This is a genomic window from Thalassobacillus sp. CUG 92003 (genome assembly GCF_013618635.1).
Taxonomy (GTDB): Bacteria; Bacillota; Bacilli; order Bacillales; family Halobacillaceae; genus CUG-92003.
The window spans coordinates 346,029-569,631 of the sequence record NZ_JABLSJ010000001.1 but is presented as its reverse complement, the minus strand read 5'-3'; the positions used below and the strand labels follow the sequence as shown (position 1 = coordinate 569,631).

The 223,603-nt window shown below is 46.2% G+C and carries 205 protein-coding genes, 3 pseudogenes and 2 riboswitches (1 of these 210 running past the window's edge); of the genes and pseudogenes, 34 read left to right on the top strand and 174 right to left on the bottom strand.

Annotated elements, in window-relative coordinates; genetic code table 11:
- Positions 1-234 precede the first annotated feature (234 nt).
- The 12 genes from cysI to HOP45_RS02570 all read right to left on the bottom strand — a co-directional run bounded on the left by cysI (position 235) and on the right by HOP45_RS02570 (position 12,300).
- Positions 235-1,953, bottom strand: coding sequence for an assimilatory sulfite reductase (NADPH) hemoprotein subunit (gene cysI / locus HOP45_RS02625; RefSeq protein WP_181347333.1), 1,719 nt, complete (start codon positions 1,951-1,953; stop codon positions 235-237).
- A 24-nt stretch (positions 1,954-1,977) separates the two neighbouring features.
- Entirely contained in the window at positions 1,978-3,822 is a 1,845-nt protein-coding gene (locus tag HOP45_RS02620; RefSeq protein WP_181347360.1) for an assimilatory sulfite reductase (NADPH) flavoprotein subunit, read from the bottom strand.
- A 66-nt stretch (positions 3,823-3,888) separates the two neighbouring features.
- The gene (locus HOP45_RS02615) at positions 3,889-4,698 is read right to left on the bottom strand and encodes a uroporphyrinogen-III synthase (protein ID WP_181347332.1); all 810 of its coding nucleotides are present in this window, start codon (positions 4,696-4,698) and stop codon (positions 3,889-3,891) included.
- On the bottom strand, positions 4,695-5,324 hold the full coding sequence (locus HOP45_RS02610) for an NAD(P)-binding protein (RefSeq protein ID WP_181347331.1): 630 nt from the start codon (positions 5,322-5,324) through the stop codon (positions 4,695-4,697). Before HOP45_RS02610 ends, HOP45_RS02615 begins: the two co-directional genes overlap by 4 nt.
- The gene (locus tag HOP45_RS02605; RefSeq protein WP_181347330.1) at positions 5,321-6,079 is read right to left on the bottom strand and encodes a sirohydrochlorin chelatase; all 759 of its coding nucleotides are present in this window, start codon (positions 6,077-6,079) and stop codon (positions 5,321-5,323) included. Before HOP45_RS02605 ends, HOP45_RS02610 begins: the two co-directional genes overlap by 4 nt.
- 18 nt (positions 6,080-6,097) lie before the next feature.
- Positions 6,098-6,874 (bottom strand): uroporphyrinogen-III C-methyltransferase, encoded by a 777-nt coding sequence (gene cobA / locus HOP45_RS02600; RefSeq protein ID WP_181347329.1) that lies wholly within the window; start codon positions 6,872-6,874, stop codon positions 6,098-6,100.
- Between the two features lie 40 nt (positions 6,875-6,914).
- Positions 6,915-7,640, bottom strand: a complete 726-nt coding sequence (locus HOP45_RS02595; RefSeq protein ID WP_181347328.1) for a phosphoadenylyl-sulfate reductase — start codon at positions 7,638-7,640, stop codon at positions 6,915-6,917.
- A gap of 95 nt (positions 7,641-7,735) precedes the next feature.
- Positions 7,736-7,851: riboswitch (SAM riboswitch) on the bottom strand.
- Positions 7,852-8,105: 254 nt separating this feature from the next.
- Positions 8,106-8,324, bottom strand: a complete 219-nt coding sequence (locus HOP45_RS02590; RefSeq protein ID WP_181347327.1) for an anti-sigma-F factor Fin — start codon at positions 8,322-8,324, stop codon at positions 8,106-8,108.
- Between the two features lie 93 nt (positions 8,325-8,417).
- Positions 8,418-9,239, bottom strand: a complete 822-nt coding sequence (locus HOP45_RS02585) for a hypothetical protein (protein ID WP_181347326.1) — start codon at positions 9,237-9,239, stop codon at positions 8,418-8,420.
- A 627-nt stretch (positions 9,240-9,866) separates the two neighbouring features.
- Positions 9,867-10,790 (bottom strand): helix-turn-helix domain-containing protein, encoded by a 924-nt coding sequence (locus tag HOP45_RS02580; RefSeq protein WP_181347359.1) that lies wholly within the window; start codon positions 10,788-10,790, stop codon positions 9,867-9,869.
- 132 nt (positions 10,791-10,922) lie between these two features.
- On the bottom strand, positions 10,923-11,837 hold the full coding sequence (locus tag HOP45_RS02575; protein WP_181347325.1) for a S66 peptidase family protein: 915 nt from the start codon (positions 11,835-11,837) through the stop codon (positions 10,923-10,925).
- 319 nt (positions 11,838-12,156) lie between these two features.
- On the bottom strand, positions 12,157-12,300 hold the full coding sequence (locus HOP45_RS02570) for a hypothetical protein (protein ID WP_181347324.1): 144 nt from the start codon (positions 12,298-12,300) through the stop codon (positions 12,157-12,159).
- A 452-nt stretch (positions 12,301-12,752) separates the two neighbouring features.
- On the opposite strand from HOP45_RS02570, the gene HOP45_RS02565 reads away from it, so the two are divergent.
- Positions 12,753-13,937 (top strand): macrolide family glycosyltransferase, encoded by a 1,185-nt coding sequence (locus HOP45_RS02565; RefSeq protein ID WP_181347323.1) that lies wholly within the window; start codon positions 12,753-12,755, stop codon positions 13,935-13,937.
- An 81-nt stretch (positions 13,938-14,018) separates the two neighbouring features.
- On the opposite strand, the gene HOP45_RS02560 is transcribed toward HOP45_RS02565, so the two are convergent.
- From HOP45_RS02560 to hprK, 13 genes and pseudogenes are all read right to left on the bottom strand, one after another.
- Positions 14,019-15,080, bottom strand: a complete 1,062-nt coding sequence (locus tag HOP45_RS02560; RefSeq protein WP_181347322.1) for an NAD(P)H-dependent flavin oxidoreductase — start codon at positions 15,078-15,080, stop codon at positions 14,019-14,021.
- Between the two features lie 204 nt (positions 15,081-15,284).
- Positions 15,285-15,440 carry a hypothetical protein gene (locus HOP45_RS02555; protein ID WP_160911488.1) on the bottom strand — a complete coding sequence of 52 codons (156 nt, stop codon included), beginning with the start codon at positions 15,438-15,440 and terminating at the stop codon, positions 15,285-15,287.
- Between the two features lie 484 nt (positions 15,441-15,924).
- Positions 15,925-16,433: pseudogene (locus HOP45_RS02550) on the bottom strand (GNAT family N-acetyltransferase).
- Positions 16,434-16,972: 539 nt separating this feature from the next.
- Complete coding sequence (locus HOP45_RS02545; protein WP_181347321.1) at positions 16,973-17,134, bottom strand: hypothetical protein; 162 nt, start codon at positions 17,132-17,134, stop codon at positions 16,973-16,975.
- 263 nt (positions 17,135-17,397) lie between these two features.
- On the bottom strand, positions 17,398-19,065 hold the full coding sequence (locus HOP45_RS02540; RefSeq protein WP_181347320.1) for a glycerol-3-phosphate dehydrogenase/oxidase: 1,668 nt from the start codon (positions 19,063-19,065) through the stop codon (positions 17,398-17,400).
- 225 nt (positions 19,066-19,290) lie between these two features.
- Positions 19,291-20,784, bottom strand: coding sequence for a glycerol kinase GlpK (glpK, locus tag HOP45_RS02535; RefSeq protein ID WP_181347319.1), 1,494 nt, complete (start codon positions 20,782-20,784; stop codon positions 19,291-19,293).
- Entirely contained in the window at positions 20,760-21,611 is an 852-nt protein-coding gene (locus tag HOP45_RS02530; RefSeq protein ID WP_181347318.1) for an MIP/aquaporin family protein, read from the bottom strand. Before HOP45_RS02530 ends, glpK begins: the two co-directional genes overlap by 25 nt.
- Positions 21,612-21,803: 192 nt before the next feature.
- On the bottom strand, positions 21,804-22,352 hold the full coding sequence (locus tag HOP45_RS02525) for a glycerol-3-phosphate responsive antiterminator (RefSeq protein WP_181347317.1): 549 nt from the start codon (positions 22,350-22,352) through the stop codon (positions 21,804-21,806).
- A gap of 40 nt (positions 22,353-22,392) precedes the next feature.
- Positions 22,393-22,899, bottom strand: a complete 507-nt coding sequence (locus tag HOP45_RS02520) for an acyltransferase (protein ID WP_181347316.1) — start codon at positions 22,897-22,899, stop codon at positions 22,393-22,395.
- A gap of 4 nt (positions 22,900-22,903) precedes the next feature.
- Complete coding sequence (gene ppaX, locus HOP45_RS02515) at positions 22,904-23,542, bottom strand: pyrophosphatase PpaX (protein ID WP_181347315.1); 639 nt, start codon at positions 23,540-23,542, stop codon at positions 22,904-22,906.
- On the bottom strand, positions 23,517-24,473 hold the full coding sequence (locus HOP45_RS02510) for a nucleoside recognition domain-containing protein (RefSeq protein ID WP_181347314.1): 957 nt from the start codon (positions 24,471-24,473) through the stop codon (positions 23,517-23,519). The genes ppaX and HOP45_RS02510 overlap by 26 nt, the downstream gene beginning before the upstream one ends.
- A gap of 14 nt (positions 24,474-24,487) precedes the next feature.
- Positions 24,488-25,324, bottom strand: a complete 837-nt coding sequence (gene lgt, locus HOP45_RS02505) for a prolipoprotein diacylglyceryl transferase (protein ID WP_181347313.1) — start codon at positions 25,322-25,324, stop codon at positions 24,488-24,490.
- A gap of 14 nt (positions 25,325-25,338) precedes the next feature.
- Entirely contained in the window at positions 25,339-26,274 is a 936-nt protein-coding gene (hprK, locus tag HOP45_RS02500; RefSeq protein WP_181347312.1) for an HPr(Ser) kinase/phosphatase, read from the bottom strand.
- Positions 26,275-26,354: 80 nt separating this feature from the next.
- Here hprK and HOP45_RS02495 point away from each other — a divergent pair, with 80 nt between their 5' ends.
- Together HOP45_RS02495 and HOP45_RS02490 are read left to right on the top strand one after the other, a co-directional pair.
- Positions 26,355-26,660, top strand: coding sequence for a hypothetical protein (locus tag HOP45_RS02495; protein ID WP_181347311.1), 306 nt, complete (start codon positions 26,355-26,357; stop codon positions 26,658-26,660).
- A gap of 33 nt (positions 26,661-26,693) precedes the next feature.
- Positions 26,694-26,897, top strand: a complete 204-nt coding sequence (locus tag HOP45_RS02490) for a hypothetical protein (protein ID WP_181347310.1) — start codon at positions 26,694-26,696, stop codon at positions 26,895-26,897.
- A gap of 140 nt (positions 26,898-27,037) precedes the next feature.
- Here HOP45_RS02490 and HOP45_RS02485 read toward each other — a convergent pair whose 3' ends face one another.
- From HOP45_RS02485 to HOP45_RS02450, 8 genes are all read right to left on the bottom strand, one after another.
- Complete coding sequence (locus HOP45_RS02485; RefSeq protein WP_181347309.1) at positions 27,038-27,391, bottom strand: phage holin family protein; 354 nt, start codon at positions 27,389-27,391, stop codon at positions 27,038-27,040.
- Positions 27,388-27,585: a PspC domain-containing protein gene (locus HOP45_RS02480; protein ID WP_181347308.1), complete on the bottom strand. Its 198-nt coding sequence runs from the start codon at positions 27,583-27,585 to the stop codon at positions 27,388-27,390. The genes HOP45_RS02485 and HOP45_RS02480 overlap by 4 nt, the downstream gene beginning before the upstream one ends.
- Positions 27,585-28,634: a DUF4097 family beta strand repeat-containing protein gene (locus HOP45_RS02475; RefSeq protein WP_181347307.1), complete on the bottom strand. Its 1,050-nt coding sequence runs from the start codon at positions 28,632-28,634 to the stop codon at positions 27,585-27,587. Before HOP45_RS02475 ends, HOP45_RS02480 begins: the two co-directional genes overlap by 1 nt.
- Before the next feature lie 115 nt (positions 28,635-28,749).
- Entirely contained in the window at positions 28,750-29,418 is a 669-nt protein-coding gene (gene bshB2, locus HOP45_RS02470; protein WP_181347306.1) for a bacillithiol biosynthesis deacetylase BshB2, read from the bottom strand.
- A 1-nt stretch (position 29,419) separates the two neighbouring features.
- Positions 29,420-29,788 (bottom strand): YojF family protein, encoded by a 369-nt coding sequence (locus tag HOP45_RS02465; RefSeq protein WP_181347305.1) that lies wholly within the window; start codon positions 29,786-29,788, stop codon positions 29,420-29,422.
- Between the two features lie 70 nt (positions 29,789-29,858).
- Positions 29,859-32,732, bottom strand: a complete 2,874-nt coding sequence (uvrA, locus tag HOP45_RS02460; protein WP_181347304.1) for an excinuclease ABC subunit UvrA — start codon at positions 32,730-32,732, stop codon at positions 29,859-29,861.
- A 7-nt stretch (positions 32,733-32,739) separates the two neighbouring features.
- Entirely contained in the window at positions 32,740-34,719 is a 1,980-nt protein-coding gene (uvrB, locus tag HOP45_RS02455) for an excinuclease ABC subunit UvrB (RefSeq protein ID WP_181347303.1), read from the bottom strand.
- Positions 34,720-34,909: 190 nt separating this feature from the next.
- Complete coding sequence (locus HOP45_RS02450) at positions 34,910-36,502, bottom strand: peptide chain release factor 3 (protein WP_181347302.1); 1,593 nt, start codon at positions 36,500-36,502, stop codon at positions 34,910-34,912.
- 417 nt (positions 36,503-36,919) lie between these two features.
- Here HOP45_RS02450 and HOP45_RS02445 point away from each other — a divergent pair, with 417 nt between their 5' ends.
- Positions 36,920-40,129 carry a DEAD/DEAH box helicase gene (locus HOP45_RS02445; protein WP_181347301.1) on the top strand — a complete coding sequence of 1,070 codons (3,210 nt, stop codon included), beginning with the start codon at positions 36,920-36,922 and terminating at the stop codon, positions 40,127-40,129.
- An 80-nt stretch (positions 40,130-40,209) separates the two neighbouring features.
- Here HOP45_RS02445 and HOP45_RS02440 read toward each other — a convergent pair whose 3' ends face one another.
- Positions 40,210-41,103: a COX15/CtaA family protein gene (locus HOP45_RS02440; protein WP_181347300.1), complete on the bottom strand. Its 894-nt coding sequence runs from the start codon at positions 41,101-41,103 to the stop codon at positions 40,210-40,212.
- 193 nt (positions 41,104-41,296) lie between these two features.
- Here HOP45_RS02440 and HOP45_RS02435 point away from each other — a divergent pair, with 193 nt between their 5' ends.
- Positions 41,297-41,950: a haloacid dehalogenase type II gene (locus HOP45_RS02435; protein ID WP_181347299.1), complete on the top strand. Its 654-nt coding sequence runs from the start codon at positions 41,297-41,299 to the stop codon at positions 41,948-41,950.
- 404 nt (positions 41,951-42,354) lie between these two features.
- On the opposite strand, the gene HOP45_RS02430 is transcribed toward HOP45_RS02435, so the two are convergent.
- The 9 genes and pseudogenes from HOP45_RS02430 to HOP45_RS02390 all read right to left on the bottom strand — a co-directional run bounded on the left by HOP45_RS02430 (position 42,355) and on the right by HOP45_RS02390 (position 50,802).
- A complete protein-coding gene (locus tag HOP45_RS02430) occupies positions 42,355-42,867 on the bottom strand; it encodes a DinB family protein (protein WP_181347298.1) in 513 nt (170 codons plus the stop codon).
- 132 nt (positions 42,868-42,999) lie between these two features.
- Positions 43,000-43,308: a TIGR04104 family putative zinc finger protein gene (locus HOP45_RS20945; protein WP_181347297.1), complete on the bottom strand. Its 309-nt coding sequence runs from the start codon at positions 43,306-43,308 to the stop codon at positions 43,000-43,002.
- Positions 43,309-43,393: 85 nt separating this feature from the next.
- Positions 43,394-43,945 (bottom strand): uridine kinase family protein, encoded by a 552-nt coding sequence (locus HOP45_RS02420; protein WP_181347358.1) that lies wholly within the window; start codon positions 43,943-43,945, stop codon positions 43,394-43,396.
- A 145-nt stretch (positions 43,946-44,090) separates the two neighbouring features.
- Positions 44,091-44,270, bottom strand: coding sequence for a hypothetical protein (locus tag HOP45_RS02415; RefSeq protein ID WP_181347296.1), 180 nt, complete (start codon positions 44,268-44,270; stop codon positions 44,091-44,093).
- Positions 44,271-45,049: 779 nt separating this feature from the next.
- A pseudogene (locus HOP45_RS02410) lies at positions 45,050-45,440 on the bottom strand (VOC family protein).
- Positions 45,441-45,645: 205 nt separating this feature from the next.
- Positions 45,646-47,739 carry a PAS domain S-box protein gene (locus HOP45_RS02405; RefSeq protein ID WP_181347295.1) on the bottom strand — a complete coding sequence of 698 codons (2,094 nt, stop codon included), beginning with the start codon at positions 47,737-47,739 and terminating at the stop codon, positions 45,646-45,648.
- A 154-nt stretch (positions 47,740-47,893) separates the two neighbouring features.
- Positions 47,894-48,730, bottom strand: a complete 837-nt coding sequence (locus HOP45_RS02400) for an ABC transporter ATP-binding protein (protein ID WP_181347294.1) — start codon at positions 48,728-48,730, stop codon at positions 47,894-47,896.
- Positions 48,731-48,745: 15 nt separating this feature from the next.
- Positions 48,746-49,801: a FecCD family ABC transporter permease gene (locus HOP45_RS02395; RefSeq protein WP_181347293.1), complete on the bottom strand. Its 1,056-nt coding sequence runs from the start codon at positions 49,799-49,801 to the stop codon at positions 48,746-48,748.
- Positions 49,798-50,802: a FecCD family ABC transporter permease gene (locus HOP45_RS02390; RefSeq protein ID WP_181347292.1), complete on the bottom strand. Its 1,005-nt coding sequence runs from the start codon at positions 50,800-50,802 to the stop codon at positions 49,798-49,800. The genes HOP45_RS02395 and HOP45_RS02390 overlap by 4 nt, the downstream gene beginning before the upstream one ends.
- A 195-nt stretch (positions 50,803-50,997) precedes the next feature.
- On the opposite strand from HOP45_RS02390, the gene HOP45_RS02385 reads away from it, so the two are divergent.
- The gene (locus HOP45_RS02385; protein ID WP_181347291.1) at positions 50,998-51,984 is read left to right on the top strand and encodes an ABC transporter substrate-binding protein; all 987 of its coding nucleotides are present in this window, start codon (positions 50,998-51,000) and stop codon (positions 51,982-51,984) included.
- Positions 51,985-52,125: 141 nt separating this feature from the next.
- Positions 52,126-52,308, top strand: a complete 183-nt coding sequence (locus HOP45_RS02380) for a YjzC family protein (RefSeq protein WP_181347290.1) — start codon at positions 52,126-52,128, stop codon at positions 52,306-52,308.
- Between the two features lie 66 nt (positions 52,309-52,374).
- Here HOP45_RS02380 and hutH read toward each other — a convergent pair whose 3' ends face one another.
- On the bottom strand, positions 52,375-53,892 hold the full coding sequence (hutH, locus tag HOP45_RS02375) for a histidine ammonia-lyase (RefSeq protein WP_181347289.1): 1,518 nt from the start codon (positions 53,890-53,892) through the stop codon (positions 52,375-52,377).
- Positions 53,893-54,594: 702 nt separating this feature from the next.
- Positions 54,595-55,032: a histidine utilization transcription antiterminator HutP gene (hutP, locus tag HOP45_RS02370; RefSeq protein WP_219914438.1), complete on the bottom strand. Its 438-nt coding sequence runs from the start codon at positions 55,030-55,032 to the stop codon at positions 54,595-54,597.
- A 206-nt stretch (positions 55,033-55,238) separates the two neighbouring features.
- Here hutP and HOP45_RS02365 point away from each other — a divergent pair, with 206 nt between their 5' ends.
- Positions 55,239-55,568 carry a four-helix bundle copper-binding protein gene (locus HOP45_RS02365; protein WP_181347288.1) on the top strand — a complete coding sequence of 110 codons (330 nt, stop codon included), beginning with the start codon at positions 55,239-55,241 and terminating at the stop codon, positions 55,566-55,568.
- Between the two features lie 121 nt (positions 55,569-55,689).
- Here the strand turns inward: HOP45_RS02365 and HOP45_RS02360 are convergent, their stop codons facing one another.
- Positions 55,690-56,175, bottom strand: coding sequence for a PCYCGC motif-containing (lipo)protein (locus HOP45_RS02360; RefSeq protein ID WP_181347287.1), 486 nt, complete (start codon positions 56,173-56,175; stop codon positions 55,690-55,692).
- A gap of 88 nt (positions 56,176-56,263) precedes the next feature.
- Between HOP45_RS02360 and HOP45_RS02355 the strand changes: the two genes are divergently transcribed.
- On the top strand, positions 56,264-56,470 hold the full coding sequence (locus tag HOP45_RS02355) for a hypothetical protein (RefSeq protein WP_181347286.1): 207 nt from the start codon (positions 56,264-56,266) through the stop codon (positions 56,468-56,470).
- Positions 56,471-56,492: 22 nt separating this feature from the next.
- Here the strand turns inward: HOP45_RS02355 and HOP45_RS02350 are convergent, their stop codons facing one another.
- The 15 genes from HOP45_RS02350 to hpf form a co-directional block, all read right to left on the bottom strand.
- The gene (locus HOP45_RS02350) at positions 56,493-57,542 is read right to left on the bottom strand and encodes a class I fructose-bisphosphate aldolase (protein ID WP_181347285.1); all 1,050 of its coding nucleotides are present in this window, start codon (positions 57,540-57,542) and stop codon (positions 56,493-56,495) included.
- 80 nt (positions 57,543-57,622) lie between these two features.
- Complete coding sequence (locus HOP45_RS02345; RefSeq protein WP_181347284.1) at positions 57,623-58,792, bottom strand: FtsW/RodA/SpoVE family cell cycle protein; 1,170 nt, start codon at positions 58,790-58,792, stop codon at positions 57,623-57,625.
- Between the two features lie 208 nt (positions 58,793-59,000).
- A complete protein-coding gene (locus tag HOP45_RS02340) occupies positions 59,001-60,197 on the bottom strand; it encodes a PDZ domain-containing protein (RefSeq protein WP_181347283.1) in 1,197 nt (398 codons plus the stop codon).
- Positions 60,198-60,318: 121 nt separating this feature from the next.
- Positions 60,319-61,830 carry a S41 family peptidase gene (locus tag HOP45_RS02335; protein ID WP_181347282.1) on the bottom strand — a complete coding sequence of 504 codons (1,512 nt, stop codon included), beginning with the start codon at positions 61,828-61,830 and terminating at the stop codon, positions 60,319-60,321.
- A gap of 281 nt (positions 61,831-62,111) precedes the next feature.
- Complete coding sequence (locus tag HOP45_RS20880; protein ID WP_181347281.1) at positions 62,112-63,494, bottom strand: murein hydrolase activator EnvC family protein; 1,383 nt, start codon at positions 63,492-63,494, stop codon at positions 62,112-62,114.
- Between the two features lie 49 nt (positions 63,495-63,543).
- On the bottom strand, positions 63,544-64,437 hold the full coding sequence (ftsX, locus tag HOP45_RS02325) for a permease-like cell division protein FtsX (RefSeq protein ID WP_181347280.1): 894 nt from the start codon (positions 64,435-64,437) through the stop codon (positions 63,544-63,546).
- Positions 64,427-65,113: a cell division ATP-binding protein FtsE gene (gene ftsE / locus HOP45_RS02320; RefSeq protein WP_181347279.1), complete on the bottom strand. Its 687-nt coding sequence runs from the start codon at positions 65,111-65,113 to the stop codon at positions 64,427-64,429. The genes ftsX and ftsE overlap by 11 nt, the downstream gene beginning before the upstream one ends.
- Positions 65,114-65,549: 436 nt before the next feature.
- Positions 65,550-65,924, bottom strand: coding sequence for a cytochrome c551 (gene cccB / locus HOP45_RS02315; protein WP_181347278.1), 375 nt, complete (start codon positions 65,922-65,924; stop codon positions 65,550-65,552).
- Positions 65,925-65,983: 59 nt separating this feature from the next.
- Positions 65,984-66,850, bottom strand: coding sequence for a YitT family protein (locus HOP45_RS02310; RefSeq protein ID WP_181347356.1), 867 nt, complete (start codon positions 66,848-66,850; stop codon positions 65,984-65,986).
- A gap of 167 nt (positions 66,851-67,017) precedes the next feature.
- Positions 67,018-68,460: a sodium/pantothenate symporter gene (gene panF / locus HOP45_RS02305; RefSeq protein WP_181347277.1), complete on the bottom strand. Its 1,443-nt coding sequence runs from the start codon at positions 68,458-68,460 to the stop codon at positions 67,018-67,020.
- Entirely contained in the window at positions 68,457-68,747 is a 291-nt protein-coding gene (locus tag HOP45_RS02300; protein WP_181347276.1) for a YhdT family protein, read from the bottom strand. Before HOP45_RS02300 ends, panF begins: the two co-directional genes overlap by 4 nt.
- An 849-nt stretch (positions 68,748-69,596) precedes the next feature.
- A protein-coding gene (prfB, locus tag HOP45_RS02295) for a peptide chain release factor 2 (protein WP_181347275.1) occupies positions 69,597-70,698 on the bottom strand; the annotation gives its coding sequence in 2 pieces (ribosomal slippage) (positions 69,597-70,625 and positions 70,627-70,698; 1,101 coding nt in all).
- A 77-nt stretch (positions 70,699-70,775) separates the two neighbouring features.
- Entirely contained in the window at positions 70,776-73,289 is a 2,514-nt protein-coding gene (secA, locus tag HOP45_RS02290) for a preprotein translocase subunit SecA (RefSeq protein WP_181347274.1), read from the bottom strand.
- Between the two features lie 138 nt (positions 73,290-73,427).
- Positions 73,428-73,655: a hypothetical protein gene (locus HOP45_RS02285; RefSeq protein ID WP_181347273.1), complete on the bottom strand. Its 228-nt coding sequence runs from the start codon at positions 73,653-73,655 to the stop codon at positions 73,428-73,430.
- 238 nt (positions 73,656-73,893) lie between these two features.
- On the bottom strand, positions 73,894-74,445 hold the full coding sequence (gene hpf, locus HOP45_RS02280) for a ribosome hibernation-promoting factor, HPF/YfiA family (RefSeq protein WP_181347272.1): 552 nt from the start codon (positions 74,443-74,445) through the stop codon (positions 73,894-73,896).
- 1,275 nt (positions 74,446-75,720) lie between these two features.
- On the opposite strand from hpf, the gene HOP45_RS02275 reads away from it, so the two are divergent.
- Positions 75,721-76,713 carry a nuclease-related domain-containing protein gene (locus HOP45_RS02275; protein WP_181347271.1) on the top strand — a complete coding sequence of 331 codons (993 nt, stop codon included), beginning with the start codon at positions 75,721-75,723 and terminating at the stop codon, positions 76,711-76,713.
- A gap of 24 nt (positions 76,714-76,737) precedes the next feature.
- On the opposite strand, the gene HOP45_RS02270 is transcribed toward HOP45_RS02275, so the two are convergent.
- The 17 genes from HOP45_RS02270 to HOP45_RS02190 form a co-directional block, all read right to left on the bottom strand.
- Positions 76,738-77,121 (bottom strand): DUF8042 domain-containing protein, encoded by a 384-nt coding sequence (locus HOP45_RS02270; protein WP_181347270.1) that lies wholly within the window; start codon positions 77,119-77,121, stop codon positions 76,738-76,740.
- Positions 77,122-77,129: 8 nt separating this feature from the next.
- Positions 77,130-77,483 carry a flagellar protein FliT gene (fliT, locus tag HOP45_RS02265; protein ID WP_181347269.1) on the bottom strand — a complete coding sequence of 118 codons (354 nt, stop codon included), beginning with the start codon at positions 77,481-77,483 and terminating at the stop codon, positions 77,130-77,132.
- The gene (gene fliS / locus HOP45_RS02260) at positions 77,483-77,884 is read right to left on the bottom strand and encodes a flagellar export chaperone FliS (protein ID WP_181347268.1); all 402 of its coding nucleotides are present in this window, start codon (positions 77,882-77,884) and stop codon (positions 77,483-77,485) included. The genes fliT and fliS overlap by 1 nt, the downstream gene beginning before the upstream one ends.
- 25 nt (positions 77,885-77,909) lie before the next feature.
- On the bottom strand, positions 77,910-79,451 hold the full coding sequence (locus HOP45_RS02255) for a flagellar hook-associated protein 2 (protein WP_255437441.1): 1,542 nt from the start codon (positions 79,449-79,451) through the stop codon (positions 77,910-77,912).
- A gap of 14 nt (positions 79,452-79,465) precedes the next feature.
- A complete protein-coding gene (flaG, locus tag HOP45_RS02250) occupies positions 79,466-79,837 on the bottom strand; it encodes a flagellar protein FlaG (protein WP_181347267.1) in 372 nt (123 codons plus the stop codon).
- Between the two features lie 140 nt (positions 79,838-79,977).
- Complete coding sequence (locus HOP45_RS02245; protein WP_181347266.1) at positions 79,978-81,159, bottom strand: flagellin N-terminal helical domain-containing protein; 1,182 nt, start codon at positions 81,157-81,159, stop codon at positions 79,978-79,980.
- A gap of 133 nt (positions 81,160-81,292) precedes the next feature.
- Positions 81,293-81,520 (bottom strand): carbon storage regulator CsrA, encoded by a 228-nt coding sequence (gene csrA, locus HOP45_RS02240; protein WP_181347265.1) that lies wholly within the window; start codon positions 81,518-81,520, stop codon positions 81,293-81,295.
- Complete coding sequence (gene fliW / locus HOP45_RS02235; RefSeq protein WP_181347264.1) at positions 81,492-81,971, bottom strand: flagellar assembly protein FliW; 480 nt, start codon at positions 81,969-81,971, stop codon at positions 81,492-81,494. Before fliW ends, csrA begins: the two co-directional genes overlap by 29 nt.
- A 15-nt stretch (positions 81,972-81,986) precedes the next feature.
- A complete protein-coding gene (locus HOP45_RS02230) occupies positions 81,987-82,577 on the bottom strand; it encodes a DUF6470 family protein (RefSeq protein ID WP_181347263.1) in 591 nt (196 codons plus the stop codon).
- A gap of 319 nt (positions 82,578-82,896) precedes the next feature.
- Positions 82,897-83,772 carry a flagellar hook-associated protein FlgL gene (gene flgL, locus HOP45_RS02225; RefSeq protein ID WP_181347262.1) on the bottom strand — a complete coding sequence of 292 codons (876 nt, stop codon included), beginning with the start codon at positions 83,770-83,772 and terminating at the stop codon, positions 82,897-82,899.
- Positions 83,773-83,783: 11 nt separating this feature from the next.
- Positions 83,784-85,382 (bottom strand): flagellar hook-associated protein FlgK, encoded by a 1,599-nt coding sequence (gene flgK, locus HOP45_RS02220; protein ID WP_181347261.1) that lies wholly within the window; start codon positions 85,380-85,382, stop codon positions 83,784-83,786.
- 19 nt (positions 85,383-85,401) lie between these two features.
- Positions 85,402-85,896, bottom strand: a complete 495-nt coding sequence (locus HOP45_RS02215; protein WP_181347260.1) for a flagellar protein FlgN — start codon at positions 85,894-85,896, stop codon at positions 85,402-85,404.
- A 15-nt stretch (positions 85,897-85,911) separates the two neighbouring features.
- The gene (gene flgM / locus HOP45_RS02210; RefSeq protein ID WP_181347259.1) at positions 85,912-86,178 is read right to left on the bottom strand and encodes a flagellar biosynthesis anti-sigma factor FlgM; all 267 of its coding nucleotides are present in this window, start codon (positions 86,176-86,178) and stop codon (positions 85,912-85,914) included.
- Between the two features lie 76 nt (positions 86,179-86,254).
- Positions 86,255-86,674 carry a TIGR03826 family flagellar region protein gene (locus HOP45_RS02205; RefSeq protein ID WP_181347258.1) on the bottom strand — a complete coding sequence of 140 codons (420 nt, stop codon included), beginning with the start codon at positions 86,672-86,674 and terminating at the stop codon, positions 86,255-86,257.
- 110 nt (positions 86,675-86,784) lie between these two features.
- A complete protein-coding gene (locus tag HOP45_RS02200; protein ID WP_181347257.1) occupies positions 86,785-87,315 on the bottom strand; it encodes a ComF family protein in 531 nt (176 codons plus the stop codon).
- Positions 87,316-87,461: 146 nt separating this feature from the next.
- Complete coding sequence (locus HOP45_RS02195; protein ID WP_370457931.1) at positions 87,462-88,844, bottom strand: ATP-dependent helicase ComFA; 1,383 nt, start codon at positions 88,842-88,844, stop codon at positions 87,462-87,464.
- Positions 88,845-89,543: 699 nt separating this feature from the next.
- Positions 89,544-90,386, bottom strand: a complete 843-nt coding sequence (locus tag HOP45_RS02190) for a DegV family protein (protein WP_370457930.1) — start codon at positions 90,384-90,386, stop codon at positions 89,544-89,546.
- Between the two features lie 196 nt (positions 90,387-90,582).
- On the opposite strand from HOP45_RS02190, the gene HOP45_RS20940 reads away from it, so the two are divergent.
- From HOP45_RS20940 to HOP45_RS02160, 6 genes are all read left to right on the top strand, one after another.
- Positions 90,583-92,040, top strand: coding sequence for a helix-turn-helix domain-containing protein (locus tag HOP45_RS20940; protein WP_181347254.1), 1,458 nt, complete (start codon positions 90,583-90,585; stop codon positions 92,038-92,040).
- A gap of 402 nt (positions 92,041-92,442) precedes the next feature.
- Positions 92,443-94,107, top strand: a complete 1,665-nt coding sequence (gene hutU, locus HOP45_RS02180; RefSeq protein WP_181347253.1) for a urocanate hydratase — start codon at positions 92,443-92,445, stop codon at positions 94,105-94,107.
- Positions 94,108-94,125: 18 nt separating this feature from the next.
- Entirely contained in the window at positions 94,126-95,400 is a 1,275-nt protein-coding gene (hutI, locus tag HOP45_RS02175; RefSeq protein ID WP_181347252.1) for an imidazolonepropionase, read from the top strand.
- Entirely contained in the window at positions 95,397-96,386 is a 990-nt protein-coding gene (locus HOP45_RS02170) for an agmatinase family protein (protein ID WP_181347251.1), read from the top strand. The genes hutI and HOP45_RS02170 overlap by 4 nt, the downstream gene beginning before the upstream one ends.
- Before the next feature lie 64 nt (positions 96,387-96,450).
- Positions 96,451-97,779, top strand: a complete 1,329-nt coding sequence (locus tag HOP45_RS02165; RefSeq protein WP_181347250.1) for a YjiH family protein — start codon at positions 96,451-96,453, stop codon at positions 97,777-97,779.
- 175 nt (positions 97,780-97,954) lie between these two features.
- Positions 97,955-98,941, top strand: coding sequence for a nuclease-related domain-containing protein (locus HOP45_RS02160; protein ID WP_181347249.1), 987 nt, complete (start codon positions 97,955-97,957; stop codon positions 98,939-98,941).
- A 34-nt stretch (positions 98,942-98,975) separates the two neighbouring features.
- Here the strand turns inward: HOP45_RS02160 and HOP45_RS02155 are convergent, their stop codons facing one another.
- Together HOP45_RS02155 and HOP45_RS02150 are read right to left on the bottom strand one after the other, a co-directional pair.
- On the bottom strand, positions 98,976-99,656 hold the full coding sequence (locus HOP45_RS02155) for a response regulator (protein WP_181347248.1): 681 nt from the start codon (positions 99,654-99,656) through the stop codon (positions 98,976-98,978).
- A gap of 163 nt (positions 99,657-99,819) precedes the next feature.
- Positions 99,820-100,962 (bottom strand): sensor histidine kinase, encoded by a 1,143-nt coding sequence (locus HOP45_RS02150; RefSeq protein WP_181347247.1) that lies wholly within the window; start codon positions 100,960-100,962, stop codon positions 99,820-99,822.
- Positions 100,963-101,133: 171 nt separating this feature from the next.
- On the opposite strand from HOP45_RS02150, the gene HOP45_RS02145 reads away from it, so the two are divergent.
- A complete protein-coding gene (locus HOP45_RS02145) occupies positions 101,134-101,778 on the top strand; it encodes a YigZ family protein (RefSeq protein WP_181347246.1) in 645 nt (214 codons plus the stop codon).
- 15 nt (positions 101,779-101,793) lie between these two features.
- Positions 101,794-102,825 carry an LCP family protein gene (locus tag HOP45_RS02140; RefSeq protein WP_181347245.1) on the top strand — a complete coding sequence of 344 codons (1,032 nt, stop codon included), beginning with the start codon at positions 101,794-101,796 and terminating at the stop codon, positions 102,823-102,825.
- Between the two features lie 156 nt (positions 102,826-102,981).
- Here the strand turns inward: HOP45_RS02140 and HOP45_RS02135 are convergent, their stop codons facing one another.
- Complete coding sequence (locus HOP45_RS02135) at positions 102,982-104,028, bottom strand: glycosyltransferase family 4 protein (protein ID WP_181347244.1); 1,047 nt, start codon at positions 104,026-104,028, stop codon at positions 102,982-102,984.
- A gap of 484 nt (positions 104,029-104,512) precedes the next feature.
- Here HOP45_RS02135 and HOP45_RS02130 point away from each other — a divergent pair, with 484 nt between their 5' ends.
- Positions 104,513-105,964: an APC family permease gene (locus tag HOP45_RS02130; protein ID WP_181347243.1), complete on the top strand. Its 1,452-nt coding sequence runs from the start codon at positions 104,513-104,515 to the stop codon at positions 105,962-105,964.
- Positions 105,965-106,052: 88 nt separating this feature from the next.
- Here the strand turns inward: HOP45_RS02130 and sinI are convergent, their stop codons facing one another.
- The 13 genes and pseudogenes from sinI to HOP45_RS02060 all read right to left on the bottom strand — a co-directional run bounded on the left by sinI (position 106,053) and on the right by HOP45_RS02060 (position 118,959).
- Positions 106,053-106,169, bottom strand: coding sequence for a DNA-binding anti-repressor SinI (sinI, locus tag HOP45_RS02125; protein WP_181347242.1), 117 nt, complete (start codon positions 106,167-106,169; stop codon positions 106,053-106,055).
- A gap of 35 nt (positions 106,170-106,204) precedes the next feature.
- Complete coding sequence (locus HOP45_RS02120; protein WP_181347241.1) at positions 106,205-106,423, bottom strand: helix-turn-helix domain-containing protein; 219 nt, start codon at positions 106,421-106,423, stop codon at positions 106,205-106,207.
- Between the two features lie 393 nt (positions 106,424-106,816).
- The gene (locus HOP45_RS02115; RefSeq protein ID WP_181347240.1) at positions 106,817-108,031 is read right to left on the bottom strand and encodes a helix-turn-helix domain-containing protein; all 1,215 of its coding nucleotides are present in this window, start codon (positions 108,029-108,031) and stop codon (positions 106,817-106,819) included.
- A 220-nt stretch (positions 108,032-108,251) separates the two neighbouring features.
- The gene (locus tag HOP45_RS02110) at positions 108,252-108,377 is read right to left on the bottom strand and encodes an anti-repressor SinI family protein (RefSeq protein WP_181347239.1); all 126 of its coding nucleotides are present in this window, start codon (positions 108,375-108,377) and stop codon (positions 108,252-108,254) included.
- A 308-nt stretch (positions 108,378-108,685) separates the two neighbouring features.
- Positions 108,686-109,144, bottom strand: a complete 459-nt coding sequence (locus HOP45_RS02105; protein ID WP_181347238.1) for a hypothetical protein — start codon at positions 109,142-109,144, stop codon at positions 108,686-108,688.
- Between the two features lie 696 nt (positions 109,145-109,840).
- Positions 109,841-109,999 (bottom strand): anti-repressor SinI family protein, encoded by a 159-nt coding sequence (locus tag HOP45_RS02100; protein WP_304650456.1) that lies wholly within the window; start codon positions 109,997-109,999, stop codon positions 109,841-109,843.
- A 23-nt stretch (positions 110,000-110,022) separates the two neighbouring features.
- Positions 110,023-110,110, bottom strand: a riboswitch (cyclic di-GMP riboswitch).
- Between the two features lie 91 nt (positions 110,111-110,201).
- A complete protein-coding gene (locus tag HOP45_RS02095; RefSeq protein WP_181347236.1) occupies positions 110,202-110,483 on the bottom strand; it encodes a hypothetical protein in 282 nt (93 codons plus the stop codon).
- 114 nt (positions 110,484-110,597) lie between these two features.
- On the bottom strand, positions 110,598-110,981 hold the full coding sequence (locus HOP45_RS02090) for a hypothetical protein (protein WP_181347235.1): 384 nt from the start codon (positions 110,979-110,981) through the stop codon (positions 110,598-110,600).
- Positions 110,982-111,170: 189 nt separating this feature from the next.
- Entirely contained in the window at positions 111,171-112,901 is a 1,731-nt protein-coding gene (locus tag HOP45_RS02085; protein WP_181347234.1) for a phospho-sugar mutase, read from the bottom strand.
- Between the two features lie 102 nt (positions 112,902-113,003).
- Positions 113,004-113,873 (bottom strand): ROK family protein, encoded by an 870-nt coding sequence (locus tag HOP45_RS02080; RefSeq protein ID WP_181347233.1) that lies wholly within the window; start codon positions 113,871-113,873, stop codon positions 113,004-113,006.
- A gap of 153 nt (positions 113,874-114,026) precedes the next feature.
- Positions 114,027-114,980, bottom strand: coding sequence for a mannose-6-phosphate isomerase, class I (gene manA, locus HOP45_RS02075; protein WP_181347354.1), 954 nt, complete (start codon positions 114,978-114,980; stop codon positions 114,027-114,029).
- Positions 114,981-115,156: 176 nt separating this feature from the next.
- A pseudogene (locus HOP45_RS02065) lies at positions 115,157-117,037 on the bottom strand (fructose-specific PTS transporter subunit EIIC).
- A 17-nt stretch (positions 117,038-117,054) separates the two neighbouring features.
- On the bottom strand, positions 117,055-118,959 hold the full coding sequence (locus HOP45_RS02060) for a BglG family transcription antiterminator (RefSeq protein ID WP_181347230.1): 1,905 nt from the start codon (positions 118,957-118,959) through the stop codon (positions 117,055-117,057).
- 320 nt (positions 118,960-119,279) lie between these two features.
- On the opposite strand from HOP45_RS02060, the gene HOP45_RS02055 reads away from it, so the two are divergent.
- The 4 genes from HOP45_RS02055 to HOP45_RS02040 are packed head-to-tail and all read left to right on the top strand — an operon-like array spanning position 119,280 to position 122,351.
- On the top strand, positions 119,280-119,882 hold the full coding sequence (locus tag HOP45_RS02055; RefSeq protein WP_181347229.1) for an ECF transporter S component: 603 nt from the start codon (positions 119,280-119,282) through the stop codon (positions 119,880-119,882).
- A 60-nt stretch (positions 119,883-119,942) separates the two neighbouring features.
- Entirely contained in the window at positions 119,943-120,710 is a 768-nt protein-coding gene (locus HOP45_RS02050) for an energy-coupling factor transporter transmembrane component T (RefSeq protein ID WP_181347228.1), read from the top strand.
- On the top strand, positions 120,707-121,549 hold the full coding sequence (locus HOP45_RS02045; protein ID WP_181347227.1) for an energy-coupling factor ABC transporter ATP-binding protein: 843 nt from the start codon (positions 120,707-120,709) through the stop codon (positions 121,547-121,549). The genes HOP45_RS02050 and HOP45_RS02045 overlap by 4 nt, the downstream gene beginning before the upstream one ends.
- Positions 121,542-122,351 (top strand): energy-coupling factor ABC transporter ATP-binding protein, encoded by an 810-nt coding sequence (locus HOP45_RS02040; protein ID WP_181347226.1) that lies wholly within the window; start codon positions 121,542-121,544, stop codon positions 122,349-122,351. Before HOP45_RS02045 ends, HOP45_RS02040 begins: the two co-directional genes overlap by 8 nt.
- A 14-nt stretch (positions 122,352-122,365) precedes the next feature.
- Here the strand turns inward: HOP45_RS02040 and HOP45_RS02035 are convergent, their stop codons facing one another.
- The 27 genes from HOP45_RS02035 to HOP45_RS01905 form a co-directional block, all read right to left on the bottom strand.
- Positions 122,366-123,106: a DUF5694 domain-containing protein gene (locus tag HOP45_RS02035; protein ID WP_370457929.1), complete on the bottom strand. Its 741-nt coding sequence runs from the start codon at positions 123,104-123,106 to the stop codon at positions 122,366-122,368.
- Positions 123,107-123,297: 191 nt separating this feature from the next.
- On the bottom strand, positions 123,298-123,528 hold the full coding sequence (locus HOP45_RS02030) for a hypothetical protein (RefSeq protein ID WP_181347225.1): 231 nt from the start codon (positions 123,526-123,528) through the stop codon (positions 123,298-123,300).
- Positions 123,529-123,694: 166 nt separating this feature from the next.
- On the bottom strand, positions 123,695-124,330 hold the full coding sequence (locus tag HOP45_RS02025; RefSeq protein ID WP_181347224.1) for a bifunctional 2-keto-4-hydroxyglutarate aldolase/2-keto-3-deoxy-6-phosphogluconate aldolase: 636 nt from the start codon (positions 124,328-124,330) through the stop codon (positions 123,695-123,697).
- A gap of 21 nt (positions 124,331-124,351) precedes the next feature.
- On the bottom strand, positions 124,352-125,197 hold the full coding sequence (locus HOP45_RS02020) for an SDR family oxidoreductase (protein WP_181347223.1): 846 nt from the start codon (positions 125,195-125,197) through the stop codon (positions 124,352-124,354).
- On the bottom strand, positions 125,197-126,264 hold the full coding sequence (gene uxuA / locus HOP45_RS02015; RefSeq protein ID WP_181347222.1) for a mannonate dehydratase: 1,068 nt from the start codon (positions 126,262-126,264) through the stop codon (positions 125,197-125,199). Before uxuA ends, HOP45_RS02020 begins: the two co-directional genes overlap by 1 nt.
- A gap of 12 nt (positions 126,265-126,276) precedes the next feature.
- Positions 126,277-127,293 carry a zinc-binding alcohol dehydrogenase family protein gene (locus HOP45_RS02010; protein WP_181347221.1) on the bottom strand — a complete coding sequence of 339 codons (1,017 nt, stop codon included), beginning with the start codon at positions 127,291-127,293 and terminating at the stop codon, positions 126,277-126,279.
- 13 nt (positions 127,294-127,306) lie between these two features.
- Positions 127,307-128,581, bottom strand: a complete 1,275-nt coding sequence (locus tag HOP45_RS02005) for a TRAP transporter large permease (RefSeq protein WP_370457936.1) — start codon at positions 128,579-128,581, stop codon at positions 127,307-127,309.
- Positions 128,578-129,060 (bottom strand): TRAP transporter small permease, encoded by a 483-nt coding sequence (locus tag HOP45_RS02000; protein ID WP_181347219.1) that lies wholly within the window; start codon positions 129,058-129,060, stop codon positions 128,578-128,580. Before HOP45_RS02000 ends, HOP45_RS02005 begins: the two co-directional genes overlap by 4 nt.
- A 77-nt stretch (positions 129,061-129,137) precedes the next feature.
- A complete protein-coding gene (locus tag HOP45_RS01995; RefSeq protein WP_181347218.1) occupies positions 129,138-130,157 on the bottom strand; it encodes a TRAP transporter substrate-binding protein in 1,020 nt (339 codons plus the stop codon).
- 59 nt (positions 130,158-130,216) lie between these two features.
- Positions 130,217-131,227: an ureidoglycolate dehydrogenase gene (gene allD, locus HOP45_RS01990; RefSeq protein WP_181347217.1), complete on the bottom strand. Its 1,011-nt coding sequence runs from the start codon at positions 131,225-131,227 to the stop codon at positions 130,217-130,219.
- 137 nt (positions 131,228-131,364) lie between these two features.
- The gene (locus HOP45_RS01985) at positions 131,365-132,381 is read right to left on the bottom strand and encodes a LacI family DNA-binding transcriptional regulator (protein WP_181347216.1); all 1,017 of its coding nucleotides are present in this window, start codon (positions 132,379-132,381) and stop codon (positions 131,365-131,367) included.
- Between the two features lie 1,089 nt (positions 132,382-133,470).
- Positions 133,471-134,910: a bifunctional 2-methylcitrate dehydratase/aconitate hydratase gene (locus HOP45_RS01980; protein WP_181347215.1), complete on the bottom strand. Its 1,440-nt coding sequence runs from the start codon at positions 134,908-134,910 to the stop codon at positions 133,471-133,473.
- A 5-nt stretch (positions 134,911-134,915) separates the two neighbouring features.
- The gene (prpB, locus tag HOP45_RS01975; RefSeq protein ID WP_181347214.1) at positions 134,916-135,833 is read right to left on the bottom strand and encodes a methylisocitrate lyase; all 918 of its coding nucleotides are present in this window, start codon (positions 135,831-135,833) and stop codon (positions 134,916-134,918) included.
- 16 nt (positions 135,834-135,849) lie between these two features.
- The gene (locus HOP45_RS01970) at positions 135,850-137,226 is read right to left on the bottom strand and encodes an SLC13 family permease (RefSeq protein WP_255437440.1); all 1,377 of its coding nucleotides are present in this window, start codon (positions 137,224-137,226) and stop codon (positions 135,850-135,852) included.
- A 40-nt stretch (positions 137,227-137,266) separates the two neighbouring features.
- Positions 137,267-138,730 (bottom strand): tripartite tricarboxylate transporter permease, encoded by a 1,464-nt coding sequence (locus tag HOP45_RS01965; RefSeq protein ID WP_219914455.1) that lies wholly within the window; start codon positions 138,728-138,730, stop codon positions 137,267-137,269.
- 51 nt (positions 138,731-138,781) lie between these two features.
- Complete coding sequence (locus tag HOP45_RS01960) at positions 138,782-139,225, bottom strand: tripartite tricarboxylate transporter TctB family protein (protein WP_181347211.1); 444 nt, start codon at positions 139,223-139,225, stop codon at positions 138,782-138,784.
- Between the two features lie 77 nt (positions 139,226-139,302).
- Positions 139,303-140,292: a tripartite tricarboxylate transporter substrate binding protein gene (locus tag HOP45_RS01955; protein WP_181347210.1), complete on the bottom strand. Its 990-nt coding sequence runs from the start codon at positions 140,290-140,292 to the stop codon at positions 139,303-139,305.
- A 133-nt stretch (positions 140,293-140,425) separates the two neighbouring features.
- Positions 140,426-141,106 (bottom strand): response regulator, encoded by a 681-nt coding sequence (locus HOP45_RS01950; protein ID WP_181347209.1) that lies wholly within the window; start codon positions 141,104-141,106, stop codon positions 140,426-140,428.
- On the bottom strand, positions 141,099-142,679 hold the full coding sequence (locus HOP45_RS01945) for an ATP-binding protein (RefSeq protein ID WP_181347208.1): 1,581 nt from the start codon (positions 142,677-142,679) through the stop codon (positions 141,099-141,101). The genes HOP45_RS01950 and HOP45_RS01945 overlap by 8 nt, the downstream gene beginning before the upstream one ends.
- 256 nt (positions 142,680-142,935) lie before the next feature.
- Positions 142,936-143,184: a DUF4190 domain-containing protein gene (locus HOP45_RS01940; RefSeq protein ID WP_181347207.1), complete on the bottom strand. Its 249-nt coding sequence runs from the start codon at positions 143,182-143,184 to the stop codon at positions 142,936-142,938.
- Positions 143,185-143,366: 182 nt separating this feature from the next.
- On the bottom strand, positions 143,367-144,305 hold the full coding sequence (gene murQ, locus HOP45_RS01935; protein WP_181347206.1) for an N-acetylmuramic acid 6-phosphate etherase: 939 nt from the start codon (positions 144,303-144,305) through the stop codon (positions 143,367-143,369).
- 57 nt (positions 144,306-144,362) lie between these two features.
- Entirely contained in the window at positions 144,363-145,355 is a 993-nt protein-coding gene (locus tag HOP45_RS01930; RefSeq protein ID WP_181347205.1) for an N-acetylglucosamine kinase, read from the bottom strand.
- Positions 145,342-146,166 carry a carbohydrate ABC transporter permease gene (locus HOP45_RS01925; RefSeq protein ID WP_370457928.1) on the bottom strand — a complete coding sequence of 275 codons (825 nt, stop codon included), beginning with the start codon at positions 146,164-146,166 and terminating at the stop codon, positions 145,342-145,344. The genes HOP45_RS01930 and HOP45_RS01925 overlap by 14 nt, the downstream gene beginning before the upstream one ends.
- Positions 146,167-146,179: 13 nt before the next feature.
- On the bottom strand, positions 146,180-147,133 hold the full coding sequence (locus HOP45_RS01920; RefSeq protein ID WP_181347204.1) for a carbohydrate ABC transporter permease: 954 nt from the start codon (positions 147,131-147,133) through the stop codon (positions 146,180-146,182).
- Positions 147,134-147,154: 21 nt separating this feature from the next.
- The gene (locus tag HOP45_RS01915; RefSeq protein ID WP_181347203.1) at positions 147,155-148,435 is read right to left on the bottom strand and encodes an ABC transporter substrate-binding protein; all 1,281 of its coding nucleotides are present in this window, start codon (positions 148,433-148,435) and stop codon (positions 147,155-147,157) included.
- A 17-nt stretch (positions 148,436-148,452) separates the two neighbouring features.
- Positions 148,453-149,475, bottom strand: a complete 1,023-nt coding sequence (locus tag HOP45_RS01910) for a serine hydrolase domain-containing protein (protein WP_181347202.1) — start codon at positions 149,473-149,475, stop codon at positions 148,453-148,455.
- Entirely contained in the window at positions 149,468-150,322 is an 855-nt protein-coding gene (locus HOP45_RS01905; RefSeq protein WP_181347201.1) for a MurR/RpiR family transcriptional regulator, read from the bottom strand. The genes HOP45_RS01910 and HOP45_RS01905 overlap by 8 nt, the downstream gene beginning before the upstream one ends.
- Before the next feature lie 193 nt (positions 150,323-150,515).
- Here HOP45_RS01905 and HOP45_RS01900 point away from each other — a divergent pair, with 193 nt between their 5' ends.
- The gene (locus tag HOP45_RS01900) at positions 150,516-150,890 is read left to right on the top strand and encodes a hypothetical protein (protein ID WP_181347200.1); all 375 of its coding nucleotides are present in this window, start codon (positions 150,516-150,518) and stop codon (positions 150,888-150,890) included.
- Positions 150,891-150,933: 43 nt separating this feature from the next.
- Positions 150,934-151,746, top strand: coding sequence for a hypothetical protein (locus HOP45_RS01895; protein ID WP_181347199.1), 813 nt, complete (start codon positions 150,934-150,936; stop codon positions 151,744-151,746).
- 53 nt (positions 151,747-151,799) lie between these two features.
- On the opposite strand, the gene HOP45_RS01890 is transcribed toward HOP45_RS01895, so the two are convergent.
- From HOP45_RS01890 to HOP45_RS01830, 13 genes are all read right to left on the bottom strand, one after another.
- On the bottom strand, positions 151,800-153,089 hold the full coding sequence (locus HOP45_RS01890) for an exo-beta-N-acetylmuramidase NamZ family protein (protein WP_181347198.1): 1,290 nt from the start codon (positions 153,087-153,089) through the stop codon (positions 151,800-151,802).
- Positions 153,090-153,116: 27 nt separating this feature from the next.
- The gene (locus HOP45_RS01885) at positions 153,117-155,237 is read right to left on the bottom strand and encodes a glycoside hydrolase family 3 protein (protein WP_181347197.1); all 2,121 of its coding nucleotides are present in this window, start codon (positions 155,235-155,237) and stop codon (positions 153,117-153,119) included.
- A gap of 40 nt (positions 155,238-155,277) precedes the next feature.
- On the bottom strand, positions 155,278-156,999 hold the full coding sequence (locus HOP45_RS01880; RefSeq protein ID WP_181347196.1) for a serine hydrolase domain-containing protein: 1,722 nt from the start codon (positions 156,997-156,999) through the stop codon (positions 155,278-155,280).
- A 251-nt stretch (positions 157,000-157,250) separates the two neighbouring features.
- A complete protein-coding gene (locus HOP45_RS01875; RefSeq protein WP_181347195.1) occupies positions 157,251-158,213 on the bottom strand; it encodes a Gfo/Idh/MocA family protein in 963 nt (320 codons plus the stop codon).
- An 83-nt stretch (positions 158,214-158,296) separates the two neighbouring features.
- A complete protein-coding gene (locus tag HOP45_RS01870) occupies positions 158,297-159,388 on the bottom strand; it encodes a DUF871 domain-containing protein (protein ID WP_181347194.1) in 1,092 nt (363 codons plus the stop codon).
- A gap of 257 nt (positions 159,389-159,645) precedes the next feature.
- Entirely contained in the window at positions 159,646-160,614 is a 969-nt protein-coding gene (locus tag HOP45_RS01865) for an ABC transporter ATP-binding protein (protein WP_181347193.1), read from the bottom strand.
- Complete coding sequence (locus HOP45_RS01860; protein ID WP_181347192.1) at positions 160,607-161,590, bottom strand: ABC transporter ATP-binding protein; 984 nt, start codon at positions 161,588-161,590, stop codon at positions 160,607-160,609. Before HOP45_RS01860 ends, HOP45_RS01865 begins: the two co-directional genes overlap by 8 nt.
- Positions 161,587-162,516 carry an N-acetylmuramic acid 6-phosphate etherase gene (gene murQ / locus HOP45_RS01855; RefSeq protein WP_181347191.1) on the bottom strand — a complete coding sequence of 310 codons (930 nt, stop codon included), beginning with the start codon at positions 162,514-162,516 and terminating at the stop codon, positions 161,587-161,589. Before murQ (HOP45_RS01855) ends, HOP45_RS01860 begins: the two co-directional genes overlap by 4 nt.
- 19 nt (positions 162,517-162,535) lie before the next feature.
- The gene (locus HOP45_RS01850) at positions 162,536-163,366 is read right to left on the bottom strand and encodes an ABC transporter permease (RefSeq protein WP_219914436.1); all 831 of its coding nucleotides are present in this window, start codon (positions 163,364-163,366) and stop codon (positions 162,536-162,538) included.
- 22 nt (positions 163,367-163,388) lie between these two features.
- Complete coding sequence (locus HOP45_RS01845) at positions 163,389-164,333, bottom strand: ABC transporter permease (protein ID WP_181347351.1); 945 nt, start codon at positions 164,331-164,333, stop codon at positions 163,389-163,391.
- An 84-nt stretch (positions 164,334-164,417) separates the two neighbouring features.
- Positions 164,418-165,965 (bottom strand): ABC transporter substrate-binding protein, encoded by a 1,548-nt coding sequence (locus HOP45_RS01840; protein WP_181347189.1) that lies wholly within the window; start codon positions 165,963-165,965, stop codon positions 164,418-164,420.
- Between the two features lie 15 nt (positions 165,966-165,980).
- Positions 165,981-167,060: a serine hydrolase domain-containing protein gene (locus HOP45_RS01835; protein WP_181347188.1), complete on the bottom strand. Its 1,080-nt coding sequence runs from the start codon at positions 167,058-167,060 to the stop codon at positions 165,981-165,983.
- 6 nt (positions 167,061-167,066) lie between these two features.
- Positions 167,067-168,263 carry an anhydro-N-acetylmuramic acid kinase gene (locus tag HOP45_RS01830; protein ID WP_370457927.1) on the bottom strand — a complete coding sequence of 399 codons (1,197 nt, stop codon included), beginning with the start codon at positions 168,261-168,263 and terminating at the stop codon, positions 167,067-167,069.
- A 521-nt stretch (positions 168,264-168,784) separates the two neighbouring features.
- Here HOP45_RS01830 and HOP45_RS01825 point away from each other — a divergent pair.
- Complete coding sequence (locus HOP45_RS01825) at positions 168,785-170,023, top strand: MFS transporter (RefSeq protein ID WP_181347187.1); 1,239 nt, start codon at positions 168,785-168,787, stop codon at positions 170,021-170,023.
- A 435-nt stretch (positions 170,024-170,458) separates the two neighbouring features.
- Here HOP45_RS01825 and HOP45_RS01820 read toward each other — a convergent pair whose 3' ends face one another.
- The gene (locus tag HOP45_RS01820; RefSeq protein WP_370457926.1) at positions 170,459-171,313 is read right to left on the bottom strand and encodes a MurR/RpiR family transcriptional regulator; all 855 of its coding nucleotides are present in this window, start codon (positions 171,311-171,313) and stop codon (positions 170,459-170,461) included.
- Between the two features lie 74 nt (positions 171,314-171,387).
- On the bottom strand, positions 171,388-172,158 hold the full coding sequence (locus HOP45_RS01815; protein ID WP_181347186.1) for a putative hydro-lyase: 771 nt from the start codon (positions 172,156-172,158) through the stop codon (positions 171,388-171,390).
- A gap of 125 nt (positions 172,159-172,283) precedes the next feature.
- Here HOP45_RS01815 and HOP45_RS01810 point away from each other — a divergent pair, with 125 nt between their 5' ends.
- Positions 172,284-172,712 (top strand): flavoprotein, encoded by a 429-nt coding sequence (locus tag HOP45_RS01810; RefSeq protein WP_181347185.1) that lies wholly within the window; start codon positions 172,284-172,286, stop codon positions 172,710-172,712.
- A 284-nt stretch (positions 172,713-172,996) separates the two neighbouring features.
- Here the strand turns inward: HOP45_RS01810 and HOP45_RS01805 are convergent, their stop codons facing one another.
- The 3 genes from HOP45_RS01805 to gltB all read right to left on the bottom strand — a co-directional run bounded on the left by HOP45_RS01805 (position 172,997) and on the right by gltB (position 179,980).
- Positions 172,997-173,728 (bottom strand): GntR family transcriptional regulator, encoded by a 732-nt coding sequence (locus tag HOP45_RS01805; RefSeq protein ID WP_181347184.1) that lies wholly within the window; start codon positions 173,726-173,728, stop codon positions 172,997-172,999.
- Between the two features lie 194 nt (positions 173,729-173,922).
- Complete coding sequence (gene gltD / locus HOP45_RS01800; RefSeq protein WP_181347183.1) at positions 173,923-175,404, bottom strand: glutamate synthase small subunit; 1,482 nt, start codon at positions 175,402-175,404, stop codon at positions 173,923-173,925.
- Positions 175,405-175,420: 16 nt separating this feature from the next.
- Positions 175,421-179,980, bottom strand: a complete 4,560-nt coding sequence (gltB, locus tag HOP45_RS01795) for a glutamate synthase large subunit (protein WP_181347182.1) — start codon at positions 179,978-179,980, stop codon at positions 175,421-175,423.
- A 137-nt stretch (positions 179,981-180,117) separates the two neighbouring features.
- Between gltB and gltC the strand changes: the two genes are divergently transcribed.
- The 3 genes from gltC (at position 180,118) to HOP45_RS01780 (ending at position 182,529) form a co-directional block, all read left to right on the top strand.
- Positions 180,118-181,020, top strand: coding sequence for a glutamate biosynthesis transcriptional regulator GltC (gltC, locus tag HOP45_RS01790; RefSeq protein ID WP_181347181.1), 903 nt, complete (start codon positions 180,118-180,120; stop codon positions 181,018-181,020).
- A 167-nt stretch (positions 181,021-181,187) separates the two neighbouring features.
- Complete coding sequence (locus tag HOP45_RS01785; protein WP_181347180.1) at positions 181,188-181,355, top strand: hypothetical protein; 168 nt, start codon at positions 181,188-181,190, stop codon at positions 181,353-181,355.
- Positions 181,356-181,473: 118 nt separating this feature from the next.
- On the top strand, positions 181,474-182,529 hold the full coding sequence (locus HOP45_RS01780) for a dipeptidase (RefSeq protein WP_181347179.1): 1,056 nt from the start codon (positions 181,474-181,476) through the stop codon (positions 182,527-182,529).
- A 295-nt stretch (positions 182,530-182,824) separates the two neighbouring features.
- Here HOP45_RS01780 and HOP45_RS01775 read toward each other — a convergent pair whose 3' ends face one another.
- The 5 genes from HOP45_RS01775 to HOP45_RS01760 form a co-directional block, all read right to left on the bottom strand.
- Positions 182,825-183,040, bottom strand: coding sequence for a YkvS family protein (locus tag HOP45_RS01775; RefSeq protein ID WP_181347178.1), 216 nt, complete (start codon positions 183,038-183,040; stop codon positions 182,825-182,827).
- Positions 183,041-183,143: 103 nt separating this feature from the next.
- Positions 183,144-183,272, bottom strand: coding sequence for a hypothetical protein (locus HOP45_RS20605; protein ID WP_255437439.1), 129 nt, complete (start codon positions 183,270-183,272; stop codon positions 183,144-183,146).
- A gap of 320 nt (positions 183,273-183,592) precedes the next feature.
- The gene (locus tag HOP45_RS01770; RefSeq protein ID WP_181347177.1) at positions 183,593-183,874 is read right to left on the bottom strand and encodes a hypothetical protein; all 282 of its coding nucleotides are present in this window, start codon (positions 183,872-183,874) and stop codon (positions 183,593-183,595) included.
- A gap of 65 nt (positions 183,875-183,939) precedes the next feature.
- Positions 183,940-184,452 (bottom strand): hypothetical protein, encoded by a 513-nt coding sequence (locus HOP45_RS01765; protein WP_181347176.1) that lies wholly within the window; start codon positions 184,450-184,452, stop codon positions 183,940-183,942.
- A gap of 282 nt (positions 184,453-184,734) precedes the next feature.
- The gene (locus HOP45_RS01760; protein ID WP_181347175.1) at positions 184,735-185,115 is read right to left on the bottom strand and encodes a sigma factor; all 381 of its coding nucleotides are present in this window, start codon (positions 185,113-185,115) and stop codon (positions 184,735-184,737) included.
- Positions 185,116-185,330: 215 nt separating this feature from the next.
- Between HOP45_RS01760 and HOP45_RS01755 the strand changes: the two genes are divergently transcribed.
- Positions 185,331-185,834 (top strand): sigma-70 family RNA polymerase sigma factor, encoded by a 504-nt coding sequence (locus tag HOP45_RS01755; RefSeq protein WP_181347174.1) that lies wholly within the window; start codon positions 185,331-185,333, stop codon positions 185,832-185,834.
- Positions 185,835-186,074: 240 nt separating this feature from the next.
- Positions 186,075-187,262 (top strand): CapA family protein, encoded by a 1,188-nt coding sequence (locus HOP45_RS01750; protein WP_181347173.1) that lies wholly within the window; start codon positions 186,075-186,077, stop codon positions 187,260-187,262.
- A 57-nt stretch (positions 187,263-187,319) separates the two neighbouring features.
- On the opposite strand, the gene HOP45_RS01745 is transcribed toward HOP45_RS01750, so the two are convergent.
- The 12 genes from HOP45_RS01745 to HOP45_RS01690 form a co-directional block, all read right to left on the bottom strand.
- On the bottom strand, positions 187,320-188,084 hold the full coding sequence (locus HOP45_RS01745) for a tyrosine-protein phosphatase (RefSeq protein ID WP_181347172.1): 765 nt from the start codon (positions 188,082-188,084) through the stop codon (positions 187,320-187,322).
- Between the two features lie 288 nt (positions 188,085-188,372).
- Positions 188,373-189,254: a sugar phosphate isomerase/epimerase family protein gene (locus tag HOP45_RS01740; RefSeq protein WP_181347171.1), complete on the bottom strand. Its 882-nt coding sequence runs from the start codon at positions 189,252-189,254 to the stop codon at positions 188,373-188,375.
- 19 nt (positions 189,255-189,273) lie between these two features.
- A complete protein-coding gene (locus HOP45_RS01735) occupies positions 189,274-190,434 on the bottom strand; it encodes an ROK family transcriptional regulator (RefSeq protein WP_181347170.1) in 1,161 nt (386 codons plus the stop codon).
- A gap of 33 nt (positions 190,435-190,467) precedes the next feature.
- Positions 190,468-191,442, bottom strand: a complete 975-nt coding sequence (locus HOP45_RS01730; protein ID WP_181347169.1) for a glycoside hydrolase family protein — start codon at positions 191,440-191,442, stop codon at positions 190,468-190,470.
- Positions 191,442-192,545 (bottom strand): Gfo/Idh/MocA family protein, encoded by a 1,104-nt coding sequence (locus HOP45_RS01725; protein WP_181347168.1) that lies wholly within the window; start codon positions 192,543-192,545, stop codon positions 191,442-191,444. The genes HOP45_RS01730 and HOP45_RS01725 overlap by 1 nt, the downstream gene beginning before the upstream one ends.
- 18 nt (positions 192,546-192,563) lie before the next feature.
- Positions 192,564-193,346, bottom strand: coding sequence for a sugar phosphate isomerase/epimerase family protein (locus HOP45_RS01720; protein ID WP_181347167.1), 783 nt, complete (start codon positions 193,344-193,346; stop codon positions 192,564-192,566).
- A 121-nt stretch (positions 193,347-193,467) separates the two neighbouring features.
- Positions 193,468-194,460, bottom strand: coding sequence for a LacI family DNA-binding transcriptional regulator (locus tag HOP45_RS01715; RefSeq protein ID WP_181347166.1), 993 nt, complete (start codon positions 194,458-194,460; stop codon positions 193,468-193,470).
- A 105-nt stretch (positions 194,461-194,565) separates the two neighbouring features.
- Positions 194,566-196,902, bottom strand: a complete 2,337-nt coding sequence (locus HOP45_RS01710; protein WP_181347165.1) for a beta-galactosidase — start codon at positions 196,900-196,902, stop codon at positions 194,566-194,568.
- A gap of 445 nt (positions 196,903-197,347) precedes the next feature.
- Positions 197,348-199,003 (bottom strand): glycoside hydrolase family 13 protein, encoded by a 1,656-nt coding sequence (locus HOP45_RS01705; protein ID WP_181347164.1) that lies wholly within the window; start codon positions 199,001-199,003, stop codon positions 197,348-197,350.
- 30 nt (positions 199,004-199,033) lie between these two features.
- Complete coding sequence (locus HOP45_RS01700; protein WP_181347163.1) at positions 199,034-199,864, bottom strand: carbohydrate ABC transporter permease; 831 nt, start codon at positions 199,862-199,864, stop codon at positions 199,034-199,036.
- 32 nt (positions 199,865-199,896) lie between these two features.
- The gene (locus tag HOP45_RS01695; RefSeq protein WP_181347162.1) at positions 199,897-200,796 is read right to left on the bottom strand and encodes a carbohydrate ABC transporter permease; all 900 of its coding nucleotides are present in this window, start codon (positions 200,794-200,796) and stop codon (positions 199,897-199,899) included.
- Between the two features lie 106 nt (positions 200,797-200,902).
- Positions 200,903-202,138, bottom strand: coding sequence for a sugar ABC transporter substrate-binding protein (locus HOP45_RS01690; protein WP_255437438.1), 1,236 nt, complete (start codon positions 202,136-202,138; stop codon positions 200,903-200,905).
- Positions 202,139-202,535: 397 nt separating this feature from the next.
- Here HOP45_RS01690 and HOP45_RS01685 point away from each other — a divergent pair, with 397 nt between their 5' ends.
- Entirely contained in the window at positions 202,536-204,701 is a 2,166-nt protein-coding gene (locus HOP45_RS01685; protein WP_181347161.1) for a glycoside hydrolase family 3 N-terminal domain-containing protein, read from the top strand.
- A gap of 122 nt (positions 204,702-204,823) precedes the next feature.
- On the opposite strand, the gene motB is transcribed toward HOP45_RS01685, so the two are convergent.
- The 18 genes from motB to HOP45_RS01595 form a co-directional block, all read right to left on the bottom strand.
- Positions 204,824-205,621: a flagellar motor protein MotB gene (motB, locus tag HOP45_RS01680; protein WP_181347160.1), complete on the bottom strand. Its 798-nt coding sequence runs from the start codon at positions 205,619-205,621 to the stop codon at positions 204,824-204,826.
- Positions 205,599-206,414: a flagellar motor stator protein MotA gene (motA, locus tag HOP45_RS01675; protein ID WP_181347159.1), complete on the bottom strand. Its 816-nt coding sequence runs from the start codon at positions 206,412-206,414 to the stop codon at positions 205,599-205,601. Before motA ends, motB begins: the two co-directional genes overlap by 23 nt.
- A gap of 261 nt (positions 206,415-206,675) precedes the next feature.
- Positions 206,676-208,292, bottom strand: coding sequence for a class I adenylate-forming enzyme family protein (locus tag HOP45_RS01670; protein WP_181347158.1), 1,617 nt, complete (start codon positions 208,290-208,292; stop codon positions 206,676-206,678).
- Positions 208,293-208,361: 69 nt separating this feature from the next.
- Entirely contained in the window at positions 208,362-209,909 is a 1,548-nt protein-coding gene (locus HOP45_RS01665) for an acyl-CoA carboxylase subunit beta (RefSeq protein WP_255437437.1), read from the bottom strand.
- 115 nt (positions 209,910-210,024) lie between these two features.
- The gene (locus HOP45_RS01660) at positions 210,025-211,008 is read right to left on the bottom strand and encodes a quinone oxidoreductase family protein (RefSeq protein WP_181347157.1); all 984 of its coding nucleotides are present in this window, start codon (positions 211,006-211,008) and stop codon (positions 210,025-210,027) included.
- Positions 211,009-211,024: 16 nt separating this feature from the next.
- A complete protein-coding gene (locus tag HOP45_RS01655; RefSeq protein WP_181347156.1) occupies positions 211,025-211,801 on the bottom strand; it encodes an enoyl-CoA hydratase/isomerase family protein in 777 nt (258 codons plus the stop codon).
- A gap of 25 nt (positions 211,802-211,826) precedes the next feature.
- Positions 211,827-213,569, bottom strand: a complete 1,743-nt coding sequence (locus tag HOP45_RS01650) for an acyl-CoA dehydrogenase family protein (RefSeq protein WP_181347155.1) — start codon at positions 213,567-213,569, stop codon at positions 211,827-211,829.
- Complete coding sequence (locus HOP45_RS01645) at positions 213,562-214,296, bottom strand: 2-phosphosulfolactate phosphatase (protein WP_181347154.1); 735 nt, start codon at positions 214,294-214,296, stop codon at positions 213,562-213,564. Before HOP45_RS01645 ends, HOP45_RS01650 begins: the two co-directional genes overlap by 8 nt.
- A complete protein-coding gene (locus HOP45_RS01640) occupies positions 214,296-215,360 on the bottom strand; it encodes a phosphotransferase family protein (protein WP_181347153.1) in 1,065 nt (354 codons plus the stop codon). Before HOP45_RS01640 ends, HOP45_RS01645 begins: the two co-directional genes overlap by 1 nt.
- On the bottom strand, positions 215,357-215,776 hold the full coding sequence (locus HOP45_RS01635) for an acyl-CoA thioesterase (protein ID WP_181347151.1): 420 nt from the start codon (positions 215,774-215,776) through the stop codon (positions 215,357-215,359). The genes HOP45_RS01640 and HOP45_RS01635 overlap by 4 nt, the downstream gene beginning before the upstream one ends.
- A gap of 14 nt (positions 215,777-215,790) precedes the next feature.
- Positions 215,791-216,570 carry an enoyl-CoA hydratase gene (locus HOP45_RS01630; RefSeq protein WP_181347150.1) on the bottom strand — a complete coding sequence of 260 codons (780 nt, stop codon included), beginning with the start codon at positions 216,568-216,570 and terminating at the stop codon, positions 215,791-215,793.
- Positions 216,571-217,455 carry a 3-hydroxyacyl-CoA dehydrogenase family protein gene (locus HOP45_RS01625; RefSeq protein WP_181347148.1) on the bottom strand — a complete coding sequence of 295 codons (885 nt, stop codon included), beginning with the start codon at positions 217,453-217,455 and terminating at the stop codon, positions 216,571-216,573.
- Positions 217,456-217,473: 18 nt separating this feature from the next.
- The gene (locus HOP45_RS01620) at positions 217,474-218,088 is read right to left on the bottom strand and encodes a TetR/AcrR family transcriptional regulator (protein WP_181347147.1); all 615 of its coding nucleotides are present in this window, start codon (positions 218,086-218,088) and stop codon (positions 217,474-217,476) included.
- A 72-nt stretch (positions 218,089-218,160) separates the two neighbouring features.
- The gene (locus HOP45_RS01615; protein WP_181347145.1) at positions 218,161-219,771 is read right to left on the bottom strand and encodes a long-chain-fatty-acid--CoA ligase; all 1,611 of its coding nucleotides are present in this window, start codon (positions 219,769-219,771) and stop codon (positions 218,161-218,163) included.
- Positions 219,772-219,790: 19 nt separating this feature from the next.
- Entirely contained in the window at positions 219,791-220,543 is a 753-nt protein-coding gene (locus HOP45_RS01610) for an SDR family NAD(P)-dependent oxidoreductase (RefSeq protein WP_181347143.1), read from the bottom strand.
- Positions 220,544-220,555: 12 nt separating this feature from the next.
- Positions 220,556-221,332: an SDR family oxidoreductase gene (locus HOP45_RS01605; RefSeq protein ID WP_181347141.1), complete on the bottom strand. Its 777-nt coding sequence runs from the start codon at positions 221,330-221,332 to the stop codon at positions 220,556-220,558.
- Between the two features lie 36 nt (positions 221,333-221,368).
- Positions 221,369-222,601 carry an acyl-CoA dehydrogenase family protein gene (locus tag HOP45_RS01600; RefSeq protein WP_181347140.1) on the bottom strand — a complete coding sequence of 411 codons (1,233 nt, stop codon included), beginning with the start codon at positions 222,599-222,601 and terminating at the stop codon, positions 221,369-221,371.
- Between the two features lie 182 nt (positions 222,602-222,783).
- Positions 222,784-222,990, bottom strand: a complete 207-nt coding sequence (locus tag HOP45_RS01595; protein WP_181347138.1) for a hypothetical protein — start codon at positions 222,988-222,990, stop codon at positions 222,784-222,786.
- A 243-nt stretch (positions 222,991-223,233) separates the two neighbouring features.
- On the opposite strand from HOP45_RS01595, the gene HOP45_RS01590 reads away from it, so the two are divergent.
- Positions 223,234-223,603 carry the beginning of a ZIP family metal transporter gene (locus tag HOP45_RS01590; protein ID WP_181347136.1) on the top strand. Its footprint extends 437 nt past the window's final position, so 370 of the gene's 807 nt are visible here — the first part of the coding sequence; the start codon lies at positions 223,234-223,236; its stop codon lies off the right edge, out of view.

The window sequence follows — 223,603 nt, the reverse complement described above, 5'->3', positions numbered from 1 at the left end:
TTCGCCGTTCGGGACTTGAACCCTATAGTTTATGCCCATGCCGGGCACACATAAAGAGAGTCTATCCTGGTGCAGGATAGACTCTCTTTTTATTGGCAGATAGGTGTTGATGCGCATAAATGTGAAAAATGGCGCTTAAATCTCAGTTTTGCCTCATAAATTCATGAAAATGGCGCATAAATTTCAATTTTGCCGCAAAAAATCGAAAAATGCCGCATAAACGCTCAGCTCACCTTAATCATGAAAATCGAGTCCGGAATGCACGGCTTCAATATAGCCGGCGCGAATCACGTAATCGCCGAAATGCTCATTGTCTTCGCGTTCTTTGGCATATTGAAACAGCATCGGTTTCAGGGTATCCAAGATCTCTTCTTCATTGATATTTTCCCGGTAGAGCTTGTTCAAACGGTCACCGGTAAAGCCGGCGCCTAAATACATATTATATTTGCCGGGCCCTTTGCCGATAAAGCCGATTTCACCCAGAGCCGGGCGCGAGCAGCCGTTCGGGCAGCCTGACATCCGGATGATGATCTCTTTTTCATTCAGTCCCGCTTCATCTAAGACGACTTCCAATTTATCCACTAGCGACGGAAGGTAACGTTCAGATTCAGCCATCGCCAATCCGCACGTCGGGAAGGCCACGCAGGCCATGGAATTCCGCCGCAGAGCAGAGTTGTGCTTACCATCGGTGAGTTCGTACGTGGCCACAAGCTCATCGATCTCTTGTTTCTTATCGTCAGTGACGTTGGCAATCACAAGATTCTGATTCGGTGTGAGCCGCATATCACCGGTGTGGACTTTCGCAATTTCTCTTAACCCGGTCATCATCAAATAATCATCGGAATCTTTAATACGGCCATTCTGAATAAACAAGGTGAGGTGCCACTTGCCGTCACCCTGCACCCAACCGTACCGATCGCCGTTATGATCAAAGGAATAAGGGCGGGCTTCTTCCAGGCTCCAGCCCAATCGGTTGTTAAGTTCCTCCAATACCCAGTCCAGCCCCAACCGATCTATCGTGTACTTAAACCGGGCATTTTTCCGTTCCGACCGATTGCCATAGTCGCGTTGAATCGTGAGAAGTTTTTCGCCGACATCAACCATCTGGTCCGCCGGGCAATATCCAATGACGCGCCCTAATTGCGGGTACGTATCGGTGTCGCCATGTGTCATGCCCATGCCTCCACCGATTGCCACGTTGAACCCTTGCAGCTGGCCGTCTTCCAGAATGGCAATAAAGCCGATATCCTGGGAAAAGACGTCCACATCGTTCGAAGGAGGGACGGCGACACCAATTTTGAATTTGCGTGGTAAATACAGAGCTCCGTAAATGGGCTCTACTTCTTCATCATCGCCACGACTGTCGAGGACTTTTTCTTCATCCAGCCAAATTTCATGGTACGCTTCGGTCTGTGGCGTCAAATGATCACTAAGTTTCTGGGACCACTGGTACACTTCCGAGTGGACTTCAGACTGATAGGGGTTCGGATTACACATCACATTGCGGTTCACATCCCCGCATGCTGCAATCGTATCCATCAAGGCTCCGTTGATCTCTTGAATGCTTTGTTTCATATTCCACTTCAGTACACCGTGTAATTGGAATGCTTGCCGTGTCGTCAGTTTCAGGGTGCCGTTGCCGTAACGATGGGCGAGGTCATCCATGACGAGCCATTGGTCAGGGGTCGCAACACCGCCCGCCGCACGGACGCGGATCATGAATTGATAGGCAGGTTCAAGTTTCTGCTGTTTGCGCTCAAGCCGCAAATCTCGATCATCCTGCTGGTAACTGCCGTGAAATTTCAATATTTTCGTATCAGCTTCTGGAATGCCCCCGCTAATTCGGTCAGCGAAGCTCTCAACAAGTGACCCCCGCAAGTAATTGCTGTTCGTTTTGATCGTCTCCATTTCACTCGGTGGTCCATCCTGTTGAGGAAACTTTTGCTCGGCCATGCTTAAACTCCTTTCTGTATATCCTTAATACACATCGCGTTGGTAACGCTTCTGCTTACGCATTTCGCTTAAGTGCGCTTCTGCATCGTCCCGTGTCATACCGCCCTCTTGTTCAAAAACGGTCACGAGCGCTTCGTGCACGTCCTTGGCCATATACGTTTCGTCGCCGCATACATAAACATGGGCTCCGGACTCGAGCCATTGATAAAGGTCCTGACTTCTTTCCAGCATACGATGCTGCACATAAACTTTTTCAGAGGTATCGCGTGAAAACGCCACATCCATACGTGAGAGCATGCCTTCTTTAAGCCACTTTTGCCATTCGATCTGGTAAAGAAAATCCGTCACAAAATGTTGTTCACCAAAAAACAGCCAGTTCCCGCCCTGGTCGCCGGTCTCCTCTCGTTCTTCCAAAAAGGCGCGATAAGGGGCCACACCGGTACCTGCTCCGATCATAATAACGGGCGTATCCGGCGTTTCCGGCAATTTGAAGTTCGGGTTGCGTTGAATAAACACGGGCAGGGTATCACCCGTTTCCGAACGCTCCGAACATTGTCCCGAGCAGACGCCGGTCCGGTTACGTCCGTGGGCATCATACCGTACCGCTCCGATCGTTAAATGGACTTCATCGGGATTGGCTTTTAAACTGCTCGCGATTGAATAAAGACGGACTGGTATTTTCCGCATGATATGAATGAAATCTTGTGCGGATGCTTGCCATGGGCCAAAATCTCGTACCAGGTCAACGAGGTCCCGCCCATTCAAATAGGTTTTGAGTTCTTCCTTATTATCCGGTTCGAGTAAGTTAGATAACGCTTCACTTTCCGTTAAGGAAGAGGCTTTCTCAAGCAGCGGCTTCGTCAAAGTGGTAATCTCAAACATAGAAATCAGAGCCTCACGTAAGGAGCGAATCTCCCCGTGCTTATTGATTTCCACGGTGGCTTCCGGGTTCCAACTCATCTCTTCAATCAACTTATCAGCCAGCACGGGGTCATTTTCCGGGAAGATGCCAAGACTGTCACCAGGTTCAAAGACCATGTTCGACCCTTCCAAGTCCAGCTCGAGATGGCGCGTTTCCTTGTTCGAGCCGCGGCCATTAAGGTTGAAATTTTCCAGAATTTCAGCTTTGAATGGGTTGGTTCTGGAATAGATAGGCTGGTCATCTGGAAAATCCACGGTTCCGGCAGCCGGAGCCTCAGCATTGTTGTTTTGCTGTTCGGCTGTTAATTTTCCTGCCACTGCATCGAACCACTCTTCAGCCGGCTCTTCAAAATCCAAATCACAATCGACACGCGCGTATAATCGTTCCGCGCCCAGCTCCTCCAGACGGTGATCAAATTCTTTGCCCGTTTGACAGAAGAATTCGTAGGAACTGTCACCCAGGGAAAGGACAGAAAACCTTACCCCTTCTAAATTGGGCGCTTTTTTACTAAAGAGGAAGTCGTAAAAGGTCATCGCATTATCCGGTGGATCTCCGTCCCCGTGCGTACTTGTTATCAGCAACAGATCCTCGACTTTCTTTAAGGCTTTGGCCTTGAAGTCATCCATCGATGTCAGGGTGACGTTGAAATCCTTCTTTTCTAACTTTTGCGCCATATCTTCAGCTAATGACTGCCCATTGCCCGTTTGGGAACCATAGAGAAGTGTGACCTCCCGCGTTTGACTTTGAAGAGGCTCACCAGCGTTTGACTGATCAGCAGACGATCCTTCTTGGACAGGGGCGGAGGCTCCGGAAAATTCGGATACCTGGGGCCCTGCCAGATAACCGCTCAGCCAAATTTTCTGACTCTCGGTCATGGTTGACAGCAGACGATTCAACAGATCGACTTGCTCTTGATTAAACGGGCTGTTCATGACTTGAAACTGCACCATATTCACCTCACACATTTATACTATTAGGTATTCGATTCTTTCGGGGACGCTTGCCAAACCAAACTAAACATTCACTTCCTGGTAATAGCGATCAAGCGCCACGACCATCGCGCCCATTTTCTGATCCTCCGGCTGAAGCACCTTGTCTATGCCCCAGCTTGCCAGTTCGTGTGCTGTCACTTTCCCTACTGCCACGGCTAACACACCATCATTGAAAGCCTGAAGCAAAGGAGTGCAGTCGGATTGGGCTTGAAACAGATTTCTGACTTGGGTTTTACTTGTAAACACGACCCCATCGAGGGAGCGTTGTTTGATTGCCTCGGTCAAACCATGGATGGTTTCAGGCTCCGGGGGATCGTACGTATAAGGCTGTGATAGATAAACACTATAGCCTAATGCTTCTAACGAGCCTTTCAATAACGCATCGTCCTGATTATAGGCTTGGAGAAAAACACGCCTTGCTTCGCTTGTTTGGCTGTCTTGCTCTAATGAGGTTAGAAGATCTTCCATCGTCCCGTCCTCAGCCATTAAAGCAGGCTCAATGTCGTGTTGCTTCAGCCAAGCATGGGTTTTCCTGCCGCGAATCGCTAAATGCGAGGTTTTTAACGTCTCTATATAGCGTGCGTGCAACCCCAATGCTTCTGCGGATTCAGCTAAAGTTCTGGCACCGATTCCTGTCGTCAACATAACGAGATCAAACGATCCACCAAGAAAATCGTTGATATTTTGCCGGCTGGTCTCCTCCTGAAGCTGCTTTCTGCCCTGGAGTGAGAAAACCTCAGGCGTGCCCGCTCTTTTTTGGATGAGTGTGCTGATCGACTCGGCACTCCTGTCAGCTGCGACGCCGATGCGCTTTCCTTGTAAGCCTTTCATGGTGAGCTGCCTCCTGAAGTTTGGTGTTCCAGCCAATCCAGCACAGTTTGTTGTTCAAGCGATCCCTGTGGGGGCTGCTCAATAAGCCGCTTCAATACTTCATGTCTCTCACTCTTTGAAAATGAAGACTGATTGATTAACATACGACATTCATAGAGAAAGTCCACATAGTGGCCGTAATCTTGATCATACTGTTCGGATAAATCTTGTTTGATTTGTGAAGCTAACATGGGGCTCGCTCCCTGAGTTGAGACCGCAATGGTCAACTTGCCTCTCGTTACGTAACCCGGAAATTGAATGTTCCCCCGCTCAGCATGGCTGGCATCATTCACCCACGCTGATTCGGGAGCTGAATGTACCACCGATTCGTTCACTTCATGTTGATCCGTCGCTGCTACCACCAGGTGTGCTTCCTTGAGATCGTCGGGGTGAAAGGGCTTGTTCTTCCAGGTTACGTTGCTGCACGCCACAAATTCTTCCAAGTCCACGTCAAGCTCAGGACTGATGATGACGACATTACTTTTCGTAGGCTGCAGCGTCCTTACCCGTTTGGCTGCAACCTTTCCGCCCCCTACAATGGCAATTGTTTTACCTGTAAGGTCTACCATCAACGGAAGAGCTGTCATACCTTCTCCCTCCGCGAATAGCTGGAAGGTAACGCTTCATAAACACGATCGATCTCAGCTTCGACCATCGCAGGATGATCTCCTAAATAGTCGCAAAGAATGAATTGCTGGCCTTCTGTGTTCCATTGATTTATTTTTTCCTGCATCGATTCCATCAAAATGCCCGTAAACCACAAATAAGGAATGACGAACGTTTGTGACGCTCCTTTTGCTGCAGCGGTTTGCAATGCATCTGGAAACGACGGGGAACACGCAGCCAAATAACAGACATCAACGTGAGGCGTATTCAATTTATTTTGGAGAAGGCTTGCGATATGTTCAATCGCAACCTTCGTCTCAGGAAGCCGACTACCCCGTCCCACCAGCAGCACGTTAGCATCTAGTTGGAGGGTTACGCCTGTTTCCTGCACCCGTTCAACAAGGATATCAACCACCCTCTCCTGGACACCGACCGGCTGACCTAAGGTGAAGGGGACGTGAGGGTAGCGTGCTTTCATCTTTTCAAGCTCTTCCGGGATATCGTTGTAGTAATGGCCAGCGCTCAACAGTAGAACAGGCATGACGGTGATGTGGGTGGCGCCTTGTTCAACCAGCTGATCCACCCCTTCTTCTATATCAGGGTCGGCCAACTCCAAAAAACACGTCAGTTGAAGTGGAATATCGATACGGCGCCGGACGGATTGAATGAAGGAAACGGCTTCTTGACGTGCCTCTTCAACGCGACTGCCGTGACTCACATATAAAATGGCTTGCATACATGACCTCCGATCCAATTATCCTACTATAGAGTGAGCAGGACGCTCTGATTCTTCCTGTTTCAGCTGTTCAAACCACTGCAATTTCTCACGTAAGCGAACGACTTCGCCGACCACAATCATGGCGGGATTCTTAACATCAGAAGCAACTTCCCCAATGGTCGCCAACGTGCCTGTCACGGTACGTTGTTCATCTGTCGTTCCCCATTGAACGAGCGCGATGGGAGTGTCGGGCGAGCGGCCGTAGCGCAACAATTGGGAGCAAATTTCCGGCAGCTTTTTTACACCCATGTAAATGCACAACGTATCCACGCTTTTGGCCAGATGCTCCCAGTTCTCCTGATCATGTCCGCCTTTACTTACGCCGGAAATGAAAGCCACAGACGAACTATGATCCCTATGTGTCACCGGGATCCCCGCATAAGCAGGAGCCGCAACACCGGCTGAGATGCCGGGTACAATTTCAAAAGGGATGCGACGTCGAGCCAATTCTTCAGCTTCTTCTCCGCCTCGCCCGTAAACCATTGGATCGCCCCCTTTGAGGCGCGTCACCGTCTTACCTTGGAAAGCAAAACGGCAGAGCAACCCATTAATCGTCTCCTGATTTAAAGCATGATGGTCCGGACTCTTCCCACAATAAACCAGTTCAACATCTTCTTTTGCTTCTTCAAGCAGCGCTTTGTTGACTAATCGATCGTACAAAATGACATCGGCTTTTTGAATGCTCTTCAACCCTTTTACCGTGATCAAATCCACATCGCCCGGACCGGCTCCAACGATATAAACTTTACTCATCCGGCTCATCCCTCCTTTTTTCGCTCAGAATCAATGATCGCTATTTGCCCGAAGAATGGAGACCACATTCGGTTTTATTGAATCCCTGCCAGCGTCCCGAGCGTTCGTCATCACCATCACGCACAGCAGCTGTACACGGAATGCATCCGATGCTTGGATATCCCTGATCGTGTAATGTGTTGTAATCCAAGTCGTTTAGTCGGGTATATTGCCAAACGTCGTCCCAGGTCCAGTAAATAAGGGGGCATACCTTAACGGCTTGAAACCGATCATCTTTATTTACAAAATCCGTGTTACTCCGACTTGGTGACTGTTCCCTTCGCAAGCCGGAAATCCACGCTTCGGCTCCATCCAGAGCCTCTTCAAGCGGTTTTATTTTCCGAATATAGCAGCACTGATCAGGCTGTCTGTTCCATAACGCCGATCCGTACTGATCAGCTTGCTCATCTAACGTCAAATCAGGTTGTTTCATATTAATGTTCAATTTTGGATAACGCGCTTTCACTTTATCAATAAGCTCATACGTTTCTGGAAAATGAATGCCTGTATCTAGAAAAACGATCTCAGCATCGGGTTTCACGCGTGAAATCAAGTCAATTAAAACGATCCCTTCAGCACCAAAGCTGCATGCATAAACCATGGAATCCCCGTAAGTGGCATAAGCCCATTCCAACACGCGTTGGGCACCTTTTGTATCATCTGTCGGCGTCCAATCTTTAAAGGGATCACCTGTAAAATATTCATAGGAAACGGTTTGATTCTGCATATTTTCCTCCCTTCATACGAAAAACAGCACGTATTAAAAAAACCTCTTCTTGTAAAATAAGAAGAGGGTTACGATTCAATCACTCAATCACCATCTTCTTATCCTTCAAGTGCACGGCACTTGCTGGAATTGGCACAGTATCTGATGAAAGATCATCACACCCGTTGCCGAGGCTTCATCGGGCCAGTCCCTTCACCTCTCATGATAAGAATGTGTCTGTATGAAGCTGAATTAAATAAATGATTGATACACATGTTATGCTCATTTTAAATAAATGTCAATATATTGTGTGAATATTTTTATCATTTCCGACCCCTACGCAGACGCTGCTTCCAAAGCTGAAAACTGGCATGGCAGGCATGATTACTCGTCTTAATCCCTACAAAATCGATCGGAAAAATTTTATTTCTTAAGCAGCCATCCAACCTTGCTGGAGGATCTGGAAAATGAACCTGCCTACTAATCTTAATGAAACTGATTAATGTTGGAGCCAGGATCTGTCGATTCTCTGCAATTATCGCATATTGTATATATATTAAGATCGCCTTTGTTGCTCATATGGACCATCTGTTGTTCGTCTGTGTCGTTTAAAACATCCGCTCCTAATTGTGAGGGGTCCACTTGCTTATTATCCAACTCTCCAACTTGTCGACGGCACCTGCGGCAATAATAACGAATTTTCATGTCCTTCCTCCTTGTCACCCTAAAGGTGTGCATCTTTAGTTTGGTCGACATAGAAACCACTTATACAATCCTCAGAGAGTAGCGGCAACCTTTTTAATAGCGAGTTTGCAGCAAAAATAGGAAAGCCACTAAGGACGATGGAATATTTTCGGTCTCGTTCCAATTCAATAAATCACCCGGGACTTTGTCGAATTCATCGGGCGCTTCTATCGGGATGCCGTTATTTTTCATTTCCACGTAGGCGTGCCCTGCCTGGTCATGAATGGTCAGCTGCCCAAAATAAGCATCTGAATTCGCCACCCAACGGATCGTATCCCCTTCAACAAAGGTTATCTGCTTGGCTTTATCTTTCTTTTCTGTTTGTGCATAGGCGACATAACGGTTATGTGGGTCTTCTAAGTAAACACGCCAATGCATGCCGCCTTTTTTATGCACATAAAAAAGAAGAGTTCCGTCTTCGTCCCTAATTTGGTAGCGCTTAGGCATTAGTGAATGCGTTGAATAGGTCTGCCCCGCAATGGCTGCTATAGCTGACAGTACCTTCTTCGCAGGCGGTGTGGTGTCCACCATCTCGCCGTATGTACGCTGCGTCATGTCATACAAGTGAAATCCGTTGCGCTCAGACACTTTTGTGCCGACGTACATTCTTTTACGCATGAGGTAACATGGTTCTTCGTCACCCGCTTGCCTAAATGCACGAAGGTCATTTTGAGCGGCGTGCAAATCGATCACGCCATAACGCAACAGGAGAATACCTGAAGCGCCAAGTCCGGCACAAATGATGACACCGAGCCACGCCACTCGATCTGTCACTACCATCATGCCGATAAAACCGAGCATGACCGCCAAGGCGCTACCTCCAAATATCGCCTGCCTTTTACCATCCTGAGCAATCATTTTTCCTAATTCCGTCATATCCGTCACCTCGCCTATAAATACGAACCAGCAAGCGCACATGTTTCAAAATTATTTGTTGCCATATTATGAATCAGGGGTGTTTTAATTGCCATGTACACCATTTCAACGTTATACCTTTTTTTAAAACGTCGTTAAATCTCAGTGGTGTTATTTTAGATAGGTTCCTGTTCCTATAAAGATTGTCATTAAGGGCCACCCCATAGTTATTGCCGTTCGGTACTTATTTTTTATCAAAAATCCTGCCTCCCTTTTTCATCCAAGCTATGTATGTTTCACAGAGGTGGTATTTATCTTGTAATTTATAAGGTATTGCCAGCCCTATTAACCAGAATGTAGTAAATACAAGGAGAAAGACAAGAAAACGAAGCCATACAGATTCTTGATAAAACAACGTTGCCATTTGACTAACGATTGATGTGAGTAGCACAAAAAGCGCAATCCTTTTATATAAGATGATTTATATAACCTCCTTTATTATTAAAAATAGCCTGTACATAGAAACTTTGTTTTGGAACGATAACTAAGAAAATATTGAATAGTACTAGGTTCTGGACCTACTTATACCCTGGCAGTTAGTGAAAAAACGATTGCTCATATTGAACAATCGCCCCGAGAACCTTTTATTCATAGTACCCCCTTACTATCCTTAATCAAGTTATGATCTATATAAGGCATAATTGAAGAGATTTCCCCAATCCCTTGTTTTGAAATTGCATCTAAAGCCAGTTCATTTAAGAGCTCTTTTTTTACAAAAGGAGCTAATGAAACGATGGAGGAAATACCATTTACATTGTAACTATCTTTCACACAATCATTTAACGTACGTTCACTAACAAAAGGGGCAATAGACGATAAGCCCGCTAACCCATTCTTTTCATACTCCTGCTTTATGCATTCTTCAAGAACCTCTTTGCTGATAAAAGGAGCCATTGACGCTAAACCTTTCACTCCTTTTAATTGATATTCTTCTTTCGCACACTCATCAATGAGGTCTTGACTGATAAATGGAGCTACGATTGGAAAGCGTTCAAGTCCACTTCGCTCAAACGCTTCCTTTGCACATTCCTCCATCACTTCTTGACTTATATAAGAGGCAAATGTGGATAGCCCTTTAACCCCTCGCTTATTAAATTCTTTCTTTGCCAGTTCATCGATCGAATCTTGGCTAATGTAAGGTGACATCATGGATATTTCTTGCGGATCCAATTCACTATCGATATTTTGATAAACCTTCTCTGCCTGAGTTGTCGTTATTATGGGTGCAGCATGAATAAGCTCTTCTTTCTCAATTGGGCCTGAACCTTGCAGTGATCCGTCCTCGATTAACTGAGTGACTACTTTTGTCCCTTTACTATCGTCTAAAATAGCATCGATACTGACACCAAATTCTTTCGAGAGTTCCGGAAGTTTAGATATATCCGGCATAGTATGACCTCGTTCCCAGTTACTGACGGCTTGAAAACTTACACCTAAAAGATCTGCCAGAGCCATCTGCGTAATATTTTTTTCCTTTCTCAAATCAGCAATTTGTTTTCCCACTTTTTTCATATCAAACAACTTTACCACCTCTTTCGTTTAGTTGTTCTTAGTGTAACGTGCAGACAACATGAATCCTATCAACTATTACTTGAAAAAGTGGTCTCTTCGAACTCAAGCAGTACTTGAAAGCTGAAACCAAATTCACATTACACCTGAATCAATCACCAATTGAGGCGGCGAAGTAGTGAGTTTCGCGTTTACTCCCAGCGGCACCCCATAGTTTGGCTGACTGTGGCCAAAGGGGAAATGTTCCACAACCGGGAATGACGCATGAGAGAAGAAATGTTGAAGCACTTTTCTTAACCTCGCATATTCGTCTGGTTCCACTTGGACATGGCCTAAGACTACACCTTGAACCTCATCAAACACCCCTGCCTGTTTGAGATGAGTAAGCATCAAATCGACACGGAACGCTGGTTCTGCAACTTCCTCAATGAGGAGAATCGCCCCGTTTGCGTCCACCTGATAAGGCGTTCCCACCCCATTGGTGAGGAGTGTCAGATTTCCTCCTACTACCTGTCCTGCTCCTGTGCCGTGAGCTAGCGTGTTAAGCGGCGATGTGTGAGCATCATAAGTTATGCATTCGCCCGTAAACAAATGTGAAAACAAGGATTCTGTCTCGCTTGTTCTATGTTCGTCATTCAGATCAGATGCTACCATCGGACCGTGGAAAGTCACCAGGTCACTGTTTTTTTGAATAGCATTAAGCAAGTATGTAATGTCGCTGTACCCCCAGAATATTTTAGGGTTACGTTGTATCTTTTCGTAATCGATCATGGGAGCAATTTTTGCTGACCCAAATCCTCCATTTGCGCAAAAAATCCCACGTATATCAGGATTACAAAAGGCCTCATGCAAGTCATCAAGTCGCTTTTGATCGAGAGCTGCAAGATCTTCCTCCATATCCATATCGAACACGTGCCGTCCAATGACGACTTCAAGACCCATTTTTTCTAATATACGTTTTCCCTGAATCAGGTGCTCTTTGTCTGGTGGTCCGGCCGGTGCAATAATGGCTACGCGATCACCCGCTTTTAAGGGAGATGGTTTAATCATAAAGTTTTCTCTCCTAACCTTACTTTTAATTACATGTTAAATTTCCAACCTGCCTAACAACCTAATGAGCCCGAGATAAATGTGATAAAAAATTAGTCCACACATAGCACCAGCGCCAATCGTTTTTAGAAAACCTATTAGTGAAGAAGATGATATAAATCCCTGAACGGTAAAATCTTCAAAGATAATGGAGTAAATTGATGGGATATATGAAAGTAAAACCAAAATTATAGCTCCAACTAACATATACATGTAAAAATTTGTTATGTATCGGTTTCTCCAATGAATCCAATTGTACATCATCTTAACAATCACTCCGCTAACCGCAAAAATAAAAAAAAGCAATTAAAAATACTAACATTGTATATTCTTCGCTGCCGCGCGAATAGAAATAAAGGCTGACAACTAAAGCAGCACAAATACTTGTTGTGATTTGGATTACCCCTTCGGTCAACTTGTTCAATGCCACTCCCCCTTACTCCCCTTTGGTAAGTTTCTTATTCATATTAATTCTACATCAATGAAGATACCTTCCACTCAAATAAGATAGGTTGGCTGGGAAATGACGAGACTCCCGCGGGAAAAAGAAGCTTGGCAAGACCCCACAGGGAGCGAAGCGATCGAGGAGGCTTGCCGGTTCCCCGCAGGAAAGCGAGTTATTTCCCAGCCAACCTAAACTCTTGTACCATAAAGTCCCCATAATATCCTCGTAAGCTTGAACCTTCAATCATATTTAAATCGGTTAAACTAATTTGTTACGTTTCGGTGAACTCTCTTGGTTTTTCTCATCCCTATATGAAACAATTCCTCTAAGTTGCAATTACTGTGGTTTTGATATGACCAGCCTTTTCAAGATACGCAGTTTTTCTCGTCATTGTATGATCTACTCAAAATCCAATGTAGAGGGGATTACCTATGGCAAACATTTTAATCATTAACTTTCCAGCTGAGGGACATGTCAATCCAAGCTTAGGCGTAACAAAAGCTTTTGCAGAGCGAGGAGACAACGTTTATTATATCTCCACTGAAGAATACAAAGATCGTATAGAAGGGGTCGGCGCAAACGTCATCCTACATGAGAATGTATTAAAAGGGGCGGAAATCGATACAGCTAGTCCAGGAGCGAGCAATTCCTTATTGACTATCATGCTGCAGACTTCTTTAGATATCTTATCCATCACAAGAGAGTTGGCTAATGACATCTCATTCGATTTCGTTTACTACGATTCCTTTGGGGCAGGGGAATTAGTGAGAGATTATTTACAAGTACCCGGATTCTCTTCCTCTGCTTCCTTTTTAATACCAGAAGAATTTATGCGAAACCTTCCGATTCACCCAGATGCCGGAGAATCTTTAGAGCTAAATGAACATAGTCAATCTATTTTAGATACGATAAAAAAGGAATACGGCGTGTTTCCTAAGAATATGCTGCAGTTTATGCAAAATCAGGGCGAAAAAAAGATCGTATATACGAGCGAGTACTTTCAACCTCGTCTAAATGAGTTTGGTGAAGGATATCATTTTATTGGACCCAGTTTTCCCCATCGAAAAGGAGGGAATGATTTCCCAATCGAGCAACTTGATAACGAAAGGGTCCTTTATATTTCCATGGGAACCATACTGCACAATGTCGAAGATTTCTTTAATACGTGCATAGACGCCTTTTCAGATTTTCCAGGGAAAGTCGTCATTGCAACAGGGGCACGCGCTAATTTTCAGAAGTTAAAACATGCCCCAGATCACTTCATTATTAGACGGTATATCCCCCAGTTAGATGTATTGCAACACACGAATGTATTCATAACGCATGGCGGTATGAACAGTGTAAATGAAGCAATCTATCATGAAGTCCCTATGGTCGTGCTTCCCCATGATAAAGATCAACCAATGGTTGCAGCACGTCTTTCGGAACTTCATGCTGGATATGCCATTTTTTCCAATAACGTAACGAAAGACATGCTACAAGAAGCTGTGCATGAGGTGGTCCACAATCAAGATTATAACCATGGCATTCAAAAGATCAAAGATAGCTTTCTACGCTGCGGAGGTCCATCGGAAGCGTTAGAGATTATCGATGCTCATCTTGAAAGAGATAACTAATAATAGTTTAAACAGGGACCTCACTAAAATAGGAAGGTCCCTTACACAAGTACATAGTTATATTACAGTGCTGTCATTTTCTTAGCTATTGATCCTTTTTGCCTGTGAAACAATGGATTGGAAAATGTCAGCTGCAGATTCACTTTGACTTAATCGCGGGCTCTGTCCGGACCAGAGTGACATAAATTCAGATCTGTTCTGTACAGCAGCTTCCTTTCGAATACCCTTGGTCAAAGTGTTTTGCAAGGGATAGTCTAACAGGTCATTTTCATAACCTTCCATTCTTTCAATAAAGGCATTACGAATTCCTCTAGCTGGTTTACCGCTAAAGGAAGAAGTCATAACCGTTTCTGTCTCTTTAGTATGTAAAATGGCTTCTTTATGTTGAGGTTTTGCTCCACTTTCTTTACACGTAACAAATGCTGTTCCTAGTTGTACGCCTTCAGCACCAAGGACCATGGAAGCCCGTACTCCTCTCCCATCCATAATTCCACCTGCAGCGATGACGGGAATACTTATTTGATCTGCGACTTGAGGAATGAGTGACATCGTACCAATCATTGACTGACTGTAAGAGCCTGAAAATGTCCCGCGGTGGCCACCAGCTTCGCTTCCCTGTGCGACCACGGCATCCATTCCATATTGTTCATTGAGAATGGCTTCCTCTACCGTTGTGGCAGTTCCAATTAGAACGATGCCTTCATCTTTTAGGTCTTGGATGATGTCTTTGTCGGGAATTCCAAAAGTAAAACTACATATAGGGACGTGTTGTTCTTTAATTATCATAATTTGATTTTCGAACAGTGATTCGTCGACCTGCGGTTTTGTTTCATCCTTTATTCCAAGTTCATTCCGAAAAGGTGCGAGTAACTGATTGACTCTTCCTATTTCCTTCTCTGTCGCATAAGGAAATTCTGGGACAAACACATTCACACCAAAAGAACGTCGGGTTAAGTTCTTGATGTCTTGAATGGTCTTTCTTATGGCTTCGGGTTCCATATACCCTGCGCCTAAAGTGCCAAGACCTCCTGCATTAGAAACAGCAGTCACGAGTTCTGGTGTGGTCACTCCTCCTGCCATTCCAGCTTGGATAATAGGGTGATGAATATTCAGCAGCTCAAGTAATCGGCTTTGAGTCCACATTCGCTCTACTCCTTTGGCAAAAGAATATGCTAACATGTTCATTAAATTAACTACCTTACTCAATAAAGAGATTTAGAGGCATGCGGGATGACGCCACTATCATACTATGACGATGGGTCCGCTTTTTAAAACATTCGCATACTGCCTCTGAAAAGGCGGTAATCTTAACTATTGTTTTCCTTTCCTTCAACGAACTCCGGTTGCCTAATTTTTCTCCAGAATAACAAGGGAAGAAACCATGGGAACCAACCCCACTGGACTCTGAGATACAACCTTCCATCCCTCTTGAAGAAGTTGATTTAACTCACTTACGTTATTCTTTTTATCGGATTGATAATGAACTGTGATGGCCTTTTGCATGATACACCTCCCGAAACCAATATACCCTCCCTATAAACAGGAGGAGGCTATTTTTTTGCCGCACGACTATTAAAATTCTTTTATTTCGCTTCTCAACCCCTATAATAACACAACCATCCTTGCAAATTGTGTCAAGCCCCACTTCTTTCAGCTTTTCTTTTTTTCTTGAAAATCACGTAGATAACGTTTGCAACAACTAATAACAACGAGCCTGTTAGTGCACCTAATATACTAGCTAAGCTAGGGTTTACTAACGAACTTCCGATCACTCCCCCAATGAAAATGAATATAGCGTACCCGCTAAGCCTCCATTGAGTGTAAAAAATCTTATTTATGTTCATATAGTCTTACTCCCGTTCTAATTCATAATCGTTTAATAGCATCGTGTTAATCTAATTAGAAAGTTATAACCGGCATACAAATGGACTTTTTTAGGTCTTGACCTATAGACTTGAATTCAAGGTGAATTGAGTTTTCCCCTCGATTATCCTCCTCTGCTTTCCAAATCTTCAGCCAGCATTCCATATACAATACTGTCTGTCCACTCACCTTTACTCCAGTAATCCTGTTTGAAGTGCGCTTCCTTTCTCATCCCTATTCGCTCACACAACCTTTGAGAGGCCAAATTCCTCGCATCCAGGTTGGCTTGGACCCGATGCACCTTCACTTCTTCAAATAAATATTTCACTAATTGACTAACTGCTTCTGTTGCATATCCCTTACCTGAATAGTGAGCAGAAAAACTATAGCCAATTTCAACCGTATCTTGACATCTGTAAACCATACAGATAAATCACCAATAACGTGTGTACTTTCCACTACTGCTAGACTTAAGGCGGATTCCTTAGTGAGAGAACAGTTCTCCAATTTTTTCTCGAATAACTGCTGCATGTTTTCACGTGTCCATTTATCGTGCAATAAATACCTGCATGTCTCATCGTTATTGTAGATGTTAAATACATCTTGTAAGTCAATACGCTTAAAAGGTCTGATTTCTAACCTTTCAGTAGTGAATTCGAAGAGAACCCCCTCCTCTCTAGCTCCGTATAAACTTCTCCTAAGCTTCTATTTTAATTGCCCCAGACACGTGAAGACTTAATTTCAACTTATTTGATCTACAATGAAATAAATCTCTAATACTCTAAGTTACCTCTTCAACTTCAAATTTTAACTTATCTAAATCCCATACATCTTTTTCATTTTTTTTGATAACTTCTGCCTGTACTTTTTGCCCTTCATCTCAGTCAGTTGCTCTTTTAAGCAATCGCCCCGATATAGGGAGAGCTTGATTATCCTCATCTAAATTTATTGTTCCAAACAGTTTCCCCGTGTCTCGTAAAATATCCTCTGTTGTTTTTTTATTTTTGCCCATCATTTACATTGCCCTTCTGGCAACTTTGTTTGCTTTTATCCTTTCTCAAGCTTGCTCCGGCAGTTTAAAAAGCTAAATACCTTCCCTATATTTCCTATACTTATGTAATGAAGGCGAGTACTCATCTAAAATTACCCTTTCATCTACCTGTGTCGAATTTTCACTTTTTTCGTTGAAGACGAATCCATATTAATGCAACAATACCGGCGCCAAATAACCCGCCTATTGTGACTGAAGTTAAATTGCCTGAGTCCCCTGAAATAAAGTAAGCGATAATGACAACTACTACAGGAAATATTAATAAATCAAATATTCTTTTCATTATTATATTCCCTCCATGAATTCATTTCTCTTATTATACGTACGATAGTAAATCCGTTTAGTTTCAAAATTGACGATTACCTCGAAAAGACTTCACCTAACCTGCGCAATAGATAAAGACGCAGTTTCGTGATAAACACTCCAAATTTGATGAGCGTTTTCATGAACAACCCACCCCACCGTTTAACAATGGTAATAGAAAAACAGTACCAAATCTATAAAAAGGTGCCCTGCATCTGCACGCAGGACACCTTTTTTACTCTCTTAAACATATTCAATTGGTTCCACTGCTTCTTGTAACAGCTGCTCCAGTTCACGCGTATACGTGCGCTTTTGCTGGTCGCTCCAGTTCAGCGTTTCAGCCATATAGGCGACGACATTCGCTTTGTGCTGATGCACCCAATGGATATCAAAGAATAAGGCACCGGTCCGGCGGATGAAGAAATCGACGGGCTTGGTGATCATCTCTTCCTCCGTGGCGTAGCGCAATTGGGCAAAAACAATCGGGTCGATGCCGGCTTGTTCCGCTTCATCAGCTTGCTTCTGGAAGATCTCAAATACGCGCTCGACATTGGAGCCATACATTTCTACCAGCTGACGTGCTTTATCTTCGGCCACGTTCAGGGTGATGCCGTATTTGACTTGGTTTAGGATATAATCTTTGAAACCTGTTGAGCCGCCGACTTCTCCGCCTGAGATCGGCATGTTTTTCGTTTCTGAATCCATGTATTTTAAGCCCGTTTCATTTACGAACTGATCTCTGACTAAGTCCACTACAGACTCAGCCATTTTACGATAACCTGTCAGTTTGCCACCGGCAATGGTGATCAAACCAGAATCTGAAACGAAAATTTCATCTTTGCGTGAGATTTCAGAAGGGTCTTTCCCTTCCTCATGAATTAACGGTCTCAGCCCGGCCCAGCTGGATTCCACATCGTCTTGTGTTAAATTGACGTCCGGGAACATATCGGCAATGGCGTTCAGAATGTAATCACGATCGCTCTCGGTCATGGTTGGATGAGAGATATCCCCTTCGTAATTCGTATCGGTTGTGCCGACATACGTCTTGCCATCACGCGGAATGGCAAAGACCATCCTTTCATCGGGTGAGTCGAAATAAACCGCCTGCTTTAACGGGAATTGTTTATGATCGAATACAAGATGGACACCTTTGGTCAAATGCATGGTCTTGCCTTGTTTGGAACCATCGATTTCACGGAGGCGATCAACCCACGGACCGCCTGCATTAATGATTTTTTTCGCAAAAATCGTAAAGGTTTCACCTGTAAGCTGATCCTCGGCCACCACGGCGTTTAGCTGATTGTCCTCATTATAGTTAAAGTCAATGACCTTCGTGTAGTTGGCCGCCTTCACATTATACTCGACAGCTTTCTTTAGCACTTCAAGGGTTAAACGGGCATCATCTGTCTTATACTCAACATAATAGCCCGCCCCTTTCAAGTCTTTCTGACGAATCAACGGCTCTCGCTTTAATGCCTCTTTCGGCGATAGCATCGAGCGACGTTCTTTTTTCTTCACTCCAGCCAGGTAGTCATAGACACGCAGGCCGATTCGGGTACTGAACGGCCCGAAATTACCCCCCTCATGAAAAGGAAGCATCATCCATTCGGGTGTGGTTACATGTGGACCATTTTCATAAACGATTTCTCGTTCTTTGCCCACTTCAGCGACCATTTTTACTTCGAACTGTTTCAGATACCTAAGCCCGCCGTGCACGAGTTTCGTCGAGCGGCTCGATGTACCGGCAGCAAAATCCTGCATCTCCAATAAGCCTGTTGTCATGCCACGGCTGCCTGCGTCTAACGCAACACCAGCTCCTGTAATGCCGCCTCCTATAATCAGAACATCAAGTTCTTTTTCACGCATGTCATTAATCATTGCGGATCGTTCAAAGCTTGAAAATCGTGTCATCCGTCTTCACTCCTTTTGGACCATTCTGTCATGTATTCGTGTTGGTTCTCTGTATGTCTATACCCTTATACCCATTTTTTCATGTGGGGCGCCCATAAAAAAGAGACCACAAACCATCCTTTTTGCCTCATACAAAAAGGGGGGCGTGGTCTCTCCATCATCTCCAACCGAATAAATTAACTTACGTTCAGTATATCATGAAGTCCGAAAATCGCAAAACCTTCCTTATGGTTTGAACACACGGGCAGCTTCAACGGCTTTTTGCCAGCCATGATAAAGCTCTTCCCGGGATTGCTGTTCCATATTTGGTTGAAAGTTTTTGCCGATCTGCCATTGCTGGGCGATTTCTTCTTTATTATCCCAAAAACCGATCGCCAGTCCAGCCAGATAGGCAGAACCTAGCGCTGTCGTTTCATTGACTTTAGGCCGTTCAACTTCAACGTCCAGAATATCGCCTTGAAACTGCATCAGCAAGTCATTCTGCACAGCTCCACCGTCGACACGTAGTTTTTTCAACTCAATTCCTGAATCTTCGGTCATGGCATCGACCACGTCTTTTGTCTGGTAAGCAAGGGATTCAAGCGTCGCTCGGACAAGATGTTCTTGCTTTGTCCCACGCGTCAATCCAAAGACCGCTCCTCGCGCTTCGCTATCCCAATAAGGAGTACCAAGGCCTACGAAGGCAGGCACGACATACACACCATCCGTCGAAGCAACGCGCGCGGCCAGTTCCTCACTCTGCGGCGATGATTCAATTATTTTCAATCCATCGCGCAGCCATTGAATCGCGGAGCCCGCCACAAATATACTGCCTTCTAGCGCGTATTCCACCTTGCCATCAACACCCCAGGCCAGGGTCGTTAACAGGCCATTGTTTGAGTGCACAGCTTGCTCACCTGTATTCATTAACATAAAGCAGCCCGTTCCGTATGTGTTTTTGGCCAGTCCTTTTTCAAAGCATGCCTGTCCAAATAAGGCCGCCTGCTGATCCCCTGCGGCTCCTGCGATCGGAACCTCTTTGCCAAAGAAGTGGTAATCAACTGTATGCGCATACACCTCTGATGAAGGCTTCACTTCCGGGAGCATGCTGGCAGGCACCCCTAATATATCAAGTAATTTTTCGTCCCATTTCAACTCGTGGATGTTATACATCAATGTCCGGGATGCGTTGGAATAATCGGTGACATGGGCTTTTCCACCGGAAAGCTTATAGATGAGCCAGGAATCGATGGTACCGAACAATAACTCACCATTATCAGCTTTTTCCCTCGCTCCTTCCACATTGTCCAACATCCACTTCACTTTTGTGCCGGAGAAATAAGGGTCAAGCAACAAACCGGTTTTCTCACGAAATGTATCATTTAGTCCTTGCTCTCGCAGCTCATTACAAATGGATTGTGTTTGGCGTGACTGCCAAACGACGGCGCGATAAATCGGCTTGCCGGTGTTTTTATCCCAGATGACGGTCGTTTCACGTTGGTTGGTGATGCCGATTCCGGCTACCTGATCCGGTTCAATATCAGCTCGCCTCAGGACATCGGCGATACACGCTAACACAGACGTCCAAATTTCATTCGCATCATGTTCCACCCAGCCTGGTTTATCAAAATACTGTTCAAACTCTTTCTGGGCAGTTTCGACGATTTCTCCATCATGGTTAAACAGAATAGCACGTGAGCTTGTCGTCCCCTGGTCTAGCGATAAGATGTACGTTTCCATAAGGATCCCCTCCGATTAGATTGATACGTATGTTCCGCTTTTTTCAATTCAATTTGAGCAGCGGCAAATAGAATCAGTATTACGACTATCGTCATGAAGTAAAAACCTACACTCCTATTTCCCTCAAAGAACGCCTGATAAAACAATGCGCCATAAACACCGCCAATGATCGGGCCAACTACAGGAACCCAGGCGTACCCCCAATTTGATCCACCCTTGCCGGGAATAGGCAGGATGAGGTGTGCAAGACGCGGGCCGAGATCACGCGCTGGATTAATCGCATACCCGGTTGTTCCACCCAGCGACGCGCCGATGGCCACAATCAGAAGGCCGACGATCAACGGATTCAACCCTTCGGTAAATTCGTTAGCGCCAATAAACAATAAGCCCATGACAAGGACGAACGTGCCGATGATTTCACTGACTAAGTTCGCTATCGGGCTATGAATGGCTGGGTCAGTTGAAAACACTGCCAGCTTGAGGCCGGGGTCTTCGGTTTCCTTCCAATGAGGCAAATAATGAAAAAAGACGATGACAGCACCACTGAAGGCGCCAATCATTTGACCTAAAATATAGATCGGCACTTTATCCCACGGAAAGTCCCCAATCGCAGCAAAGCCCAATGTGACGGCCGGATTGATATGGCCCCCGCTGATATTCCCCACAGCGTAAACCCCCATGGCCACACCTAAACCCCAGGCTATGCTAATCAACAGCCATCCTGTGCCGGCCGACTTCGTCTTACTTAAAACATTTCCAGCTACCACACCGCCACCTAAAATGACTAAAATCATGGTGCCGATTATTTCTCCCACAAACTCCGTCACCGCAGTCCCTCCTTGATTAAGTATCCATTGACTAACCTTCTGGAAACATAAAAAATCCACACGCCTTCGATTCCAGAAAATAAACTTCTGAAATCTGAAACGTGTGGATCTCCTCGTCTCCGTCACTTTACTTAACTTGTGCTATTTACTTTACTAAAGAATGAAAACGCTGTCAAGATATGTTGCATCATTTTAAAAATCCCACAAGTCTGTTCGCGAGGTGGAAACCGAACAAGCACCTGCTGCCAGCGCAGCTTCCCGCTCTTCTTCGGTCCGGATCAATCCCCCCGCTATGATCGGAACGTCAATTTGATTTCCCAGCTCCTCAATCATATTGGGCAAAACCCCCGGCAGCAATTCCACATAATCTGGTTTCGTTCTGGCTATCAATTTCAAATTATAGTCGATCGCGTGACTATCAATTAAAAACATGCGCTGAATCGCAGTCATCTTATAGGACTTAGCCAGCTGGATCACATTCGTACGGGTGGAAATCACTCCATCCGGTTTGACGTGCTGTCCTAAAAATTCCATGCCGTAATCATCGGTTTTCAGCCCTTGAATCATGTCTGCGTGTAAAAAGACCCGCTTTTTTGCTTTATGGCCATAGTTAACGAGACTTTTTAAGTGAGAGATTCGTGTATCCAGCACCACGATGATGTCTGTTGAACTCTCGAGCAGCTTATCAAAATCTTTCATGTTTTTCACAGCTGGCAATATAGATTGGTCAATGCTCCCCATGAACCTCGGTCTCCTTTCTTGAAGAAATGGCCGCCGATTGTCACTTGAGTCTTGCCCTCAGTTCTTCTTGCGTGTAGATGACTCTCATGGGATTTCCCCCGACGAAAGTGCCGGCCTCCACATCTTTATTGACTAACGTGCCGGCCGATACCACCGCTCCGTCGCCGATGGTCACGCCAGGTAAAATTGTAGTGTTGGCTCCAATCATGACTTCATTCCCGATGATGACGTCCCCCAGCCGGTATTCATGAATTAAGTATTCATGGGCAAGAATCGTGGTATTATAACCAATCACGCTGTTTTTACCAACACTGATCCGCTCTGGGAACATGATGTCGAGCATGACCATCAGCGCAAATGCCGTTTCTTCCCCCACCTTCATTCTGAGAAACGTACGGTATAGCCAATTTTTCAGTTTAAGCACAGGGGTGTAGCGAGCGGCCTGAATAACGAGGAAATTTTTCACGACTTTCCAAAACGGGACCGTTCGGTAAATATGCCATAGTGAATTTGATCCTTTAACAGGATAACGCTCTGTATTCCGCATCGATTCACCCCTCAATTACGTCAATAATCTGACTCATCTGCTCCAGCATGTAATCCGGATTCAGCTCATCCAGCACGTTCCGCCCCTTCACTGTCCAAGCGACGCCCACTGTTTTCACGCCTGCACGTTGACCTGCCTCAATATCGTGCGTATTATCTCCAACCATCATCGTTTCATACGCGTTCGCATGTAATGCATCCATAGCCTTCTCAATTGGTTCAGGGTCAGGTTTAGCATGTACCACATCATCCAGGGCAATGATGACATCAAATAAACCGTCCAATCCCGTCAACTCGAGCCCCATATGAACGGACTGCCGCATTTTCGTCGTCACGATTCCGAGCTGATAGCCTTTGGCCTTTAAGTATTGAATCGTTTCCACAACGCCCTCGTAGGCTTTCACATAGTGGGCATGATGCGCGTGATTATGCTCTCGGTAAACCTTAACCATTTCCTCTACTTTATCAGGATCAACTCTTTGTAAACTGTCCCGCAATGGCGGCCCGATAAACGACAGGATCTCTTCCCGGGAATAGGTTCGATCACTAAATTGGTCAAGCGTGTGGCGAAATGATGCGATAATCAATTCATTTGTATCAATCAATGTTCCATCTAAATCAAAGAGGATCGTACGTATGCTCATGGATAGGTTCCTTTCTTTCTTGTTGTAGTCGATTCCACACATACCCGACGCCGGCCGTTAAGAGAATCGCTGTCGCTAACCGGATCGCAAGCAGCGGCCAGATCGGAATGCCGAGTGGAATAAAAATGAGCGTGTCTTCAACGACCGCATGGCAGGATACCAAAAAAATCATGGCCAAATACATGTCCTTTTTAGTTACCCCGTCTTCTTGCATCGCTTGAATCATCAAACCAGCCCCGTAAGCAAGCCCTACGGTCAACCCTGCAACAAGGGTCATGGACGTATTACGTTTCATCCCGAGAAATAGTGTTGCAGGCGCTACCCATGAGGAAAACCTATCAAGCCAGCCTTTTTCACGAAGGTACTGATTGAACACCATCAACGGAATGACGATCAATGCCAGTTGAACGATCCCCATGAAAGCGGTCTTTAAGCCATGAAACACAATCTCCATCCAGCCTTCCGGGGCAGCTGCCTGCTCCGGACTCCAGCCGTATTGTGCCATGGACTGTCCGCCGTCCCAAAACACATTAATCATGAATGCCGCAGTTAAAGCCAGCAAAAGCCGGGTGCCGATGACGAGCCACCAGTTGACCCCTACTTTCGAAGCCACCGTCGATTCAATGATCAAATTATGGGAAAACGACAGCATCACAGCAAGAATAAACACTTCCTTGACCGTAAAGTCGAACGAAATAATCGCTGCAATGCCTGCATACAAATTTAGAAAATTCCCGAGCACGAGCGGCACAGCGGCCTCCCCGGATAATCCGATCCACTTCATCAGCGGCGTCAGCCATTCCATCACCCACGGAAGCACAGGGGTATATTTCAAGATGGTGACAAGCAACGTGATTGGGAAAATCACTTTACCTAGTGTCCACGTAACTTCAAGACCTTTTCGACCTCCGCGTTGTAAAATCCCAATCACGCGTATCCCTCCTTCTACTTGGACTTGACAGCTTTACCATTGTATCGTTTATCCGCCTTGCCCGTTTTGCGCCGGTACGCGATTAATACGACGGCGATCACAACTAACACAACGGAGATGAATTGAGCGGTCCGAATTTCACCGAACAGATACAAGCTGTCCGTGCGCATCCCTTCGATAAAGAAGCGACCGACCGAATACCAGATCACATAACTGAGAAAGACTTCGCCCCTCAACGGATTGTAGCGTCGCAACACTAATAAGAGGGCAAAACCGAGAATGTTCCATAGCGACTCATATAAAAACGTCGGATGATACACCACCCCGTCAATGCACATCTGCTGATTGATAAAACCGGGCAAATATTGCATGAAATTTTGATAAAACGCTTCTGACACAGGACCGCCATGCGCTTCCTGGTTCATAAAGTTCCCCCAGCGACCAATCGCCTGGCCGAGGATTAAGCTGGGCGCAACAATATCAATCAGCATCCAGAAGGACAAGTTCCGCACCTTCGTATAAATGAGAGCCGTGGCAACCGAGCCAATCAGGGCGCCATGGATAGCGATTCCGCCTTCCCATATCGCAAAGACGTCCCACCAGGGCCCGCCAACATAACGGTCCCATTCAAAAATGACATAATAAATACGAGCACATATAATAGCCACAGGAATTGCGATCACGACAGCATCGACTATGTAATCCTTCTTCAAACCGAGCCGTTCCGCTTCCCGCGTCGCTAGCCAAAGCCCAAGAAAAGCTCCCGTCGCAATAATGAGTCCATACCAATAAATCGACAAAGGACCAAGCTGCAAAAAGACGCGGTCCAATGAATCAGCACTACAGGTCAAGGTAATTCCCCCTATCAATCTTCTTCTGCTTGATCACGATCAATGACTTGTGTAAGACGTTCTGAAAATTCTTCAGCCGCGTTCACACCCATCCGTTTCAAACGGAAATTCATCGCAGCCACCTCAATAATGACAGCCAAGTTACGCCCCGGGCGCACCGGCACCGTCACCTGAGGCAATTCCACGTCCATGATTTTCTTCTTATCCTCATCGAGACCAAGGCGATCATACTGCTTCTTCTGGTCCCACAATTCCAAATTAATCACTAACGTTATCCGCTTATAGCTGCGCACAGCCCCTGCTCCAAATAACGTCATGACATTAATGATGCCCAGCCCGCGGATCTCAAGCAAATGCTCAATCAACGGAGGACTGTTTCCGATCAACGTATCAAAATCCTCTTGCCGGATCTCAACACTGTCATCAGCCACAAGACGGTGCCCCCGCTTAACCAGCTCTAAAGCCGTTTCACTTTTACCGACCCCACTCTGGCCCGTAATGAGCACCCCGATTCCATAAATATCAACCAACACACCATGAATAGCTGTAAAAGGCGCGAACTTCGTTTCCAGAAAATTAGTCAGACGACTAATCACACGCGTCGTCTTATGCGGCGACCTCATAAGCGGCACACCCGCTTCACGGCAAGCAATTAACAACTCCTCAGGTATGTCCATCTGACGCGTAATCACAATCCCAGGCGTCACGTCCGTACATAACCGCTCCATGCGATCTTTCCGCTCTTCCTGATTCAACTCATTATAATAAGAAAGCTCCGTCTTGCCTAACAACTGCAGTCGTTCCTTCGGATAAAACTTAAAATATCCCGTCATCTCCACACCCGGACGGGAGATATCACTCATATGAATTTCACGATGAACGCCATCTTCTCCGGCGACAAGTTCAAGGTTGAATCGCTCCAATAAATCCTGTGTGCGTACTTTCGCCATGGGTTGCTGCCTCCTAATCACTATCGTCTCAATTACTGTACCCTATTGTAGCATTTTTTCCAAATCTCTTGGTGTTTTTTATGTTTTCTTGTGTACAGTTTGCGACAAGAGGCGGGGGAGCGACGATATTTTGCGATCCGATGATAACGGCAGGCGGTGCGATGATATTCCGGGCCGGAGTGACGATAAGTTCTGGCGGTACGACGATATTTTGCGGACCGACGATAACGGGCGGGGAAGCGATGATATTCCCGGGCGGAGTGACGACAAGTTCTGGCGGTACGACGATATTTGGCGCTCCGACGATAACGGCCGGCGGTGCGATGATATTCCGGGGCGGAGCGACGATAAGTTCTGGCGATACGACGATATTTGAGGACCGATGATAACGGGCGGAGAAGCGACGACGGCCCGGAGCGATGATAAATTCTGGCGATACGACGATATTTTGCGAACCGACGATAACGGGCGGAGAAGCGATGATATTCCGGGCCGGAGTGACGATAAGTTCTGGCGGTACGACGATATTTGGCGCTCCGACGATAACGGCCGGCGGTGCGATGATATTCCGGGGCGGAGCGACGATAAGTTCTGGCGATACGACGATATTTGAGGACCGATGATAACGGGCGGAGAAGCGACGATATTCCGGCCCGGAGCGACGATAAATTCTGGCGATACGACGATATTTTCGAGCGGAGAGATGATAAACGTCGGACCATCAAAAAAATGCTTCTTACATGAAGTAAGAAGCATGCGCGCCTCATCGTTTGGCGTCTTTGAAGAGGCTGTTCAGTATTAAATTGAGTAATGAGATAATGATAGCTGCCAGAATCGCCATGCCGAAGCCATCTATTTCGAAGGCGCTGCCCAGAAATCCGTCGGTCAACAGAAGAGTAATGGCGTTGATGACGAATAGGAATAGTCCCAACGATATAATGGTGATGGGGAGTGTCAGCACGACGAGAATGGGCCGGACGATGGCATTCAATATGGACAGGATGAATGCTGCGACCAGGGCCCAGCCAAACCCGTCGATGGTGACCGCTGTAAACAGAACACTGACCAAAAATATGGCGACAGCGTTCACGAGTATGTGGAGCAGCCAACTCTTCATGAGAAGGAGCTCCCTTCACTCGGCATGATGAATATGGCAGCGATGTAGGCGAGAATCAATGGTGAGACGGGTATGCACACTAATACAAAAATGATTCTCAGCAGGGTGGCATCAAAATTGAAATATTGAGCGAATCCTCCTAATACTCCTGAGATCATACGGTCAGATTTTGACCGGACGAGTTTTTCAGACATTACAGAACCTCCTTTGCTCCTGAAGAAACGGTGACGGAACCTGTTTTTGTTTCCGCTTCTAAGTGGTAGGGGCGTTCATACATTTCGAATGCTTCAAAGTGAAGCTTTTTATTCATGACTTCTTTTTTATCCTCAAGGATTTTATAGTTATCGAGGTCACATTTCAGACTGCCAATACTGGTTCTTAGCTGCCCATCAATTTTAACCTCATCAGGCAGGGTAATATTTACGCTTCCGGTGGTGGTGCGGAAGAATCCAGTATGCGCTCGTTTGCCGGAATATTGACATGTTACACTTCCGGTTATGGCAGAAGCGTCTGCTTTGCCAAAGTCTCCTTCCAATTTCACTGAACCATTGATGGTGTCAGCCTCACACGTATCAAACTGGCCTTCCAGTACGTGAATGGAGCCGTTGGAGGTTTCCAGTGTACATTTTTCGCCTGATACGTTTTCCGTTTTGATGGAGCCGTTTGATGTTTTGATCAAGAGATGCGATAAGTCTAATTGTTCTGTTTTGACGGAGCCGTTGAATAATTTCATTTTCACAAAATCATACGTTTTTTCGGGAACGTATAAGGTCACGTTCGTTTTGATTTTTTTGGACGGACTGATCAGACGCAGTACGTTGTTTTCGATTTGAAATTGACCGTCCATCATAAATCGTTCCCGGCCTTCTGCTTCATCGTCCGTTTGGTAGACTTTCACCTTATATTCGGCTTTGACCGCGTTCTCTTTCCACGGTTTAATGCCTAACTTGCCGTTTGAAATGGAAATATCCATATCTTGAAAGGACGTGTCCTCACTTTCTGAGACGTGGGTAAATTCCACATAGTCTCCGAACGAAAGATCAAAGTCCACATTTTTGATTTTGTCGAATGCATCATTCACAAAGTTTTTGACGCCGTATTTTTTGGATTTTTGCTTGGTATTATTTTCTGTTGAAGAGGCATTTTCTTTGTCTTTGACGGCTTCAAGTAATTCGGCCCCTTCTGATGCCGTGATGACACCTTCTTCGATCATCTTAAGTATGCGTAATCGTTCTTCATCCATACATGTATGCTCCTTTCTATATTCCCTGTTTATTTATTCCCTAACAGAAGATCTGAAAACCTCCTGAAAAAAATAAGGCACTCCAAATTCTATGGAGTGCAATCATGATAGGTGCCTATTTTTTTATAGACAAGCGATAATATCGTTCTGTGCGAAGACGCTCTAATTGTTCGCTTGTTTGCGTGTCATCTTTCTGGGAATCTTTCAGCAAACTCATCATGCCTGATGCTTGAGATAAATGCGTTTCAATCGCATTCAGTTTCTGCTCCCAGTAAGGTGTGACATCATGCACCACATCGGGCGGTCCTAATTCATCCTCATGCTGGTTCGAAATGGCGTGGGCCCAAACCTCCAGCTGTTCGTTGGAATCCATCGTCCTCACTGCTTCCATGACAGCCGCTCCCAATGCGTTATGATCAGGGTGTACAGCGTAACCTGGGTAATGGGTGATGATAAGGTTGGGCTTCAGGGTGTCAATATAGCTTCGGATACGCTCTGACACTTCTTTTTGTGGTTCAAATTCAAGCGTCTTGTCACGATAACCGAGCATTTCGACTTGAATATCTAGTTTTTTTGCGGCTTCGAATAATTCTTGCTTGCGGAAGGTATATAGATTTTCACGGTTAGCAAAGATGGGATTGCCCATATTACGTCCCATTTCGCCCAACGTTCCACACAAATACGTAACCGGCACCCCTTGTTCCCGGAACTGGGCGATTGTACCGGATGCACCAAAGGATTCATCGTCAGGGTGTGGGAAAATGACGAGGACATGACGTTGCATTTTAAGCGTCCTCGCTTTCATGGGAAAAAGGTGTTTCACTAATTTCCAGGGCCACCATTAAGCGCCCTTCCACATCGTGACCGGCCATTAACAGCCGATTTTGATCATCCATTTCAAAGTCTGTAACACCTTCAGCGTAGACCCAACCGAGATCAAGCTTTAACCCGACGCGGAATGAGCCACCTGTTCCTACGATTTTGCCATGCTGATAGCGCACGTGTGCATTACGGATAAACGCACCTACGTTATACGCATTTTCATTAAAGTGGCTCGCATAAGCTCCGTTGGTTGTTTCTAAGTGTACATAGACGTCTTTTCCTGCAAAGGCGTCAATTAAAGGTTGAACTTTATCTATCTCAATGGCTTGCATACTGGAACCTCCTGTTATGTTTCTCCTCTTTCACGATACTGAATCGTTCGAAAGTCGTCAAAACATCAACTCAGCGAGCTACTTTTTCTCTTTGCTCCATCCGTTCTTCCATGCGCGCGCGGTCACGTTCAAGCACAGGTTTCAGATACTGACCCGTATACGATGCGGAATTCTCCCCGACTTCTTCGGGTGTACCTGTCGCAATGATTTGCCCGCCTTTTTCGCCGCCTTCTGGACCAAGATCGATAATATGATCGGCTTCCTTGATCACATCCAGATCATGTTCAATGATCAGGACGGTATCTCCGTTATCGACAAGTCTTTGCAGCACTTGCAGCAGCCGGAAAATATCATCAACGTGCAAGCCTGTAGTCGGCTCATCAAGAATATAAATCGACTTGCCGGTCGAGCGACGATGCAATTCACTCGCAAGTTTGACACGTTGGGCCTCCCCTCCGGAAAGCGTGGTAGCCGGCTGGCCGAGTTTGATATAGCCTAGCCCGACATCATAAACTGTTTGAAGTTTCCGGTGAATCTTCGGGATGTTTTCGAAAAACTCGAGAGACTCTTCAATCGTCATTTCAAGTACGTCGGAGATATTTTTACCTTTGTACTTCACTTCCAATGTTTCACGATTATAGCGCTTGCCGTTGCACACCTCGCACGGAACATACACGTCAGGAAGGAAATGCATTTCAATTTTGATAATACCGTCACCACGGCAGGCTTCACAGCGACCGCCTTTCACGTTAAAACTGAAGCGTCCTTTTTTATAGCCGCGGATTTTCGCTTCGTTCGTTTGCGCAAACACATCACGGATATTATCAAATACACCCGTATACGTGGCAGGGTTGGATCGAGGTGTCCGCCCAATTGGAGACTGATCGATATCAATCACTTTCTCGAGCTGGTCAATGCCTTTAATATCCTTGTGTTTCCCGGGTTTTTGCTTGCCGTGATGCAATTTCATAGACAGCGACTTATACAATATATCGTTGATCAAGGTGCTTTTTCCTGATCCGGACACACCGGTGATCGCTGTAAATATGCCGAGCGGAATGCGGGCGTCCACTTTCTTCAGGTTGTTTTCTTCCGCCTGTTTGATCTCCAAATAACGTCCATCAGGCTGACGGCGTTTTTGCGGCAAGGGAATGAATTTCTTGCCAGACAAATATTGGCCGGTTAACGATTTAGCGCTTTTCATCACTTGCTTCGGCGTCCCCTGGGTCACGATTTCACCGCCATGAGCACCGGCTCCCGGGCCGATATCAATTAGATGATCTGCCGAGAGCATCGTATCCTCATCATGTTCCACGACTATTAGGGTGTTATCCAGATCACGCATGCGTTTCAAGGTTTCAATCAAACGATAGTTATCGCGCTGATGCAGGCCAATCGACGGTTCGTCCAGCACATACAGAACGCCTGTCAATGCGGAACCGATCTGCGTAGCCAGACGAATGCGCTGCGCTTCACCGCCTGATAACGTTCCTGCTGAGCGGGAAAGGGTCAAATACTCCAAACCGACGTTCTCGAGGAAACTGAGCCGTTCATTTATTTCGCGTAAAATCATATTGGCAATCTTTTGTTCCTTTTCCGTCAACTCTAAGGAACTGAAGAATTCATTCGCTTCCGTCACTGAATAATCAGTCGTGTGCGCAATGTGTTTTCCATTAATAAGCACCGCTAACGTCTCGTTGTTCAACCGGTAGCCTTTACATTTCGGGCATGACTTCTGAGCCATGTACTTTTCCATTTGCTCCCGGATGTAATCCGAACTGGTCTCACGATAACGACGTGCAATGTTGGGGATGACCCCTTCAAAATAAATGTCGTTATCGCGGACACGGCCAAAATCATTTTCATAGCGAAATCTGATCTTTTCCTTACCGCTGCCATAAAGCACGCGGTTCATTTGATCTTCAGGGAGCTGTTCAACAGGCACGTCCATGTCAATGCCGAAATGGTGGCAAACACTCTGCAGGAGCTGGGGGTAATACTGAGAACTTGCCGGCTCCCAAGCTGCAATCGCGTGCTGACGCAATGTTCGTGTCCAATCAGGAATGACCAGATCCAAATCAACCTCCAGTTGAGTGCCGAGGCCGTCACAGCGATCGCATGCTCCGTACGGGCTATTGAAGGAAAATTTTCTCGGTTCAAGTTCACTGACAGAGAAACCGCAGATTGGGCAGGCATGATGCTCACTGAACATCAATTCTTCTTCACCCATAACATCTACGAGGACATGACCGCCGCCAAGTTCCAACGCCGTTTCCAGAGAATCCGACAAACGACCTTCGATGCTGTCTTTCACGACAATCCGGTCCACGACCACTTCAATTGAATGCTTTTTATTCTTCTCAAGGTTTATTTCCTCGGAAATTTCACGCATTTCTCCGTCCACGCGAAGGCGGATGTACCCTTCTTTTTGCAGCCGCTCAAAGACTTTGACATGCTCGCCTTTTCGACCTGATACGACAGGTGAAAGGATTTGCAGCTTCGTGCGTTCGGGATACGTCATGATCTGATCCACCATTTGCTGGACCGTTTGTGAACTGATTTCAATATTATGATTGGGGCACGTTGGCCGTCCGATTCTGGCAAACAGCAGGCGGAGGTAATCATAAATTTCAGTTACGGTTCCCACAGTTGACCGCGGGTTGCGGCTCGTGGTTTTTTGATCGATGGAAATAGCCGGCGACAATCCTTCGATGGAATCGACGTCAGGCTTGTCCATTTGACCGAGAAACTGCCGCGCATAGGCAGACAATGACTCCACATAACGGCGTTGGCCCTCTGCATAAATCGTGTCGAATGCCAGTGAAGATTTCCCGGACCCAGACAATCCGGTCATGACAACTAATTTATTTTTAGGGACCTCTACATCTATATTTTTCAGGTTATGAGCTCTTGCGCCCTTGATATTGATCGATTTGCTGACCATATGGCATTCATCCTCCTGCTTTAAGTTCCAAAATGACATCGCGGAGCTCGGCCGCTTTTTCAAAGTCAAGGTCTCGGGCAGCCTGTTTCATTTCGGTTTCGAGGTTATCTATCATTTGTTCCCGTTCCTGTTTGGACATGTCTTTGATGCTCTTATCACCATCGTAAGTCGCCTCCTCTTCAGCGATAGTCGTCGCCTTGATCGAAGCGCGCACTTCTTTCCTGATGGTCTTGGGAGTTATATTGTGCTCTTCGTTGTAAGCGATCTGTTTCGTTCTTCTCCGTTCCGTTTCATCTAAGGCATAGCGCATCGCTTCTGTGATTTTGTCAGCATACATGATGACAGTTCCCTGTTCGTTACGAGCTGCGCGTCCGATCGTTTGGACCAGCGACCGCTCAGAACGCAGGAATCCTTGCTTGTCAGCATCCAGAATGGTGACCAATGACACTTCGGGGATATCCAGTCCTTCACGGAGCAAGTTAATGCCTACGATGCAATCATATTTGCCGAGCCGCAAATCGCGAATGACTTCAATGCGCTCGAGGGTCTTGATTTCGGAATGCAAATAGGCTACTTTGATGCCGACTTCTTTCAAATAATCGGTTAGGTCTTCTGACATCTTCTTTGTCAGCGTCGTAACCAATACCCGCTCGTTCCGGTCTCTTCGTTTATTGATTTCCCCAATCAAGTCATCAATCTGCCCATGGATCGGCCGCACCTCAACTTTGGGGTCGAGCAGACCGGTCGGACGGATGATCTGTTCAACCATCTCTGGTGTGTGCTCTAATTCATACGGACCGGGAGTAGCCGATAAGTAAGTGATTTGATTAATGTTCTTTTCAAACTCTTCAAACTTCAACGGACGGTTATCAAGCGCTGAAGGCAGGCGAAATCCGTGATCCACCAGCACCTGTTTCCGTGCGCGGTCCCCGTTATACATGCCGCGGATTTGCGGGAGTGTAACGTGGGACTCGTCAATCATGATCAACAAATCATCGGGAAAATAATCCATGAGCGTATAAGGCGTCGAGCCTTCTTCCCGGAAAGTCAAATGTCTCGAGTAATTCTCGATCCCGGAACAGAAACCCATTTCATTCATCATTTCCAAATCATAATTGGTGCGTTGTTCGAGGCGCTGGGCTTCGAGCAATTTATTCTGCTCCCGCAGTTCTTTCAGGCGTTCAGCGAGCTCCTGCTCAATATTCTTAATCGCTTTTTGCAACTTTTCTTCACGCGTTACGAAGTGGGAAGCAGGGAAAATAGCCACGTGCTCCCGATCACCGACAATCTCGCCGGTCAACACATCGATTTCCCGAATCCGATCGATCTCATCACCGAAAAATTCCACACGAATGGCGTGTTCTTCACGGGATGCCGGGATAATCTCAACGGAATCGCCTCTTACGCGAAACGTTCCACGCTGGAAATCGATATCGTTTCGGGCATATTGAATATCGACGAGATTACGCAACAGTTCGTCACGGTCTTTTTCCATATCACTTCGGATTGATAAGACTTGACTGCGGTATTCTTCCGGGGAACCTAAGCCGTATATACACGAGACGCTCGCGACAATGATGACGTCTCGTCGTTCAAACAATGCCGATGTTGCCGAGTGGCGCAGCTTATCGATTTCATCGTTGATATTCGCATCTTTTTCAATAAAGGTATCCGTTTGCGGTACATACGCTTCCGGTTGATAATAATCATAATAACTGACGAAATACTCGACTGCATTATGAGGAAAATACTCTTTAAATTCACTGTATAACTGACCGGCCAGCGTTTTATTATGAGCAATAATCAAAGTGGGGCGATTGACTTGTTGTATGACGTTAGACATCGTAAACGTCTTACCCGTTCCGGTCGCACCAAGTAACGTTTGATGCTTTTCACCGTTTTCAAGCCCGTTGACAATCTTTCGGATGGCTTGAGGCTGGTCACCTTCCGGGGAATAATCTGAGACCAATTCAAACTGATTTTCCACGTCGACAACCTCCGTTCGTAAGAGATACATCACTAGTTTACCACAATATCTTCACATTTTAACATAAACACGAACAAATATTCGATTAATTTGAATCATCCAATATACGGAATTTTTTCCTTTACAGGCCATAACGTTTAACTGGTTCAACAGAAAAAAGACGCCCCGTATGAGCGTCTTTTTTCATGTATTAATAGGATTGCGATTGATCGTACTGATTGACTTCAAATAAATCAATCAATTCGATGTCAGGGTGTTTATCAATGAACCAACGCAGAGAGAAATCGTTTTTGAATAACACAAGCGGGTTGCCTTCCCGATCTTTCGCCAGCATGTTGCGTTCATCAAATAACGATTCATCCAATTGTTCGGGTTTAAGCCAGCGTGGGATGCGTTCCCCGAGCTGTGTCAATTCTACGTCGACATTGTATTCATTTTTCATCCGATATTCAAACACTTCCAACTGCAGCTGCCCAACTGCGCCCAGGATATAGTCTTCGAAACGGTACCGTTTGAATAATTGGATAGCGCCTTCCTGGACGAGCTGCTCCAGGCCTTTTTTGAACTGTTTAGCTTTCATCACGTTCTTAGCGGTCACTTTCACAAAGAGTTCAGGCGGGAATTGCGGGAGCTCATCGTATTCAAAATTCTGCTTGCCTGTTACCAGGGTATCCCCGATGCGATAAACGTTAGGATCATAGATGCCGATGATGTCCCCTGCATAGCCTTCTTCGACCGTGCCGCGTGAAGATGCAACAAACTGTTGTGATTGCGACAGCTTAAACGTTTTGCCGGTGCGGGCCAGACTGACGTTCATGCCTCGTTCGAATTTACCTGAACAGACACGTACGAAAGCTACCCGGTCCCGGTGCTGAGGATTCATATTGGCTTGAATCTTAAAGATAAACCCTGAAAATTCCTCGTGATCCGGCGAAACGATGCCTTGAGTCGATTTGCGCGGTGCAGGCTTTGGAGCCATATTAATGAACGTATCAAAGAAAGTTTCGACACCGAATGGGGCGAGTGCACTTCCAAAAAAGACAGGTGTTTGATCGCCTCGCATGACTTTTTCATAATCGAACTGGTCACCTGCTTCAGCTACAAGCTCCATTTCCTGTTGGGCTTCCTGATAGGTCGGGTTTTCAACGAGGTCCCGATGCTCATCTTTATCGAGGTCCTGATAAAGAATGTAATGTTCCTCTTCATTACCCGTGTAGCGGACAAACTGCTCGTTATGGCGATCGAAAACCCCGAGGAAGCGTTTCCCCATTCCAGCCGGCCACGTCATCGGATACGTTTCAATATCTAAGACATCTTCGATTTCTTCCATCAGCTCAAACGGTTCGCGGCCTTCACGGTCAAGCTTGTTGATAAATGTGAAAATCGGGATGCCTCTCATTTTGCACACTTTGAAAAGTTTGATGGTCTGCGCTTCAATACCTTTACTCCCATCAATAACCATGACCACACTGTCGACGGCTGTCAACGTGCGGTACGTATCTTCGCTGAAGTCTTCGTGTCCAGGTGTATCAAGGATATTGACTTGGTACCCTTGGTAAGGAAAATTCATGACACTCGATGTGACGGAAATGCCACGCTGCTTTTCGATTTCCATCCAATCAGAGGTCGCAAATTTGCCGGATTTTTTCCCTTTAACTGTGCCAGCTGAACGAATCAGATTCCCGAATAACAACATCTTTTCAGTCATCGTCGTTTTGCCGGCATCCGGGTGAGAAATAATCGCAAACGTCCGGCGTTTCTCCATTTCTTCTTGTATACTCATCGTGATATCCTCCATTCAAGTAGGGTAATAAAATATATAAGCTTGGCAGGATATACGCTAACTCACATGATTTTCCACTCCATTTGTTCCGATTTGAGTTTATGTGTTCACGAAAAAAGGCCACCTCCAACGCAGACGCTGGTAACGCCAGCCCAGGAGTGGCCTTTTCCATTTAACAACTCCACTTATTGAAAAATAGCATAATCTCTCCATAAAATCAATCGAGCTTATGCCCTTTTTTCTGCCGTTCGCTCCAATAGAATGCTTACCTCACTAAAAAAAAGAAACCGTGAGAGAAGGGCGTGGGATATGATGTTTACTAGCGTCTTCCGTTAAAAATTTCGGATTAGGGAATAATTCTCATGACTTCTCCTGTTATAATAAGAACTAACTACGTTCAGTTAGGATGCTGATTTTATGCAATCATATATACTTCAAGCTAGTGATATTCGCAACATCACAGGCTCAATTTTCTACGAAAGAGGAAAGCAGTACTATCAGAAAGGAAAAGTTTTCGGCCTCTCCCATAATCAATCGATTCGTTCCTGGCGGGCAGTCGTGACAGGAAAACGTGATTATGAAGTGAGGGTCTTCTTTTTTGAGAATGATGATTTAGAGGCCACGTGCGAATGTCCGGCTTATGAAAGCTATTACAGTTGTAAGCATATTGCAGCTGTTTTGCTTGCTATCAGGGAAAGGGCGGTGCTCGAAAATGGGCAGGCGCAGCCATCCATCGACTCGAATGAGAACCGGAAGAAAAGCCAGATCATTGATCGCGACTTCTCGAAACGGCTGACGGAAGGTTTCCGTGCCAAACGCGAACAAAATGACAGCCACAATCAGCAGGCTTTACAATTCCAGTACTACCTTCATGTCCATTCTGTCTTTGGCCATGACAGCTTAAGTCTTGAAGTGAAAATGGGCGAACACTACTTATATGTCATCAAGAATATCCGTGAACTGATTTCCCATCTGGCAAAAGGCTCCCCTTACCGGATTACGAATCGTTTTCGCTATGATCCGTCTGAACACGTGCTATCGGAAGAGGACGGGAAAATCGTCCAGCTCTTATCTGACATTTTAGAGCAAGAACAGTTCTATGAATCACAATCTGTTCAGGAAGCTAAAGAAACACGGACATTGCTCATTCCGCCTTTCTATGCGAACCAACTGTTGGCCGCTTTATCAGATCGAGCCTGCAGCATCATGGACCGGGAAGGTGAATGGCCGGGACCGTTCCTGCATCAGGAAATTCCAGGGATGACGTTTTATGTTTCAAAAGAAAGAAGCCGTCAATACCAATTGAATATGTCCACCATCAAAAACTATCACTATTTGAAGGCGTACTCCCTTCTCTACGATAATGGGCATTTTTATCAGATTGGGGCAGATCAGCTCGATACATTTGATACCCTGCTTTCTTTGCTGCCTTATCGATCCAATGCCAACCACCCGATTAACCAGCGTGACATGGAAGATGTACTGACGTACGTGCTGCCGGAACTTGAGCAGATCGCTACGATTCAATATGCTGAGAGTGCACGGGAATCCATCGTCCACCATACCTTGCAGGCTGGGATCAAACTCGATTTTGCGGGGTTGGCTTTGACAGCCGATCTTTACTTCCAGTACGGCGATCACGTTTTAAGACCGTTCCAAAATAAAGAGCGTTCCTCGGACGTGTCGATCCAACGCGATGCTGAAACCGAGCAATGGATCATGCAGCAAATTGAAGATGCCGACTTTAAATTTGATGGGGAAGCTGTTTATTTGGATGATGAAGCGAAAATTACACAGTTTGTAATGGAAACGATTCCCCTGTTGCAATCGTATGCTGATATTTATCTTTCGTCGGCCGTCAAACACATGATCACTTCACAGAAGGCGGAGCTTACCCCTTCGGTCAGCCTGTCTTCTGAAGGGAACTGGCTCGATATCCAGTTTGCCATGGACGGCATTACGAACGAAGATGTCCATCATGTGATGCAAGCTGTGGTGGAGAAGAAGAAATATTATCGGCTCTCTGATGGGGCCGTCCTCTCATTGGAATCGCCTTCTCTCGATCGTTTCCGTGAATTGATCGATGAGTTGGATGTCTCAGCAGACGATATTCAGGATGGAAGTTTGCAAGTAGCCAAGGCGCGCGGCATGCAAGTTGAAGAAACGTTACAAACGAGCAGCGACGAACGCGACCCGCGCTATCATGAATTGATTGAACGGCTGCAAACACCGAACACGATGACCGCCGAACTCCCTGATCGATTGCAAGCTGACTTACGCGATTATCAGCTCACAGGCTTCCGCTGGATGAAAATGCTGGCATACTACGAGCTGGGCGGCATCCTGGCTGACGATATGGGGCTGGGTAAAACCTTGCAGAGCATCGCTTTTCTGTTATCGGAAAAAGAAGAAGGCAAGCTCGAGCAGCCTGCTTTGATTATTGCGCCTGCCTCACTCGTTTATAACTGGAAAAAAGAAATAGAAAAATTCGCACCCGACCTTTCTGTCAGTGTCATTACAGGGGAACCTGAAAAGCGTCAGGCTTTGATCACGCAGGAGGAGACGAATGATGTTCATATCACGTCCTATCCGTTGCTGCGTCAAGACCATCACACTTATCTCTCACGTTCCTATCACGCTGTCTTTCTTGACGAAGCCCAAGCCATCAAAAATGACACGACTAAAACGGCACAGGCTTCACGTGCCATTAAAGCCCAGCATCGTTTTGCCTTAAGCGGCACACCCATAGAGAATTCCATCAGTGAATTGTGGTCGATTTTCCGTACCATCATGCCCGGCTTTTACAAAAACAAGAAACAATTTCTCAATTTAAAGCCGGAGAAAATTGCACGCATGACCCGGCCCTTCATTTTACGGCGCATGAAACAAGATGTGTTAACGGAACTGCCGGACAAAATTGAAACAACGCAGTATTCCCAACTGACGCGTGATCAAAAAGAAGTGTATCTTGCGTATTTGGAAAAAATTCAGGCGGAGATTGCGGAAACGATTGCCACGAAAGGTTTCCAGCGAGGGAAGTTGGAAATACTCGCCGGCCTCACCCGTCTGCGGCAAATTTGCTGTCATCCCGGGCTCTTCCTGGAAAACTATGAAGGGCAGTCAGGTAAGCTTGAACAGTTGAAAGAGCTGGCATTGGAATTGAAAGCGGGCGGCCATCGTGTGCTCATCTTTTCCCAGTTCTCTACCATGCTCACCATGCTCTATCAAGAGTTGTCTAAGATCGGCATGACCGGCTTTTACCTGGACGGTGGGACGCCATCCAATTCCCGGGTCGATATGGTCGAGCAGTTCAATCAAGGGGAACGCGATGCCTTCTTCATCTCCCTGAAAGCCGGTGGAACAGGATTGAATCTAACCGGTGCGGACACGGTCATTTTATATGATCTATGGTGGAACCCGGCGATCGAAGAACAGGCAGCTGGCCGGGCCCATCGGATCGGCCAGGAAAAAGTTGTGCAGGTGATTCGGATGATCAGTGAAGGTACCATCGAAGAGCGTATCCATAAACTGCAGCAGCAGAAGCGCGACCTTGTCGACCAAATCATCCAGCCTGGGGAAGCCATGCTGAACAGTCTCACCGAAGAAGAAGTTCTGGATTTACTATAAAAATAATCAAAGCGTTAAAAAAGCAGTTCAATCGAGGCGACACTTAGCATTGTGTACGCCAGAATTGAACTGCTTTTATATTATAGCGCCTGTTTTATGGTCTTCTTTTGCACCTTGAACCAGTATCCTCCGAGGACGCTGCCGCCTATAACCATAGTGACGGTCGACAGTATCATATGAATAGACGAAGCGAGCACCACGTTTCCTGTAACAATAATGATCACGCCGACTGCAGCATTCAAAAAGATCGAAATCAAATACAACCAGGACAACATGACATGATAGTTGATTTTGGAAGCATACATGACGAACCAGAAAGCAGTTACGATGATGACGATCGTCGCCAGCCAATGGAAAGAATAAATCAAATTAGCCAGCTGCGGGCTTTCGACTAAATACTCCACTGCAGGGATATCCATCATCACATTGCTGGCACGGCTATGCTTAAAGAAAGCCCCCAAAATGACCTGAGCAACATACAGCGTAAACCCTAACAGAAAAGCCCGATAACTCATTGTGACCGTGGACCACTTCGTTTGACCAAGCTCGATTTTCTCTTCATGGAGGCTATAGCTGAGCACGACGAGATTCAACAACAGAAGTTGACTGAAGATGACATCAAACGTCGTAAAACCAGGGGGCGTCCCAAGCAGGACGTTTAACCCGCCGATCATCGACTGGATGAAGAGAAAAGCCAGACTGCCGATGCTCAGCCAAAACACGGGTTGGCTTCTTCTATGCTTAAGAATGGCTCCCACTGCGTTGATTAAGGTGAAAACGGCCAACAGCGGCACCATCATACGATGAGAATATTCTATTAAAACATGATAATCACTAAAATCAGGGATGACTTGCCCGTTACAAAATGGCCAACTTGTTCCACAGGCATCACCTGAATGAGTGGCTACTACAAGATTGCCAAGTATAAGCGCAACGAATGTGATCGCTACGGTAGCAATTGAAAACTTTTTCATAAGTTATCCCCTCTTCACAGGCATTCAAAAACTTCCATAATAAATCATATCATGAAGTGGGAGCCAACGAGAATCAATAACTCATGATAGAGTGATGACTATTTTGTGAACAGTTCACAACTCCCTTCCCCTGACTACAGTTTTACCATCCGAGCGGAAGGGAATGACATAAGCGACGAAAGGAGGAAAGGGAATGAATTACCCGATTTACTTATTTGATGCGTACGGAACATTATTCGACGTCCACTCTGTTCAGGAAAAATTGCATGCGATGTATCCTGATAAAAGTGAAGCAATCAGTCAGGAATGGCGCAGCCGTCAAGTCCATTACTTTATGGTTCGTCAATTAATTGACGATTATCGCCCGTTTGATGACATTACGAAATGGGCTTTAATAGACGCTTTAGCTGTAAACAATGTCTCTCAGACTGATGAGGATATCAAAGAGCTGATGGAACAGTATAAATACTTGCGTCCCTACCCGGAAGTTATGACCCTTACCAAGGATTGTGCAGAAAAACAATTGACGATATTCTCCAATGGGACGCTCGATATGCTCAATCCTTTACTTACCCATAACAGATTAGAAAAGGACTTAGAAGTTATCAGTGTAGACGAAAACAAGGTTTATAAACCTCATCCCGAAGCTTATCGGTTTGCGCTGGACAAGATGGATGCTGAAAAAGATGACGTCCTCTTCTTCTCCAGTAACCCCTGGGACATTGCAGGAGCGGCAAGCTACGGATTGGCTACCGCCTGGGTGAATCGGAACGAACAAAAATGGCCAGAGCTCGGCATCTCGCCTAATTATAACCTAAAAAAACTGACCGACCTTTCTCTATCATAGGGCAACGGTATACAACACACAAGAAGACTCGAATTGGAAAGATTCATAAGATTTTTCTTACATGTTTCATTCCTGAGCATTATTTGTATTCTGCTGCATTAAATTTAATTGAAAGAAAATTCCGCTTAAAGACTTCCAGTATTCAAAGTCTTACTGTTAAAACTACAAGCACTCATTATCACTAATATGAGAAAAACCAAAACAATTCTTTTACACAAATTCACACCCCCCAAAAAACCACTTCTTCAACTCTACTGCTCCGTCAGTTAAATAATTTAATGACAGGATATTCCTTACGATTATGTAATAAAGGGCTAATGCTTTATTGAACAATTACCCCCGTTTCAGGAAGACTCGATTTCAAGATAATCTAAAAAATTTCATAATCTACAATGAAATAAATACTATTCTTGTGACAACATTTTTTTAATTATTCTTATTTGCCCTCTATGATTGATTTCATCTTCAAAAACATGAAACCAAATGAAGTAGTTGTTAGAGGAGTAATTGTCCCATAGTCTGCTTTCATATAACCAATCATCAGTCAACGTTGCAAATTTCTGAAGTGTTTTATGTCTTACTTCCTCAAGTTTTGTGATATAAAATTCTAATGGATATCCTTTAATATCTCTTCTTCCTTTTTCTCCAAGACTAAAAGGGGATCCCCATTCCAACATTTCCTGTTCATTTGGTCTACGGCCTTCAAAAATTTCTATTTGAAACCCTACCTCTACAGCAGCTATATGTAATAAGAGCGCTCCAATACTATTGCCGTCCTCACTTGGCAAAAAATCCAATTCAGAGATTGTTAATCCTGATACAGCTTCTAAAGTTGTTTTTCTTGCATAGTTCATTTGCGACACAAGGTGACCAATTTGTGGAGTAAATCCTTTTAATGGCTCTATTTTTACTTCCAATTGTAACAATTCCTTTCCTAATCGATAAGTTCTAGCAGAGTGTGACTAATACTTCTTAATTAAACTATTGCCCCCCCCCCGTTACAGAAAGACTTGAATTCAAGATAACTGTTAACTTAGAGAAGAGTAATTTTACTTTACTAGTTTATATTTCACAAAAAACGGAAGTAATAAAATAAAGATTACGCCATAAACTATCATTACTATTAATGCGTAATTTACTGTGATAGAGGATTCAACATTAATAAAATAACTCAACATGCAAATTGGCACCACTAAAAATATAGATGGAAAGACCCTAGAAGAAAATGCAATTTTATGTTCCTTTCCACATTTATCACATTTAATCGGTTTGTACCCTAACATTAGTGAAATTAAAATTACTGACCAATTAAATTGACTACTGCAATAATTACATTTCTGAATAGTGATCACCCCCATAACTTTTATCCATTATTCAGGATAAGCCCCCGATACAGGAATACTCAGATTCGAGACAATTTTTAACCCGTTAGCTGATGGATATTCACATAGTACCATTAACAATGAGGTCTGCTCTTTCATATGGTTTTTGTTCTTCCACATAAATGTCTTCTGAAATCATCCAATTATTTTCCCAGATATCGCGAGCCTTTTCCCCAACTCTTTCAAGACCTCGTGATAGTCTTGTTACTCTTGGACAATCAACCCACATTGTAATGTCGTATTCATTTGCTAATTCATTACGAATCGAATAAACGCCTTCGATTATTACGATTCCTCCTACAGGGACAGTATGCCACCCCGCTAACTCGTCAGCGTCCCAATCATAACTTTGATAGTATCCTTCTTGATTTTGGCTAATTGGTTCGAGAACTTGATTTAAGACACGTTTCCAATCAAAGTCTGAACCAATAGGTTTTTGCTTTGGACCTGCTTCAATAATTTGTGAGGAGGGTAAATAAAAATCATCCATATGTACAACCGTTACATTAGTGCATTCTTCTTTAATCTCATTTGCGAAAGTGCTTTTTCCGGAGCCACCACAACCATCTATTCCAATTAATAAGGTGGATTGTTTTCTTGGAATTGAATTAATTGAGCTAACAAATTCTTCAAAATTGTAAATTTCACCTTTTTTAGTTATAACTCTCACTCTTATCACCACCTTGAAGTATTAGTCCTTCAAACACTGCATCAATGTCTTTTTATTGAAGTAAAGCCCCCATTAGTTGAAGTAAATTTTACATTCCTCCGGGACCTCTATACCTGTCTTTTTCAATCGCTCTTTCCACTTCTTTTTCTTCTTCTGTTTTCTCACGATACGGACTATGAAATTTCTTTTTTTGTTTTCTTTTATCAAGAAAAACCATCAAAGCAATAAATAAAACTAAAAACAAACCCCATAAAATATTTGAAAGCACACAATCCCTCCTTTACTTTTTCACAAGAGAGAACAGATCAACATTATACTAAAACTGATAATTTCATATGGGGGCTGGTAATAAAAAAATATCAGAATGCAAGTAATGTGATACTCCATACTAGTAGACTCAATATACTCTCGGATATACTCACTTTATCCCCCGCTGTCAAGTTCCCCTATTTAACTACAACTCTTGTACCATTAAATGCTCAGTTAGCACAATAAGTTGATAGCTATTGTGCAGCTATTGCCACCTTTACATGAATGAATCGAAACTAAGTTACCATTTATTTTTGAGGCTTTTCACTTCGTTCTCAAGGCTCACGACTTTTTTTGTAATTCTTTATTAGGTTCAGTGATTTTTGATCAAGAATCCCATTAGAGCAACGATTCCACCCCCAATGCAACTACACCAAATATCACAAGGCCAAAAATAACTATCGCTTCTAAAAAGCACATTAATACAATATCGAAACTGAGTCTTCAACTAACCTGCCCTTTACTTGAAAACTCAGTTTCGAGATAAATATCTACTCTGAGGGGAACAAGATTTAATGGTTACATCGTGATGTAGAGGATCTAAGGGTATCATAGGTTTAGGCACTTGGAAATAAATTCCCTTTTACCATTTTGATGACTGTAAGGATACCCAATTGTATTTGATAACTCTATACACTTTATCGAATTATTCAAATATCAACAACAAATTTTAACAGAGCCAAAAAAAAGCAAAGAACCCTTACAAAAGGATCCTTCACATTACATTAACATAAGAAGCTACTTCGCATTTTCATCCGGTTGGTGAATACCAAAGAGGTTTCCTTCGGTATCAACGAAGTATCCTTGCCAAGCCATCCCGGGCAGGGCATATTTTGACATAGCAACCTTGCCACCCTTATCAATGATTTTAGATTGAATCGAAATCCTCTACACCCAGCGTACAAGCAAAAGCATTCAAAGGCTGGTTTAATTCGGGAGGAGGGCTTTGCCGTTTCATTAAGGCTCCGTTGATACCAGGCTCGTTTTCATCCCCCGTAACGGCACCAAAATAAGGCATTCCAGCATACTCGCTCCAATCTTCAAATCTCCATCCAAATACCTCTCCGTAAAAATTCTTTGCTCGCTCCATGTCATCCACATGAATCTCGAAATGTACTAATCTACCCATGTTGACCTCCTGTTACTTCATTTTTTATCATGCTAGACTTTACGCTTCACACTCTATATTCTATTAATCATTTAATACTCCTCCTTTATTTTTCCATCCTCACTAACTAAGAAGAGGTTGGGCCGTACACGAAAAATGCCGAACGATTTCACTGAAATCAGTTCGACATTTTTGTGTGCCAGCATGTCGTTCGATAATAACTTTGTTAGGAGGACCCTTGCTCTTTTTCTAAGGCATGATAAAAATGGAACGACCCTTTGCCATGTTGTTTTCCATAATATAGCGCAATATCAGCACTTTTCATTAAAGCATTCGCTGTTTTTCCATCCTCCGGGTAACAGGCAATGCCAATACTAAAAGACGAACACAGCTGATGACTGCCGCATTCATAGGTGGCGCGCAATTGTGCGACCACGCGTTCGGCGACACGCTGCACCTCTACCGTACTATTCAATTCATTGACGATAATCGCGAATTCATCTCCACCGATCCGGGCGACCGTATCGCCTTCCCGGACACACGTGGTTAAACGTTGGCCTACTTCGCGAAGGAACTCGTCGCCCACGTCATGCCCAAACTCGTCATTAATAGCTTTAAAACTGTCTCCATCCATATACAACACAGCAAATCGACTGTTATGGCGATTGGAATGAGCTAATGATTGCTTCATGCGATCCTCGAATAACCGGCGATTCGGAAGTTCCGTCAGATAATCATAAAAGGCAATCTCTTCTAATTGAGCCTCGTATTCAATTTGTTTGGTAATGTCCATGCCTACCATTACAACATGCTGAACGCGCCCATCATCCTGCAAAATCGGCGTGCCTTTATACTCATACCATGTCCAATTGCCATCGCTATTTGCAATCCTGCTTTTAACGGTGAAAGGATGGCAAGACTCAATGCATTTAGCAAAGCATGTTTGCAATTCGGCTTGATCATCAGAATAGACATTAGTGCCGAGCGGCTGATGGAGCAAATACTCTGAATCTCGCCCTAATAAACGCTGGTGGGATGGAGAAATGTAGGTGCTCGTTCCATCAGAATCATGAACCGACAACAAATCATAGCAATGGTCAGCAATCAAGCGGTATTTTTCTTCACTTTGTGTTAAGGCGACCAACGCTTCATGCTTATCCGTTTCATCCTGAAGAATGGCATACATGCCGACTGTCGTTCCTTCCTCTATAATGGGGGCCAACGACACGGCTACCAGGCGTGACTCACCTTGGCACGTTAACAGATAGGTTTGAAATGACGTCACTTCCCCTTTTACAGCCCAATAAAAATGACGCCGGATATCTTCAACTTCCTGTCTGTTGGTCCATTGCATAAATGAGGTATGTTTCACCGCGCTCTTATCAGCATTCAGTAAATCCAAACCTGCTTGATTCACTTTTCGCACCAAACCTTTGAGGGTTAACGAAAAAATCGGATGAGGGCTATGTTGAAAAAGAGACTGATAGCGCGAGCGACTGGCCTGGATGTTCTGTTCAGCACGTTTCCGTTCATTAATGTTGCGAATGATAGAACTGAGCCCGATTATTTCCCCTTTATGATTATGCACCGGGGATAAGCTGATCGCGATATAAAAGCGTTCTCCATTTTTTCTTATATGTACCGTTTCATAAGCTGAGACGTTTTCGTTCCGCAGAACTCTATTGATTAATGTGTGCATGTCACGTTCATCTTCGTTTGTGACAGAGGGGAGAAAATGCCCGAGCAATTGCTCTTCCCGCCAGCCGTACATCGTTTCAAAAGCGGGATTTGCTTCGCGTATTCTTCCTTCTGTATCTAATAACAGCATTGCATCGGCAGTGTTTTCCACGACAGAACGGTAAATATCATTCATGCGGGACAGTTCACGCTCTTTTTCCACCCGCTCCGTAATATCACGTGTAATCGCGACGATGTGGGTTACCCTGCCCGATTGATCTTTCAACGGACTCAGCATTGTATGACCAAAAAACGTGTAATTCTTCACCGTCATTTGATCTTCATACGTCACGCTTTCTCCTGTTTCAACCACTCTATTATAATAGAAAATAACTTTAGCCGCGTTTTTCCCATTCAACACCTCGTCTATTGTACGACCGATCCAGTCCGTTTCTCCGACTTGGTGATAGTTTTGCGCTGAACGGTTGACGTGTACATATGTAAATCGGCTGTCACCGGATACCTCCATGCAGAATACAAAATCCGAAATCCCATTGAACAGGACGTGCAGCAAGTCCTCATAGCGCGCGTCTTCTGAGGTGTTTTGATTCATGCCTTGGATTAAATCTGTTATTCGGCTCATCTCGACTACCTCCATATTTGTGCTAACCCATCCACCAAACCTTACTTCTCTGTTTTTACGACCTTTTACCTATATCATACATGATTCCTGCAAGTTTGTAGACAAAAAAAGAAAATACCCGAGGAATTTTCTTCCGGGTATTTTCTGAAAATCACTAAGATGACAATTGATTTTTTGTCATTTGATCTTTCGCTTCCTTCAATATACAACGTCCTTTACCGTGCGGAATACACATTGGCGTCCCAAACAAAGGATCCTCACGTACATCACAGGTCATTTCAAACACGTTCTGGACAAGATCACAGGTAACGACTTCCTCAGGAGCCCCCTGAGCGTAAACGCTTTTATCTTTTACAGCGATGATGTGATCTGCATACCGACAAGCTAAATTGATATCATGAAGTACCATGACGACTGTGCGGCCGTGATCCTGGTTCAAATCAAATAATAAATCCAGAATATCAATTTGATGGGTCATGTCGAGATACGTCGTGGGCTCATCCAACAACAGTGTATCCGTATTTTGCGCAAGCGTCATGGCAATCCAGGCACGTTGACGCTGTCCTCCCGATAACGAATCAACCGGTCGTTCCTTGAATTCCACCATATTCGTCGCTTCAAGAGCTTGCGTAACAGCTTCTTCGTCTTTCATCGACCATTGTTTTGCCCAACTTTGGTACGGATAACGTCCCTGTTTGACAAGCTGTAAAACACTTAAGCCTTCTGGCGTGATCGGACTTTGCGGCAGAATCGCCATTTCCTTTGCGACTTCTTTCGTGCGCATTTTAGAAATGTTCTTTTGATCAAGCACCACTTCGCCGTCCTTAGGCTTCATTAAACGCGCCATAGAACGCAGCAGTGTTGATTTCCCGCAGCCGTTCCCGCCAATCAGCACCGTGACTTTTCCTTTTGGAATGGCTATATTCAATGAATCGATCACGATATTGTCGCCATAACTCAATGTCAAATCATTCGTCACCAGCGTTTTCATATGTGTACCTCTCCTTTATGCACGCTTACTCTTGAATAACAAATAGATGAAATAAGGAGCTCCGATGGTAGCAGTGAAAACTCCAGCCGGAACCTCTTGCGGGGAAAACATCGTTCGTCCAATCAAGTCTGCCCCGAGTACGAGAATCGCACCAACAAGAGCCGCAACGGGAATCAATCCTCCGTATGAAGAACCAACCAACCGTCTTGCCATATGAGGCGCCATTAAACCGACAAACCCAACACCACCCGCGAACGCAACAGCGACACCAGTCAAAGCTGTACACAATCCTAAGAATAACAGGCGGTCCCACTGCAAGTGAGCTCCGATTCCAGCAGCTAATTCATCCCCTAGCTCTTGCGCATTAACACGTCGAGCTATAAGTATTGCAAATATGGTAAGCACCACTACGATGGGTGCCAAAATATGAACATCATCCCAGCCTGAACCTTGAACGCTGCCTGTCAGCCAAATGTTGGCTTGAGCAGCTCGGAATATCGGGCCTACAATCATAAACATCGTCGTCAACGCTTGCATCAATGCGGAAATGCCAATACCAATCAAAATCAGCCGCATTGGTGAAACGCCGTTCTTGTATGCTAACAGATAGACGGCAATCCCAACTACCATGGCACCTGCAAAAGCAGCTAACGTCATCCACTGAATGCTGACGGTAAGGGCATTGTTTTCGTCACTGAATGCTGAAAGGAAGGCAACAACAGCCACAGCTGCTCCTCCCGTAATGCCAATGATATCAGGTGAAGCAAGCGGATTGCGAATCATGCCTTGTAAAATGGCGCCGCTTACCGCCAAGGCTACTCCTGTCAAAAGGGCCACAAGCATCCGCGGCATGCGGAACTTGTTCACCACTAACCCCGATGTATCACTCCCTTGACCGAGGAGTACTTTGATGACTTCGAACGGATTAATAAACATTTCACCTAACGAAGCTGATAAAATGAACAACCCAGCCAAAACAGCTGTCAAACTCAAAGCTACTGTTAATGCTCTTTGATCAAATAGGGCCGAAAAACGACCGCCTTTTGTCCGAAACACACGATACTTATTCATGAACCTTTCAGTCCTTTGCGGGCAATATACACGAAGAAGGGTGTGCCGATAATGGCTGTCATAACACCGACCGGAACTTCTTCCGGCATAATGATGTATCGGGCGCTGATGTCAGCGAACAGCAATAGTATCGCTCCCAGCAAAGCTGAGTATGGCACCACCCAGCGATGATCGTGTCCGACCAAGCTCCTTGCGAAGTGCGGAACGACAATCCCGATGAACCCTATCGGTCCAGCCACCGCAACTGCACCACCCGCGAGTGCAATAATAAGCAACCCGGCTGCCGCTTTTATCCAGGCCGTCTTCTGCCCCAGTCCGGTTGCGACTTCCTCCCCCATCATGAGCAAATTGATGTGTCTCGCAATCAATAAACTGCCGATCCAGGCAAAAATGAAATAAGGGAGCACTGGTAGCAAATAATCCAATGACCGACCTTGAACAGAACCGGCCAACCAAAACAATACTTCATCTAAAGCTTTTTCATTCATCACCAGAAACCCTTGGGTCAAAGATGAAAAAAGCGCCGCAATCGCGGCTCCTGCCAGCGTCAGTCTGACAGGCGTCAATCCTTCACGCCCCGCCGCTCCAATCGCATATACAATAATGGCAGCAACAGCAGCGCCGACGAAGGAAACCCATGTCAAGGACTGCATCGACAGCCCAGCAGCGAACGAGACGGCAATAACGACAAACATAGAAGCACCTGCGTTTATGCCGAAAATCCCTGGAGAAGCAAGCGGGTTTCGCGTTAAGGCTTGCATCAACACCCCTGACATGGCAAGCGATGAACCAACACATACGGCAATAATGGCCCGTGGCAGCCGGACATCGCGAATAATAATATGATCATTCGTTTGTTGGAAATTAAAAAATGCTTGATATACATCCATTAGATTGACATCGGTATACCCTAAAACAATACTTGCAGCAAACGAAAGGAACAATAGTACACTGCCAACCAGCAGCCCCCATCCTTTCATGCTTGTGGATTTCAAAAGCATATGGTGTTCCTCTCAACCTTTAAAAATACGATTCTACTTTATAAGTTTATTTTCTGAACAGGCATCTGTCAATGAATTTGAGAATCATTTTCATTTTCATTACGATTTTTTTGCAAATTTCATTGACTTCTTTACCTTTTTTATATAATCTACTAACTGTAAATGATAATCATGATCAATTGGAGGCACTTTCCTATGAAAAAGCAATATTTCTTTTCGTTCTTTCTTATACTTACCTTTTCTTTCCTTCTGGCCGCATGCGGATCAGATGGAGAAGGACAAGACAACGGTGAAGGGGACTCATCAGACGATAGCGAATCGTCCAGCGATTTTGAACCCTATACAGTCGAACACGCGATGGGTGAAACAACCATTGAAGAGAAGCCTGAACGCGTCGTCATTTTAACGAATGAAGGGACCGAAGCCCTACTTGCCCTGGGTCAAAAACCTGTGGGAGCCGTCGAATCGTGGACTGGCGACCCGTGGTATGACCATATATCTGAAGACATGCAAGATGTTGAAGTCGTAGGCACAGAATCCAATGTGAACGTTGAAAAAATTCTTTCGTTAGATCCAGACTTGATCATCGGTAACAAGATGCGTCAGGAAGATATTTACGATCAATTGAATGAAATTGCGCCCACCGTCTTTTCCGAGACATTGCGTGGCGAATGGCAAAATAACTTCAAGTTATACGCCAAAGCCTTGAACAAGGAAGACAAAGGGCAAGAGTTGCTTGATGAATACAACCAGCGCCTGGACGACTTTTCCGAACAAGCCGGCGACAAACTCGACCAAAAATTGTCTGTAATTCGCTTTATGCCTGACCACGTCCGTATCTATCATAAGGATTCCTTCTCCGGCGTCATCCTTGACGAAATCGGATTTAAGAGGCCAGAATCGCAACAAGCGAACGACTTCATGGAAAAAGCGACGAAGGAACGTATTCCAGCCATGGAGGGAGATAAACTCTTCTACTTCACCTATGAAACAGGCGATGGCGCTGCTTCCTCTCTTGAAGAAGAGTGGCTAAATGATCCGTTATTCCAGAACCTTGATGTCGTACAAAATGATGAAGTTTACGAAGTCAGTGACGCTATTTGGAATACAGCAGGCGGTTACATGGCTGCCAATGAAATGGTTGATGATTTAGAAGAAATCTTCCTGGAAGAACAAGAATAAATCGAAAAGAATCCCTGAGGGCCACAACCGGCTTCAGGGATTCTTTTTTAAATGACAGGTGTTTTTATCAACGTTTAAAAGGGAACAAGATTTCAAATAAGTAAATTGTACGACTAGAGTAAGGATGGGAGGTGACCCATTATGAGTGAACAAATTTTTAAAACGGGAGACAAAGCACCATCAAGCGGAAAATATGTCGTCGTCGAATTCGTTAAAGGAGGTTCCCCGGACGAAGAAGCTAAAAAAAAGGTCAGGATCGCCCAGGATGAAACATTCCCAGCGTGCCCCGTCACTGAGCTGGACGCCTACTGGACCAAATCGTAATACTGTGCTCAAAAAAAGGGCTGCCACTGTCTCAAGGAAGACGTGGCAGCCCCTGAATAGAGCTGATTATTTAACCGCTTCAGCTTTAGAGACAGACCAGTCGAATGCGCCATCTTTTAACCACGTGGTCATCCGTTCGATATCCTCGGAAAAAACACGATCTTCTTTAATGGAAGGTACGATCGTACGCGCCTCATGCCACAATTTCCTCGTTGCGGATGCCATGTTTTCAACAGCGTTGTGCTCTACCGCCTGCATGGCACAAATCAACTCAATCGCAATTACGCGCCGTGCATTTGCAATCACATCGTGTGCGTGTCTAGCAGCAATCGTCCCCATGCTGACATGGTCTTCTTGATTGGCAGATGAAGGGATCGAATCTACGCTTGCCGGGTGAGCAAGCGTTTTATTTTCCGACACAAGTGACGCGGCTGTATATTGCATAATCATCGCGCCAGATTCCAGGCCCGGCCGAGCACTGAGAAAAGGCGGCAGCTCATTGAGTTGTGGATTAACGAGGCGTTCCACCCGCCGTTCTGAAATATTCGCGAGTTCAGCCACCGCCACTTTCATGAAATCCATCGCCAGCGCAATCGGCTGACCGTGAAAATTCCCGCCTGAGACAACCAGATCGCCCTCTTCAAAGATAAGGGGATTATCCGTGGCAGCATTTATCTCAATCGCCAACTTTTCCCGAACGTAATTCAAACTTTGCCACGAGGCCCCGTGAACTTGCGGTATACAACGCAAGGAATAAGCGTCCTGAACCCGTTTTTCTCCTTGCTTGGTGGTTAAATGGCTGTCGCACACTAACGTTCTGATCCGTTCGGCTGTAGCCATTTGCTCAGGATATCCGCGGGCTTCGTGGATCGCAGGATGAAACGCATCGATAATCCCTTCCAGGCCCTCCAACGTCATAGCTGCAATCCATTCACTTTGGGCCGCAAGTTTTTCTGCCTCGATCGCATTCAAAGCTCCCACGGCTGTCATAGCCTGGGTTCCGTTGATCAACGCCAACCCTTCTTTCGCCTGGAGCGTGATAGCGTTCAACCCTTCTATTCGAAACGCTTCTTCTGTCGCCATTTCCTTGCCTTGGTAGCGAACGCGCCCTTCTCCGATCAACACAAGAGCCAGATGAGCGAGCGGCGCTAAGTCTCCAGAAGCACCGAGCGAGCCTTGACTCGGAATGATCGGATGAATGTGACTGTTCAATAAGTCTTGTAGCGTTTCCACCACTACCGTGCGTACACCGGAAAACCCTTTTAACAGAGCATTTAATCTAAGCAGCACCATCGTTCTGCTTACAGTTTCTGAAAAAGGCTCTCCGACGCCGCAGGCATGTGAACGGATCAAATGCAGCTGTAAGTCCTCCACATGCTTTCTATCTATCGTCACGTCGCTGAATTTTCCAAATCCCGTATTGATGCCGTAGACCGTTTTGTTATCTTGAACGATACGCTCTACTGCTTGGCGGCTCGCCTGCACATTTTTCAAGCTGGTTTCTGATAATTGTACTTTTTCATGTTTGATCGAAACACGTTCGATTTCCTCGAGTGTCAGATTATTGCCGTCTAATTCAACCATATCCGTCTCCCCCTTTTTGTTCATATGAGTTATTAGATTGTTCAGCATCGATGTTTCTATTGGCTATTGCATGAGCTAACCGAATATGTTCGTTCCCACGATATGAGGATTGCCAGCCCTCTAAATGAAAGAGAGTATCCAATGTTGAAGCGTATTGTTAATAAATACTTATGCCGAAGGTTCGTTCACTTCCATATCGAATGGGGCGGCTTTGAAACTGCGAGACCACTTTAAAGCGGAGGCGTCTTGGTCAGCGGCGTATGGACTGGACTGAGCTGTAGGAGATAAAGGAAACACGAAGAACGACGTGATTCGATGTTGACTTATCGCACAGAAGCGAGGGAAGTCTCACTAGCCGCTAGACGCCGGAGCTGGATAGTCCAAATACGGAACACTTTCTATCTAAGGTGACAAATTTCCCAGTAATTAGCGGAAAAGGAGCTCGGCAAGACCCCACAGGGAGTGTAAACGACCGAGGAGGCTTGCCGGTTCCCCCGCAGGAAAGCGAGTTGTTTCAAAGCCGCCCCCTTTCACTTATAGGGTAACGAGCCCTTATTTTCTAAGGATCGATTTTTCCAATCTCCCTATCATTAATCCACAACAAGGTTAACCAGATGCCAAACCATTAAAAAAGAAGCGACAATGACATAAAACTGCCATCGCCGCCTCCTCATCACTTTTTACTATAGGCAACGAAAAAATTTATATATGATTGATTCCCAGCCCCATCGTTTCGTGTTCCAGTCCTTTGACCGGGGCTCCAATTGTTCCATAAAATGCGACAGCCAGCCACTCACCTTCGCCGCTGCGCTCATAAGGTTTCCCCCGGACCACGGCAAATTTCAGCCCGACAGTACGCATCATATCACCAATTGCAATTTGGCCACGCGTCACACCTTCCAACGCTTCAAGAATCGCGTGATAAAGAGCATGCGTTTCTCGATAAACATCTTCAGAAATGATTGAATTGCGTTTAGCAGCCGTCTCCACAGCAGAAATAACTTTCTGCATATTCATCGAACCTGCTTTACCCTGACAGTAATCGACCGTTTGCAACTGAGGGCGGAAACCCTCCAGTTCATCTTCATCCAAGGTAGCAATTAACAAGGCCAGCTTACCAATTTGAACGGTTTGGCCCAAAGTCACCACCACTTTTCTGCTAATATACTAATAACTTATAACTCCTTTAATCGTAACCGTTTTCAGTGTAAGCTGCAAGTCATTATTGGAAAAATTTAGCGTGTTATCATGATGATGTATTAACTGAGTAAAGGTATTTTCGTTATGTTTTAAATCTCCCCGACTTGGTAATAGTAGAAGTAACCATACCATAGGAGGGTATCAAAATGAGCCATCAACAATATGAAGGTGTGATTGAAGCATTGCACGCGTGCATGGAAGCCTGTAACCATTGTTATGCTTCCTGCTTGCAAGAGGATAACGTGAAAGCCATGAGTGAGTGTATCCGATTGGATCGAGAGTGCGCAGATATTTGTGCCTTTTTTGAACAATCACTCACTCGAAATACGCCTTACGTGCAGGAACTGGCCCAACTCTGTGCCGCTGCATGCCGCGATTGCGGAAAAGAATGCGCGAAACATGACCACGACCATTGCCAGAAATGCGCTGATGCTTGCCACACCTGCGCACAAGAATGCGAAAAACTGGTTTCCTAGACGTTTGCAAGCAAAAAGAGCGACTCTCAGCGAGAGTCGCTCTTTTTTTATGGGCTGTGATTCAATATAGAGGTCTGTAGTAAATTGCTTTACAGAACGCTAAAATTCGCAGAACAAACTATTAAACTTCAGGTGTCGGCGTCGGTTCTGCATAATCCTCCTGATATGTTTTCTCTATATCAGATCGAATGTCTTCAATCGACTCGCCATCACGATAATCAAGTACAGCCTGAGCAGCAATTTCCAGACACACCCCACATTTTGTGCCGTGATCGTCCCACACCACTTCCTCGTCACTGCGCTCATCAACAAAACAATTATAATTGCTTTTATGTCCTGCACTTTCGCCGCAGCCACAATAACACGGCATCTTAGTCAACAACGCTTCATGTTCGGCTGAGGCTTGATAGATGGCCTGCATATCTTCCGACTTCCCCTCTAAAAACGAAGGAAGCACCTCAGTCGAGGCAGTTGCTTCTTGAATATCGCCCGAGCTCGTCTTCGTCTGCTGATGTTCACCTTCATCATGCGACTCCTCAGTCGAACACGCTGAAAGCATACTACCTATCACAAAAAAAAGGATCAAACTCCATTTTTTCACGTTCATTCGTTTCACATCCTCTTATGTTTCTAAAGCAAAGTTTAATGGATTCGTAGCCTAGACTCAACAAATGTCACAGGATTGCCATATTAAAATGAAGAAAATAATGAAGTTCTGTGCTGTTATCATCGTTTCGGTTATGATTATCGACGTTGCCGAGCGCTTTATCATCGCTTCCAGATCATTTATCATCGGTCCTCTCGCCTTTATCATCGCTCAAACTTTTATCGGCGGTTCCGCGCGCTTTATCGTCGCTTCCCTGCCATTTATCATCGGTACTCAGCCCCAAAATAAAAAATAGCCGGCAGCCGGCTATTTTCTGATTAAGCTAGTGTGATATTCGGATCGGCGTAGACTTCTTGAACGGCCTGAATAATTTCGACGCCTTCTTTCATAGGACGCTGAAACGCTTTTCTTCCCATGATCAGACCCATGCCGCCAGCGCGTTTGTTGATGACGGCGGTCTTTACCGCTTCGACGAGATCGTTTTCTTCCGAGCCGCCACCTGAATTGATGAGGCCGGCCCTGCCCATGAAGGAGTTGGCGACCTGGTAGCGGGTCAAGTCGATAGGATGATCGCTCGTGAGCTCGGAGTAGACTTTGTCATGCGTTTTACCGAACTGCAACGCTTTGTAACCGCCGTTGGTTTTCGGCATTTTCTGCTTGACGATGTCGGCTTCGAGTGTGGCACTTAGATGGATCGCCTGGCCGGTTAAATCGGAGGCGAGATGATAGTCGTCATCGGCTTGTTTGAATTCTGGATTACGCAGGTAAGCCCAGAGGATGGTTGCTAAACCGAGTTCGTGCGCATATTGGAAGGCCTGGGTCACTTCCTGGATTTGCCGTTCGCTGTCTTCTGAACCGAAATAAATCGTGGCACCGACAGCGACTGCACCCATGTTGAAGGCTTGTTCGACGGAGCCGAACATAATTTGGTGGTGCGTGTTAGGGTACGAGAGCAGTTCATTATGATTCAGCTTGACGATGAACGGAATTTTGTGCGCATAGTCGCGCGCCACTGAGCCAAGCACGCCGAGCGTTGAAGCTACGGCATTGCAGTTACTTTCCAACGCCAGTTTGACGATGTTTTCCGGGTCAAAGTACATCGGATTAGGGGCAAATGAAGCGCCGGCCGAATGTTCAATACCCTGATCGACAGGCAGTATGGAAAGATAGCCGGTGTTGCTCAAACGACCATGGCCGAATAAACTTTGCAGGTTACGCAATACGACAGGACTGCGGTCGCTTGATTTGTACACGTGATCAACGAATTCCGGATGGGGCGCGTATAGATTTTCCTTAGGGATTGTTTCACTTTTATGTTCGAGTAAGTATCCCGCGTCTTCGCCTAACAGCTCTTCAGTCGATTTCATGTAATATCCTCCTTCATAATTTGAACCATCTCTATTTCTCATTCCCAATTCACTCTAGCATAAACTCTGCCTTACCGAGTTCATTCGTCCAATCTGCCTTCATTGAACATAAAGGTTTTCTGGTGAAAGTGGACGGCAAACACAAGCCCGATGGCAATTAAGTTCGCAAGCAACGCACTTCCTCCGTAACTGATGAAGGGGAGCGGAATCCCCGTGATTGGCAGCAGTTGGACGGTCATGCCGATATTTTGGAAGACGTGAAAGCCGATCATGCTTAAGATTCCGACGACCACATAAGAACTGAACGCATAATTGGCTCGGTGCGCAATTTGAATCAAGTGATACATCAGGATAAAGAACGTCATGATGACGACACAACTTCCGATAAAACCGTACTCTTCTCCAATGACACTAAAAATGAAGTCAGTATGGCTCTCCGGCAAATAAACTTCCGATCCTCCTACACCTTTTCCGTACATTTGGCCGGACCCAATCGCCCGCATGGACTTTATCAAATGATACCCATCTGAAGATTCGTACTTAAAAGGTTGCAGCCAGGCATAGATACGCCCGAGCTGATACTCCTGGACGTTCAGATACTTGTCCAACAACTGCGGTGCCTGAAGGGCAAGCCACACTAGGCTGACTCCGAGAAAGGACGCGGCTCCATAAATCGGAATGATCAGCCGCCAGGCCACCCCGGATACGAGCGTCGTACCAGCTAGAATTGCCAGAAATACCAGGGCCGTCCCTAAATCTGGCTGAAGCATAATGAGAAAAAGCGGTGGGATGACGACGAGCACCATTTTCCCCAATAGTAACACATCAGACTTCATGTCAGCCGTTTTACGGCGATAATTATGATCCGTCACCACTTTGCTCAGCATTAAAATCAAGAAGATCTTCATGAATTCCGATGGCTGGATTGATCCTAATCCTGGGATTATGTACCAGCTTCGCGACCCATTTCGCAAGGGGGCAAGTTCATTAGGTGCCACCATCAACCCCGCCAGCAAAATAATCCCGAAAATATATAAATACAGGCTGACTTTTTTATAACTTTCTGGATCAAGAAGCAGCATAAAGCCGATCATGACTGAACCCAAACCGTACCATATCAGCTGCTGGACCATGAAATTGACATTGTACTGCCCGCTTTGCTGAGCGCTGTAAATCGCAAAGCAGCTGATGACCACGAGGGCGATCATGATGAAAAAAAGACGCCAGTCGAATCGTTGTTCAAATTTCATAAAAACCTTTACCTTTCCGTACGTAAGTTAGTTTCCTCAGAAGTTTTGTAATCCCTCTGTTATAAAGGTGCTCTTATTATGGTACACCATTTTCAGCCAAAATGCGTGAATAGATTGTCCGAACCGGTGGAAAAATTTTATCAAATTTATATATAACTCCAACAAAGTGAAAAAGAGCCTCAGACCATTCAGAGGCTCTTAAGATATTCTATAGAGAACGCTGCGCTTCCAGATACGCTCTCCGCTCCTGGGGTTTTACGAATAAAAGCCCCAACTCATGATGAGCGCCTTCGTACATCGCCCGTTGAACAAAACGCATTTCGCCTCGTTCATCACGTACTTCCATTTTACAGTACGCCAAGTTTTTTTGCAGGGCATAATAAAAGCCTTCCTCACTCGTAATCCGGAGACCGTTGACCACTTCCACTTTTTCACCGACCTGAACGCCCATATCGTCAGCGGGACTCCCAGGTATGACTGCTAAAATGGGCAGACCCTGATTACTCGGCGCAAAGTAAGGTTGATGTTTTTCATGCAACCGATGGGAAAAGCTTACCCACTCGCGGCCAGCTATAGCGATTAAAACAGCTGCAAACGAAAGCCAGATGATCCAATAACTGGCTGCGGCCAAGCTGATTGTTACAAGCGCGATCATAAATAAACGGCGGCCGATCCGTTTGGAGGCCACAATTGGTTTTTGGCCATTGACCATCCAGTCGAATCCTGTAACAAGCGGGATGAGTATTAATCCGTAGCGCTCCTGGCCCAAAGGAAAGACGGGCCACCACGAAGCAAAAGCTTGCAAGGATTCCCCGGGTAATAAGGCAAAGAACGGAAGGATCGACAGCTTTTTCAAGCGATGTTGCCCAATGCGTTTTCCTCGGCTGCCCTGCACCAATTCCGGGTATGTTTCATTTGACCTAAGCCGCAATAATTGGAGCCCTTCCACCAGAAGTAATAGGCCGATCAGGCAAGCCAGCACCGTAAGCGGTGGCGTGTCTAATAAGATACGCCATTGAGCCGGGAGCTCGACGTTAATGAATGGCGGTCCAAACAAAAGGATCAGATAACTGATGCCGAGTGTGTAAACAGCCGACAGCCAGGTGAACGACAGCGTCAGACTCAGGAGAATCGTGACAGCCGAGATCAATAGAATGAGCGGGTAAGGGAAAACGACACCCGCTCCAACCGCTAATAAAGACAACACGATGCCGGTTGAAAATGCAATCCGTTTCGTGCCGCGCTGCTCCGAGAAAATATCAAAGATCTTCGTGCCGAACTGGTTGCGTTCCTTTCGGATACGAGCCAGCGATACACATACCAGCACGATAAACGGCCAATAAAATAAAGGTTGTATAAAAAGACGACCGAACGCCTTTAACCATTCAATGAACCAAACCTCCACATCCATTCCACCTTCCACATAATGAAGCATACGTTCTGTGCATGTTACGTTCTTATGTAACGAAAAAATCCGCAGTCTATGACTACGGATATATTTCGCTTGTCGGCTAGCATAATCCTGCTTATTGGAAGAGGACTTCTAAAGCTTTTTCCATCTGGCGGTCATTTTCTTCCGCCCGTACCTCAGACATGACGGTTTCTTCCAGCTTGCCTGCTGTTTTCGTATCAACCTCACCGGTGACCTCTAAATCATGATCCTCCTGGAAGGCTTCAACGGCCGATTGCGTCGCTTCATCGAAGTAACCATCGGTACGTTCCATTTCATAGCCAAGCCCTTCTAACATAACTTGCACGTTTTTGATTTTTTCACCATTCTGATCATACTTTAAGGTGTCTTCCACTTCTACAGGGTTCGTGTAAAAGTATTCCGGCTGCTTAACCTTCACTGTCGGTTCGATCCCCTTGTCATGGATCCAATTGCCTTCAGGCGTGAGCCATTTGAACAAGGTGAGCTTGATGTTGCTGCCATCTCCCATCGGTACAGCTTGTTGAACGGTGCCTTTACCGAAGCTTTTCGTACCAACGAGCTCATAACCGCCTGCTTCCTGCATAGCCGCTGCCAGGATTTCTGAGGCAGAGGCACTGCCTTCATCCATGAGCACCGTGATCGGGTAATCTTTCTTCGAACTGATATCAGAGAAATAACGTGATTTTTCGCCTTCCCTGTCTTCAACTTGAACGTAAGGTTGGTCGTCTGGAATAAACTGCTTCAGGATATCCTGGACATCTGTAAATAAGCCGCCTGGGTTCCCCCGCACATCAATGACGAGTCCTTCCATTCCATCGTTCTCTAATTTCTTCAAGGCTTCATTAAATTCTTTTGATGTCTTTTCCGAGAAGGACGTGATTTCAATCACACCGGCCTTCTTCCCATTGATGGTTTTCGTATCGGTATAAACCGTCTCTAATGGAATATCGTCACGCTTAATATCAATGGTGAGCGGGTCACTCACGCCAGAGCGTTCCACTTCCAACGTGACTTCGGTTCCTTTTTCACCACGAATTTGAAGGACTGTTTCATAGAGATCCAGGCCTTTTACGCTTTCACCGTCAACCTTCAGAATCTGATCATTCGGCTTCAGTCCTGCCTCCTCGGCAGGCGATCCTTTAATCGGGGCGACGATTGTGACTTTGCCATTTACCATGCTGACCTCGGCCCCAATGCCCTGGAACGAGGATTCGATCGTTTGGTTGAACTGCTCCATCGTTTCTTTATCCATATACACACTATAAGGGTCCTCAAGCGTTCCAAGCATGCCTTGAATAGCGCCTTCCACCAGCTGCTTGTCTTCCACGTCTTTTACATAATTGTCTTTAATAACCTGGTAGGCTTTTTCAACCTTTTGCAAATCTTCCGTGCTGGACATGCTATTGATCAACTCTTGCTGTTCATCTTCGCTTAAACTGCCAAAGTTTTCAGCATCGTCACTGGCATTGGCAAGTTGCTTTTCCGTCTCGGCATCTTCCTGGGTCTGATCGCTGCCGAAGTATTCCAGCCCTATGTAGGTCCCAGCGCCTCCTACACATAAAGCCAGCACCAGCATTAATGCAACATAACGCGCTTTCAAGTTCATCGCATTCACCCTTTATGGTTTGTAGTCATAAGAAGTCCATCCTTGCACAAAAAGGCATCACACCGTTAATGTGCGATGCCTTCTACTTATGATATGTCAAAGACATCATAAGCATGTCCACCAATATGTTTTAACGTATTGAACCTTTTTATGTGGTCTCTGTCATCATACCATTTAACATGATCGACTGTAAATTTATCTTTTGTAAAAATTCCCTTATTCATGCAAAAACCGCGCACCCCCGTCATATCGGACGAAAGTGCGCGGTTTGCACGCTTAGCTTAATTAATATAATTCAACGGGTTCACAGCATTGCTTTTACTTTGATTCCAAGCACCTTTGTGAATTTCAAAGTGAAGATGTGGGCCAGTTGATTGGCCGGTGTTCCCCATATAACCGATCTGTTGCCCTTTGCTCACGGACTGCCCTTCAGACACGCTGCGACTCTCCATGTGAGCGTACACGGTCGTATAAATTTGCCCATTCAGATTGTGCGTAACGAATACAACATTCCCATAGCTGCTTGAGTAATAGGAACGGAAGACCTGACCAGAAGCTGCCGCTACAATGGGCGCACTTGATCCGACTCTGCCAATGTCAATACCGGGATGGTAGCTTCCACCTCGTGGCCCCATACGGGATGTGAGCGGGCCTGAAGCCGGTCGTGTAAATAGGCCGCCTGAAATTGCCGGTGCGCTACCTCCTCCACCGCTGGCGTTGCTGCTACTGTTACTGCTGCTGCTACCGCTGCTACTGCTGTTATTGCTTGAGGAGCTCGCCTTGGCTTGCTCTGCTTCTTTCTGGCGTTGACGTTCACGCTGCGCTTCCAATTCGCGTTGACGCTCGATTTCAGCTTGAATCTCAGACTTTTCATTTTGCGCTTGGCTCATAGACGCTTGAATAGATGCTTTTTGCTTTTCAAGAATTTCTTCTTCTTCTTGAAGCTCCATTTTGTGACTATGTAGCTCTTTATGTTTGGTTTCCAGCTTGTCCATCAAGTTTTTCTTCTGCTGCTTTTGTTTATCAAGCTGTGCTTTAATATTTTCCAGGTCTTTCTTTTGCTTTTCTAAATCTTGCTTTTTTGATTCCACTTCTTTTTTCTTCTCTTCCAGCTGTTTCTTCTCGGCCATATGGGTATCCATGATGTTCTTATCCTGGTCCATGATGGTCGTTACAGCGGATGCTCTTTCCAGAAAATCACCAAAGTCTTGCGCATCCATGAGCACTTCAAGATAACTGACGTCTCCGCCATTTTCCTGAAGGGCCTTCAGGCGATCCTTTAACAAGGCTTCGCGCTCAGCGATGCTTTTCTCAAGTTCTTTAATGTCCTTTTTAAGCTGCTTAATTTCTTCTTTCGTTTTCTTGATTTCCGCTTCTTTTGCGCGGAGCTTTTCCTTCGTCTCGGAAAGTTTCATGTCGATCTCTTTAATTTCAGCTTCTGTTTCATTCTGCTTTTGTTCATTTTTAGAGATTTTCTTTTTCGTTTTTTCTTTTTTGCTCGAAACATCACTTTGCTGTTCGTTAACATTGCCTTGCTTGTCCTCGAGATCACTCAAACGATCTTTGACTTCATCAAGGCTTTCATTCGCATTGACACTATTTGGGGCCAGACCCGCACCTGCTAACAATGTGACCGCCAAAAACGACGTAAAAAGTTTTTTCATGACTCCCTTTTCTCCTCCCTATCCCTTTACACACTAATTCATGGGTTGATTAAACTTTCAAGAATTTCCTTACGCTCATCACGCTTCCCCAAACACCGATAAAGGCTCCGATAGCCAGTACCAGACCAGCGAGCTGCCAGGCGAATGGATTGAACGGTAAGAGTTGAATGAAATCAAATTGAATCCGGTCTCTTAAGTTGTAGTACAGATAGTAGTAGCCAGATACAATCGCGGCAATCGGTATGATGGATCCCAGGATGCCAAGGATGAGCCCTTCAACAAAAAATGGCCAGCGGATGAACATGTTGGTCGCCCCGACCAGCTTCATAATACCGATTTCTTTCTGACGCGCGATAATGGTAATTTTAATCGTATTTGAAATTAAGAATATAGCCGTGAAGACGAGGCCGATGATTAAAGCTAGCCCGATGTTCCGGGCGTATTCGTTAAAGGTGAAAATCCGTTCGACGAGCTCTTCTCCGTAATTGACTTTATCTACGTGATCAAGCTGTTTGATATCCTCTGCAACCTGCGCAGTGTCTTCCGGTTCTTCCGGTTTTACGACAAAGGCATCATTCAACGGGTTGCTTTGTTCGAACAACTCGAAAGCCTGCCCTTGATCTCCTAAACTATCAACCAAGCTTTTCAGCTCTTCTTCTTTGGAAGAGTATTCATACGTGCCGATATCCGGCATGTCCTCCAAGTTTTGCTCAACGGTGTCGATTTCTTCCTGACCAGCCGATACATCGAGCAGCACTTTTATTTCAACATCCTCTTCCACATTTTCAGCTACTTCATTAAGGTTCAGCATCACGGCGAGAAACACGCCGACGAGAAGCAATGTCGTTGTGACAGCTCCAACTGAGGACACTGTCATCCAGCCATTCCGCCAAACATTTTTGACTCCTTCTCTCATGTGCCGGGTAAGGGTTCTAAATTTCATAGCCGTAATCACCTCGATGTTCATCCCTTACAACGGAGCCATCTTCGATTGCAATGACACGTTTACGAATCGTATTGACAATTTCCCGGTTGTGCGTAGCCATTAGAATGGTTGTTCCACGCTGGTTAATCTCTTCAAGGATGTGCATGATTTCCCAGGACGTTTCCGGGTCAAGGTTGCCTGTTGGTTCATCAGCAATCACCACTTGAGGCATGTTCACAATTGCCCGTGCGATGGCCACCCGCTGCTGCTCTCCACCTGATAATTCATCAGGGAGGAAACGCGCTTTATTTTTCAACCGAACCTGGTCCAGCACATCCATAACCCGCCGTTTAATATTCTTAGGGGTTTCTTCGATGACTTCCAAGGCAAACGCCACATTTTCATAGACTGTCAGTTTCGGCAGCAATCGAAAATCTTGATAGACAACGCCGATTTCCCGTCTTAAATGAGGCACTTTTCGTTTTTTTAAAACTGCCAGATCGCGATCATTTACTATGATGGACCCTTTTGAAGGGCGTTCTTCACGAAACATGAGCTTGATAAATGTCGATTTGCCTGCACCACTGGGGCCGACAATATACACAAACTCACCCTGATCAATATGTATATCTATACCATTTAAAGCCGTAACCCCATTGGGATACGTTTTATAAACTTCTTTCATTTCAATCATAGTGTTATCACCTTAATTAATGTAGTTGTATCCCTAGTACAGGTTCTAGTACAAATGATCTATAATTCTCGTTAACACTCATTCATTATAACATCTAAATTCCTTTTTTTTAGACAAAAAATTATTACATTTTCATTGCAAAGACACGATATATTTAATACTTCTGCAATATAAGACAAAAGTCCTTTTCATGATTCGCTATTTTCGCATGGAAAAACGTGATGAACTGCCCGTAAAAACACTATCTTTAGCACGTTTTTTCATATATTCGCCCTATTCTAGGTCCTTTATGGTATAAGCAGTCGGAGTGTCTCGGACCTATATATTTCGATAGTGGCGTAACGAACAAGGTTTAATGCAGCCAAAATAAAAACGTCTGGATATTAGTATCCAAACGTTTTTGTTTACTGTTTATACATGGCATCAGTCATCCACATTATTTCTTCGTTGCTAACCAGCTTGCAATCAACTCAGCATCTTCACCTGAAGCCTGTCCTGATGGCATAGACCCTTTGCCATTTTGGATGATACCGAGGATATCCTCTTGCGAATACTCAGAGCCGACTTCTTGTAAAGAAGGGCCGGCTTGACCTGATAGATCAGAACCGTGGCAGCTGGCACAGTTTTGTTGGAAGGCTTCCTCCGCTGCAGCAGTGTCCACTTCGCCATCGCCTTCATCAGCAGGTTCTTCCGTTTCTGAGCCTCCACCTTCGTCAGCAGGTTCTTCACTGCCATTTTCATCGCCGCCACCACCGCACGCGCCAAGTACCAGCGTCGTGCCAAACAGCATTGCGAGTAATTTTTTCTTCAATTGCCCCGCCTCCTTAGAGGAAAAATATAGTGTTTCAACGTATGATTATTATAACCGACTCAGGACGTTTTGAAACCCTCTCCGAGGACTTCCGTAGCGTTCATAGCGACCACAAACGCCCCTGAATCAATCGTTTTCACGGTTTGTGTCAATTTGGTGAATTCGTTTTGCTGAACGACACACATGATGACGCGTCGTTCTTGTTCGGTGTAGCCGCCTGAACCGTTAAGTACGGTGACACCTCGATCTATTTCATTCAATATCGCTTGCTGGACATCCTCAACGTAATCGGTTATGACCATCACCGTTTTCGATGTGTTCAGGCCGACCTGGACAAAGTCGATCGTACGACTCGTCACGAATAACCCGATCAAAGCATAAAGGCCTTCTTCAATCGAGAAGACGAGCGCTGAAGTCGTCACGATAAATCCATCCAGCATCGCCACGCACAAGCCCAAAGGCAGATGCAGGTACTTGTGCACGATTTGAGCAGCCAAATCAATGCCGCCTGTCGAAGCACGTCCGCGAAAGACGATCCCCAAGCCTAATCCGACGCCCATGCCGCCGAAAATAGCCCCAAGCAGGGGTTCTGAGGTAGCCGGATCCAAATGGCTGGTCAGCAATACAAAAATCGGTAAAATAATGGTTCCCACGAGCGACTTAAGTCCAAAGTTCATACCGAGGATGATCAGCCCAGCAATGAAGAGGGGAACATTCAATAGCAGCTGGACGATTCCTGGTTCCCAGTCGAAGACCCCTTTTGTTATCGTACTGATGCCGGCTACACCGCCTGAAGCAATATTGTTAGGTAATAGAAACACATTAAACGCAAGGGCAACAAAAAATGAACCCAGAATCACTAAACTGTATTCAATAATATGTCGTGTTAGCGCAGGCATCGGCTCCCTGCGGTATTTTTTTGCCATCATCATGTCATGTCCACTCCAATTAACAAGCTAATGCCAGTTTCCTCATGATTCACCAAGGAAACTGGCATCTCGACCGTTATGGAGTATAACACTTTGGCCATGCTCTGTAAATGTAACTCAAATAACGCATTAAACCGTTAAAGCGATGCGTTTACGTCAATCGCTTATAAAATCGTTTGCCTTTGTTCCCGGGAATGCGTCAACAAACTGCCTGCCACAAAGGCGGCTAATGACAATAGAACTGGGAGCACGACCGTATGCATTCCAAATGCTGACGGATAGAAATTGTGAAGCAGCGTGTATGACACGATGCCGACCAACATGGAAGCTAGTGCCCCATGCTTGTTGCCCTTTTGCCAATACAACCCAAAAATGACCGGCCATATAAACGCAGCTTCCAGTCCGCCAAACGCGAATAAATTGAGCCAGACGAGTAAATCAGGCGGGTTGATCGCCATCAAGAACACGAAAATGCCGAGCGCGGCTGTAACAGAAATACTCAACTTTTTCACGCGGTTATCCGACGCCCTGGGCTCGATGTAATTCAAATACACATCTTTCACCACGGCGGAACTGACTAACAGCAGCAGCGAATCCACCGTCGACATAATCGCAGCCATCGGAGCCGCGAGCACAATGCCCGCTACCCAGGCCGGTAACACTTCCAGCGCAATCAACGGCATCACTTTGTCCCCAACTTCGATACCGGGGAGAATCGGACGGGCGAATACACCGATCAAATGCATATTCAGCATGATGAACCCGACGACGATCGTCCCGACAATCAACGCACGGTGCATGGAACGCGAATTTTTATACGACATAGCCCGGACGGTCACTTGCGGCAGCCCGACGACCCCGACTCCGACAAGGATCCAAAATGATGACACGTAAGCAGACGATAACCCTCCATCAGCACCATAGGGCGTTATCAGATTAGGATTTTCCGCTTGCAAATCAGCGATAATATTGGAAATTCCCCCGCCAGCGACAATCGTCGCAATCAACAGGATCAACGTGCCGATCAGCATCACAATCCCTTGCAACGTATCCGTTAAGGCCACCGCACGGAAACCACCGATAATGACGTAAACTAATACCGACACAGCAAAGATGAACAACGCCCCTAAATAGGAAATCCCCGTAACCGACTCAATCAAACGGGCGCCGCCAATCCACTGAGCCGCCATCGCTGAAAACAGGAAAACGATAATGCTGAAGGCAGCGACGAGCACGACCCATTTGCTTTGATACCGTTCTTTTAAAAAGTCGATCAACGTGACCGCATTATAACGGCGCGCCATAATCGCAAATTTCTTACCAAGGATCATAAGCACAAAATAACCCGTCACAACCTGGGACATCGCCAAAAGCACCCAGCCAAACCCTTCCGTGTAAGCCACGCCCGGGCCGCCGATAAAGCTTGAGGCACTTCCATATGTAGCGACCATCGTCATCGCCAGCAACAGACCCCCAAGCTCGCGTCCGCCTAAAAAATATTCCGTTAAGAACGAATCCGACGAGCGAACCACCTTGCTAGCAGAAAAACCGATAAAGAAGATGAGCACTAGAAACAAACATAACGGAATAATTACAGCCCCATTCATTGCTCATCCCACCCTTCATCCTCTGGTTCATCATCAAGCGGAACCTCCACGAACCAGAACTTCACCACCACAATCACTAAGATACACATGACGACAAAGCCGAGCACACAGCTGTAAAAAAACCACGCCGGCAAGCCGAACACGTAACTGTATTCTTCCGGTGGCTTGGAACCGAGCCCATAAGCAAAGCCGTACCACCAAATAAAATTGAACACAGCTAACCCAACGCCAATCAACGCTTCGCGATGAGCAATACGAAAGCGGCGATCCTGCTGACGCTCTTTCATCTATGATCTCCCCCTCATTCATAAGTGGATTAATACCTAATAAGTTCCCGCCAAACGGTTAAAACACACATCATGACATAATTCGCTGCCTAAGTCCGCGAATCCTGTTTATCTGTTTAACGAAGTGACGGGCAGTTGACTGGTAATGAGAGGAAGTTGCATGCAAATCGGGGCGACTCGTTTGGAATGACGGGAACTCGCTCAGAAATGGGACTTTCAAGAAGCGGACGACAAGACATAAATCGAGCGCGGCTCTCTGGTGGGAGCTGCGCTCGATCTAGCTGACTACTCTTTCGAAAATTGTGGCAGTTGACTAAAAATGAGGAAAAGTTGCTTGCATTTCTCGAAAGTTGCTTACAAATCGGGACGACTCGTTTGGAATGACAGGAGCTCGCGCAGAAATGACACTTTCTCGATAAGAATCGAACGCATAAATAAATTCGAGCGCGCCGCTCGATCTAGCTGACTACTCTTTCGAAAATTGTGGCAGTTGACTAGAAATGAAGCAAAGTTGCTTATATTTCCAGAAAGTTGCTTGCAAATCGAGGCGACTCGTAAGGAATGACAAGATCTCGCTCAGAAATGGCACTTTCTCGATAAGAAGCGAACGCCATACAAAAAATCGAGCGCGGCGCTCGATCTAGCTGAATTCTCTATCGAAATCTTGGTAGTTGTCTAGAAGTGAGGCAAAGTTGCTTGCATTTCTAAAAAGTTGCTTACAAATCGAGCCAACTCGTATGGAACCACAGAATCTCGCTCAGAGATCTCACTTTCTCGATAAGAACCAATCACCAAACAAAAATCGAACGCAGCTCACTTATAAGAGCGGCGTTCGATCTATCTAAATGCTTAATTCATTTGCATCCGCAGGAAGGCGTTGATGAATTTATCGAGTTCGCCATCCATCACACCTTGTGTATTACCGGACTCAACGTTCGTACGATGGTCTTTTACCATATTGTACGGGTGGAAGACGTAGGAGCGGATCTGGCTGCCCCAGCCGATTTCTTTTTGTTCACCGCGGATCTCATCGAGTTCTTCCTGCTGCTTTTCGATTTCTTTTTGGTACAGCTTCGATTTCAGCATTTTCATCGCTTGTTCCCGGTTTTTGATTTGCGAGCGTTCGGACTGACACGTGACGACGATTTTCGTGGGCTGATGCGTAATCCGAACAGCGGAATCGGTGGTGTTCACGTGCTGGCCGCCTGCTCCGCTGGACCGATAGGTGTCGATCTTCAAATCTTCGCTGTTGATTTCAATTTCTATTGTGTCATCGAACTCTGGCATGATCTCGCACGACGCGAACGAGGTATGGCGTCTGCCCGATGAATCAAATGGCGAAATACGCACGAGTCGGTGCACGCCTTTTTCCGCTTTCAAATAACCGTAAGCGTTGTGGCCTTTGATCAGCAACGTGACGCTTTTCAAGCCAGCTTCATCGCCTGGCAGGTAGTCCATCGTTTCTACTTTGAAGCCTTTACCTTCCGCCCAACGTGTGTACATGCGAAGCAGCATGCTCGCCCAGTCCTGGGACTCGGTTCCGCCTGCCCCGGGGTGCAGCTCAAGGATCGCGCTATTTTTATCATAAGGTTCACTCAACATCATGTTCAGCTCAAATTGGTTCAAGTCTTGATCGAGCTTTTTCACGTCGCGTTCTAACTCTAGCTGCCAATCCTCATCTGCTTCTTCTTTGACTAATTCATAAGAGACCTCGAGGTTTTCATGGGTTTCTTCATGGTCTTCTAATGTATGGACAAGCTCCTTCAGTCCATTGACCTCACCGATGACTTTTTGAGACGTCTCTTGATCATCCCAAAATCCCGGCTCGGTCATCTGTTCCTCGAGCTCAGCTATGCGGGTCTTCTTTTGATCGATGTCAAAGAGACCCCCTGAAGTCCGCTAAACGATTAGCCATATTATCTAACTGGTGCCGAATTTCCGTCATTTCCATACCATTCACCTCTACATAGTGTTAACTGCACACGGGAAGACACTCTCCCGCGTTGGAGAGAGTGCCCGCCTGTGTCATTATCTGCCGTGACATTGTTTATACTTTTTACCGCTGCCACATGGACAAGGATCATTGCGTCCGATATGGTCCTTTTTGACATACGGTTTGTTCTGTTTCTTTTCTTCGCTTTGGTCAGAACCCGATACTGCCTTGGCATCTTCCGCCACTTCCTGACGCTGCAGGTTGTTGCGAATTTGTGCCTTCATGACGTAGCGGGAGACTTCTTCTTCAATGTTGGCGACCATTTGCTCAAACATCGAGAAGCCTTCGAACTGATATTCACGAAGCGGATCGTTTTGACCGTATGCCCGCAAGTGGATACCTTGACGCAGTTGATCCATCTGGTCGATATGGTCCATCCATTTTTGGTCGACGGTACGAAGCAGGATAACTTTCTCAAACTCGCGCATCTGCTCTTCCGTCAGTTCTTCTTCTTTTTCATCGTAACGTTGTTTGACTTTATCGAAAATGAGGTTAATGATCTCTTCTTGATCTTTCCCTTTCAGATCATCAACTGTCACATCGTTTTCTTCGAGAAGATTGGCTCGGACATAATCTACGATGGTATCAAGTTCCCATTCTTCGTCGACTTCCTCAGTCGTATGCGCCTGTACCGTCCGCTCGATCGTCTGGCGCATCATCTGTTCAATGATTTCGCGCAGGTTTTCTGAATCGAGCACTTCAAACCGCTGCTTGTAAATAACTTCACGCTGCTGACGCAAGACATCATCAAAGGAAAGAATGGTCTTACGTGCGTCAAAGTTGTTACCTTCCACACGCTTCTGCGCTGATTCTACAGCTCTTGAAACCATTTTACTTTCGATCGGCTGGGAATCATCCATTCCGAATCTGTCCATCATGGCGCGCATGTTGTCCGAACCGAAACGGCGCATCAATTCATCTTCCATCGACAGGTAGAATTGCGAAACACCAGGGTCACCTTGACGTCCGGAACGTCCGCGCAACTGATTATCGATCCGCCGGGACTCATGACGTTCGGTACCGATAACCGACAAACCGCCCAGTTCCGTTACACCGTCTCCAAGTTTGATGTCCGTTCCGCGTCCGGCCATGTTGGTCGCAATTGTTACAGCGCCTTTTTGACCGGCATTCTCAATAATATCCGCTTCACGGTAGTGGTTTTTGGCGTTCAAAACGTTGTGCTGAACACCCGCTTTTTTCAAATAGTTGGAGATGAGTTCAGACGTTTCCACAGCCACTGTACCGACCAGTACAGGCTGTCCGCGACTATAGCGTTCCTTAATATCATCTACAACGGCACGGAACTTTCCTTCAGTAGACTTATAAACCATATCAGCCTTATCATCACGCACGATCGGTTCATTGGTCGGAATCGCGATGACCCGCATGTTATAGATATTGAGAAACTCTTCTTCTTCGGTTTTAGCAGTACCGGTCATGCCGGCCAGCTTTTCGTACATCCGGAACAAGTTCTGGAACGTGATCGAAGCCAAGGTCATGCTTTCGTTCTGAATTTCCAAACCTTCCTTCGCTTCAATCGCCTGGTGCAAACCATCACTGTACCGCCGCCCTTTCATGAGACGGCCAGTAAACTGGTCGACGATTACAACTTCGCCTTCATCCACCACGTAGTCGGTATCCCGGTGCATCGACGCATGTGCTTTTAACGCCTGGTTAATATGGTGAATCAACGTCACATTGGACAGGTCATATAAATTTTCAATTTTGAAGAACTCTTCTGCCCGGTTGATGCCTTCTTCCGTTAATTGAACATTCTTCGTTTTCTCATCATATGTGTAATCTTCATCCAAATCGAGATGACGCACGAACGAATTCGCTGACTTGTAAAGATCGGCTGACTTCTGAGCGGTCCCGGAAATGATCAGCGGGGTCCGCGCTTCGTCAATCAAGATCGAGTCAACTTCGTCAATGATCGCAAAGTGAAGCGGGCGCTGGACCATCTGTTCCTTATACAGCACCATGTTATCTCGCAAGTAATCAAACCCGAACTCGTTGTTTGTTCCATACGTGATATCCGCTGCATACGCTTCACGCTTTTCATCCTTTGACATGCCATTCAAATTCAACCCGACAGTCAAGCCGAGAAATTCATACAACTCACCCATATCGCGCGCGTCACGATCAGCCAAATAGTCGTTGACCGTGATGATATGGACGCCTTTGCCCGTGATCGCATTCAAATAAGCCGGCATCGTCGAAGCCAGCGTCTTACCTTCACCCGTTTTCATCTCGGCAATATTACCTTCATGCAACGCAATGGCGCCTAACAGCTGCACATTAAACGGGCGCATCTTCAACACACGCTTCGCCCCTTCACGCACAACCGCAAACGCTTCAACCATCAAATCCTCTAAGCTTTCATTATTTTGATAACGTTCTTTGAATTCTTCCGTTTTCTTACGTAAGCCATCGTCCGACAGCTTTTCAATATCAGTTTCCAGCGCTTCAATATCATCCGCATCTTTCTGCAGACGCTTCAGTTGACGCTGGGTTCCATCACCGATAATTTTCTTTAATGTTCCTAACATTTGTACCGCTCCTCTATCAATTTGGCACACACTTTACCTTGTATAATCCATACATAATCATAACACTAAGAGAAGCGGGCAAGCAACAAACTGCCCTCCCGATTGTTCGACAAAATGAACGAGCAGTCCGAGGCTGGACTACTCATTCACCGGAGATGTATAGGAAGGTACAGAGGAGACAAAACGCGAGCACTGCTCACGGACAATCATGTGGTGCTCCACGCCGGTCTGGCACTTATCCAATTCATTAACACGTCGATTCGTCGCCGCCACGATCTCAACCAACTGGACAATCACACGCTCTTGCTGCTTAAGCATGTGCTCCAACTGCTGACAATCCTGACAGCAATAAGTAGTATGAGGCATACTATACATCTCCTTCAGCTTGAGGGGGTTGTGAGGCACACCTATGTTATACCATGGTATTTAACGCAGCCGCCACTCATCGTTTTGGCAAAAATGCGGTCAGAGGGAACGACAAAATAACTGAAATAACTCCAAATTGTTCATTATAATGACCGAACCAAGGTTAATTTTCCTTTTTTCTATCTTTCGACAAAAAATATGACCCCGCCACATCGGGCAGGATCATAGTTTCAACCTTTTATGAATTGGGCTCGATCAGACCATAACGGCCATCACGGCGCTTATACACAATATTCGTATCATTCGTTTCCGCGTTCGTAAAGACATAGAATATGTGTCCCAGCATATCCATCTGCAGGACAGCTTCCTCACTATCCATCGGTTTTAAATCAAATCGTTTCGTTCTTACTATTTCAATATCAGATTCTTCTTGAATTTCCTCCTGAGCTTCTTTCTCCAGCTCAGCAAATACGTATTTCGGCGCCCCATCTTGTCGGAATTTGCGATTCACCTTCGTTTTGTGCTTACGAATTTGTCGCTCCAGTTTATCAACCACAAGGTCGATGGCAGCGTAAAGATCAATATGACGCTCTTCTGCACGAAGCAAAAGATCTTTCATCGGGATCGTTACCTCAATTTTCTGCTCATCATTATAGACACTTATATTCACATGAACCTCTGAGGTTAGGGGTGTGTCAAAGTAGCGTTCTAGCTTGCCTACCTTTTTCTCTACGTAGTCTTTTATCGCTCCTGTGACCTCTAAATTTTCACCTCGAAAGTTATACTTCATCTCAAAGTGTCCTCCTTTCATCCTTATGTAGTTATAATTCTACCATACCCTCGCCCATTCCTGCATAAACTTTCGCAATTTTTTGACTAAACTGTGTCGGAAGATGTTGGGAAAGCCGGTAGTTGCAGGCTTTTATGGCAGTTTTCTCGGCGGTTGGCGGGGGTTTTTGTCGGTGCTTGGGCTGTGTTGGTGCGAGGTTTGGGGATGATGCTGGGAGTGAAGTGTGGTTGGGGTTGTATTGGTGTGAAGTTGGCGTGGAGGAGGCGGGAATTTGGATCGACTAGGGATGAATCGGCGTTGTGATTGTTGGTTTTGGCATGTAATGAGGTGCTGGGGGGTGGGCATGGAAATGGGAGGGTTTGGACTGTATTTGGGTCGGGGTGACTTATATTTTGTCAGGTTTGGATTGGATTAATGGATTCTGTTTGTTTGCTGGAGGGGGAAGGATTGAAAGTGTGTGAGTTGGATTAATTAGATTAAGGATTGGAATGTATCTTAGTGGGTTTGGCTTGTAAATGTGGGTTGGAATGAAAGGTTCCGATTTTGGCTTATATTTTTGTAGATTCGGCAGGGTGTGGGGCTAAATTGGATTGGTGAAGTGCTAATTTGGCGTGGTGGGTATGGGATTTGGCTTGTAATGAAGGGCTTGATAGGTCGGGGCATGAATAAGTGGTGACTTGGATTATAATTTAGCTACAGGGCTTGTATGTTGCCCGAGCTGGATTGAAAAGAGGGTTTCTTTTCATTTGCTTGAGTAGTAAGGATTATTAGCTGGGGTGGTAGGCTTATACATAATGAGTTTTGGAATGAATCGGGTTGCGTTTGGCTTGTAAGAATAGGCAGGATTAAATAGTGCCTGATTTAGCCTGAATTGATGCAAATACGGCGTATAAACCACGCGAGGCATGAAAGGTTCCGATTTCAGCTTATATTTTACTAGATTCGGCAGGATGCAGATCCAAATTGGCTGGTCAAATGCTATTCCGGCATGGTGAACGGCACATTTGGCTTATATCACCTCTCCGCCAGACCACCAGGATTAAAAAATCAGCAATAAGCTTATAAAAAAATTATTCGGCGCATATACGCAAACCTCGGCTCAAAAATCGCCTAAACTGGATCATACATTTCCCCAGCGAAACCCAATGGATTATATTTCTACTAATCTGGCTTATAAGTCTCCCAAACCGGACCATAACTTTCGACAGAAACCTCAATATTGTAGCAGGAATTCCCCGATCAATGCGGAATGTATAATGAAAAGGAGTGATAGTTATGATTGTAAAACCACTTAAAGTCCCGCTTCATCTATTAAAATATGAAGCACTGCTGCGACGGCTGCCGGAGCACCATCCTCGTTACCGTGATGTCCAGCAAGATGATGCTAAATATACGGCTGGTCATCGAGGTGAGGATGCTCTGACTTATCATTATGACCGACTGCCTGATAAGGACTTTTATCGGCTCCACGATTTGCGCCTACCACTTTCAAAGCATTTCTTCCAACTCGATACCCTCATCCTTACCCCTCGTTTTGCCGCCATTTTAGAAGTGAAAAATTTCGCTGGGACGCTCATCTTCGATCATGTATTTAATCAATTGATTCGCAGGCATAACGGACGGGAGGAAGCATTTGAGGATCCGCTGCTCCAAGTTGCTGAACAAAAAGAGATGCTGACGCGCTGGCTTAGGCTACAAGGTTTTCCTCAGGATTATCCAATTAAACCGCTCGTTGTAATCAGTCACGCAAACACAGTCATTAAAGCATCAGACAATCATCCAACAGCACGCAATACTATCATTCATGCCAATTTTCTACCTAAAAAACTGCATGATTATTGGACCGCTCACCCCCGCCACATTTTATCAGACAGCCACATCCATTCCCTCAGCCAAACACTTCTTCAAAACCACACGCCGCAAAATCCTGACCTGCTGGATCGCTACAACATTAAACCAAGCGACCTTATAACCGGCATACAGTGTGCATCGTGCACGCGTTTTGCTATGGCCCGGAAAAGGGGCAGCTGGGTGTGTACGTCTTGTTCATCCACCGACCGACTTGCTCACCTGCCCGCCGTCAGGGATTTCGCGTTATTAATCGGACCGAGCGTAAGAAACCGGGAGCTGCGGCAATTTTTACAGCTGACATCTCCGAAAGTAACCTCCAATCTATTAAACGCACTCCACCTCCCCACGCAAGGCAAAAACAAATCCTATCGCTACACGTTAGCCCATCCATCAGGGATACCTTTAATTACGCCATAAAAAATACACCGAACCACGAGAGGATCAGTGTACCAGATAAGGTTCTAAAAAATTACGCATCTGCTGCTTCCAACTGACGTAAATTGGAATCACCTGAGAGGTCAAAAGCTGCCGTTTGCTTTCATTTGATTCATGATCATACCAGCCGAGCAGCATATCGGTCAGATCACGGAAATCTTCCATCAGCCTTTCGAGCTGTTCACCGGGAAACAAGACCGCCATCTGATCGTGGCTGTGGTTCATCTGCTCAAGCGCATTGATGATATCCCGGAAAACCTGATCGGCCTCGGGCGGTGCTGGATCTGTGATGTTTTCACCAAGATAGGCAAACCCGTCAGAAAGGGCATCAAGTAACTGGTTGTAGTCAATCAGCATTTGGTGCTGAGCGGGTTGCAGTTGTTCCGTCACACAATCACCTACTTTTTCTTATCTAAAAACATGCCATCGCTGGTGGCCACATTTTGATAAGGATTAACATATTTACGGTTGGACGATTTTTGTTTTTTCATCGATTTCATCTCAGCCTTCAGTCCGGTGAAAAGGGTCTCCAGCTTGGCCTGAGATCGCGGTTCCATCTCAAGAATATGAGCCGCCCACTGTTTTTCCTCGTCCGTTTCTGGAGAAGGAGCATCTTCCAGGTAGCGCCCCCGTTCATCCAGGATGTCGTTCACGTCATCGACGACTTGAGCACGATCCTGTTTGCTGTGATCCTGCTCAAGCCGTTCGTTCAACTGTAATGATAACTGGTAAATATATTCGATTGTATTCACTAAGCATTACCGCCTGCACCATGCTGGAGCTTACGATTTTGGCGGATGACTTCCTTCCACGTGTCCCGGAATTCCGTGACCAGGCCGGATACTTCGTCTAATATGTCGGCATCGTTGTTAATGTTTGCTTCTATTAGTCGGTGGTTCATATATTCATAGAGTGACATCATCTGTTCAGAAATTTCCATATCAGGATTCAATGTTACCATCAGTTCCTGGATGATTTTCTGAGCTTTTTGGATGTTGGTATTTTTTTGCTGATGGTCTGCGTCCACGATGTTTTTCCTGGCGTGCTTAATGAATTTCAGACAGCCGTTATAAAGCATCAAGGTCAGCTCTCCGGGTGACGCCGTGTTGACCGCGTTATTTTGGTAAGCTTGATAGGGTTGGTTCATGGACATGGTGTTTCAACACTCCTTCTCGAAATTACATCATACCTCCGCCACCGCCAAATTTCTGGGTGATCATAGACGACTGCTGGTTGGCTTTTTGCACGACACGTTCCATTTCGGTAAACTCTCGCCAATATCGGTCCTCGATATCCACTAACCGGCGTTCAAAATCGGCTTTACGTTCGGTTAAATCTTTCAAATCGCGGCCGATGGAATACTGCTCGAGCGTCTGTGTTCCTTTACCGGCACGGGTTTCGATTGAACTCATGGCGTTATCAATCGATCCGTTCAGCCGGTTGAGAATGCCTTGTTGGGAGCCCTCCTCACTGTTTGAGAACAGTTTGTACACACTGTCAGGATCCTCTTGCATCGCGTTTCGCAGCTTGGTTTCATCGATTTCCAGCTTGCCGCCATCCTGATAATTCGACGACGTGGTGATCCCGATTTCGGACATGCGTGAATAGGCGCTGTCGTTGTCGACTTCCGCATACCAATCCTGGCGCATTGAATTGATCGCTCCCGAAAGAATGCTGTCACCGCGCAGCATCCCGCTTTGCGACTTTTCTTCCCAGAGTTCAATTTCCTTCTCTGACATCTCGCTTCGTTGTTCTTCCGTCAGCGGTTTATAATCACGAAACTTTTCTTCATTCAATTTGCCATCCATCTTCTCAATCGTTTCGTTATACTTATTGACGAAATCCTTGATATTTTGGATGGAATCTTCTGTATTGTTCCTGACGTTGATCGTCGCAGAACTTTCAGTCGTTTCTTGGAAATCAAATGTGATACCGTTGATTTCATAATTGTTGTTATGCGTTTCGACTTCCATGACATTATTGTAGGTCAACTTCGCATTCGTACCGCCCTGTTCCTGAGCCGGGTCCATCTGGAGGGCATTCGTTAAGAAACTGCCGGCTCCTCCGTCAAATTGGATTTCTGAGCCGCCTTCATTGAAATTTCCGGTCTGCTTTTTTTCCATGACGACTTTATCAGCGGTTTGATCATAAAAAGCCCGCACGCCCAGGTCAGAGGAACTGATGTCGTCAAGCAAATCGTTCAGGGATTGATCGCTATTCACCGTAAAGGTCTTCGACACGGCCTCCCCATTCGCGTCATGCGTTGTCAGCTCAAACGATTCTCCCGAAGTGAAATCACTGTTCGCAAATTTACCGATTTCATCACTCAGTTTGGCATCGGGATCGATTTTATCCGTTGCATCAGCTGACAAACTGGCTTGACTCGCGTTCACAGCAGCAGTCGCCAGCTGATCGACAGAGATGTTATAGCTGCCCGCCTCACTGGATGAACTCGCCGTTGCTGTAATCGCATCAGACTGAGAAGAAGACGCACTTTTACTTTTATAATTTTCGGATAAGCGCATGTCAGCTGCGGCACTGTCCAAATCGAATAAAAGCGTGTTCATTTCCCGATAGTCATCACGCTTGAATTCCTGCGTCGCGATGTCCTGCTCCATCTTTTTCAGCGGCATCTTTTCCGCTTTCATCAGATCAGAAACAATCTTATCGATATCCATGCCGGACACCAGACCACCGATGCGCATACTGTTATTCATCATCTTTCATCACCGCCTTAAATTTTTTCATCTACGATAAACCCCATGAATTCAGCCATAGCTGCGTAAACATCCAACATTTTTTTCGGAGGGATCTCTTTCACGACTTCGTCGGTCTGCTTATCGACCAACGTGACGTAATAGCGCTCCAGCTTATCATGGAACTCAAATTTCAACGATGTATCGGTCGGCTCTAAAAACTCATTCAAGCTCTCCACGACCTGTTCGTAATCTGTCTTCTGATTAACATCCTCTGGTAACATCTGAGGTTCGTCCAATTGAATAAGGTGCTGAGTCGGTTCAGATCCGTCTCGTGCGGAAGCAGTTGCAGAGATGTGTTCAGTCTTTTGCAGAAGATGGGATCTGGATAGTAACGTTCCTACATCCATGTCAAGCCCACTCCTTCACCGATTACCTTCTATTGGGTATATCGGTAATAGCTGAACATTATTAAAGGAAAGCGGGGAATTAATTTAGCGGGGAAAAAGAAAAAGCCACCCGGCATAAGCCAGATGACTTTGGAAACATCTTATTGTAGAAGCTGCAGGACACCTTGAGGCTGTTGGTTCGCCTGTGCCAGCATCGACTGAGCAGCCTGAGAAAGGATGTTGTTCTTCGTAAAGTCCATCATTTCCGCAGCCATGTCTGTGTCACGAATACGAGACTCAGCAGCTGTCAAGTTTTCAGAAGATGTGCCAAGATTGTTGATCGTGTGATCCAAACGGTTTTGTATTGCCCCCAATTTAGAACGTTCACTGGATACTTTTTCAATGGCACCATCAATGGCACTGATTGCTGAATCAGCTGCCCCCTGAGATGAGATATCAATGCCTTTGCTTGTATCTCGATCAGTTCCTGAAGCTGTGATACCACCACCAAAGTACCCTTCTAAATCAGTAACATCATTTGAAGAACCATCTTGTCCTTCGGTGAATCCATTAACTTGAACACCTGACGTTGAGCCTGTACTATCTGATGTGATTTTAATTCCACCATCGTCATTTAATGAAGCAGTCCCATTGCTGATCGATGAGTTAATCGCATCAGTCAAATCCTGTGCAGTGGCTACAGAATCATCAACCGTAACTGTTGATGAGGTGCCATCTATAGTAACATCAAAACTTCCATCAGTAGAAATTGCTCCTCCGGTTCTAAAATCGTCTGCAGTACCTTCTGACACACCTTCAGCCGATGATGCACCTCTCACCACATCAAGAGCATCAGCACTCATCTCATCAATGGAAATGTCAATTGACTGGTTTTCATTTGCTCCAATCTGGAAGCTACCAGAAAAATTTCCATCCAATAATGTTTTAGAGTTGAACTCTGTGTCTTCAGAGATGCGACCAAGTTCTTGAGACAATTGGTCCACTTCTTTTTGAAGTTCAGCACGATCAGCATCTGTGTTCGTGTCGTTGGAAGACTGAACAGCCAGCTCACGCATACGCTGCATGATGGAGTGAGATTCGTTCATCGCACCTTCAGCTGTTTGAACAAGCGAGATACCATCTTGGGCGTTACGCTGGGCTTGTTCGAGTCCGCGGATTTGGCCACGCATTTTTTCGGAAATCGCAAGACCTGCTGCGTCATCGCCTGCTTTGTTGATGCGAAGACCTGAGGATAGCTTTTCCAATGAATTTTGGGTTGCGTTGTTGTTTCCTTGCAGTTGGCGGTGCGTGTTCAGCGCCGCAATGTTGTGATTGATTTTCATAATCAATTTCCTCCTTGAAATTAAATAGTGTCCTCCACGTCCTTGTGGAAGTAAGTATTCAAATGGCTAAAGTCGGCCGCCTTTAGCATCATTTGCTTTTACACTACTTATATCGGAGGTCATTTGGGATTGTTTAACGTTTTTGCTGATTTTTTAATAGATTCAGTAAATCGGCTTGGAAGGTCGCGGCTTCGCTGTTTTCTTCCTGAATGGCTGCGTAAATTTCCTGACGGTGGATTTCGACATGGTTAGGGGCCGATATACCTAGTTTTACTTGATCCCCCTCGACTCCGAGGACTTTGATTTCAATATCATCACCGATTTGGATGGCTTCATTCAGTTTCCGACTGAGTACGAGCATGGGAGTCCGCCTCCTTTTCATCAGAGGCTGACGGTGCGATAGCATGTTTGGTTGTATATTCGGACGTATTGAGAATGATCTGCTTCCCTTTCTTCGCAGAACGATTGATGATGACCGGGGCTTGCAGATTGGCCGTCGTTTTCTCAAACGGCTTTTGCAACGTTAATATCACAAATACACTGACGTCTGCTTCACTCGCAATATCCAACTGGTCTACCGAAGCATCATCAAGATCAAATTCATACGTCTTAAAAAAGAGATAAGGATTGGCAACAATAAACGCCAGTTCTGCGTTCTCTGTTGACTGGAAAATATGGAAGGCGGGGTTGTCGGGTAAGTCGATTAAAACGAAATGCTTTTCGTCTGTAAAACCGGGCAAGCCGTGCGGAAAGGTTAGAATACTTTCGTCGCTGACATCTACTTCACCTAAATAGACAGATTGTATATTCATAAGTCACCACTTCTTTTATATAGTCGTTTCAAAGCTGAAATTCTTAAACGTTAAATGAGCCACATCCACGTTCAAATCCGCTTCACTCGCCATGGACGTCGTAACGCTTCCGCGCTCATGACTGATTTCAGGGGCGTTAGCTTGATTATTGATGACCGGCTGGCGCGTCTCAACTTGGATATCCGCGTCAGACGGCTGATAATCGATTTTGACAGCACCATGAGAAGGAATCCAGCCGACATTGAATTCTTTTTGCTGATCATAGGCATCCTGTTTCGCCTGAGAAAGGATAGGATCACCGCCATTTTCAATCCTCATCAATTGATCACCTTGCCGTGACGTTTTAGCCATCGCCTGAAGAGCTGCTTGCTTCCCTTCTTGCGCAAACGCTTCAATGCTCTTTTTGGCTGACTTCAACCCCATATCTTCCCACGCCTGTGATTGATCAATCGTCAATTTGGACGGACGTGTCGACATGGACACATCGGCATCGGGCTGTTGAATCGACACCGTCGCCTCAGGCTGCTTAATCATCATTCGCCCTTGCGTTGAATTGATCTGCGTTTGAGCCATCTGCGATTGCAAACGAATCTGCGGCAGTTTCATAGCTAGGACCCTTCCTCTCAATTAAAGATTAGTTAGGAGTTGTGAGTTTTTTTGTTTAATAAGGCTTACGGAATCTTTCCAATTTAATAGGTTCGTTTACCCCAACGATAGATGGGGCGGCTGGGCAACCGCGAGACTCCCGCGGGAGAAGGGGCTCGGCAAGACCCCACAGGGAGCCAAGCGACCGAGGAGGCTTGCCGGTTCCCCCGCAGGAAAGCGAGTGGTTGCCCGGCCGCCCCTCTCTCTATTAAAGTAACGGACCTACGTTATACAAACGTAAAATCTTATAAAGAAAAAGCTACCTGTCTGAACAGATAGCCTATCTCAGAAAATCCATCAACGTCGGTTGAATAATACGTGAGCCCGCACCAAGCGCAGCACGATGGACACTTTCCTGCGTTTTCAATTCCGTGATCACCTTTTCCATGTCGACATCCTCATTATCCGACAACACCCGGTTGGCGGTGATTTCCTGTGATCCGAGACGGTCCTCAATCAACTCGACCCGGTTCATGCGGGCACCAAGACCGGCACGTTCATTGATGATTTTTTCGGTATGGTTATCGAAGGTGGTCACGTAGTCGTCCAGCTCCTCGCCGGATTGGCCATCCTTTAAAGCGTTGGAGAAAGCCTCCATGTCGTTGAACATGTCTTCGGTGAACACATCGGCTCCGTTGACATTGGCTTTTATGGAAATGCCGTCGCTTACTTCAATCGATACGTCTTCGCTGTTCGTAGGGTAGTCGCCATTTTCTAAATCGACGGGTTTGCCGTTGGTGTTGGTGCCGTTGAAGATGTATTTGTTGTTGACTTTTGTATTGGCGATGTCTTCCATATGTTCCCGCAGCTGGTCGACTTCTTCGGCGATGTTTTCGCGCTGGCCTTCTTCATAGGAGTCGTTACTCGCCTGAACGGTCAGTTCGCGGAGGCGCTGCATGGCTTTGGTGGCTTTGTCGAGTGAATCGTCGGAGTTATCCATCCAATTATGTACTTCACCAATATTCCTTTTGTACTGTTCGATTTCGTTCACCTGGCTGCGGTAGTTCATGCCTTTCATGGCTACGATCGGATCGTCGGAAGGGCGGCTGATTTTTTTACCGGTCGACAGCTGCTCCATCTGTTTGCCCATCCGTTCATAGCTGTTGCTAATATTGCGCAGCATATTATTGCTTAGCATTCCCTGGGTTACGCGCATGGTTCATCCACCTACCTTCCTACAATTCCCATTTGGTTGATCACACGGTCTAACATTTCGTCGACAGCAGTGATACTCCGGGCTGCCGCGTTGTAGGCGTGCTGAAATTTCACCATATTGGTCATTTCTTCATCCAAAGACACCGAGCTCACTGATGCCCGGTTTTGAGCGACCGATCCGCGCAAAGTATCCGCGTTGTTTTGCTGACGCGCAGCTTCTTCGGTTTTGACAGCCATTGAGCCGATGACCCCTTCATAAAAGCCGGATACGGACGTTTCCCCGCCCAGCATGGCTAAGGGTTCGTCACGGACGTCCGCTAAATGTTTGGCATTATCTCCGTTGCCTGAGAAAGCTTGGCCGTCTTCGGTCACTTGGGCCGCTGCGATGTTATTCACATCCTCGTTCACATCATCTGATACGCTGATGGAACTCGCATACCCTACATCCGCTCCGCTGCCTCCGGCGGGCGGAGTGAAGAAGTTAATCGCTTGATCCGTATACGCGCCGTCTTCACCGATTTCGTTTAAAGAAGCGCCTTCCCGGTGGACCTCGTTCATTTCCCGGGCAAAGGCTGTCGCCATTGTATCCAGTTCACTCATCATATCCGGATAGTGGCCCTTCACGTTTTCCACGCCAGTTTGGCCATCTTCCATATAACCCGCCGATTCGATCAATCCACTCAGTTTACCCACTGAGGAGAAATTTGTGATGGCATCGTCGCCTTCTGCTTGTCCCGCAACTTCGACGCTTTGTACATATTTGGTGTCACGTCCATCGACTTCGGCGTAATTGACACTCATTTGATGCAGGCGGTCGTCTTTCGTTTCCCCTGAGGCTTCGACTAACGTATACGACTCGCCACCGTCGTTCATGGTCACGGTTGCTTGCCCCATTGCGATCGGGCTCGGGTTCCCTTTGCTGTCCTGATAGGAAACGTCGATGTCGACCATGCTTGATAATTCGTCGAGAACACGGTCGCGTTCATCGTACAAATCATTCGGCACTTGGCCGTGCGGTTCCACATCACCGATTTGTTGATTCAAGTTATCAACATCGCTAAGCAAGGAGTTGATTTTTTCAACCGATACATCCACTTCGTTATTCAGCTGCTTTTGGACTTCAGAAAGGGAGTTGGACACATAATTGAACGTGTCAGCCAGCGCCTTCCCGCGTTCTTTCACGACTTCGCGCGCTCCGGCGTCCTCCGGGTTATTGCTTAACTTCTGCCAGGAATCCCAAAAGTTGTCCATCGATTTGGACAAACCCTGGTCTGTCGGTTCGTTCATCACGTCTTCCATTTGTTTCAACGAGTCAGCAAGCGTCCCATAGTAACCGGACTTTTTGTTTTCTGAGCGATACTGGATGTCCAAAAAATCTTCTCGAATCCGTTCGATTGAACCAGCCTGAACACCACTGCCCATTTGACCCGGAATTTCAGGGCTATTGCGAGCGGCCGCTGGGAATGGAGAGGTCTGCTCAAAATTGACGCGCTGACGCGTATAACCCGGGGTGTTCGCATTGGCAATGTTATGACTTGTCGTGTACAAAGCAGACTGCTGGGTGAACAGGCCGCGTTTCGCAACTTCTAATCCGTGAAAGGTTGAAACCATTCAAATCTCCTCTTTCTGCTTAGGCTTTCGAATCAAAGACGGAGCGTTTTTGATTCTTGTCTGAATCCTGGGACGGCTTGCCATAATTCATGTTCTTCAAAGAAGGCTGCAGCATGTCGAGCGATACATTGATGAATTGCAACGATTGCTGGGTCAGCTCGGCATTCAGCTTCTCTTGCTTGCGCAGGTCGCTCATCACAAAAATGAAGGCGTCGAAAATACGCTGCAGCTCTTCGCGTTCCCATTCATTGTCAATCAACGTGAGCATCTCGGAAACAGTCGGATCTTCAGAACGGATGCCCTGCTCATCATACCAGGACGACACCGCCTGCATGCGCTGTTTTTCCACCGTTTCAATCGCCTGGACATGTTTACGTTCTTTTGCCAATAGCGCTTGAAAGTTTTCATGTTCGCCTTGTTTCAAAATCTCGGTCTTTTGTTGAGATAACGTCAGCAAGCTTTCATGCAGCTGCTTCTGTTTCTCCATTAATTGTATGACAGCATGCAGGGACATCGGTATGTCCTCCTTTTAAATACGTTTGTTCCAGAAATCGATCATTTTCTGTGCGGACACGTCGTGATCCCCTTTATATTCACCAGCATCAACGCGTTGTTTGATGGCTTCGACTTGTTTTTGGCGTGCGGGATCCGGCTTGCTGCTTTCCTGCAGGTCTTTCGCCTGCTTGGAAATTTCAATTTTATCAGCCTTGGTGCCGGCTTTTTGCAGTTCCGCCTGCTTATTTATCTGCTTCTGGTAGGGATTGAGATTCGTCTGGTTCGGACCATTGATTCTCATGTCTCTCACCTCATTTCGTTCAATTCCATTGGCTTCACTTCTTGTATCGGAGTAATCAGCAAAACATTAAGGCCTTTTACGGATTCCCTTTATTTACCGAATAATAGGTTTGCGCTTGCTCAGCCAGCCGATTTTTTTCACTCACCTGCTCGATGTCTTCCTCTATTTTTAAATCATGCTGCAAATTGCCGTTGCAGCCGTCGCATATTCGGCCCTCCTGGATTTGAGCCCCGCAGCGTTCGCAGCTGTAGGACAATTGCGGAAATTGCGTTGTATTCAATCGTTTTTGTTTGACGAATTTTTGAATTAATTGTTCCTCGACGCCTGTCGCCTCCACAACTTGCTGCATCGTGGCTGTGCGATTCTGGCGCTTTCGGATAAACACATAGACGGTTTCAAATGCTCGCTCTTCTTCTTTATAACAGGCGACACACACGTCAATGCGTCCTTTAACAAAAATTTCCCCGCATCGTGGGCAGTTAGCTAATTCCCCCATCTGCCTCGTTCCTCCTTCAATCACATGACCGTGTCGTTCACGGCTCACATACCTTTATTCATTATATCGGCATGTTACACGATTTCAAAAGGGGCGCGCCCAAAAATATTTCAGCCGCGAATCAGCGTGAAAGATTCAATGTGAAGACACCCGGCATCCTGGAGCGCTTTAGCGGCGTAGCGCAGGGTGGCGCCGGTCGTATAAATGTCATCAACCAGCAAGACATGGGGCGGGACTGACGTTTTGCTGCGGAACGGATTTATCCGGTTCAGGCGTTCGTATCGGGTTTTTTTGGACTGCTTCTCACTGTCGAGGCGTTCTAACAGGTGAACAGGTTTTCGTGTCATCAGACGGGCTATCGCCTCTGCCTGGTTGAAACCGCGCTCCACTAAGCGTTCAGAACTAAGCGGAATCGGAACGACTGCGGTCGGCCACTGCTTGCGCCTGTCCTTAACGATGCGCTCGATGTCGGATTGAAAAAGTTTAACGAGCACATAATCCCCGCGGTATTTCCACTGGGTGATCACCTCCTGAATGCCTTCATGGTAATGATAGAGGGACTGATTGCGTTTCAAAACGCCTTGCCACTTGTCACTCTGTTCCCATTTTTGACAGTCGCTACACGTGGCGTTGCAATCCATTTTACGATTGCAGATCGGACAGACATTTCCCTCAATTAAAGGAAGAGTTTCACGACAAGCCGCGCACATCACTCTAGTTTCCACCGGCTTTAGCACCGTGTCCCAATTGACATCCTGCTCTATGCTGGCATGACAAAGGAGGCACCTCATAGCGTCGACCCGATTCGGTTCATCCGTTTGATGGCCGCGACCGCATCCACCATCGCATTCCGTTTTCCCGCGTGGTAAAATATGACGTCACCGCAAGGATCGTCGGGGCTCCGACCTGCCCGACCCGCCATTTGAACAAGAGCGGCTTCGTCAAACACGTCATGTCCGGCATCAAGTACAAACACATCGACTGACGGAAAGGTGACACCCCGCTCGAGGATGGTGGTCGTCATTAATAAGGATTTTTCTCGATTACGAAATTGCTGGATTTTATGCTCACGATCGGGGTCTTTTGAATGGACGGACGTGATGGAAGAGTAATGAGCAGCCAACAGATCGGTTAGCATTTCCGCTAGTTGAATCGTCGGCACAAACAAGAGCAACTGTCGTGTGCCCCGCTGCTGCTGGGAAGCTATGTGTTGCGCAATCACGTTCGGAAGCTGGCCAGCTTTCAATTGTCGGCGGAGGGAAGCGATCATTTTCAATTGCGGGACAGGAAGTGGATAGCCATGAAAGCGGCGTGCGACGAACACGACCGGAAGTTGCCTAAAAGCGATAGCCCATTTTTGTTTGCGTCTTGGGGTCGCGGTTAAGTAAATGAACGAAGCTGTCGCTTTAGCAGCGCGTTTTGCTGCATAATTCAAAGAAGGGTCGGCGTGGAAAGGGAAGGCGTCAATTTCATCGATGACTACGACATCAAAACAATACGCGTAGCGATAGAGCTGGTGGGTGGTGGCTATAATCAGCTGGGCATCCCCTGCTTTGTCCGGGCTGTCGCCGTATAAACCCTCTAGTGAGACCCCTGGAAAAGCCGCTTTCATACGCGGGAGCAGCTCTCGAACCACATCCGTGCGCGGCGTGGCTAAACAGATACGTTTGCCCTGGGAGAGAGCCTGCGTCAAACCAGGAAACAGCATTTCGGTTTTTCCCGCTCCGCAGACCGCCCAGACAAGAAGCCGTTCGCGCTCGCTAGCCATCGCAGCTGTGATGCGGGTAGCAGCATCCAGTTGAAAGCGTGAAAGGGAGCCTTCCCATTCGCACGGCTCAGGATGCTCAGGGTACGAGGTCGCTGAAGCGCCATAATAGAGAGGCTGGCACGCCAAAACCCGGCCCATTTGGATGCAATTTCGGCAGTAGTAACAGGTGGATTGACAAGCATGGCAAGGCATTTCAGCAAATAAATAATGTTTCGTATTACCGCAGCGCATGCATCGTCTGCCGGTAAGTGTCTTTTCAATGGAAGAAATATGTGTCACGGCTCCTTCATTGAGCCATTGATGGATCTGTTCATCTGGATAATGCAGTTCGTGTTTCAGAAGGAGTTTGCCGCTTAGGGGGCATAGTGCGGAGGAATCAGGCGTGTTTGGTAAGGAGGACACGAGGATACAACACCCTTTCATAAATTTTGTCGCCTGCCTGAGAGCGGGCGACGTTTTTCGTTTGCCAGCCAAGTTTGGAGAGGTTTCCGTTACGGAAGGTGGCGTTAGAAGGGCCGGGAAATCACTCGCTTTCCGCGGGCATGTGGTGAGCTTCCTCCGGCTTCGCCTTGCGGGATCTCACCACTCATGTTATTCCCACAGGAGTCTCGAGATTTCCCGGACCTTCTTACTTTGATGTGGAGAACGGAAACATCGTGCGAATCTGAACGCCTTCTTCAAGAAAATTGTTTTGATACCGTAGAGCAACTTTATAACGCTTTTTCCTATGCAAGGGGGGCGTTTACCTCCATATCAAATGGGGTGGCTTTGAAACGACGAGACTCCCACCTGAAAGCAGAGGCGTCTTGATCAGCGGCGTATGGACTGGACTGAGCTGGAGGAGATAAAGGAAACACGAAGAACACCGTGATTCGATGTTGACTTATCGTACAGTAGCGAGGGAAGTCTCACTAGCCGCTAGACGCCGGAGCTGGATAGCAGCGGGAAAAAGAGCTAGGCGAGACCCCACAGGGAGCTAAGCGACCGAGGGAGGCTCGGCGGTTCCCAGCAGGAAAGCGAGTTGTTTCAAAGCCACCCCTGCCCTTTTCTAAGAGTAGTCCCTCCCCTGTAATCTCCCATTCGAGAAATACTTCTATACCGCTATTTTTTATACCAGCCGAGACCGAGCGCACCTTCACCAAGATGAGTCCCGATCACGGGGCCAAAGTAGCTGACGGTCACGTCCACGTGATCAAAACGGGCTTCAATCTGTTCTTTGATGGCGTTCGCTTCCGTTTCGCGATTGGCATGAATGACGCTTGCTTTAATCGGCTCTCCGCCGGCCGCGTCCTCTTCAAACAAGCCAACAATGCGCTTAAGAGCTTTTTTACGCGTCCGGATTTTTTCAAACGGCACAATCTTCGTATCCACAAAATGAAGCACCGGCTTCACTTGCAGCAGACTGCCGACGACCGCTTGGGCACTATTCAGACGACCGCCGCGATGCAGATGGCTCAGGTCATCGGCCATAAAATAGGCGCTCATGGATTGCTTCATTTCATTTAAACGCGCGAGGATCTGTTCAGGCGTTCCGCCGTTATTGGCAAGCTCGGCGGCTTCTAACACATAGAACCCTTGCATGATGCAGCTGAGTTCAGAATCAAACGGGTAAACATCGATCCCATCGACCATATCGGAAGCTGTGACGGTCCCTTGATACGTGCCGCTGATACCGCTTGAGAGGTGGATCGCCACGACCGCATCATAGTTACGAGCCAGTTTTTCCAATGTTTCGGTGACGATTCCGATAGACGGCTGAGAGGTTTTCGGCAGTTGCTCAGCTTCCTTCACCATCTCGTAAAATTCAGCCGTTTCGAGATCAATCTCCTCACGGTAGACTTCTTCACCGAAAATGACATTCAGCGGCACCATATGAATGTCATACTGTTCGCGCATAGATTGGGGTATGTAGGCGGTGCTGTCTGTTAGAACGGCCGTTTTCATAATATCGAACTCCTTGTCCATTCTTTTTATCTTATATTATGCGATGGGAATGTGAAATATCTTCCTTTAATTCTACACCAACGCCCCTCAATTTTCATTAACGAGTTCCATAAATTTAGGTAGGAAACCTGCGAGACACGGTAAAATCAGTTAAACTGGAGTTAAACGCACAACGCATTAGAGAAGGGTGACTAAAGTGGCCAACTTAATTCTGTCTGACCGTGACGAACAGGAATTGCTCGGGCTGGAATGGCTCGTTTCCAAATATTCTTTCCCCATCCAATCCATCAGGAAAGTGACACACCTTGCCGGGTTAATGGATGCTCTCGAGAACACGCGCCCTGAAGTTGCGTGTGTGGAATTGGACATGATCCCCGAAGATAAGCTGCCGATGCTACGTGATCACCTGCAGCATTATGTCAAAAGCGTGGTCGCCATGACGGCGGAAGCGACCTTTGAACGAGCGATGCAAGCCATGTCGCTCAATGCCACTGATTTGTGGGTCAAGCCGCTCTCTCCGGCTCAAGTTAAACATACGCTGCACCACGTTTTTCACCATATGGAACCCACTGAAGGGCAGCAAGCGGAGCTACCGGTTCATAACGGTGTGTCCTATGAAGATTTATTTAATGAACAAGGCAGCCCGTTCCCTTACCCTGCTTTATTGGTAAAAACCGAATCGCCTGAGCATTTAGCTCATGCGCGAAGCTTCATTGAACACTTCGATTTCCATCCCCGGCCAACTGTATTATCCTTAAGCGATCTGCTGATTATGGCCTTTACCGAGGAAACGCCGGATATCGTAGCCCAAGCCCAGCGCTTTTTACGGGAATGGGAAATGATAGCCAATGAACCGCTTGCGATTGTCGTCGGACGCGGAGCTCAGAAAGAAAGCCTGCACCAGCTCTACACCACGATGCGCCAGGCATTGGAACAAACCTTTTTCACCGGCTTCCGCCAAGTGCTCCACTCCGATCACAGTCAACGCTGGGCCGAGATGGATCCGTTCCTGACGCCAGAAGAACAGCGCCACTGGGTGTCCATGCTTACTGAAAGACGATCCGATCTCGTGAAGGCCTGGATGTACGAAGAATTTTTCGGACTGCAGCCTCCCTACCCTGATCCACGCATGCTCCGGACGCGGTTGACGAGCATCCTCGCCCAGGTCCGCCGCTTCATGAACCGCAGCGGTTTAACCGGGGAAGATACGGAAGCCTATTATCAAAGTACGTTTGAAAAAATCTTGTACAACCCTGTTATGTATCGGATCGTCCAGGATATGATCCTTTTCGTGAACCATGTGCTCTCGCTCGTCTCCGAAGAAGCAGAGATAACCCGAGGCAACACGACCGAGCAAGGGCTTGATTATATGGAAACGCATTATCATGACACGAATCTCAGCCTGAAGCAAGTGGCCGAGGCAGTCGATCGCAGCCCCGCCTATTTCAGCCATTTGCTGACGCGTGAATATGGCGGCACCTTCCGGGAACTTTTAACCGGCATCCGCATCGAAAAAGCGAAAGACCTTCTCGCCACCACAGACGACAGCATCCAGACAATATCGGAAGCAACCGGCTTCACCAATCCGAACTATTTTAGCCGCGTCTTTAAAGCCCATACCCAGCAAACGCCGACAAGCTTTAGACGAAATTGAAAGCGGAGGCGGCTTGGTCAGCGGCGTATGGACTGGACTGAGCTGGAGGAGATAAAGGAAACACGAAGAACACCGTGATTCGATGTTGACTTATCGTACAGAAGCGAGGGAAGTCTCACTAGCCGCTAGACGCCGGAGCTGGATAGATCAATCGAAAGCGGAGGCGTCTGGTCAGCGGAGTATGGACTCAGTTATATCAAACTTGACCAGGCCTACGCCTGGTTTTTTCTGTGTTTTTTATCATTTCTAAAATTTTTATCATATTAAGCAAACGTTTACACGATATAACTTGCAATCATCCAATATTATTATAGAAATTCGAAAGGAATCCCCCTACATCTCTGATGCCGAATACGCTACGATATAATTGTCAGAATTTTATATCGGAAAGGAAGGCTTGCGATGTCGAATCACGAGACGAAGCACGTTGAACAATACACAGGCTCGACCCTTCATACGAAAGGCTGGATTCAAGAAGCAGCGCTCCGGATGCTGAATAATAATTTGAATCCGGAAGTTGCCGAGAAGCCGGAAGACCTCGTCGTTTATGGCGGGATCGGGAAGGCGGCCCGAAATTGGGACAGTTATCATGCGATTGTGGACACGTTGAAAACGTTAGAGAATGACGAAACGTTACTGATCCAGTCCGGAAAACCGGTAGCCGTATTCAAATCGCACACCGACGCGCCGAAAGTTTTGATTGCAAACTCCAATCTTGTGCCTGCCTGGGCCAATTGGGATCATTTTCATGAACTGGATAAGCGCGGGCTGATGATGTACGGCCAAATGACCGCCGGAAGCTGGATTTACATTGGCAGTCAGGGGATTGTACAAGGCACGTATGAAACATTCGCTGAATGTGCCAATCAGCATTTTAATGCCAGTTTAAAGGGCACGATTACGCTGACGGCAGGCCTTGGCGGCATGGGCGGCGCTCAGCCGCTGGCGGTTACGCTGAACGAAGGGGTTTGTATTGCGGTGGAGGTGGATCAGCACCGAATCGAACGTCGTTTGGAGACTAAGTATCTCGACACATGGACCGACGATCTGGACGAAGCGATCCTTATGGCTGAGGAAGCGAAACAAGCGGATAAGCCTCTGTCGATCGGCTTGCTTGGCAATGCGGCGGAAGTGCTTCCGGATATGCTGAATAAAAACTTTATCCCGGATGTATTGACTGACCAAACGTCGGCTCACGATCCTTTAAATGGGTATGTGCCAGTCGGGTTGGATCTCGAAGAAGCCGATCACCTGCGTACGAACGATCCGAAACGTTACACCACTTTATCCAAACAAGCGATTGCGGCCCACGTCCAGGCGATGCTCGATATGCAGAAGCAAGGCGCCGTCACGTTCGATTACGGCAATAACATTCGCCAGGTTGCTAAAGATGAAGGCGTCACCTATGCGTTTGACTTTCCCGGCTTTGTACCCGCGTACATTAGACCGCAATTTTGTGAAGGAAAAGGCCCGTTTCGCTGGGTAGCACTCTCCGGCGATCCGGACGATATTTATAAAACCGATGAGGTCATTTTACGCGAATTCAGCGATAACGAACGCTTGTGCAAGTGGATTCGCATGGCCCGGGAAAAAATAAGCTTCCAGGGGCTGCCGTCCCGTATTTGCTGGCTCGGTTACGGTGAACGAGCACGATTTGGAAAAATCATTAACGAGATGGTGGCAAAAGGCGAATTGAAAGCGCCGATTGTGATTGGACGCGATCATTTGGATTCCGGATCTGTCGCTTCCCCTAACCGGGAAACGGAATCGATGCAAGACGGCAGTGACGCTGTAGCCGATTGGCCGATTTTGAATGCGATGATCAATAGTGTCGGCGGCGCGAGCTGGGTTAGTGTGCATCACGGCGGCGGCGTCGGCATGGGCTATTCCCTGCATGCGGGCATGGTCATTGTAGCAGACGGCACGGAGGCAGCGGCCCAACGATTAGAACGCGTCCTCACCACCGACCCTGGTATGGGCATCGCCCGGCATGTGGATGCTGGCTATGACCTGGCCAAACGGACGGCAAAAGAAAAACATGTGAACATTCCGATGCTTGATCAATAACGCGAGAGGAGAATCATGATGACCCAACCTTTATTTATACGGAACGCCGATCAACTGATTACGATGGCGGGACACCAAGCAGGCCCCGCCGTCGGCAAAGCAATGACGGACATTGAGATCATTGAAGGGGGCAGTGTTTGGATCGAAGACGAGCGCATCGTCGCAGCAGGTCCAGATGCCACGCTTTACGAAACTTATCAAAACCGGCTGGAAGAGGCTCAGGTAATTGATGCCAGCGGCAAAGTTGTCGCGCCCGGTTTAATCGATCCGCACACCCATATCGTGCATGCCGGAACCCGCGAAGCAGAATATGCCATGCGCTTGAAGGGATCCACTTACATGGAAATCATGGAATCAGGCGGCGGCATCCATTCGACGACACGTTCCACGCAGCAAGCCTCGGATGAAGAATTGTTCGAGGCAGCCCATAAACGGCTCAACCAATTTCTGTTGCACGGTGTCACCACATTAGAAGCCAAAAGCGGTTACGGTTTGACGCTCGAGCATGAATTGAAACAATTACGCGTTGCCGCTCAACTTCACGAGCATCACACGATGGATCTCGTGTCCACTTTCATGGGAGCGCACGCTGTGCCTATGGATGAAAAAGATAACCCCGACCGTTTCGTGGATCGCGTGGTCGAGGAAATGATTCCGGAAGTCGCCAAGAGCGGCCTCGCCCGGTTCAACGATGTCTTTTGTGAGCGGGGTGTTTTTACGCCGGAACAATCCAGAAAAATTCTCGAAGCCGGCAAAGCGTATGGGCTTACACCCAAAATCCACGCGGATGAAATCGAACCATACGCCGGTGCTGAATTGGCTGCTGAAGTCGGCGCCATTTCCGCGGATCACCTTTTGAAAGCATCCGATGAAGGCATCGCCCAAATGGCTGATAAAGGCGTGGTCGGTGTCCTTTTACCAGGAACGGCATTTTTCCTGATGGCTGAATTCGCCCGGGCAAGACGCATCATTGACGCCGGCGTGCCCGTCGCATTATCCACGGACGCTAATCCCGGTTCATCACCGACCCTCTCATTACCGTTCATCATGAACTTAGGCTGCTTGAAAATGGGCATGACCCCAGAGGAAGTATTAACCGCAACAACGATCAATGCTGCCCATGCTATTGGAATCGCTGATGAAGCCGGCAGCATTGAAACAGGGAAGCAAGCGGATATCACCATGTTCGATGTGCCCAATCATTTGATGCTTTCCTATCAATATGGCATGAATCACGTCGATACCGTTATCAAAAAAGGCAAGGTCGTCGTACAGGAGGGGCAGCTCGTATGAGCCAGTACCCTTACCCTATGCTGAACCGGCCGGCTTTTCAATGGACGAAAAACGGAACAGCATCTGCAGACGTGAAAGTGCACGAATGGATTGAAACGCTCTCGAGCGATGCCCCGGATTGGGCGCCCTATGACATTACGATTCTGGGCGTTCCTTTATCCAAATCATCGATCAGCACATCGGCTGCAAGCGACAACCCTGATGCCATGCGACGCGCTTGGAAAGGGTTCGGCACCTATAATTTAGAGGAAGACTTGGATTTGGCTAAGCTGAGAGCGGTGGATCTCGGTGACGTACCGCAACACGTCACCGATATTGCCGCGACGCACCAAAACATCACAGACGCCATGGCCGCCATGCGCCATCATCATCCCCACACCTTTCCGATCACATTGGGCGGGGACCATTCCATCACGGCCATGCTGGTCAAAGGGTGGCAGCAGGCACATCCTGAGGAAACCATCGGCATTTTGCAGGTTGATACACATTTTGACCTGCGCGACTTAGAAACGTTCGGACCGGCCAACGGTACCCCAATCCGTAATTTAATCGATAGTCAGGTCATCAAAGGCGAGCATGTTCACAATATCGGCCTGCACGGTTTCTTTAATGCGCGTGCTTTAAAATCGTTTGCCGATGAACACGCTTTGAATTACACCACGATGAAACAGGTGCGGACATTAGGCATCGCACACGTCATCACCCAGGCGTTGCAGCGGCTGAATGAAACGGTGGACACCATCTATTTGACGGTTGATATGGACGTGCTCGACATGAGCATGAGCCCCGGCGCACCGGCAGCTACCCCGGGCGGTATGTACCCTTCCGAGTTATTTGAAGCGGTCCAACTAGCCGGCCAGCACCCTAAAGTTAAAGCGATGGATATTGTGTGCCTGGATCCCCGTAAAGATGTAGGGGAAGTCTCCGTCAAAACGGCTGTTCATACGATGCTCTCCTTCCTTACTGGCTACTGTCAACGCCCTTAGTCGAAAGGAGCTGAATTCAGCTCCTTTACCTTTAAAATTTTCGGAATTTTCAGGAGGTTTTATCATGGAAAACTCACACTTATACTCATCTCAAGAAGCCCCCGGCCCCGCTAAGCGTAATTTAGTCAAATTTTTTCTCTACAGCTTAATTGGTATTTTTACATTCTTTTACCCCATTAAAATCAACGGCACCTCATCGATTCCGCTTGATCATATGGTGACCTTCATTCAAGAGACCTTCCCTAGTCTTGTCCCTTATTACGCCTGGATCGTCATTTTACTTGGAGCGCTTTATCCCTTCATTGATCGATCCTGGAACAAGGACGCTGTCAACATGACCTTGTCGTTTTTCAAAATACTAGGGGCCGTAGCAGGTACCATGCTCGTGTTTGAATTCGGACCAGCCTTTTTATTCAACCCTGACATGGGTCCTTTCCTCTTCAACAATCTCGTGACTTCCGTCGGTTTACTCGTGCCCATCGGAGCTGTGTTTCTCGCATTGCTTGTCGGCTACGGCCTGCTGGAATTCATCGGTGTCATGCTCCAGCCCGTCATGCGCCCGATCTGGAAGACACCCGGCCGTTCCGCTATTGATGCCGTCGCCTCATTTGTCGGCAGCTACTCAATTGGTCTGTTGATCACCAATCGCGTCTTTAAAGAAGGCAAATATACGATAAAAGAAGCGACCATAATTGCCACCGGCTTTTCCACAGTATCCGCCACATTCATGATCGTCGTCGCCCGTACACTGGGATTGATGGAAATCTGGAACACGTATTTTTTTGTGACGTTAGCCGTGACATTTATCGTAACCGCCATCACTGTGCGGATTTGGCCGCTCAATAAAATCAGTGAAGACTACCTCACCGAAGAAGGCCATACCGAAGAAATCGTGACAGACAATCGCATCAAAGTCGCATGGAAACAAGCCATGGAGGCCGCTCAAAACGCCCCGTCGCTCGCCAAAAATGTCGGCATGAATTTGAAAGATGGTTTCATCATGACCATGAGCATCCTGCCATCGATTATGTCCGTCGGTCTGCTCGGACTGGTGTTAGCAGAGTACACACCATTTTTCGATATTCTTGGCTACATTTTCGTGCCGTTTACATGGCTCTTGCAAATTCCCGAACCCATGCTGGCAGCTAAAGCATCGGCTATAGAAATCGCTGAAATGTTTCTACCTGCTTTGCTCGTAGCAGACACGCCGCTCATCACGAAATTTGTAATCGGAAGCTTGTCTGTTTCCGCTATCCTATTCTTTTCTGCGCTGATTCCTTGTATTTTGTCTACAGATATTCCCGTCAGTATACCGAAGCTGCTCGTCATCTGGGTGGAACGCACCATCCTGACGTTGATTATCGTCACGCCTATCGCTTATTTGCTGCTTTGACTGATAAGTGGACCAGTTTGACTGATATATCAGCTCGCGGACCGATATTTACGGTGCGCCGACCGATATATCAGTTTTTATGCCATACTTTTTTGACAAATTTCTATTAATAAAAGAAGGAAACTCCTCATTGATGTCGAATAGTTAATTTATCTCGCAGACAAGGAGAGATGGCATGATTGTAAAACCTCTTACTTTCCCCCGCTCCATCGCTCAGATTGAAGCTTTACTACGTAGACTTCCTCCAACTCATCCGATGCAAGCACCGCTTAATGAAAACCTCTCTAGACGCAGGACAGGCTACCTCGGTGAGCAACAGTTGAAATACCCCTTAAGCTTACTCCCTGAAGAAGACTATCTCATTTTTCATGATCTTCGTCTTTTTGACGGTGTTCACTATTTTCAAATTGATACGTTACTTTTGAGCCGTCGTTTTTTCCTCATCATCGAGGTGAAAAATATTTCAGGTACCTTGTACTTTGATCGTGACTTCAATCAGGTGATTCGGACGCTCGATGATAAGAAGGAAAAGTTTAATGATCCCGTGTTACAGGCGGAACAGCAGGGGTTCCATTTAAATAAATGGCTGGCTCAACAATCTTCTGCTAACGTCCCTATTGAATGTATCGTGGCCATCAGTTCACAAAAGGCTATCCTCGAAACACCTTCACGTCAAAACGACACGCACGACAAGGTTATTCACGCCATCAATTTACCTTTCGCCATAAATAAACTTGCGTCGTTGCATCAGACCGAGCATTCAACCGTTGAATCGCTCCAGCGTATTTCGAAGGTTTTGCTCAAGGCTCACACCCCGCTTCAGCGTGATCTTCTCCATCAATCCAACATTCTAAAGCAGGAATTAACGATGGGTGTGCAATGTGAAAGGTGTCAACACATGCCGATGCTCCAACAAAGTGGAAAATGGCAATGCCCATATTGTCAGAAGACTTCAGTAGAAGCGCATCTTTATGCCTTACAGGATTACACGTTACTCCTAGATACTTCGATTTCAAATGTTAGGTGTCAGGATTTTTTATGTATTCAATCAGCTACTGTGGCGAAAAAGATACTTAGAGCATGTGCGCTTCGCTCCATCGGGGCTAATAAAGGAAGAACATATTACGTTACATATGAACACCTTACTGAGCTTGCACATTAAAAAAGCCCTGGAGGTTGTCTCCAGAGCTTGGCCATTATAAAACTTCTACCCAGCCATTTTTTATTGCAGTGACCACAGCTTGAGTACGGTCGTTGACATTCATTTTTTGCAGAATGTTGCTGACATGGTTTTTGACTGTTTTTTCGCTGATATACAAGGATTCTGCTACGCCCCTGTTGCTTTTGCCATCTGCGAGCAGTTGTAATACTTCACACTCGCGGCGCGTCAGCAGATGAAGAGGTTTGCGGTATTCGATTGCTTTATACGCATTTTTGCCTTCATTCGAATCTGATAAGCGGCGATATTCAGCAACAAGGTTGTGCGTAACTTTTGGGTGAAGGTATGAACCGCCTTCACTGACAACTTTAATGGCATCTATCAGCGCGTCTGAGTCCATTTCTTTCAATAAATACCCTTGTGCTCCTGTTTTCAATGCATGCGTTACATAGTTTTCATCGTCATGAATCGAAAGGATGATCACTTTGAGGTCAGGATACCGATTTACGATTTCAGCCGTGGCTTCAACGCCGTTCATATTCGGCATGTTGATGTCCATTAAGACTACGTCGGGTGTATTGGCTTCTATCAGTTCCAGGGCTGTATCTCCGTCATCGCCTTCTGCTACAACTTCAAAGCTCGCTTCGAAATCCAAGATACGCTTAACGCCTTCACGGAATAGTTTATGGTCATCAATTAAGACAATTCTAGTCGTCATTGTTCATCCTCCCACTTCAGGTTATCGACTTGTTTCAGCCATTCATTTTGTTAGGTTTAACAAACATCATTAACCGTCGTTCCATCGTCTCTTTGTAAACTATACGTTATTACGTATATATTCCTATTATAAACGATTTACGACTTATTACATAGTCATTCCTTTAAGATAAATCAAGCGGAATTTGAATCATGACCATTGTACCTTCACCAGGGGTGGAATCAATGGTGATTTCGCCTTCAAGCATTTCCACGCGTTCTTTCATGCCGACGAGGCCAAAGGAGTTTTCTTTCTTGACGGAGGTGTCAAACCCTTTGCCGTTGTCTTTTACAATGATGGTAAAATACGATTGCTTCATTTCGACTTTAACTTGTATGTCGTTAGGTTCTGCATGTTTGACGGCGTTTTGAACGGCTTCTTGAATCAGGCGGAACAGGGCGACTTCAAATTTGCTGGCAAATCGCTGTTCGTGACCAAAGTGAGTGAATGTAATGGTCATGTCATTGTATTCTTCGACAGTAGATAAATATTTTTTTAGCGTCGGGATTAATCCTAAGTCATCCAGCGCCATTGGCCGCAGATCATAAATGATCCGGCGGACTTCGTATAGGGCTGAACGCACCATATCGCGTACATCCTTAATCTCCTTTAACGCTTCATCTACGCCGCGTTCCCGAAATGTGCGATCAACGAGATCCGAACGAAGCATGACGTTGGCCAGCATTTGAGCTGGTCCGTCGTGTATTTCACGAGACAACCGGCGGCGCTCTTCTTCCTGTGCTTCAATGATCTGAAGACCGAATTCCTGCTTTTCTTTAGCATCTTCAAGAACTTCGGACACTTGGCGGAAATCTTCGGTTAAGTAGTTCAACACAACAGAAATCTTTCCTCCCAGCGCCTCTGCGCGTCCGATGGTTTCTTCAAGATTTTTCAGCCTTCGTTCGAGATCGTCGCGCCGCTGCCTCAGTTGTTTTTCCTTTTCCTGTTTCATCGATAGATCCATTTGCAATTGGTGTGTCTGCTCGTAGACCTTACGAATTTCTTCTTCGGAATAGTGTTGAAAATGTTTACTCACTTCAGATAAACGTTTTCGGGAAAAACGGACTTTTTGTTCAAGCTTGTCCGATTCATCTATAAGAACGAACACTTGTTTTTTCGTTTCATCTAATTCACGTTTTAATTGATCAAATTCACTTCGGGATTCTTCACCAATTTGAAAAATCTCATCTTTACTGTTGGAAACTGTATCAACCATTTCTTGAATGATATGGTCGAGTGCTTTATCCCCAGGTTTGCTTTCACTCATCTCCAGTCCCTCCATCAATTTTCACATAGTCATTCGTTAGACCTACTCCATTTTGTGGGGGTTAACCGACAACAATATCCTATAGTTCGATTTTTTGTCACAAAGAACGAAATAATTTGCCGTGATGATTTCATAGCGATATAATTAACTTTTAGGAGGTATCCTTCCAAAATGCTTAACCACTATTATACGGTAAATCACGCAGGTAACGAAGAAGAAATAATTATTCAAAAATCTCGATTCATTGGATACGTTCAAAGATGCGAAACAGAAGAACAAGCCCAGGAATTTGTTCAAGACATTAAAAAAAAGCACCGTGATGCAAGCCACAATTGTTCCGCATATCTAATCGGCGAACATGATTTAATCCAAAAAGCGAATGACGACGGGGAACCAAGCGGCACAGCCGGTGTGCCGATGCTTGATGTATTGAAGCGAAAAGGATTGAAAGATACGGCTGTCGTGGTGACCCGGTACTTTGGTGGAACAAAGTTGGGAGCGGGCGGTTTGATTCGCGCTTACGCTTCTGCTGTATCTGAAGCCATTAAAGCAACAGGGGTCGTTAAACGTCAACTTATGAGACATATGACCGTTACAGCTGATTATGCGCTGCTTGGGAAGCTGGAACATGAATTACGCCATTCCACTTACACGTTGGACAGGATTAATTATCTTGAAAATGTGGAACTGTTAGTATATGTAGAAGATGGCGAAGAGGAACGATTCACTCAGTGGATTATTGACTTGACACGTGATCAGGCCAAGGTTTCACCGGGAGATGTTTCGTATATGGAAAGTGAAGTCCTTGAAGACTAAAAGGAGCGTACCATCATGAAATATAAAAAAATTAAGATTACCATTGTTTTCCTCTTGTTTCTTGTACTCGTAGGAGTCGGGACAACGGCTGGGTATGCGATGTACCTGACTGATAAAGCAAAAGAGGCATCTAACAACTCTCACGAGGAACTGGATCGTGGTGAAAAATCGGACAGGCGAGACACTGCCATCAATCCTGACCTTGATAACACCACCGTGTTATTCGTTGGCGTTGATGATAGCGAGAAACGCAGTAATGGAGACCACAGTGAGGCTCCTTCGCGTTCAGACGCGCTTGTGTTAGCCTCGTTCAACGAGAGTGATAATTCCGTCAATATGGTCAACATACCTCGCGATTCTTACGTCAATATCCCGTACTTGGGCTACAAGGACAAGATAACCCACGCTCACGCTTATGGTGGTATCGACGCCACTGTCAAAACGGTTGAAGAATTATTTGAAGTTCCTGTCGACTATTATGTTCGGCTCAATTTCAATTCTTTTGTAGAGACTGTCGATGCTTTAAATGGGATTGATTTCGATGTTCCGTTTGATATAAAAGAACAGAACAGCAAGGACCGTGACAATGCCATTGAACTATCGGAAGGTGAGCAGCATATCAACGGGGAAGAAGCTCTTGCTCTAGCCCGCACGAGAAAATATGACAGTGATTTAGCACGAGGCGAACGGCAAATGAAGTTAATTCAGGCCATTGTCAGAAGAGCTTCGGAAGTTGGCTCGATTTCAAATTATGGTGATGTGATCGATTCGATCGGCAATAACATGAAGACCAATTTAACCTTTGAAGAGATGATTTCCTTCAAGGATTATGCGATCAATAAAGAAGGGTTGGAATTTAACAAGAGCCAACTGGAAGGTGAGCCCACTACAATTGACGGCGTTTGGTATTATCGACTCCAAGAGAATAGTTTAGCTAATTCAAAAGCAATGCTTCAACAGCATCTTGGGCTGAACCAGAATAATGAAGAAGACTCCAATTCTTATACAGAGAACGATCGATCATCTGAACATGAAGATTCTATGTAAAAGCTAGCCCCGCATCACTTAACAGCGTGATGCGGGGCTCTATTTGAAATATGTGACATTTACTAAAAAATATGTTTAATATAGTAAAAATTGGAGAGGCTAATCTTAAGCATTCAAAAAATCACATCCATTAAGTAAGGATGTGATTAAGTGACGTTATCTCCTAGGTTTATAATCTCGGATAAGATTTAAAATTGGGCGATAATTTTGACCGACCAAACCAGTCATTTCAACAACAAGTTCTACGAGGAACAACAGAACAGATAAGACGATTACTGCTCCGAACAACGTGGCCTGAGAGAAGATTACGGCTGCTAAGCTGAACAAGGCACTCATGGCATAAATGACCAATACTGTTTCAGGGTGTGTGTAGCCGAGATTGATTAAACAATGGTGCAAATGCGATTTGTCAGGTGCTGACAAGGGTTTACGGTTTACCATCCGTCTTACAATTGCAAAAATTGTATCAGAAATCGGAACTCCGAGTATAATGACAGGAATAATAAATGAAAATAACGTAACATTCTTGAAGCCTAACAGAGATAGCACACTGATCATAAAACCGAGAAATAGCGCCCCGGTGTCTCCCATGAAAATTTTGGCCGGGTAAAAGTTGTAAATCAGAAACCCTAGTGTGCTTCCGAGCATCATCAAGCCGGCAAATACCACAAACACGTTACCCATTGTGATCGCCATTCCGGAAATCGTTAGTAAGGCAATTGCTGACACGCCGGCTGCCAGCCCGTCCAGTCCATCAATCAAGTTGATTGCGTTGGTGATCCCGACAATCCAAAGAATGGTGATGGGAATGCTGAAATATCCGAATTGAATTTCGCCGCCAAACGGCAGGTTAATGAATTCAACCTGGACACCGCCGATGACAACGATGACTGCTGCTACGAGTTGGCCGCCTAATTTGACCTTCGCTGAAAGCTCCCTTAAATCATCCAGAACCCCGGTGATGATGATGATGGTAGCACCAACAAGCACGGGCCAGGCATAACTGCTTTCTGGAAAGAATATAAGGAAACCGCCGGCAAAACTGATAAATATAGCGAGCCCGCCGAGTCGCGGCATCATTATCTTATGAACTTTACGATCATTCGGTTGGTCTGTTGCCCCAATTTTTATTGCGATTTTTTTAACGAGTGGTGTAATAACGATTGAGAGAATAAAGCAAAATAATAAGGCCTGATATTCCACGTTAAAGACCCTCCTATACCCATACAACTACGTTTTAATAAAAAATGTGGTTGCTTATTTTTATTGCGTTCATTTCAATTTTCGAGTCTTTTTTCAAATTGAATTATACCATAATAGTTTGCCCTTTTGTATTACAATATTGTAATAAACACACGTATTCCTTTAAAAGGCACCATCAGAAAACTTTACAAATTCACACAAAAACTGCCTTTAATTATGCACTACCCCTATTTTAGAGATTGTAACCTACTTAGTGAACCTACTAATGGCGCATTTTTTTCTAATCTACTTTATTTGACGATCTAAGTTGCACAAACGTTTCATAATTGTGCATCAATGTGCGATATTTTTCTTGAATAGGTGTTTGTCCAATGGCGAAATTCGTCATTTTTTGCTGCTAATAGCCTATAAATATTTGTGCGCCATTACATACTTCCGTAAAATATAGGACATAGCTATTACTTAGAGGAGGATCAGGAAGTTTATGCCTAGACGTGAAAGACAAAAATTAGAAAGATCGCTGAAACCACATTGGGTATGGGCGATCGCATTCGGTTCCGCTATCGGGTGGGGAGCTTTCGTCCTGCCGACGGACTGGATTGGACAAGCTGGTCCCTTAGGTGTCGTCATCGGCATTCTTTTAGGAGCAGCCTTAATGATTGTAATTGGGGTGAGTTACGGCTTCCTCATTGACAAATTCCCGGTGACAGGAGGCGAGTTTGCCTACGCTTATATCGGGTTTGGTCGATTATTCGCATTTATAGCAGGCTGGTTCTTAACACTTGGGTATTTGTGCATCGTGGCTTTGAATGCTTCAGCCCTAGCTCTGCTTGCGAAGTTTCTGTTCCCGAACTTCGTTGAACAAGGTTATCTGTACACGGTGGCTGACTATGAAGTTTATATCGTGCAAATACTCATCGCAAGTCTAGCCCTCATTATCTTTGCTATTTTAAATATTCGCGGCGCAAGTTTTTCCGGCCGCACGCAATTCGGTTTCAGTATGGTTCTGATTCTGGGGATTCTCATATTAGGCGTTGGAGCAATTATCAGTGAAGACCCTAGTCTGGCCAATCTGGATCCTGTTTTCAAGCCGGGCCAAACGTCAATTGCTTCTATTTTGACCATACTTGCGCTTGCACCTTTCGCTTATGTAGGATTTGATAATATCCCGCAAGCTGCTGAGGAATTCAAATTCAATTCGAAAAAAGCATTCGGGTTGATCGTCTGGTCACTTGTGGCAGCCGGTCTTGCCTATTCAATCATGAACATTATCGCAGCAAGCGTCATGCCTTGGCAGGCGTTATTATCACAAACTGAAAATTCAGTCTGGGGTACTGGCGATGCAATTGAAAGTTACATGGGACGTACGGGTGTTTTCATCATAGCGATTGCAGTTTCAATGGGAATATTCACCGGCCTGAATGGATTTTATATCTCATCCAGCCGTCTGACTTTTGCCATGGGACGCGCCCGGATTTTGCCCAATGCGTTTCGCAGCTTACACAGTAAATACCACACGCCTTACGTCGGAATCTTGTTCACAATGGCTATTTGCTTGATTGCGCCATGGTTCGGTCGCGAAGCCTTGTTATGGGTGGTGGACATGTCATCTACTGGCGTGGCAATTGCTTATTTCTTTACGACAGCTACTGCTTATAAATATTTCCGCTGGTCCAAAGGAGAGACATCTTCACGCATTGAAACAGTATCTCCGGGAAGAAAACTGTTGTCTTTAGTCGGATTGATCAGTTCACTCGGATTTCTGGCCTTATTGCTACTGCCGTTTTCACCAGCATCACTTGGAATTCAATCCTATATCGCGTTAGCGTTATGGATGATTCTGGGGATTATCTTCTACTTGTTTAACAAGCAACGTTATAACAGTATTGATAGAAAAGAAATGAACTACCTTATCCTTGAAAAAGAAGAATTTTAATAAGCAGGCGTGCCCCATAAGTTCGGGCACGCCTGTTTAATAACCATAGAAAAAGGGGCTATTTCTCAAATCAGAAACACCCCTTCCGTTATGCATTTTCTAAAAAGCGTTTGATTTCCTCGATGCTGAGTCCTCCCAGTTGTTTTGCCTCGCTTAATAAAGCCTTCCACTCCTCGTCTAACTGGTTATGAATGGTGTTTTGCATAATAAATCCTCCGTTCACATGCCTCAGCCTTACAATTATTTCTCTGAGTCTTGCTGGTGTTTAAATTCCAAAAGCTTTTCGACTGAAATGTCCAATGTTTCTGAAAGTTTTTTCATAACAATTAAGGATGGGTTCTTTTGTAATCCGCGTTCAATGTTGCTGATATAAGATTTGGACACCCCTGAGCGTCTTGCCAATTCGCTTAGGGTGTAACCTTTTTGCAGCCTTAAAAATTGTAGCCTGTCCCCAATCATGTCCCGCCCTCCCCTTCTAATCAGCTATCTCGGTTAGACATCTTACAGGCAAACGCATACGTTGCCAGACTTGTTACTCTTAATGTGCAGGTACAGCAAACTCAGTAAAGTCATGGCGGACATGAACCGGTAATACGCAGCCGTGACTATCTTTATGTTTTGTTCTTTATAGAGAATAGTTAATTATAGTATATGCTATAATCAACAATTTAAAAACCTGTAAATTCTCCAATTTATTCTATATAACGAACAACATTCTTAATTTTTCTTTATATTACTATGTAATTCTCCTTTTTTTATACAGAAAAGGAGAGAGGGCGGTTCAGAAACATAATGGTTTCCAGCCACCCCTATCGCTCGTGTGAGAAATACATAAGGAAAGCATCGACCTATTTAAACTGTCGGATTATGATAGTGTCGCCTATATTCGTTCGGTGGCACGCCTTCGTGCCGCTTAAAAATGCGAGCAAAATAACTTTGCGTGTTAAACCCCATCAACGTGCTGATTTCTAATAAAGAATAATCGGTATTGATGAGCAGCTCTTTCGCTTCTTTGATCCGCTGCCTGTTAATGTACTGTGACAGCGTATCCCCTGTTTCTTTCTTAAACAAAGAAGACAAATAATTGGGGTGAACTTTGAATTCTCCTGCAATATCATCTAAAGAAATGCTCTCCGACAAATGCTTTGAGACATATTGGATGGTACGAGCGACCAGCGGGGTATAGACAGTCGAGCGATCCTGTTTTTTAACGCGATTAAAGTAGGAATGATAAATGTTCTTTTCTAAAATAAGCAGCCGGTCCAATGTGTCGATCGACTCTAATAAGTTAATATAAAAATCCCCCAGTGAATATGCTTCTTCCTGCTCCACCCCGGCTTCAACTGATGTTCGGACAAGTAAGGTGATCATCGATATCATCAAGTTCTTTCTTGAACGCACAGGATTCCCGTTCCCAATCGAAGGAACAGGGTAATTATCGATGTTTTTGAGCATATCAAAACACGCTTCGTCCCCTTGTTTGAACAATGATAAGAAATGCTCTTCAAATTCTTTAGGTTGATGAAAGAACTTGATCTGTTCATAGCGCTGCTTAAATTCATCATAAGCTCTGCTTTCTTCATCTTGAGGAGTCTGCCGGATATTTGGATCAACAGCTGATAGTGTCAGCTCTGAAATCTGTTTGATGGCCTGAAACTGATTCGGCGTGACAACGCGCAACTGATGGAAATAGTTCAGGAGGTTCTCTTCATAATCCAACGTGAACTCATTGCTTATCAGCAATTTCCGGACATCATCCTGCTTGATTTCATTCATCAGCAAAGGGCCGATACTGATGTACGTTGCTGCTCCCTCGTTATCCTTAATCGGATAAATGAAAAAATTATGATGATAGATATCTGAATATGTATAGAGTTGTTGCGGGGGAAGATTCCGCGTTAGTGCTAATTGCCGGTACAGTGGCCCTCGCAATATCTCCGGAGGTCGTATAAAATGCTCAGGAAAATAATTAATCAACTTCTCACCATCATTAAAAACAAGGATAGGCACATCTAAGGCAAAAGAAAAGTTCTCCAATATTGAATATATTTGGCTGTTTGTCTTCATATTATCCCCTTCCAAGCACATACACCCATTATACGACTTTATGCCTGCATTTTAAAGACTATATATTTTCAAAATGATGTCGATTTTTCGGGAGAGGAAAAGGATTTGATTAAATTACAGCAATGATGGTTTTGCGGACCGCACGGCTTATGTACATATTAGATCTATTACAGCAACAAAAAAACGCCTCTACAATAAGGCGCTGCAAATACGTGCAATATTAAGTGGAATATCGGGTTAGATAATGTCTTATTTCTTCTACAGTCAGCCCGGCTTCCTTCGCTTCTTTGATCAATATTATCCAATCTCTGTCTAACTCTTCACGTTTCGGTAAGGTATTGTCCATTAACACGACCCCCTATAGCTCGTCTCTGCTTGGCACCTATTCTTCACATGAATAATATTCCAACTGTATGATGATAATTAAATTTTAACGTATTTTTCAAGCTGGCGTTGTCACTATTCTCATATCATTAACACTTTTTACAGAATGTTAAAAAAAACACTAAAAAAAGAGAATAATTGACCGAAATACATATTCTTATTTTTTACGTTTTACTATTGTTTGGCATAACAAAAAGGAGCCCCACAAAAAATTATGGAGCTCCTTGTAACTCAGTTTTCCCGACTGTTAAGCGCTTACAAAACAGGTTTTTAGCTATACATTTCATTCCATGTTCCTGACAACTCAACAAATGCAGTAGAATCAGCATCATCTAGAGCCCGGTCAATCAAGCGTCGTAAATTTTGCTTCTCCATCTCAGCAATCATCTCGGTTACTTCATTATCAGGATGTGCTCCCTCGGCCTTTTCTTCAGATTCATAATACGGCGTCAGGATCGTGTCCAGGTGAGTCAAAAAGTCTGGCAGCTTCAACAAGTCTGAGACTGTCATATAAATCATCCGTTTGCCACGTTGGAAGACAAACACATCAAAAACATTATGGACGCGTTGGTTTTTACGGTCGATAATAATTTCTCTGGATTCAATCGGAACGAATTGGTAAATTTCTTCATCAATAAACATTGAAAAATATTGGTAGGCAAGAACAACTCTTATGAAACTTTTATCTTCCTTGACATAATACGGTTTCAGCATTTTTACATTTAACATGTCGCCCACCCCTTTCCGAAGGTATAATCTGAATTTTCAGTATTTTATTCTATTATCTAATATTTGTCAAGAAAGTTAAAGTGTTTTGTTTGGAAATTCCAAGTTATTTTTTTGCTTGATCCATCTTGTTGTTAAGCTTGGCTGTTTCCATTATGTTTGAGAGCGTTTGGAGGGCCGGGGAAATCACTCGCTTTCCTGCGGGGAACCGGCCAGCCTCCTCGCTCGCTTCGCTCCCTGTGGGGTCTAGCCGAGCCCCTTCTCCCGCGGGAGTCTCGCAATTTCCCGGCCCTCCTTACGATAATGGGAGGAACGGAAACTCGTATTTCAGGAACTCAGTTTCTGTTTCTGTGAGGGGTTATGCTACAAGCTTTGACATTGGACAGTTTATGCATAAAAACAGACCCTAAGTTCATGAAAGTTCTATCACGTTCCTTCGAATGGGGTGGCCTGACTCGTAATACCGAAATGAAACTTGTTTATCTCGAAATCGAGACCTACCAATGCGCTTGATAGCGCGTTTTATTTATAAACAGTTGCCAAACCATACAAAGACTAAATCTCATCTGCAAAAACCAAACAAAAAAATCGTAATTTAAGCTTTTTTCGTTTATTTTTTTCATTTATATCACTACTTTAGATCCAGAAAAAACCTTCTGTCTAAATCTTAATGACAGAAGGTACGTATGACTTATTCATTTAACCGCTTACGCGTTCCACTAATCCTGACCCCGGCTTTCCCTTTGTACGCTGCAAAAAAGCTTTCACTTCTTCTTTCGACAACCCCAGGTGTTCAGCTTCCTTCATCAATGCAATCCATTCCTCGTCCAACCTGATGTCTTGCTGATGACCCTCCATGAATGATCCTCCCATCATTCACCTCAGGCGGCCCGGCGATCTTAGCATACTTTTTGCTGAAGATCCGTAGCTTTGCGTCCTTACCTTTCGATAAGTTTGCCTTTTCAAAGGAAGAATATTAGTAAATTATGGTATTATTATACTACTTTTTTATACATTTGTATATTACAAATATATTACAAATATTTCGAAAATTCCGATACTAATCGTCAGGATACATAAAAAACCGATAAATAATCGATTCGCGTCCTTCCTCTGCTTCATAAGACTCGACATCGACGTCTTGATATTCGATTCCATCATTTTGCTGGAAACTGATTGTAATGATTAGATTTTCTTCTTCCAATCGAGGAATGGGGGAGGGGGTAACGATTTCAATCATCCATTCATACTCGAGGCGTTCAATGAAGGCGTGATGAAATGAAGTCGAGTGGCCATCCAATCTGATGTTTTTCAGTGATTTGATATCGCGCTCATTGTCCATGCACTCACTTCTTTCTATATAGGCCTATTACATCATTTTACCCCTTATTTCTTTCATAAAAACCTGGTCATAAAAAGCACTCAGTTATAAGTATTATAACTGAGCGCTTCATATTTACATAGAATGAAGTTCGGAGACGTATGGTTTATTGAACGTTTCATAATGGACTCTTTTATCTGACACATGATATACCTCCACCCAGGCCACCGTTATATGAGGAGGTTGAAGAGCGTTTAGCGTAGGGGAGACAAAGCTGATATAATCCTCCTTCGTCAGTCCTTTTTCTTTGAAGGGGATCGTAACATCAAATTTTCCAGTAACAGCGACACCGGTGAATCGGTCTCCTTGCAGAGGCTCAGATACGTGAAGAATGCTATAATTATTTAAACTTGAGGTAAAATCGGCAAGTAATGATTCTAATGTATGCGTGGAATTGCCATTGTGTTCCATTTTAGCTGCGCGGACGATTAGTTGAACAACTCCTGTTGCTCTAATCACTTCATTTTACCCTCCTTTCTCTGCCGTAAGGTGTTCTTTAATTATACAACAATTTAATGAAAGCGGTAACATGATTCTGTAACCAAAATCTCGACAGCTCGTTCATGAATTGAGCAGAATAAAGTCTATTCTAAATAAAACCTCGCGCAGCATGAACGATTCAGCTGCGCGAGGTTTTGTTTGTGCGAGTTAGGTCAACGTATTCAATTTGTCATTTACTGTTTGTTTAATGGCAAGCAGACGTTGATCGCATTCCTTTTTGGAGCCCATTTTGACCCCGTAATAAAATTTTATTTTTGGCTCCGTTCCCGAAGGGCGTAAGCAAAACCAGCTATTGTCTTCTAGAATGAACTTCAACACGTTCTCTTTCGGAAGGTTAATGTCAGATTTTGAGCCTTCCTGTACATCCCACCGGGTAGAAGTTGCATAATCTTCCAAAGTGGTTACGTTGATTCCACCGGCTTCCTTCATCGGTGCTTCACGGAAATTTTCCATAATGGATTGGATTTTTTCCACTCCGACTTTCCCTTCCAATTTCAAAGATTGCAAGTCTTCAAGATAATAACCATGCTGGTCATATAAATCATATAACGCTTCCAGGAGCGTTTTGCCTTTTGCTTTCCAATAGACCGCCATTTCAGCTGCCAACATGACAGATTGCACAGCGTCCTTATCGCGGGCAAAATCTTTGATTAAATAACCATAGCTTTCCTCATATCCAAACAGGAATTCGTATTCTCCCGTTCGCTCATATTCACGAATTTTCTCGCCAATAAATTTGAAGCCTGTAAGCGTATCTTCCGTTGCAATATTATAATGCTCAGCTATAGCCCGGCCGAATTCAGAGGTCACGATCGTTTTCAGCATCAGACCGTTGTCTGGCAGGTCATCTTCTTGCGATAAAATGTAATCCAGCATCAAAGCACCTGTTTGATTGCCTGTTAATACGGTGTAATCCCCCGCTCCATCAGGTACTGCAATACCTAAACGGTCCGCGTCAGGGTCTGTCGCAATCAGGACATCAGCGTTGACTGCCTTCCCTTTTTCAATGGCTAAAGCAAACGCCTGATGCTCTTCAGGGTTAGGGGAATCGACGGTGGAAAATTCAGGATCCGGATCCTGTTGTTCCTCGACAAGATAATAATTATCAGCTAACCCGATTTGCTCGAAGCCTGCTTCCACTAACATGCGTGCTGTACCGTGAAGGGGGGAGAACACAACGTTGAAGTCGCCGATCTGGTCATGGGTGATTTGCGGGTTGAAATTAACAGAGCGCAATTCCTTCAAATAGGCGCGGTCCACCTTGTCATCAATCCATTCCAGTAAGCCATTTTCTTCAATGGTCGCCTGCTCTGCTGCATCGACACTCAGTTCATTTTCAACCTGATTTACGAAATCGATCATGACTTCAGCCTGGGCAGGAGGCAGTTGACCGCCATCTTCGTTATAAACTTTAAATCCATTGTATTCAGGCGGATTGTGACTTGCTGTTACCATCACGCCGGCAGCCGCTTGCAAAAAACGCACGGCAAATGACAATTCAGGTGTAGGACGCAGGGAGGTGAACACATAGGATTGAATACCATGCCGACCGAGTACACGCGCCGTCTCGATGGCAAACTCTTGTGACATATAGCGGGAGTCATAAGCAATCACGACGCCTTTCGACTTCCATCCTTTTCCCTTATCCGCAATAAAGTGAGCCATCCCTTCGGCAGCTCGGCGGATCGTATAAATGTTCATCCGATTGGTACCAGGACCTAGTTTACCTCGCATGCCGCCCGTCCCGAATTCAAGGTTTTTATAGAACGCATCTTCCAGTGATAACTCATCTTCCTGCATTTCAGTCAGTTTTGAACGCAACTGATCATCGAGCTCACTAAAATTGTTCCAACGGTTATACTGCTCATTCCAGTTCATACCATCATCCTTATTATGTCAGATTTAAATGCTATCGATATTATAACAAACATAAAAGCTGTTCTGGGAGCTGAAATCGCTTCAAATTGTCAAGCGTTGCTCCTACAACTGACAAGCAAGAAGCAAAGCTCCTTTCACGCCCGCTTCATCCCCCAAAGCAGGAGGGATAATATAATCATTGACGTGATGAGGATCCAGTTTGCTTGAGGATACATAGCCATTAATTTGGCGAAGAACTTCTTGCCTGATCAGGCCATACATGCGCTGCTGCTTCATGACGCCTCCACCGATGACGATGGTTTGAGGGGACAGAATATAGATGTAGGTGGCAATGGCTTGAGCTAAATAATAGGCTTCCATTTCCCATACCTCGTGACGGGCCTCCAAAAACCTTCCTTCCTGTCCCCACCTCGCTTCAATAGCCGGACCGGAAGCAAGACCTTCCAAACAATCCTGGTGATAAGGGCAGCTTCCGGCGTAATGATCATCCGGATGGCGCCGAACCGTAATGTGGCCCATTTCTGGATGGGACAGTCCCGTCAGCGTCGTCCCATTAATCACGCCGCCTGCTCCTATACCTGTACCAACTGTTATGTACATGGAATTATCGCTCTGCTGCGCTGCGCCCAGTTTATTCTCGGCTAAAGCCGCGACATTCACATCCGTATCAATAATGCCTTTGACTTGAAGATGATGTTCCAGTTCACTTAACAGCGGATAGCCTACCCAATCGATTTTCGGCGTTTGTTGGATTTGGCCATAGGTGGCACTCTCCGGTTTTACATCCACTGGTCCAAAACTGCCCACCCCGATACGGTCAATCCCGGATCCTTGAAAAAAATCATATACCTCCTCAAGTGTCTCTTCTGGTTTACGTGTATCGATGGTGGTCTTGTTGTAAATGGCGCCTGTTTCATCACCGATAGCGCACACAAACTTTGTCCCTCCAGCTTCGATGGCACCTATTTTCATACCTCACCCTCCTAACGTTGATTTATTCAAAGCGTATCAGCTTTCTTTCGCTGAATCCACTCGAAAAAGGGGGGGCCGTTATTTTCTAAGAGCTTTCCCCATACGAAAGCCGAATGACCAATCGTCATCCGGCTATCGGTTACGTCTATTTAATTAATTGGAATGTGACACAAGCAGCTCAGCATTGCCTTTCAGGTGAAACGATGTAATCGTAGCAGGCAGTATAAAATGGTCCCCTTTTTGGAATGACGTGCTGCCTTCCTTTGTTTTGACCTGACCGCTTCCGGCTACCACACTCATGAGCAAGTAGGAAGGGTTCCTCAAAGAGGCTGATGTACCATTAATGTGCCAATGATATACCGAAAAGTTATCTTCCTCAATCAAGGTCTCTTGCTTGAGGTCTACAGCCCTCGTTGTGGTCCGTTGCAGTTCAGGATCCACGTGCGGAACCTGGGTCACATCGAGTGACTTCTCCAAATGAAGTTCCCGCTTACTGCCGTCTGCTCCTTTACGATAATAATCATACACACGATAGGTGATATCTGAGCTTTGCTGCGTTTCTAGTATTTGCACACCTGCCCCTATGGCATGAATCGTGCCGCTTGGAACGTAAAAGAAATCACCTGGCTTGACCTGGACCCGGCGCAGCAAATCCGACCACTGGCCATCCTCTACCATCGACTCCAACTCAGCTTGAGTCTGGGCATGATGGCCAAAGATGATTTCCGCTCCCGCTTCACAGTCAAGGACATACCAACATTCCGTTTTTCCGTAGCTTTCCTTTTCAACGTCCTGAGCATAAGCATCATCCGGATGAACCTGTACGGACAAATCCTGTTTAGCGTCTAAAATCTTGACGAGTAGAGGGAAAACCTCCCCTTCTTCACCGTCAAACAATTCTCGATGTGACTGCCACACTTCGTCTAGTGTTTTTCCTTGCAACGGCCCGTTTAAAATTTCATTGGGACCGTTTTGGTGGGCCGAAATCCCCCAACATTCGCCTGTCTGCTCGGACGGGATATCATACCCGAACAGCTCCTGCAGCTTTGTGCCGCCCCAGATTCTTTCCTTGAACACTGGCTTCAAAAACAACGGTTCTTGTTCCATCACACATCGGCCTCCCGCAAATCAAATAGTCCTGCCCTATACTTTATCACACCACCCACCCCCTCTCCCTCTAATTCTTTATACCTGTTTTTTGCGTACCAGGTACGCATTCGGAATTAGCAAAACGGCTTAGGAACAGGGTTGGTGGGTATTTTGTTTTGGGTTCATGGTACTGTTTAGTCGATTTGGGATAGGGTGTTGAGCATGTTGTCTTTTGTTTCGGCCTGTTTTAGGGCGTTACGGAAATCGTCGTCCATGAGTTTCCGGGATAACTGTTGGAGTATTTTCAGGTGTTCGTCACCCGAAGCCTCCGCTGGAACTGCGATTAAGAAAACAAGTTGGACAGGCTCTCCATCGAGGCTGGCCCACTCGACACCAGACAGGTTGCGACCGACTGCGATTTTTGTTTCGTCAACGCCAGTCGACTTCCCATGTGGGATGGCGATCTCGAAACCGACCCCTGTACTGCTTTCTTGCTCACGTTTTTGTAGATCACTTAGAAATTGGTGACGGTCGTTCAATGCACCATTTTCCGCAATCAACTCAACTAGCTCCTGCAAAATAGCATCTTTTGAATCCCCCGCGAGATCTAATTCGATAAGTTGATGATCAATCAATTGGGTGATACTCATTTATGCTTCCTCCACAACTTTGGATTTTTTCAATACGTTAGCCAGTATGGCTGTTATGATGGTTCCCACGATAATGGCAAGGAAAAACATCAGCACATTATCAATCGCACCGAACACAGCGACGACGGGTCCTCCATGAGGAACATTGTCGGCTACGCCGCCCATCATGGCAATGGCTCCTGCTGACATCCCGCCGACCATGATGCTTGGAATGACACGGAGAGGGTCTGCGGCGGCAAATGGAATGGCACCTTCTGTTATTCCGACCAATCCCATGGCTACAGCTGCTTTTCCTGCTTCTTGTTCATCTTTTGCATAACGACGTTTATTGATTAAGGAAGCAAGTCCCATGCCAAGCGGCGGTGTACAAATGGCGGCAGCGATGGCACCCATGATCTCAGGCTGACCTTCTGTAATCAATGCCGCTCCAAATAAAAAGGCTACCTTATTGACGGGGCCGCCCATATCAAACGTGATCATCGCACCCAGGATAATTCCGAGTAATATTCGACTGCTTCCTTGCATCCCTTCAAGCCAGGATGACAAGCCTTCCATAATGCCTGCAATAGGCGAACCAAGAATAAAGATGAAAATCAACCCAACGGCCAATGACGCAGCAATCGGAATGATCAGAATCGGCATAATCGGTTGAATCATTTCAGGAACTTTCACATTTTTAATCCATCTGGCAATATAACCGGCGATAAACCCGGCAATGATGCCGCCAATAAAGCCTGCTCCAGCATCACTGCCATAAAAACTGCCATTAGCTGCTACATAGCCGCCCACCATGCCGGGGGCTAAACCAGGTCTGTCTGCAATGCTCATCGCAATAAAACCGGCTAAGATCGGCACCATGAATTGGAAGGCTGCTCCTCCCAGCTGGTTAATCGAACTCCAAAATGAATCTTCTGGAATTTGCAAGCCATCCGGTGTCGATTCGCCGCCTAAACTTAACGATATCGCAATCAAGAGACCTCCGACTACAACAAACGGAATCATATAGGAGACACCGTTCATCAAATGGCGGTAAATCGGGTTCTGCTTTCGTTTTTTCTTTTGTTTTTCCTCGTTAATCGTTTCCTGAGCTTGCTGTTTGCCGCTTTTCTCACCATAAACCTCGACTTCACCATTTTCAAATTGTTCCAATAGCTCGTCCGCTCGTCTAATGGCATCAGCTGAAGCTACTTCTAATACCGGCTTCCCAGCAAAACGCGTTTTATCAACTGTTTTGTCAGCCGCGATGACCACCCCATCAGCTGAGGCAATCGCCTCTTCTGTTAATTCATTTTCAACTCCGATTGAACCTTGAGTTTCAACTGTAATGTCAATCCCTTTTGCCTCTGCAGCTTTATTCAACTTTTCTGCTGCCATGTAAGTGTGTGCAATGCCATTGGGACATGACGTAATTGCAACTAGCTTCATATCAATTACCTCCTGTTTTATTTTAATAAGGCCAGCCAATCTTCATAACGGTAAGTTTCCGCAAGCTGTCTGACCATTGAGGGACGGGAACTCAACTCAAAGATTTCCTTGAACAACCCTTCTGCTTCTCCGGTGGATGAATACTCTACGGCCAAAAACAGTAGGACGTACACATCTTCATCTCCCCACCTTATCGGGTGCTGCAACTGGACCGGTGCTATGACCGAACGGCGGATATCGTCCGGTTTGCCATGCGGAATAGCCAGACCGCCGCCAACAGCCGTACTTCCTAACGCTTCTCGTTCCATCACGTTGGTTTGATACTGTTCAGTTACGTAACCTTGGTCATGCAGATGCCGTGAAACCTTTTTTATAATCGCTTCCATGGTGACGGCGCCCTCACACACATAGAATGCTTCAGGGTTCACATATTGTTTGAGGTACTGGAAATGACCTCCCTCCTGACCATGACGTGACTGTAACCAATGTGACAACGCCCGTTGATCCTCTTTAGAAAATACCGACGAAATTTGAAACACACGTGGATCTTCTATTGCGACCGTGGAGATAATCAGATCGGCATCGACCACATGATCGGTCAGTTTCCATTGTTGCACTGACGTTGTTTCGACTAACTTGACACTAGGAAATAAATTAAGAAATTTCTGCTTGATGAGCTGAGCGGTGCCGAAACCCGTTGAACAAATGATCAAAACATTTTCAATCTCCTCATTTAAGTGACGGTACCGTTCAATAGCGGATTGCAAATGAATCGCAATGAAGCCCTTCTCATCATCAGGTGCTTGCTGTAACAATTCATGATCGCTGCTACTAATCCATTGATCAACCCATTCAAAAGCAAACGGATATTCGTCTTTTATTTGCGATAGAATCGGATTCTCAATCCGCAATCCGTGACGAAGACGATGCAAGGTCGATTGGAAATGGAGGACTAACGCTTGTTTGAACTCCTGATCCTCACCCATTTTATGGTACAAATCAGAGGCCAACACATCCATCATTTGGTTCGTAATGTGAATCGCTTCCTGATCGAACATCTCCCACTGTTGTTCTTCAAGTTGAAGATCTTTGAATTCGCGCCGGCTGCCGATTAGATGCAAAGCCATGTAATCAGCCTCTTGCTCAGGAATCGTCATATTGAACGCATGAGATAAGCGCGATACGAACTCTAAAGCGAGCTCATATTCAGCATGCTGGCGAACGGATGGTTGGATGTGTTTGCCAGGGAATTGGATCAGATGCCCTGTTTTCAACCGTTGAACAAAAATCAGCGTATGATAAAGCAGATTATTGCGCGCCCGGTCCGTCATCGGAAAGTCCAGTTTTTGCTCCAGGCGTTTGAATTCCCGTAAAACGAGTTGAAAATCATCATGCTGATAGGTGGTCCCCTGGGTTTCTTCCGCGTATGAAAAGTCTTTCATGGCCGATCGGATATGCCATTCTTCCCCTACTAATCGAATTCCCTTATGTTGAATACGCTCGATGCTTACATCGTATGGGGCCAGAAAACGCTCCAACCGCTCCAGCATGGATAGCGCTTTGGACCTGCTCACATACAGCGCCTCGATCAATTGATCAATCGTGATGTAATCGGTTTGCCGAGCTAGAAAATGTAATAATTGCGAGGGCTCATCATGATCGAATGTTTCCGGTAAAAGAGCCAGCTTGATCATATGTTTTGTCTTAATAGAAGACGTAATAATAATGCCTTCGCTCGGCTTGCGCTCGATATTCGCATCTAACTCGTGCTGCTGAAGAAAACCTGTAATCTGATCCACATCATTCCGTATCGTCCGAGAAGAGCACTGAAACTGCTCCCCCAATTCCTGCGCAGTCAAGAAACGAGCATGATCCAATAAATAGAGCAACAATTTGATTTGACGATCGTTCAAATCTGTCATGGTTTCACCGCTTTCATGAAAGCCTTTACACTTTCATTGTAATAGTAAAATAGACCGAAAAAGTATGAAAACACTTCCGCAATATGTGGAAACCCTTTAAAAACAAGAAAACCGGCGCGTACCTGGTACAGCTTTTTTGAATAATAAGACCTATAAATCGTATTACTAAATATGTATATACACATGTAAATTATAATGTTAAGATGATGAAGTGTGTTTAGGGAAGTCCTGGAAATTTGAGCTTTTTACGGGACACTTGTTGGTTTGTGTCAGAAGTTTCGGCTTCTACCATGATAAATAGCTGGAGAGGGGAATGCAAAATGAGACATTCACAGAAGTGGACAGCATCACTTTCAACCGCGGCCTTGGTGCTCATTCCTACCGCGATTGGTATCAATTATTTAGGTAAACTGTTCGCAGGATTGTTAAAACTGCCGCTGTGGCTGGATTCAATCGGAACCATATTAGCCAGTATGCTGGCCGGGCCTTTCATCGGGGCGATCTCCGGCATTTTGAATAATGTCATGTTCGGTATAACGGTCGACCCGATTTCATTCGTTTACGCCATTACGAGTGGGGTGATTGGTTTGGTAGTTGGCATCATGGCCTATCAGGGATGGTTAGCTAACGTGAGACGTGCGCTTATCATCGGGTTAGTCGTTGGTGTCACAGCCGCTCTAGTATCGACGCCGCTCAATATTATATTTTGGGGCGGGCAAACAGGAAATATTTGGGGTGATGCATTGTTTGCTTACGGATTGTCTATCGGGCTGCCTTTATGGTTCGCATCCTTTTTGGACAGCATCATCGTTGACGTTCCTGACAAAGTTGCCACCGTCTTGATCAGTTACTTTATCTTCACAGGGCTTCCCAACCAGCTCAAAGGTTTATATGCCAGACATAACGACATACAGGAATTATAAGCAATCTCACAATGAAAACAACACTGTTTAATAGAACGTGAAAATAAAGGTGATCTATCCATGCATAAGCTTTCCTTATTTGTTGATCAGTCGTCTCTCATTTATAAGATCGATCCCATTTCGAAAATGATGTATGCCATGATCGCTTTCTTGACGCCTTATATCCTGCCACATATTACAGCTGCTATTGCGATTACAGCTCTCAGTTTCAGCTTATTATTAATCGGCCGCGTCTTTCGACATATTGTGCCAATTCTCGGAGTGAGCCTCTTGCTAATTTTATCTATCGTCATCGTACAAGGGCTCTTTTATCCGGATAATGCCACGCCTTTATTTCAAGTAATGGGTCTCACTTTTTATCAAGAAGGCTCAGAGCATGCCTTATTATTAACCCTACGCGTGTTGAATATGCTGGCAGCATGCGGTGTACTCATTCTAACTACGCCACCCGACGTTATCATCAATTCGCTTATGAGATTAGGGATGTCTCCTCGGGTGGGGTACGTCCTTCTATCTGTCTTAAATATTATCCCGCATATGCGAGCGACGATGGCCAGGATCACAGAGGCGCAAAAGGCCCGGGGCGTCGAACTTGAAGGAAATTTGAAAACGCGCCTTAAATCATTCTTTTTCCTGATGGGACCCGTCATTCTTAGCTCGCTAAATCAAACACGGGAGCGGGCGCTTGCTTTAGAATTACGAGGGTTCAACGCACATGCACCCAGGACGTTCGCTTCTGCCTCAGGCGCTTACCCTCTTTATAAAATCAGTCGTGTATGTGTCGTGATCTTATTGCTTTTAGTTGTCTCCTGGAGGTTATATCTATGAGCATCATACAAGTGGAAAATTTAAAATACCAGTATCCGAGTGCTGAACATTTGGCGTTAAACAACCTCACTTTCACGATTAATCAAGGAGAATTCATTGGGATAGCCGGGGCTAACAAAGCTGGCAAAACATCCCTCTGCATGGCTTTGTGTGGGTTGATCCCTCACTTTTTTAAAGGAGCCTACGGCGGGAACGTCTTAGTCAATGATAAGCCTGTGCGAGACACCCCTTTGAACAACCTAACGGATCTGACCGGTCTTGTCCTGGATCATCCATTCACCCAATTGAGCGGAGCGAAGAACACAGTCTTTGGCGAAATAGCGTTCGGACTGGAAAACAAAGGCGTCCCACGAAAACTCATGCTTGAACGAATCGAAGAAGTGCTTCACCTCTTACACATTTCAGAACTTCGAAACAAACATCCGTTCACACTTTCAGGAGGCGAAATGCAACGTGTTGCGATTGCAAGTGCCCTTGCCTTAAAGCCTGATATACTGCTGCTCGATGAACCCACGTCGCAACTGGACGCTGCACGTACCACTGAGGTTTTTCGAATGTTAGCGAATCTGGCTGATCAAGGTACCACGCTTATTATCGCCGAATACAACATAGAGAAAATGGCTTTGCATTGTCACCGCATATTATTACTGAACACGGGCTCGGCAATCGATTTTAACACCCCCAGGTGGGTTTTTTCCCGTCCAGATCTTAATGAGCACGGGATCGTTCCACCTTTAATCACAAGACTGGCCAAATCACTTCATATCAAGCGGGACGATGGACTTTACCCCGTTGAAACGCGTGAATTTAATGCATTAGGAGGCTTTGTCGATGCCTGACATAACGGTAAAAAACGTGCAATTCTATTTCCCGGGAAATGTCGAAGCATTGCATGCAGTCGACCTTCATTTGCCACCTGTTCCTACGGCGATAGTAGGGGAAAATGGCGCGGGAAAGACAACATTTGCTAAGCTTCTGAAAAGGCTGCTCAAGCCTAGCCAAGGGAAAATATTACTGAACGGGGGTCCTATAGATCGTTTATCAACCACCCAAATCGCCGCTCACATCGGGCTCGTTTTTCAAAATCCGGATCATCAAATCTTTAAAAATCGCGTTCGCGATGAAGTTATGTTCGGTCCGTTGCAGATTGGCCTGTCCAAAAAGAAGGCCTACGAGGCGGCATCTCAAGCTTTAAAGCGAGTTGGACTTGCAGAAAGTTCAGAGGAGAACCCTTATGATCTTGCTTTATCCGAACGGAAATTAGTAGGCGTGGCATCCATTTTGGCCATGGATACGGATGTGATTATATTGGATGAACCGACCATTGGCCAGGATGAACGTGGCAAGCAGCTCATCACATCAGTTGTTCGCGAATTGTCGGAAGAAGGAAAGCTTGTCCTATGTATATTACACGACATGAATCTAGTTGCTGACATGTGTGAACGGACCATTGTTTTTCACCACGGCCGTGTCTTCCTTGACGGTGAAACAAACTGGGTGTTTTCTCATGAAGAAGTCTTAAACCAAGCTGCCATCGAACCTCCCCAAGTCATGCAAGTGGCACGCCAACTGGGGATTAAGCACGCTGTGACTGAACAAGCATTGCTTAACGAACTCGCAAAGTTGAAAATCAAATGCTGATCGGTAGTGGAAACTTACGTTAAGTAATGATGAGCCGGGATAACATCAAAGTCTCCACTTTCTTTTAAGAATTGGGTGAGTAAATGCACATGCCCCGCCCCAACTACCGTTAAGGTTCGGTCATGTGGTGAATGCGTTATACGGGCAAGGTTTGAATAAATGATCAAGTTCCGCTGGTACCACCACCTCACCCAATCAATTCCGATATACGCTGTGCCTTCGCCTATCTTTGCTATAGCCATATACTGTTCGTGATCTTTCTTTACTTGCTCTTCGTCATTTAATAATCGAATATAGTCATAGATGCTTCTATCCTGAATCCCGTTCATTTGTTGTAATAAATATGTGTCACGTATGTGATGATACAACGCTGGTTGATGCTCTTTCGCCCATTCCAGCACTTGACCAATCCCAAGGTTACCGACCGTTTCCATCCAATCGACAGCATATATTTCAGTATGACCCATTTCTTCAGCAAGCTTAAATCCAATTTGATGGACCTCGTTTATTTCTAAATTGATGGTGTTATTTAAGTAGCGCTGATAAGCCTTGTTCAATTCTTCGTGTTCACGCTTGATGACTTCAACTGCTATTTTAGTAGGCTGATAGCATTTAACATGATCGATAACGTTGCGAATCTCTTCCTTCCTATGAGCTTCCAATAGATCACGCGCATCCACTCGATTTAAGTCAGGTGTATGACGCATGTGAAATGTTCCTAATATCATGACTTTAGCTTTATCGTGCGTATTCACCGAAATCCCCCTCTTGTTATGTGCTAACGTGTGAATGAGAATCCTTCATATCTTGCCAATTAAACAAAACCTTAGACATCCAGGCCCGTGGATCCCATCCTGTTTATCTAAGGTTTTCTGATGAACGCTCCATTCTTCCCGCGAAATGCGAACGATATCTCCCTAATAGTTTCACGTTCAATATGTATAGTTTACATTTTTTCAATCATTAACCGAAGGCGGTCATATACAGTGTCAAACAAATGTTGATCCAAATTGTCGTGCTTCGTTTTATCAAATTTGTGATAGCCATGGAGCAGTGCTTTTTTCCCGGCTTCTACATATTCATTGTCTCCATCATAAACGCGCAACCTTCCGATGACTTCCTCTACTAACGAATGATATCTCGTGACAATCTCCCCATAGGTCAATTTATTTTCCATCATTCTACCTCCTTATTTCCTTTTAATGTAATTACCTCCGTTATATTATCCTATATTACGATAGAAAAAGGAATATATTTTTTCAAATATTTTCAATTGATTGACGAAATAAAAAAAAGCTGTCAAACAGGGCATGTCGTAAATGCTCCTGTCAACAGCTTTTTATTTAATGGTCACTAGGGCGGCGCTGGCATATCGTTTTGAATTGTTCTGCCTTGTTGATCATGTCTTCCCTGCTGCCTTTCGTTAAACTGCTTCCGGTACTGACGGCAAACGCGCCATTTGTCAGCCAGTCTTCAGCATTGTCCAGAGAAACGCCTCCTGAAGGCATGATGTTTGCCTGTGGTAAAGGAGCTTTAATGGACCGGATGGTTTCCGGACCGAAGGCATCTCCCGGAAAGAGCTTCACGACATCGCAACCAACCTCCAAAGCCCTTTTCATTTCATTGACCGTTGTGCAGCCGGGGATATAGGGAATTTGGTACGTATTGCATAGGTAAGCCGTCTCTTCATCAAACCAGGGCGAAACGATAAATTGCGCTCCGTTCATAATGGCCATTCGAGCCGTGGTGGCATCCAATACAGTGCCGGCTCCTACGATGACTGAACGGTCACGGTAATAGTCACTCAAATCATGAATCAGCTGGGTTGCTCCAGGTATGGTATACGTCATTTCCAAAAACCGTATGCCACCTTCAACTGCTGTGTGTGCCAGTTCTTTTCCTTCTTCGGCATCGGAAGCTCTCAGGACGGCAACGAGCCGGTCGTGTTGCAGTTGATTAAGGGTTGCTATTTTACTCACTATTGGTCACTCCTCTCGTAGCTATACGCCCGAATACGCCTGGAATCCGCCATCCACCGGGACTGTTACCCCTGTCACAAATTTCGACATCTGTGGATCGGCAAGCCATAGTAATGGGCCAAGCAAATCTTCCGGTTCACCAAATCGCTCTGCTGGTGTTTGACTGATAATTTTGGCTGAACGTTCCGTGTAACTCCCATCTTCATTCAGTAAGAGCCCGCGGTTTTGTTCGGTCAAGAAAAATCCCGGAGCGATGGCATTAACACGTATGCCTTGTTTGGATAAATGGACGGCGAGCCATTCCGTGAAATTGTTAATACTGGACTTCGCAGCGCTATAGGCCATAACTTTTGTCATGGGGGAGTAAGCACTCATGGATGATATGTTGATGATAGCAGGAGCTTCGGCCTCGATCATGCGTTCTGCGAACACTTGGGTTGTCCAAACAGTTCCCATGAAATTCAAATTAAACACGTGCTGCAATCCCTCTTCACTTAAATCAAAAAAGCTCCTGTCAGACGCGTTTTCAGCTTGTTCGGGTGAAAAATATTCCGAAGTAGTTGCTGCTTCAGGATGGTTCCCCCCAGCTCCGTTAATCAAAATGTGGTAGGCCGGATAAATAGCGTTAACAGCTTTTTCAGTCGCTATTAGATCATCCTTATTGAGCACATCGCACGCAAATGCATGAGCTTCGCCTCCGTCGGCTTTGATATCGGCTGCAACGCTTTCCGCTTTTTCCAGTCGTCTGCTTAAAACAACTACGCTGACGCCCTGCCTGGCTAGTTCTTTAGCCATAGCGCTGCAGAGAACACCGCCGCCTCCGGTTACGATGGCTACTTTACCTTTTAAATTTTCGTGGGTACTCATTAGCTTGTCACTCCTTTATCCAGTTTATCCCAAATGCCGAGCATGTACATAATGCCTAAGGCTCGATCATACAGCCCATATCCCGGGCGGCATTGTTCATTCCATATATGACGACCGTGGTCAGGACGAATGTAGCCTTTATACCCAATCTCGTAATACGCCTCGACGATGGAGACAATATCAACGGATCCATCCTGGCTGCGGTGGGAGGATTCGATGAAGTCTCCGTTTTCAAAGCGTTTCACATTACGGATATGCGCAAAATGAATCCGATCTTTGTAGGTACGAATCATCTCGGGGATGTCGTTGTCTGAACGAGCGCCGAATGCGCCGCTGCATAACGTAATGCCGTTATGCGGGCTGTCGACTAAGTTGACGAGCCGCTCCAGGTCATCTGCTGTTGAAATAATGCGCGGCAAGCCAAATACGGGCCACGGCGGATCATCCGGGTGGATGGCCATCGATACATCATGTTGTTCACATACAGGTATGATCTGTTCAAGGAAATACTGCAAATTATTCCAGAGCTGTTCTGTATCGACTGCTTCATATTGTTGAATGGCTTCTTGGATTTGGGCAAGCCGCTCCGGTTCCCAACCTGGTAATGTATAACTGGGATTCTCTAAAATGCGGTTAACGATTTGCTCAGGCGTTGCGTTCTTAATTTCATCGTTCTCATAAAATAACGCAGTTGAACCATCGTCAAGCGGCTTATGCAAATTCGTCCTAATCCAGTCAAAGACTGGCATGAAATTATAGCAAATCACTTTGACGCCGGCTTGCGCTAAATTTTTTATGGTCGTTTTATAATTTTCAATATACTGCTCACGCGATGGCAAGCCAAGTTTAATGTCTTCATAGACGTTGACACTTTCCACAACATCTATGTTCAAGCCGTGCGACTCGATATATTTCTTTTCATCCATAATTTGATCCAGCGGCCACACTTCGCCTGCCGGTAAATGCTGCAGCGCCCAAACCACGCCGCTCGTTCCTGGAATTTGCCGAATATCTTCTAATGATACGGAGTCGTTATTGCGGCCGTACCAGCGAAATGTCATCTCCATCTTAAAACCTCCTTATAATTTGATCATGACTTTCCTGACGCCTTCAGGTGCCTCTTCCATAAGCTGAAACGCTTCATGGACGTCATCGATTGAAAACTCATGAGACACGAGATCTCCAAGAGAGAACTCAGGTGATCCGAATGCATCCACGACTTCTGGAAAACGATGCGTTTGCAGCCTGGAACCATGAATGGAGACTTCTTTCTTCGTAATCGGAACTTGCGTAATCTTACTCGGTTCACTATTAAAGCCAAGCAACACGACCCGCCCTGCTGGTGATGCGACATCGACCGCTTGTTCAAATGTAACCGTCAGTCCAACAGCATCAACGACCACGTTAGCCCCCATCCCATCCGTTTCGGAGGATACGCGTGTGTTTACATCGCCCGAAGCTGGGTTCATGACCACATCGGCTCCCCACTCTTTTGCGAAGGCAAGACGCTCTTCGTTAAAATCTGAAATCAAAACGCGAGCACCTTTACGTTTGGCCATTTTCAAGCAGCATAACCCGATCGGTCCAGCCCCGATTATATAAACGACATCGCCTTCCTGAACATCACCGCGGTACATAGCTTGCGCTCCGATTGTAAACGGTTCAGCCAAGGCCATCTCAGACCAGCTTAAGGTAGCATCCATCTTATGCACATGAGTCGCGTTTGCTGTGATGACCTCTTGTCCGCCTCCTTCGCGGTGAACACCGTAAACTTCAATCGCTTCGCATACGTTCGGCCGATTTTGACGACAAGCATAGCACGTTCCGCATGCTACCATCGGCTCGAGAACAACGGGATCACCTGGTTTCAGACCCGTAACATCTGCTCCGATTTCAGTGATTTCGCCAGCGATTTCATGCCCGATGATTCTTGGATACGTGGCAAAGGGGTTTTCGCCATGATAGATGTGCATATCAGATCCGCAAATTCCCATACGTTTCACAGATATTTTAACGTCTTCTGCTGATTGGAGCGATGGCTCCTGAACGTCATCCAACCGAAGCTGGTGCGGCTTTTCAACGCGAATTGCTTTCATCTGTAACGTCTCCTTACTCAATTAAATTAGGTAAAAACATTGTGATCTCTGGAATAAAGCTGACGAGCAACAATACGAGCAGACTGACCCCAATAAACGGCAAGAGAGCCACTGAAGCGCGCCCGATCGGAACTTTTCCGATGCTTGAGGTAACAAATAAACAGACTCCAACCGGAGGTGTCGATAAACCGATCATCAGGTTCAATACCATCAGAACACCGAAGTGCACCGGATCCATTCCGATTTCAGTTGCAATCGGAAGTAAAACCGGAAACAGAATAAGGAGGGCGGCAATCGTCTCCATAAAGGTCCCGACAAACAATAACAGTAGATTTAACAGCAGAATGACAATGATTTTATTCCCCGAAATGGAGAGGATTCCATCGGCAATCAACTGCGGAATCTGTTCACTTACAAGAATCCAGCCGAACAAGTTAGCAAAACCGACCAGCATCATAATACTTGCAGTGCCGATCATCGAATCCAGCATGATTCTCGGAATGTCTTTTATTTTTAAATCGCGATAAATAAGCAAGCCCACGATCAGCGCGTAAATGACAGCTACAATGGAGGCTTCAGTTGGGGTGAACCAACCGCTTAAAATCCCGACCAATATAACGACAGTCATCATAAGGGCCCAAAACGCGCCAAAGAATGATTTGCCGATGACTTTAAGTGACTGGCGTTCGCCTTTAGGGTATTTCCGTTTGCGTGAAATGACGTAGGTGACGATCATTAAACCAACCCCGAGCATCAACCCTGGAATGGTTCCCGCAAGAAACAGATCACCGATTGATACTGTCGCCAACGTCCCTACGATAATCATCGGCAGAGAAGGCGGGATAATCGGGCCAATGGTCGAGGAAGACGACGTTACGGCTACGGAGAACGAAGCATCATAACCGTCTTTTTTCATCGACGGGATCATGACCGAACCAATACTGGCTGCATCAGCCAAAGCAGTTCCGGTAATGCCGGCAAAACCCATGGAAGAACCAACATTCGCCAACCCGAGTCCACCGCGGATATGACCGATTAAATTTTTAGTAAATGCAATGATGCGTTCCGTTATTCCTCCTGCGTTCATCAGATTACCGGCTAAAATGAACCCCGGAATACACAAAAGTACGAAGGAATTGATGCCTTCAAACATTTTCTGTGGAAGAATATTTAATGGAATGTCATTCATAAGTAAGTAAAAGAGCGAAGACAACCCTAAACTGAATGCAATTGGAACGCCTAGAAAAATAAGGACGATAAATGATAGAAATAGCATTAAAGCCATTATGACTCTTCACCCGCTTTCGTAACTTTGCCAGCTAAAATGGCATACACATTGATCAAACTATACAGGGCTAAAAATGACAGAATGATCACCATGCTCATATAAACATGCTTCATGGATACCGCTAATGTCGCTGAGGTCTGCATTTGACCAACGAGAGAAAATTCATAAGCGTAATATACCATCGCACCTGAAAATACTCCCAGCCCTAAATAGATGGCAGCATCATAAAATTTTTGAGCGCTTTCCGGCAAAGCATTTACTAAAAATTCAATCCGTACGAATTCAAATCGTTCCATAGCTAATGGTGCTGCAAAAGCAATCGAGAAAATAAACAAAAAGCGTGAGAGCTCTTCTGTCCACACAAAAGACAAGGACGTGTATCTTCCGGCAATTTGGATTGATACGACGATTACTAATGCTGCAAAAGAAAGAACGGTGAGGATTGCGAGTATCCTGCTCATGATTGTTACGAGTTTCATAGATTCCCTCTCCCTTACATACATGCATGATTAACATAATGGTTCAGAGAGGAGAGCCTCTCTGAACCTATGGTTTATTATTCTTCGGCAGCATCCAGAATACGTTGATAGAGATCCAGCTGCTCTTCATTCAAGCTTTCTTCAATGGCAGGTTTCATCGCTTCAGCGAACGCTTCTTTATCGACGTCGCTGTTGAATTCCATGCCCTCTTCTTTCAACATCTCTGTATAGTTGCTGATTTCTTCATCATAGAGGTCCTGACCAAACTTTTGCGCTTCAGCAGCTGCTTCTTTCACAGCCTCTTGATTTTCTTCGCTCAAGGAATTGAGTTGGTCATTCCCTACTACAACATAAATCCAGGAATACACATGCTCTGTTTCATTGACATACTGTTGTACTTCACTGAATCCTGCGCTATGGATCAAATCGACCGGGTTTTCTTGACCATTGATAACGCCTTGCTGGAGAGCGGTAAATACTTCACTGAAGTCCATCACCTGCGGGCTTGCTCCTGCTGCTTCCCAAGAGTCCATGAACAATGGAACGTTAGGGACGCGCATCTTGAATCCATTCAAATCTTCCGGGCTATTGATCGGTTCATTGGAAGTCAAGTTCCGAGGTGCACGCATATGGTAATAAAGGGGCGTTACGCCTACGTTTTCTTTGATAGATTCTTCAATTTCAGTTCCAATGTCTCCTTCAACGACTTTCTTCATGTGTTCTTCACCTTCAAAAGCATATGGAGCTGCCATCAAAGCGGCTTTCGGTGCCCAGTTTGCCATTGTTTCACCCGAAATGGTCATGTCTACTGTACCAGCATCAATTCCATTCAAGACTTCTGTTTCACCACCGAGCTCTTCGTTCGGATAGATTTCCACTTCAAGTTTTCCGTCCGTTTTTTCGTTAGCCAACTCGGCGAATTTCTCAGCCGTTTTGTGCCACATATGGTCCTCATTGGAAAGGTGACCCAGCTTCCACGTGACTGTTTCGCCGCTATCAGAACCTCCAGAATCTCCCCCAGAACTTTCATCACTGCCACATGCACTAACCATCACCAATACGAGAACTGCAAACATTATTCCAAATAGTTTTTTCATGCTTTTCCCCCTCCGTCTTTTTGACTAAAACGTTTTAGTTACCGATAAAAAAATAAGAATTATGAAACTAAATAATCATACACACGCTTAGGTACATCGACTCCGTTACTTAAACTGCTCGCGTATTTCATTTGCTCGGGTTCCCCAGGCAGGAGCACTTGTTTAAAACCTGGAGCTGGCTGAACGCGATGAAGCTCATCAATCATGTCATCAATGCTGCTCAAGAACGCTTCTTTTTCCGTGAATAACCCGGCATCAAGCGTTATGATCATATGTCCAAGCCGGCGATAGGATTGGTAATCATCGTACATTTTCGTAATCGACGGTCCAAACGATGAACCTGTCAACACGCCTGATAAAATATCGACCATCATCGATAACCCGTATCCTTTTGGTCCTCCTACAGGCAGGAGGCTTTTAACGAATTCCGGGTTTGTTACCGCCTGCCCGTTCTCATCTACTCCCCAGTTATCAGGAATCGATTCTCCCTTTTCCCTGGCATGAAGGATTTTTCCAAGCGCCACATTACTCGTCGCCATATCTAAAATGATTGGAGCATGCTTGCCGGCAGGAAACCCGTATGCGACAGGATTGGTTCCAAAATACGCCTCTGCACCTCCAAAGGGTGCTACGGCTGAATCCGTTTGGGTAACGATCATGCTGATTACGTCTTGCTCAGCAGCTTGCTCGGCAAAATAGGATAATGCGCCGCAATGGCTGCTATTAATGACGCCTACAGCTCCAATCCCTTGCTGTTGAGCGAGTTGAATGCCTTCATCCATCGCTTCCTTCATAATCACATGCCCTAAGCCATGATCTCCATCGAACAGAGCCGCCGCTTTACCTTTATGCTGTACCTTGAATTCAGGGGCTGTCTTAAGCCCGCCTTCCGTAAGACGTTTAACGTAATGTTCTGTCCGCATCACCCCATGGGAATGGACACCGCGTAAATCAGCATGTATGAGGACGTCAGCTACTATATCAGCTTCATGTTCCTTCATATCAGCCCCTTTCAATTTTTTCATGACCAACTCTTTCAACTCTACATGGGAAGCATTTACTGTAGCCATGGCGTTTCCCCTCCTTTCAAGCACCTACATGAATGCTTATCCCTTGCCCGTCTCCTCCGAATAAAGAAAGCTAATCCAGATTGCTTGATAGCGATTACAAATAAACGCTATCAACCGGGTGCGGTGTGGTAGATTCGTTAATGTTTGCGGCTTGAAGCTCTCGCATTCAATTGCGGTGCGTAACGGTGAATACGAGGTGGCTCAGCCACGTCCCCTCTTACTTTATTTAATAAAAGAGAGGCTGCTTGTCTTCCCATTTCGAACGTCGGCTGAGCTATCGTCGATAAAGGAGGTGCATACACTTTCGCGAAATCCACTTCATCGATTGTGACGAGTCCCATTTCCCTACCGATTTGTTTGCCTTCCTCCGATGCAAACTTCAATATTTCCATAAGGGTAAGGTCATTACCTGCAATGAATGCATCTGGAGGCTGCTTCAGGCTGTACAATCGCTTCAACCCTCTGTTCAAGTCTTTTATCTCCATCCCTTTGACATATTCAGGATGCATCGGGAGTCCACGATTCTTCATGGCCATTTGAAAGCCTTCAATACGCTCGATTCTTGGGGTGACATTTTGCAGAAGTGAGGATGTCAGGATGGCAATTCGCTCGTAACCGTTTTCAATCAGGTGTTCGACAGCTACATCAATCGCCCTGTGATTATCAAGCAGCACACTATCGACAGTCATTTCTTTAATGATTCGGTCGATAAACACCATGGGAAACGATTCATCTGCCAGCTTTTGATGGATTTCTATGTTGCCGCCGGTGGGGAATAGAATCAGTCCGTCCACCTGTTTGGATAAGAGTGTATTTAAGTATTTTCGTTCCTTTTCTGGCTCATCGTCGGCGTTGCAAATGATCGTCGAAAACCCCTGATTATGGCACTCATCTTCAATTGCTCGAATCACTTCAGTAGAAAAGTTGTGCAAAATATTTGCTACCACAATGCCGATTGTCCGTGTGTTTTTGACCTTCAAGCTTCTGGCAACCACGTTAGGCTGGTAATCCAGTTCGCGAATGGCTGATTCGATTCGTTTTCGTGTCTCAGTGCCCATATAATCAAATCGCTTATTCATGTACTGAGATACGGTGCTGATGGAGACACCGGCTTGTGTGGCGACTTCCCTGATGGTTATTTTTTTGTTTGTCATAAGCATTCCTCACTGATCGCTTATTACTAAAACGTTTTACTAAAACGATTTAGATGAATTATAAACGATGTGAAAACGCTTAATCAACCCTAATTCGATTATTTATTTAAATTTTTTTACTATTTGTGTTTGTTGAATTCGCATTGTCCCGTTTATTGGGAGTTAGGTTGGGTCCTTTATGTTATTAGCGTTTGGGTTGGCTGGAAAATAACTCGCTTTCCTGCGGGGAACCGGCGAGCTTCCTCGCTCGCTACGCTCCCTGTGGGATCTCGCCGTGCTCCTTTTCCCGCTAATTAACTGGAAATATACTCCTCCTTAGAGAGTTGACCTGCCGTATTTGTACTATCCAGCTCCGGCGTCTAGCGGCTAGTGAGACTTCCCTCGCTTCTGTACGATAAGTCAACATCGAATCACGTCGTTCTTCGTGTTTCCTTTATCTCCTCCAGCTCAGTCCAGTCCATATGCCGCTGATCAAGACGCCTCCGCTTTCAGGTGGGAGTCTCGCCATTTTCCAGCCAACCCTCCTTAAATTTGGTGGAAGGACCCTTCTATATTAGAAGGTGGGTAGAGTTGAAATGAATGTTACAATAGAACGTCACGCAAGAGAAAAGCGTCCCACAGTAAGACGTGACTCAAATGGACCCTGATTAATAGCATATAGGCAGGAGTGAGCTGAAGAGGATTACTGAACTATTTACGTGATGTTGACTCCTCGTACAGAAGTGAGGGAAGTCACCGAGCCGCCGATCATGAAGCCTTATTCAAATATTAGGATTATGAGGAATATAAATAAGCTTTGCTTCACATGAGCAAACAAACTAAAAAATCGTGCGGGACTAACGAGTTATTCTATAGTATTTGCCAGGCAAAGCTTTTTGTCGAGGGTTCGTTCACTTCTATATAGAAAGGGGGGGCTTTGAAACGACGAGACTCCCGCGGGAAAAGGAGCACGGTGAGATCCCACAGGGCGTGAAGCGCCCGAGGAAGCTCACCGGTTCCCCGCAGGAAAGCGAGTTGTTTCAAAGCCCCCCCTATCCCTTACTCAGTAACGAACCGTATTTAGCTAGCAATCTACGGCCTGGGTATCTATCAAGTCAGGCTCCAATCATTCATGAACGCATCAACAGAGATAGCCTGCAAGTGTTCACGCGTCGAGAACCTTTCTTGAATAATGGCTTGCTTCTTTCTCGACAACTGAGTGGCAATATTATCGTTGAATTTTTTATATAACAACGGCAGGCCTTCTTCTCGTCGGAACCGATGCCCAACAGGATATCTTTTCTCCAGCTTATCGGTAGTGCTCCCATCTTTGAAATAGATTTGAATGGCATTTGCGATGGAGCGTTTCTCCGGGTCTAAATATTCTTCACTATATTGTTTATCTTCAATGACTTCCATCTTATCACGCAATTGGTCAATAAGCGGATTGGCTGCAACTGTGTCTTCGTAATGTTCTGCCGTAATCGTTCCATAAATCAGCCCGATGGCGGTAATATATTGCAAACAATGATCACGGTCGGCTGGATTTTGCAATGGTCCTTCTTTATCAATGATTCGTACCGCTGATTCATGGGTATGAATCACAATGCGATCGATGTCAGCAAAGCGATGTTGAATGCTATCGGACAGTTCAATCGCACATTCTGCGGCGGTTTGGGCGTGGTACTCAGCGGGGAATGATAATTTGAATAACACATGCTTCATGACATAATCATTGAATGGACGATTAAGCGTAAGCTGTTTGCCTCCAAATAAGACATCCTCAAATCCCCATTGCGGCGCGCTCAATGCGGTCGGATAGCCCATCTCCCCTTTTAAAGCGACAAACGCCAGCCATACACCTCGGCTCGTTGCATCCCCCGCTGCCCATGATTTCCGGGAACCCGCGTTCGGAAAATGGCGATACGTACGCAGGCTCGAATTATCTATCCAGGCATTCGATACGGCATTCATGACTTCTTGTTTCGTTCCACCTAGCATGGCCGTTGCGACCGCGGTGGTAGCCACTTTGACAAACAAAACATGATCGAGCCCTTCCCGATTCAGACTGTTATCAAGGGCCAATACGCCTTGAATTTCATGCGCTTTAATGGCTGCCTCTAGCACGTCCTTCATGTACAGTGGGGGTTTTCCCTCCTGTTTATTGCGGCGACTTACATAATCGGCCACCGCTAATATCCCCCCGAGGTTATCTGAGGGGTGGCCCCATTCCTGAGCTAGCCAGCAGTCATTATAATCGAGCCAGCGAACCATCGTGCCAATGTTAAAAGCCGCCTGGACGGGGTCTAATTGATAAGACGTTCCGGGAACGACACTTCCATTTTCAACTCGTGTACCAGGTACAATCGGTCCCAGCAATTTTGTACATTCGGGAAAGTTCAGCGCTAACATCGCACACCCTAGACTGTCCATCACGACATGGCGGGATGTTTCTAATGCTTCTTCATCCCCAATGCCAGGGGTTAAAGCGTAATCTGCGATCGCTTCTAGCAACGGATCGACAGACGTCTCGTGTTGAATTGGATCCATCTCAGTCACTCCCTTTCGTCAATATCAGGCAAAATAGTGCGGGAGATTTTATCATCAAGATTCTCATACTCTTCTAAATGGATCGCTTCATACAGCTCTTCCCGCGTTTGCATGCGATCCAATACGTGTTTTTGGGTACCGGTCTGGTAGATTTCTGTGAAGGCTTCTTTGTAAGCTTTTGCTGCCAGTCGAAGTGATGTCACCGGATAAATGACCATCGCGTACCCCATATTTTCAAATTCTTCCGCTGTGTAATAAGGGGTTTTGCCGAACTCTGTCATGTTTGCAAGCAACGGAACGTTCAGCTCGTCTGCAAATGTTTTGAATTCAGACGCTTTACTAATAGCTTCGGGAAAAACAGCATCAGCGCCAGCCTGCTCGTACGCCTTTGCACGCTTAACAGCTTCATCCATCCCTTCTACGCCCCGGGCATCCGTTCTAGCCACTACTATAAGGTTCGGCGCAATTTCTTTTACCATTTCGATTTTTTGAACCATATCTTCTTCGGAAATTAATTGTTTGCCATTCAAATGACCGCACTTTTTCGGGAGTTGCTGGTCTTCCATTTGAATAGCAGCTACATTCGCTTCCACCATTTCTTTAACGGTTCGTGCAACATTGAGCGGGCCCCCGAATCCGGTATCCACATCGACTAATAAAGGCAGATCAGTCGCTCGGGTCAGTTCTTTTGCCCGTTCTGCTACTTCAGTCGAGTTTAATAGCCCCAAATCAGGTAAGCCTTTACTTGCCGTAAACGCTCCACCGGATAAGTATAAGGCATGAAAACCGGCTTCTTTTGCCATTAACCCGGCCATACCGTCATGAGCCCCCATCATTTTTAATATGGCGGACTCTTCCATATACGTTTTGAACCTCTGAGCTAGTTCTTTTTGTGATGACTGATTGTTGATCAACCACGTCATAGCGTCCCTTCCTCCTTTAAATCACTAGATTCCAATACATTGTCATGGTTACAAAAATAATGACGATCCAAACCGCCATTGCTACGGTACCCACGCGCAGCAGTTCACGTTCGGTAAAATACCCGTACGAATAACTGATCAAATGAACAGGAGATTGCGTGATGAGTAAAAATCCCGGCACTCCGATCAAATAAACCGCCATCGCCAGCGTTAAAGACGTAACACCGGCCAGCTCGTCCCCTAATGTTACGGCCATCGGGAGCATAATCGTTAGAAAACCGAGCACATTCACGAATATGATGCGAATCAAGGCAGTGATAACGATTAATCCTATGACGAGAATGATTGACGGATAGTCGTGCGAATGAGCCACTAAATAATCCACCACATGATCAATCGTCCCCGTATCAATCAGCATATTTGATAACATTAACGTGGCCGCAAAAAAAATCATCATATCCCAATTTACGCCTTCTTTTGCTGCTTCCCAGGTCATCACACCGATATATGGCAGCACCACCATGCTTGCCCCGAGCAGGCCGACCAAAGGAATCGAGTAGCCGTGGAGGGGCTGCGTCACCCATAGCGAGAGCGTTACAACCATAATGAGCGCCATTTTTTTCTCCTTCGCGCTCCAGGGTCCTAATTCTGAAAATTTGGAGGTAATCAAGTTCTTTACAACGGAAGGATCGACATCCTCAGCAGGGAAAAACAAGTTGAAAATCAACCAGAGCAGCCCGACAAATACAAGGATGGGCACGCCGAAATATAACAGCCAATGCAAATAAGTCACTTTATCGGAAAGATCTGAAAAGATGCCAAAAGCATAAATAGTCGAGCTGGCTCCCGTTGGCACAAAAGCCGCCGATATGGCACACACATAGGTAATCCCAATGAACAGCGTGGTCGCAATATGACGTGACGGCTGTATACGTTGCAGACTCCGGGAAATGTCATGCAGGATCGAACTGATTAAACTGCCTTTACCTATGTTGGATGGGATAAATACCGTCAGAACAAACATGAGTAAAAACGATACAAGAATCAACAGTTTGCTGGATCCGCGCGACAGGCTGAGAATGAATAATGAAACTCTGCTCGCCAACCCCGTCGTAATGAAAGCGTGGGCGAGAATGAACGTCGAAAATAGCAGCCAGACCAGACCGGAACCAAAGTAACTGAGCGTCTCATCATATGAAAAAAAGTGAAAGGACAACAGCAGAATCAGTAAGACTGAACTATACGCAAGCGGGAAGACCCGGCCAATCCATAGAATTTGGATAATGACCAGGACGGCGGCCGCTTTTATTTGCAAACTCCAATCAAAAGCCGGGAAAAACGCTGCAATATACAGTACCCCAACCATTGATAAAAGCCATGTTTGTTTATTCATCATGTCGCCCCCACTATGCCAGTGAAAACAGAAAAATGCGTTACGCTTGTTTTTGTTTACGTTTCTGCAGCCACCCTAGGAAAAATGGATACAGGACTGATAAAATGGTCATGATCGTCAACGTTGTCGAAACTGAGGAAGCGAAGAAAATGTTGAGATAATTGTCGTGCGATACGACACTTTTCCGAAAGTTCTGCTCCATATCGGAACCGACGATGACCGCAAGAATCAGCGGGGCAATCGGAAAGTTCAACAATTTCATCGCAAGCCCGATTAATCCGAAAATGACGAGAATATAGAAGTCCACCATGCTATAGCTCAATGTGTAAGTCCCAATAAACGCCAACACTAGAATGAGCGGATAGAGCACTTTAGGAGGCGTGTCCAAAATACGGACAAGTAAACCCACCATCAAGATGTTCATGATCACCAGCATGATGTTGCCGATGAACATGCTATTCACAAGCGTCCATACCATATCCGGACTATTCTCAAACAACAACGGTCCTGGACGAAGCCCTAACATGATGACAGCTCCCAAAATAACGGCCGTCGTACCTGAACCGGGAATACCCATCGTCAATAATGGAATAAACGCCCCGACAGAAGCGGCGTTGTTAGCTGACTCCGGCGCTGCTACCCCTTCAACCGCCCCTTTGCCGAACCGTTCTGGATTTTTGGACAATTGTCTTTCAGTTGTATAACTGAGCATGGAAGCAATCGAGCCGCCAGCACCAGGCAAGACACCAATTAGAAAGCCCATCGGCCCGCTCCTGATCATCGGCCATTTCGATTGCTGCCATTGTTCTTTCGTGATCCACTTTTTACCTACTTTTTTCTTCCCTGACCCAAGTGAATCAATACCAATGAAGTTATACAAAACTTCACCGACAGCATACACCCCGATGATGACGACAAGAAAGTCGATACCTTCACTCAGCTGCGGGATATCAAACGTGAAACGATGAACCCCGGTTTGCAAATCAATACCGACTGTACTCAATATCAGCCCGATCGACATGGCGATGAACCCTTTGACCATGTTGCCTTTGGATAAGGACACGATCGCTGACAAAGTGAACAGCATGAGCATGAAGTATTCAGCCGGGCCGAACCTTAGAGCGAACGAGGCTAGCGGCTTGGCTAGCAGCACGAATCCGACGATGGCAAAAAGACCCCCGATTAACGAAGCGATAGCGGAGATTGTCAACGCTTGACCTGCCTGACCTTTCTGCGACATCGGATATCCATCAAAGGTAGCGGCAATCGCTGACCCATCGCCTGGTGTATTCAATAAGATGGAACTTCTCGAGCCACCGTACATGGCCCCATAATAAATCGCCGCCATCAGAATTAAAGCGCTTGTCGGATCCATCCCAAACGTGATAGGAATGAGCACGGCAACGGCTGTAGCGGGACCCAGGCCCGGCAGCATGCCGACAACTGTTCCTAAGAAGCCGCCGATCAATACCCAAAGCAAATTAAGCGGGCGGATCGACACCATTAATCCTTCGATGACATTCTGAAAATCTACTCCCACGATGAGCCCTCCTCTCTACGGCAAACTGACTTGGAGTAATTCTGAAAATGAGTACCAGGATACGAAAGAGAAAATGACCGCCACTACGATATTTATCAGCCACTTCTTCCGACCGTTCACGACAAATAACAAGCCGCCTAAAAATAAGATCGTGGAATACAAAAACCCGATGCGTTCAAATAAGAACGTATAAATCAGTATTAATACCAGCGTTGAACCGATAAGATAAGGGGTCCGGCCGGTGAATAGCTGTTTCACTTCTTCCAACTCTTCTTTACGTTGTTTCCATTCCTGAATACAGTAAATAATGCTGATCAGTAACAGAAAAAAACCGATAAGTGCAGGAAAATAACGCGGACCATTCGGGTTCCCGATTTGTGATTCCGGCAACTGAAAGGTGAAGACTAAATAGGCAACGGCTAACAGAATAAAAAATACAGGCATCAATAACCTGATCATACGATTTTCCTCCTTCCGGCCATTGGAATAGAGAGAGGCTGTCTCCCAACGTTTTAGACAGCCTCTGCATGGTTTTATTAATCAGTCAGTCCGGATTCACTCAATAACTCATCGTAGTTTTTCGTCTGCTCTTCTAGGAAGGCTTTCGATTCCGAACTGTCTTTATAGAATGATTGCCATTCATTGTTTTCAAGTACCTTCTGCCAGGCTTCTGAATCAACCATTTCACTGATTTTATCATCCCAATAGGCAATTTCTTCCTCTGTCATATCAGGAGGTCCCATGACCCCTCTCCAGTGTGGAAAGACCATGTCGACTCCTTGTTCCTTCCAGGTTGGCACGCCTTCTAAACCTTCAATGCGCTCTTCAGAAGAGACGGCAATCATATTAAATTTACCGGCATTGTGTTGTTCTTTTGCTTCTGAAACAGACATTGTCGCTACATCGACATGGCCGCCCAGCAAAGCAGATACAACGTCACCGCCGCTTTCATAAATTAAGAATTCGACTTTGGGAATATCGACACCAAATTCTTTAGCAGCTTGGACAAACGATAAATGGTCATTGTTTCCTAAACCTGGTGCTACCCCGATTTTTAATGAAGTCGGATCTTCTTTAAGCTGCTCCATAACGTCCTTGCCTTTTTCAAATTCAGACTCAGGCGGCACAGCGACTGAAATCCATTCCGTGGTCAAAATACCAAGCGGCGTGAAATCTTCGTATGTCAATTCGCTTTGCCCGAGTAAGTTATTCGTAATAACAAGGCTGGAATTGATCGCTAAATGGTGAGCATCCTGACCCGATAAGTATTGCCAGCCAACTTCCCCGCTTCCTCCCGGTTTATTGACTACATTGATGTTCTCCTCAATGATGCCTTCATCTGACATGATCTTCTGCATCGCTCTGGCTGTGCCATCCCAGCCACCACCTGGTGATGCAGGAGCGACGAATTCAATATCTTCCTGCGGAAATTCCGCTCCACCTTCGCCGTCACCTGAACTGGAACCACCACAACCGGCCATAATCAAAAGGGATAATACCGAAATGAAACCGATCCATTTACGCATCGTAACCATCCTTTCGAAGTTTTGTAAGGGGTTTCATTAACCTTATTCGACATACTAATACGAATTTTCTGTCATGTCAGCGTTTTCATAATAAACAAAATTGAATACATAAACCGTATTTTGTTCATTTTGTTCACGCATCGATGCTATAGTATTTTCGTTCAGGACGGCCGACGATTCCGTATTCCTGTTCAGCTTCTGCTTTGTCTATCGACACGAGGTACTCCAGGTAGCGGCGTGCGGTGGTTCGTGAAGCTCCAATTTTATTGCCCATTTCCTCCGCTGTCCATCCTTGATTTCCTCCTTCTATGATGCTTACAACCTTGCTTAATGTAATGGGATCAATCCCTTTCGGCAATGATTCCGGAAGGTTCTGTTTGCCTGCTTGTGTGGTAAACAGTTCATCGACCACGTCTTGATCGATAACGTCTTTTGACTTCAATAGAGATTGGCGCTGTTTATAATCATTCAATACTTCTGTAAACCGCTCAAGCGTTACAGGCTTGATCAAGTAGTTAAACACACCTTTTCTCAGGCTCTCTTCTAAAAATTGTTTTTCCTGAGCGGCCGTAATTACAATAATATCGAGCTCAGGCTGCTTGCGTCGTGTTTCCTGTATGAGCTCTGTCCCTAAATAGTCCGGCATATAAATATCCAGTAATAATAAGTCCACACTTTGTTCATCAAGCAGCCGCAGTGTTTCTTCCCCAGTCAAAGCCTTCCCAGCTAATGCGACGCCGGGAATGTCGGCAAGAAATCGCTCATGAATGTTGGCGATTCGGAAATCATCCTCGGCAATCAATACGTTAATCATCTTCGCTTCCTCCCTTATCTGATTTCGGTAAAAAAATACTGAACGTCGTCCCGTTTTCATCAGAATTAATTTCAATGTCCCCTTTTAATTCATCAATCGTTTCTTTTACATTGAACAAACCAAATCCACGCTGCTCTTTCTCTCCTTTGGTGGTATAACCTGGCTGAAAAACGTGAGCCACATGTTGATCATCCAGACCGCCTCCATTGTCGGATATTTCAAATATGATATCTTTTCCGATGTCCAGTGTGAGAAAGGTAACCTTCCGCTCGGATTGTGACATCACTTCCTCGAAGGCGTTATCGATTAAATTACCGATGATGGTGGTCATATGCGTGACCTCAATGTGCTCAGGAAGCTGATTTAAATAACTGTTCTCATCTACGATAAAGTCAATCTTCTTCTCTGAAGCCTTGCTCATTTTACCTAGCAGGATCGCCTGAACCTTAGGATCACTGATTTGCTCGAATATCATGCGATTATTATTTTCCATGCTGGCCACTTCTTTTTGCACCATTTGGAAGGCTTCGTCGTAGCTTTTTAACTGCAGCAAACCAGAGATGACATACATTTTATTGGCGAATTCATGCGTTTGGGCTCTCAGGTCTTCCGAGTATTTTTTCACTTCTGATAACGTATTGACCATTTCTTTTATTTCCGTTTTGTCTCGAAATGTGGCCACTGCACCGACAACTGTACCTTGATCTAAGATCGGGGCTAGATTTAAGATGATGACCCTTTGGTTGATGTGTAATTCATTATTCAACGTTACCTCACTCCGCTCTAACGTTTCACTGATGGATACCTCAGGCAAAGCATCTTGAATGGGGCGGTTCACATACGTGTCCGATAAATTGACAAGCTGCTTGGCCGAACGGTTGATCATAGTAATCCGCCCTTTGGCATCAGTAGCGATGACCCCTTCGTTCAGTGATGAAAGAACAGAATCGCGATCACGGTACAACGTTGCAATTTCACGGGGTTCCAGTCCCATCGTGTCTTTGCGAATGTGGCGGGCCAGAAAAATACTCAATAAAATACCGATGACGACCACAATGAGCGCAAAGTAAAGAATGCTATCCATCCGATCAATAATATCCGAGAATATATTTTCTTTGAGGTAGCCGACAGAAACGATGCCGACGAGTTCCCGTTCCTCTGAATAAATCGGGGCCTTACCGACTATAGACGATCCCATAAATTCGTCTGACTCGATGTTATAATAGCCGCCGAACACAACCGCCCGGTACCCGTCATCAAAAGCTTGTTCCTCCCCGATCATCTCCGGGTCAGGATGGGTGAGGATTTCGCTTTGCCGATTCTGGATGATGATATAATCTGCATTCGTCTGCATACTGATGCGTTCTGTCAACGTCTGGAGTTCATCAGTCGGACTCGCCGATTTCAGCGCATCCCCCACGGATGGCATAAACGAAATCGTCTTAGCCGTTTGCAAACTGAGATCGTTTTTATTTGAAAAGATTTGATTCGTATCGAAATAGGCAAAAATCCCAAGCAATAACATAATGACCGATAAGATTAACCCGACAACCATGCCCGTAATTTTTGTCATCAACGACACATCCAGTAAACGTTGAATCACCTCTATCACCTGCCTTTCTTAAACGTGTTATAACGCTTATCGTATCAAAGATTCAAAATATTATGTAGATTGAAATAGACTAAAATGTACATATATCGACATAACGGTCCCCGAAGCGCCAAACGCTTATTTTGGACTTCGAACCGAATAAAAAAGTTCCGATAAAAAACCGGAACTGATCTTTGAATTAGATATTTTCTTGTTCATCCGTGACCGATATAAGAATCTAGCCTGTTGCGGTCATCATATAGTAGGAGATAAAACCTAAGATAGCAAAGAGTTGGACCACAATTCCTACCACACTACATATTAAGCCAATCGTTACAAAGCTATTACTGGCTTCCTTACTTGCTTTTCTTGAAACGACAACCCCAATCACGCCAAGCACTAGACCAATAAAAGGAATTACAATTGAAAGAATACCGAGCGTTAGAGGCGTTGTAGAATGACTGTTAGACGCAGTTTTTTCGATCATATTTATCCTCCTTCTCTTATAGATGAACACAATACACCTTCCGTTTTTTGCCATAACGTTCTTGTAATTAATTTAACATGTCCAACACCGAAAACAGACTCAAAATTAAAAATCTCTGTTAACTGAACAGAGATTTTTATGCTGTCGCCCCATTAGAGGGAAAGTGGTACCGACAGTCTTGATTAATTGTTATTTTTGTTATCCGCTTGTTTGTGGGCCTGGGTCATTGCTTCGACTGTGTCAGGGAAATGACCCTTTTTTTGTTCAAGCACACGGCGGGCTGTTTCAGCGTCAATCTCCAACAAGAGCATCAGAATAGCAATTCTCGCATCGCCTTGAGCCTTGTTGCTTGCCTCTGCAGCGCGTTCTTCATCGACCCCGGTCAACTCCCGAATAATGGAAATGGCTCGCTTCCGAAGTTTTTCATTCGACGCTTGCACGTTCACCATTAAATTTTTGTACACTTTCCCCATTTTTATCATAGACGCCGTAGAGATCATATTAAGTACCATCTTTTGCGCGCTGCCAGCTTTGAGACGAGTCGACCCTGTAACCACTTCAGCACCGACAGCCAGCTCAATCGGATGGTGGACCGTGTGCGATAATTCTGCAGAGGCATTGCAGGCAATACTGGCCGTTTGGGCGCCTAATGCTCTGGCTGCTTCCATAGCCCCTAGGACGTAAGGTGTTTTTCCACTGGAGGCGATTCCAATTACCATATCGTTACGCCCTACGTATTTCCTGACATCAGTGGCACCTTCTTCTTTACTATCTTCCGCATTCTCAATCGGATACCTTAGGGCACGATCACCACCTGCAATGATGCCATTGACGAGTTCATGCGGGACACCAAAGGTAGGGGGGCATTCTGAGGCATCAAGTACACCCAGTCTGCCACTTGTTCCGGCACCAAAATAATAGAGATGGCCACCTGCTTGTAATACCTTTACCGTCGCATCAATGACAGCTGCAATGTCTGGAAGTGCACGCTTGATGACATGTGGCACTTTCTGATCTTCTTCATTCATTAACGCGATGATTTCCATCGTTGAAAATTGATGCAGCTGATCAGATTTTTCGTTACGCATTTCAGTATCTAAAATTGGATCAATGTCGGTCATATCTGCACCTCCATTTACGATAAGTGATCGCTCTTTTAAAAGCATATTAATGCTTGTTTAACCTCTTTTTTTATAAGTTGCATGCAAATTTGCTTTGAGATCGGCCGTAATGGGAACACCATTCTGGATGAGTGCACAAATGAGCGATCCAGCTACAGGTGGAAGTTTGGGATAAATGACTTTCCTGCTCGGTTGCCTCTTGTGCATCAGCTTCATGAACGCTAAGCGGAACAAATCGGATTGAAAGAGGCCCCCAACGATCGTGATAGGCTCCGCTCGGCTTGCTGGTCGTTTCAACGCAATCGCTTCCACCAAATCCAGCAAGTTCCTAAGAGTCTGATTCATGATCATACGTGCAGTCGTATTGCGATCGGCTGCCAGATCAAGAACTGGGCGGGCTAGTGATGCAATGGTATGACGCGGATAATCAGATTCATAGACGGCTGTGATTACGTTTTCCGGCTTTTTCACTTGCAGCGAGTTCAATACCATTTCGCTGAACCCGCTATCAAAAGGCACACGCTCGTCTTCCATGAGGGCAAGAGTGCTAAGCGCCTGTCTCCCCATGTCATACCCGCTACCCTCGTCTCCGAACAAGTACCCCCACCCCCCAACTCTAACGGCATTACTGTTCAAGCCTTCAGTTGAGTAAGCGATGGAGCCTGTGCCGGCGATGAGTACACTTCCAGCTATGTCGAATGTCCCGCTGGCCAGCGCACCAAACGCATCATTTTTAACTTCAATCGATTCCAGATTGGAAAAAACAGAGGTTAGCATCTTTGACCAGCGTTGTTTATCTTCTTGTCGATCACCGCCAGCTGCTGAAACAAACACCCCGGTGACCTGGTCGGCTAACAGTTCTGCATCAGTCATGAGTTCGGTGGTGAGACGTTGAAAGTTGGCGTAAATGTCACTTTCTGTGCGCGATTTAAAACTTGTCGAGCCGCTTTGACTGGCACCGATTACACGGCCAGTCTCATCACACAACAAAGCTGCTGTTTTCGTACCGCCACCATCCACGCCAATATAAAAACCGTTATTTGATGGCACCTTGAGTCAATCCTTCCATGAATTGTTTTGAAGCAATAAAGAATAGAATGATCATGGGCAGCGACGCAAGGGTTAAGCCCGCGAATAATGCGCCCCAGTCAGCAGAATATTCACCGAAGAGCGAAAGCATTCCCACCGGAATCGTTTTCTTCATATCATCGGTGATGAAAATCAACGGGAAGAAAAAGTCGTTCCAGGATTGAATGAACTGGATGATCATGACTGTCCCGAGGGCCGGTCTCATCAATGGAAGGACAACGTTCCATAGGATGCGCAGGTTCCCTGCCCCGTCAATTCGAGCCGCTTCTTCCAGCTCACGCGGCATGGTCCGGAAAAATCCGGTCAAAATGAGAATCGACAATGGAATCCCGGTAGCCGTATACATGAAGATCAATGACCATAACGTGTTCAACAGCTCCAAATCCTTCATCAAGATGAACAACGGCACAATGCCAAGTTTTATCGGAAGCATCATCCCCATTAAAAAGAAGAAAAAGAGCATGTTATTCCATTGGAAGGTAAATCGTGCTATATAGAAAGCCGCCAGCGAAGACGTGACCAGAATGAGCGCCACCGAGACACCACTGACAATGACACTGTTCATGAAAAACGTCATGAACGGGATCTGTTCGAGCAAATTACGATACGTTTCCAAGGTAAAAGATTTCGGAAATGCAAGAGGGCTTGTGAATATTTCAGTGCTCGTTTTAAAAGAAGACAAAATCATCAACAAGATCGGGTACAAGCTGATCGAAGCTACAAAAAAGGCAAAGACGTAATAAAATGGTTTCGTCCAAATGGTGTGATTCACTGGTTATCCCCTCCTACATATCTACTTGTTTTTTCTGCATATATTTCAAATACAACGCGGTAAATACGGCAATGAACAAGAACAAGACTACCGCCAGCGCAGAACCGAGTCCAATGGCTGATGAGGAACCGCCTGATGAGCCGCCAAAGGCTAAACGATAGAAATAAACGGCAAGTGTATCAGTCGAACTATAAGGGCCGCCTTCTGAACCTTGCATCGCATAGACCAGCTCGAATGCTTCAAACGACTGGATAAATGTGAGCACAGTCATAATCATAATCGATGGCACCATCAACGGCAGCAAAATCCGCCGCACCATGGACAGCCCAGTCGCACCGTCAAGCTTACCAGCTTCGAGCAGTTCTTTTGGAATCGACTGGAAGCCAGCTAAGAAAATCAATACACCGAAACCGAGCCCATACCATGAATTAATGAGAATAATAGCAATCAAAGCTGTATCAGGATCCCCAAGCCATGCTTTTTGTAAGGCTTCGAGTCCGAGGTTCTCTAAGATGACATTAAAGGCGCCATAGTTCGGGTTCAAAATCAATTTCCATAAGAACCCGACTACAATGACCGACAACAACCGAGGCAAAAAGTACGAAATCTTTAAAAATTCGGCCCCGCGTACTTTTTTATAAATAATATAGGCCAAGATAAAGGCTAATCCATTTTGAAATATCATCTGCAGCACAAAATATAAAATGTTGTGGCCAAACGCATTCCAAAATAAATCGCTGAATGGCTGTAATGTAAATAAATCCACAAAATTCTTGAACCCTGCAAATTCGCCTCTTACCATGCCATCCCATTCAAAAAAGCTATATGTAAGAGCAGCGAATAACGGGTAAACAATGAATAACCCGTAAATGATCAAGGCGGGAATAGGGAAAAGATGGATGGACCATCTTTTCCAGTTCCTCTGTTTTTTGAGATGAGTCGATTTTGAAGACGCTGCTGATTTCATATTCACCGCCCCTTTTGTAAATTATTGTAGTGGCTCATACCAGCTTTCCGCATTTTCTTGGACAGTTTCCGCCACTTCTTGTGGTGTACGTTCTCCAAGGTACATGCCTTGTAGTTCCTTCTCAATCGTTTCTTTTGTTGATGGATTACCACCGGCAAAATGAACCAAGATCATATAAGGTGTTGAACGCTGATCAGCGGCTTGACTCAAATCATTTACCAGTTGATCATCTGACTCGATGCCAGGTATAGCACTGATCATTTTAAATTCTTTTGTAAACAGCTCGCCGAATTCCTCGGTAGTCATGAATTGCAAAAATTCTTTCGCAGCTTCTTTGTTTTCCGAGTTAGCATTAATGGCATAAGAACCGTCCACCCATGACGTGACAGTCGGCTCCTTGCCAGTAGCAGATGGCATTGGGAAAAAGTCGAAATTCAAGTCCGGATTCATCTCGCGCAGCACTTCAATTTCCCAGCTTCCCATTGGGAACATGGCGGCATCGCCAGTGAAGAACATTGTCCGGATATCTTCCATACCAAGACCTTCGTAATTATCCGGGAAGTATTGTTTCAGTTCATCCATCGCTTCGATCGAATTGACAAATTTTTCACTCGTAAAGTCCGTCTCACCCGCCGTGATTTTATCGACGAATTCAGTTCCGCCATAGTGAGCGGGCCCGATCATGCCGTGGGCAAGTGACAACAGCCAGGCTTCCTTGGATGCCAGCGAAATCGGCGTATACCCTTCTTCTTTCAAGGTTTCATTCACCGACATGAACTCTTCCCACGTCTGTGGTTCTTCAAGTCCCAGCTCATCAAAAATATCTTCGTTATAAAACATTTGCGTCGTACTTATGTTCAAAGGAACCCCGTACTGTTTGCCGTCCGACCCTTTTGAGGCAGCCAAATATTCTTCTGGATATTGATCCAGGCCTTCGAGATCATCAAGCGGTTCTAAATAACCGGCATCAGCCAGCTCGATACCTGGCGTATAAGGACGAAGGTGGATAATATCCGGTCCTTCACCACTTTGCAAAGCGGTGTTCAAAATCGTGTTATACTCGGTGTTCTTGGATGGATTAAATTCAATTTGGATATCAGGGTGCTCTTCGTTGAACTTATCGATAATCGTTTGATAGGCTTCCGTATCCTCCGTTCGCCAGCTCCCCATTTCGATTTGAACCTGATCGCCGCTCGCTTCCTCATTAGTATCGCCATCGCCTCCGCTGTCTGAAGAACATGCTGACATAATGAGAATAAATGCTAAGAGCCCAACGAACGTAAACGCTTTCAATGACTTCATTTAAAAATCCCCCTTAATTATGAATGAGTGAAAGATGAATGGATCAAGGCGTGTAAATGCGGCCTGATCCGGCCCATATCGTGTTTCCTGCCAAAATGAACGATGTTACTCAGAAATACGACCACCAATTGTTCTTTAGGGTCCACCCAGAGACTCGTACCGGTAAACCCCGTATGCCCATAACTTCCAGCCGACCACCTCCTTCCGCAGGAAAGCTCCTCCCCTTTAGCACCCGTAACGATTTCAAACCCGTACCCTCGGCTTCCTTGATAAGGCGTAATCGCGCGATTCATCACACCGGAAGATAACACCCGCTGCTCATTCGGATACAACCAGTAATGGCCGAAGCGCGCTACATCTTCTGCTGTCGAAAACAAGCCGGCGTGGCCGCTTATACCTCCTAAATGGTAGGCTTTTTCATCGTGAACCTCACCGTGGATGAAACGATCTTCAACCATCTCCGTAGCTGCCGTCTGGTCTTTAATCGCTGGGGAGGGATTGAACTGCGTATCGCCCATCCCCCAAGGCTGAAACACATGCGATGCCGTAAAATCATCCAACGATTGCCCTGTGATCCGCTCCACCATATGTCCCAAAATAATCATGCCGAGATCACTATAAACGGGCCCTTTTCCCGGTTCAGCCTGCTGACTTTTGGCGAGAACTTCCCCCAAAATATCGCGCGGATCATCCCGGTAAACTTTTCCCAAGTCTGCCGGCATCCCCGTCGCATGTGTTAAAGCGTGTTCCACAGTAACACCAGGATGCTCAAACTCCGGCACATGAAACTGAATCGGATCCTTAACAGTCAACGCATCGTCATCGATCAGCTTTAATATCGCAGGCAGCGTCGCCATCACTTTAGTTAAAGACGCGACATCAAATACCGTATTTTCACGCATGTCATGATAGTGGTTGGCATTATCGGTATATCCGCCGTACGCGTGTTGAAACACCGTCTTTCCTTTGTGAGCAATGTGCAATACAGCGCCCGGCAGTTTACGATTTTGAACAAGCTCGCGTACATATTGATCATACATGTTTCTTTAATACCTCCACTGCTTTTCGAGTCCGCTCTAAAGCGTCTATGTTATCAAGCTTGTCAAATCGGGTGACACCAAGGTAAAGCATATCAATTACATTGAGCGTCGCAATGCGTGAGCCAGTCGCTCCGCTGCGCACACTGCCTTCTAGCGAGGTGGTATGCAGCCGGACATCCGCGATGGAGGCCACATCATTTTCGCCGTATTGGGTGAGAGCAATGATATTGGCACCATTTTTCTTCGCCACCTGTAGCGAATCAATGATATCAATCGTTTGCCCAGAATAAGAAATACCGAATGCAACATCCGCCTCGCTTAAGTTAGCTGAAATCGTCACTTGCGTATCACGGTCCTCTGCTGCTTCACACCACCGATTAATGCGCGTGAGCTTTTGCTTCATATCCCGGGCAATCACCCCGGATGCACCAATTCCATAAACAGCGACTAACCTGGCCTTCGAAATGAGTTCAATCGCTTTCTCTAATTCTTCCTCTGATAAAACCGACATGGAATTTTCAATAGATTGGATGTTACTCGAGGACACCGAGTGAATCAGTGAGCGAATCGACCCTTCTTTCGGGATATCCTCATACAACGGTTTGTCTTGTTCAGATTTGGCCAAATCGTAGGCAATCTTCAACTTCAAATCTTGAAACCCTTTGCACTGTAATTTCTTCGATAACCTTACAATGGTTGCCACACTAACTTCCGCACGTTCTGCCAGCTTATGCACCGAAGAATTGATCACCTCTTCAGGATCGTTCAAAATGTAATCCGCCACTTTCCTCTCCGATGGCTTCAAAGATTGGAGATGCTCCTGAATCAATAAAAGTTGGCTGCCCATAGGTCGCTTACCTCATTTTCTGAATTTTTCTTATATTATACAGTATAAAACATTGTTTCAAAAAATAACACCCTTTTTGTAATATTGTTTTAAATTTTTGTCGAAAAAATCTATCCCCGGTTGTGTATAGTACTTTCGCCCGACTTGGTTTAAAATGGAAGTGAACTTAGAAAAAGAAGGAGTTTTACAAAAAATGGCTAAACGTAAACATAATTATGATTTGAATGAAGTAAAACGTCTGTTATCCGAAACAACGAAAAGTTACCGCGACATTCAGGAGGAAACCGGCTGTCCCTATCCCAACATCGTCTATCACGGCCGGAAAATTCGCGGCAAACAAACTAAAGGTGAAGCTCGTACACCAATTACTCAACCAGATCATGAGGAACAGACTGAACAACCTGCTTCTTCCACATATCTGCAACAAGACAGCAATGCTCAACCGATCAGCTTGAACATTTCCCGTCAAGATATCGACCTTGATTCTGCAGAAGATGAAGTCCGGAAAATGCTGAAAGCTGCGCGTACGCTGGGCTTGAACAAAGTCAACATCTCTCTTTATAAATAGTCGACTAGGCGGAGCGACGATAAATGCGAGCGAACCGACGATATTGACGCGCGGTCCGACGACATTGGGCGGAGCGACGATATTCTGGCTACGAACGACGATAAACGCGGTCGCACCGACGATATTGACGCGCGGTGCGACGACATTGGGCGGAGCGACGATATTCTGGCCGCGAGCGACGATAAATGCGAGCGAGCCGACGATATTGGCGCGTGATGCGACGACATTGGGCGAAGCGACGATATTCTGGCTACGAACGATGATAAACGCGGTCGCACCGACGATATTGGCGCGCGGTGCGACGACATTGGGCGGAGCGACGATATTCTGGCCGCGAGCGACGATAAATGCGAGCGAGCCGACGATATTGGCGCGTGATGCGACGACATTGGGCGGAGCGACGATATTCTGGCTACGAACGACGATAAACGCGGTCGCACCGACGATATTGACGCGCGGTGCGACGACATTAGGCGGAGCGACGATATTCTGGCTACGAACGACGATAAACGCGGTCGCACCGACGATATTGACGCGCGGTGCGACGACATTAGGCGGAGCGACGATATTCTGGCTACGAACGACGATAAACGCGGTCGCACCGACGATATTGACGCGCGGTGCGACGACATTGGGCGGAGCGACGATATTCTGGCCGCGAGCGACGATAAATGCGAGCGAGCCGACGATATTGGCGCGTGATGCGACGACATTGGGCGAAGCGACGATATTCTGGCTGCGAGCTACGATATATGCGAGCGATCCAACGATATTGGCGCGTAATACGACGATAAATCGGCGCGTGAACCTGACAACTCGAGCACAGTATGAAAATAAACGGGAGCCCCGCCACTAGTTGGTCGGAGCTCCCGTTTCACACTTATATTGTTAAGGGGAGGAAGCGTGCAATTAATAAAGTAAATATTGTTCGCGAAGTTGTTTGAAGTCATGGAGATCATCTTGCCATTCCATTTTCATTTGGTCGACAGACTCTCCGTTTTCAATTGCTTCACGAACCCATCCATTACCGATTAAATAGTCGAAGAACGAGACGCCTTCACTATTTTCGGCGCGGAATTCGAAATCGTCCGGATACATGTCGTGAATGGTCTTCACGAGATGTAGACCGGTTTCGACAGATTTATAGCGTTCCTGATCGGTTACATGAATTTCAACACCGTGCGTCAAGTCACCGCTGTGTTTTGAAAAGGCCGGTGTGAATGAAGCAGCGCGGAACGTCACACCAGGGAGATCATGGCTGTTCATTTCAGCTGCTAATTCGGTGCTGTTAATGAACGGTGCACCGACCATTTCAAACGGTTTGGTTGTTCCTCGTCCTTCTGACACGTTCGTCCCTTCAATCAGCGCAGCGCCAGGATAGACGAGGGCGGTATCGAGTGTCGGCATGTTAGGCGATGGCGCTACGAATTCAAGCTGCGTGTCATCATAATACATGTCGCGATCCCATCGTTCCATTTCAACTACATTCAAATCTGCACCAATTCCGTATTCGTTGTTGAATAACTTCGCCAATTCACCGACGGTCATCCCGTGCCGAAGCGGGATCGGATAGTTGCCGACGAAGGACGTGTAATCTTCATCCAGTACTGGACCTGCGACTTCAGAACCGCTGATGGGGTTCGGGCGGTCCAGGACGACAAATTCAACATCATTTTCTTCTGCCGCTTCCATCGCATAGGCCATCGTATAAATGTACGTGTAGAAACGGGTGCCTACATCCTGGATATCAAACAGCAGCACGTCGATGCCTTCTAACATTTCCGGTGTCGGCTTACGCGTTTCACCATACAGACTGTAGACGGGGAGCCCGGTTTGTTCGTCAATGTAATATTCCACGTATTCCCCGGCCTGGGCACTGCCGCGCACACCGTGTTCCGGCCCGTAAAGCGCGGTCAAATTAACGTCCGAATCGTTATGCAGCAAATCCACCACGCTATTCAAGTCTTCATTAACACCAGTTGGGTTCGTAATTAAACCGACATTTTTCCCTTCAATCAAGTCTTTTTCTTCTTCTAAAAGCTGCTCAACACCAAGATCGAATTTTTTCACCTGTCCAGGCGGATGATCCTTGCCTTTACCGGGATGGCCCTTGCCTTTGCCTCCTGGGTCTGCGAGCACTACGGTTAAAGAAGAAAGCATGAGCACGGCCACCAGGGCAAGCGAAAACCATTTTTTCATTTCGATTCCTCCTTGATCATTTTAGGATTAATAACTTAAGCCATGTCCGAAATCATAGAGGGTCGTATTATCGCCTGTTCCCGGAATGGAAACGGGAAGTTGACCGGTTGGAGCGTAATCGCCAAATAAAGCAGCCGCTGTCGCTTCAAAACTGGCGTCTCGGAATCCATACTGGGCAACATACGCATCCACATCAGGATAAGCCATAATATCATAAGGGTTGCGGATGCCTACTCCGATCACGTTACCTTCTGCCTCACTCATGACTTGATCCACCATTTCCATTTGCGGATGATCGTCAGAACGAGTGGACACATTGTACGTGTAAGTGCCCGTAATCACATGGTCGGCTTCCCGGACGTGTTGAAGCTGTTCATCTGACAGGGCATAGTCTGAACCAAGGTTCATGATTGTGGTATTTTCATGTTGCTCCTTCACGGCACTGCCTAAAGCATCTACGTAAGTGTTTCCGATGACGACGATGTCTTCATCTGGGTTACCCTCAATAGGCAGCGACTGATCATTCTTCACGAGTGTGATGGACTCGCGTGCAGCTTCTGTTTCAACGGCTTTATGCTCGTCAGATCCAACCACTTGCTCGGCTTGCTCAATTTTATCTTCAAGCGGTTCCGGCTGCTCTGATTTCATAACCCCTTTTTTCAATTTAAGATCTAAGATGCGTTCAACCGACTGTTCAATGCGATCAACGGAAATTTCACCCGTTTCCACAGCTTCCTGTAACCCTTCAGCTACATCTGAAATACCGACGGGCATCAGGACAATATCCGAACCTGCTTTTACAGCACGCACGGCAGCATCTACAGGACCAAAGTGGTCAGCGATCGCATTCATGTTAAGTGCATCGGTATAGATGACGCCCTCGTATCCCATTTGCTCACGCATTAACCCGGTCAAAACATCGTGGGATAGCGTGGCGGGTATATTGATTTCTTCTCCTGTTTTTTTCGAGATCGCCGTACTGTCATCAATTTTCGGAAAGGTGACATGGGCGGTCATAATAGCATCAACACCGGCGTTCATCGCCTGTTGGAAAGGATAGAGCTCGACTTCCTCTAAACGCTCCATCCCGTAAGGCACTTCGGGCAGTCCGATATGGGAATCAACAGCTGTATCGCCGTGACCTGGGAAATGCTTGGCTGTTGCAGCGACGCCAGCGTCCTGAACGCCCTCAATATAAGACACGCCAAGGTCGCTCACTAACTGAGGATCCTCCCCGAATGAACGCACGCCGATGACCGGGTTGTCCGGGTTGTTGTTAACATCCATTACCGGCGCTAGATTCATGTTAATGCCTAAAGAATTGAGTTCTTCCCCGATCGCTTCCCCGACATTATGGCTGATAGTTTCAGAGCGAGTGGCTCCAAGTGCCATATTGCCTGGCATATCTGTACCAGACTGGAGGCGAGTTACAATGCCGCCCTCCTGATCGATCGTTACAAGCATGCCATACTTTTCGGAGGCTGCCTGATAATCCGCGACAAGTTCAGTCGTCTGGGCAGTCGTGACGACATTTTCACGGAATAAAATGACACCACCCAAATGGTAATCCTGAACCATTTGCTCAATTTCCGGAAGCATTTCCGTTACATTTTCGCCGTCCCAATTACGAAAATCCGGCATCATCATTTGACCTAATTTTTCTTCTAAGGACATATTAGCCAGGGCGTCATCAACCAATTGATAGCGTTCACCGGTTTGTTTGATGATCGTTGGCTTAAAATCCGGTTTGCCTTTTTCACCTGGCTTTTTGTCCGGTTTAGTATGAACAGATATTCGATCGGTGTAGTGACCGTCTGTCACCTTGATATGGGAGCGACCAGGCTGACCGGTCATGGTGACGGTGCCATCATCATCAACAGTAGCCACATTTTGATTGGTCGATTCCCATTCTAGATCGCTTGTCCACATAAAATGGCCATCTTGATAGACGTGAAGAGCTTTTAAGTTAATGGTGTCTTGCCCATCTTCTACTTCAGCTTGCGGGAGGTTCTGGTAAATCAATAAATCATCGACTCCTTCTTTCCCGTCAGCCTGAACATTGCTAGATGGCCAACCTGCTAGTGTTTGCCCTGCTAACATAAAGAACAACAGCATACCGATCAAGCCGCGCTTACCTCGTTTTTTCATTAGGTCACGTCCTTTCTTAGGATTGTTTGATAGATGCGTGTTAATAGGAGCGTTTTTCCCATTCATCCGAACTCAACTGCAAGGAATCAGGTTGTTCGCCGTCTTCTTTAATGGTCGGCTCGCTTACATACCACCCTCTGGAATTGACCGAGCCATCCGTGTTATAGCGGAACCGGACAAACTGAGTGTCTTTTGGTATCGCAACATTTACATCTTTCCAATTTCCGCTGCTGCCTGTATAAGATTCAGGCGTTACGTCTTCCCAATTCTCCCCGTCACTCGATACCTCGACATACCCGAAATCATAGTTATTTTCGATCCGGTACCAGGTACTAAACCTTAACGTTGCGTCATGATCAAGGTCTATTTCAGCTTTTAACGTTTTGTCAGCCGAGCTGCCGTATCCTGCGAACCAGGTGTCACGATGTTTCGGTGTGTCAACTGGTATGGCATCAGCTACCTGTCGTGCCAAAGCTCGTCGTGCGGGATTCGTGGATGGGGTGTCACGCGTGGGGTGCACGCGGTTGGTGAGTAAAATAGCCACGGTTTTGTTGTTGGGATTGATCACAATGGACGTGCCTGTATACCCGGTGTGGCCGATGGTCGTGCTTTCAGATAACGCATCCATATACCAACCCTGGTTTAGCTCCCATCCTAAACCGTGAGCGTTACCAGGAAAATCCGGAATTTGATTGTTTACGAGTAAATCGATGGTGGCTGGCTTCAAGATTTGCTCGCCGCCATAGCGACCATCATTAATAAAAATATGGGCAAACTTAGCTAAGTCCGAGGCCGTGGAGAAAACGCCTGCATGGCCCGCAACGCCGTCTAATGACCAAGCGTTTTCATCGTGGACCTCTCCCCAAACGATACCCCGATCAATATAAGGCTGGAATTCCGTGGCGGCCGTTTGCTGTTTTAACGATTCTGGGGGGTTATACATGGTGTTGGACATATTGAGTGGATCGGTGATGTTATCCGCAACAAATTGATCGAGACGTTTCCCGGACAGCTCTTCAATTAATACACCGAGGGTAATCATATTCAGATCACTATATTGATAGCTTTCCCCTGGTTCGGCTGTGAGCGGTTCTTCCATGACGATCTGCAAGCGGTCTTCACGACTGTCACCTTGTTGATACAAGGGTATCCAGGCAGGAAAACCTGAGGTGTGGGTCATCAACTGTCTAATCGTGACCGCTTCTTTCCCATTGGAGGCGAATGATGGCAGGTAATCCGCTACAAGATCATCCAAATCAAAGGCGCCTTGTTCATAAAGGATCATCGCGGAAGTTGTCGTAAACAACTTGCTGATCGAAGCTAAATCCATAATCGTATCTTTTTGCATAGCAACTGGATCCGACATGACTGTTCCTTGGTCATCTTCGTATTTCGCCGCATAGCCATAAGCTTGATGCTGCACCACGTGACCGCGCCTCGCAACATGCGTAATGGCTCCCGGCATCACACCTTCACCAATCAGCTCCTGCATCGTGTCATCGATTTCCTGAAGTGGCTCTTCGCGCATCCCCGCTCCTCGTGCCGAACCTGGATGGAGCACGTTAGAAATCGGTCCGGGTGTGCCCCACGAAAAAGCAGGGTGATGACGTGACTGAGACGATTTTTCCGAACGGTTCTCGATTGTCGGGCTCTCTTTGTTTCCCTGGGCTGCAGTCAGAGTCGGTAGGCTCAGCGTCAACCCCATAACAATAGACAACACGAGCGCTGTTGATTTTTTCAAGACATGTATCCACTCCCTCATTCGATTTGCCCTCCCCTCTTCATGAAAGGGCTTCCATTACTTAAAAGCTTATCTTTAATAGATATAGTTGTCTATACCAATAAAGTTTGATTTTTCTGACGAAATTCCGCAAACCCACTGTTTTAACCACAAAAAAATCGACGAAAACCCTATCAGTTTCCGTCGATTTCTCAGGATATCGCTTAAATCAGACCCTTATTTAGGGCAAAACGACCGGTAAAGTCAGATTAAAATTTCCCTCGAACGTTCTGCTATTTTCCCTGGGCATAAAGCTGTTCAAGCAGATGGATATTGTCTAACGTGTGCTTATGGTAAGCTTCGAGCGATTCATCATCCCGGATTGCATTGGCGAAAGCTTCAACTTGCTGTCTGTATTGATCTCCCGAAATGGTCTCTTCTCGAATACCATCTTTATTTTCAATCCGTATGACCCCCTCATGGTCATTGTTATCAGGTCGGAAAGCAAACGGCACCGTGATGCGGCCAATCGCACCGACTATTTCGTATTGATGGCGCAGCGGCATGGTGAACCCGCAGTCGATTTGGGCGAGCACGCCATCTTCCATTTTCATAGAGATCAAGGAGGCCACGTCCACATCGTATTCCTTACCTTTTTTTGATATTACTTTGGATTCGGCTGGCGAGCCCTCAAGCATATCGAGGATAACATGGGTTCCGTAGCTTCCTACGTCCCACATACTTCCGCCGCCTTTGGAGGAATCAAGACGGATATTATAATCTTCTTCACCAAGCGGAAACGTGAAACTGGCCTTCATCATTTGAATCTTACCGATTTCCCCGCCATCAATCAAATCCTTCACCCATTGATGCTGCGGATGGAATTGATACATGAAAGCTTCTAAAAACTTTACGTTGTTACGATTGCACACATCTATCATCTCGGCCGTATCTTCACGCGTAAGAGCAGCCGGTTTTTCACATAAGACATGTTTTCCCGCTTCCGCTGCTTTTAGCACCCATTCTTTATGCGTATGATTCGGAAGCGGAATATAAACGGCATCAATCTCGTTTTGCTCAAGCAATTCCTCATAACTGCTATAACTTGTGGCAATATTCATTTCTTCAGCAAATGCTTTTTCATTTCCACTGCTGCTGGCAACGGCTATAACTTCCTGATCAAATGCACGCTCTATAGCTGGAATTAACGCTTTTTTAGCAATGTTGGCTGTTCCTAAAACGCCCCAACGAAGCATAATACCCTCTCCTTTAATCAGCTGACTCGATCTATAATCAAGTGTTACTCACAGTATTCCCATGCCAGCGAACAACACAAACATTACGACATAAATTGGAAAGTACGCCATGAATCGAGAAAATATAACAAGCTAAAATCAGGGAGTGATACACGGCCGACCTTATTTTTTCGTTCATCAGCCGGCATTTCTTTGCGAGCGATCTGCAATTCCCCTTTATAACGGCCGTATAAATTGTTCCCAATCAAGATATCCCCCGGGTAAACCGGCCGGCTGCTGTCAGAGGAAGGCGGAATATCCGATTGTTTATAAAGCGCCCGTGGCTCAGTAGAACGATACATATAATCGGATATATCGCCGCGTACGTGATGGATATGGTTATACACTATAGCATGTTCAACCCGTGTTATCTGATCGTTTTCTTCCAATTGTAACGTGATAACATCCGAACGGAGTTGTGCCAACTGCTCAAGCTCTTCGTCCGAGGCAAACATATTCCCAACGATGATGTCGTCAATCAACCCTGTCGCCCATAACCATTTCGCCTGATTGGCAACAGCAAGCTCGCGCTGCTCTTCGATCGTCGGTAAGCCTTCAAATTCACCCGACAGTCCAAAACTGCCACGTTGCGACGATACAAATGCCGCTGTTTTGAGTCCATGCGATTTGAAATGCTGACTCGTCTGCAAAAAATGCTCCTTGGACAGGCCGGTAAATTTCTGCGGATAAAAATTATGACAGCTTATAAGTCGCTCCTTATTAGGACGATGAGCCATAACCGCTTCCAAATTGCCATCATGCATACTGGAATTCAACTCCAACAGCAAGCCAGACTCATCATAGGTCAACGCTGCTTCCGTTTTAGGATCCAACCCTAAATCAAGCCGGAGCCCATCAATCCCGATGGCCTTAAATTCACGCACCTCTTCATAGCTGAGACCCCACTCCTCAAACACTTGCGGAGCAACATCCGCTATCACGTCAAACCCCAGATGCTGAGCATGCGTGTACAATTCAACAAGCTTCTTATACTCCCTACTTTCTTTTTTTACCGCTATCAAGTTCGTAAAAATCCGAGTAAAGCCCAGATCGTGCGCCTTTTTCATATAATCTTTTATGTCAGTCGTTTCTGCGTGCTCGGGATAAATCGAAATTCCGAGCTGGCTTCGTGTCATGGTTGCTCCTCCTTATCGTCACTGTTACTTCCCTTCGTGTTCCCTAAACACCAGCATAAAAACGCGTTTTTCAGATAAAATAGCCGATCATATATAAAGCCCAGGATATAACATCCGGGGCCACAGTAGTGCGTTCACGTTTTGGACTCGTTTATCGGTCGAAGCTGCTCCTTTTTCAGTCTTACACTACCAGATATCGGTCAAATGCCGCGCTTTTTCGGTCTAGCTCAGTTTTTATCGGTCTAACGCTCAGTCGACTATTCATATAAGTGACAGGCAACTAAATGGTGCGGCTTCACTTCTTTGAATTCTGGCTCCACACTTGAACATACGTCCATGGCCTTCGGGCAACGAAGATGAAAAGGACATCCAGAGGGCGGGTCTGCCGGACTCGGGACATCTCCTTGCAAGATCACCCGATCCTTTGTCTCCAACGGATCAGATTTGGGAACGGCTGATAATAACGCCTGCGTATAGGGGTGAAGCGGGTCTTCGTAAATAGAATCGGTCTCTGTCATTTCCATCATTTTGCCGAGATACATGACACCCACCCGGTCACTGATATGCTTGACCACATTTAAATCATGAGAAATGAATAAATACGTTAGATTAAATTCTTCTTGCAAGTCCATCAGCAATTTTAAAATCTGTGCCTGAATGGAAACATCAAGTGCTGAAACCGGCTCATCCGCTACCACGAATTTTGGCTTAAGTACGAGGGCACGTGCGATGCTGATGCGCTGGCGCTGGCCGCCGCTGAATTGGTGGGGATACCGATCAGCATGCTCAATCGGCAAACCGACTTTTTCTAAAATGTCATCAACTTTAGGGTCTACGTCTTTTTTCTTTAGATCGAAGTGTGTAAATAAGGGCTCTGATACAAGCTGGCGCACCGTCATTCTTGGGTTTAAAGCACTATAGGGGTCCTGGAAAACGAGCTGGATATCTTTCCGTAATTGACGAATCTTTTCAGGTGAAAAACGTAAGATGTTTTCATCCTCAAACATGACTTTTCCGCCCGTCGGTTCTAGGATGCGCAGAATGCTTCGGCCCAGGGTTGATTTTCCACACCCGCTTTCGCCTACTAACGAGAACGTTTCTTTTTCTTTAACGTCAAAGCTTACATCGTTCACAGCTTTGACATGCCCTACTGTTCGTTTGAAGACGCCCGCTTTTATGGGGAAGAATTTTTCCAGTCCTTCAATTTTTAAAATCGCATCAGCCATTGTGAACCAACTCCTCCTGGTAGAGCCAGCATTGACAGGTGTGGTCCTGTGCAACCTCTTTTACATCTGGGGTATGATCGTGGCAGATATCCATTACATGAGGGCACCTTGTGGCAAAACGACATCCTGCAGGCATGTTTTCCACTGAGGGAACCTTGCCTGGAATGGAATATAGCTCATCACCACGGTCTCCGCTAACCATAGATTTCAACAGCCCTTGCGTATAGGGGTGTTTCGGCGAATGAAAAATACTGACAACATCGCTTTCTTCTACGATCTCACCAGCATACATGACGGCGACACGCTCACATGTTTCGGCAATTACACCTAGATCATGCGTGATCATCAGGATGGAGGTATCAAAATCATCCTTCAACTCTTTCATTAAGTCGAGGATTTGCGCTTGAATCGTCACGTCCAATGCTGTAGTCGGTTCGTCAGCCAGCAGCAGCTTCGGGTTACATAGCATGGCAATCGCAATCATGATGCGCTGCCGCATCCCGCCGGATAATTGATGAGGGTACTCTTTTACGACTTCTGCAGGCCTCGGGATTCCAACTCTATCAACAATATCGATACACGCCTTTTTCATTTCCTTTTTTGAAAGTTTCGTATGAAAGCGTAACGCCTCCATAAGCTGATCTTCGATGGTAAACAGGGGGTCGAGGGCTGTCATAGGCTCTTGAAATATCATGGAGATGTCCTTCCCTCTTACCTTACGCATCTCACGGGCTGATTTTTCCAATAGCTGCTGCTCTTCAAACACAATCTCGCCCTTGGAGATGTGCAGAGGTGGGGATGCTAACAAGCCCATTATGGAAAGAGCGGTTAAACTCTTGCCGCTGCCAGATTCTCCTACTATCCCGTAGATTTGCTGCTTTTTAATTGTTAGACTTACATCCTTCACGACGTTGTGAGTTTGACCGTCTTTGGTTACGTCAATTTGCAAATTGTTAATATCCAATACATACGTCATGACTCCACGCCTCCCCCATTATCATGAGCAGCTTCTATAGCTTCTGCTACTTTACCGTCCGCTTCCTGAAGTAAGTCGTTTACTTTTTCCAAATCAAGATGTGTTTTTTCCATGACGATGGCTTCTTTTACTTTCCAATCTGTAGCTGTTAACAGTTCAACCGCTTGTTTTTTATTTACATCTGTTGTCCATTGCAAAATCCTGACTGCCCGGTTTTTCAGCTTTTGGTTCGTTGCTTGCACATCAACCATTAAATTCTGGTAAACCTTACCCATCTGAACCATTGCAACCGTGCTTAACATATTAAGGACCATTTTTTGAGCTGTACCCGACTTCAACCGTGTCGACCCGCTTAATATTTCAGGGCCAACGATGACATCAATTGGTGTTTGGGCGAGCTTGCTGATCGGTGTGTCAGGGTTACAGGATAAACTGATCGTGTCTGCCCCTTTTTCATTGGCATAGCGCAACCCTCCTATAACGTAGGGCGTCCGTCCACTGGCCGCAATGCCCACCACGACATCATGAGACGAGAGCGCATGAAAGGCCAGATCGTTTGCACCTTCTTCTTCGGAATCTTCTATCCCTTCGACAGCAAATTGCAGCGCCGTTTCACCCCCGGCAATCAACCCCTTTACGAGATTCGGAGATGTATTAAAGGTCGGCGGACATTCCGACGCATCGAGCACACCAAGCCGCCCACTCGTACCGGCTCCGATATAGAAAAGGCGTCCCCCCTTTTGGAGGGCTTTAATGATTGTTTCGGCAGCGGACGTAATTGCATCAAGCTCCTCTTCTACAGCATGAGCTACGACTTTATCTTCACGGTTCATATTTTCTAGTGCCTCTCTGACACTGAGTTGATCCAATTGTGCTGTCATCTCATTCAATTGTTCTGTAATTAACTGCTCGTCTTGTGTCTGCATATCATGTTCTCTCCATCCCTTATGATTTTAGCTTCGGATCCAGCAAATCTCTTAAACTATCGCCTAATAAGTTAAAACAAAAGATAGTGACGATAATAAACAACGCTGGAAAGATGGCAATCCAAGGCGCGATTTCCATGTATTGTCGGCTTGCATTCAACATCGACCCCCAGGAAGGATCAGGTGGCTGTATGCCTAAGCCTAAGAAGCTTAAGGCTGCTTCTGTCAGAATGGCTCCAGATAGAGCTAGCGTAATTTGCACAATAAACGGAGCCAGTATGTTGGGGGACACGTGACGTAGAATGACTTTATGTGTTTTAACTCCGATCGCAGCTGCACTTGTGATAAATTCCATTTCCTTAACCGAAATCACCGCTGCTCGAACCGTCCTCGTGAAAACGGGTGTGAATACAATACCAATCGCAATCATTGTATTTCGTAAATTCGGTCCGAGAACAGCGACAATGGTTAAAGCTAGTAAAATATCAGGGAAAGCGAATAAAATATCCATAATACGCATAATAAGGTGATCGACCCAGCCTTGGAAGAAACCTGAAACGAGGCCAAACACAAATCCGAGCGTAGCTCCGATCCCGACGGAAATTAAGCCGACATACAATGAAACTTTCGCTCCTTCAATGACCCGGCTGAAAATATCCCGGCCGAATTCATCAGTGCCAAACCAGTGGGCGGCACTTGGCCCCTCCAGAGTATGGCTTTTATACATCTCGGTAGGGTCATGCGGTGATAAGAAAGGGCCAATGAACCCGATAAAGATCACGAGCGCAACGCCGATGACTCCCACCAGCCCAACTTTATCTTGTTTCAATCGATTAATGATTTCCTTCATAAAACCCACACTTTCTACCTAACTATTTATACGTAATTCTCGGATCCAAATAGGAATAGAGTAAATCCACGAGTAGATTGATCAGGACAAATACAAACGCTATAAACAACACGGCGCCTTGAACAACAGGAAAATCACGCTGATTAATCGCGGTCAAGACCATTTGGCCTAAGCCTGGTAATGAAAAAATTTGTTCGATGATAACTGTTCCACCCAATAACACACCGATTTGCATGCCGATGATGGTCAAGATGGGGATCATCGCATTTTTCAGGGCGTGATTGAAAATGACGACCCGTTCACTTGCCCCTTTCGCACGAATCGTTCGGATAAAATCTTGCCGCAGGACTTCCAGAACCGTTGAACGCGTCATTCGCATCACGGCGCCAGCCATCGCTGTTCCAAGGACAATAGCAGGAAGCACCATCATTTGGAGATTTTTTAGCGGATCTTCCAGTAATGACACGTAACCAGCAGGCGGGTAATAAGAAAAGGTTAACGACAATACAAGCAGTAATAGAGTCGCCAAGGCAAAATTCGGTACCGATACCCCGAGCAAGGAAATCACGCGCACCCCAAAATCAGTACCTGTGTTACGCTTAACGGCAGCAATAATGCCGAGTGGTATGGCGATCAACCATGATAAAAACGCCGACAAAAGCGTCAATTCAAGGGTAAGACTGAACCTGGATAAAATATCAGGCAATATCGGTTTTCCCGTTCGTAAGGAGACACCAAAATCACCGACTAGCACCCCGGAAATCCAACTGAAGTACTGCTGATAAAAGGGCTGATCCAAGCCGAATTGTTCGGTCAACTGCTGCCTCGACTCCTCTGTTGCTTCTGTGCCCAGCATCGTACTGACGACATCCCCTGGAATCAATTTCATAATAAGAAAAATAAATACTGAAATGCCAAACAGGACGGGAATGAGCATTAACAGTCTACGTATGGTATAAGCAATCATCACATATTCACACCTTTTACAAGTAAAGTGAATCTAAAAGGTAGAAAACTGAGGGCATGCAATGATCGATGCCCTCCAAATTTTCTATTCTATAATCGTTTCATCAAAGTTTTCTGGTTCATTGGCCGTTGGAGTATAATTAGCCACGTTGTTTTGCAGAACAAAATATTTCTTAGGTGAGACTAAGAACAGGTTTGGCGACAAATCAACCAGCCGCTCCTGCGCTTCATTATAAATCTCCCGACGTTTTTCGGTGTCAATGGTCGTACGTCCTTTCTCAGCCAATTGATCGACGCGTTCATCCGAGAAGCCCCAAACATTGGCAGATCCATCTGTCGAGAAGAAAAAACCAATCGAGCGATCGGGGTCATTGCCAGAACTGTTGCGGCCAACGAGCATTTCATGGCTGCCATTTGTCCACGTATCAATGTATTCGCCCCATTCCAGCTGCCTGATTTCTGCATTGATGCCAATCGCTTCTAATTGCTCTTGAAGCAGCTGAGCCGTGTCGACCATGTCAGGATATGTGGATGCTGTTGTGATTTCCGTATCAAATCCATCTTCATAACCTGCTTCCGCCAGCAATTCTTTCGCTCTATCCATATCTTGTTGATACATTTCCTCCTCGGTCACATCAATAGACCACTTGCCCATTGATTCCGGAATCGGGCCAGAAGGTACCGCGTCCCCTTTCCACACAATGTCTGATACTTCCTGGCGGTCAACCGCTAAACTGATGGCCTGGCGAACTTTTTTATCGTTAAATGGCTCCTTATTTACATTGAACCCGACATAACTGTATTCAGTCGACTGATAATCTTTCACAGTCAGATCCTCATTTTTTTCAGCCAATGGAATCGATTGGGAAGCAAGTGTCGTCATATGAACTTCTCCCGTTCGTATCGCGGCCAGACGAGCTGACTCATCTTTCATCGTGAGATACGTAATGCCATCTAGCTTCGGAATGTCATCCTGATAGTAATCTTCAAACTTTGTCAGCTTCACGTGGTTATCCGCTTCCCATTCTTCAAACTTGAAAGGACCCGTTCCTACTGCGGTCTGCATGAGATCACCATTTTCTTCGACGACTTCCTGATCGACGATTGCTGCATTGGTACTCGCAACATAGGAAAGAAATGGTGCATAAGTTTCGCTTAATGTAAATTTAACTTTAGTCGGACTCACAACTTCAATCGATTCCACTTTATCAAAATAGGATTTTGCAATAGAGGCTGTTTCTTCTGCCATAATCCGTTCAAAGCTATATTTGACATCTTCCGCCGTCATTTCATTACCATTATGGAATGTAACCCCTTCCCTCAACGTAAAGGTGTAAGTCTTGTCATCAGGTTGGTCCCACTCTTTAGCCAATTCCGGCTGCAACTCCATATTTTCATCCAACGTCAGTAAACTTTCGTACACCTTTTCATAAATCCTTACCGAAGAATGAGCTGGAACCGTGTGTGGGTCTAAACCTGCCGGCTCTTGGTCATTTCCTATTTTCAATATTTGCTCGCCTGAAGGTGTTGCCTCCCCATCACTTTCACCACTAGAAGCATCATCACCAGAACACGCAACTAAAGCAATAGATAATGCCGCCATCACAACGCAGAAACCAAACCATTTTTTCACACTCTTTTCCTCCCTTTAATGAATGTCATTTTGTAAAATGTGCTGATGGAGCTCTTCTCGAAACGCCTGAAGCGATTGCGGTGTGTCTGAATGCAAGCGATTAGTCAACAGCACCACACTCAACCCCTTTACAGGTGCAACCCATAATGACGTGCCGGTAAACCCTGTATGACCACATCCTTCCGGAAACATCGCAGAAAACTGCCACCCTAAACCTCTTGCCTCACCTTGATCGGTCAACGCCTGTTCAATAAGGCCAGCATCAATATAGGTCCTCCCTTCACAGCGTCCGTGGTTCCTATACACATCGGCTAACCGTACGAGATCCCTCGCATGTGAAAACAACCCGGCATGTCCCGCTTCACCATTAAAATAATAGTAGCAGTTGCCATCATTTACTTCGCCTTGAATCCACTGCTCCGTATTTCTCCAGTTCTGGAAAGAAACGTCTCGTTTCCGGCACATGGCTTGTTCGAATTGATTCCCTGCTTCTGTCGCCGCTACCCGGTGAGCGTTCGGTGGTAAAGGTCCGTAATGCATCACCCTTAATCCGAGCGGTTCACGAATATATCGATCGACCGCTTCGCGGAGACTCCCACCTGTTTCATGAACAATGATTTCCCCCAGCAATATAAAATTCAAATCGCTATAGACAGCATTTTCTTCAATTGCGCTCTGAGCAGCGATATCATTCATAATAGGATAAAACCCTTCTTTACTTCGGCTGTAAAAAGGAAACCATGCCGGCAAGCCTGAAGAGTGGGTCAATAAATGTCGCACTGTCACTTCAGATAGCCGGTTATTTAATGCGTCATACTGCCGGATGTAGGGCAACCTTTGAGGAATGGAATCATCGAGAGACAGTTTCTCTTCGGTTATCAGCCTCAGAATAATCGTCGTCGTCACAAGTTTAGTTAACGAGGCAATATCAAATACCGTATCCGGATTCATATTACGCGCTGGGCGTCTGAGAGCATGACCAAATGCTTCATGAAAAACGATGTGCTCATTTTTTTTAATAAGACAGACGGTACCTGGTACCAAACCTGTTTGTACCGCTCGCTCCAAATGTTCACGTACTGCCGAATATGTCATGCCTCCTCACCTCTCATTCTTCAACAATGCAGACGGAAAAACGAGTTTCCCCATTACAGCTTTTTTGGAGGCCCCTGTCGCGGAAGGCAAATTATTCGATTGACCATGTAAAAATTCATTGCCTAATAAAGCAAACGTTATCGCTTCCTTCGCATCACTTGAGAAATTCAAATCATCAAGTGGCGTCACCCGCTGAGAAAGTCTTCGTTTCAGCCCTTCTAACAGCGTGTGATTATGTACACCGCCACCCGCAATGATGACGTCCTCAGTTTTGTATGCCCGATCCACAAACGTATGAATATGGCGGGCAATGGCCTCTACTGTGTACGCTGTAATCGTAGCGATGATATCCTCAAACCTGAGGTTTCGCTTTTTACCTTCCTGCCAAAGTTGCTCTGCCATATCAGATGTATATAATTCCCTTCCGGTCGTTTTAGGAAGCGGCTGCTTCAAGTAATCATCAGCCTCAAGTATATGCTCCAGCCACTCGACATCCACCTTTCCCTGGGCAGCCAACTGGCCTCCTTCATCATATTTCTTCTCTTTATTCGTCCCCTTTTGCACGATGGCATCAATTAGCACATTCCCTGGCCCCGTATCAAAGGCAAGCACATGATCATCATCACGACCAGCTTCTAAAACAGAGAGATTACTGATGCCCCCAATATTTATTAAAATCCGTCCTTGGGAAGGGTGCCTGAAAAGTAAATCATCGACGAAAGGAACCAACGGAGCCCCTTGCCCGCCTACCGCCATATCCGACGGCCGAAAATCTCCTACCGTTACACAGCCTGTTTGCTCCGCAATAACAGCAAGTTCACCGATCTGCAATGTAGCAGCATGATCAGGCATGTGGAAAATGGTCTGACCATGAGAACTAATGAAATCCACCTCAGCCAGCGGAACCTCCGCCTGTTCCATAACTCGTCTGGCCGCTTCAGCAAACTTTTCTCCCAACCACACATTCATCCTGCAAATTTGGTCTACCGAAGAATCACTGCTATTGCAAAGATTAAGAATACCCTGCGATTCTTCATTGCTATAAGAGAGACTTTCAAACGCCAGCAAATTGACTTCAGTACCCGGTCCCGCTCCGGTAATTTCCACAAGCGCTGCATCAATTCCATCCAATGACGTACCAGACATAAGGCCAATCGCCAATCGTTTCTCCTTTGATACGAGACGTTGCAAATGCGTTAACACATAAGCCCCCCACTCCGAAAAATTGAATTTTTATTTTAATAAAATACTACATGATACGACATAATATTTCAATGAAATTTAGAAAATATTCAGAAAAAAATCTCGACATGTCTATCTTGTAACTCACACAGTTATCGCTAAGAAATGATCAGTCTAGCACCCTCGTTTATCGGTCAAGTCTGCTCCTTTATCGGTCTTACACTCACAGATATCGGTCGAGCGCCTCCCTTTTTCGGTCTAACTCAGACTTTATCGGTCTAGCACTCTCTCATCGATCGAAACTGCTGTTTTTATCAGTCTAGTGACCAACGTTATCACCTGTTTCACATTTTTTTCTTCTAAATCAGCAAAGTTGAATGTACAATTATGCTTAACGATAAATAGGAGGTTTTTTAAGATGTTAAAAATTTTGCGAGGACATTCCAATCGACAAGCAGGAGGGAGAGCAAGTTAAACGAATAAAACCTGCTTAACCTCTTGCCACTAAATAAATAGTTTAGTTAGCAGGAGGAAGCATTAATTTGAAGAAAAATACGTTAGCAGCACACAATATTAACTATTTATTTTGGGCAGAGATTTTTGGTAGTGTCCGCTTTATCCAGCCCGTTTTAACGTTATTTTATTTTGCACGAGGGTTAGATGAATCCCTTATATTACTTGTGATGATGTTTTTCAGTTTAGGTGTGTTGGCTGGAGAAGTGCCTACCGGTGTATTTGCGGATAGATTCGGGGCTAAGCAGTCTTTCCTGGTTGGTTCGATGATGGCGATGGGCAGTCACGCCTTGTTGTTTTTCGCTTATGAACCGTGGGTGTTTTTTATAAGTAGTGCGCTTACTGGTATAGCAGCCACTTTTTTCAGTGGGGCCGATGAAGCGCTGGTTTATGAATCATTATTACTTTCAAAAGAAGAAGGCTTGATGGATACAGCTATGGGGCAAATCGGGTCGGCGAAATTTCTGGTTTCGATTGTCGTTGTGATTACCGGGGCTCTATTAGCTAAGGATTTGACCACCGATCAATTTCAGCTGTTGATCGGACTTGGCATCGTGTTTATGTCGGTCCAGTTTGTGTTACTGTTGTTTATTAAAAATCCACCTGCGCAAGGTGGCTACACTCATCCTGTATCGGCTCAACTTAAAGATGGATTTGGTGCTATAAAGAAAAGCCCGCAAGTTCTGTGGATGTTTATGAACATTACGCTCGTCTTCATCCCGGCCACAGCTATCTTCGAGAAATTCGACCAAAAACTGTTAGCAGATGCTGGGCTGCCGGTCTACCTTATCGGAGTGGTGTACGCAATTGCCGCGTTAATCGGTTTCATTGCTTCACGCTCCATCGGATTGCTTACGAAGGTCATTAATCCTGTCCGCCTATTATTTATCACGGGCATGATAGCAGTACTAGGGCTGACAGGCGTAGCTGTTTTCACCTCTTCCCTATGGGGCGTATTAGGTGTGCTATTCATTTTGAAAATGGTAAGTGCCATACGGTATCCTGTGTATTCAAAGCTGTCGAACGAGATGATTCCGTCAAATGTACGAGCCACGACCATCTCGCTTTTATCCATCTTAGACTCAGGTTTTGATATCATTATTTTCCTGATTGTAAGTGGAATAGCTGTATCAGGCTTTTCACCCTTATTTCTGTTGTGCGCCGGGATCGCACTTTTGGGAACGATGATCCCGGTTCTTCCACGTGATAACAAAACTGGCAAACGATACACATTTAATGACGTTTCACCGGAAAAACTAGCAAAATAAACTATGCAAGAAAAGCCCCTATCACATGTGATGGGGGCTTTTCTTGCTGCCAGGAGGATGCCCCCCTTCCCTTTCCGCGGACGAGCACCCGAGCTTCCTCGCGAAACCCACGCTCGGCGATCTCGGCTCACGCGTTCTTCCGCAGGAGTGGAAGGGGCCTCGCTCCTTGGAATTTCTTTAAGCCAGAAAAAGACTCTCCTTCACCTTGCTCACACTTGCTAGATGGAGGACAATCTTTTCATGTTTTGCGGGCGCCCATTATCTTCAGATTATTAGGGATGTACTTTTTCGGGGATAAAGGAGAACTCTATATATTGGTCTATTTTTCGTTAATTGGTTCTCCGGCACACGTTTTTCAATCGTCACTATTTCCATTTGATTTTGTCGTTCAGAAAAAATCATATGCTCCAAAAATCAATAAGCAGGATCCTGTGATTATTGGTTGATTTGGTCGATGATTTCCTTCGTCCGGTCCAACGAGCGAATGACCTGTTCGTATTGTGTGGAGACAAAGGCCATAAAAAGGATATCCATGACATGGAGTTGCGCCAACCGTGACGAGGTCGCGGCACTTCGCGTGATCGCTTCTTGCGTAGGCGAGGTGGTTAGCGAGATGTCAGCCTGGTTGGAAATCGTGTTCGCTCCATATTTTGTCAAACTGATTGTCATTACGCCTCGTTCTTTCGCCAGTTCGACGAATTTAATGGTTTCGTTTGTTTCACCTGAGTACGACATGGCGAACGCCACGTCCTGTTCGGTTGCGTTTGATAAAGTCGTGAAAGAAAGATGGGGGTCGGTTAAATAGTAGGCCGTTCGCCCCGCACGTAAAAATTTCTGCTGGGCATCTGCGGCCACTAAACCTGAGGCCCCCATGCCGAAAAAGTGAATCGCTTTTGCCTTTTGTAAGGCTTGAATGGCTTTGTCAACGTCTTCTTGCCGCAGCACTTGTTCTGTTTCCCGGATGATTTGAATGCTGTTTTGCGTCATTTTGTTAATAATCGAATCGAGGGGCTCGTTTTCTTCGATTTCCCTGTATTCTTTGTGATCAGGTTTATGCAAATCTCCGGCGATCCTCATTTTCAACTCCTGAAAACCGGATAAATTCAACGACTTACATAGCCGGATGACGGCAGCAGAACTTGTCTCGCTGACTTCGCCGAGTTGTTTAGCTGTCATGGTGATCACTTTTTCCGGGGCATTCATGATATAGGTGGCAATTTTTTGTTCCGACTTAGGGAGATCCTGCATAATGCCAGTCAACATTGCAAAACCGCCAGACAAATAAGACACAAGGCTTCTCTCCTTCTTAGGCATTTCGCTTAGTATATAGGGTTGGCGATGTGTGATGCAAACAACCGTTTACATCAACTGTTCGCATAGTATGGATCGCGTTCATCTGTGATCAACATGTGACCGGGGGCGTGGGTAATCATGATGGGCGCCTTCGCCTGGGCCGCTGCGTTTTGCGGGGTCACACCACAAGCCCAGAAGACAGGGGTACGTTCCTGCGTTTCCCCTACGGCTGGCTCGCCATAATCCGGCTCCATCAGGGAGGATATGCCGATCGCTTCAGGATCACCGATGTGTACAGGCCGACCATGCGCATGCGTAAATTCACCCGATATACGGACTGCTTTATCGACTTGTTCATGTTTGATCGCACGCATGCTGACGACCATGTTGCCTTCAAACATCCCGGCCTGGGCCAAGCTGATAGTCGTTTTGTACATCGGCACGACCCGGTTTAATTCCTGATGAAGCAATGAGATGCCTGCATCCGATAGCGCTTTTTCAAATGTGAAGCTGCACCCGATTAAAAAGGTTACAAAATCGTCCCGCCAATAAGCATGAATATCAAGGACGTCCTCTGTCCATTCTCCATCACGATAAATGCGATATTTCGGTAAATCCGATCTTACATCAGCATCGGCAATAGCAGGTGTCACCTCCCCAGGTTCAAGCACGTCCATCAACGGGCAAGATTTTGGGTTTCGCATACAGAACAAAAGAAACGCAAAAGCATAATCTTTCGGCAGAACGACCATATTTGCTTGTTGGTAATTGTCACATAATCCTGACGTTGTTTCGGATTGTTTTTGTTGGCGAAACATGAGCCGCTGCTGTTTCGGTTCCATAATCAAACTCCTTTAAAATTGAACTTAAGTTCTTCTATTTTTGACGAAAATTGTAAAAAGCAACCAGACAAGGTGAAGTTGTGGTAATATTATGAATATACTATTTTACCTTAAGGGGGAGCACGATGTCACTCGAAAACACAATAGAGACCGAGTTCGCACCATTTTTTCAGACATTCAAAGAGCGGGCAAAGCAAGGGGATATCGCGTATTTGAAATCGGTCATCTCAAAAGATTTGGCTGCCCGTGAAAACCGGCACGGCAGTATCATTGATTACGGATACGAGGAGTCCATTGAAGGTTGGGGTCAAGCGTTCGATTTTTTTGCCGATCAAGATATGCAATGGGTATACACCGACCATTCTACCATTCAATTAAAAGTTGGCGAAGTGATGGCGACCTTTTGGATTTCTCTCGTTCTCGATGGAAAAAAATCCGAAACGGCCAATTTATTTGTTAACACGTACCAAAAAGACCCGATGAGTGGAGAATGGAAACTTGTCCGCACCTATATTGAAGCAGGCGTTGAAAATCCTACCAGTATAAACGCATAGCGAATCCATAAAGAGATGGGGACATAAGTAGAGGTTTCAAAAAACGAACATTGAAAAAGTATATAAGTTTAACGATCTTCATGAGCGTAGTCAAAACACGTAAACTCCTACGGGAACAGCGCGAGCCTAAGCTTCCTCGGAAAGCGGTCTTTGCTTTCCGAGGAAGCTTAGGCCGTGCCCGTGGAAAGCGGAGTGTTTTGACGGAGCGGTCATGGAAAACCTCCCTAAAACACAAAAAATCCGAACGCTTTCAGCGAAATGTTCGGATTTTTTGTGTTGCCGTATTAAATTCCTTGAACGGGGACGAAGGTGAATGTATACTTCTCCGGATGAAAATGAACATGGGAGTATTCAAAACAACGTCCGTCAGCTAAATAGGACAAAGACTTCAATTCAAATAAAGACAAGCCTTCCTGCATATCTAACTGCTTTTGCACGCGCTTCTCTGGTTCACCCGGCAAAATTTCGCTGTAGCGGTGCTGAATGGAATGGCCGATCCGTTCAATATAATCATACTTGGAATATTGCAACGCTCTTTCTGATAACTCCGGAAACAGGTTCACAGGTAAATAGGACTCTTCAAATACGACAGGATCACCATCAAAAAATCTGAGCAACTGAACAAAATAGACGTTTTCATCCTTAGCAAGGTTCAGCTCATCTTTTACGTGAGATGGCGGCGTCTCTTCCCGGAACGTTACAATCTTATGAAGTAAGTCGGTTTTCAATCGGATCATTTCTTCCGTGTAACCGCGCAGTTTGTAGATGCTCCGGTTCGGTTTCGGAGGGGCAGACGTTTCATTGACATACGTCCGCCCGCCATGAACCGAATACAGCGCGCCTTCATGAATAAGCGTTTGAATCGCCTTTCTTACGGTTACGCGACTGACATCAAACATCTTTGCCAGTTTTGACTCTGAAGGTAGAGCCTGATGCTCTTTCAAATGTTCATTAATCACATCACACTTAATTTTTTCCGCAATCTGTCTATATAATGGATTATTCTTCGCTGACATTAATACCACGTTCCTTTTATAATTCATCACTATTATATTATCATGAATCATTCCCCTATTAGAAGTAAATTGTATTCTAGTTCCCTAAAAACAAGCTGTGACGAAGAGTGGCCAGTTGCTCTTGACGGTCTTCCTATCGACAGACTAAAACCCGCAGCACAAGCTGCGGGTTTTAAGGTAGATATGATTGTAAGTCAGGCTGGTAAAACCGTGCTTCCCATTAAGTGATAATCGACCTGTCGTGCAACGCCCCGGCCTTCATTAATCGCCCAGACGATCAAACTTTGACCTCTGCGGGCATCGCCGGCAGCGAATACGCCATCCACATTGGTCGAATAATCTCCATAAACAGCTGCCACACGCGAGCGTTTCGTCGTCTTCACATCAAAATGCTCCAGGACTGGCTGTTCAGGTCCGACAAACCCGATCGCAACAAAGACGTGTTGAGCGGGCCATACTTGTTCAGTGCCGGGAACCTCATGATGCTCATACGAGCCATCCTCTTTTTGTACTTTTTCCAATTGAATGGTGTGCAGTTCTTTCAAATGTCCCTGCTCATCTGCGACCATTTTTTTCGTGTGCACGGAATAAGCGCGAGGATCGTCGCCATATACTTCTTTTGCTTCTTTATAAGCATAATCGAGCGTGTAGACGTTCGGTGGTTCTGGCCACATGTTGTCAGACGGTCGTGCTTGTGGTAGTTCTGGGTGTTTACCGAATTGCACGATGCTGCGGCATTTCTGACGAAGGGCTGTTGCAACACAGTCAGCCCCCGTGTCACCGCCGCCAATCACAATAACATCTTTACCCTCGACATCCACATAGTTTTCGTCCTCTTCACCGAACAAGTGCTTTTGAGCGGCTGTCAGATAGTCCATGGCATACTGGACACCTTCAACTTCACTGCCCTCAATGTTCAAGTCACGGTGGTTTTGGGCACCTGTGCAAAGGATGACCGCGTCATGTTCAGAGCGTAACTCAGCTTCAGTGACATCTTTGCCAACTTCTGTGTTCGTGACAAATTCGATGCCTTCCTCACGCAGCAAATCAATCCTGCGTTCGACGAGGTCTTTTTCCAGTTTCATGTTCGGAATCCCATAAACGAGCAGGCCGCCGGGGCGGTCGTCACGTTCATATACCTTGACACTGTGGCCGGTTTGGTTGAGTTGATCGGCTGCTGATAGGCCAGCTGGCCCTGATCCGATCACAGCGATTTTCTTACCGGTGCGTTGTTTCGGGATACGCGGCTGAATCCACCCATTTTCAAACCCTTTATCAATGATGGCGCGTTCAATATTTTTGATCGCAACCGCTGGTTCATTGATAGCCAGGGTACAAGCCCCTTCACAAGGAGCCGGGCAAATCCGGCCTGTGAATTCAGGGAAATTATTCGTCATCATCAGACGTTCTAAGGCCTCTTTCCACTTGCCTTTATAAACGAGATCGTTCCATTCGGGGATGAGATTGTTAATCGGGCAGCCCGAAGCCGTCCCATTAATTTCAATCCCCGTATGACAAAACGGCGTGCCGCAATCCATGCAGCGTGCCCCTTGCCTGCTCAGCGTTTCATCGGAGAAAGGAGCGGTATACTCTCCCCAATCTTGCAGGCGTGAATGAGGGTCGCGTTCCCGCGCTTCTTCACGATTGTACTCCATAAATCCTGTTGATTTACCCATTATCCTTTCTCCTTTCTTAGTTTATTAACGTTTCGGGTTCTTTAGATGCTTGCTGGTCCTGAACCTTCTGACCTGTTTTCTGTTCAAAAGCGCTCATGACAGCTTCATCTTCAGAAGCACCAGCTAAACGTTCGTCTTCGATATATTTCAACATCTGTTTATAGTCTTTCGGTATTACTTTGACAAAGTTAGGCACGGATGTTTTCCAATGATCCAGTAAACGGGCCGCCTTCTTGCTGTCTGTCTGAAGATAATGGTTGCGCACCATTGCATGCACACCTTTGATTTCTTCAAGGTCTTCTAATGTTTCAAATTCGATTAAACCGTGATTGCACAAGGATTTGAAAGCAGCATGATCTTCAGCATAAACGTAGGCAACACCGCCTGACATCCCTGCAGCAAAGTTTTTACCCACGTCACCGAGGACGACGACTTTACCGCCCGTCATATATTCACACCCATGATCTCCCACGCCTTCAACTACGATATCGGCGCCACTATTCCGGACAGCAAACCGTTCCCCGGCATTGCCGTTTATATAGGCTTCGCCGCCCGTTGCCCCATAAAAGGCAACGTTGCCTATGATGATGTCGTCATCAGACTGGGTAGCTCGTTTAGGTGTCGTAATGGCGATTTTGCCGCCTGATAGACCTTTACCGACATAATCATTTGCATCACCGGTAAGCAGCAGGGAAATGCCTCGTGGCACAAATGCGCCAAAGCTTTGGCCGGCTGACCCATCGAATCGCAAACGGATGGTATCATCAGGCAAGCCCGCGGCTCCATATCGTTTAGAAACCTCACTGCCGACAACGGTACCAACCACGCGATTGACGTTTTGAATGTGATAACTCAATTCGATCGGTTTCCGCGTTTCAATGGACTCTGCAACAGCAGGCAAAATGGTTGTGACATCAAGCGATTGATCGATCTTATGATTTTGCTCGGTACGGCAAATACGGCCGCCTTCCGGCTGATAAATCAACCTGGAAAGGTCGAGATATTTTGCTTTCCAATGCTGCTTGGCTCGCTCACTCACTTCCAGTACGTCGGTGCGACCGACCATTTCATCCATGGAACGGAAGCCAAGTTCAGCCATGATTTCGCGTACTTCTTCAGCGACAAACCGCATATAGTTCACCACATGATCGGCATTGCCCATGAATTTAGCGCGCAATTCGGGATTTTGAGTCGCCACCCCTACCGGACACGTATCCTTGTGGCAGACACGCATCATGATGCAGCCTAAAACGACGAGAGGGGCAGTACCAAAGCCGTATTCTTCGGCTCCGAGCAAGGAAGCCATGACAACATCTCGGCCTGTCATCAGCTTACCGTCCGTCTCAAGCGTGACCCGTTCCCGAAGATCGTTCAGCATCAAGGTTTGATGCGTTTCCGCTAAGCCAAGTTCCCACGGCAGGCCAGTGTGTTTAATACTCGTTTTCGGGGAAGCACCTGTACCTCCTTCATAGCCACTGATGGTGATGACATCAGCTGACCCTTTCACGACACCGGCAGCAATGGTTCCAATACCTGATTTGGCCACCAATTTAACACTGATCTTGGCGTCCCGATTCGCATTTTTCAAATCGTGAATCAACTGCGCCAGATCTTCGATGGAATAGATGTCGTGGTGAGGAGGCGGTGAAATCAGACCAACGCCTGGTGTGGAACCTCGGACATCGCCCACCCACGGATATACTTTTTTCCCGGGAAGCTGGCCGCCTTCTCCTGGCTTAGCTCCCTGCGCCACTTTGATTTGCAGTTCGTCAGCATTGACCAAGTAATGACTATTGACGCCAAAGCGTCCTGAAGCGATCTGTTTAATCGCACTTCTGCGCAGATCCCCATTCTCTTCAACTTCATAACGGTTCGGATGTTCGCCGCCTTCACCGCTATTGCTTTTTCCACCAAGACGGTTCATAGCCACAGCCAGCGTTTCATGTGCTTCCTGACTTAACGAGCCGAACGACATGGCGCCAGTCTTGAAGCGTTTCACGATCGAATCCACAGATTCCACTTCCTCGAGCGGCACAGATTGATCGTTTTTAAACGCAAATAAATTTCTCAAGAAACCGATGCGTTCCTGATTTGCGGCTTCGGAATATTCTTTAAACAGGTTATAATCCTCTCTCCGGCAAGCCCACTGTAAGGTGTGGATCGTTTTCGGATTAAAGGCATGGAATTCCCCTGTGCTGCGCCATTGAAAATCACTGCCTGGCTGCAGAGCTTCACTGAGGTAATCCGCATAGGCATGATCGTGACGATGCTTTGCTTCTTGCGCGATGATATCCAGTCCAATTCCGCTTAATTGTGATACGGTGCCGGTGAAATATCGATTGACGACGTCCGTGCTGATGCCGACCGCTTCAAAAATTTGCGCACCGCGATAGCTTTGAATGGTGGAAATGCCCATTTTAGACATGACCTTAACAATTCCTGTCGTCACACTGTCCATATATTTTTCGACCGCTTCATCGAGCCCCATTTCAAGCGTATCGTCGTTAATCATTTGACGGAAACTTTCATAAGCGAGGTAAGGATAAATCGCATCAGCTCCGTAGCCAATCAATGAAGCAAAATGGTGCACCTCACGCACTTCTCCGGATTCGATGATAATGCTGGCCCGCGTTCGTATCCCCTTGCTCACCAAGTGCTGATGCAAAGCACTTGCCGCTAATAATGGGGGCACAGGCGACTTGTCGACGTCCATTTTTCGATCAGAGATAACCAGCAGACTGACCCCTTCTTGGATCGCTTGCTCTGCTTCTTCACAGAGCTCCTGAAGTTCACTCTCAAGATCTTCATAAAACAAGGCATCAATGGTACGGCTTTTAAATTCAGCCACATGGTTCGTTTGGATTTCGTGCATTTGACTATACGACAACACAGGCGAATCGACTTGTATCCGACGGCAATTGTTCGCATCGGGATGGAGAATATCGCCTTCCGAGCCGAGCAGCGTCATCGTTGAGGTGACGATCTTCTCACGAATGGAATCAATGGCCGGGTTCGTGACCTGGGCAAACAATTGCTTGAAATAATTGAATAGAGACTGCGGACGTTCAGACAGTACAGCCAGTGGAGAATCGTTCCCCATTGCGCCGACGGGATCTTTTTCCTCCTTGACCAGGGGCAAGAGATACTGGTGAAGGTCTTCGTACGTGTAACCGAACGCGCGTTGGCGCAAAAAGATTTCCTCAGGTGAATCTTCTTCAACAAGCTGGGTGCCTTTATCGAGTTTGAGCAGATTGTCATCGAGCCATTTGCGATAAGGAGCTGCTTCAGCCATCTCTGTCTTGATTTCATCATCCGAAATGATCCTGTGTTCCTCTAAGTCGATCAACAGCATTTTTCCTGGACTCAGACGGTTTTTGTAACGGATATTTTCTTCATCCATGTCATCGATGACGCCAACCTCTGAAGAATAAACAATCATATCATCGTTGGTCACATAGTAACGCGCTGGACGCAGGCCATTCCGATCCAGAATCGCGCCAATCTGCTTCCCGTCCGTAAAGGTGATCGATGTCGGACCGTCCCATGCTTCCATCAACGTCGTGTGATATTCATAGAACGCCCGTTTCTTCTGAGACATATGCGGGTTTTGCGCCCATGGTTCCGGGATGAGCATCATCGCTGCATGAGCAGGCTTTCTCCCAGCCAGCACAAAGAATTCAAATGCATTGTCTAGCACAGAAGAGTCACTTCCATTATCATTAAGGATAGGCAAAAGTTTATTTAAGTCGTCACCAAATGCGTCAGACACAATTTGGTGTTCGCGCGCTCTCATCCAATTGATGTTCCCGCGCATCGTATTAATTTCGCCATTATGAATCAAATAGCGGTTAGGGTGGGCACGTTCCCAACTTGGAAACGTGTTCGTGCTAAAACGTGAATGTACTAAAGCGAAGGCAGAAATAAAGTCTTCGTCTTGCGTATCCAGATAGAATGCGTCCACCTGTTCAGGCAAAAGCAGCCCTTTGTACACAATGGTGCGACTGGAAAAGCTTGCAAAATAGAATTCTCTATCCTCTGATTTCGCCCAGTTCTCCACTTGCTTGCGAATCACGTACAATTTCCGTTCAAAAGCAAGTTCTTCGTGAAGAGCATCATTTGCTCCTACAAAGACTTGACGAATAATCGGGCAGGTGTTTTGACCAGATTCGCCTAACTTGGATGCATCGACAGGGACAGTCCTCCAACCTAAAACGGTCTGACCCTCTGCTTCAATATATTGGTTGATGCGTGCTTCTTCAGTCTGGCGCGCCTGTTCATCAGAAAAAAACAGCATACCGACGCCGTAACGACCGCGTTCAGGCAGATTCATGTCCTGACACGTCTTTTTAAAATATTTATGAGGGATCTGGACCATTACCCCTGCTCCATCACCGGTAAAAGGGTCGCTCCCCTGACCGCCGCGATGGTCTAATTGACAAAGCATGTACAATCCCTTTTGAACAATCTCATGCGTCGCTTCACCTTTCAGTGATGCGTAAAGACCGATCCCGCATGCATCATGTTCTAATTCAGGATGGTATAGGCCTTGTGCCTCCGGCATCTGGTTGTATTTCATGATATACCTCCCACGTTCGTACTTTCAAAATTTGAAGAGTCTATTACAATCATTGTAAGTTTTCAAAATGTTCTAAACAATATATAATATAGAACAAACCCATCTAATATTGATATGAATCGAGGAAGGAGCCCGTCATGGAGCTACGTCAGCTACATTATTTTATTGAAGTTGCAGAACGAGAACATATTTCAGAGGCAGCGTTACACTTACACGTGGCCCAATCTGCGGTCAGCCGACAGATTGCGAATTTGGAGAATGAACTAGGAGTGAAATTATTTGAGCGTGAAGGGCGGAATATAAAATTAACGCCGATCGGCAAAATTTTCGCTGATTACACGAAAAGTGCCCTTAAAGCGATCGACCACGCTTCCAAACAAGTCGAGGAGTATTTGGACCCGGACCGCGGGGTCATCCACATCGGGTTCCCTACGAGTCTGGCCGGCCATCTATTGCCGACCGTCATTTCATCTTTTAAAGAGCAGCATCCTAATGTGGCCTTCCAATTGCGGCAAGGCTCCTATCATTATTTGATTGACGCCGTTAAAAAGCGGGACATTGATCTGGCGTTCTTAGGTCCGGTCCCTAAGAAAGATCCGGATGTGACGAGTGACATCCTGTTTACAGAAAGTATATCAGCTTTACTCCCGCTCGACCACTATTTAGCCGATAGCGACAGCATTATCCTGAGCGACCTTAAACATGATCAATTCATTTTGTTTCCTGAAGGGTATATTTTGCGCGACATTGTCGTGGACGCCTGTAAACAAGCAGGGTTCTCCCCCACGATCTTGTCGGAAGGAGAGGACTTGGATGCTATCAAAGGCCTCGTGTCGGCCGGATTAGGTGTTACATTGCTACCGGAGAGCACCTTTTATCACTCCATACCGCGCCACACAGTGAAATTACCGATCAAAATTCCACATGTCAGAAGAACGGTAGGCATCATTACACCAAGCAGCCGCGAGTTGGCGCCTTCAGAAAAAGTATTTTATAAATTCGTCAAAGAATTCTTTTCAAGACTCGAACAATTCGAATGAACAAGAGGGCCAATTCCGCTCAGAAGACTCTTCAAATCAACGACGAACGCGCTGCCCCCTGTCTGACAATCTCATTTTTCCACGCGGGGGTAGGAAAGTCAACGTATCTGTAAGAAAATATGACAAACCATTTCGAAGGCTGTTTAAATCTGGCATGATATTTATTTATGGTTACGCCCAAAAGCGGCCTCATCATTTTTGCAAGCATGAATAATATGTTCAGTAAGTTCCGTTCAGATGCTTCGGTGGTGGGACTGGCCGACCGGACCTTTTCAACCTTTTTCAAGGGGGCAAGCCTGGATCAAACCCGAATGCTTCAGCACGAATATTTATGAATCTCGAGACAAACTTTTGTTGCAATCACCCCGCGATAACGGTACGATTTTATTTATGCGAACCGCTTCACCATCACCCATGCTATATTTGATAGCATGCTCATAAAGGAGAATGAAAATGGACGATTTCCCTATCATAGATGGACATAATGATGTTTTGTTAAAGTTACATGAAACCGACCAGCCCCTTGAGACTGCGTTTTTCGAAGAATCTGCCGAAGGGCATATCGATTTCCCCAGAGCCGCCAGAGGAGGCCTGGCTGGTGGATTCTTTGCTATCTACAGCCCCACCCCTTCTTTTAAAAATAACCCTCAGAACCACCTCACCGAGCACGGTTATGATATCCCGATAGCTGCTGCTATTGATTACGAGTCGGCTAATCGGTTATCACAACGCATGATTGCTGATATGTACCGACTGGAAAAGCAGTCGAAAGGAGGGCTGCGCATTATTAAGAATATCGACAATCTCACACAGGCTCTCCACACTGACACGATGGCTGCCATTATCCATATGGAAGGGGCAGAAGCAATCGATTCAGATTTAGATGCCCTGCACGTCTTTTACCAGGCCGGGCTTCGTTCCTTAGGCATCGTGTGGAGCCGTCCCAATGCATTCGGCGAAGGCGTCCCTTTCCGCTTTCCCTCTTCGCCCAATACAGGCAGCGGGTTGACTGATCTTGGGAAAAAACTTGTGAAAGAATGCAATGCGCTCGGTATCATGCTTGATATGACCCACCTGAATGAAAAAGGGTTCTGGGATACGGCTCAGATCACGGACGCACCGCTTGTGGCCACGCATTCGAACGCGCACGCTTTGTGCCCCATGTCACGCAATTTGACCGATAAGCAGTTGGATGCAATCGGCGAATCAGACGGCGTCGTAGGGGTCACATACTCCTTGAATATGTTAAATCCGGACGGAAAGCCGAACCTCGATACCCCGATGGAAGCCATTATCCGTCATATAGAATACATCGCTGAACGGGTCGGCATCGATCACGTCGCACTTGGTTCCGACTTTGACGGTACGACGGTTCCACGTGCCGTGGGTGATGCGGCCGGGCTGCCTAAATTAATCGAAGCTATGCAGCAACGCGGCTTCAATAATGAAGCATTGAAGAAAATCACTCACGAAAATTGGGTGCGCGTTCTAGGAGCTACATGGGCCTAAATCAAAACAAAGGCGCAAACGCCCCGGGAGCTCCGACACGCATAAGCAAATACCATACACCAATAAGGTGCTCGAAACGACCTTCTGTAACAGGAAGTTTTGACTGAAAAAGCTTTCATACAGCGTGATTATAGGTCCTACCTCGAAATCAAGTCTTACAGAATTCTGCCCTTTAGCAGCAAAAGACTCCGTTTCGAGATAAATATCCACTTCACATATCAACAACAAACTTTAACAAAAAACAGATGTCCCAAGCACAGTTAATCTGTCTGCTCAGGACATCTGTTTTGTTTATTTATTCCCTTGTTTCAATCACTTTATAGTTGGTGTGGGCAACGACCGTTCGATCATGGTCAAAATCAATTGATGAGAAATTCTCCATGATGGTAAGGTCGACAATCGCTGATCGCTGACAATTGCTCGGGATGACTCTCCCTTTAAATTCTTGACCACCTCGTTCGAAAACGACTATATCTCCTACGTTTGCGATTTTTTCATCTGCTTCAATCATGTTCCTAACACCCTTTCAAAGTAGTGACCAGGCCATTAATGTTTAGCCTGCTCATATTCTGAATTCTTAGTCCGATGACATAAGCCAAAAACCGTCGTCAGTATTAAGGACGCGTTGTCTTTATCGACTGAATTAATTCGTTGATCATCTGGTCGCTTGCTGTCAATAGGCCCTGGTCGGCTCGGTCAATCAAAGACATTAGTAATTCTTTTAATTCCTCTGCGTTCTCCATACATCTCTCCTCCTGCTTATAACAGTCCACGAAAGAATAATAGATTGTTAACAGCGGCTTGTAATAATTACTATTTTTAATATATTACTTGATTTTACATAATTCGGCAAGTATTAAGGTAAAATTTTGTCGACAGGAGGAAAATTATGGTGGTTATAAAATGGATTTCTCTATTTAAATGTTGAAAGCTAGTCTTTCAGATCACTAGCCTTTAATGCCTTAATAGAGCCAATACAAAAAAAGCATGCCTTCAAATGAAAGTGCACGCTTTTAAAGATAAAGAGGATAATTCGAATACGCGGGAAATGGCCGCGCTAAAATTATAATTCTACCAATTGACCACAACCTTGCAGTAGCACATTTTCAGGTTCGTAACGTTCAATAGACACGGGACCTTGAAAAAAATGACTCCCCTCCGTAACGACGATGATTTCGAAGGCATCACGTGCCGTGAACTGCTCAAACCATAGATAATCATTCATGAAATTCAGCATGACATACCACATTTCAGATGGCATGTCCTGGTAAACCATCATCCCGCTCTCGAACAATATATCGGATCGATCAGGTAAAATAACGGATGCTACATGGTGGTAAGCCATAGGAACATTCTCCTTCTTTATATGATGCTATTACTTACCTATACCCTTGAATCGCTTGGATTAAGTCAGTCCCTCTCATCTAATGTATCGGTGACGCCCCAAACCTTCTCGTACTCAGAAAAGTCATTGATGGCTATATCCAAATCATGAAAGTAGCGATGCATCTGCACGACATCCTCCGTTTGCTGATCATCTATAATCTTTGCAGCAAGATCATCCATTGCTTGTAGATCATCTTGAGCCACAGGAGCATCAGCCCCTAGTTCCTCTTTGATGAAAACCACAATTTTATCGGCCTGCTTACTTTGACTTATCCAATCTAATGAATCACTGCGGCCCCACCCAACTGTTTCATTATAATACTGGTGCCCTTCCGCTATAAATTTTTCAATAGAGAGGCTGCTTAGGTTCTCGCCTTCTGTTTCTTGTGCCTCACCTTTTTCAACAGCTTCATCGGTTATATCTCCATCCTCTTGTTGGTTAAGTATATCACCACTCAGCAGGTACACCATGACACCTGTCCCTATTATGATTAGGCCAATCATCGCACTTAATGTCCATTTGTACCATTTTTTCATGCCCTGTGCTCTCCTTTATTAAAAGCATTACTTATATACTAAGTTTTAAAAATAAGGTGAATAACCTTGGGAGAATCTCGGTTGCACGAGCGCAATTATTAAGAGTGGTCATCGAGGTCATGCGTATGCGGATTTCAAACTGCTCCTGCTATTTACTTTCTCCATTTATCTGAAAAATCCTTTTTCACAAAGATGATCCCGTAATTTCTTACGGGCTTGCCTTCCCCAATTTTTTACGGCATCACATGTCGTATGCTCGATTTTTGCAATTGCCGCAACAGGCTAATCCTCGATAACATAATAATACACCCACTTCCACTGTTTGTCGGTCAACACAGACTGAACCTTATTCCAAAGATACTGATCTTCAATGTAATCCTCAGTCACGTAAGTTTGTTCATGTATCGCTTGCTGCCTGTAACCGGCTTCCACCTCCTGCCGTCGTATGTCTTTCCGTAATAAATCAATCAGCCGTGTCCGAATTTTGAAACTCATATAGGAAGAAAAGGAACCTTTTGCAGAGTCATAGGTTTCATATGCTTCCCACATAGCCAGCAATCCCTCTGTGTAATAGTCGCCCGCGTCATCCTGAATATGTAAGCGATGGATAAAATAATGAATCAAACGACTGTTCTCCTTCACAACCTTTTCAAATGCGTCCATCCCATCCCTCCTCTTAATTTCCCTTCCACTACAGTTATCGTGTTTCCGATAAGAGTCGGGGTCATAAAAAGGCAAAATAGCGCATTGATTTCCAAAAAATACTATTAATTTTCATTTTTTTGAAAATTTACCTTGTGTTATATTGCATAATTCAAGCATAATGGATATATAAGTAAGATGATCATTACAAAATATCTAACGGAAGAGGTTGTGTTATGGTACAAACGAACGACAAATCTACTTTAAATTTTATGGACTACAAAGGGCTCGCCATCAGCGTGCTGAAAAAATTGAATGCCCAGGATTCATGGGATGATCATTTACAAGATGCTTATCTCGTGTTCTTGAGAGCTGAACAATCCTACGACCGTTCCCGAGCCAAGTTTTCCACCCACTTTGAAACACTTCTCTATTATCACTTTTTGACCCAGTTCCGGAAAGCCTCCCACCAGGCAGAACTTCTACAGAAATATGGCCCGCAACTACTCCCCTCAACAGCTTATGTTTGGCAGGACAACCTGCTCACGATAGACATACTGCGAAACGCCCACCTAAGCCAGCGCGAAAAACTCACCACTCAACTTTCCCTGCAAGATAAATCCATTCAGCAGATTGCCCTGTTATTCAACCAAAGTCCTTCCACGATTAAGCGCATTCGCAAGAATATCCGCCAGAAGCTTATTGAAGCAGGTCTGACAAACGACCACAGCTGGCATTAAAGCAATTCGTTCTCTAAAAAGTCATACATATAAGGCTGTCATAACAAATAGGGTGTCGCCCTTTGTTATGACAGCCTTATTAAATTTGACGTGTGAGGGGGATGCTGGTCTGTCTTAATAGAACGTATGCACATCTATCAGAAGCTTCAGATTTGCATAGAACAATGGTATAATTGTCATAATATGACGATCGTTAATCTTTTTTGTTTAAAACGTTAGACCTTAAGGAGACCGCTTAATATGATAAATTATGCAAAAATAATGTACATAACCCTATTCGTATTACTATTAAGCGGCTGCAACCCCTTCGCAGCTGATGAAACGACACAAAAGGAACGTTCAGCAGATCATATTTCGTTTTCTCAGCATAATCCTCATCAAAAAGCACAGCCCGATATATTTATAAAAAACATCAGCATTTCCGCTATCGGAGATATATTAGTCCACAAACGGGTGTACCGTGATGCAAAGACGAATGACGGCTACGCGTTCATGCCCATGATGAAACAAGTCAAACCCTATTTGAATGACACCACGATTTCCATCGCTAATCAGGAAACGATGATTGCAGGGCAGGCACACGGACTATCAGGTTATCCCACCTTCAACACGCCAAAAAGTATGGGTAACACGCTTAAATCGTTGGGGATCGATGTCGTATCCCTGGCGAATAATCACACGCTTGATCAAGGCCCAGCAGGCGTGAAAAGCGCCATTTCGCATTGGGAAAAATTAGACATGAAGTATACTGGCGCTTATAAAAGTCAGCGGGATCGTGAACGCTTACGTGTTTTCCAATCGGACGCCGGCATCGATACCGCCTTTTTGAGTTATACATACGGCACGAATGGCATTCCTGTACCAACAGGGCAATCGTACCTCGTCAACACAATCGATTACGCTCAAATGCGCCGGGATATCAATAAAGCGAAGCAGCAGGCAGATGCAGTCGTGCTCAGTCTTCATGCAGGAGACGAGTATGAGCCGCTTCCTAATCAATTACAAAAGAATGTCGTCCAGTTTGCAGCGGACCTTGGGGTAGATGCCGTGATCGGTCACCACCCCCACGTTCTGCAGCCGATCGAATGGGTGGAGGGAAAACAAGGAAACCGCATGCTGGCGGCGTATTCGCTCGGTAATTTCTTTTCCGGTCAAACAGCGTTGAAAAAGCGAATCGGAGGCATCCTGAAATTCGACTTGGAAAAAAGAAAAGACGCACAGGATACGATTCAGGTGAAACGGCCTAAATTTCTATTGACGTATGTGACCAGCGCCGGTCCTCACAATTTTGAAGTCCTCCCCATGCACGACCTTGATGAAGCTGATCTTGAGGACCATCAAAACGTCTATCTGGAAAGCAAGCAGCACGTGTCCCAGTTCATGCCCGAACTAAAATTTGTAGGGTCCCCCAAAGGTGGAGAGGGCTAACGTGCCTACGAAAAAAGCGATCGCCTGTGATAAGGCGATCGCTTTATTAGGGGCAAATTAAAAAATGCCGAAACGTTTTTTCCTGCGAATCACTTCAGGTTGGTACTGAATGCATTCTTCATTACTATACACCCGTTCTGCATTTTCGAGAAATTCATACCGTGTTTCCTTACCAAACGTATTTTCAAGCTGCTCATAAGCTTCCCTCAGCAAAAACGTATGATCCGATGAATTTCTTGCCTCTGAGGCAATAAGGTGAGCTAGATTGTGCTCAATCATTTGGTAGCTGAATTTTTCAACTTTTTTACCGTGTTTTTTCATAAGAGAAGGGGCGCCAATTTGTGTAACTGCGCCGTTTTTTACAAAGGTGTAAAGTAAATCGGGATGTTCGCGCAAAGCACTATTTTGTTCGGGATGCGCAATGATAGGGGTATATCCGGATACTTGCATGTTAAATAGAAGGTTGGTTGTATAAGAAGGAATATGATCGGGTGGAAACTCAATTAATACATAGCGACCATTTTCATTCAACGGTTTAAGTAAACCTTGCTGATAATTTTCCAGAATATCTCCTGATAAAATGGAAAGATTGCCCGGTTTTACCGTTATGTCTAAGTTCTCTTCATTGATCGCTTCAATCAATTCATCCAGACGCTGATCAATCTCATCCGCCTGGATATCATACGTGCCATTCGCTCGCGGCGTGGCCATGATAATATGAATCCCCTCATCTACAGCTTGTCTGAGCATTTCCACACTCTCTTGCAAATGAGCCGGACCCTCCTCCATTCCATGGAGTATATGGCAATGAGTATCAATCATATAGGGTTCCACTCCTTTAAAATTTCTGTACCAATTATACAATAAAATGACAAATATTAGAAGCAAATCTAATGGAAAACTATTACCTAATTTTGCCTTTTTCAAACCCCTATCCCTCTATAAATAAGGCTTTATACTCAGTAAAATGCGAAAAACCCAACCTTTTAACCTCTTATATCATTCTCTAAATCCCCCCATTCTTTGGGGGTCCAGCATTTAAGCGTACCTGGTACACATCAACGTTTTTCAAAACAGCCGGGCGTGCCATTTTGGCACACCCGGCTGTTTTCATTTATTCGATTTTGTACCAGGTACGTGGTCGAGGTAGTGTTTGGAGAAGAGGAGGGCGTGCTGGGTTTTGGTTAGGGTGCCTTCCCAGACTGGGTCTTCGTGTTCGATGCTGAGCATGCCGTCATATTCAACGGCGGCGAGTTCTGCTATAAGCTTGGACCAGTTGAGCTCGCCTAATCCTGGCAGCCGATACCGCCACCAGCTGAAATCGGTTAAAATACCTGTCCGTTTTAATTGGTCGTAATCGATTTCCGTATCTTTAACATGAACGTGGAAGATGCGATCGCCAAACTCCTGGATCGGCAAGTACGGATCGATGAACTGCCACACCGAGTGTGATGGATCATATGTCAAACCGACATTGGGAGAGTCCAAACGAGCAAATAACGCTTCCCACATTTTCGGGGAAATGGCGATATTCCCCATCAAGGGACAATTCTCAAAAGCGAGTTTCACGTTGACGCTTTCTGCCAGCTCTACCACCTCGCGAAAATATGCGACGACTTGATCCAGACTATTTTCAGGCTTCGAGCGAATCGCGTCGTAATCATCATACCGCTCCCGAGGTGAAACATTGGCAATCCCTGTCGAGGTGATCACGAGCGGAATCCCGAGTTCCCCGGCTTTTTTGATGCGCCGCACTAATTCTACCCGATGCATGCGAGCCTCTTCCTCATCCTCACTCAAAAAATTTCGACAGTATGTCAGCCCGCCCACCGTAATCCGCTCATCATTCACGACCGATTCCAATTCTTCAAACGGTACGTTAGGCCCGACTTCCAGGGCTTGAAACCCATTCGCCACGGACCAATCCGCAATTTCTTTGATATCCGTCCATCCTTGTTGAACGAACGCGTTTGTTAAAAACCCCAATTTCATAGAGACATCCCCCTTTGCTCTAGTTGATTTCCAAGGAAATGACACCGTATAAAAGTGCCACACTCGCTGCGCCCGTGACCCCAAGCTGCTCACCGAGCGACGTCCTCGAGACTATCACGTCTCTTTTTCTGGCTAGAAACGACCTGGTATTCACGTGATGGTCGACTTCGGCAAGTAACGGTGTGTTTTCTTGTGCCAAACGACCGCCAATAATGATACGGTTCACATGGAACATGTTCACAAACGAAGTCAGCACGATGCCAATCTGCTTTCCTGCCTGGCGCAAGGCACGATCGGCTTGAGCATCGCCATCTGCATAAGCCTTTAACAGCTCATCCACCGACCCTATCCCCCACTCGGATAAGATCGCTTCTTCCGATGCGTAGCGTTCCAGGCACCCGTGATTGCCGCACCAGCACGGTTCTCCTTCTGGCTGATACGTGGCATGCCCCAGTTCCCCTGCTCCAGTCACATCACTGCGGTAGATTTGATCATTCACATACATACCGGCCCCGATCCCCTGGCCCATATATACACTTAAAAAATCTGTTTCCGTTTTGCACGATCCGAACAGCTTTTCCCCTAAGGCCATTCCGCGTACATTATGGTCTAAATAGACGGGCACGGCATACTCAGCTTGAAGCTCGTTTACCAAAGCCACCTCGTTCCAGCCCAGGTGCTTGGCTTCTAATAACACTCCACGCTCAAAGTCCACTAAGCCAACCGATCCGATGCCAATCGCTGCTACGGTCAGATCTTCATGCGCTCTCAAAAATACTGTCAATTCATCTTTCAATAAACGCAGAAAATCGTGTTGATCACACCCGTCCGGCAGCCAAAACTGTTGTTCAGCGATTACATTTCCTTTCAGGGTCACAATGCCGAGTTCGACGCGATCACTGCGAATGTGGATGCCGGCCACTAAACGGGCTCGCTCATTAAGGTCCAGCATCATCGTTTTTCTTCCGGCTTTCTGAGACTCGCTCCGCCGACTGCCCGCTTCTGACACAATGCCTTCCGACATGAATTCATTGACGATGTTCGTAATGGTCGCTGGGGTCAATTTTGTATTCGACGCGATTTCCTGGCGCGTCGTTGATTGCAGACGGATGAGTGTTTGAAACACCAACGAGCGATTAAATTGTTTTGCTCGAGTTGTGTTTTGCCCAATAAATGACATAACCAACCTTCCTTTCTCGCGTTACAGCTTGCATTAAAGGCTTACCCTGGCCAGCCGCAATTCATGCGCCCCGTCTTCCCTAGAGTATTCATAGTAGTACATGATTTCATTGCGATGCACAATCGCATCAACGTAACGGACTGCTTTCCCTCCAGCTGTCTCCAACACCGGTCCGGCAGGGGTCACCTTGGCAAACGTGTGTAAATCAACGGTCACTGCTAGAGCTGCTTTTTCTTCATAGTTTTGTTCGACGCCTACGCTGCCGTCCCACAATACGGTATAACTTCCGGCAAACGGAATGATTGTTGTGAGACGCGCTTGATATTGGTCCCACCCTGAGCGACTGACCGGTAAAATGGTCGATACCCATTCAAAATGGAGGCCGTCCGTACTGGTTGCCATTGCTGTCGGGGCAACAGCCAGGCCGGTGTTGTGCACATCCCCGGTTTTATGCATATCACGGTCAGGTTCACCAGCTCCTCCGTCTGCATAGACGAAATACATCACATAACCGTCGTCTGTTTTGACCACATAAGGGTCTTTTACACCTTCCACACCTGAGAAATCTCCTGCTCGTAAAACGTTCTGTCTGCGGTCCGCGTCAAATTCAGCCGGGGATGCAGCCTCGATCACATCGATGCGCCAGCGGTTGTCTGCTGGGTCCACGTAACTGATGTAAAGCCGATAAAGTCGATCATGTATTTTTACAAGAGCAGAACGTTCAATCGAACTCGACTGCAGCTCCTTTTTATGCAACCGCCACATATCCGTGAACTGTTCGCCGTCCTTGCTGCTGGCGATCCTCACTTCAAAGCCTCGTTCGTCTTCTCCATAGCCACGGGGATTGCGAAGGCGGTAGTATAAATAAAACGTGCTATCCTTTTCATCAAATAGTACGGTGGGAGCCCCGGCCCAAAATCCAGCTTCATTTCCCTGCGGCTTAATGACCGCTACACCTGTCTCAGGGTCAAAAAGCGGAGCGGTTTGCAGTTGGTTATGATGCGACATCACTCATACTCCTTCCTTTTTTGTGGCGCGTCTACTTCGCTAAGCAACACGTTGCGCCGTTCTTCACTGGACCTAATACCTGCGTCAATGACTTTGGCTGCCTGAGCTGCATAATCAAACGACAATTCATACGGCGCGTTAAATTGAATCGCTTCATAAAATTCATGGTATTGCTTTCCCCGGGCGAGTCCGGAAAATTGATGCCGGTCTTCTATTTTCAATTCTTCGTTCTCTTCAGCCCAGGAACCATCTGCATTTCGCGATCTCATGAAAACATGGCCATGAACATCCATCGAGATCGCTGATTTCGTCCCGACAATTTCCAAACCATCTCCATCCTGCGGCAGTAACCTGGAATTATTCAGCGTCACAAGGGCCCCGTTTTCCATTCGAATGACGATAACGGAAAGGTCGTCATTCGTCACGGTGCCATAGCCGGATTCATCGAGTTGGCGCGAGGTGACATACGTGCCGACATCAGCCTGCACTTCAGCAATTTCCCCGCAATGCGCGTTCAGAAAAAATTGCACCAAATCCACTTGATGAATGCCGAAATCGGCAATCGAGCCTGCCCCAGAGGTTTCCTTTTTCATTCGCCATTCCAATCCGACATTAGGGTTACCGATTCGACCTCCACCTAGTTTATGGCGATAAGAGAAAATATCCCCGAGTTCACCTGCTTCAATCGTTTCTTTGATCAATTGAGCGTACGGATGGTAGCGATACTGCATCCCCATATAATGGACCACGCCGGCTTCTCTGGCATCGTCAGCCAATCGCCTCGACTCCTTGAAGTTAATGGATAAGGGTTTCTCACAAAATACCGGCAGCTGACGCTCAAATGCTTGCCGTGCGATCGTGCCGTGTGACGCGTTGTCTGTACAAATGGTGACCGCATCCACTCGTTCTAGCAACGCGTCCAGACTCGAACAGATGATCTCGGGTGAAAGCTCATGTTTCTCCACCCACAAACGGGCATGTTCGGGTTCGATGTCATAAACGGCGGTCAGCTCCCATTCCGGTACAGCTTGAATGCCTGCTAAATGATCCGATGCAACCCCAATCGTTTGCCCCGTTCCGACGATTCCGATTCTTAAGCTCATACTTTCAATCCCTCCGTGTTATTTTTTCAAGGTTTCCAAGTAGGCAAGGGAGGCGCGCACACTCGCTTCGACTGATGAAAACGTGCCGCTATACGCCTCACCCCACTCTGCTTCAAGCGTAGCGGTTTCTACATAGCCTTCCATAGCAGCAAACAAGGCAGGAATGTCCATCTCCCCTTCCCCCATTTCAACAAACCGATTCTGGCGTACGTCGCGCAAATGTACATAGGAAATACGTTCGCGGAATTCTGCCATGAAATCTGCTGGGTCAGTACCTGCCCTAAAAACCCAGCCCACATCCAAAGCCACGGACACATAAGCTGCGGACGTTTCGGCGAGCAGCTGCCGGATTAGTGTTTGCTCCCCTTTAAACTCATGGTCATGATTATGGTAGGAAAATGAGAGCTGGTGCTCAGCTGCTTTTTCTCCTAAAGCCTGGACATGGTCAGCTAACCGGCTTACATCCGATTGCTGATCTCCCCATGTACTAAACAACACACGGTTAGCTCCGGCATGTTTGAGTCGTTCCATTTTCTGCAGCAAAAACGTCATGTGATCGTCCGTAAATGCATCCGTAAAATACGGCACCCCCATATGAGCCGCTTCAAATTTCAACCCATGTGATTGTAAAACTTCATTTACCGCCTGTTCCTTTCCTTCCGGGATGAAGTGTGCTCCCATTTCAATGCCGTAAAACCCTGCTTCCCTAAGCCAATTCAGCACCTTGTCTGCTTCCTGGGACAAAAAACCATGTTCCTGCAGCACATGGTTCCACGGCAAAAGATGGCACCCTATTCGCATTGCTTTCTCTCCTTTTAATTAATTTAATGAATTTATTAATTCGTTTAAAATGAAAACCTGGGACAACCTACATGCATTAAAACAGACGCCCTGTCGTAATGAATTCGGTTGACCTCAGGTTTTACGCGTTATTCTGAACGGACTGCCGTTCAATTAATTCGGTGGCCAAATTATAGTGGCGATCGACGCTTTCGGAGGTCAGCAATTGAAAGATCAAATGAACAGCCAATGCCCCCGCCTCATATTTGGGCTGCCGGATGGTCGTCAGCGGCGGTGAAACATACTCTGCGAGCTGAATATCATCAAAGCCAATGATCGAAACATTCTCAGGCACGGCGATACCTTTTTCAGCAAAGGCTTGCAGACCGCCAATCGCCATTTCGTCGTTGGCATAAAACACAGCCTCCGGTAAATGATGCTGGGCAATCAGCATTTTAGTGGCCCGGTAACCACTTTCACGCGTAAAGTCCCCGGATATTTTCCATTTTGATTGATAGGTGATATTGTATTGCTCCAAAGCACTCCGATACCCTTGGAACCGTTTATTATTATCATGGGAATTATAAGGTCCGCTAATATACGCTATGTTCTGATGCCCATTATGGATCAAATATTCCGTAGCAAGAAACCCGCCATGCCGGTTATCAACTTCCACTTGCAGGACATGATCACTCTCCAATTCCCTGTCTAACACCACCACCGGAAAATTTTCGCGGGCAGCGTTCACGATCATGCTGTCGCTGATGTTATGCGCCAGCACGATGACCCCGTCAACACGTTTTTCCTTCAAAAATTTGATCGCTGTCGACTGTTCCCCTCCGATTGAACTGCATGCCACCAAATCGTAGCCATTGGCGGATGTCACTTCCTGAACGCCTTTGATCAACTCTGAATAATAAGGACCAGACAAGTCACTTAACATAAGGGCAATCGTATTCGTTTGTGTTCGCTTTAAATCAGAAGCAATGCCATTTTTTTGATAATTCAAATCTTCGGCAGCTTTCTGAACTTTTGCCACAGTAGCCGGACTCACCTTTTTTACGCCGTTCAAGGCATAAGAAGCAGTAGAAACGGCTACACCCGCTCGTTTTGCCACATCTTTGATTGTTGCCATCTTTTGTCCCCCATTTGTATAGACAATTGGATCCATCATGGTTCAAAGCTGATCAGATGATCCCTTTTTCTTTCAGGATAGAGCATTCTCTATCGGATATCCACCTTAAGAACCATTCCTTCTCAGTTCAATGGTCGTGGTTTCGTGAATATCACGCAAATCGGCCTCAGTGTGGATGGACCAGTCCGACCCATGGGTGAACGCAATCGCGCCTCCGTCCCCGACGGGTTTAACCATGAGGAGCAAGCGATCTTCATGTTCATCCACTCGCTCCAATTCCACAGTCGCATAATCGATCATCACCCCATCTGTAAGCGGATAATGCTGCAAACACAAGACACTCGAACGGTGGGGAAGGGTTACAGGGATTCCATCGAATAACGCCTTACCCTGTTCATAAATTACACCACTTTGCTGAATGTCATCATAATTCGTCACAAACACAAACGAGGTCTGATCATTTTTCCGCTGAACGATGGAGAGCTCAGCGTTCGAAGACGTGAAGGCAGGCGATATGCCGATTTCCCTAGCAAGTTCCTGAATCACCTCGACCTGGTAATCGAAATCATTTCGAATGCCGAACCCGAGCACCATGATCGTCCCGTCGCCCACCTGTTTCGTGTAGGCAGCGGTCTCATCGCTTCCATTGCGCTGAAACACAGCAACTCGTTTTCCCTCGTTCTTATGAAAGGCAAGTCGCTGTTTTACATTGACGGAATCAACCCCGAGAACATCCAGATAATCATTCCCCGGCAGATGCTCCCACTGTCCCAGCTGCAAGGCTTCCTGCAGAACCGTGCACGGACGACCATGGCGGTCCCACAGGGGAATCTCAGGGTACAGCACGAGATAACCGCCCGCTTTCACATAATCAGCCAAGCGCTGTTGAAGATCCTTTGCCATGTGCTCAGTTGCAAACACCCATAATGAGGGGACACGCTCCGGTTCAATCGGCTTGTGCAAATCCACGGCCCGGTAATGAATGTTCGCAATGGTCAACAAACGCAGAATACCTTCATAGGCGAATTCCTCTCTTTTGACTTCCAACGTTTTCAGCCAGTCTGCATCCCGCGGATCAACGAACTCCGTCATATAATTGTCCGGGTCAAACCCAATATAGGTCTCCGCTCTTTTTTCAGCATTGACAAGCTGCGAACCTATCGTTTGGAACATGCGCCCTAGATGCTGTGCTGGATCATAATTCAACTGGGTATCACCCTTGGCATTTATCGGAGCCTGCCAATCGTGACGCCGTCCAAATATCCCAATATCGTCCGGGTTCTCCCCGGCTGCAAACATATAATAATTAATGGCATTCATGCCATGAGCCACGCACGTACGTGTATTCAAATCCAAGTCCTGCGGGTATAGCCGCGGTCGGTCTTGCAATCGCCCGGATTGGAACTCCGCTGAAAATAAAGGCTGTTCAGGTGAAGAAATCGCTTTCGTAAATTCACAACTAAGGGCTAAGTCATGATACGTATCATGCCCGATGTGTCCTGGGTAAAAATCGCCAGCCATAAGGGTGTTCGGCAAGCCAGCTGCCTCATACAGTTGGGAAAGACCAATCGGATAATCCACCCCGCGGCTCGACATGGAAAAGTTCTTAAACCCATGGACATTAATCAAGAACGGCACGTTGATGCCCGTATGAATCGCCAGGCTTCTTAAGACCTCAGCGTAATCCTTGATATACGTCCGCCAAAACAGGCCCCACTCCCAATGGAAAGAAGGATGGTCTTCCGTGAGCCCTGTTTTAAAGGTGTCTACAAAAGCTGCAAATGACGGAGCATCCAGTCCGTATGCTTCATTAAACAAAGCGATCGAGCCGTATTTATTTTCTAAAAAATGAATGAAATAGTGCAACGTCGCTTCGTTATAATCAGACGTGTTGGTTACCCAGTGCAACATGCCGATTTCATTACAGAGCTGATACGTCACCACCGGTCCGCCGTGACTGATTTGTTGCGGCGCAATAATGGCATTGACAGCTTCATACCAACGTTTCACTTTTTCCAGAAATAAAGGATGCATGTAAGCGACGACACGCGCGGGATGGTCTTCACCATTCTGTTGCTTCGCGATCACTTCCGGGTATTGCTCCAACAGCCAGGACGGAACCCCCTCGTTCCGTACCTCAGCCATAATATAAGGGCCTGGCCGGACAAGACAGTACAAGCCTTTGGCCGCAGCCAGCTCTAGAAAACGTTGCAAATCGCGTTCTGCTACCGTTTCCCCCGTAAAATCAAAGGCGCCTTCCTCATATTCGTGCCAAATCCAGGGGACGTAGGTGCTGATGAGATTACAGCCCGCGTCGATTAATAAATCAATGCGCTGTTCCCAATCTGAACGGGGAATTCGAAAATAGTGCAGTTCCCCGCCATACAACAAAACGTCTTGGTCATTTATCCGATATTTACCTTCTGTCAAAGTAACCGTCATGTCTGACTCCTCCCATGCATCCTACTTAAGCATTCAATAATAAAAAAGTAGTTATTTGAAAAAATAGGCTTCGAGATTAAAAAAACATAGAATTTATCGAATCCACATAGGTAGGGTCTTCCTAAGATGGAGGGGACCCTATTGAAACCCAGCATATCCAACAAGATTGTTCACAAAAATACTACTATGCAGGCATTCTGAAGCAATTCAGGCTACATTCGTTTTCTCCTTTAGAAGGGTCCGTTCACCAAAATTTCAGTGGGGTGGCTGGGAAACGGCGAGACTCCCGCGGGAAAAAGGAGCTCGGCAAGACCCCACAGAGAGCGAAGCGACCGAGGAGGCTTGCCGGTTCCCCGCAGGAAAGCGAGTTGTTTCCCAGCCACCCCAAACTCATATTTCGCAACGGACCTAAGAGCTTAACTTTATATATTGCCCATTTGAAAAATCAACATTGAGATGTAACTGGGTTTAATAGATAAACTACTGCTTCATAGGGGCGCAGCTTGATGTCCTTTTGCCCGCCAGGTGGGTCCTCGTAATTGCTGATTAAAATATCAGTTGTTAGCTCACGCAACTCCTCTGGCCATTCAAAATGAGGCTCCCCCGTATAAAAATTAGCCACCACTAGCAACTTTTCACTCCCGAGCGTCCTGACATAAGCGAATACTTCCGCATGCTCAGCATCCACCAGCTGATAGCTGCCATGCACGATAATCTCATAGTTTTTTCGCAACTGGATCAACTGCTTATAATAATGATAGATAGACTCAGGATCGCGCATAGCAGCCTCGGCATTAATCTCCCTGTAGTTGGGGTTAACCTTCATCCACGGTTCACCTGTCGTAAAACCTGCCTCGTGTCCGTCGTTCCACTGCATAGGCGTCCGGGCATGGTCCCGCCCTTTAGCTTGAATCGAAGCCATGATATCAGCCGGGTCATCCCCTTGCTCAATGCGTTCATGATACATGTTGATCATTTCAATATCTTTAAAATCTTCACTGTTGTTAAACGTCGTATTCGTCATGCCGATTTCTTCACCTTGGTAAATATACGGCGTGCCTTGCAGCAAATGAAGCACGGTAGCAAGCATTTTGGCTGATTTGACCCGATAAACTGTATCATCGCCCCAGCGGGAAACAATTCGAGGCTGGTCATGGTTATTCCAATAGAGGCTGTTCCACCCTTCTTTATGAAGCGCCGTCTGCCACTTGCTTAGAACCTGCTTTAAATCTCGAAGATCCAAAGGCTTTAAGGCCCATTTTCCTTCTCCAGCCACTTCATCGAGCGACATGTGCTCAAACGTGAATACCATGTCGAGTTCGTGACGATCCGGCCGCGTGTATAATTTCGCCTGTTCCGGATCGACTGACGGCGTTTCCCCGACGGTCATGATCGCGTCACGATAAGGCGCTAACACTTCTTTGTTCATCTCCTGCAAATACTCATGGAGTTTAGGACCATTCGCGATGATTCCTCTATCCACTTCTTTGCCTATCAGATCGATGACATCCATACGAAAACCGTTGATCCCTTTTTCCAGCCAATAACGCATCATCTCATATATCTTCTGCCTCACGTCTTGATTGTGTAAGTTCAAGTCCGGCTGTTTTCGGCTGAACAAATGAAAATAGTAGGCATCCGTTTTGGCATCGTATTCCCATGCAGACCCGCTGAACACGGAGCGCAAATCACTCGGCGGCCCCTCGTCTCCACTGCGCCAAATATAAAAATCGCGGTACGGATTGCTGCGCGAGGTGCTGGCTTCCCTGAACCAGGGATGTTCATCTGACGTATGGTTGATGACAAGGTCCATGATAAGCGCGAGATTTCGTTTATGCGCTTCAGCAATTAATCTTTCCATGTCTTCCATCGTGCCAAAATCGCTCATAATCGCATAATAGTCACTGATGTCATACCCATTATCGTCATTCGGAGATTGATAGACCGGGCTGAGCCAAATGATATCGATCCCCAAATCGACGAGGTAGTCCAGTTTCTCGATGATGCCGGGAATGTCCCCGACTCCATCACCGTTCGAATCGTTGAAACTTCGCGGGTAAATTTGATAGACAGTGGAACGCTGCCACCACGTAGCTGTCATGCCATCACTCCTTTTTCAATCTTCACGCCTTTATTTGATACCTGACATCGTAAATCCTTCCACGATGAATTTCTGGAAAAAGGAAAATATAATGATGATCGGGACAACCATGAAAGCAGCGCCGGCCATCTGTAAGGCGAAATTATTCGCATATTGCCCCTGAAGTAAGGACAATCCCACCGATAATGTATATAAGCCTTCATCATTCGCAATGATCAACGGCCATAAGAAACTGTTCCAGGCGGCAATAAAGGTGAGGATACCCTGGACCGCAAAAATCGGTTTGGCGACCGGCATAATCAACCGGAAAAATATATAAAACTCACCGGCCCCATCCAGCCGTGCTGCCTCAATTAAGTCCGTGGGGATGGTCGTCATGAACTGGCGGAACAAGAAAATGCTGAACGCGACGGCTAAACCGGGTAAAATGATCCCCGCCATCGTATTTGTGAGACCCATTTCGTTTAAAAGCAAATACACGGGAATCATGGTCACCTGCCCTGGAATCATCATGGTCGCCAGCACAAGGTAAAAGATTTTTTCGCGCCCTTTAAATTCGAATTTGGCAAATCCATACCCGGCCATCGCGTTAAATAACAACCCGAGAAAAGAAAACACAACGATAATCAAGGTGTTGCGTAAATAGACGGCAAAATTCAAGCTCTGGAATAATTCCACGTAGTTTGCCAATGTCGGGTTTTCCGGAAAGATGGTCGGCGGAATTTGCAGCACTTCACTCTCCGGTTTGAATGAACTTGACACCATCCAGAAGAATGGGATGGAGACCACGATGCCTCCCACGACCAATAAAATCGTGACCAGCGTTTTTTCAAATGTACTTTTTTTAGCGGCTGTCGCCATGTTCGTCACCTCCGTCTGCAATCTGACCGCTCTTAGTGTTCAACGTCCGATTTCCTTAGTTTGAATTGCACGAGTGTCACCACAATAATCAACATGAATAATACGAATGATCCGGCAGCGGCGTAGCCGAATTCGCTATACTGAAAACCTTCCTTATAAATGAACAGGGCGATAGAAATCGTACCGTCAAGCGGTCCCCCATCCGTCATAACAAATGGTTCTTCAAAAAACTGCATCCAGCCGATTAACGTCGTGACGGTTACAAAGAAGGTGGCATAGCGCAATAACGGGAGCGTCACGTTGAACAGCATCTGCACGCGATTGGCCCCATCCATTTCAGCTGCTTCATAATAGGAACGCGGAATGCCCTGTAAAGCTGCTAAAAAGATAATCATATTAATCCCGATGCCTTTCCAGACAGCCAAAATGATTAACGATATTTTGGCGATCGTCGGTTCTTCAAGCCAGGGGATGTTCTCAATACTCATTAATGAAAGCAAATAGTTAAACAAGCCATATTCCGTGTTATAAAGATAGCCCCAAATCACAGCGACCGCGATAATATTGGTGATCGACGGCATGTAATAGACGGAACGAAAAATTTTAAACAGCATGCTCGTGCCATAATTGAGCAGTAAAGCAATCGACAACGAACAAATGATGACCAGGGGTACGCCAATCACGACATAAAACCCTGTATTAAGGAGCGAAGTCACAAAGACGTCATCACTCAGAAGCTCTTTATAATTTTCCAACCCGATAAATTCAATATTGGACCAATCAGCCAACCCTTTCAGATCCAAATTCGTAAAGCTGATGACAAAAGCAATCAAAATGGGAATGATGCTGAAGATCGTCAGCAAAATGACGGCTGGCGCTATAAACATATAGGGATGTCGATTTCTCAATGTACGTCTGAATACATCATTCATATTCTCCCACCTTACTCCATTTGCTTTTTCACCGCATAAGGTGATGAAACAGGGCGACAGCGGCTTATCGCTGCCCCCGCTATTTCACTCAGTCGTTCGGACATATTTATTCGCTTCTGATTTCCTGAACTTTTTCGTTGAATTTCTCCAGCTCTGCTTCTACATCAGCATCGCCTTTATTAATCCGTTCAATGCTGTCCAACAACTCTTGCGTCACCTGATCCCACTCTTCTATCTGCGGCCCAGCGTTCGCATTCTCCAGCTGTTTTCCGAAGCTAGCGTACATCGGATCGTCTTGTAAGGAAGATTTTTCCCATGCTTCAACGCGAGACGGTAAGGTGTTAGACATCTCCAACCAATCCATCTGTGTATCGACTTCGCTTATGAAGGAAAGGAATTCGAGTGACTCATCTACTTTTTCAGAGTTATGGAAGATGGAAAAGTTAGCACCGCCGATACTGGAATCTCCTGTTTCCTTCTTCGGCATAACCGCCGTGCCCCATTTACCTTTCAAATCAGGAGCCTGATCATTCAGAATGCTGATCATCCAAGGGCCGCTGAAGAACATCGGCTTCGACCCTTTACTGAAGGCTTGTGTAATATCTTCTCCTTCTGTCGTCTGGCTGATGCCTTCTTCAAAGAAGCTGTGATAATACTCGATTGCCCCAACGAATTCAGGGCTGTCCAAGTTCAAATCATCGTTTTCCATATCCGCTTCATACCCATTTTGCCAGGCGAAAATGAACGGTGTGATTTGATCATTCTGGTCAATATCTAGTCCGTATTGCCCTTCGCCACGATCAGCAAGTTTACTCGAGGCATCCTTCAACTCGTCCCATGTAGCCGGTGCTTCATCATAGCCTACTTCTGCCAACAAATCTTCACGATAGTAAAGAACACGGGTTTCGACATACCATGGCACGCCGATCACTTGGCCATCGTACTCCATCGTGTCCTGAGCGCCTTCAAAGTAGTTTTCTTGTTTAAATTCCGGATACTCTTCCTGATACTCTGTTAAATCTAGCAACGCACCTGCCTCAGCAAATTCAGGCACCCAGGTCGTCCCCAACTGCAGCACGTCAGGTCCGTTCTGGGAAGCAACTGCCGTCAACAGCTTATCATGAGCACTGTCCCACGGAATCGCCTGAACATCCACTTTGACATCAGATTGCTGCTCGAATTTCGCGGCCAAATCTTTCAGCTTTTTACCTTCTTCCCCCATGGCCCAAACAGAAATAGTCTTGTCATCCCCATCAGCATTACTTTCGCTGTTGGAACAACCACTGAGAAAAGCAGCCATTACCATTGTCGAAAGCATGATCATTACCAACGATTTTTTCATTACCAACCGACTCCTTTTAATAAGTTAAATGATAGAACGATAGCGCCCACTCGACCTTGCCTCATGTTATGACCAAAGCTGAATTCTTTCCTCCTCAACAAACTTTTATTGAAACGTTTCGATACATTGATTGTAATGAATCGTGTATCCGCTTTCAATAGTTTTTCGAAAATTTTTGTAATTTTATTGGCGGCGAGGTCATTTTTCCAAGGAATTTAAGGGGCCGAAAAGCGCTATAACACTGGCATATAAGCATTAAAAAGCAAATATTTACCTTTTTCAATATAAATAGAGAAATGTATTTTCACGATTGACTCGTATAAAAAAAGCGCTTATACTCCAATTATACTAAACTCGAAACGTTTCACTTTTATCGAATGAACTGGGAGGTTTTTTTATGGCGGACAATCACATCGCCTCGTTGCTGGAACAGATGACACTGAACGAAAAGATAGGCCAGCTCGTGCAGCTGGCAACCCCGTTTTTAAAAGGAGCTTCGGACGGCGGGCAGATCACCGGTCCTATGAAAAACATGGGAATTGATGAAGAAAGTATAAAAGATACAGGATCTGTCCTCGGAGCTTCAGGTGCGGAAGAAATCATGAACATCCAGAACACCCACCTTGCCGAAAATCGCTTAGGCATCCCGTTGTTATTCATGTCAGATATCATCCATGGGTACAAAACCATTTTCCCCGTACCGCTTGCCATCGGGTGTTCCTGGGATATGGAGCTTGCCGAGAAAAGCGCGGAAATCGCCGCAAATGAGGCAGCTGTCTCAGGCGTACACGTTACCTTTTCCCCTATGGTTGACCTGTCTCGCGATCCACGCTGGGGGAGAGTGATGGAATCCACGGGCGAAGACCCTTACCTAAACAGTGAAATAGCCCGAGCGTATGTCCGCGGTTTTCAAGGCGAGGATGTGACCCGTGACCTCGGGCGTCTGGCGGCATGCGTCAAACACTTTGCTGCCTATGGTGCACCTGAAGGCGGGCGCGATTATAATACCGTGGATATGTCCGAACGCCAACTGCGCGAGATGTATTTGCCGGCTTATAAAGCTGCCCTCGACGAAGGCTGCGAAATGGTCATGACATCATTCAATATCTTAAACGGCGTCCCTGCTACCGGAAACAAACCTTTGATGCGAGATCTCTTGCGGGATGAATGGGGATTCGACGGGGTGCTTATTTCGGACTGGGGAGCCGTCAAAGAACTGATTCCGCACGGTGTCGCTGAAGATGAAAAAGAAGCGGCCCAAAAAGCCATCACCGCAGGCGTTGACATTGAAATGATGACCGGCTGCTATACCAGTCATTTACAAGGTTTAATCGAGGAAGGTGCCATTGACGAGGAAACTGTTGATGAAGCCGTTCTGCGTATCCTTCAGCTGAAACAAAAACTCGGCTTATTTGACAATCCACACCGGGGTGCAGACCCTGCTTTAGAAGAGCAGGTCGTTCTTTGCGCCGAACATCGCAGTGCTGCCCGGGAGCTGGCTGCCAAATCTTCTGTTCTATTAAAAAATGACCGCGTGCTGCCCTTGAACCCAAATCAGAAAGTAAGTTTAATAGGGCCGTTCGCCCGGGATGCAGACATTCTGGGGCCGTGGTCGTGGCTCGGTGCTGAAGAAGATACAGTGACGCTTGAAGACGGATTGAGACAGTATGTAAATCCGGATCGCTTGACCATCGCGCCAGGATGCAGCGTGGAAAGCGGAACGGAAGAAGACATGCAAGCTGCTGTCCATGCTGCTGAGGAAGCAGACGTTATTATTCTGGGACTCGGGGAACGTTCCTATATGAGCGGAGAAGCCGGCTGCCGCGCTGATATCCGGCTGCCTGATGCACAACTGAAGCTGATTGAGCGTGTGAAAAGCCTAGGCAAATCCGTCGTAGCTGTGCTATTTAATGGACGGCCGCTCGACTTGCACGGTGTGCTCGATGAGGCGGACGCTGTGCTGGAAGCCTGGTATCCCGGAACCGAAGGCGGATCAGCCGTGGCAGACCTCTTATTTGGGGCAGTCAACCCTTCAGGACGCTTAGCGATGTCATTCCCTTACACTGTGGGACAAGTTCCTGTCTACTATAATCATTTCAACACAGGGCGTCCCAAAGATGCACCCGATGCTCAGGAACGCTTCGTCTCTCAATATTTGGACATACCGAACGAACCGATGCTGCCCTTTGGCTTCGGGTTGAGCTATACCACCTATGAATACAGCAATCTCACACTTTCAAGTGACACGATGACGGCCTGGGATTCGCTGCATGTCTCTGTGAACGTGACGAATACGGGTGAGGCAGCTGGTGAAGAAGTCGTCCAGCTTTATATTCGCGATGTGGCCGGTGAGATTGTAAGGCCAGTCAATGAATTGAAAGACTTCCAAAAAATCGTTCTGGAGCCCGGTGAAACCAAGACAATTGCGTTTACGATCACAGAAGACCAGCTGCGCTATCACCATGCTAACCTGGACTATACAAGCGACCCCGGACGCTTCCAAGTATCCATCGGCCCCAACAGCCAAAACATCACCACCAGAACCTTCACCCTAACCGATTGATGCTAGAATTGATGCGTACCTGGTACAAATCAGTGCATTTCAAAAGAGCCGGGCGTGCCATTTTGGCACGCCCGGCTCTTTTCATTTATTCGTTTTTGTACCAGGTACGCTTCAGATACGTGTTATGATTCTATTTCGGTGTTGGGTAGGACGAGGATTTCGACGCGGCGATTTTTGGCTCGATTGTCTGCTGTATCGTTGGGTGCGACGGGGTTATGTTCCCCGTACCCTTTCGCACTGAATAAGCTGGCATCCAGGTCACTGTTTTCCAATAATAGACTCATAAAATTAACGGCACGCATCACGCTTAGATCCCAGTTCGAGGAAAATTCATCATTGTTGATGGGGCGGTTATCCGTATGGCCGCTGACGACGATCTGGTGAGGAGGGTCTGTATGTAAAAACTCGGAGACCTCCCCGGCAATTGTTTCACCTTCGCCTCTTACCGTAGCACTTCCCGACTCAAAAAACACTTCGTTAAAAATGGAAATGAGCAGGCCTTCGTCCGATAATTTTGTGCCAAACACGTCTGCAAGATTATTTTTTTCAATGTAATTGTTCACTTGATCCTGCAGCGCCCTTAATTGACGGAGTTCCACTTCGCCTTCCTCTTTTTCCTTGTTTTCCTCAGGTTCTTGTTGTTCCAATTGCTCTCGTTCTTCATCTTCTTCTCTTTCCTCATCGATCGTGATTGGCGGGGGATCCTCTGACGGCGTGTTTTGCTGTTCTAAAATCCCATTCCCTCCATTGAATTCCCCTTTAAAAACTTGTGCAAGTTGTTCATACCGTTGATTATCAACTTCACTCATCGCAAACAAAACAATAAATAAGGCCAAGAGAAGCGTCAACATATCGGCGTAAGGAATCAACCACGTTTCATCCACATGGTTTTCATCTTTATGCTGTTTCTTTCTGCGCATCTTCTCCCTCCTGCTCTTCTATTTCTTCTGTTTCTTCATAAAGCTCAGACGGAGACAGATACGAGCTGAGTTTATCCCTCATGATCATTGGGGAATCTGCATTGGTAATCGATAGAATGCCTTCAATCATGATGTGCTTGATCTGAATCTCATTCTTCGATTTTTCTTTTAATTTGTTGGCAAACGGATGCCACAGCACATAGCCTGAAAAAATCCCCAATAATGTCGCAATAAACGCGGCCGAAATAGCACTCCCTAGTTTCTCCATGTCCTGTAAATTACCGAGCGCTGCGATCAGCCCGATCACTGCTCCTAACACACCCAGCGTGGGTGCATAAGTCCCCGCTTGTGTGAACACAGATGCACCCTTCTGATGGCGCTGTTCCATCGCATCAACTTTTTCCAGCATCACGTCACGGATAAATTCGGGCGTTTGACCGTCTACAACCAGCTGAACACCTGACCTTAGAAATGGATCATCGACTTCATGGATCTTGCGCTCTAACTCGAGCAACCCTTCACGCCTCGTCGTGTCGGCCCATTCCGTGAACGTTTCAATTAATTCCTTTATATCTGGCTGCTCTTCTTCCTTAAAAATAATCTTAAAGAGAGTCGGAATTTTTTTGATTGTGCTGACCGGAAAAGCAATACACACCGAAGCTGCTGTACCGAGGAAGATAATCAGCAAGGCTGCCGGATTAATGATCGCTGCTGCACTCACACCTTTCAAAACCATTCCGACACCAATAGCAATGATGCCTAAAAGTATCCCTATTACTGATGTTTTATCCACACTGTCACCGCCTTATATATTAACTTTAGTAACTATCACAAAATATGTAACCATCGTATACCATTTTTTTATAGCTAATAGATTTATAGCCCTCACTTGTATCATCGGCTGCATACGCAAAATGTTAAATCTTGTTTACCATTTCACATCAAACATAAAAAAAGAACCCCAGAGCCTTGGGGCAACCCCAAACCTGAAGTTCCATAAACAAAAATGACACGCCCGGCTCATTTCAAAAACCGCTTTTCGTACCAGGTACGTTTATTCGAGGTGCCGGCGGAGGATTTTGCCTGCGCCGGTTTGGGGCAGGGTTTCGCGGAATTCTACGTGTGCCGGGACTTTATAGGCGGCCATATGGTCTTTGGCCCACTGAATCAAATCTCCCTCACTGAGCCGTGGTTGATCTGGATCAGGGATGACGAATGCTTTAACGACTTCCCCCTTACTGGAATCAGGCACACCGATTACAGCGACTTGGGCAACAGCTGGGTGTTCCTTAATGAGCGCTTCGACATCATCCGGGAATATGCTGAAACCGGAAGATTTAATCATTTCTTTTATGCGCCCTTCAAAGTAAAGGTAGCCCTCCTCATCAATATACCCGATGTCCCCCGTATGCAGCCACCCATCCCGGTAGGTTTCGCGTGTCGCATCAGGACGGCCCCAGTACCCTTTAAAGACACCAGGACTGTGAATGACAATTTCACCGGGAGCACCAGGAGGTTGCGGCTCTCCTGTCGCCGCATCATGGATCTCGAGCGTCGTACCTGCTACAGGAACGCCGACCGAGCCGAATTTCACATGATCTCGCGGCATGTAAGTATCAACCGTATGGGTTTCACTCAATCCGTAGGCACCTTCATACAAAGCACAGTCTGGGGCTAGCTCCTTCCAACGGGCAGCAAGCTTTTCTGTTACCGGCATACCAAAGCTGGTACACAAATTCAGCCGTAAATGATGGAGCTGTGCCGATTCAGCAATCGATAAAATCGCTTCGTTCATCGGGGCAATGCTGTACCATACGGTGACATCATACCGATTGAGCGCTTGTAAAACCGTCTGCGGATCAAAGCGGGCAAACAAAACACATGGCGAGCCCGTAAACACAGGGATATTAACGCCCATCACCATCCCGGCGATGTGACAGAGCGGCATCACCGCCAGCCACGTTTCCCGATCTCCCACGTCATTCATCTCCACGGACACAGCTGTTTTATAAAGGGCATTTTCATAACTCAGCATAGCCGCTTTTGGACGTCCTGTGGTCCCTGAGGTAAAGGCCAACAGCGCAGTATCATCCATGTTCACGGGAGCCGGCTCATCCAAAATAGATGCAGACGCAACGGCCTCTTGCCATGCCACTTCCGGATTTTTCAGGGGGACGGACTCTCCCTTAATATCTTCAGGTATAGGCATGTCGGAGCGTTCTGGCAGATAATCTTCATAGCGGATCACGACCACTTTCCGAAGAGCCACAGGAGTATTCCGCCATTCGCGAAGCAGTTCTTCGCCACAAAAAAGTCCCGTCATTCCTACTTCTTCGGCCAAATATTCCAGCTCGCTTGCTTTATACATGGGGTTCAGCGGACAAACGATCGCACCTATGAATTGAACAGCATAGTGAGCAATCACATACTGCGGACTGTTTTGCATAAACAGACCGATCCGATCACCTTTTTCGAAACCACTTTCCAACAAGTAGCCTGCCATCGCCCGCACATCGTCATACATTTGGCCCCAGTTAAATCGTTCACCATAATAAATGTACGCTGTCTCCTGCGGCCGTTCTTCTCCGTTCTGCTTAAAATAGTACACGAGCGGCTGTTTTCCTAAGGGATACACATCAGTCGACATGTGAAAACGTGTACCTTCATACATTCCATTTCCTCCTCACGATTCATGCGTTATACCAAAACACATAAACAGCTTGCCTGAACATGTTCCTGATCAAAAAGACATCGGCCAATCAGCCAGCCGTCGCTCACTTCTCAACTCGCCCGCTGCATGAGCAGATTCGAGAAATCTGTGTAAAAATGCCCGCGTCTGCTTGGGCTCGATCACATCTTCAATCAGAAAATTCCCGGCCGCCTGGTACGGTGAACTGTCAAAAGCCCATTGCTCCAACAACTCAGCCCGGGCTTCATCGGGATTTTCAGCGTCCTGCAGCTTGCGTCCATATACGACATTGATGCCGACTTCAGGACCGGTAAAATTGATTTCCGCTGATGGCCATGCCACAACAACATCTCCACCCATCCCAGGACCGCACATGTTCCCGTATGCAGCTCCGATGCTTTTTCTCAGCACAACAGCGTATTTTGGCACCGTGGATTTCGCCAGAGCCGTATTCCAATTCATGATTTTACCGGGCATCTTGTCTTTTTCAGCGTTACTGCTGATCCGAAAGCCAGGCGTATCATGTAAAAAAATGAGCGGAATATGATACGCGTCACACAAACAAATAAAATCGACCGCTTTGTCACACTCTTTTGGACCAGGCGAACCGGCCATATGCTGCGGCTGACTGGCTACGACGCCGACCACTCGTCCGTTCAAACGGGCAAGTCCAGTCAACAGCGCTTTCCCATAAAAAGGGCGAAACGCCATGTAGGAATGATCATCAAAAATGACCTCCAATACCGCGTTCATATTATAGGGGCGGCGACCATTGGCAGGCACAAGGCTTTCAAGCACACGTTGATCCTGTTCCTCAGTGGAAGAATGCAAACGCTCCGGCTCTACTCCTGCATGCGAAGGGAGATAACTGAAAAAATCCTTCAAGGCTTGAATCGCCTCCTGCTCATTCGCAGCGATGTGATCAATTTGTCCCGTATGATCGGCATGCATGTCTGGACCTCCGAGTTCCTCTGCGGTCATCTTTTCTCCACTGGCCATTTCCAGCATGCGCGGGCCCGCTACGGCCATCCCTGCCCCTCTTACTTGTGAAACGAAATCGGAAGTCACGGCCATCCAGGTGGGCCCGCCATAACTTTCCCCAAGAATCGCTGTCAGAATAGGTGTTTCCCGGCAGTGATCCAACAGACAGGATGGGAACAATTTGTCACTGATGCCGTCAGCCCCCATCCCATCAGGCATGCGTAAACCGCCCCCTTCACATAAGTTGAACAAGGGAAGCTTACGTTTCCGGGCATACTGATGAAAATACTCACTTTTCTTCAGATGCACGGCACCTTCCGTACCCGATAATACAGACGCATCCAACGCTTGAACCACCGCTTCTCTGCCATCTACAGTGATTAACCCTCCAATGAGGCCATCCGCCGGCGTCCGCGATTCCATACCAGAGACTGAAGAGTGGGCAAGGGAGCCGAGTTCCATAAATGACCCCTCATCGGCCAACATCTCAATCCGCTCTCTTGCCGAATGGCCCCCTTTCTGTTGCCGCTTACTCTGCCCTGATTGGGTTCTTGCCTCTTCCTTCCTCTCCTTCAACGCTTCCACATACTCTTTCATCACGTCACGCACCTTGTTCATAATATTCTGACACCCAAACTCAAAAGAAAAACACGCAACCCACACGTGCCCTTCTTCACCTTAAAATGAAACACCCGGCTCTTTTCAAATCCCCACTTTTGTACCAGGTACGCAATTAAGGCTGGAGGATGAGTTTGCCTTTGGTTTGGCGGGCTTGGAGTTGGCGGTGGACGGTGGCTGCTTCTTCGAGTGGGAAGACGCCTCCGATCTCCAATTTTAATGCGCCGCTTTGAATATAGCCGAGCAACTCCGTCAAGCTCGACTGGACCAGTTCCGGTTTCTTTAAAATTTGCGGCAGGAAGAAGCCGATGACGCTTTGGTTCTTAGCCATCAGTTTTGACGGGTGAAAGCGGGCTTGTTCACCGCTTGCCACCCCGTAGATGACGAGACGACCAAAGGATGCCAGGCAGTCGATCGTCTGGTGGAAAACGGCACCGCCTGCCATCTCAAGAGCGACATCAACGCCTTTCCTACCGTTCAGTCGGCGCACTTCATCCGCCCAACCTTCCTGGGTATAATCTACGACTTCATCAGCACCATATGAACGTGCCAGTTCGCGTTTTTCAGGACTGCTGGCTGTGCCGATTACTTTCCCGGCTCCTAACAGTTTCGCTAACTGCACGGCGAACACGCCAACACCGCCCGCTGCTGCATGAACGAGGACCGTTTCACCTTCTTCCAATCGCCCCATCGTTTTAATAATGTGATAAGCACTCAACCCTTGAACGGGTATCGTGACAGCATGAGCGTCGTCCACGCCGTCTGGAATCGGAATCAAGCCGCTTTCCTCTGCAATCGTGTATTCAGCATAGCCCGTAGCACGGTCACTCCCGAGCAGGGTCACCACACGATCACCCTGCTTGAACCGCTTCACTCCGGATCCGGTTTTGACAATCGTACCGGCAACTTCCGTACCAGGTACGTAAGGCAATGTGGTTTCCACCACGTATTGCCCTTCGCGTCTTGCTGTATCTGCGTAATTGACGCCGATTGCTTTTGTTTCAATCAAAACCTCCTGCTCGCCTGGCTCAGGCTGGGCAAGGTCAATCAGCTTAAGCACGTCGGGCCCGCCAAATTCTGTGAATTGAATCGCTTTCATCGTGAACCTCCTTTATTTATGCGCCGTGAAAGGCTGGTTTCCGTTTCTCTTGAAAGGCTTGCACGCCTTCTTTATGATCGTCACTCGCTGTCAACAGAGTTTGCGTGATACGTTCCTGCTCTAAAATTTCGTCCAAATCAGCATTTAATGAATGATCCATCACTTTTTTCATCATACCGAACGCTTTGACGGGTCCTGAGGCAATCTTCTCTGCGTACGCCTTCACGTTGTATTCCATTTCATCTTCCTGGACCAGCGTATTCACAAGTCCCCATTCTTTCGCTGTTGAGGCGTTAATTGGCTCCCCACTGAACATGAGCTCTTTCGCCCGATGGATGCCGATCAATTTCGGTAAAAAGTACGAACCGCCGCCGTCCGACATGAGACCGACTTGGGCAAAGCTCAACGTGAACTTACTTTTCATTTCCGCTATGACCAGGTCACACGCCATCACCAGATTGAATCCTGCTCCGGCCGCAAACCCGTGTACGGCTGCGATGACCGGTTTCTCTAATGATTTGATCGCCAATATCGTCTCATTCAGTTTCCCGATATGATCATAGATTTGCTCAGGCGTCACATCGCCCATCGTTTTCACATCGCCGCCAGCACTGAAGGAACGCCCGGCCCCGATTAATACCACGGCTTTGATCGCTTCACTTTCACCTGCGTGTGCTAACGCTTGGACGACTCCGCTCAACATATCTTCACTGAACGCGTTCAAGCGATCGGGCCGATTCATCGTGACGTACAAAATCCCATTTTCTTCATTTGTATAAATGTGTTCTTCCATTATGAATCTCTCCTTTTAAGGGTGGTTAGACAGCATAGCCGCCTTTTTCGTAAAGCTTCTCAGCAATGCCGCGATTCCGGGCTACAGACCCTGGAAAGCGAACCGCAATCAGGCGCTCATACATCGTCTGGGCAAGCTCCGGTTCATCAGCCAGTAACGGATCTTCTAAACCACGTAATACGACGAGCGCTTCTGCCACCGTATCTTCTAATAGCGCTTCCATTAAAGCATGCGAAAGCGAAGACGGCTGCGCTTGTTTCTTGTTCGTCCGGAGAACAGAGGACTCTGCTGCGTATAATAAAATGGCCAGCTCCGATAATTTCATAAGTACCTCCTGCTCGGTTTCAATGGCGGCCCCGAACTGCTTCTTAGCCTGTCCGACTAACACAAGGTAGATGGCCCGGAGGTTTTTCACCACTTCCATCGGTTGTGAAGCAAGCTCTGTGCCTTTATGGAGTTGTTCCATCGCGTCACGAACGTTTGCTTCATAAGCCAATTCACCTTTCATGATCTTTTTCAAAAATTGCCCGGTCAGCAGCAGCCGATTGATTTCATTGGTTCCTTCAAAAATACGGTTGATGCGGGAATCACGGTACATATGTTCAATCCGGTATTCCGATATGAACCCGGCCCCGCCATGCAGTTGAACACCTTCATCGACCAGATGATCAAGCGTTTCCGACCCGTAAACCTTACAAACAGCGCATTCCATCGCAAATTCCGACATCGCAGCAGCAACTTTTTTCCTCGAGTCTTCGACATCCATCCCTTGCAGCGATGTTTCCAGTAGATGAGAAGTCCGGTATTGCACGGATTCTGATGCGTAAATGCAGGCAGCCATTTTTGCCACCTTTTCTTTACTGGCACCGAATTCACTAATGCGTTGCTTGAACTGCTTACGTTCGTCTATATGAGCAATAGTGAGCTTCAGCGCATGTTTGGCTGCTCCCATACAAGCAGAACCGAGATTGAAACGCCCCAGGTTCAAGACCGTAAACGCGATCACGTGTCCACGTCCGATATCGCCGAGCACATTCGTCTTAGGCACTTCACAATTATCCAAAATGACGGCCCGAGTCGAGGACCCTTTTATGCCCATCTTGTGTTCTTCAGGACCAAGGCTCAAGCCAGGAAAATCTTTCTCCACTATAAAAGCGGTGAACTGTTCCCCGTCCACCTTTGCATAAACGATGAACGTATCGGAGAACTGGGCGTTTGTGATGTAAATCTTTGTACCGTTTAAGAGATAGTGGGTGCCCTGGTCATTCAATACGGCTGTCGTCTGCCCGGACATGGCATCGGACCCGGCTTCCGGTTCGGTTAAACAATAAGCTCCGATATACTCCCCGCTCGCAAGCTTCGGCAAGTAGTGCTCTTTTTGTTCCGTCGTGCCGTAATACGTAATCGGCAGCGTCGCGATGCACGTATGGTTGAAGTGAGCGACGCCGTAGCTTCCCGTGCGGCCCAGCTCCTCACCCACGATGCCTTTGCTGATCTTATCAAGTCCCAGACCGCCGTAGGCTTCAGGTACGCTATGAGCCAACAACCCGAGATCGCCCGCTTGTTTCATCAACTTCACGACCTGATCAAATTGTTGATCTTCAATGGCATCAAGAGATGGCATCACCTCCTGAAGAGCAAATTGCCGGGCTGTCTTTTGAATCATGAGCTGTTCATCACTTAAATCTTCCGGAAAAAAGCTATCCGCTTCATTGATTTGCGACACGAGGTACTCGCCTCCTCGAATCGATGTTGTCGCTTCACCCATTGGTCTTTCCTCCTTCATCTGTAATCCACCCGTCTGATGCCACAACCGGTACAACATCCAAATTACCGGCCTCAGCAGCAAAGCTGAGATCCTGGGCAAAACCGTGGGCTGAGAGCATGTGGCCAACGCGTGCCTGTTTAAGTAAGTCCACCGGTTTTTCCGGGCAGCTTTGATAAAATTTCCACGCGGTCAGCGCTGCGTCATTACACGTGATTTCCGTATGTGAGGCTAAATGAGCGACCAAGTGGCCCGCTCCATAAAAATCCTCCAGGCAAAACTGGCCCGTTGACCCTGCACACACCATTACGATGTCATCGTTTCCTTGCCTAAGAAGCTCTCGAGCAATCGTTTCATTATTTAAAAGTGACGACGCATAAACCCGCTCCGCTTCTTCCGACTTGCGCAACGCGACCGTGCCGTTGGTGGTCGATAAAATAATGTCTTTCCCCTTGACCGTTTCTGACAACTGAGTAGGGCTCGGCATGTGGAACCCATCAATTAAGAGACCATTTTTCTCCCCGACGAGCATGGCGTCCTTCGCATCAGGATCAGCATGCTTAAGTTTGGCTTCCTCTTCATCTAAAACAGGACATACCCGTTTCGCTCCGGCGGCAAGTACCGCTGTGATCACTGTCGTCGCCAGCAGCACATCAAAAACCACGGCTTCTTTGCCGGGTAACAGTTCGGGTTGCAATTCCTCTTTTTTTAAAACGAGATGGATTCTCATCAGAGGCCAGACTTCGCTGTTTTATTTGCATGTGCAATCAAGGCAGCTACGGTGCGATCGAAGCCGGCAAAACGCTGATCGTCCGTTTGACCATTCACAAAACGGTAATAAATCTGCTGGGCGATGACCGCGAGTTTGAAATACGCAAACGTGACATGAAAATGCAAATGGGTTAAATCGCTTCCGCTTTGCCGCGCGTATGCCTCAGCAAACTCACGGCGGCTGTAAAACCCTTCCCGCACTGTGACCGGCGTTTTGCCGAATCCTTTCTTCAACGCTTCCGGATCGTCTTCCTCAATCCAATAAGAAAGGGCCACACCGAGATCAGCAAGCGGATCGCCGACCGTGGTCATTTCCCAGTCGAACAGACCGCGTAAGGAGCCGACATCGTTCGGGTCGAACAGTGCGTTATTGCATTTGAAATCATAATGGATTATCGCCGGGGCAGGAGACGTCGGGATATTGAAAGCGAGCCAATCGGTCAATTCCGCCACGCCAGCTACGTCATCCGTTTTTGCTTTATCATAGCGCTTAATCCAACCGTACACCTGGCGTTCAAGAAATCCGTCGGGCTTGGTCATCTCCGCCAGCTTTGTTTGGGAATAATCAAGGCTATGAAGGGTGACAAGCGTGTCCACCATGGATTGCGAAATGCGTCGTCCCTTTTCCGGCGTCTCGTCAATGCCCTCCGGAAACGCGGTATCAATCACAACACCGTGCCGGCGTTCCATCACGAAAAACTCGCTCCCGATAATGGACGTATCATCCGTATAAAGATAGGGTTCCGGTGCCAGCGGAAAGATCGGGTGGAGTGCTTCAAGCACCGTACTCTCACGTTTCATATCATGCGCTTTCGGTGCGACCGGACCGAGCGGGGGCCTGCGTAAAACCGCTTCCCACGACCCAGCCGACAGGACATACGTTAAATTGGAGTGACCTGACGGAAATTGGGCGACTTGAAGCGGCTCATCAGGCATGTCAGATAAATGCGCCCGTAAATACGCTTCAAGCGCGTATGTGTCCAGCTCTTCACCTTTTCTTACAGGGATGGTGTCCGAGCTCATCGCTTGGCCTCCTTTGCTGTTTCCAGTCCGATTAACGTCTCGAGATCATGCTTCATCTCCTCTGTTAACGGTTCACTCTTTTGACTGGCAAAATTGAAATGCACAATCACGGCTGTTCCTTTCGCCAACAATCCGCGATCACTCGAAACGTAATGCTTCATCTCAAAGCTTGACGTGCCGATGCGTGAGATCGTTGTTTCGATTAACAACCGCTCGTCGAAATAAGCCTGCTGCACATAATCGCAGGACGTCGAAGCCAGGATGAACGGCCAATTTTCCATATCCATTGACGTTCCCAATTTCCGAAACACTTCGATCCGCGCCTCTTCCAGGTAGATAAAATAACTGATATTGCTCACATGGCCGAGTCCGTCGGTTTCACTTGCGCGTACTTTTACATGCAATTCATGCGCCATCATCCCGCCCCTCTCTATTTATGCTGAAATTCGGGTTTGCGTTTTTCGACAAATGCCTGGACGCCTTCCTGAACATCTTCTGTCTGGAAGACTTCAACGAATAAATCCGCTTCTTGTTTGATCCCGCCCTGTAGATCTTGCTGCAAACCATTGTCGACGGCACGTTTGATCCGGGACAATGATTCCAGTGAATACCCTGCGATGCGCGCGGCCATTTCTTTTGCTGAGGCCAATCCTTCGCCGCTCGGCACCACTTTATTGACCAGGCCGATCTGCCGGGCTTCCTCTGCTTCGATCGGTTCGCCAGTAAACATCATTTCTTTCGCTTTCGACTCGCCGATCAAACGGGCCAGACGCTGCGTCCCACCGCCTCCAGGGAAGAGACCGAGCTTGACTTCCGGGAGTCCCAACTGCGCATGGTCTTCGGCAATCCGGATATCACACGTCAACGCAAGCTCACAGCCACCGCCAAACGTCAGCCCATTTAACACAGCAATGGTGGGTTTCGGCAGCTGATCCAATTCATTCAACATGGCGTGCGTTTCCATGACATGGGTTTTCATATTGGGGTTATTCATCATCTCGGGAAATTCCTTGATATCCGCTCCAGCCATGAATGCTTTTTCTCCAGCACCTGTCAGCAAAATGCACACAACCTCACGATCCTGGCGTAAATCGCTCGTGACCTCCTGCAGTTCGCGTTGGACTTGCTGGTTCATCACATTCAGCGGAGGGTTCTCAATCGTTACGACCGCAATGCCAGCTTCTTTCGCTACCTTTACGAGTTGTCCCATTTAGACACGCGCCCCTTCCTTCGTATAGTCATACCAGCCTTTGCCTGTTTTGCGTCCGAGCTCGCCTTTTTTAACCTTTTCTTCCACCGATTTCGCGGGCTTATCATCGGGGTTTCCGGTCTCATGATAGAGTTGCACATTCCCGTAATACCCGACATCAATGCCGGAGAGGTCCATGAGCGCAAACGGCCCGATCGGATGATTCAACGCTTTTTCACAAATGGTATCGATGTCTTTGAAATCAGCATAGCCTTCTTCATACAAGTGCACGGCTTCTTTGGTAAGCGCAAATAAGATCCGGTTCGCAATAAACCCGTACAATTCTTTACGCAGCAGTACACGAGTCCGCCCGATGCGATCACATACCTCCAGGGCAAGTTGGGCGGTTTCCTCTGATGTCTCATCACTTTGCACCACTTCCACACAATCCATCACGAGGGCCGGGTAGAAAAAATGCATGTTACAAATACGGTCCGGGCGACCCGTCACTTCAGCTATCTGCGAATTGACGATCGTGGAACTATTCGTAGCAAAAACAGCATGGGCAGGCGCTATTTCATCCAGTTGCTTGAACACCTTCTGTTTGACATCAAGCTTTTCCACGACAGCTTCAATGACAAAATCCGTATCAGCCGCTGCTTCTTCCAGATTCGTCGTCGTATGAAGCCGGTTGAAGGCAGCCTCTTTATCGTGTTCTGAGATTTTGCCCTTTTTCACCCACTTCGTCATATGACCGTCGAGCTGGTCCGTTGCCTGGGTCAACGCCTGTTCGTTAATATCCTGCAAATAGGTATCAAAACCACCCAGCGCACAAAGCATGGCGATTTGATGTCCCATCGACCCTGCGCCCAGCACCGTTATTTTGTTGACGTGTTCTGCTTTCATCCCTTATTCCTCCTTCGATCATTTTTCGGCTACGATGGATGCGCCGTTATAAGCCTGATACTCATTGGAATCGTTTCGGATACCGCTCAGCACCATATCCGTATAAACCGTCGCAATCTGCTTATCCGTTTTTTGGCCGTCAGGATTGAACCATTGATAACTCCAATTGCATGCCCCTAATATGCCAAGCGTGACGATATCAGCCTCCAAATCCGGCCTGAATTCCCCTGCTGAAATGCCGGAACGAATCACCTCTTCCATCGCAAACCGCACCCGGTCACGTTTCGCTCTGATTTCTTCCAAATTTTCATCACTCAGATGGCGAAACTCTCGGAAAAACACCCGGGCACTCCGGCCTCGAGGGGCAATATTGCGCAGTAACATTTCCACTAAACCATGTAATTTCTCGGTGTACGTCCAATCAGAACGGTTCATGATTGCCATCTGCTCTTCCATCAGGTGGTCGATATACCCTCGGTGAATGGTGATCAGCACTTGTTCTTTACTCGTGAAATAATAGTAGAATGTACCTTTTGTCACCCCGAGAGCATGGGCAATATCCTGAATGGACGTCTCTTTGAAACCTTTTTGTTCGAATAATTGAATGCTCGTTTCTACAATTTTATGTTTCAAACGTGTCCGCCCCCTTCGATGTCTCAATTGTCCTTTCTCTATCTCCATTGCCAAGTCAGGGGGCCGCTGCAGTTACGCTTTCTTAGAAGCTTCCTCCCTGATGGTTCTTCGCAAAATTTTCCCGACATTCGTCTTAGGCAGCTCATCACGGAACTCGACTTCCCGCGGCACTTTATAAGCGGCCATGTTATCTCGGCAATAAGCGATCAGCTCCTCGGATGTCGCTGTGTGCTGGTCTTTTAGTACAACAAAAGCCTGGACCGTTTCGCCGCGATAAGCGTCAGGAACACCGACTACGACCGCTTCCTGAACGGCTTCGTGTTCATAGAGAATCTCTTCCACGTCTCGCGGGTAAATGTTGTAGCCGCCCGCAATAATCAAATCTTTCTTGCGATCGACAATATACAAATAACCGTCATCGTCGATTCTTGCAATGTCCCCGGTATAAAGCCAGCCGTCGCGCAGCGTTTGTTCCGTTTCTTCCGGCATCTTCCAATACCCCTTCATAATTTGCGGGCCACGTAAAATGACTTCACCCGATTCACCAGGCGGCAGCTCTTCTACGCCTGTGGCTACATCGACAATTTTGTATTCGGTGGAAGGAACGCCTATGCCGACACTGCCCGGTTTTCGTTCACTAAACGGCGGATTGCAATGTGTGACGGGGGAACTTTCAGATAAGCCAAATCCTTCTAGCACCCGGGCACCTGTTTTAGCCTCGAAACTACGCATCAATTCCTGCGGCATCGGGGCGCTGCCACTGTTACAAACGTTGATGCTTCCCAGTCCATATTCCTCAGCATGCGGATGATTCGTAAGTGCCACATACATCGTCGGAACGCCCGGGAAAAAGGTCGGCTGTTCGTTCTTAATCGTTTCGAGTACTTCCTCCAGCTCGAAACGAGGTAGCATAATACTTTTGGCACCTGAGTAGATTGAGAAATTCATGCAGGACGTCATACCAAACACGTGGAACAGGGGAATCACGGTCAGGTAACGTTCTTTGCCAGGTTCAACTTCATCCTGGAAATATTCATGCGTCTGCACAACATTCGCCACCACGTTTCGATGGGTCAGCATCGCCCCTTTTGAACGACCTGTCGTACCACCTGTATATTGCAGTACAGCCAAATCTTCGCTCGGGTCAATGGCGACCGGCGCCGGAGCTCCCGGAGCAAGCTGTAAAAACGCCGAAAATACGATTTCATCGCTAACAGGTTCATATTCGCCTGTAAATTGCACGGCGATGACATTTTTAATGGCGGTCTGGTCCTTGATTTTTTCTAATATCGGAACAAGCGGTTCATAGATGACAATCGTTTCAGCTCCCGAATCGGATAAAATATGTTCTAACTCGCGACCTACCAGCATTGGATTGACTTGGGTGACCACAGCGCCGGCAGTCAGTGTCCCATAATAGCTGATGACATAATGGGGACAGTTCGGCAGCATGATCGCCACTCGGTCGCCTTTGTTCACCTCGTTCTGCTGCAGGGACGAAGCAAACGCAGCCACCTGCATCGCCAATTCTTGATAACTGATTTCATTTCCATAAAAGGACAACGCCGGATTGTCGGGAAATTTCGCGACTGTTTCCTGCAGAACGTCTGTCAACGCAATATCCGGCACCTCCACTTCTGTGCGAATATGTTCCGGATAATGCCTTCTGCCTACGTGTTCCATGACACATCTCCTCCTCGATTCAAAATGTTAAACCGCCGCCATCCACCATCAACGTTTCACCTGTGATAAACGAGGCTTGCTCAGACGCCAGAAAGACGACCGCTTCGGCCACCTCTTCAGGTTTTCCGATGCGCCCCAGCGCGTTCGCTGAAGAAATAACGTCCCATTTCCGTTGGTCTTCACGCCAGTTATCGACGATCGGCGTATCGATCACACCCGGTCCCACGGCGTTCACACGGATGCCATAACGGCCGTATTCCAAGGCAGCATTTTTCGTAAGCGTTACAAGACCGCCTTTGGATGCGTTATAAGGGCCTGTCCGTTTCTTCCCCTTAAAGCCGAGGACACTCGATGTATTGATAATCGCGCCGCTGCCTTGCTCCATCATAATCGGAGCGGCATGTTTGATGCCGAGAAACACCCCTTTCAAATTGACATCGACCACCTGATCCCATTCAGCTTCAGATAACGCGTGCAGCTTCTTCTCTTGGCCGCCGACCCCCGCATTATTAAATAAAATATCCAGGGAACCGAAGCGCTTGTGGGCAAAGACGACTGCTTCCTGCACACTCTGCTCTTGTGCCACATTGATTTCACGAAAAACTGCCGTGCTCCCTGATGCTTCAATATCGCCAGCCAGCATCTCGCCTCGTTCAATGTCCCGATCAGCTATCATAACGTTCGCGCCTTCTGACGCCATTTTGATCGCCGTGGCACGGCCGATTCCGCTGGCTCCACCTGTAATCAACGCATTTTTCCCTTCCAGCTGCATCGTCAGAACCTCCTATACCGCGTGCATGCCACCATCCACGGTCAATATTTCGCCGGTGACATAATCCGACGCCTTTGATGCCAGAAACAAAGCCGCCCCCATCATGTCTTCATCTCCGCCCAGACGCCCGAGCGGTGTCCGTTCCAGAATCATATCCTGGCCGGCGTCCAGCAAGCCTTTGGACATTTTCGTCGGAAAGAAGCCCGGCGCAATAGCATTAACGTTAACGTTGTCAGGCCCCCATTTCGCTGCCAAGTCTTTCGTAAATGTGACAATCGCCCCCTTGCTCGTGTTGTATCCGATAGCATCCATGAACCGTGCGTCCGTTCCTTTTAACCCGGCGACGGATGATATGTTGATGATTTTGCCCGATTGCTGCTCGACCATATGTTTACCGACGGCTTGAGACATGAGAAAAGCACCGGTTACATTGACGTTCATCACTTTTTGCCAGGCTTCCAGCGGCATTTCCAGTGCAGACGCTCCCCATGACGCCCCACTGTTATTAACGAGGATGTCGATTCGACCGTATGTGTTAACCGTTTCATCAACGACATGGGCCACTTGATCCTGATCCGTGACATCACACGCCAGAGCCCGTATGTTTCCTCCTGCGTCAGCTATTTCTTGAGCTGTTTCTTCACAGTTCTCCACCTTTCTTGAACAAATCACAACGTTTGCTCCAGCATCGGCAAAGGCTTTGGCCATCTGCTTCCCTAGACCGCGTCCGCCGCCCGTCACAATCGCTGTCTTACCATTTAAGTTGAACAAATGATCGATCACACTCATCCTAGTCCTCCTCACAAAATTGATAACGCTTTCATATTAGTTTGAAAAAATTTTGTCCCGTTTCGCTGCCTGCTGACGAAGTTCGAGTTTGGCAATCGCCTGGCGATGGACTTCATCCGGCCCGTCCGCAAGACGCAGCGTCCGGATCCCAGCATAACTGCTTGCAAGTGGAAAATCTTCACTGACACCCGCGGCTCCGAGCGCCTGAATCGCACGGTCAATGACTTTCAAAGCCATATTCGGTGCGACCACTTTGATCATCGCAATTTCTTTTCGAGCTTCCTTATTGCCCACTTTATCCATTTTATCCGCCGCTTTTAACACGAGCAGACGCGCTTGCTCAATTTCGATACGCGAATCGGCAATCCATTCCCGAATGACACCTTGGTTAGCAAGTGGTTGGCCAAATGGCGTCCGCTCTTCGACACGCTTGCTCATAATCTCAAGCGCCCGTTCCGCAGCACCAATCGTGCGCATGCAATGGTGAATCCGACCCGGTCCGAGCCGTCCTTGAGCGATCGCGAATCCTTTGCCTTCACCAAGGAGGATATTCTCCGCCGGCACCCGGACATCCGTAAAGGTGATTTCTGCATGCCCATGAGGCGCATCATCATAACCGAAAACCGGCAGCATCCGCTGAACCTCAACTCCCGGTGTATCCATCGGCACAAGAATCATCGATTGCTGTTCATGGCGATCAGCCGATTTGTCGGTTTTCCCCATAAAAATAAGGATCTCACACCGCGGGTCACCAGCGCCGGATGACCACCATTTGCGGCCGTTAATGACATATTCATCACCCTCACGCCGAATATCCGCCTCGATATTCGTAGCATCAGACGACGCGACATCAGGCTCCGTCATACAAAAAGCCGATCGGATCTCCCCGTTAAGTAAAGGCTTGAGCCACCTCTGCTGCTGCGCCTCAGTGCCATAACGCACGAGCACTTCCATGTTCCCCGTATCAGGAGCACTGCAGTTAAATACTTCCGGCGCCACCACCGACCGCCCCATAATTTCACAAAGCGGTGCGTATTCTAAATTCGTCAAACCGTGTCCGTGCACTTGATCCGGTAAAAACAAATTCCATAACCCCGCCTGCTTCGCTTGCTGTTTCATTTCGTCCATAATGGGTGGAATGTCAGAGAATCGCGTATCCTCTCCCAGTTGCTCCTTGTAAACATGTTCATTCGGATACACCACGTCTTCCATAAATTCCTCAAGCTTAGCCCGCAGCGCATTCACCTTGTCCGAATAAGAAAAATCCATTCCCGCACCTCCACTTTCCATAATACTAACCGGTTAGTATGTTCAACCCAAAAAAAATCACCAACCCTATACACCCCACTATATCCCAACTATTCAGAAAATTCAACCATGCGTACCTGGTACAAAACGGCGATATAGAAAAGAGCCGGGCGTGTCATCTGTACAACACCCAATTCTATCAATTAACCCATCGGCCCGCCTGCATTTCCGGAACCTCGCCTGGCCGCTGCATCTTTATGAGCTTCGCGATTACGTTGTTCATTTGCCTCATGATCTTCACCCTCCCATTGTTTAGTCGGGTGTTTCTGTTTATAGCGAACGTCTCGCAGCTTAACCAACGCCACCGCTATTACCGCAACTGAAATTACCACTATAGGAAACCACGACATTGAAATACCTCCTTCTATTAAACTATACGATACGAGTCCCCTAACGTTTCAAACTTCGGAAGACGGATGGACCAAAAAACCAATGACACGCCCGGTTCTTTTGAAAAAGCCACTTTTGTACCAGGTACGAAATCACGACAAATATATAAGTTGACACTCATTTCTAAGAGGAGTATCATACGATTATAAGTTTCCCTAAGGCAAAAAAATGATACGTGGTAAAAATAGATAGGAGAGGTAAATATGGAATTTTTCACTTCATTGAGTCCGGTTATGCAAGCATTGCTTGGAACATTGTTCACATGGGGAATGACAGCATTTGGTGCGGCAGCTGTCTTCTTTATGAAAGGAACGAATCAAAAACTAATGGACGGGATGCTGGCCTTCGCAGGCGGCGTTATGATTGCGGCAAGTTTTTGGTCGTTGCTTTCCCCTGCGATTGAAATGTCACAAGAAAGCGCGGTACCTGGTTACGTGCCGGCTGTAACAGGGTTTTTGTTAGGCGGGGTTCTTCTCTTGCTCGTTGACAAACTCCTGCCCTTTCTTCATCAAGAGTATTATTTTACTGAGATTAAAGATATCAAAGCTAAACATCGAACAGCCTTACTCGTCT

Bases quoted from the DNA above. Each gene is read 5' to 3' on its own strand.
- cysI (WP_181347333.1), bottom strand. From the start codon at position 1,953: ATGGCCGAGCAAAAGTTTCCTCAACAGGATGGACCACCGAGTGAAATG.
- HOP45_RS02615 (WP_181347332.1), bottom strand. From the start codon at position 4,698: ATGAAAGGCTTACAAGGAAAGCGCATCGGCGTCGCAGCTGACAGGAGT.
- HOP45_RS02610 (WP_181347331.1), bottom strand. From the start codon at position 5,324: ATGACAGCTCTTCCGTTGATGGTAGACCTTACAGGTAAAACAATTGCC.
- HOP45_RS02605 (WP_181347330.1), bottom strand. From the start codon at position 6,079: ATGCAAGCCATTTTATATGTGAGTCACGGCAGTCGCGTTGAAGAGGCA.
- cobA (WP_181347329.1), bottom strand. From the start codon at position 6,874: ATGAGTAAAGTTTATATCGTTGGAGCCGGTCCGGGCGATGTGGATTTG.
- HOP45_RS02595 (WP_181347328.1), bottom strand. From the start codon at position 7,640: ATGCAGAATCAAACCGTTTCCTATGAATATTTTACAGGTGATCCCTTT.
- HOP45_RS02590 (WP_181347327.1), bottom strand. From the start codon at position 8,324: ATGAAAATTCGTTATTATTGCCGCAGGTGCCGTCGACAAGTTGGAGAG.
- HOP45_RS02585 (WP_181347326.1), bottom strand. From the start codon at position 9,239: ATGACGGAATTAGGAAAAATGATTGCTCAGGATGGTAAAAGGCAGGCG.
- HOP45_RS02580 (WP_181347359.1), bottom strand. From the start codon at position 10,790: ATGAAAAAAGTGGGAAAACAAATTGCTGATTTGAGAAAGGAAAAAAAT.
- HOP45_RS02575 (WP_181347325.1), bottom strand. From the start codon at position 11,837: ATGATTAAACCATCTCCCTTAAAAGCGGGTGATCGCGTAGCCATTATT.
- HOP45_RS02565 (WP_181347323.1), top strand. From the start codon at position 12,753: ATGGCAAACATTTTAATCATTAACTTTCCAGCTGAGGGACATGTCAAT.
- HOP45_RS02560 (WP_181347322.1), bottom strand. From the start codon at position 15,080: ATGTGGACTCAAAGCCGATTACTTGAGCTGCTGAATATTCATCACCCT.
- HOP45_RS02555 (WP_160911488.1), bottom strand. From the start codon at position 15,440: ATGCAAAAGGCCATCACAGTTCATTATCAATCCGATAAAAAGAATAAC.
- HOP45_RS02545 (WP_181347321.1), bottom strand. From the start codon at position 17,134: ATGAAAAGAATATTTGATTTATTAATATTTCCTGTAGTAGTTGTCATT.
- HOP45_RS02540 (WP_181347320.1), bottom strand. From the start codon at position 19,065: ATGACACGATTTTCAAGCTTTGAACGATCCGCAATGATTAATGACATG.
- glpK (WP_181347319.1), bottom strand. From the start codon at position 20,784: ATGGAAACGTACATCTTATCGCTAGACCAGGGGACGACAAGCTCACGT.
- HOP45_RS02525 (WP_181347317.1), bottom strand. From the start codon at position 22,352: ATGGGGAGCATTGACCAATCTATATTGCCAGCTGTGAAAAACATGAAA.
- HOP45_RS02520 (WP_181347316.1), bottom strand. From the start codon at position 22,899: ATGCGGAATACAGAGCGTTATCCTGTTAAAGGATCAAATTCACTATGG.
- ppaX (WP_181347315.1), bottom strand. From the start codon at position 23,542: ATGAGCATACGTACGATCCTCTTTGATTTAGATGGAACATTGATTGAT.
- hprK (WP_181347312.1), bottom strand. From the start codon at position 26,274: ATGGCGAAAGTACGCACACAGGATTTATTGGAGCGATTCAACCTTGAA.
- HOP45_RS02495 (WP_181347311.1), top strand. From the start codon at position 26,355: ATGTTTTCTTGTGTACAGTTTGCGACAAGAGGCGGGGGAGCGACGATA.
- HOP45_RS02490 (WP_181347310.1), top strand. From the start codon at position 26,694: ATGATAAATTCTGGCGATACGACGATATTTTGCGAACCGACGATAACG.
- HOP45_RS02485 (WP_181347309.1), bottom strand. From the start codon at position 27,391: ATGAAGAGTTGGCTGCTCCACATACTCGTGAACGCTGTCGCCATATTT.
- HOP45_RS02480 (WP_181347308.1), bottom strand. From the start codon at position 27,585: ATGTCTGAAAAACTCGTCCGGTCAAAATCTGACCGTATGATCTCAGGA.
- HOP45_RS02475 (WP_181347307.1), bottom strand. From the start codon at position 28,634: ATGGATGAAGAACGATTACGCATACTTAAGATGATCGAAGAAGGTGTC.
- bshB2 (WP_181347306.1), bottom strand. From the start codon at position 29,418: ATGCAACGTCATGTCCTCGTCATTTTCCCACACCCTGACGATGAATCC.
- HOP45_RS02465 (WP_181347305.1), bottom strand. From the start codon at position 29,788: ATGCAAGCCATTGAGATAGATAAAGTTCAACCTTTAATTGACGCCTTT.
- uvrA (WP_181347304.1), bottom strand. From the start codon at position 32,732: ATGGTCAGCAAATCGATCAATATCAAGGGCGCAAGAGCTCATAACCTG.
- HOP45_RS02450 (WP_181347302.1), bottom strand. From the start codon at position 36,502: ATGAGTATACAAGAAGAAATGGAGAAACGCCGGACGTTTGCGATTATT.
- HOP45_RS02445 (WP_181347301.1), top strand. From the start codon at position 36,920: ATGCAATCATATATACTTCAAGCTAGTGATATTCGCAACATCACAGGC.
- HOP45_RS02440 (WP_181347300.1), bottom strand. From the start codon at position 41,103: ATGAAAAAGTTTTCAATTGCTACCGTAGCGATCACATTCGTTGCGCTT.
- HOP45_RS02435 (WP_181347299.1), top strand. From the start codon at position 41,297: ATGAATTACCCGATTTACTTATTTGATGCGTACGGAACATTATTCGAC.
- HOP45_RS20945 (WP_181347297.1), bottom strand. From the start codon at position 43,308: ATGGGGGTGATCACTATTCAGAAATGTAATTATTGCAGTAGTCAATTT.
- HOP45_RS02405 (WP_181347295.1), bottom strand. From the start codon at position 47,739: ATGAGCCGAATAACAGATTTAATCCAAGGCATGAATCAAAACACCTCA.
- HOP45_RS02400 (WP_181347294.1), bottom strand. From the start codon at position 48,730: ATGAAAACGCTGGTGACGAATGATTTGACATTGAGTTATGGCGACAAT.
- HOP45_RS02395 (WP_181347293.1), bottom strand. From the start codon at position 49,801: ATGAATAAGTATCGTGTGTTTCGGACAAAAGGCGGTCGTTTTTCGGCC.
- HOP45_RS02390 (WP_181347292.1), bottom strand. From the start codon at position 50,802: ATGCTTTTGAAATCCACAAGCATGAAAGGATGGGGGCTGCTGGTTGGC.
- HOP45_RS02385 (WP_181347291.1), top strand. From the start codon at position 50,998: ATGAAAAAGCAATATTTCTTTTCGTTCTTTCTTATACTTACCTTTTCT.
- HOP45_RS02380 (WP_181347290.1), top strand. From the start codon at position 52,126: ATGAGTGAACAAATTTTTAAAACGGGAGACAAAGCACCATCAAGCGGA.
- hutH (WP_181347289.1), bottom strand. From the start codon at position 53,892: ATGGTTGAATTAGACGGCAATAATCTGACACTCGAGGAAATCGAACGT.
- HOP45_RS02365 (WP_181347288.1), top strand. From the start codon at position 55,239: ATGAGCCATCAACAATATGAAGGTGTGATTGAAGCATTGCACGCGTGC.
- HOP45_RS02360 (WP_181347287.1), bottom strand. From the start codon at position 56,175: ATGAACGTGAAAAAATGGAGTTTGATCCTTTTTTTTGTGATAGGTAGT.
- HOP45_RS02355 (WP_181347286.1), top strand. From the start codon at position 56,264: ATGAAGAAAATAATGAAGTTCTGTGCTGTTATCATCGTTTCGGTTATG.
- HOP45_RS02350 (WP_181347285.1), bottom strand. From the start codon at position 57,542: ATGAAATCGACTGAAGAGCTGTTAGGCGAAGACGCGGGATACTTACTC.
- HOP45_RS02345 (WP_181347284.1), bottom strand. From the start codon at position 58,792: ATGAAATTTGAACAACGATTCGACTGGCGTCTTTTTTTCATCATGATC.
- HOP45_RS02335 (WP_181347282.1), bottom strand. From the start codon at position 61,830: ATGAACTTGAAAGCGCGTTATGTTGCATTAATGCTGGTGCTGGCTTTA.
- HOP45_RS20880 (WP_181347281.1), bottom strand. From the start codon at position 63,494: ATGAAAAAACTTTTTACGTCGTTTTTGGCGGTCACATTGTTAGCAGGT.
- ftsX (WP_181347280.1), bottom strand. From the start codon at position 64,437: ATGAAATTTAGAACCCTTACCCGGCACATGAGAGAAGGAGTCAAAAAT.
- ftsE (WP_181347279.1), bottom strand. From the start codon at position 65,113: ATGATTGAAATGAAAGAAGTTTATAAAACGTATCCCAATGGGGTTACG.
- HOP45_RS02310 (WP_181347356.1), bottom strand. From the start codon at position 66,850: ATGGCAAAAAAATACCGCAGGGAGCCGATGCCTGCGCTAACACGACAT.
- panF (WP_181347277.1), bottom strand. From the start codon at position 68,460: ATGAATGGGGCTGTAATTATTCCGTTATGTTTGTTTCTAGTGCTCATC.
- HOP45_RS02300 (WP_181347276.1), bottom strand. From the start codon at position 68,747: ATGAAAGAGCGTCAGCAGGATCGCCGCTTTCGTATTGCTCATCGCGAA.
- secA (WP_181347274.1), bottom strand. From the start codon at position 73,289: ATGTTAGGAACATTAAAGAAAATTATCGGTGATGGAACCCAGCGTCAA.
- HOP45_RS02285 (WP_181347273.1), bottom strand. From the start codon at position 73,655: ATGCCTCATACTACTTATTGCTGTCAGGATTGTCAGCAGTTGGAGCAC.
- hpf (WP_181347272.1), bottom strand. From the start codon at position 74,445: ATGAAGTATAACTTTCGAGGTGAAAATTTAGAGGTCACAGGAGCGATA.
- HOP45_RS02275 (WP_181347271.1), top strand. From the start codon at position 75,721: ATGATTGTAAAACCACTTAAAGTCCCGCTTCATCTATTAAAATATGAA.
- fliS (WP_181347268.1), bottom strand. From the start codon at position 77,884: ATGTCCATGAACCAACCCTATCAAGCTTACCAAAATAACGCGGTCAAC.
- HOP45_RS02255 (WP_255437441.1), bottom strand. From the start codon at position 79,451: ATGATGAATAACAGTATGCGCATCGGTGGTCTGGTGTCCGGCATGGAT.
- flaG (WP_181347267.1), bottom strand. From the start codon at position 79,837: ATGGATGTAGGAACGTTACTATCCAGATCCCATCTTCTGCAAAAGACT.
- HOP45_RS02245 (WP_181347266.1), bottom strand. From the start codon at position 81,159: ATGAAAATCAATCACAACATTGCGGCGCTGAACACGCACCGCCAACTG.
- csrA (WP_181347265.1), bottom strand. From the start codon at position 81,520: ATGCTCGTACTCAGTCGGAAACTGAATGAAGCCATCCAAATCGGTGAT.
- fliW (WP_181347264.1), bottom strand. From the start codon at position 81,971: ATGAATATACAATCTGTCTATTTAGGTGAAGTAGATGTCAGCGACGAA.
- HOP45_RS02230 (WP_181347263.1), bottom strand. From the start codon at position 82,577: ATGAAACTGCCGCAGATTCGTTTGCAATCGCAGATGGCTCAAACGCAG.
- flgL (WP_181347262.1), bottom strand. From the start codon at position 83,772: ATGCGCGTAACCCAGGGAATGCTAAGCAATAATATGCTGCGCAATATT.
- flgK (WP_181347261.1), bottom strand. From the start codon at position 85,382: ATGGTTTCAACCTTTCACGGATTAGAAGTTGCGAAACGCGGCCTGTTC.
- HOP45_RS02215 (WP_181347260.1), bottom strand. From the start codon at position 85,896: ATGTCCCTGCATGCTGTCATACAATTAATGGAGAAACAGAAGCAGCTG.
- flgM (WP_181347259.1), bottom strand. From the start codon at position 86,178: ATGAGAATCAATGGTCCGAACCAGACGAATCTCAATCCCTACCAGAAG.
- HOP45_RS02205 (WP_181347258.1), bottom strand. From the start codon at position 86,674: ATGGGGGAATTAGCTAACTGCCCACGATGCGGGGAAATTTTTGTTAAA.
- HOP45_RS02200 (WP_181347257.1), bottom strand. From the start codon at position 87,315: ATGGATTGCAACGCCACGTGTAGCGACTGTCAAAAATGGGAACAGAGT.
- HOP45_RS02190 (WP_370457930.1), bottom strand. From the start codon at position 90,386: ATGAAAACGGCCGTTCTAACAGACAGCACCGCCTACATACCCCAATCT.
- hutU (WP_181347253.1), top strand. From the start codon at position 92,443: ATGTCGAATCACGAGACGAAGCACGTTGAACAATACACAGGCTCGACC.
- hutI (WP_181347252.1), top strand. From the start codon at position 94,126: ATGACCCAACCTTTATTTATACGGAACGCCGATCAACTGATTACGATG.
- HOP45_RS02170 (WP_181347251.1), top strand. From the start codon at position 95,397: ATGAGCCAGTACCCTTACCCTATGCTGAACCGGCCGGCTTTTCAATGG.
- HOP45_RS02165 (WP_181347250.1), top strand. From the start codon at position 96,451: ATGGAAAACTCACACTTATACTCATCTCAAGAAGCCCCCGGCCCCGCT.
- HOP45_RS02160 (WP_181347249.1), top strand. From the start codon at position 97,955: ATGATTGTAAAACCTCTTACTTTCCCCCGCTCCATCGCTCAGATTGAA.
- HOP45_RS02155 (WP_181347248.1), bottom strand. From the start codon at position 99,656: ATGACGACTAGAATTGTCTTAATTGATGACCATAAACTATTCCGTGAA.
- HOP45_RS02150 (WP_181347247.1), bottom strand. From the start codon at position 100,962: ATGAGTGAAAGCAAACCTGGGGATAAAGCACTCGACCATATCATTCAA.
- HOP45_RS02145 (WP_181347246.1), top strand. From the start codon at position 101,134: ATGCTTAACCACTATTATACGGTAAATCACGCAGGTAACGAAGAAGAA.
- HOP45_RS02140 (WP_181347245.1), top strand. From the start codon at position 101,794: ATGAAATATAAAAAAATTAAGATTACCATTGTTTTCCTCTTGTTTCTT.
- HOP45_RS02130 (WP_181347243.1), top strand. From the start codon at position 104,513: ATGCCTAGACGTGAAAGACAAAAATTAGAAAGATCGCTGAAACCACAT.
- sinI (WP_181347242.1), bottom strand. From the start codon at position 106,169: ATGCAAAACACCATTCATAACCAGTTAGACGAGGAGTGGAAGGCTTTA.
- HOP45_RS02120 (WP_181347241.1), bottom strand. From the start codon at position 106,423: ATGATTGGGGACAGGCTACAATTTTTAAGGCTGCAAAAAGGTTACACC.
- HOP45_RS02115 (WP_181347240.1), bottom strand. From the start codon at position 108,031: ATGAAGACAAACAGCCAAATATATTCAATATTGGAGAACTTTTCTTTT.
- HOP45_RS02110 (WP_181347239.1), bottom strand. From the start codon at position 108,377: ATGGACAATACCTTACCGAAACGTGAAGAGTTAGACAGAGATTGGATA.
- HOP45_RS02105 (WP_181347238.1), bottom strand. From the start codon at position 109,144: ATGTTAAATGTAAAAATGCTGAAACCGTATTATGTCAAGGAAGATAAA.
- HOP45_RS02100 (WP_304650456.1), bottom strand. From the start codon at position 109,999: ATGGAGGGTCATCAGCAAGACATCAGGTTGGACGAGGAATGGATTGCA.
- HOP45_RS02095 (WP_181347236.1), bottom strand. From the start codon at position 110,483: ATGGACAATGAGCGCGATATCAAATCACTGAAAAACATCAGATTGGAT.
- HOP45_RS02085 (WP_181347234.1), bottom strand. From the start codon at position 112,901: ATGAACTGGAATGAGCAGTATAACCGTTGGAACAATTTTAGTGAGCTC.
- HOP45_RS02080 (WP_181347233.1), bottom strand. From the start codon at position 113,873: ATGAAAATAGGTGCCATCGAAGCTGGAGGGACAAAGTTTGTGTGCGCT.
- manA (WP_181347354.1), bottom strand. From the start codon at position 114,980: ATGGAACAAGAACCGTTGTTTTTGAAGCCAGTGTTCAAGGAAAGAATC.
- HOP45_RS02060 (WP_181347230.1), bottom strand. From the start codon at position 118,959: ATGACAGATTTGAACGATCGTCAAATCAAATTGTTGCTCTATTTATTG.
- HOP45_RS02055 (WP_181347229.1), top strand. From the start codon at position 119,280: ATGAGACATTCACAGAAGTGGACAGCATCACTTTCAACCGCGGCCTTG.
- HOP45_RS02050 (WP_181347228.1), top strand. From the start codon at position 119,943: ATGCATAAGCTTTCCTTATTTGTTGATCAGTCGTCTCTCATTTATAAG.
- HOP45_RS02045 (WP_181347227.1), top strand. From the start codon at position 120,707: ATGAGCATCATACAAGTGGAAAATTTAAAATACCAGTATCCGAGTGCT.
- HOP45_RS02040 (WP_181347226.1), top strand. From the start codon at position 121,542: ATGCCTGACATAACGGTAAAAAACGTGCAATTCTATTTCCCGGGAAAT.
- HOP45_RS02030 (WP_181347225.1), bottom strand. From the start codon at position 123,528: ATGGAAAATAAATTGACCTATGGGGAGATTGTCACGAGATATCATTCG.
- HOP45_RS02020 (WP_181347223.1), bottom strand. From the start codon at position 125,197: ATGAGTACCCACGAAAATTTAAAAGGTAAAGTAGCCATCGTAACCGGA.
- uxuA (WP_181347222.1), bottom strand. From the start codon at position 126,264: ATGGAGATGACATTTCGCTGGTACGGCCGCAATAACGACTCCGTATCA.
- HOP45_RS02010 (WP_181347221.1), bottom strand. From the start codon at position 127,293: ATGAAAGCAATTCGCGTTGAAAAGCCGCACCAGCTTCGGTTGGATGAC.
- HOP45_RS02000 (WP_181347219.1), bottom strand. From the start codon at position 129,060: ATGAAACTCGTAACAATCATGAGCAGGATACTCGCAATCCTCACCGTT.
- HOP45_RS01995 (WP_181347218.1), bottom strand. From the start codon at position 130,157: ATGAAAAAACTATTTGGAATAATGTTTGCAGTTCTCGTATTGGTGATG.
- allD (WP_181347217.1), bottom strand. From the start codon at position 131,227: ATGGCTACAGTAAATGCTTCCCATGTAGAGTTGAAAGAGTTGGTCATG.
- HOP45_RS01985 (WP_181347216.1), bottom strand. From the start codon at position 132,381: ATGACAAACAAAAAAATAACCATCAGGGAAGTCGCCACACAAGCCGGT.
- HOP45_RS01980 (WP_181347215.1), bottom strand. From the start codon at position 134,910: ATGGATCCAATTCAACACGAGACGTCTGTCGATCCGTTGCTAGAAGCG.
- prpB (WP_181347214.1), bottom strand. From the start codon at position 135,833: ATGACGTGGTTGATCAACAATCAGTCATCACAAAAAGAACTAGCTCAG.
- HOP45_RS01970 (WP_255437440.1), bottom strand. From the start codon at position 137,226: ATGAATAAACAAACATGGCTTTTATCAATGGTTGGGGTACTGTATATT.
- HOP45_RS01965 (WP_219914455.1), bottom strand. From the start codon at position 138,730: ATGGTGTCGATCCGCCCGCTTAATTTGCTTTGGGTATTGATCGGCGGC.
- HOP45_RS01960 (WP_181347211.1), bottom strand. From the start codon at position 139,225: ATGATCAGGTTATTGATGCCTGTATTTTTTATTCTGTTAGCCGTTGCC.
- HOP45_RS01955 (WP_181347210.1), bottom strand. From the start codon at position 140,292: ATGCGTAAATGGATCGGTTTCATTTCGGTATTATCCCTTTTGATTATG.
- HOP45_RS01950 (WP_181347209.1), bottom strand. From the start codon at position 141,106: ATGATTAACGTATTGATTGCCGAGGATGATTTCCGAATCGCCAACATT.
- HOP45_RS01945 (WP_181347208.1), bottom strand. From the start codon at position 142,679: ATGACAAAAATTACGGGCATGGTTGTCGGGTTAATCTTATCGGTCATT.
- HOP45_RS01940 (WP_181347207.1), bottom strand. From the start codon at position 143,184: ATGATCGAAAAAACTGCGTCTAACAGTCATTCTACAACGCCTCTAACG.
- murQ (WP_181347206.1), bottom strand. From the start codon at position 144,305: ATGACCGACATTGATCCAATTTTAGATACTGAAATGCGTAACGAAAAA.
- HOP45_RS01920 (WP_181347204.1), bottom strand. From the start codon at position 147,133: ATGAAATCAGCAGCGTCTTCAAAATCGACTCATCTCAAAAAACAGAGG.
- HOP45_RS01915 (WP_181347203.1), bottom strand. From the start codon at position 148,435: ATGAAGTCATTGAAAGCGTTTACGTTCGTTGGGCTCTTAGCATTTATT.
- HOP45_RS01910 (WP_181347202.1), bottom strand. From the start codon at position 149,475: ATGTATGATCAATATGTACGCGAGCTTGTTCAAAATCGTAAACTGCCG.
- HOP45_RS01905 (WP_181347201.1), bottom strand. From the start codon at position 150,322: ATGGGCAGCCAACTTTTATTGATTCAGGAGCATCTCCAATCTTTGAAG.
- HOP45_RS01900 (WP_181347200.1), top strand. From the start codon at position 150,516: ATGGCTAAACGTAAACATAATTATGATTTGAATGAAGTAAAACGTCTG.
- HOP45_RS01890 (WP_181347198.1), bottom strand. From the start codon at position 153,089: ATGAAAAAATGGTTTTCGCTTGCCCTGGTGGCCGTGCTCATGCTTTCT.
- HOP45_RS01885 (WP_181347197.1), bottom strand. From the start codon at position 155,237: ATGAAAAAACGAGGTAAGCGCGGCTTGATCGGTATGCTGTTGTTCTTT.
- HOP45_RS01880 (WP_181347196.1), bottom strand. From the start codon at position 156,999: ATGAGGGAGTGGATACATGTCTTGAAAAAATCAACAGCGCTCGTGTTG.
- HOP45_RS01875 (WP_181347195.1), bottom strand. From the start codon at position 158,213: ATGCTTCGTTGGGGCGTTTTAGGAACAGCCAACATTGCTAAAAAAGCG.
- HOP45_RS01870 (WP_181347194.1), bottom strand. From the start codon at position 159,388: ATGACACGAAGCCAGCTCGGAATTTCGATTTATCCCGAGCACGCAGAA.
- HOP45_RS01865 (WP_181347193.1), bottom strand. From the start codon at position 160,614: ATGGCTGATGCGATTTTAAAAATTGAAGGACTGGAAAAATTCTTCCCC.
- HOP45_RS01860 (WP_181347192.1), bottom strand. From the start codon at position 161,590: ATGACGTATGTATTGGATATTAACAATTTGCAAATTGACGTAACCAAA.
- murQ (WP_181347191.1), bottom strand. From the start codon at position 162,516: ATGCAGACACAAGACGAGCAGTTAATTACAGAACAATTGAATGAGATG.
- HOP45_RS01850 (WP_219914436.1), bottom strand. From the start codon at position 163,366: ATGAAGGAAATCATTAATCGATTGAAACAAGATAAAGTTGGGCTGGTG.
- HOP45_RS01845 (WP_181347351.1), bottom strand. From the start codon at position 164,333: ATGATTGCTTATACCATACGTAGACTGTTAATGCTCATTCCCGTCCTG.
- HOP45_RS01835 (WP_181347188.1), bottom strand. From the start codon at position 167,060: ATGACATATTCGGCAGTACGTGAACATTTGGAGCGAGCGGTACAAACA.
- HOP45_RS01815 (WP_181347186.1), bottom strand. From the start codon at position 172,158: ATGGAACCGAAACAGCAGCGGCTCATGTTTCGCCAACAAAAACAATCC.
- HOP45_RS01810 (WP_181347185.1), top strand. From the start codon at position 172,284: ATGTCACTCGAAAACACAATAGAGACCGAGTTCGCACCATTTTTTCAG.
- HOP45_RS01805 (WP_181347184.1), bottom strand. From the start codon at position 173,728: ATGTCAGCGAAGAATAATCCATTATATAGACAGATTGCGGAAAAAATT.
- gltD (WP_181347183.1), bottom strand. From the start codon at position 175,404: ATGGGTAAATCAACAGGATTTATGGAGTACAATCGTGAAGAAGCGCGG.
- gltB (WP_181347182.1), bottom strand. From the start codon at position 179,980: ATGAAATACAACCAGATGCCGGAGGCACAAGGCCTATACCATCCTGAA.
- gltC (WP_181347181.1), top strand. From the start codon at position 180,118: ATGGAGCTACGTCAGCTACATTATTTTATTGAAGTTGCAGAACGAGAA.
- HOP45_RS01785 (WP_181347180.1), top strand. From the start codon at position 181,188: ATGGTTACGCCCAAAAGCGGCCTCATCATTTTTGCAAGCATGAATAAT.
- HOP45_RS01780 (WP_181347179.1), top strand. From the start codon at position 181,474: ATGGACGATTTCCCTATCATAGATGGACATAATGATGTTTTGTTAAAG.
- HOP45_RS01775 (WP_181347178.1), bottom strand. From the start codon at position 183,040: ATGATTGAAGCAGATGAAAAAATCGCAAACGTAGGAGATATAGTCGTT.
- HOP45_RS20605 (WP_255437439.1), bottom strand. From the start codon at position 183,272: ATGGAGAACGCAGAGGAATTAAAAGAATTACTAATGTCTTTGATTGAC.
- HOP45_RS01770 (WP_181347177.1), bottom strand. From the start codon at position 183,874: ATGGCTTACCACCATGTAGCATCCGTTATTTTACCTGATCGATCCGAT.
- HOP45_RS01765 (WP_181347176.1), bottom strand. From the start codon at position 184,452: ATGAAAAAATGGTACAAATGGACATTAAGTGCGATGATTGGCCTAATC.
- HOP45_RS01760 (WP_181347175.1), bottom strand. From the start codon at position 185,115: ATGGACGCATTTGAAAAGGTTGTGAAGGAGAACAGTCGTTTGATTCAT.
- HOP45_RS01755 (WP_181347174.1), top strand. From the start codon at position 185,331: ATGGTACAAACGAACGACAAATCTACTTTAAATTTTATGGACTACAAA.
- HOP45_RS01750 (WP_181347173.1), top strand. From the start codon at position 186,075: ATGATAAATTATGCAAAAATAATGTACATAACCCTATTCGTATTACTA.
- HOP45_RS01745 (WP_181347172.1), bottom strand. From the start codon at position 188,084: ATGATTGATACTCATTGCCATATACTCCATGGAATGGAGGAGGGTCCG.
- HOP45_RS01740 (WP_181347171.1), bottom strand. From the start codon at position 189,254: ATGAAATTGGGGTTTTTAACAAACGCGTTCGTTCAACAAGGATGGACG.
- HOP45_RS01735 (WP_181347170.1), bottom strand. From the start codon at position 190,434: ATGTCATTTATTGGGCAAAACACAACTCGAGCAAAACAATTTAATCGC.
- HOP45_RS01730 (WP_181347169.1), bottom strand. From the start codon at position 191,442: ATGTCGCATCATAACCAACTGCAAACCGCTCCGCTTTTTGACCCTGAG.
- HOP45_RS01725 (WP_181347168.1), bottom strand. From the start codon at position 192,545: ATGAGCTTAAGAATCGGAATCGTCGGAACGGGGCAAACGATTGGGGTT.
- HOP45_RS01720 (WP_181347167.1), bottom strand. From the start codon at position 193,346: ATGCGAATAGGGTGCCATCTTTTGCCGTGGAACCATGTGCTGCAGGAA.
- HOP45_RS01715 (WP_181347166.1), bottom strand. From the start codon at position 194,460: ATGGCAACAATCAAAGATGTGGCAAAACGAGCGGGTGTAGCCGTTTCT.
- HOP45_RS01710 (WP_181347165.1), bottom strand. From the start codon at position 196,902: ATGACGGTTACTTTGACAGAAGGTAAATATCGGATAAATGACCAAGAC.
- HOP45_RS01705 (WP_181347164.1), bottom strand. From the start codon at position 199,003: ATGACAGCTACGTGGTGGCAGCGTTCCACTGTCTATCAAATTTACCCG.
- HOP45_RS01700 (WP_181347163.1), bottom strand. From the start codon at position 199,864: ATGGCGACAGCCGCTAAAAAAAGTACATTTGAAAAAACGCTGGTCACG.
- HOP45_RS01695 (WP_181347162.1), bottom strand. From the start codon at position 200,796: ATGAATGATGTATTCAGACGTACATTGAGAAATCGACATCCCTATATG.
- HOP45_RS01690 (WP_255437438.1), bottom strand. From the start codon at position 202,138: ATGAAAAAATCGTTGGTAATGATCATGCTTTCGACAATGGTAATGGCT.
- HOP45_RS01685 (WP_181347161.1), top strand. From the start codon at position 202,536: ATGGCGGACAATCACATCGCCTCGTTGCTGGAACAGATGACACTGAAC.
- motB (WP_181347160.1), bottom strand. From the start codon at position 205,621: ATGCGCAGAAAGAAACAGCATAAAGATGAAAACCATGTGGATGAAACG.
- HOP45_RS01670 (WP_181347158.1), bottom strand. From the start codon at position 208,292: ATGTATGAAGGTACACGTTTTCACATGTCGACTGATGTGTATCCCTTA.
- HOP45_RS01665 (WP_255437437.1), bottom strand. From the start codon at position 209,909: ATGAACAAGGTGCGTGACGTGATGAAAGAGTATGTGGAAGCGTTGAAG.
- HOP45_RS01660 (WP_181347157.1), bottom strand. From the start codon at position 211,008: ATGAAAGCGATTCAATTCACAGAATTTGGCGGGCCCGACGTGCTTAAG.
- HOP45_RS01655 (WP_181347156.1), bottom strand. From the start codon at position 211,801: ATGGAAGAACACATTTATACAAATGAAGAAAATGGGATTTTGTACGTC.
- HOP45_RS01650 (WP_181347155.1), bottom strand. From the start codon at position 213,569: ATGGGTGAAGCGACAACATCGATTCGAGGAGGCGAGTACCTCGTGTCG.
- HOP45_RS01645 (WP_181347154.1), bottom strand. From the start codon at position 214,296: ATGAGAATCCATCTCGTTTTAAAAAAAGAGGAATTGCAACCCGAACTG.
- HOP45_RS01640 (WP_181347153.1), bottom strand. From the start codon at position 215,360: ATGAGCTCGGACACCATCCCTGTAAGAAAAGGTGAAGAGCTGGACACA.
- HOP45_RS01635 (WP_181347151.1), bottom strand. From the start codon at position 215,776: ATGGCGCATGAATTGCATGTAAAAGTACGCGCAAGTGAAACCGACGGA.
- HOP45_RS01630 (WP_181347150.1), bottom strand. From the start codon at position 216,570: ATGGGACAACTCGTAAAGGTAGCGAAAGAAGCTGGCATTGCGGTCGTA.
- HOP45_RS01625 (WP_181347148.1), bottom strand. From the start codon at position 217,455: ATGAAAGCAGAACACGTCAACAAAATAACGGTGCTGGGCGCAGGGTCG.
- HOP45_RS01615 (WP_181347145.1), bottom strand. From the start codon at position 219,771: ATGGAACACGTAGGCAGAAGGCATTATCCGGAACATATTCGCACAGAA.
- HOP45_RS01610 (WP_181347143.1), bottom strand. From the start codon at position 220,543: ATGCAGCTGGAAGGGAAAAATGCGTTGATTACAGGTGGAGCCAGCGGA.
- HOP45_RS01605 (WP_181347141.1), bottom strand. From the start codon at position 221,332: ATGAGTGTGATCGATCATTTGTTCAACTTAAATGGTAAGACAGCGATT.
- HOP45_RS01600 (WP_181347140.1), bottom strand. From the start codon at position 222,601: ATGGATTTTTCTTATTCGGACAAGGTGAATGCGCTGCGGGCTAAGCTT.
- HOP45_RS01595 (WP_181347138.1), bottom strand. From the start codon at position 222,990: ATGTCGTGGTTTCCTATAGTGGTAATTTCAGTTGCGGTAATAGCGGTG.